The following is a 205,162-nucleotide window of genomic DNA, read 5'->3' on the forward strand; positions in this document are numbered from 1 at the left end:
GTTGTGGTGACCCATCGCAGATTCGAACTGCGGACACCTTGATTAAAAGTCAAGTGCTCTGCCAACTGAGCTAATGGGTCATTGTTCTGTTACATGACATTTGATTTGTCGGCAACAGTAGTCATTATAGCAGGCACAGAAAAGCTTGTCAACATGCTTGTTACAATTTTTTTTAACTTGGAAGTGCTTGCCTTTTGCCTTATGCTGTATAATTAGATGGAGCGGCTAAATTGTGGCATAAAAAAAGAGAGATTTTTCATCCCCTCACACATACTGTCAAACTGCTTTCTTTCCATTTGCATCATATTTGCCATACTTGAAAAGGGCAAATTCCTTAGGTTCCCCATTCGTTTCATATGACTGCAGAGGGCTTTATAATGGCACTCATAATAAGTGTATTACCTATTGGAGACTTTTTACTTTAAAAGTAAGAAAAGCCCAACATTTTATTTGTCAGGCTTTCCCATTAATTTAAATAAAGCATTTAATATAATTAACACCAATTTTTGTTCTTTCTTGCTCAAGGTAGTAAGTTTATTCATTATTAGTGAAAGGTCCTTGTTATCATTTTCCTCTGCTGGTGGCAGTATGTATTTAAATAAATCTTCAAAAGTTATTCCAAGGGCATAAATCACCTTTTCTATCACAGCAAGGGAGGGATTTCTTTCTCCTCTTTCCAATCTACCCAGATGAGATTGATCAATACCTGCTCTGTATGCTACTTCTTCTTGTGTAAGCCCTTGCTCTAGCCTTATCAGCTTTATTCTATCCCCAACAATTTTACTAATATTATCACTCAATTTTTCACCCCCACCAAAAAATATATTATTATGCTTGTGGATAAATAGGAAGGACTATTAGTCATATTTCCATACGCTTTATGACTATTTGCTTGACACAAATGTAAAATCTTTCTATACTATAGATGTGGAATATGGGAAAAAATTCGTAGAAATATAGATAATATACACTAATCGTGACAGATAAAATGGGGAAGATGGTGAATATGAACATGTGGCTTGGATTATGGTCTTTTACAGCTGACCCAAAGCAAAATATACTACATTTTGCACTATTACTTTTAATCTTAAGTTCTGCAATAACAGCTGATCATTTTGCAGAAAGAAAAAACAGAAAAAGAAGATAGGCATTTAGCTAACCACGTTTCATATATCAGGGTACAACAAAAACTGCTATGAAACAGTCTTTTGCAGATGTTTCATAACAGTTTCCATAACAAAGTCATTTATTTGACTATTACATGTTCCCTGTCTTTTCCTACACCGATAAGCCCGATTTTAACACCAACCAGCTCTTCAATCCTCTTAAGGTATTTTTGAGCGTTTGCAGGCAGTTTATCAAAGCTTTTGACATTGGAGATATCTTCATTCCAGGGCTCAAAGACTTCATAAACCGGTTCACATTTCGCAAGCTCATTAAGGCTCGCAGGGAAATAATTGATTATTTGCCCGTTATACCTATAACCTGTGCAGAGCTTGATTTCCTTGAGCTTGCCTATGGTATCCACGTGATTGATTGCAAGTGCTGTCAAACCATTTATTTTGGCAGCATACTTGATCATAACCGTATCGAGCCAGCCGCACCTTCTGGGACGGCCTGTCGTTGTTCCGTATTCCCAGCCAAGTTCCCTGATGGTATCGCCAACTTCATTGTTTTGCTCTGTTGGGAATGGCCCGGCTCCGACTCTCGAGGTGTAAGCCTTAAGGACTCCGTAAACTTCATTGATGTAAACAGGACCCAGCCCCGAACCCGTACACACTCCTCCGGCTATGGGATTTGACGAAGTGACATAAGGGTAAGTACCGAAATCAATATCCAAGAAATTTGCCTGAGCTCCTTCAAATAATATATTTTTACCGTTGTCTACAGCCTCTGCAAGGATTTTTGTAGTATCAGTAATGTATTTTTTAAGCTGTTCGGCATAGACCAAATACTCCTGTATTATGGCATCGGCCTCATACGGCTTTCCGCCGTACACTCTTTCAATTATGAGGTTCTTCAACTCAAGGTTGGCTTTGACCTTCTTTATAAATTCCTCTTTATCAATGAGGTCACACATTCTTATGCCTGAGCGTTCGATCTTATCTGCATAACAAGGTCCGATACCTCTTTTTGTAGTACCAATGCTTTCGCTGCCTCGGAAATTTTCCTGCAGCTCATCAAGTCCAATGTGATAAGGCATGATTAAATGGGCTCTGTCGCTTATTAAAAGGTGATCTGTGGTAACTCCCCTTTCGTTAAGGTCTTTCATTTCCTTGAGTAACACAGCCGGATCTACCACCACTCCATTGCCTATAATGCAGGTCTTGCTTGTATGAAGTATACCCGATGGTATAAGGTGCAATGCGTAATTAGCTCCATTGGTCACAATGGTATGACCGGCATTGTTGCCGCCCGAAAACCTGACAATAATATCCGACTGTTCAGCCAGCATATCAATGTACTTGCCTTTTCCCTCGTCACCCCACTGAGTTCCTACTACTACTCTTACTGCCATAGATGCTCCTCCTGTCTATCGAATACAAGTACTGTTCCAGCTATAACTGCCAATGCCGCAATAGTTTGATAAAAGTACTTAGCTGTTATTTGGTAATTTACTGAATCAACCTATTAAATTATAACTTAGTAAGTGGTATTATTCAACTAAAACCGCAATTCCCCGGCGTGAGGTCGGTGATTTTTGAGCGAGATAATTTGGCTTGCGACAAGACAAAGACGTGCAGTAAGGCTTTGTGCCTTGCAAGCGGCTTCAACACAGCCGCAGGGCAAATTAACCACTCAAAAACGTATTGTACATTGTCAATAGAGGGTATAAACCATTTAACAAAACTAATTCTGCTGGGATTAGGTAATCGGAAATTCAACAGTCAATTTGAAATTCAAACCCCTGTACCATCTTTAATCACATAGGTCAACCGAAAATTATAGTATTTACACGCAAAGAAAGGCTTAAGTCAGGATATCCCCGTCTAAGCCCCTTTAAAATGATCAATTAATATGATTTTCAACCTGTTTTAACCTGTATTGAAAATTACTTTCCTTCAAAAAAGTTGTTGAGATCCTCAATAAGCTTGTCAGCATCTATTCCATGAATTGCGCAGGCATCCTCAATACTTTCCCCTGAAGAAGAAGGACAGCCCAGACAATGCATTCCGGCATTAAGAAAAATCGGCACGGTACCTCTATCCATATTTAAAACATCAGCTATAATCATATCTTTTGTTACTTTAGCCATTATAGTAAACCTCCTTGATTAATATTCAGCATTTTAAGCAAGTGCATAAAACTATTATACACTAACGTATTTTAAAAATATACAAAAAATATATTGAAAAGTTCGGTTTTACTTGATCTTCCTATATTTCGCCTTTCCGGTCTCATATAAATTGCTGCCATTGCAGTCTATTATTACAGTCAATGGCAGATTTTCAACCTCCAGCCTTCTTACAGCCTCAGCACCCAGCTCGGGGAAAGCAATGATTTCCTGGCTTTTAATACACTCAGCCATCAGTGCTCCCGCTCCGCCTATTGCTCCAAAATATACGGCACCGAACTGTTTCATTGCGGATATTACATTTTCTCCTCTCAGTCCCTTGCCTATCATTCCTGTTTGTCCAAGCTCTATCAGAGTCGGAGCATATGCATCCATTCTGTAACTGGTGGTTGGTCCTGCAGAACCGATTACTTCCCCCTCCCTTGAAGGGCATGGTCCCACATAATAAATTGTCTGGTTTTTGATATCAAAAGGTAACGGTTTATTTTCCTTCAATAATTCAATCATTTTTTTATGTGCCGCATCTCTGGCAGTATAAATTATTCCGCTGAGTGAAACTGTGTCCCCCGCATTAAAAGATTTAACAGTCTCTCTGTCAAAAGGAGCAGCTATATTGTGGTGCATATTGTATCCCCCTGTTCCTCCCGTCCGGAATCCGGCCGGGAAAATTCTATCTGAAGTATAATTGCCCTATCCTGAAAGTCCCCGATTATAAGGAAACCTCGGCATGCCGCGTTACATGGCAGTTTATGTTTATAGCAACCGGCAATCCTGCTATGTGCGTCGGATAAGTCTCAACATTCACCGCAAGAGCGGTATTGGTACCGCCAAGTCCGGCCGGCCCGATACCGAGAGTGTTTATTTTCTCAAGCATTTCGGCTTCCAGCTTTCTTACATATTCAATACCGCTTCTTTTGTCAATGGGCCTTAATAGGGCTCTCTTAGCCAGCAGGGATGCCTTTTCCATAGTTCCTCCTATTCCAACCCCAACAACAATGGGAGGACATGGATTTGGTCCTGCTTTATCCACCGTTTCCAGAATAAAGTCTTTTACACCCTCTATCCCGTCGGAGGGCTTGAGCATTTTTAAAGCGCTCATATTCTCACTGCCAAAACCCTTGGGCGCAAGCTCAAGCTTAAATACATCCCCCGGTACAATATCATAATGGATAACAGCAGGTGTATTGTCCCCGGTATTGATCCTCTCAATAGGATCTCCGACCACCGATTTTCTCAGGTAACCCTCTTTATACCCTCTTCTGACACCTTCATTAATGGCATCTGCCAGGGAACCGCCTGAAATATGCACCTCCTGGCCCATAGTAACAAATACCACAGCCATTCCGGTATCCTGGCATATTGCAACCTTTTTTTCAGCAGCCAGTGCGGCATTTAAAAGCAATTTTTCAAGCACTTCGGTGCCTATTGGAGATTGTTCGGCAGACAGTCCCTTTTCCATTGCCTGTCTTATGTCCTTATTCAGGTAATAATTTGCATCCATACACAAATTTTTAACAGCTTCTATTATTTTATCAACTTCTATATCCCTCATCAATTCCTCCGTCAGTTGATCATTAATTGATCCTTAAGAATTAAAATGCCGTAAATCAGACAGTATAATGGGTGAAAAAAGATTATTCCCGCTGATATTATAATTATACATATATTTCAGGCAACAAAACAACCTTAAAATATTCATAAATTGTTCAAAAGGTTTGGGGAATATTCAAAGACAAAACAATAATATTCTAGTATAATTATATTGAGGAAGGAGGTTATTTATTGAATCCATCTGTACGTAACATATTAGTATGCGTCACACAGCAGAAAACCTGTGAAAGGCTGATTAAAAAGGCTTTGGAGTTTTCAAATGCCGGCGATTCGATATATATAATTCACGTAGCAAAAGACAATTGGAGCTTTCTGGACAATGACAGGGAAGGTGAAGCTCTTGAATACCTTTTTGGTATAGCCAAATCCGTCGGTGCCAATCTCACTGTTCTTAGATCGGACGATATTGTCGATACAATTGTTGAATATGCCCGTGAGAATAAAATTGATATTTTGGTTATGGGTGATTCCAAAGGAGACCATAGTGAAAACTATTTTTATAAATCATTGAAATTAAGTTTAGATCACGTTGAAATACACGTTGTACCTAATTAAAACGTAAATTGATAAAAAGTTTCCTATTTTGCTGGTACAAATTAACTATTTTGCCTTCAAAGGCTTGACTTTAGCCAACTTTCATTATAAAATAATGTCGAATTCCATTTTTAGGAGGTTGTATATGAATAAGTCAGATTTAATCAACTCAATTGCATCAAAATCAGGTTTAAACAAGAAAAACAGTGAATCTGCTTTGAATGCATTTATTTCTTCAGTTGAGGATACTCTCAAGGCTGGCGACAAAGTTACTTTGGTTGGTTTTGGAACCTTCGAAGTAAGAGAAAGAGCTGCTAGAAAGGGTAGAAACCCACAGACTAAGAAAGAAATTACTATTCCTGCATCAAAAGCTCCAGTATTCAAAGCTGGTAAGGTTTTGAAGGATAACGTTAACGCTTAAGTTAACGCTTAATATGGCCAATGCACCCTTATGGGTACACTACATAAAAGCCCTGAATCAACTTCAGGGCTTTTTGTATTGCATTTTTTTATTATGAAAGCTTACTTATCGTGCTTATCGTGAATTTTTTTTATATATTGTTATTAATTGTTGATCCGTATTTTTTCTATCAGTTGACAAATCACCTGGGAATTTGTTGGCTTCTTTTGCTTATCCTCTTCGGATAGGACATTTTCTATGCAGTTTCTGATAGCCCTCTCAACCTTTTGTATTGTAACGTTGTTTTTTACAGCTATTTCCCTGTATATGCCCTTTGGAAGAGAACCGCTCTGGCAGTAGCTGTCAAAAGCGCGGGTAACAATATCCCTTATGTATGCATAACCCGTCATATGGGCCTTCAGTCCATATTCCCGCATATATTTGGTTGCCAGCACTTTCAGCTCATCATCATATCTGTTTTTGGGATTTTGACCAAAAGTAGGAGTATAATTTTTCATAGTGTATTGTTTGATATTGGAATCCATATAGAGCTGCTTGATTCTCAAAGTCAGGACATTCTCGTCAAAAGGCTTGATTATGTAATAGTTCGCACCCAGATTCATTGCCCTTGAAACATAATTTTCATGACTCACAGCGGAATAAACTATGTAAACAGGTGTATTCCCCGCACTGTTGGCTTTGGCATGCTCAAGTACACCAATACCGTCCAATTTTGGCATTATAATATCCAGCAATACCACATCAGGTTTATCCCTGTCAATCAGTTCAATTGCTTCGAGACCGTCTTTGGCTATTTTCAGCATTTCAAATTCCTGGCACTCACTCAACTTTTCATATAATGCCTTTGCAGTTAATAAATTATCATCCACTATCAAAACCCTTATTTTACTCATTGTTTCTCTTTAACCCTTTTCATTAATTTATGGCTGAATAAACACATCAGCTGAATTTTCAAAAAATCCGATTATTTTCCGGCATATAGCATCTGGTTCACTGCCGTCACACTCGATAACCCTGTCCGCATATTTGTTATACAAAGGTATCCGTTCATTGTATAAGTCTTTTAAGGTACCACCCGTTCTGACCAATTTTCTTGAGGCATCCATCCTGTCTTCAATAACCTGATAACTCGTGTTCAAAAATATAATTTCCCCTGTTTTTTTTAAGTGACTCATTGCAATATCGCTGTGAACCAAACCACCTCCCGTGGAAATCACGCAATTGCCGGAGCGGATATCCAATACCACTTCGTCCTGAACCCGGATAAAATATTCCCGACCATACTCCTCTACCAGCTGTTTCGGTGTTTTGCCGGTTTTATGGGTTACCAGCACATCGGTGTCAATAAAACCGTATCCCAACATTTCACTCAACAGCTCTCCCACTGTGGTTTTGCCTGTTCCCGGCATACCTATGAGAATAATATTCCGGTCACTTTTATAGTTCCTCATAGGCCATCCCACCTGGAATCCATTTCTGTAATGCTTCTCATGCCTGACGACATTATGATGCTGTCAACCAGAGCTATCCTTACCATGGCTTCACAAATGGAATAAACTCTCGGTACCAGCGACGGATCGCTTCTGGATGCAAACTTGTGTGTTACAGGCTCAAGTGTCCGGACATTTACTGTAAGCTGATCCTGCAAAATGGTTGGAGTTGGCTTCACAGCCACACGGATGCGGATTTCCTCACCGTTGGATATTCCTCCAAGCATACCGCCGGCCCTGTTGGTTTTGAATCTTATTCTGCCCGTTTCCTTGTCGTAATAAGGGGTGTCATTCATTTCCGAACCCTTTTTGGAGGCCACTCCGAAACCTTCGCCTATTTCTACACCCTTGACTCCTCCGATAGACATCAAGCCATGAGCAATAGTTGCACTAAGCTTGTCAAAAACAGGCTCTCCCAATCCTGCGGGAACTCCTTTGGCAATGATTTCAATCACGCCGCCGCAGGAATCGCCTTCCCTGATTACCTGTAACAAGTCTTCCGTCATTAGCTTGGCAGCTTCAGGGTCAGGGCAGTTTATTTCATTTGTCCTGTAATTCTGTTTGACCTGCTCATAAGTAAACGGGCCCGCTTTAATGCCGTGTGATTCGACGGTATATGCCATAACATCTATACCCATCCGGTCCAATACCTGCTTTGCAACTGCTCCTCCCGCCACTCTTGCGGCTGTTTCGCGGGCCGACGCTCTGCCGGCGCCAAGATAGTCGGCATGTTCGCCATACTTCTTGAAATAGGTATATGCTGCCTGCCCCGGTCTCAGGAGGTCCCTGTTGCCTCTGTGCTGCTCGATATGCCTGTCGCCTATGTCACTGCTTGGAATAAGCATGGCTACAGGGGCGCCGGTTGTGGTGTCATCCTGCATGACTCCCGAAAAAATATATACCTTATCGGCTTCCGTTCTGGGCGTTTGCAGCTTTGACTGCCCGGGTCTCCGCTTTTCCAGTTCCTCCTGTATGATTTCAGACGTTATTTTTATCCCTGCCGGGACACCATCCACTATGACTACCAGTCCACCCCAGAGTTCCGGAGGAACATTTTCGCTTTTTCTGAAAGCCCCTGAGTAAGATTCTCCGCTCGTTGTTACACGAAATACCCGTCCAAATGAATTACCAACCATTGCTGCCTCCATATATTTAAAAAATTTATTATTCGGTTAAATCATCATTTAACTAAAATCAGCACTTACTCCTCACAAAGCCGGATATCACCACCGCAATTCTTTATGCAATCGACAAAACCAGGGAATGTAACATTCATCGCTTCGGCAGTTTCAATCACTGTTTCCCCTGCGGCCTTCAACCCTGCAACCGCAAGTGCCATGACCACCCTGTGATCGTCATGCCCGTTCACCCTGCACCCCTTCAGGCTGCTTTCCCGTATTATCAGCCCATCGGGCAGTTCCTCAATGCCGGCACCCATTTTTGTGAGTTCCCTGCACATAACACTTATTCTGTCGGTTTCCTTCAGTCTTGCCTGCGGAACATTGACAAGCCGTGTTTCCCCCTGTGCAAAACACCCTGCTACGGCCATGGCCGGCAAAGCATCGGGTATGGAGTTCATATCAATGGTTCTACCCGTCAAATTTTGTCCTTTGACAGTCACACTGTTGGAATCGAAGAAAACCTTTGCACCCATATCTTCCAATATTGAAAGCACCAGCTTGTCACCCTGGGGATCTGTCATATCAAGGTTTGTAAGCCTGAATTCCTGTCCGGTTACTGCCGCCAATACTATAAAGAAGGTTGCCGAAGAGAAATCTCCCGGAATAGTACATTCAAATTGTGGGTATTTCTGCTGTCCCTGTATAATAAATTCCTTCATATTATTATGTTTGTACTTTATACCGAATTTATCAAGCCACCAGAGAGTTATTTCAACATATGGCACTTCGTTGAGTCTTGTTACCTCTATATGTGTATCGTTTTCCAGAAGAGGAGCATTAAGCAGAATTGATGATAAGTATTGCGATGTAACAGCGTCTAGTGTTGTAAATCCACCTTTAGCCCTTCCTTTTACTACTACGGGCGCGGACTCATTTCCCCGTGTGGTGTAGGCCTCTCCGCCAAGATTATTAATAGCCTTGACCAGGGGCCCTATTTGTCTTTTTCGTATCTGATAATCACCTGTAAAAACAGTATACCCCGGAACAAGTGCAGCCGTCATCAGTCCCAGCCTTAAGCTGGTCCCCGAATTTCCAACATCTATTATGTCTTCGGGAACCTGGGGACTGCCGCCCATCCCGCCTACCGTATAACAGTTTCCATCCAATTCATACGATGCTCCAAAGGCTTTACACAAATTAACAGCCGAGACGGAATCGCTGGAAATCAACGGATTCCTGATAATACTCCGCCCCTCTGCAAGCCCTGCAAAAAACATCGACCTTATAGTATGAGATTTTGAGCCTGGAATATTAACTATTCCCGAAACCTCAGAAGGTTTTACTTTTAATATCATTTTTTCCACCTACCATATTACCTATTTTTTCAAAAAATTTCAATCCCTTTAATAAAACCAAATAAGACCATTTAATAAGACCATACTGCAATATACTACCAATACTATGTTATTATAACAGCAGGGTTTCGTCAATTTTTTTGCCTGTTTTATCCAAAAATTAGTTACCGCTGCCTGTGATTTTTGGAGGTGGAGGTCCGAAATATTGAAAATAATTACAAAGCAGCTTTCCGTTATAAAGTTTTCTTTTTTTATCGGCTCTCCTTCCAAAGAGCTTTTCAAACTCAAGGTTGGAGGTAATAACATAATAGGACCATGAGTCCAGTTTTTTAAAAACCGTCCCCATCTCCCTGTAGAGCTTGTCGACATAGTCCTTTTCCCCCAAGCGTTCTCCGTATGGCGGGTTACATATTATTATACCGTATTTATATCGGGAACTGATATCTGAAACCGGCAGCCTCTGAAGATGTATGGCATCCTCGACCCCCGCCTTTTTTGCATGGTACCGGGCCAGGCTCATGGCTTCCTCATCTATATCCGAACCATGGATTCTCAGCTCCCTGTCCTCCACCATTAAATCATAAGCCTCATCTCTTGCCTGATCCCAAAATCCAGAGTCAATAATATTCCAGTTTTCGGCGTCAAATTCCCTTCCCAGACCAGGGGCGATATTCTTTCCAATAAGGGCCGCCTCTATGGGAATTGTACCGCTTCCGCAGAAAGGATCCAGCAAAACCCTGTCCTTATTCCAATGGCTGATCAGTATCATGGCACTTGCCAGGGTCTCCTTCAAAGGTGCTCCGCCCACAAGTTTCCTATAGCCTCTTTTGTGCAGTCCGGCTCCACTTGTATCAATTGTAAGAGTGGCAATATCTTTTAAAAGGGCGACCTCAATTCGATACCTGGGCCCGGTTTCCTCAAACCATTCACATTTGTGACGCAGTTTGAGCTTCTCCACTATGGCCTTTTTTACAATTGCCTGGCAGTCAGGAACGCTAAAAAGCTTGGAATCAATGGACTTTCCCTCTACCGGAAACTCTGCGTCGGCCGGTATGATTTCATCCCAGGGCAAAGCTTTTGTCTGTTCAAAAAGTTCTTCAAAGCTCAAGGCTTTAAATTCCCCCAGCTTTAAAAGCACCCTGTCGGCTGTTCTCAGCCAGAGATTGGACCTGCAAATGGCCATTTCATCTCCGCCGAAAGTAACCTTTCCGTTTTCCACCTTCTGGTCAAAGTAGCCCAGTTTTTTTAATTCTCTGGCTGTTACAGCCTCAATACCAAAAGCTGATGTTGCTATCAGTTCAAATTTACTCATTAATTTGCCTTTCAAATATATATTTAAGATCAATAGCCGGTTATCATGTCCATTATCCGGTTATATCATGTCTGTTATTTGGATAAGTACTACTATTATAACCTTGTAAACGGTTTATAACAACAAGTTATTGCCAATATGGCAAATAAAAACGGGACCGGACTAATGTACCAACATGTACTGAAATGTTTTAGAAATAAAAAACGTACTCATTTGAAGTGATTAACAAATATGTAAAATATAAATGACGCTGTAAAATCAATAGCTTGCAATTATTTTAAATATGTAATTCAATATGCTATCTTGCTAAATCAATTATAAAAACGTCAAAACAATTCATTTCACGGCGACTCAGAGGATTTATATATGTTTTTTATTATAAATTTTAAAAAATAAATGAAAGTTTTTATATTTCTGCTTGCAATTATTATGATGTAATAGTATAATTTAAAAGAAATTAAAAATAAATATTGGCGTACAACGGGGTATGCTAAGCTGTTTCAACAGCACCGGTAGAGTTTTATCAGGTTTAAAGTGTTTTTATATGACCCTTACGCCAAAATATTAATTGACTTAATTATATTTTAGTTGCAGGAGGGTTTTTTTAATGGGAAGTTTACAAAAAATTATGGATCAGGTTGTTAAAAGAAATCCCGGTGAACCGGAATTTCATCAGGCAGTTGCAGAAGTGCTTGAATCTCTCGAAGTAGTTGCCGAAAAGCATCCTGAATGGGTTAAAGCCGGAGTATTCGACAGAATAGTCGAACCGGAAAGACAGATCATTTTCAGAGTACCCTGGGTTGATGATAACGGCAATGTACATGTTAACCGCGGTTTCAGAATTCAGTTCAATAGTGCAATCGGTCCTTATAAGGGCGGATTGAGACTTCATCCTTCAGTTAATGCAAGTATCCTTAAGTTTCTCGGTTTCGAACAGATATTCAAGAATTCCCTGACAGGTCTTCCAATAGGAGGTGGTAAGGGCGGCAGTGATTTTGATCCCAAAGGCAAGTCGGACAATGAGGTTATGAGGTTCTGCCAGAGTTTTATGACAGAGTTGTCAAAGCATATCGGCGCCGATACCGATGTTCCCGCAGGTGATATCGGAACAGGGGCAAGAGAAATCGGCTATATGTATGGCCAATACAAGAGACTTAGAAACGAGTATACCGGAGTTTTGACAGGAAAAGGGCTCACCTGGGGAGGCAGCCTTGTAAGAACCGAGGCAACAGGTTACGGTTTGTGCTACTTTATGGATGAAGCACTGAAAGCTAAGGGCAAATCCTTCAAAGGCACTACAGTTGTGGTTTCAGGTTCAGGAAATGTTGCCATATACGCAACCGAAAAAGTTCACCAGCTGGGTGGAAAGGTTGTGGCATTAAGCGACTCAAACGGATATATATATGATCCCGAAGGTATCAAGCTGGATACCGTAAAACAGTTGAAAGAAGTTGAAAGAAAGCGTATCAGTGAGTATGTCAATATACATAAAAATGCCATTTATACCGAAGGCTGCTCCGGTATCTGGAGTATTAAATGTGATATAGCTCTCCCCTGTGCGACTCAAAATGAAATTGACGGCAAATCTGCCGAATTATTGGTTAAAAACGGCTGCTATGCAGTTGGGGAAGGTGCAAATATGCCTTCAACACCCGAGGCAGTTCATATATACTTGAATAACAAGATTATTTACGGTCCTGCAAAGGCTGCAAATGCAGGCGGTGTTGCAACATCAGCTCTCGAAATGAGCCAGAACAGCATGCGCTATTCCTGGACTTTCGAAGAAGTCGATGCTAAATTGAAAGACATTATGGTAAATATCTACAGGAATGCAAGCGCTGCAGCAAAGGAATACGGCATGGAGGACAACCTCGTAGCCGGTGCAAACATTGCAGGTTTCTTAAAAGTAGCCACCGCAATGTATGCTCATGGAATTGCGTACTAAGTAACACCCTTATATTTTTAACGCCAACACCGATTTAATTATGGTGTTGGCGTCTTTTTACTCTATACCAATAATATATTTAAAAAACTAGTGTATTGCTCGTTTTTTGTGCTTTCCACCCATTACGTCCGAAACATCGTTTATTGTAACAAATGCATCCTCGTCTTTATCATATATGATTGATTTCAGTTTTGATATCTCCAAACGGGTGATAACTGAATAGAGAATAGTTTTGTCGTTCCCCGAAAAACCGCCTTTCCCGTCTATAAAGGTTACTCCCCTGCCCAAACGTGCTGTGATAGCCTCTGCAATCTCATCAGCTTTATCTGAAATTATGAAAGCCGCCTTTGCTTCGTCAAGGCCTTCTATTGTAATATCAATTACCTTGTAGGCTATAAAATAAGCTATAAGCGAATACATAGCCCTATCCCAGCCGAATACCAGTCCTGCACTGCTCAAAATGAATACATTGAAGAGCATAACCATTTCGCCTACCGAGAAAGCTGTTTTTTTGTTGATAATTATTGCAACCATTTCGGTTCCGTCAAGGGACCCGCCTGATCGGATAATTATTCCCACACCAACTCCAAGTATTATCCCTCCAAAAACAGTGGCCAGCAAAACATCGCTTGTAAGACCGGGTATAGGATGAAATACATGCACCCATACCGACAGGGACACTATTGAAAAGAGTGAAGATAAAACAAAGGTTTTGCCTATTTGCTTATACCCGAGAAATAAAAAAGGTAAATTCAGGACAAATATAAACAAACTCAGAGGCAGTTTTGATAAGTAACTTGTGATTATTGATATGCCTACTATTCCGCCATCAATAATGTTATTGGGGATCAGAAATATTTCCAATCCTATTGCTGCTAATATTGACCCTATAAAAAGAAAAATATATCTGCTTATCTCTCTTTTGACCTGGTTCTTTCTAGTCATACTTCCACCTCACTATTCTACATATTTAAAATCACGAACAGTGTAAGTAATTATTCTTATAATTACTGCAGTTAAAATAGTGAGGGATAGCTTGCCTTATATATTTTCTAAAATCAATGAGCTCATTGATATTTGAATAATTTCCCGGCTGAAAATCCTTATAAAATCTGTGACTTACATTCAGATTAATCTGTCTGCTCTGAGCTGTCTTTCCAGGAATTTTTAGATTTCCTCTTGTTACATAAAAAACTTTATTGCCAATAGATTTTACTTTTACAAGGCTATGACTATTCCTTTGCTTTTGTCCAGAGTCAATATTAAAGTTGATACCGATAAATATTATTTGTGAAAATATACATAAAATTATCAGTACTCCAATAATATTTTTCCTTTTGACCATTTAAACCTCCTTTCGAACTTAATATAATATAATTATATCACACTAATATAATCATATTGTATATATTTATTATTCAAAAATGAGCCATGGCTCTGTTTTTGGAGTATCACAGCTAAAAGAAAGCATTTCTTTTTTGGTGGGATGTTCAAAATTTACCTGGTGAGCCCATAAGGCTATTTGCTGTCCCGGCTTGTTCACCCTGGAACCATAGCGCTGGTCTCCATAAAGCACATAGCCTGCATGTGACAGCTGTACCCTTATCTGGTGGGGTCTTCCGGTATGCAGTTTGATTCTCAGAAGGCTCAAGCCTCCGGCCGACTTTAATACTTCATAGTCCAATACGGCTTCCTTTGCCCCGCTCGTGCCCTCTTTCACCACCGACACCATATTTGCCGCTTCATTCTTAATAAGAAAATCTTTCAGGGTATCTTCAGTTTTTTCGGGTGTTCCTCTTACGACGGCAAGATAAGTTTTTTTGAAGGTTCTGGTCCTGATTTGATCCGACAGCCTTGCTGCTGCCTTTGAGGTTCTGGCAAAAACCATGATTCCGCCAACGGGCCTGTCAAGCCTGTGAACAAGCCCAAGGTACACTTCCCCGGGCTTATTATACGTTTCTTTTACATATTGCTTCAATGCCGTAAGCAAATCCAAATCCCCGGTGTTATCAGCCTGAACAGGAATATTGACGGGCTTTTCCACAACAAGCAGATGATTATCTTCATATATTATAGAAGGTCTCACCGATTCTCCCACCTTCCGTATATTCCGCACGGAAGTACCAATCCGGACTGACTTACAGGAAGTCCGACCTCTCCGCAGCTATGATTACCCTTGAACCGGCTTCCTACTGTCTGCTTCAGAATATTGCTCAAAACGGTTGGAGAAAAACCGGTCGTATATGAATTTATAAGGAAAAAAAGCGGATTATCCGAAAGCAGCCCCATGCACTGTTCAACAAAGCCGTAGAGTGAATCCTCTATTTTCCATATCTCCCCATTGGGACCTCTGCCATAAGAGGGTGGATCCATAATAACGCCATCATATTTTTTGCCTCTTCTGATTTCCCTCTGGACAAATTTCATACAGTCGTCGGTAATAAATCTCACAGTTTTATCGGCCAACCCGGACAGAGCCACGTTTTCCTTTGCCCAGTTAACCATCCCCTTTGCCGCATCCACATGGCATACCTCAGCACCTGCATAAGCCGCCGCAACAGTGGCCCCTCCGGTGTATGCAAACAGGTTCAGTACCTTTACGGGACGATTTGCTTTCTGTATATTATTTATCATCCATTTCCAATTGACGGCCTGTTCGGGGAAAAGACCGGTGTGCTTGAAGCCTGTGGGTTCAATGTAGAATTTTAAATTTTCAAAGCCGATGGTCCATCTTTTGGGAAGCTTTTTTTTATATTCCCACTGTCCGCCTCCGCTCTGACTTCTGTGATAGTGGGCGTCGGCACGTTCCCATGCCTTTTTATCTTTTACAGGCCATATGATTTGGGGATCAGGTCTCCTCAATATGACATTTCCCCATCTTTCAAGTTTTTCTCCATCACCTGTCTCTATAAGCTCATAATCTTTCCATTCATCTGCCAGTAACATCTTTTCCTCCGTGACATAAGTTATTTGATTGCTGCAACGATCTCGACAATTTCATCAGGTTTTAGAACGATATAGTCAGGTTTTGCCCTCTTGAGCAGTTCCAGCGAATCAAATCCCCACAAAACCGAAATCACCTTTATTCCGATCTTTCTGCAAGCCTCAACATCCCGCTGTTCATCCCCCACATATATTACCTCGTCTTTTTCCACCCCAAGCTTTGAAATCAGCCTTCCTATTGTTACATGTTTTGCAAACAGCCCTTTGGAGGATTGTATATTATCAAACATTTCCAGATTATTATATTTTAAAAACGCTTCAATATTATGGACCGAGTTGGATGATACAATGCTCAAACCATAACCTGCCGAGTGAAGCTTCTCCAACATTTCCCCCACACCTTCTATAGGACTGACTTCTTCGGCATAGGAGTGAAAGTTGTTCAAAAGCTCCACACCCATTTTGGGAAGCTTGAACACCGGAATTTTCAGTTCTTTAATCCTTTTCTTCATGGGGAGCTTCAACAGCTCTTTGATTCTCTCCTGACTCACAGGCTGATAACCGTATTTCTCAGCCATTTCATTCCCTATTTTTATAAAGGTTTGCAGCGAATCAACCAAGGTCCCATCAAGGTCAAATATTACCTGTTTTATCATTTTTCCCCCAAAATCCTTTGCAGCTGGTAGTCTGTAACATCCAAACTTATAATTCTTCCCTGTACTTGTTCATCAGATGTTTAAACAATTCAGCACTTGACGGCGGAGTATATGTAATGGTATTTGCTCCGGCTTCTATTGTTTCCAAAATACTCTCGCTTGTGGGTCCCCCTGTTGCAATAATGGGAACCTGCGGAAATTTTTTGCGGATTGCCCGGACAACCTCCGGCGTCCTGGCCGCACACGAGACATTCAAAATTTCGGCACCTGCGTCCAATCTGGCCTGTATATCGGTATTTTCAGAGGTTACCGTCACCACAATCGGAATATCTATTTTTGAATACAGTGCTTTTATCAATTCGTTTTTTGTAGGTGCATTTACCACAACTCCAATGGCCCCCTGAAATTCGGCATCCATCGCAATATTTATCACCCGTTTTCCGGTTGTGGTGCCGCCTCCTACTCCACAGAAGACAGGAATATCCGATGCGCTGATTATTGAATGCGTTATTACAGGCTGCGGTGTAAACGGGTATACCGCAATTACCGCGTTTGCATTGCAATTTTTTATAATGGCCACATCTGTTGTAAACATAAGCGATTTGATATTCTTCCCAAAAATATTTATCCCGCTCACGCGGTTAATTACCTCGGGAATCTTAACCATATGCTTTCTCAGCGTTCCTTCAATTTCAGGCACAAATGTCATATTTCCTCCTTGTACTCCCGGAATTCTTTGACAGGAAAATAAATTCTTCTGCTATGTTTACCTTTTCAGCAGGATTGTATACTTTTAACATATTATAGTATACTAAATTTTTTGGAAGTCGTACAGAAATAATAACTATTGTAATTTGGAATATTAATGGTAAAATATATTTCATTCCAGATTTAAACTAAAAGGCAGGTTATAATGATATGAATAATAATGTTTTATCTACTAAATTTCTTGGATGTGACAGTGATTTTTCATCTGCTGAGATTGTCATATTCGGAGCACCCTATGATGGTACTACCACCTTCAGACCCGGAACAAGATTTGCACCTTCCGCCATGAGAATTGATTCCATAGGGATAGAAACCTACAGTCCATATTTTGACGCCGATATAACGGATTTTACAGTCAATGACTTCGGAGATCTTGATTTACCTTTCGGTTCACCAAAGAAAGCTTTATCCATGATATCCGAAACTGCAGAATATATTTTCTCCAATAATAAAAAGCCCTTGATGATCGGAGGGGAGCACCTGGTTTCGCTTCCCGCAATCCAACAGGCAGTGAAAAAATACCCCGGCTTAAAAATCATACACTTTGACGCTCATACCGATCTGCGTCAAGACTACCTGGGAGAGGCCCTGTCCCACTCTTCGGTGATCAGGCGTGTCTGGGATATCCTCGGCGACAACAGCATATGGCAGTTTGGTATCCGGAGCGGTACACGCGAGGAATTCTACTGGTCCAGGGAGGGCCATACCTCCATGTGCCTGCACAATTTTGATACCCTTGGCACCGCTGTCGAAGAAATCGGCGGTTCACCGGTATATCTCACAATAGATCTGGATGTGCTGGACCCTTCAAACTTTCCTGGAACAGGCACGCCCGAGGCAGGCGGCGTCAGCTTTGCACAGTTGATAGCTGCTTTAAAAACCGTGTCAAAGCTCAACATAATAGGAGCGGATATTGTGGAGCTGTCACCGCACTACGATCACAGCGGCGCTTCAACCGCACTGGCCTGCAAGGTGCTGAGAGAAGTCCTGCTTGCAATGTCCATATAAGACGCTCCAAATTTAGAAATTTCTTTGAGATAGTGCACCAAATACAGTCAGTACTTCGGAATGAAGGAATTACAGATACCGGATTACTGATAATAGTGCGCGAGTGCAACTTAAAAAAATGAAAAGTTCTATTAGAAGTACATGCCTGAAATTGTAGGTGAAGAACAAGTATTTTTGCTGACAAATCGACAGGAAGCCGATTTGAGCAGAACCCCGAAACAGGATGTTGAGTGTTCTGCGACAGTAAAAATACTTGTGATGAGCCGTACAAATTTCAGGCATGTACTTTGTGAGCTTCTCATTTTTTTAAGTTAGTACGGGAGCACTATTAATTTTCTATATGTTATTTAAATTGTGTTAGTTTTGCGACACACCCGATAAATACAATTTGACTCTATAAATAATGTTTTTGTATTTACTGTATATTAATAACTTGCCAGTATCTCTTCCGCAACTTTAACCTGAGATACTCTCGTATCCATTGCCCGTTTCTGAATATACCTGTGGGCCTGCGGTTCAGACATATTCATTTTTTCCACCAGCAGCCATTTGGCCTTCTCAATGACCTTTCTGTCATTGATCCGCTTTTCCAGATCATCATTTTGAAGCTTCAGACCTCTCAGTGATTTACGGGAATTGGCGGCAAATTTGGCCGTTTGCAGTAATATTGTCTTGTTTATAGGCTTTGGAAGTATAAGTGCACCAACTTTTTCAAGTTTATACTGCATTTCTCCCAGATGCTCGTGCTTGGCCAGAAGGATTATGCCGGCATCTGTTTTATCGGCTATATCCAAAACAAGTTCAATGCCTAATTCATCCTGTAAAGGCGAATTTATCAATATTAATTCTGGTTCGAACATATCAAGCTTGCGTCTGGCCTCATTTGCAGATAAAGAGTATTCCGCTGCCGAATATCCCTGTTGCAGCATGAGGGTTCGTAGCTCTTTTATCACATCAGGCCTGCTGCACACAATCAGAATCCCTCCTGCTCCCACCGGCAATCACCTCCATCTGAGCGGGAAAAGCTTAAAACAGTTGCGATTCCCCATTAATATGCCGAAAGATAACGGTCAATCTCCCAGGAATGCACAATACTGTTATATGAAGCCCACTCTGCTTCCTTTGCAGAAATATATTTTGTGAAAATATGCTCGCCTAAAACATCCTTTATATAAGGATCTTTTTTCATTTCTTCCAGAGCAAACAGCAGATTTGACGGAAGTCTTTGAATACCCAGCTCTTTTTCCCTGTCAGGTGCAAGATTATAGGTATTGATATCAACCGGGGCAGGTATCACCAGATTTTTCTGCAGACCGTCCAACCCGGCTTCCAGCAATAATGCCAGTGTAAGATACGGATTGCAGGACGGGTCGGGGCTTCTCAATTCGATTCTTGTAGCCTCTCCCTTTGGTGCAGGAATTCTCATCAGCAAACTTCTGTTCATATGTGACCATGCAATGTGAACAGGTGCTTCGAAGCCGGGCACAAATCTCTTGTAGGAATTTACCAGCGGATTGGCTACGGCTGTTATACCCTTTGCATGCTGGAGTATTCCGGCTCCGAACATTTTTGCCACCTCGGATATATCCATGCTGTTTTCACCTGCATTGAACAGATTTTTTCCGTTCTGCGAAAGAGACATATTGATATGCATGCCCGAACCGTACGAATTATAGATGGGCTTTGGCATGAATGTGGCATGCAAGCCGTTTCTCTGTGCTACGATTTTAACAACCATTTTGAAAGTCATTATCCTGTCGGCAGCTGTCATGACATCACTGTATTTGAAATCAATTTCATGCTGGCCTGCCGCATTCTCATGATGTGAAGCTTCTATTTCAAAGCCCATATCCTCAAGTACCATGCAAATCTCTCTTCTGCAGTTCTCACCCAGGTCGGAGGGAGCCAGGTCACAATAACCGGCCGCATCATGGGTTTTGTTTGTAGGCCTTCCTTCAGCATCAGTGTGGAACAGGAAAAATTCACACTCGGGGCCGATATTAAATGTATAGCCAAGCTGTTTTGCCTTTGCTTCCGACCTTTTCAAAATATACCTGGGATCCCCCGGGAATTGTGAGCCGTCATAATTTTTGATATCGCAGATGAAGCGTGCAACCTTACCGTGCTGCGGTCTCCATGGCATAAGCTGAAATGTGTCCGGATCTGGTAACAGCAGCATATCGGACTGTTCCACCTCTGAAAAGCCTGCAATAGCGGAGGCATCAAACATAACCCCTTCCTCAAGGGCTCTTTCAAGCTGCTGATCGGTTATTGCAATGTTCTTCATATTACCGAAAATATCTGCAAATTGAAGCCTGATAAACTTAACATCATTCTGTTCCACAAACTTTAACAGATCATTTTTTGAAGCCATTTTCCCACCTCTCCTTTACAGTTAAATTTATTTATATTTTACATATTTATATTTTTTTTGTATATAAACAGTTTAATATATGTTAATCAGCGGATATTCATTATTATTTGCAATGTTTATACTGTTATTAGATATAGCAGCTGTAGTACAGCAAAAATAAAAAAAAGCGAAACTCATAATTTAAATATCAAACATTATGAGAAACGCCTTTGTTTCCGCCGTTATTAATTTTAATCAACAAAATAATTTTACTAATTAATTTCAATTCAGTCAAGTATTTTTTTGCAATTTCAGTACCTGTCATCCTGCAAAAATTATTTCATCATCTTTCCAGAAAATATTTTAAATCTCAAATTATATCTGTCGTACCTACATATATGTCTATTTTTAACCGCTTATCCCGCTTAAAAATCTTTAATAAAAATTATTGATTTTTTGCAGGATATATATTATAATTATTGTAAATTGATAATAACTTACAGCAAAGGCGCTGTGTCGGTCAAAAATTCACTTTTGATTGGTACAGTCTTTTTTTAATTTTTTGGTATAATACTAATATTATGCAATCCGGCACAGTAAAAAACAATTATTTGGAGGGTCCTATGACTGATACAAATGACTACATTAAATATATAGCAGGTTTGGCCAAACTCTCACTGGATGATGAAGAGATGCAGTCATTGGCCGAAGACATGCAGGATATAATCGGTTTAATGGATACAATAAAAGATCTGGATACCGAAAGTATCGGTGCAACCGAGCATATATCCAGAGTAACCAATAACATGAGAGAAGACCGGGCAGGCAATCCATTTGATACTGAAAAAATTCTTTCCAATTCCAAACATGCTATGGAGAATTGCTTTTCCATACCAAAGATGATCGAATAGGAGGCTATAATGGAAATTACCAGGTTGACTATAAAAGAAGCCCGCACTCTTCTGGATTCAAAGAAAATAAGTGCTGTTGAGCTTACTGATATATATATGAATAGAATAAAAACTCTTGACGGCAAAGTTGATTCTTATTTGTCCGTATGTGAAGAAACAGCCTTGCTGCAGGCCGCGGAAGCCCAGAAGAAAATTGACGGCGGGAATGGCGGTATGTTATGCGGTATTCCTTTAAGTATTAAGGATAATATTTGTATAGAAGGTACTAAAACCACCTGCGCTTCAAAAATGCTTGAGGATTTCATACCACCATATACGGCTACGGCAGTAAACAAGCTTCATTCCCAAAACGCGGTAATACTTGGAAAGGTTAATCTTGATGAATTCGCCATGGGCGGTTCAACCGAGAATTCCGCTTTTAAGAAAACAAAAAATCCCTTCGATCTGACGAGAGTTCCCGGTGGTTCTTCGGGAGGGTCGGCGGCATCGGTTTCAGCCTCACTGGCATTGGGATCTCTTGGTTCCGACACCGGCGGTTCTGTCAGGCAGCCCTCGGCATTTTGCGGTGTAGTCGGTATGAAGCCCACATACGGCTTGGTATCAAGATACGGGCTGGTGGCCTTCGCCTCCTCTCTCGACCAGATTGGGCCCATAGGCAAAACCGTTGAGGATTGTGCCATATTATTGGATGGGATTTGCGGTCAGGATCCCAGGGACGGAACCTCTTTAAATTATAAGCCGGAGGTTCCATATGCGGCCTCTGTGGCAGGCGGTATTAAAAACTATAGCATCGGACTTCCCAGAGAGTATATAACCGAAGGTTTGAACAGTGAGGTCAGAGCTGCTTTGTATAAATCTATTGAAACTCTGGAAAAGCTCGGTGCAAAAGTTGAAGAGTTTTCCATGCCAAGCCTGAAGCATGCCGTCCCGGCTTATTACCTGATGTCATCCGCCGAAGCAAGTTCAAACCTGTCAAGATATGACGGTGTCAAGTACGGATACAGGGCGGAAAACAGCCGGTCTTACAATGAAATGATAGGCAGGTCCCGGGCCGAGGGTTTCGGCCGTGAAGTCAAGAGAAGGATTTTACTTGGGACCTATGCCCTTGCTTCGGGTTATTATGACGCCTACTACAAAAAAGCTCTGAAGCTCAGAACTTTAATAAGCCAGGGCTTTGATGAGGCCTTTGCAAAATATGATGTGGTATTGCACCCCACTACTCCCGAAACAGCCTTCAAGCTCGGGCAAAACACAGATGATCCTCTAAGCATGTATTTGGCTGATATATATACTGTCTCTGCAAATATTGCAGGTCTTCCGTCAATATCGCTTCCATGCGGATATGATTCAAATGGACTTCCCATAGGCTTGTCCTTCACTGGAAAACCTCTTGGAGAGCGCGAAATATTCAGAGCCGCTGCAGCTTTTGAGGCAGATTTTGCCCCCGGGTTCAGAGTGCCCGTATTGACAGGAGGTTAGCTTTGAAAGCGCACATGGCCAATTAACCTCCTTTATTCGCCACATTGCGATAAAGGATAATTACTTGCATAACATTTTGTGGCCACAAACGTGGCTCATGGAGGTTAATATAATGAAATACATTCCGACCATAGGTTTAGAAATACATGCGGAGTTATCCACCAAATCAAAAATATTCTGCGACTGCCCCGTAAGTTTCGGCGGAGAGCCCAACACAAGATGCTGTCCGGTGTGCACCGGCCTGCCGGGCACCTTGCCTGTTTTAAACAAAACAGCTGTTGAATATACGGTAAAAGCGGGGCTGGCCCTGAATTGTGAAATAAATGAATTTTCAAAGCTGGACAGAAAAAATTATTTTTATCCCGATTTGCCCAAGGCATATCAGATTTCACAGTTTGACCTGCCCATATGCAAAAACGGAGGAATTACTATCAATACTCCCGAGGGTGAAAAATTTATCCGCATAGAGAGGATACACCTTGAAGAGGACGCCGGAAAGCTCCTGCACGACAGTTATGACAACTACAGTCTTGCGGATTACAACCGCTGCGGCGTACCGCTTATAGAAATAGTCACAAAACCTGATCTCTCCTCCTCCGAAGAGGCCAGGGAGTTTGTCGAGAAAGTCCGCCTCATGCTGCTCTACTCCGGCGTTTCAGACTGCCGGATGGAGGAAGGTTCACTGAGAGCAGACGTAAACGTCTCAATCCGGCCTCAAGGGACAGAAGAACTTGGAACAAGAACAGAGATGAAGAACATCAACTCAATCAGAGGTATAGCAAGATCAATAGATGCCGAAATAGAAAGGCAGTCGGAGCTTCTGGACGAAGGTAAAAAAATCACACAGGAAACCAGAAGATGGGATGATAACAAGGGTGAAAGCAAATCCATGAGGAGCAAGGAAGATGCCCATGATTACAGATACTTCCCCGAACCGGATGTGGTACCCATATCCTTCACAAAGGAAGAGATCGAAGCTTTCCGCAAGGCCTTGCCCGAGCTCCCCGATAAAAGACTTGCCGAATACACCGGTGAATTTGGCCTGAGTGAAGTTGATGCAAACTTGCTTCTGACCTCGGTCAGTCTTTCGGATTTCTTTGAGAGTGCTGCCAAAGAGTGCGGAAACCCCAAAGCAGCTTCAAACTTTATAACAGTTGAGGTATTAAGACAATTGAATGATACCGGGCTTTCCGCAGAGGATATTCCTTTTGGCGGTGAAGTATTGGGCCGCCTGTTAAAGCTGGTTGAAAACGGGGAAATTACCGCGGCCAATGCTAAAAAGGTTTTGGCTGAAATGTTTGAAGGCGGTAAGAACCCTGAGGACATAATAGCTGAAAAAGGCTACAAGGTTATCAATGATACCGGTGAAGTTGAAAATACAGTTAAAGAGATACTCGCCGGCAATGAAAAGGCTGTTGCCGAGTATCTGGCAGGCAAGGAAAAAACCTTTGGGTTCCTGATGGGTCAGTGCTCCAGAGCATTGGCCGGAAGAGGAAATCCAAAGGTAGTGCAGGAAGTCCTGAGAAGTGAATTAAACAAATTGAAGGGATAATACGACAACAATTAAATTTATCAGTGAAACAAAGGCGTTTCGCTCCTTTTTTAAATAAGGGAGTGGAATGCCTTTTTTTATAAGTTCAAAAACAAATAATTAAAATTAATTTTATTAAGGGGGTTACTTAGTATGGCAAATGTAACAGAAATTTTTGGAAGCAGTGTATTTAATGACACGGTAATGCATGAGCGCCTTCCAAAGGCAACTTATAAATCCTTGAAAAAAACTATTGATCTTGGTTTGACTCTTGATGAATCGGTTGCCGACGTAGTTGCAAGTGTAATGAAGGATTGGGCGATAGAAAAAGGTGCTACCCACTTTACCCACTGGTTCCACCCAATGACCGGCATCACTGCTGAAAAACATGATGCATTTATTTCTCCCACCGCAGACGGAAAAGTAATATTGGAATTTTCGGGCAAGGAACTCATCAAGGGTGAACCCGATGCATCCTCTTTCCCGTCAGGAGGTCTCAGAGCCACTTATGAGGCAAGAGGATATACAGCCTGGGACTGTACCTCGCCTGCATTCGTAAAAGACGGCACACTTTATATTCCAACTGCCTTCTGCTCATATACGGGAGAAATCCTTGACAAGAAGACTCCATTGCTCCGTTCAATGGAAGCTCTCAACAAACAGGCATTAAGGATATTAAAAGTTCTTGGCAACACTTCTGCCACAAGGGTGACAACAACCGTCGGCCCTGAGCAGGAATACTTCCTCGTTGACAGAGAGCTGTTCAAACAGCGTAAGGATTTGATCTTCACAGGAAGGACCCTGTTCGGTGTTAAACCTCCAAAAGGTCAGGAATTGGAAGACCATTACTTTGGCAATATCAAGGAAAGGGTTTCCGCGTATATGAAGGACCTTGACACCGAACTCTGGAAACTTGGTATTTCTGCCAAGACTGAACACAACGAGGTTGCTCCTGCCCAGCACGAATTGGCACCAATATTCAACACATCAAACGTAGCTACCGATCACAATCAGCTTACAATGGAACTGATGCAGAAGGTCGCATTAAGACATGGCCTTGCATGCCTGCTGCATGAAAAGCCATTTGCCGGTGTCAACGGTTCGGGTAAACACAACAACTGGTCGATGTCAACCAACGACGGACAGAACCTCCTGGAACCGGGTTCAACACCGCATGACAATGTTCAGTTCCTTATCTTCCTGACTGCCGTGGTCAGAGCAGTGGATGAATATCAGGATTTGCTGCGCCTGTCTGTAGCCACGGCCGGAAACGACCACAGACTCGGTGCCAACGAAGCTCCGCCTGCCATTGTTTCAATATTCCTCGGAGACCAGCTAACTGACATTATCAACCAGCTTGAAAACGGAAAGGCAAAGGGAAAAATCTACAACAATATCCTGGAGACAGGCGTTGCAAGCCTGCCCAAGCTTCCAAAGGATACAACAGACCGTAACAGAACTTCACCCTTTGCATTCACCGGCAACAAATTCGAATTCAGAATGCTTGGTTCTTCTGCTTCAATTGCAGGTGCCAACTTTGTTCTCAACACAATAGTTGCTGAAATTCTGCAAAAGTTTGCCGATCAGCTGGAAACTGCAGACGATTTAAATGCCGCCATTGCAACCCTGCTTTCGGAAACCGTTAAAAACCACAAGAGAATCATATTCAACGGAAACGGCTATTCGGAAGAGTGGGTCGTTGAAGCCGAAAGCAGAGGCTTGCTCAATATGAAGTCAACTGTTGAGTGTATTCCTACCTTTATCAATGATAAGAATGTTGCAGTGTTTGTCAGACATGGCGTGTTAAGCAAATCGGAAATCGAATCCAGATATGAAATACTCCTTGAGAACTACGTTAAGACAATCAATATTGAAGCATTGACCATGATCAACATGGCCAAGACTGAAATATTGCCTGCCGCCTTCAGGTTCAGCAAGGAACTGTCGGACACCATCAATTCGGTTAAGGCAACCGGAATGTCTGTTGAGGTTTCAGCCCAGTCTTCGGTATTGAAGGAACTTTCACCGGTTCTCAGTTCCTTTGCTTCAAACCTGACTGCATTAAAGAAAACACTTGAAAAAGCAAATGCTGAAACCGGCAGTGCATTAAAGCAGGCAGAAGCCTTCAGCAAGACTGTCATTCCTGCAATGGAATCCTTAAGAACTGACGCAGACAAGCTGGAAGCCATTCTGCCCAGGGACATGTATCCATTCCCTACCTATGCGGATCTTCTCTTTAATGTTTGATTAATCCAAATCAAGAAGGCAATGGTGCACAGGCGCTCTCTCGCCGCCGGCAAAAGCCGGCCCGCACTATTGCCTTTAATTGAATGATAAATTACCGAAAAATTAATGGCATGAGTCAAATAAATCTCCAATTTCGGAATGGGAGATTTATTTGACTCATGCCGGAATTGGAGATACGATGAAAAACATTTCATACCTGGTTGCTTCAGGTGCACTTCTCATATGCTCCACTGTTCTTGCGGCAGTATCGGGATGGAATCTCCTAATATTGGCAATGAATATGATCTTATTTATGGGGTATTTCGTTTTTATCCGGCATTTATTGACAAGCAGCAGCAGGCAATACACTGATAATATTAAAAAACTTAAAGATGAGCTAAGAAAATTCAACTCTGAAGTGCAGGTTACTTCAAGTCAGATATCCTCAGTATCTGAAAGCATTGCTGTAACCAGTGATGAGAATAATGAATTCGCAAAGTATGTATATGACAAAGTAAGAGAGATGGCTGATAATAATGAAAAAGTAAATTCCAGTATTACCAACACCCTCTCTGAAGTCAGAAGCATTATGGAGCTCCTGAATAACGCAGATGGCATAACCATTGATATGCTGAATAAGAGTTTGATTTCCAAAGACACGGTAAAGCTGAGTCTTGAAGAAATATTGCAGATAGTTCAAACAATTAACGGCATACATGAATCCTCCGATAAGACCCTGACAAATATGGAACAGCTTCAAAAAACCTCAAAAGAAATAGTACATATCCTTGAAACAGTCAGCAATATCTCAAAACAAACCCAGCTACTGGCACTTAATGCCACAATAGAATCGGCACGTGCAGGTGAGCATGGAAAAGGTTTTACAGTGGTTGCCTCTGAAATTCACAAGCTTGCGGAGGATACCAACAAATCTGTGGGTGATATCAATTCACTGATTAAGGCCATCCAAACCGAAGTCGGAAATGTGTATGGGGACGTAAAAGAAAATGCCCTGCGGGTGGATGCCGGAATATCCGTCACTAAAAAAATTGAAGGAAATCTTGAGAGAATCGACTCTTCCTTTAACGATGTTTTCGGAATGATGGATCAGATAAGCCGGTTTTCCAAACAGGAGGTTCAAATTGCTCAAAATGTGGGAGACCAGATCAAAGAGGTTGAGGAAGTCATGCTGCAGACATCAAAATCGGTCGATGATGTTTGTACCTCGGTTCAGCAGCAGAAGCAAAATATGGAGGAAATCTCCTCGCTGGGCACCCGCCTGAATAAAGCCTCCTCCTCCCTTGCAAAGCTCTTTTCCAGCGAAGCTGCAGTTGAAACTGAGGTTATGGAGAAGCCCGGTAGCGAAGCTATGGATAAAGCTAAAAATTCTCTTTCCATCATAAAGGCCGAGCTTTGTTCCAGAGCAGAAATAGTCAATTCCAAAGACAGCAATACTCATGAAGCTGTTTTAAGCAGTTTTATGAAAAAATACAGTTTTGTTGAGGCGGCCTGGACCAATGACCGCAAAGGCAGATTTATCTGTTCCATACCCGAAGCCGGTATAGCAAATGCCAATGTTAGAGAATGGTTTAAGCATGGTATTGAGGGTGAGGATTTCATTTCACAGGTATATATTTCCGCTATAACAAGAAATCCATGTGTTACCGTCTCGTCACCAATCAGGAATACTGCCGGTGAAATCGCCGGCGTAGTGGGAATTGATATAATCATCTGAAAATTTTCACGATTTATGCACTAATCGCCTCCAAACTTCATATACTGAATAAAGTAAAAAGTATGCTGCAATACGTTTCTTAAATTCATACTTTTTACCTGACCAAAGGGACAATGACGTCTGGTCGGTTAATTTATTATTAATTGACTTAAAATACTTCTTGTCCTTTTATTTATTTGACTTTGGAGGAATATTTATGTGTTCGATTCTTGGTATAATTAACTTTAAAGATTCTACTTCAGGCGTAACCCAGACGGTTTTGAATGAAATGAGAAAAACCACCGTTCATAGAGGGCCGGATCAAAATGGCTTCTTCCGCAGTGAAAATGTGTGTTTCGCGCATAACAGGCTGGCTGTAATTGACGTTGAAAACGGCCTTCAGCCCATGACTGCGGTTTTTGAGGGGAAAAGCTATACTATCGTCTATAACGGTGAAATATATAATGCGGATGAACTGCGGAAGGAGCTTTCATCTTCCGGTGTAAAGTTCAGCACGCACTGTGATACCGAAGTTGTGCTGTATTCGTACATAATCTGGGGCCGCGGATGTTCGGAGAAGCTTAACGGCATATATGCCTTTGCAGTTTATGATGATGCAAACAAAAGGGTTTACCTCTCCAGGGACAGGATGGGAGTGAAACCTTTTTTCTATACCCGGCTGGGTAATACTTTTATTTTTTCTTCCGAGGTCAAGGCCATTTTAAAGCATCCGCAGATAAGAGCCGAACTGGACAGCGAAGGAATATGGCAAATGCTTTACTTGTCCCCCATGAGACCTTCCAATAACGGCATATTTAAAAATATATATGAAATTTCTCCCGGATACCATGGTACTTTTGATACCGATGGTCTCAGCCTCAGCAGGTATTGGTCTCTTGAGGCCTATGAAATGTGGGACGACGAAGACACCATCCTTGAAAAGACCCGGTTCTATTTGACAGATGCCATTAAGAGACAGCTTGTTTCGGATGTGCCTTTATGTACCTTCCTGTCAGGCGGGCTGGATTCCTCCATTGTAACTTCCGTTGCAAAAACAGATAAAAAAAACGGGGAAACCCTCTCCACCTACTCTTTTGAGTACGAAGGCAACCAGCAGCATTTCGAAGCCACAAGCTTCCAGCCTGAAAGTGACGATGCCTATGCTGCATGGCTTGCGGCATACCTGAAAACAGACCACACAATACTTACCGTAACCCAGCAGGAGATTGCCACTCTGTTGTATGATGCCGTAAAATACAGGGATTATCCCGGCATGGCTGATATTGATTCTTCACTGCTCTATTACTGCCGGGAAGTTAAAAAAAGACATACTGTTGCTCTGAGCGGGGAATGTGCCGATGAAATCTTCGGCGGTTATCCATGGTTCTATAAAACCGAAATGCTGCACAGGGACTTCTTCCCGTGGATACACGATCCTGAATCTAAGGTGTTCCTGTTTCACCCGGATTTCGCCAAACCCAGGGAAGGTTTCGAATTTGTAAAGCAGATGTATCTGGACAGTAAAAATGCCTGCCCGCTGGCCCCAAACGAATCCGAGGAAATGAAAAGCAGCAGGATAGCTACCTGGCTGTCTGTCAACTGGTTTATGACAAGTCTTTTGGAGCGCAAGGACAGGATGTCGATGGCCAGCGGCCTTGAGGTCAGGGTGCCCTTTTCCGACCATAGAATTCTGGAATACGTATATAACGTACCCTGGAGCATCAAGTTCAAAAATAAGGTCGAGAAATCCTTACTGAGGAATTCAATGGCTGAATACCTGCCTGATAAGATTCTTAACAGAAAGAAGAGCCCTTATCCCAAAACCCATAATCCTGAATACGAGAAAATCGTGACCCGCATATTTGAACAGGTGCTGGCCGATTCCAATTCGGTGCTGCGGGATATTCTTCACCAGGATGCTCTTACACTGCTCCGCACAGGCAGCAATGTAACCTGGTTCGGACAGCTCATGGGCCGTCCGCAGCTCATAGCCTGGCTGCTGCAGCTGAATTACTGGTTCGGAGAGTATAATGTGAAGATAGTGTAAGGACAACTTCAATAAATGGGCTGCTCCATTAAAAGTGTATGCCTTCTTTCCCTTATAATATTGATTCCAACTTTTTTCTGATGTATTATTTTTAAAAATATTTAAAAATAATACATCATTCTATTTTATTCCATTTATTTACATTAAATGTTTTTTCCGTAAGTTACAATTTTAAAGAAAATAATGGGAAAAACTCGGAATTTGATAAATTTACTGGAATCCTGCAAAATCAAATCTCATGAAAAGAGCCATACCAGCTCCATTATAAGTTGTTAATCATGAATTTTATACTCCTGATATATTGAAAGAGTAATTGAATTCAGTTGCATGGGATGGGGGATAAATTCTGTGCAAACTGCGATCCCATTCATTTGTTTTTTCAATATTAATCATTAGGAGGACTACTATGGGAAAGATTGAAACTGCAACACAATGGATGATTGATTTGGCAAATGATAACAGCCACGGGTATGACCAGACATATAGATGGGGAGAGCGTGGTGATTATGACTGCTCTTCTGCAATCATAACCGCCTGGCAGACTGCCGGCGTACCGGTTAAAACCAATGGTGCAACTTATACCGGTAATATGAAGAGTGTTTTTCTTAACACCGGTTTTTCAAATGTAATATCATCGATAGTACTATCAAGCGGTTCCGGACTGGTACGTGGTGATGTACTGCTGAATTCATCCTCACATACTGCAATGTTTATTGGCAACGGTCAAATCGTTCATGCAAGCCAAAATGAAAATGGCGGGGCAACCGGAGGACAACCAGGGGATCAAACAGGAAAAGAAGTTTGCATCAGAAGTTATTATAACAGCCCCTGGGACTGTATCCTGAGATATAACGAGAGTGGTACTCCCCCTGGAGGTGTTAACACAATTATACAGGCCGGACAAGTTCAAGCAAACAAGTTCACCGGTTCCAGCATCGCTACGGATGGCGTCAGAGGACCTGAAACTAAAAAGGCAGGCATTAAGGTTTTACAAACAGCTATGAATTTAGATTATAATGCAGGTCTTGTTGTGGATGGAATTTGGGGTACTGCATCAAAAAATGCTCTTGGAAGTCATTACGTTACCAAGGGAGAAACCCAATACATGGTTACCGCAGCCGAAATTCTGGTAATGTTGTGGGGATATAATCCAAATGGTGTAGAGTATCCGGGAACCTTCGGTTCTGGACTGACAACAGCAATAAATTCATTTAAAAGTGCCAATGGCTTACCTGCAAACGGAATATGCGACAGTACCACATTTATTGCACTTATCAGCTAATAAATACAAAATGGGGCCAAAATAAGTTTTATATGTAGAACACTTTAAAAACTCCTTTTTGGTTGAGAATTGCAGCTTTAACCAAAAAGGAGTCTTTTTAAAGAGTGCATTATCTATTTTAGCCGAATTCATGCCCAGGTATTCCATTATTGACATAGGTCCTGCCTTCCAATGGCTCGAAGCCCGATATCTCTATGTCGGTTACAATCGGTTCTGCATTATGTTTATTTGGGAAGGTGAAGTCAAGAGTATACTTTTTTCCGTAAAAAGCTGCTTTCATGCCATCGTCTGTAAAAACTGCCGTATTGGTAAGGAAAATAACCTTTTTATTTTCTTCTCCCTCCGGTACATTCACTTCATAAACAGTGAAATCAAAAGAAGTATCGGTTATATTGGATATTTCAACTTCACAATAACTTTTTAAAACATTATCTCCGAAACGCCTGTCATCAAAATAAATGCCGTCAGATAATTTAACTTTTCCAACTACTTTATCTTTATTTTGAGGGGCTTTGTTTTCATCCTCCACAGCTTGTTCCTTATCCTTTTTCTTTTTTTTCATCAACGCTGCTTTGCCCGGCAGTGGTCGATGCAGCGTTATTTTCGCTTTTATTACCGCTGCAGCCAACAAAAATGAAAATAACACTTAAACATATTAACAAGAGAGAAATCTTTTTCATAAATAAATCCTTTAACATAAAAATTCTAATATAAAAATTAACACACTTTTCCAATATTTACAATATAAATTTTAAATAATAGTCCTGAATATTTTTCCCCTTATTTAAAAGGCGGCTGCAAAACCAGAATAAGTTTTGCAGCCGCACCTATTAAAAAAACATTACGAAAGAATTTTACAACAATGCTGCAATAGCATCCGCCATTGACTGCAAAATAAGATTGCATGAAGTGGCTCCCGCATCGAGAACCCCCCTTGATCTCTCTCCCAGTCTGGCAGCTCTTCCTATTTTGGCCACCATATCCTTTGTGGATTCCTTTCCCTTTTCGGCCTCAACTTTCATATCCTGCAAAGCCGCCTTAAAGTCTTTTCCTTGGGCCAAAGCCGCCTTATATGCGTCAATAGCCGGAACCAGAGTATCCATGAGAGTTTTATCGCCGACTTTTGCTTTATCAAAAGCCTGCATGCCTTTGAGTGCCCCCTGCAGTGCGGCTCCAAAAGCTTCCCTGTCTATATCTTCAACCTCCTTGAAACCTTTTGAAAACTCGGTGAAGAAAGTTCCGTACAGGGGACCCATCGAACCGCCGATTTCAAGTATAAGTGTTTTACCAAGTACATTAAAGCCTTCTGACAGGCTTACTTCTTTGCCGCCCAATCTGTTTTTAGTGAGGGTAAAACCCTTGTTCATATTGACCCCATGGTCCCCGTCACCTATCAATCCGTCAACCTCACTTAAATAAACCCAATTATCAATAATTGTATTTATAACATTGTATACTACTGAAGATGCGCCTGAATTTTTAAAGCTGCTCATAGTTGAACTCCTTTCAAAAGATTTATTTAAACTGTTTCATTCCAACTGTGTCCACTTCTTCGTCCACAAGTTCCTTGAGCTCCTCATCAACTTTCATCAATGTGACTGTAGCTCCCATCATTTCAAGTGAGGTAAAGTAATTTCCCACATAAGACCTGTGCACTTTGATTCCTTTTTCGGCAAGTATTGCTTCCACCTTATTGTAGAGTATATAAAGCTCCATTACAGGAGTAGCTCCAAGGCCCGAAACAAGAGCAACAACTTCATCCCCTTCGACAAAGGGATAATCCGGAAGAATAACGTCAAGCATCATCTGAGCCATTTCATCGGCTGACTTGAGCTCGGAAACCTTTATTCCGGGTTCACCGTGATGCCCGATACCTACCTCCATGGTCCCCGGCTCTATTTTAAAGTTCGAATGTCCCACAGCCGGTATGGTGCAGGAAGTAAGCCCAATACCAACGCTTCTTGTGTTGTCTATGGCTTTCTGCGCTGCCGCTATAACTTCATCAAGGGTGCCTCCCTTTGCAGCTTTAGCTCCTCCAACCTTCCACATTAATATTTCTCCGGCTACACCGCGTCTTTTTTCCCTTTCAGACTTGGGCGCAGAGGCGACGTCATCGTTTGCAACAACGGTTTTAACTGCTATACCTTCTTCTTCGGCAAAAGTTGTAGCCATCCTGACATTCATATTGTCTCCGGCATAGTTACCGTAAAGACAAGCTACACCCTTCCCTGAGTCGGCCTCTCTCATTGCATCCAGGAATGCTTTGGCTGTAGGTGATGCAAATATCTCTCCCACTGCAACGGCATCAACCATGTTCCTTCCGCAGTAACCTATGAATGCCGGTTTGTGCCCCGAACCTCCTCCGGTAACAATACCGACTTTACCGGGAACAGGAGCATTTTTATACTTGATTGTTCTTGGATTGTCGGTTTTTACAATTATGTCTGTATGGGTTTTGAGGAAACCTTCCAGCATATCTTCTACACAATTGAATGGATCATTGATAATTCTCTGCATATAAAACCTCTCCCCTCTTTTTCTTTTATAATGTTTATCAGCAGCTTTTCAAGTATTCACTTTCATATTCGGATATTTTGTTGACTTTCGCTTCCGAACCGCCGCCTTCGAATTCGCATTTGAGCCATAAATTAACCAAAAGCTTTCCAAGCTCTATCCCTATTACGCGTGCCCCAAGAGTCATGATCTGTGCGTTATTGCTCTTTCTGGAACGTTCAGCCGAGAAAGGATCATGGCAAACAGCCGCTCTTATTCCGGGAACCTTATTGGCGGCGATTGCCATTCCGATTCCCGTACCGCAGATCAAAATACCTCTTTCATGTTTTCCTTCAGATATTGACCTTGCAACTGCAACTGCAATATCAGGATATAAAACCGGATCGGTATTATAAACTCCGAAGTCTTCAAATTCCACACCTTTTTCTGTTAAAAGACCTTTTATTACTTCCTTGAATTGAAATCCTGCTTCATCACATCCTATTGCTATGGACATCTGCTTCACTCCTCTATTAAATGGTTTGAATATTTATTTAAGCGTTTCGTTAAATTTATATTTTGAATTTATTGACCAGCATGCTGAGACCTTCTGCCAGTTCGGCCTGTGCCTGTGCGGATTTTTCAACCTGTTCAAGTGCTGTAGCCGTTTCATTCACATTATTTGAAATATTTTCGGAATATGAATAAGATTGTTGTGCGGTACCCGACACATTCTGTATTACAATTCCAACCTGATTTAAAGTTTCCATCATTGTTTGGGCGGATGTAACAATTTCCTCCGACATTTTATGAACGGATTGTGCATCCTGCTCATAATTTTCACCCGTTTCAATCAGTAATTGATAATTTTTCATCACGTTGTTTTCTATATATCCCAGGATTTCCTGTGTATTATCGGATAAATTGATAAACGAGGATTTTACTTTATTTATTACCTTGTTGATGTGTTCGGCAGCCCAGGTGGATTCTTCGGCCAGTTTACGGATTTCTTCGGCTACGACGGCAAAGCCTTTGCCCTTCTCTCCCGCTCTTGCAGCCTCGATAGTCGCATTTAAGGCAAGCAGATTGGTTTGTGAAGCAATCTGCCTGATTGTATCGGTCATCTGCACAACTTCCTCCACTACTTTTCCCTCTTCGATTGCGTGGACGACTTTCGTATGTTTTTCAACATACAGCTCTTTCGCAACCTCTATTGCCGATGAACCTTTTTCCTTAATATTCTCCGCAGAGAGCCGGATGTCTTTTGCAGACGAATAACCGCTGTTTGCTTTGTCCACCAGTATATTTGTACCAGCAATGATTTCTTCCGTTGAAGCCGAAACTTCTTCAACAGAGACACTCAATTCCCCGGTTCCTCCGGATATTTCTTTTGTTGACTCATTTATGCTCTCCATAGCGGAGGTTACTTCTTCTATGGTGGCGGATAATTCTTCGCTTGATGAATTTATTTCAGTTGTATTTCTTATAATTTCCGAAATAAGGTGCCTTGTATTGTCTGTGGCTTTGTTGAGTGCATTTGCAAGTCTGCCTATTTCATCTTTGGAGTCAGTTGTGATGCTCCTTGTCAGATCCCCGCTTCCGAAGGCTTCACTGAAACTTAAAACCTTGTTTATTCCTTTTAATATGCTTTTGGAAATCAAGACTCCTGATAATATTGCAATTAAAAAACCTATAATGACAATGGATAAAATAACTTTAAAGGATTTATCAAAACTTGCAATATTGTCCTGTTGATCCTTTTTTGCCAGATCAACGGTCAGAGATATGTCTTTATCCAGGATATCCGATATTTCATCCCTTATGGAAAACACGTGGGGATACAGCCCTTCTGCCTTTGAATATTCACTTTCATGGACTAAATTAATAATTTCTTTCCTGGCGCTTTCATACTCATTTAACAGTTTTTCAAATTGTGCAAACAGCTCTTTGTTTGTCAAACCGGTCTTTTTATAATCTGCTATGAGTTTGTCATTTTCAGTATCTATCTGTTCAATTTCTTTCTCCAGAGAACCGATCCGTATTATGTCTCTTTCATAAAGAAGCCGTAAAATATCTATCTGTATTTTTAAAAGATTTTCTTTTAGATTTCTTAAGTGATTGACTCCCTGCAAGTTTGTTTCATACATGGCATTTCCCCGCAGATTTATATTTTGCATTTCTGAAATGCCGATATATCCTACAATGCCTATGAGAACTGCGACTAAAATAAAACAGGACAATAGCTTTTGAGAAATTTTCATATTTTTAAAAAAGTACACTATTAATTCCCCCTACTTTTTTGCCTTTTAACTGCTAAAGCACGCTATTTCCCAAACTCTGCTATTTTATTGTAAAACCACCGTCTATAAGCAGGTTGTGTCCGGTAATCATGCCGGCTGCACCACTGCAGAGGAATGCTATTGATCCCGCAATTTCATCAGGTTCGGCAAAACGTTCCGAAGGCATTTCCTTTTTAAATGCATCGCCTACAGGTCCTTCCCAGGCTTTTTTGCCCAAATCCGTAAGAACTACCGTAGGTGATACCGCATTTACTCTAATGCCGTATTTTCCCCACTCATATGCCATTACCTTTGTCATTGCTATGATACCGCCCTTGCTTGCACAATAGGCCACATGCTTATCCAGCGCAATTACGCCTGCCTGTGATGCCATATTGACAATAGAGCCTTTTTTGCCCGCAGCAATCATATATTTTCCGACAGCCTGAGCCATCTTAAATGAGGCTGTAAGGTTTATGTTTATTGTCTTATCCCACATATCGTCACTCAAGGTTTCAGCATTGTCCAGAGCAACTATTCCGGCACAGTTTACCAAAATATCAACACTGCCGAATCTCTTTACAGCCGCATCAATGACAGCTTGTCTGTAATCGGCTTTTGTAATGTCACCGGCAACCCCTATGCAATTCTGACCTAACTGATCAGCTATTTTATCTGCTTCCGGGTTGAGATCGGCTAAAACACAGTTAACACCTTTTTCTGAAAAAAAGCGCGCCGTAGCCAGCCCTATTCCGGCTGCACCTCCTGTTATTATTGCCGTCCTGCCCTGCAAGGAGAAATTTAAATCTGCTCCGCAGTATTCTAACATAATTAGCCCCCCATAACTTTTTTGGTTTATATTCAATATCTGTGACTATAAAGAAAGGGAGTCCTCTCCCCTTCCTTATAATCAATCAGCCTGAATTATTGTGCTCTCTGCTTGAATTCCGCTACATTATCCTTTGTAACAGGTTCAAAGTCGATCCAGTATTCCTTGTCAACATTTTCGCCCTTGGCTTTTGCAACCGCAATTTCCAGAGCCTTGCTTCCCTGTCCTGCACCATCCTGGAATATCGATGCTATCAAGGTTCCTTTTTCCACTGCATTCAAAGCATCTGTTATACCGTCAACACCTATGGTAGGAATATCCAGCTTCTTTGCTTCTATTGCCTGTCTTGCACCCAGTGCCATTTCATCATTTTCACCTACGACCGCATCTATTTTGTCAAAAGCCTGCAGCCAGTTTTCCATAACTGTCATAGCCTCAGAACGTGACCAGTTGGCTGTTTTTTCCGCAAGAACCTTAATATCGGGATACTTCTTAAGTACATTCTGGATTCCCTGGCTGCGTTCCAGCTGGGCAGACTGTCCAAGAGGTCCGTCAAGTATGACTATATTGCCTTTGCCTCCGAGCTTATCAGCTATAGCCTGCATTTCCAATTCACCGGCATATACGTCTTTTGAGCCGACATAGCTTGTAAGTTTATCGCTGTCAACACGGGTGTTGACTCCGATGACCGGTATATTTGCCGCTGCCGCCTTATCAACCGCAACTGCACAGGCCTTTGCGTCCTGAGGATTCAGAATGATAGCATCCACACCGTCTGAAATCATTGTTTCAACCTGATTTATCTGTGTATTCGGATCATAGTTACCATCATAAATTTTAAGCTCTACTCCTAATTCCTCTGCTTTCTTCTTTGCTGCATTTGAAAGTCGGACTGTGAATTCATTTTTGAGACTGTACAGGGTCATTCCGACAACAATTTTCTTATCTGCCGGTTTGCTTGTTTCGGTAGCCTTAGCTGTGTCTGCAGATTTGGTTGATTCGGCCGTACTCTGACTTGTGCTTGAAGAACAAGCTGCAAAGGTAGTTAGCATTATTGCAGCTATTAGCAATACTACGAGTCTTTTCATTTTTTTCATAACTATTCTCCTTTAAATTTTTATTAGTAATAAACCGTCTTATAAACGGCTATTAGTCATTGGAACTGTTTAAGCTATCCATCATAACGGCTGCTATTATTATCAAGCCTTTTATGATCAACTGCCAATAGGAGGATACTGCCATCATATCCAGACCGTTATTTAAAACTGCAATTATCAGAACGCCTACAAGAGTTCCCCATAATCTTCCTCTGCCTCCCGCCAGGCTGGTACCGCCCATTACAACCGCCGCAATAGCATCTGTTTCATAGTTTTGTCCCGCCATGGCCAACCCGGAAGATACACGTGAAGTTAATACCACACCTGCAAGTCCCGACAAAACACCGGCTATCATATATGCAGACCATTTGATCTTTTTAACATTTATACCTGATACGCGGGCAGCCTTGGCATTTCCCCCTACACCGAATATATATCTTCCATACCTGGCCCTGTATATTAGGATACTGCATATTACAAATACTACCGCAAGTATTATAACAGGTATGGGTATGATCCCTACGCTTCCTCCTCCGATTTTCAGAAAGCCTTCACTCAACCCGGGTACCGGCTGTGCATTGCTGGCCAGATATGTAACTCCTCTGGCAACGCTCAGCATACCAAGTGTAGCTACAAAAGCCGGTACTTTCAACCATGAGATTACTATTCCGTTTACACTGCCAAGTATAAAACCTATTCCCAATCCCACAAGAACCGCTATAAACCAGGGTATGTTTTGATTCTGGGCAACCAGCGCCGCAAAAATCCCCGATGCACCCAATATTGAGCCCACCGACAGGTCAATTCCCCCTGTCAATACTACGAAGGTCATCCCAAGGGCAAGCAAACCATTTATGGATGCCTGGCGCAATAAGTTGAAAATATTGTTTACATCTAAAAACTTGGGCTTTAATATTGCAAATATGGCTATTACCGCAAGTAATCCTATCAAGGTTGCAAATTTTTCGAAAAATTGACCTGCAGTCATTTTTTTGTAGTTGATTATCTTTTCCATTATTATGCCCATGCCCAGCGTTTCGCATAAACATCATGACAGAAACGACATGGGCTAAGGTAACCCCCTTCATTTATTAATTTTACTTCATTCCAGCTCCGTCCCACTTGGACACATTATTATCACATTTTAGACACGGCAAGTCTCATTATGTTTTCCTGTACGAATTCTTCCCTGTTCAGTTCTCCGCCTAATCTGCGGTTGCTGAGCACCACAATTCTGTCTGCCATGCCCATTACTTCCGGCATTTCCGATGAAATCATTATGATGGAATTTCCCTTTGCGACGAAATCGCACATGATCTTGTAAATTTCAGATTTGGCGCCTACATCTATTCCTCTGGTGGGTTCATCCAGTATCAAAAGTTTTGGCTTCTTTATCAGCCATTTGGCCAGTACCACTTTTTGCTGATTTCCCCCTGAAAGTGATGTTACCAGCTGTTCCTTGCCATATGACCTTATACGCAGAGAAGCAATCTGCTTCTGAATTACATCGTCCTCGGATTTCATGTCAATCAAGAAGTTTTTGTCAAAATCCTTCATGGAAGCCAGCGTAATATTATGTGCCACGCTCATATACGGTACAAGACCTTCACCTTTTCTGTCCTCGGTAACAAATGCCAGGCCGTTTTTTATAGCCTCTCTGGGTTCCCTGGGATTGAGCTTTTTGCCCTCGAAGATTATTTCTCCTTCATCTGCGGGAGTGAGTCCGAAAAGAGCCTGCATTACTTCGGTACGTCCGGCTCCCACCAAGCCTGCTATCCCAAGTATCTCCCCTCTTCTCACATCAAAATTTATATTGTGGAATTTATTTTGAAGTGTCAGATTACGGACTTCCAAGACCTTTTCACCTATTGGCACATGCACTTTTGGAAAAATCTCGCTGAGCTCACGTCCCACCATATTTCTGATAAGAATATCATTGTTGATATCCTTTGCCTTCCATGAATCCACATATGCCCCGTCTCTGAGAACAGTGATTTCATCGGAAATACGGAAAACCTCATCCATTTTATGCGATATATAGATAATTCCTTTCCCTGCCTTCCTGAGGTTGTTTATTATTACAAACAGATTCTCCACTTCTTTATCTGTAATTGCCGATGTGGGTTCATCCATAATAATAATTTCTGCGTTATAGGAAATTGCCTTTGCTATTTCTATAAGCTGCTGGTCGGCAACCTGCAGGTTCTGAAGCTTTTCTCTGGGACTTATATTTTTAATATGAAGTCTGTCCAGCAATTCTTCCGTTTGCTTATACAACTGCCGGTAATCGACAAATACACTTTTTCCGGGTTCACGTCCGAAATAGATATTTTCAGCTACTGTCATTCCGGGGATAGGTGACAGTTCCTGGTGGATCATGGCAATGCCTAAATTTTGTGAATCTGAAGGAGAGTTGATTTCTACACTTTTGCCATTTATACAGATACTCCCTTTATCACTTTTCGTTATTCCTGCCAGGATTTTCATGAGTGTAGATTTACCGGCCCCATTTTCACCCATAAGAGCATGTACCGTACCTTTTTCCAATTTAAAATGTACATCCCTCAATACATTTACCCCGGTAAAACTCTTGCTGATATCCTTCATTTCCAGTAAGCTCAATAATTACACCTCTTTTCCCAACCTTCGCATTTCTTCTTTCATTTCATGGTTTAATTATATAATTGGATTACCGGTTTGATAGGTTAGTTATTTTAATATAAAGTTTGATTTTTTACGATTTTTAGATACGGTAAAAAAAATACATGAACTATTTTCAGTCCACGTATTTTTTATATTTGCTTTACTGTAAGGAATTCTGCCTGTATGCGGCAGGGCTCATTCCAAAAACATTTTTAAAAGCCACGGAAAAATATTTGGGATTCAGATATCCGCAAAGACCGCTTACTTCACTGATTGGAATACCGGTATCCTCAAGCATTTGTTTTGCCATATTCATTCTTATATTGGTAATGTATTCGTTAAAGCCCATTCCCGTACCTTTTTTGAATAACGCACTCATATATGCCGGCGTACGTCCGAATTTTTCTGCAACTATATTCAAGTTAATATCTCCGGCGGCATTTTCCCTAACATACTGCAATACATCTACTACAAGTTTTTTATTGGATACATCGATTTTAGCTTGGCATGCTATTTCATACACCTGGTTCAAATATCTGATGATCTCCTGTTTCATCTGCAAAAAACTCCACAATTCATAAAAAGGAACCGGCTGAACAATATTCTTCATTCCGGTGCTGTTGTACTTGTTAAGCTGGCGGTCAACGGTTTTTATCAGCTGCGCATAGCTTTTCTCAACAGCCGAAAGCGACTGTATGGATGGAGGTAAGGTTATCAGTTTTTCAAAAACGTTAATGATTTCGGCAATCCTAATATTTTCAAGGGGATGAATTAATCTGCCCAAATCCTCTTCTTCATTCTTTATTGAAACAGGTATGTCTGAAAACAGCTGCACGTTACTGCCCGTACGGTACAACTTAAAATTTAAAGCCTCAGCCGCCAGATTAAAGGATTTGTACAGCAGCATCGAACCATACACCACATCACCGACACCGGTAAATACCTCTACAAATAAATATTTACGGATCAAGCTGTTGATCTTGCCCAGTTCATGCTTTACCAAAGAAAGCATGGACTCTCTTTTAATACCTTCAAATATTGCTGCAATTCTTCCGGATTCATATTGAACTGAAATGAGAAAATTCCCGCTTACATCCTCTGTCAAAACTTCGTCTACTATATTTTTAACTGCAAAATCGATGAATTCTCTGTTTTCTTCAGTTACCTGGTATTGTATCATGGCACTCAGTAAAAGATTTTCATTAAAACGGATACCTAAATCATAAAGCTCACTCAGGTATTTTTTTGCCTCTTCAGAGTCCGGACAGTCAAGTAAATATCTGAGCAGTTTTTGTTTTACATTCTCGGTCACTTTTCGGTTTTCACTCTCACGTACCAGTTTTTCGTCTATCCGGTGTTTTTCATTTGTTAGGCTCTTTACATAAGCTCCCACCATAGAAACAAATTCCTGCTTTTTAATAGGCTTAAGTACATATTCTTTAACGCCTAATGTAATTGCGGATTTTGCATATTCAAAATCTGCATAGCCGGAAAGGATGATAAATGTGGGTGAATATCCATTTTCCCTGATATTTTTAATCAGGTTAAGCCCATCACAAAAAGGCATCCGGATGTCTGTAATGACTATCTGAGGCAAATGTTCCTTGCAGAGTTTATGTGCCTCAATTCCGTTTTCAGCCTCCAAATAGCAAATATCACTGTCCAGCTCTCTTTTGAGTATTGTGACAATACCCTTACGTATAACATCCTCGTCATCTGCCACCAATATCTTGAACATTTGCTTCCCCTCCGTTTTGCACATCCGGTTCGACAACTATGGTTACCGTGATTTTTGTTCCGTCATTCTGCCGGCTCTCAATGGACAGTCCGCTTCCTGCAGGACATATCATTTCCACGCGCTGCTTGACATTAATGATTCCAATTGAGTTCTTGGACCTGTTATTTGTATCAGAAATAGATTTGTTTTCCCTGATACAATTATAAATCTGATCAAGACGTTGTCTTTCTATTCCTTTTCCATTATCTTCGACACATATAATCAATCTGTCTTGTTCCATCAAAACATTGACAAATATTTTCCAGGGCGGAAGGGTATTTTTAAACCCATGAATAAAACAGTTTTCAACCAGCGGCTGTAGTATAAACTTGGGAATCATAAGATTTTTCAATTCCTCGCTGCATTCCATTTCATAAACAAGCCTGTTGTTAAAACGCATTCTCATGATTTCTATATATTGTTCAATATTGTTAAGTTCTTCACTGACCTTTACTTCCGGACTCTCCCAGTGTAAGCTGTAGCGCAGCAGATCCCCCAGATTTGCCAGATCGCTTGCCACCGTATAATATTCGTCTATTTCACACTGCATTCTCATATTTTCCAGGGTGTTATATAAAAAATGCGGGTTGATTTGAGCCTGAAGAGCATGTATCTCTGCTTCTTTTTGGGCCTTTTCCTTCTGAATCATTGAAGTTATCAAGCCTTGAAGCCTTTCTGCCATATGGTTGAAGCTTTCTGAAATTCTTGAAATCTCATTAAAACCGTCCACTTTTATACGCACATCAAATCTTCCCGCCTCGATCTGTGTAATCATTCTGTCCATCTCTCTGAGCCTTCTGAAGAAAAGACGTGCTGCAACATTTGTAAAAAGAATTATGAATACCATACTGCCAATAGCAATTAAAAGCAAGAGAGTATCAACGCCTGATGTGGACTCCAGAATTTTCTGCCTGTCCATTACGGCAACCCTCATCAAGCCTGTAACATCATCCCTGTCGTAAGCAATTAGATAATTTGCATCTCCAAGATTAATATCGGATACCCCGGATTTCTCCTGAAAATTAAGATGTGAAAATTCGTCGGCCCTCTGATCATCCGAAGCAAAAACCAGTTTTCCATTCCTGTCAAAAATGAGATATTTCACTTCGGAATCCTGGCTTGCAAGTTCTCCGGCGTTGGCCAGCTTGCTGATTGTCATGTCAACTTCAATGAGTCCGATACATTCTTTGGTACGGATATCTAAAATTTTCTGATAAATGGGCAGCACCAATTCTTCTTTATTCTCAAGCTCTTCATAATTCACAAGATTGCCAAGGGATCTGTCGTATACACGTACATTTCCATAAATATGCTCGCTGCCGTTTTGCATAATTTCAGTATAATAGTCACGGTCATATAATCTGTCCATGTTATAGGACCAGTCCACATACTCATCAATCTGACTGTTTTTGGAATAAATGACCAGCCTGTTAAATTTATTTGTATACACATGGCGTATATTGAGAAGTTCATTCTGAACACTATATACATAGTAGTTCTTTTCATGTGCACTTAAGTTGTTTTCGGGATTTAAATAATACTGGAACTCCTGACTGAAAATCAACTGGTTGAGCGCACTATTCATAATGCCGATGTTGGCATTCATATTTGATTCAATTTTTTTAAGATTCTCCTGGACCTTTTTATTTGCTTCCTCCAGAAGATTATTTCTCACAATTTCAAAATATGATGTGGTTATAACTATAGCAGGAATTATCATTATCAATGAGAAAACAATTGTAACCTGCCATACCAGACTAAGACTGGTAAGCTTTTTCATCAATACTCTCATCTATATACATCATCCTATCTAATCATTTCTGAAATTCCGTATCGGCAGCTGGATTCATCATATCATCTGACATATGTGAGAATTTGTTTACATAAATTATATTATATATGATTTAGCCAAAAAAATCATTAAAAACAATTGCTTTACTTTTTCATTCTACTATCATATTTTATTTTTTTCAATCGATTTTTTTTATATATTATTGAATATTTTCTTTTTTTATCATATTCAATATCTTTCTTATTGCTTTTTTCTGTTCTTTAGATTACACTATGCTTAAGTCAATTACCCCGGCTGACAACCCGTAATCCAGGACTGTAAACGGCTTTGCGAAAGAAAGGACGGTCATGCTATGTTAGCGATTGAACGGCATAACAGGATATTAAAACTGCTGGCTGATAACGTACATATTACTACTAATGAATTAAGCGAATTATTAGAAGTTTCGGCTGCAACAATCAGAAATGATTTAAACAAACTTGAAAAAGATAAATTAATTCTAAAAACACATGGTGGCGCTACCTTACTTTCTCCAGCCATGCAGAGGCCTCAAAACCTTTTTCCTTTTAATGAGCGGGAATTTAAAAACAGCAGTGAAAAAGAAGCCATAAGCAATATGGCATTGAGACACATTGAGGAAGGTCAGTGTATTATCCTGGATGCAAGCTCCACAGCTCTGGCAGTTGCCAGAAAACTGGACCGTTTTTCCAGACTTACCGTAATTACAAACGGAATATATACCATGCTTGCTTTAAAGGATATTTCAAATATCACGGTTATTTTTATTGGCGGAATTGTAACAAAAAACTCAGGATCTACAGAAGGGCTGCTGGGTTATGATTTGTTAAACCGTATCAACGCCGCCGATACCGCTTTTGTATCAGCCCATGGATTTACTTTAAAAGAAGGATTAACAGACTTTAATATATATGAAGCAGAATTGAAAAAGCAAATGGTCCTCCACTCCCGTAAACGTATTGCTCTTTTGGACCACACGAAATTTGAACATATATCCACGGCAAGCTTTTGCTTTTCCAAAGATATTAATTCAGTCATTACAGATGAACAAATCGATCCTCAATTGCTGTCACAGTATAAAAATAGTGGTATAAACATTGAGGTGTCACCGTTGTCTTAGAGAGAAACAACCTTGTTTTTTGAACTTAGCTCAACGAAAAGCTATATTGGAAATATAGCTTTTCGTTGTACACATAAAAGACAATGTGATATTTCCCTATTAACTTCAATCAATGGCCGCACACAAAGTTAAATTACTTTATTGCGGACTCTCCGCGTTCCTTTGTCCTGACACGGATTGCATCCTCTACATTATATAAGAATATTTTACCGTCGCCATATTCGCCGGTGGATGATACCTCAATAATACTTTGGATAATTTTTTCTACCTGTTCATCAAGTACTACCAACTCTATCTTTATTTTCTGCAGGAAATTATAATCAACTTCAGTTCCGCGGACGTATTCTTTCCAGCCTTTTTGGTTGCCGCATCCCATAATTTGTATGATACTCATACCATTAAGGTTGTATTTGTCCAGAACAGTCTTTATTTCTTCCAGCTTTTCAGGCCGGATATATGCCTCGATTTTTTTCATTGCGAAAACCCTCCTTAAATTCGTTAGTCCATACCATTAAATGCAGGATAAGCCGATTCCCCATGTTCCGAGATATCAAGCCCCAAATCTTCATCCTTCTTGGACACCTTAATACCTTTGGTACAAAGTGAAGCAATTCCGCACGCAATAAGTGTTCCGACAATGGCAATCACTATGGTTATTCCAATTGCTGCAAGCTGACGGGCAAATAAATTCACGTTTCCAAAAACAAGGCCATCCCAGGCTGCTGCGGAGTTAATTGAACTTTTTGCAAACAGGCCGGTTGCAATACCTCCCCATATGCCGCCCATACCGTGACAGGCAAAAACATCAAGGGCATCATCGTAACCCAGTTTCGGTTTTATAACACTGATAAAGAAATAACTGATTGGGCTTACCAATGCACCGATTATGATCGAGGCCCATATTGGGACAAAACCGGCGCCGGGCGTAATCGCAACCAATCCGATAACTAAGCCTGTAGAAGCGCCCACAAGAGTAGGTTTTCCACTTTTGATCTTTTCGATCAAGAGCCACGATAGCATGGCTGCCGCCGCAGATGTATTTGTGGTCATAAAGGCATGTATTGCAAGCTCATTGGCTGAAAGCGCACTTCCGGCATTGAACCCGAACCAGCCAAACCAGAGCAGTGCAGCACCCAATACGACAAATGGCACATTATGGGGATGGTATACGGCCTTGCCGAAATTCTTGCGTTTACCAAGAATAATTGCAAGGACCAGGGCACTGACACCTGAACTGATATGAACAACATTTCCACCTGCAAAGTCAACAGATCCGATCTTAAACAGGAATCCACCGCCCCATACCATATGTGCAAGCGGATAATAAACTATTATAGACCATATTGTAGTAAAAATTACTGTAGAAGAAAACTTCATTCTTTCAGCAATAGCACCGGTAATAAGCGCAGGCGTTATAATGGCAAACATCATCTGAAACACTGCAAAGGCAAGTGTATTGGGATATGCCAGAGTAGTATCGGCAAAACCGTCAAAATTTAAACCAAACCAATTAAGATTTCCAATAATACCGCCGATATCACCGCTGAATGATATTGAGAAACCTACAAGAACCCAGAGGATTGATGACAACCCCATAAGTATAATTGACATCATGATTGTATTAACGATATTCTTTCTTTTTACCAAACCCCCGTAAAAAAACGCCAGTCCCGGAGTCATTATCATTACCAACGCTGATGATGTTAAAATCCAAGCTACATCTCCGTGATCCATCTTGATTATCTCCTTTTTAAATAAAATAAAAAGCCAATAATACCTAAAGTATTATTGGCCTCATTGCCACAAAATAAATATTAAATTTTAATTACCTCTTCCGGAAGTATATATATTATAATATGCCGATTTTGAATATTTGTCAACTACGAAAATTCATTTCGTAGTTTAAATTTTCAAAAACTGCTAATTCCATTTAAGAGGAATACTTAATTTATATGCGGTGTGTCTCATTTTAATGCCATTGTATATTCAAGAATATAATTAACATGTAATTAAAAATATGCAAGTCTATCAAGCCCACATGTCATTTATTGCAATGATTCTGCAAATATACTGTTTGAATTATTGCAAAATCATTGAGTTTTTTGCCTGAAAAGCCAGGGCATTTAAGAAAATACCCTGGCTTTTCAGATTTTGGGGTTGTATATTAACGATCAAACTGCATCCTGTTCTATCTTATATAACTGACTGCATATCAGATCGATTGTACCGTTTATTGTGGCCAACGCACCACTTGTTACAGCCTCATCAGGTATTGAAACTCCAAATTCCCTTTCAATATCCATATAAATATAAACAAGATCCCTTGGTGCCAGCCTGAACACATTTCCCAGCAAATGCCTGTCAAAATCCTCATTAGCTACCGTTTCCAGATCAAGGCCAAATCTATTGATGAAAATATTGCTTAGTTTTTCATTTACACTTTGACGGCTTAATATATTTTTCATTCTTTTATCCTTCCTTTCTCTTTTACGGCCAAAAATATATTATATGTTAAACCAGGTCAACCTCGCCATAGTATGACAAAGTATCAATCAGGCAGTTTGCAATATTAGTCCCGTCTTCCTTATTCAGTACATTGAAAACAGGTGTATTTAAAGTTTTGTATCCCGCCTTCTTTTTGTCTATAAAGCTTGAATCCATCAGCAAATAGGACTCGCTTCCTGTCTCTCTTACCACATCCCAGTCGAATTTCACATTGGCTAAATTGAAACATGTGATATCAAAATCCAATTTATATTTCATCGATGTAAACAAATTATTGAAATATTCGGGTAAATATTCCTCATAAAAAGTACTTAAAACCACCGCATCGGCTGAAACAGCCTGAGATATTTCAAATGCAGTTATTCCGAACCGCCCGGCAAAACTTTCACTCAACCTCATAACACCACCTGGTATACCAATGATTATGATATCAGGTTTCTCATTGTTCTCCATATCCTTTATATAGTGATTAAAAGCCAGAATCTTTGTTCTCTCGGACCAGCAGGAATTGTACATTATTTGCGGGAATGAATGAAATCCCAGCATTTCGCAATAATTTCTTGTTCCTACCTGACTGACCCTGTACCCCGCGTTTATAAAAGCAGCTCTTAATGACAGTTGAATTTCGAACTTGTGTGTCTTTTCGTGTACACCGGTGACAAATACCACCGGAGTATTTATTTTCTGAAGCTTATAGTAATCAGAGTCCCTGTTGAAAAATCTGTCCCCCATGTTGCTGAAGAACTTTAGTTTGACTTTGTATTTCAGGCATATCTCTTCTAATGCCTCTATATTTTCGTCCTCCAAATCAGACAGGAAGGCTAAATCTTTACCTTGTTCTGCTGCAATCACAACTTTTGGCAGAATATTGCCTTCAAAATCCAGCTTGTGGTCTGATTCTGAGAACATTACCGTATCGCAGCAGGGCAAAAGTCCTTCAAAATCATTGCTGACATTTATACCAAGCTTATCCCCTCCATCTGCGGCAGAGGCATCTCTTCCATTGAAGCCCCAGCTCTGCGGTGATACCAAAGCCACTATATTGTAGTCCGGCAACATTTCAGGATGTCTTAAGATAGGAGTAAATTCCACATCATAAGGATATACCAGTGTTCTCTTTTCATTCATTTTCAGATACCTCCTGTTTATATAGTAACCATCCACTTTCTTGCTCCAAAATCGAAATTGTTTTCCTTTAAAGTGCATATATCTTTCAGATCACTTTCGATATTATTACGGACGCGGACACAATTCCTGGTCTTTAATTCACTCGACAGACCGTTTCCTGTATCCGCACTGGCACAGCATAAAGTACAAAATCTGAAAGCCCAGCAGTTTTTACATTTTTCTTCGCTCAGAGCACCAATGTTCAATAATTTTCTTATCTTATTTAAATCAAAACCCGTATTAATCTCTCCGATTTTCATTACCTCTGAAGATTCACTTACCCTTTCACATGGAAACAAATCCCCCTCCGCGTTGACAAACAACCTCTGCATTCCCGGAATACACGGTCCTCCGTGATGTGACTTATCAGGCAGGCCCTGTGACGGTTTCAGATGTTTATATGACTTCTCAAGACTTGTGTAATCAGTAGCTACCAGTTTTGACAACTGCTTTTCATCAAAGGAAGTAACTTTTGAGAGAAGTACCTTAAAATGCTCATACCCCAATTTACTATTGTAGTCTTCTGTTTGCGCTATTTCATTTTTTGAATAGTAGTCAACAATTGATGATGCAAACAGGTTAAGTTCCTTTACGGTATCACAATCGGTAAAAAATTGGTTAATACAGGAGATGTCATTTTCCTGATCCAGAACAGTACTAAACGCAATCTTTTTATAATATTCAGGATATTTTTCCTTTATCATATCAATATTATTGATAACCTTGTCAAAAGTGCCGCAATTATTGAAAGCAAACCTTCTGCTCTTATCATGGATTTCCTTTGGGCCGTCCAGGCTGATTCTCAATACGACCTTGTGCTGTTCCAGGAATTGAACAATCTCTTCAGTAAGCAGTGTTCCGTTAGTGGTTATATTAAATAATGTCTCCTTACCCTCGGACATGTTTTCAACATAAGATATACATTTTTTAATCAGCTCAAATTCAATAAGAGGTTCTCCGCCATAGAACCCTATTGTAATGGTTTTACTGTCGCTGGAATGTTCAATGTAAAAATCAATGGCTTTTTTAGCCAGCTCGAAGTCCATTCTCTTCTTTGAGTGTCCCCTGTTCTTGTACCCGCCGGAGTATACGCAATAATCGCATCGCAAATTACATTGCTGTGTAACTTGCAGTGTAACCATTTTAATTTTTCTGTTCAAGTAATATACCAATATTTCGTCAGCAGGATGGATTATTTCCCGGATTCTCTTTGATGACAGGAAACCATCCTCCAGCAATTTATCCGGTAAACCGATACCATCTTTCAATTCATACAAACCTGCCTGTACATATTTAAGGTTTTCCCATATCTCTCTGTCGGTTTTTATTATCACATTTTTATTTACATCATATATATAATAGCCCCCAGGTGTTCTGAAGAGATGAATAAAAGGTCCGCTTTCTTTCATAGAGGTCTCCTTTACTTTTGTTGAAGCTTACCCGTTATGACAGGTAAGCTTCAACAAAAAAATTTAACTATATTGTTTTACAATAGCTTTTAATAATGGCTATATGTACCACCTGAACTTTGAGTACTGGATCTGGCACTATCCTTGGCTGAATAATCCCAAGAATACTCACAGGTCGGACAACCACAAGAACAATAAACCTGACAGGTTGCATAAGCCTCTACTGTTTCCTGTACGGCATTAAACTTCTTTCCGAGTTTTTTCATAGTTTTCACCTCCTTATAGTTTTTACCGGAACTAAAGTCCGCGATTTCTTTAGTTTCAGTATTATGTGAACCCTACTGACCCCCAGGATGACAACAGGATTCAATCCGGTTAAACTACTGCTTTGAAAAACCTAACACTTTTAATAAATCCCTGCAAAACAAGCCGGTACGTGCGGCTCAACACGGTTTCACATACCTGCTAAACACTTTCTCTATGATCACTGTCTTATCACTGATATCTTTATTAATATTATTCATGATTTCAGCAAATTTAGTGTTATTAAAATAGGAGAGCTTGAGTTTTAAAGAATGATTGAATGCTGTTTTTAAGCGAGTGAATGGGAAAACAGATTTTATGTATGAGTAATAATTGGTTTCTATAAAGTCTCTGCATCTTACTGTAAACACCAGACCGAACACAGCCGCAGAAAGCACTGCAACCGTATTGCAGTTCGGAGCTGACAGTTGGCCACCTGTTATTTTCATCCCAATCAGCGGAACTAAAATAGATATTCCCGAGGATGCAATAATACAAACTGATACTGATATAATGCTTATCTTTCTTTCGTAAAGCTGTAAAAGTTCAATAAGTCCGATTAAAATTAATTTATTCTCTGTATTTATTAACATCTCAAAACACCTATTTTCTTTTATGGGTTTTGTTACTGTCTGATATAAATATATAATATATGTCATAATTTGTCAACCATTATTTTCCTTTTAATATTTATTATGTTAATAATGTAACATATTGTTATGGTTTATGCAAAAAAATGTAATAAAAAAGAACTGCCCTTAAAACTTATAATTCAAAGTCTTAAGGACAGTCAGATCAGGAAATGTTATAAAGTATTAGAACTCATTAATTTATTGTATTGTTGCTTAGCAGCTTTACCTTATGCATATCAATGTATGTACCGTCAAGTATTTCGCATAAAGTTAATTTTGCCGCCTGGCTTCTGGCCGTTAATTCTATATTACTGGATTACAATGTAAATCAAACTATATGTAAATGTTTCCTGCCCTGTATCGAAAAAGAAAATAAATATTCCCAATCATGAGTAGAACTATTATAATATTTATTAGAATGAGCATTAGATATATTCTTATTACTTTAATTGTCATCTCTTTCCGAGTAATTAAACTGACTATTCCTACTAAAAATGAACTTATCGAAAATACTATAGTCAATATTGGTAAGTATAAAGCTAAAGGTTTATCATATGTCAGAGCAAACTGTGGAATAATTGTTAAAATAGAAGTTACAAATAAATAAACTGTTAGCTTATAAACCTTATTTTTCGTTTTCAATGCTAGCACCCCTTTAAATACAAATTATTTATTATGTTTTATAGTACCAACTTTCCATCCTCTAGAATCTGCTGCTTTAGAAAATGCCCCATATATATTATTGGAATAAGGTCTGATGCACCAAATATAGAAATACCTCTGAATTTTAAAATTTCAGTTACTTTCTGAGAACAATTATTTGTATACAATTTATATGTATCCTCTTCATCCCAAAAAATACCCCATGCTTTGAAATACATATCATCACCCTGATCTTTTGTAACAGATATTTCAACATATCTATCAAATTGCTGGTTTTCAGATAAAGGCTCTACATCAAAATTACCGGATTTATCTTTTACATATCCGTTTATTGTTGATTTTATTTTTACCACTATCTTCACTATTACCAAAGAATTCGCCAACTTGTTTTGAGGTCAACCATGCTATTCCTAAAAATCCGTCATTTGCTTTATTAACACCGTAACCAATATACCCGCTAGCCCCCTTTGGTGCATATGACATATAACTGCAATACATAGCACTTCCATCCGTAAATTTTATCATAAGCGCAAGATCTCCAAAAAGCGGAGGTCATTTTTATCATTCAAAACAACTACCGATTTTACAGTGGGCCCATTTGTTATGGTAGCTCCAGTATTAATATATTGTGTTCCGTTACTATTTAATAATTTACCGTTCCCACCACCATAAGCAATAGTTCCCGTATTGCTCACTATTTGAGTTGTATTATTTAGTCCGGTATATATCATACCGATAAACCCACTATTTGTTATTTATTTGTACTTTTTACTCCTGTAATAAATGCACCAATATTTTATTATTTGATATATTAGTTAAGCTATTTGCACCTGACTTTATTATACCAACATAACCATTATTCGTTACGGATATAACACTATCTACACTATTTTCGCAAGCTGGTTCCACACATCAAACTGATAGTAGGTTATTTCGTTTGTTATGCTGGTTCCGGCTTTGCTCAGGTTGAAGTTACCTGTATCATTTGCGTCAACAGGTTTTACGGTCTCTTTTGTTTTCGAGACAGTGTTTCCGTTATTATTAAAGCCATACTTTTCAGTTACTGTTTCATTTTCGCTTTGTTTCACGGTTGAAATAAGCCTGTTCTGCTCGTTATAGGTGTAGGTGGTGGTTACTGAAACAGCTCCTGCCAATACCGTTTCTGTCAGCCTGTTTCCTGCCTTATCAAAGGTATAGCTTGTTATTCTTCCATTTGGCTCAGTAATCTTTTCCAGTCTGTTAAGGCTGTCGTATTGATAGTTTGTTACGCCTTTAAGTCTGTTTTTGAGGTCTGATTGTGAGCCCCGTCGTAGGTATAGCTGTAGCTGTCTGTTACACTTCTGTCAGCCTTTTTATTGACAAGTGTTTTATTTAATCCATCCTTGTAATAGGTATACTCTTCTTTTGCCCCGTCATAATATGTTACACTTTTTCTACTGCCGTCATTGTTGTATTCATAGGTTGTGGTTTTTCCGTCTGCTGATACTTTATACAGTCTCCCCTCTTTATCTAATATTTTCTTCGTGCTGTTATTCTTAGGGTTTATTGTGGTTTCCGAATAATGTCCTTCTTCATCTTGATCATAGGTAAATGTTGTTGTACCAAACCCCGGAACTGTTTTTGTCAGTACCCTGTTCTGTTCATCATAGGTTCTTTCCGCCGTTCCTGTGCTGTCGGTTATGGTTATCTGGTTTCCGTTATTGTCATAAGTATGATATTACGTTGCTTCCAATAGCTTTTGAGGTAAGCTTTCCATGGATATCATAGGTATAGCCGGTGACTTTGCCATTCCTATCGGTCTTGCTTTCCATGTTACCGTCGGCAAAATATGTATACTTCTCTACTTTTGAATTCAGATAGGTATATTGTCCTGGATTTCCCAGCCTTCCACCCTAGTCTATCTTTTTTGTCAACTTATTGTTTGCATTGTACTCATAAGTAGTTATACTGCCTTTTCCATCGGTCTATGTAATGGTTCTGCCGTCTGTTTTGGCGACTATATTCCCCACATCATCATAAGATTGGCTGGTTGTATGCCCTGATAAAGTCTGGAAGCACCGCATGGGTTTTACCACAGCCTAAACATTTATCCGTTGGATTAATATCCATTCAATTTTTTCATCTATATGTGTACATGTCTGTCGTAGCAGTCATGAAAAACAGTATTACTGCCACATGCAGGGCATAAAAACTCAAAGTTCTTTCCATATCCTCCCCAAATTTTCTTTGAAATAATATTAACATATCTGCAAGCGGTCATGCACCCTGAGCAACTCCGGGACATTTATACGGGGCGGAAACATTAATCCTTCTAACCCTTATTTTCACATGCTTTCTTAATATCGTAGAAATGTTGGTGGTTAATCCCATGTATTTTACATGCCTCGCATACTTTTTGCAAATATTCAGCCAATTCAATCAAGCTCATTTTGCTTTTAACTATCGATCTTGTACTGTCATAAATAAAATCTCCTCCTTGCAATTAATTATTGTCCAGAAGAGATTTTTTCAACATTATTCAGATACTGTCAAGTTAATTCTCTAACAGTCATCTAATTTATTTTTTTAAACGCCTTACCATCTATCGCCACCTCATATGTATGTGTTCCTTTTTTTATTCTTTCATCTTCATTTTTTTTATCGTCTTCGTTTGTTGTAGGTTGACGAAAAGGTATCACTTTAAAAATAATTAAATTACCATTGATATTTGAGGAGATATCCCCTTGAGATGGATCACCTAGGAAGTCGAGATCACATATTTCTTGTCTTAGGTTACCATCTACATTTATTTTATACAATTTAAATACCCCATCGTTTCCATCAAGAAATGTATAGTATATCCAGTTATCTAAAACAGAGATAGTAACTACCCTTTCATCATCGCATATTTTAGTTGTCTCTGAACCATCGGCCTTCTTTTTGTAAATTTTAAAAGTATCATCTTTATTAAGATAGTATACCCAATTTATTTTACTATTTGGTACACTAAAAGAAGTAATTTTTGAAGTACTGGCCGCGGAATTATTAGTTGTCTCTTCTGATGTACCAGTGGTCGAATTATTAGAAGCCTCTTCTAAAGTACTAGCCGCCAAATTATCTGGATTCGATTTTGAAGTTGAAGTGGTCAAATCAATAGAAGTACTTTTTGTATCTTCTGTTTTAGAAGATGAATTATTAATGTTATTGCAGCTACATGTACTTATCAAAATAAATATTGCTATTATAAAAGTGACTGTCTTTCTTTTCATTGGAATACCTCCTCGTATTATTACTTATGATAAAAATATTGCTTGGTATCATTTTTGCTCCAAACATTATTGATTGGGCTTAGCCTTGTTATCCATCTTTCTCCACCCGCTTGAGACACATATATTTTACCATTGCCTGGATTAGGGGACGGCGCTATTATAGCAGTATGCCCCGAATTAACTGCAATGGTCGGATACCCCTGATTTGCCATGTTTTGTGCCTCATTAACTGAAACGGCAATCCAATCAGCATCTTTTCCCTCATCACCATTCATCCACTTCTGTATACCCGCTGATACCATATATTGGGGTAAAGCAACTCCCATTGCATTTAATACATCTTGTGCATAAACGTTACAAAAAGTTAAACCACTCCTTGGAGTGTATCTTGGATTTGTCTCAACATTAAATTGATCAAGAACTTCATTAAATGCATCTACACTTCTTTCTCCTGGTGCATTTGTAACTTTAGGTACAACAGGTGTTGAAAAATTAGTACTTGTTACATTTCCATTTGAATTATATGTGACTTTGCCTGCATTCTGATTATTTGTATTGTTATTATTAGTAGTACTCAAATTTTTTTCAACTTCATTTGTATTCTTATTTTGATTTTGTGTCGGTGCTGGGTTTGATGATGTCGACGGTGCTAAACTTGAAGATGAGTTACTAGATTTTAAGCCGTTCCTATAACTGTCTGCTATTGTCCCAGTCATTGAACCTGCCCCACTTACGCCCATATTAGCCACAAGTTGGCTATTACTTGAGTTTACCGAAACTGACTTAGTACTTTCATTCCAGTTTGCAGTCGAACCACCTAAACTTTTTGAGGTAGAAGCAACAGCAACTTGAATTTTTCCATCGTTGCTCACTGTAAATGAAGATCCATCACTCGCTACACCTACTCCGTTTTTCATGTCCTTTAGATTATACGTAACAGTTTTACCTCCAATTGTTACAGTAGCTGTTGCACTTTTAGAATCATATGATGTCTTCCCCCCCAAACCGGTTACAATATCAGTTAAATTTCCATAAGATTTACCATTATTAAGGCTTGCATTTCCTACATCCTTACCATTCACATTTATGGTTACATACCCAGTTGGATCTACGTACATAATAGGGTTATTCAGACAATACGTATATAAATTCAAACTTAGCGGGTCATTAAGGGTTCCCGTATATGTATCCTCATTTATGAATCTTGCAATCTTGCTGTCATAATAACGTGCATTCAAATAGTAAAGATCTGTTTCCTTATCATACTGGTAACCTGCATAGGTAATGCTGTTATTGACGTTTCCAGTTTGTTCGACTATGTTTCCAAAGGCATCATAGTAATAGGTTCCTGAAATTGTTCCATCTTCATTTAACAGAGTTGTGACATCTCCATGTCCATTGTACATATAATTCATTGTATCACTGCCGCTGCTTCTTGTCAGGAGATTTATTCCATATATATTTTTTGCAGTCTGATTACCTGCTCCGTCTGTTTCAAGTATTACCTTGTCTGCTTCGTACAGGTAGTTTGTTTTTTGACCGTTTTCTGTTTTTGCTACTCTGAAGCCTTCTCCATTGTACGAGTATGTTACCTTCTTGTCTCCTGTTGTGGTTTTCGCAAGCTGGTTCCACACATCATACTGATAGTAGGTTACCTCGTTTGTTATACTGTTTCCGGCTTTGCTCAGGTTGAAGTTACCTGTAACATTTGCGTCAACAGGTTTTATGGTCTCTTTTGTTTTCGAGACAGTGTTTCCGTTATTATCAAAGCCATACTTTTCTGTTACTGTTTCATTTCCGCTTTGTTTTATAGTTGATACCAGCCTGTTCTGCTCGTTATAGATGTAGGTGGTTGTTACTGAAACAGTTCCTGTTAATATTGTTTCGGTTAATCTGTTTCCTGCCTTGTCAAAGGTATAGCTTGTTATTCTTCCGTTTGGCTCAGTAACCTTTTCCAGCCTGTTAAGACTGTCGTATTGATAGTTTGTTATGCCTTTCGAGTCTGTTTTTGAGGTCTGGTTGTGAGCTCCGTCGTAGGTATAGCTATAGCTGTCTATTATATTTCCGTCAGACTTTTTATTAACAAGTGTTTTGTTCAATCCATCCTTGTAATAGGTATACTCTTCTTTTGCCCCGTCAGAATATATTACACTCTTTCGGCTGCCGTCATTGTTGTATTCATAGGTTGTGGTCTTTCCGTCTGCTGATACTTTATACAGTCTCCCCACTTTATCTAATATTTTTTTTGTACTGTTATTCTTAGGGTCTGTTGTGGTTTCTGAATAATGTCCTTCACCTTCATCTTGATCGTAGGTATATGTTGTTGTACCGAACCCCGGAACTGTTTTTGTCAGTACCCTGTTCTGTTCATCGTAGGTTCTTTCTGTTGTTCCTGTACTGTCAGTTATGGTTAGCTGGTTACCGTTATTATCATAGGTATATGATATTACGTTGCTTCCAATAGCTTTTGAGGTAAGCCTTCCATGGATATCATAGATATAGCCGGTGACTTTGCCATTCCTATCGGTCTTGCTTTCCATGTTACCGTCGGCAAAATATGTATACTTCTCTACTTTTGAATTCAGATAGGTATATTGTCCCGGATTTCCCAGCCTTCCACCCTGGTCTATCTTTTTTGTCAGCTTATTGGCTGTGTTGTACTCATAAGTTGTTGTATTGCCTTTTCCATCAGTCTGTGTCAGTTTGTTGCCGTTTAAATCATAGGTATAGCTTGTAATTTCTGATTTCGGGTTTATTACCTGGGTAAGTCTGTTAAATTCGTCAAATTTGTATGTAGTTGTAATGGTTCTGCCGTCTGTTTTGGCAACTACATTCCCCACATCATCATAAGACTGGCTGGTTGTATGTCCTTCCGGATCCACTGTGGCAATAAGCCTGTTGTTTATGTCATATATGTAGCTGGTTACATTCCCAAGTGCATCAACAGATTTTACCTGTTTGCTGTTCTTGTTGTACTCAAGTTTTTGTATTGTTGTGTATGCATCTTGTTTTTCTATTACCCTGTTCAGCGGGTCATATATATTTGTAGTTGCATTGCCCAGCCAGTCTGTAACTGTTGTCTGGTTACTATTCCTGTCATAACCGTATGTAATGGCTTTGCGTACTCCTTTGACAGTTATTTCAGTAGCTTTAAGCCTGTTCAGTTCGTCATAGGTATTGGTTCTTATATTGCTGTTACCATCAACTTCTATACATTTGTTGCCATTTACATCGTAGCTTGCAGATATGGTTATTTCTTGTGTGCCGCCTGCTTTTTTCTCCATTGCTGACAGTTGTCTGCCCTGATTATCGTAGGTAAACAGATTTACTTTACCCAATGAATCCTGCTGAAATTTCAGGTTACCTAATACATCATATTGGCATATTATTGTGGTAGCAGGGATGGTAGTATCCCCTGGATATATGGCCTTTCTTATCTTTCCAAGTGCGTTATATTCAAATATAGTTGTATTGCCGTTTCCGTCACTCTGAGTTAAGGCTCTTCCTACTAAGTCATAGGTGGACCGCTGTATTACCTGCGCTGAAGAATTTAAATTTTTCTTGACATTGGTAGATAAAACATTTCCTGCATCGTTATATGTATAGCTTGTTATTACTCCATTTGCATTGGTCTCGGATACTTTTCTTCCAAGTCCATCATACTCAAATTTAGTAGAATAGGCTAATTCGCGCTCTTTTGAAACCGGATCTATAGTGGATTCAAGAGCATTAGCAAGATTGTACCTATACTCAATACCATATCCGCTTTCTATTTTTTCTTCAAGGGTACTACCACTGCCATAGTCATACCCAATTGCATTAAGTTCCTTTATCGTATTTCCTGAATTATCATATTTATATGCTTTGGTAAAAAGTGTTACCCATTGATTGGTAACAGGATCAAGGTATATATCTTTTTTAGCAATAACTCTGTCCATCACATCATAGACGTACTCTGTCCTGCTCATATCTTTTATACTTTTTACACTGTCATAGTTTTTAGGTGAAACCATAGCAATCAGTCTTTCACCAAGATCATAATTATTTAAGGTTATACCGTTTTTAGCATCAATTATTTTAACTAGATTCCCCCTTTGGTCATATTCATAGGTAGTAACATTGCCTTTAGGATTTTTTTGGATAAGTGGCTTGCCTTCCCAGTTATAGGTTGTCGATGATGTTATTGTGACCACATCACCTTTTTCATTTACACCGGGCTGACTCACCGAAAGCTGCCTGTTTAAAGAATCATAAGTATATGTAGTAATAACATTATCCGGTGTTGTCACAGTTTTTGTATTGCCGTTTTTATCGTAGGTATATGATGTTGTAAGAACTGTGTCGGTATTGCTGCTAAAGTCATTCCCATATATATCCCCGGCATTGATGTGTTGTTTTTTTGCACTCAATTTTCCAAGATAATTGTATGTGTACTCGGTAACCAATGCATTATCTGCAGATGCATATATACTCTCTTTTTGAAGGTTTCCATCATCATCATATAGATACTCCGTCTTCCGTTCCCCCGAGTCAGTTACGGTTTTTACTTTTCCATTTTTATAGTATGTATAATTCTTTATTACAAAATTTGTAGGTACTGTCCACAGATCAACCTTATCCTTGCCGGATTTCTCAGAAATTTTTCTTCCCGCTTTATCATAATCTGTTTTTTGATAGGTGTACTGTGTGTTTCCGTTTGATACTTCAAAGGGTAACCATTGCTCTACAAGCCTGTTTAACCCGTCATATTTGTAATATGTAGTACTTCCGTTCGATGCTATTTGTCTGTCTATTGTGCCGTTTGAGTTATATATGGTTTTAGTTTTTGTTCCGTCTGGATTCTGCTTTTCTACCAATCTGCCTGCATAATCAAAAATTGAAACAGTTAAGGCCTTGTCTGTGGCATTAAGATATTTTGTTTCCGTTTGCTGTGTTTTGCGGTCGTCCATTATAGCATAGCTGTATTCCATAAGGAGGTTTTCCATTGATGTTGAATCGTTTTTAAAATATACCTTCTTTAGCCTGTCCAGAACGTCATATTCATACCGGTATATTGAACCGTTATGCTTTGTTTCAGTCAGGGTATTTCCATATACATCATATGTGTAGCTTGTTTTATTCCCCACTGCATCGGTAACCGACTTAACTTTTCCACTGTCATAGTATTCATATCTGGTTCCCGCTGACATATCTGAGTAGGTATCTGCTGTGAGGTTGTCCTTTGTGCCGTCATACTGGTTTGGACTGATCTCCTGAAGCTTTCTTCCCATAAGGTCATAAACTACCCTTGTAGTCTCATTCTTATCACTTACAGTTACAGTTTTGATTAACAGTCCGTTTCTGTCATAGGTATATTCGGTTCTGTGGCCCTTAGGTGTTATGTCTGCCGTCTTCCAGCTGATCTTGTTATATTCATAATTTGTTACTTTTCCCTCAGGGTCAGTAACTGTTTTTATATCACCATATTGGTTATATGTGTAGGTAGTAGTATTTCCTTCGGGATCTGTTTCGCTTTTCAAAAGTGCTTTAGCACTGCAACCGGACTCTGTTCCTTCATAATACTGATAGGAGGTTATGGCAAAGTTGTTGCTGTCTGTTCCTGTGTATACATCTTTGCCGTTTAACGGCTGTACCTTCTTTATCAGATTTATTTTATTGCTGTCATATATGTAGTATATGGTATTCCCGCACTCATCCACTTCTTTTGTAACATTGTTTTTATCGTCATACTCGGTGGTTTTGTTACTGCCATCAGGATTTATGACCTTTGTGACATTACCCCTGCTATCTACTTCATACTGTGTCTTGTTTCCGTTGCGGTCTGTTATGGAATTTATATCTCCATAAGTATTTTTGCCGTTATATTGGAAATATTCGGTATAGGTAGATTTTCCTTCAGGATCCTGCTCCTGTATTGTATAGAAGGAGGTATCAAACCAGTATGTGGACACCCTGTTGTTCATGTCGGTTACAGTTGTCTTTTTGTTTGTCATATCATAGGCATATTTGACGGTGTCACCAAAGGAATCCGTTGCTTCGGATACTTTATGCTGATTTTCTCCCTCGGCATGATTGTATGTGATTTTTTCAACCTGCTTTTGGTCATGATCCTGTATCTGGTTTAAGTAACCCCAGGAGTCATAAAAATATCTCATTTTACCGCCCATGGGATCTGTAACTACCGACAGCCTGTTACTGCTGTCATACTCATATTTGACAACCCTGTTTTCAGGATCAGTTATATTGTCTATAAAACCGTTGGTGTTATATGATATTTTATATTCCCTGCCTACAGTATCTGTTACCTTTGTAATCTTACCCGTACTATTCACAGTTATATTTACCGAATTTCCGTTTCTGTCCTCCATTTTTACAAGGTAACGGTCGGTATTAAAGGTATACTTATACTGGTCCTTTGAAGTCAGGGTATATGTACCGTCTGTATTTTTTACAAATTTACTTCGGGATTCCTCAGGTTCATATACACTGCCGTTTAATCTGAATCTCTCCACACTTCCATTTGGTAAAATTACATCAACAACATTTGTACCATCAACGTAACCCTCAAAACCAAAAGTCCAGCCGCGGCCCATTGGTGTATTTTTATCACTGCGGGAATTGTAGGTTCGGGATATGTTCACCTGGAAACCCGGCGCAGGTACACTCATATCATTCACTGTAAATGAGAAGTTTCCTGATGCAGGATTCACTCCTGATTCACCATAGTGCAGTTTTTCCTTTATCTTCGCCAGCTGGTCCATTGTATACCAGGTATCAATATTGCCCCCCTGTTGTCCTCCCGGAACAGTACTGTTGTCATTCCCCGGCCCGGTGTATGTATCGGCGGCAGGCTTAGTATTTGTCAGTGCAGCATATGCATCCACCCTACCACCTGATGAAACCTTCCCGCTCAAATTGGTACAAGGCACCACATTATCTTTTATCCGTTGAGAAATTTGTGTAATAGACAATGCCGGCAGATAGCTTTTTAAAAGAGCTGCCGTGCCTGTTACAAATGGAACAGCCGCCGAAGTTCCTGTAAAGTAGTCATATGCATTTCCGGGTGTTGTACTTAATATGTTTACTCCAGGTGCAGCAACATTTATTTTACTTCCATAGCTCGAATAGGGTGAAAGTACGCCTTTGCTGTCAATAGATGCAACCGACAATACATTCGGTATATCAAAGCATGCAGGATAAACAGGTGATACTGCCACATCAGCTCCCCTGTTGCCGGCTGCGCACACAAAGAGAATACCGCTGTTTACCATTGTATCTTTAAGAGCAAAATTGTCGTCTGTTCCGCCAAAACTACAGTTCATAATCTTGACGCCCATTTTCATAGCATATTCAATTGCATCAATTACATCACAGGTATAACCCCAGTTTCCATTGATGAATTTTAAAGGCAGTATTTTTGCTTTCGGAGCAGTACCACTGATACCTTCACTGTTGGATGCAGCTGCAAGTATACCGGCTGTATGAGTTCCGTGGAAGTCCAATGTTGCATCATCAAACACTGTATTGTCATTATGTACGAAATCCCATCCGTTAACGTCATCTATGTACCCATTTTTATCATCATCAATACCGTTACCCGGTATTTCACCTATATTTACAAAGATATTATCTTTTAGATCCTTATGATTTATGTCCACTCCGGTATCCATCAGGCCGATTACCACATTTGCACCCTGATTGAGATTCCAGGCATTAACAGCATTTATATCCACACCTGATCTTCCAAGCTGACCTTCTGTTTCCTGTCCATTGTTCTGAAGACCCCATTGGTTTTGGAACATAGGATCGGCAGGAGCGGCCATTATTTCCAGCTTGTAGTTGGGCTGCGCAAACAAAACATCCGGGTCCTTTTTAAGTTCTTTTACCACTTTATCAATATCATCATTTTTATCTATCTCAAGCAGTTCTATCTTACTTTTGTCATACTTCTTTTTAGATTTGAACTTTTTAACCTTAACATTCTTTGTCAGAGTGCTTTTTACTTTGTCTTCCCTACCGCTGTTCTTGTATTTAACCAGAATTTCCGTTCTTTCATAGTGTTCAACCACAGTTGGTTTATTAACTTTTTCCTTTTCAGCAGCAAAAGTTATTCCAGGAAAATATATCAGCGTATTCGTTATTATGAAGGACACTACCAGAATTTTTGCTATAATGTTTCTGAATTTCTTCATTAAATGCGCCACCCCTTACTGTATTATATAAGTAATTGTTGAATTACCATCTTTCTTAGCCTTGAAAGTAATACTGTTTACCACACCTGACCATACCTGCCACGATTGTGCCGAACCTGCCTTTATGAAGACTATTGTTCCTGATGTCAGTTGCTTTACTGTTATGTCTGTTCCAGATACATCACCTTCAACAGTGTCCATCTTTGCCGTCAGTCCGCATAAGTCAATCACTTCAAAATCATCAGTGTTATATTGGATTGTAAAGGTATATTTGTCAAGGTCCTGTATGTTTACCGCCGTCAGCACAAGGTCAAACTCTTCCCCCTGGACCGAATTAATTTCATAGGTCTGCACTGAACTTAAGGTTATTGAGGTTTTTGTTTCACTCCATTCACTGTATCCTGATATGTTTTTGGTTCTTACCCTGTATGTATGACTTGTATCTGGTGTAAGTCCGGTATGCAGATAGCTTGTCCCTGTACCAGTATTTATCACTACCCCATCAACCTCTATTTCATATTCTTCTGCTCCTGTCACCTTGTCCCAGGTTACAAGTATTGATGTCATGTTTCCTGAGGTTACAATGTTTGTTGGCGTTGCAGGTCCTTCAGGCAGCGTCGATACTACAAATATATTGCTCCAAGTTTCTTCGCCCGAGCTGGTTTGTACCCTTACACGGTATTTGTGCTCTGATCCCGGAATCAATCCTGTTGAATTGTATGATGTTCCGGTTACATTTGAGGTTAATGTTCCATCCACTTCTATATCATAGGAGTTTGCCCCATCCATGGGATTCCACATTACTGTTACAGCCGTTTTCTTAACTAATCCCGATACATTAGGTGCATTCCCTGTTGTAAATTTTGTGGACTGACTTATTGGTATACTCCAGTTGCTTGTCCCACTTTCATTTACCGCTCTAACTTTTATTGTATGCTGTGTATTTGGTGTAAGGCCTGTTAAGGTATATGTAACCGGTACTGTTGAACTTTCAGCAGCCGTAATAGCAGAACCTGTTGTTATCCCTATCACAGAATCAATTGTAGTTGGTAAGGCTGATATAGCTGACGCTGTTGTTACTGAAGGAAACTCAATGAACTTTAACCCTGAATTTGAGATCTTAAATACGTCTGATATTATTGATCCATCAAATTCTATATCGTAGGTAGTTGCTCCTGGAACAGAGCTCCAGTTTACTGTGATTGATGCTTCATCAGATGCTGCCGTTATATTCTGAGGTGTCTGTAACCCGTATGTTGTTACTGTCAACGGCTGAGTCCACTCACTGGTTTCAGTTGCTTTTCTTGCCCTTACCCTGTAAGTATGGTTGGTGTTCGGTGTAAGTCCGTCATGTATGCAGCTTGGTTCCATTCCATTGTCTATTATTGTTCCGTCTATTTCCACATCATAGCCTTCTGACTCAGGTACTGCATCCCAGGTTAATGCTACTGATGTGTCATTGGCATTTACCTTGAAGTTTGAAGGTGTTCCAAAAGCATTGGTGAGTGTGTTGGATACTATCATGCTGCTCCATTCACTGACTTTGCCGCCTTTTTTTGCTCTCACTCTATATTTATGAGATGTGCCTGGTGTCAGGTTGCTGTGTGTATATGTTGTTCTGTTGCTATTGTCAAAGGTTATTCCGTCTACTTCTATATCGTAACCGGTCACTCCGTCTACCGGATCCCATGAGACAGTTATTTTATTTAATGAAGGTGTTGCTGCTATATTTACTGGTACAGGTATTGTATCTACTAATGTTGTAGTATTTACATAGCTGCTCCACTCACTCTTTCCTCCCGGATTTATACTTCTTACACGGTATGAATGATGTGTCCCAGGAGCAAGACTGTTGTGTATATAGCCTGTACTTGGTCCGTTGTTTACCAGTACTCCATCCACTTCTATATCATAGCCGGTTGCTCCGGGAACACTGTTCCAAGTCACTGTTACAGAAGTACTTAATGGTATAGTGTTAAGATTCTGAGGTATATCCGGCGAAGCAGGCAGCGTTGATTTTGATATCTCAGCACTCCAGTTTCCCGGTCCTCCGGCATTCTTCGCTCTTACCTTGTATTTATGGGGTGTTCCAGAATTAAGGTTTCTATGTGTATATGTAGTTGAAGTTCCATTATCAATTGTTATTCCATCTGCTTCGATATCGTAGCCTATTGCTCCATTTACAGCATCCCAGGATACCGTGATAGTTCTATCAGTAGCTGTTGCAATTATATTTGCAGGTGAACCCGGAGGTGCAACAAGAGTTGTACCTGTGACAGCAGAACCTAATGAAGTTTCAATATTCTCAAGATTTCTTGCCTTAGCACTGAAGGTATATGTACTATTTGTAGCTAAACCTTTAACAGTAATTATTTTTTTACCTATCCCTGGAAATCTAATCCACACAGGTGATACCGTGAGAATACCTTCCTGTGTAACATATTGACTGCTATTTACTTTTACCATGTAATCTGTCCCTGGATGATTGACATCCAGAGATTCCAAATCAAGTGTGTTTGAAGAAATATTATTTACAGAAAGTGAAGGCACTTCAGCCTTGGTGTAGATTGTCCGTGTTGCAGATGTTATATGTAATGGGTCGACTGAATCTCTCACCTCAAAGTTAATATAAAAAGGATAATTCGGAGATAAATTACTTAAAGTATATGTCGGTGATAGTATCCAGCCTGAGGATGTACCATTGCAGGAATATCTATACCCTCCAACTTCGGAAACACTGTCAGTAGCTGAAACCGAAATTGTTACAGTTTTAGTCGTTGATGATGTCGTGATAGGACCTAATATGGGTGCAGATTTATCCACTTTAAAATTAACAATGTAATTTATGTCCGGTAATCCGCTTTGACAGAAAACTGTAAATTTAATTTTATGGTCTCCTTCTGTTAATGTACTCATATCAATGGGATTTACATTGTTAAAGACAACTTTCTGTTCTTTTGCAGCCTTTGAAACAACTATCTGAGATCTTGGTGAAATCTCTGAATCAAGATAATATCTAAACATCAATGTTTCATCTTCCAAGTTAGCAATAGTTATATCGGGATAGTAACTTTTATTATGTTCAGTAAGTATTGAATTTTGGCTAGGTGATGAATTAACTACTTGTGGACTGGCTGCCTCAGCCCTACCTCCAAGCTGAATAATGCTTTTATATGAAGAATCAAAAGAAAAGTTAATACCCGAAAATACTATGGCCATAGCTAATAATACCGCCCACAATTTTTTACACCTATTTTGTAAAAACATATTTTTCTCTCCTTTTTTAATTTTAAAAAATACTATTTATAGTATAAATTTACATTTTTGTATATACACTGTCAACCACCCATATTAATATTGTTTAGTCTTGAAGAATTATTTTCTCTATCCCGTTCCAAGAAATATTTACTTATCAAATTCAATGTAAATCGAGAGTCAGTACAAAATATTTATTACAATTGAACCAATATCACTTTGCCTATATGGTTATTAAAAAAGAACTGCCCTTAAAACCCATAATTCACAGTCTTAAGGACAGTCAGATCAGAAAATGTTATAAAGTATTAAAACTCATTAATTTATTGTATTGTTGCTTAGCAATGAATGTAAAACAATTGCAAATTTTCCTCTGCTGCAATTAAATTTCGGATTGAGCTGAGTGCTTGTGCCATCTTTTATTATTCCTGCTTCTACAAGCTGCTTAACAGCATTCACAGACCAGTCGGACAGCTTATTCTCGTCGCCAAAGCCCTTATATTCTGTCACAGCAGTACCTGTTGCCGGCAACTCACCAAGGTATTTTTTCAAATTGTATACCAAGGTGTACAGCATTTCACGGGTTAGCGGTGCATCAGCATCAATCCTGTTATAGCCCACTCCGCCGGTGAGACCGATTTCCCTGGCTTTTGCATAATATCCTGCAAATTCGCCTGCGGCATCCGAGAAATTATCCTCCGGCTCTGCAAGAGGCTTGATGTCATATGCTTTCATAAGCATTACTATGGCCTCTCCACGGGTTACAGTATGTTTCGGGTCAAAGCCGGTTCCCGTTGCAATCTCTCTGGCACCGAGATAAGTGACTGCATCATAGTAGCTGTCAGTTGATTTTACATCTGAAAAACTTATCTTGTTATAGCCTACGGCAAATTTTGAAAAATGCGCTGTTATGAACTCAATAGTTCCGTTATGATAATATCCCCTTACAGGAATCAAGCTGTTACTGCTGTCAATGTAATAAACCAGGACGGCATTAGGATCTTCATCCTGTTTAAGTGTATAAGGAATACTTACGCTTACCGTACTGCCATTAAAATCAGAAATTTTTGTGCCGCCCCTGGATACGGTAAATTCAAAAACAGGGCGGTCGGCTATTCTGTCAGCCGCATCGGACGGTATAGCGGACAAATCGGCAGCTGCAACTTTTGAAATTTTTATTTCAATTGTGCCTGTTCCCGTTTCCGAAATTGTTTTCATAGCCCTGCTGTCAAACAAAAGTTCACCAATGCCTGCGGAAACCTTAATTGAAGCATTCCCGTCAGCTTCTAAAATCTTACCTAATGTATCTGCCGGAAGTTCAAGAGTTACAGCATCGGCATTTGAAGGTACATTAACTGCAAGTAAGACTGTCGGCTTTACACCGTCCTTAATTTTGCTTAGATCTTTCAAAATATCTTCTACCGTTTTGTCGGTAACTTTAACATTTGCACTTCCATCAGCATTCACAGCAGCAGTTAATTTTACTGTCACATTGGATTCTGCCTTTGTACCTGCAGCCGGAGTGCTATTATCTGAACTGCCGGAGTTGCTTCCGCCGCCCGATCCGGTGTTTGAGCTGCCGGAATTGCCTGGATTGCTCGGGTTATCTGGATTGCCTGGTTCTCCTGGTTCACCGGAGTCGCCTTTGCCTGTAAGAGTAAGTACACCAAAAACCGAGGTATCCTGATAACCTGAACCTGATTGATCATTCCAGGCCGCTACACTCTGGCGCGCACTATTTTGAGCATCATTGACCTGAGTGTCAAAACCGATCCTTATACCGTTTGCCGGAGTTAAAGTTTTAAACGGTATCTTCATTTCAACAGTATAATTAGTTCCTGATACCCTTGCAGCCGATTCAAAGCCTTCGGATATGCTTGCAGGATTAAAGGAGGTCTCGTTGTCAAAGTTTACTCTGTATTGCCCGTCATCCTCCTGATAAAATGGAGTTTTACCGTTGTTCTCATCCACAAAGACTTCTACCGAGTCCTGTTCATATGCATTTATGCTGCTTTTATCAAGCTGCTCATCACTAACCTGAACCAACACATACAGATTACTGTCATCCCAGAGAGTCCTGGCAGTACCTGTAGCTCCCTGCCATGCCATCTGATACTCATTAATTGCCAGTGCAGGCGCATTACTCCATATTTGATCTATAGTACCGTCTATGACAGGAGTGCCAAAGTTAGCTGTTGATTGTTTTGCACCTACCGGTGTGGTGGGTTGATGTTCCGACATATATTTATCAGGATCAATCGCACCATAATATGCCAGTTTGGCTTGCAGATTCCTGTCAAACAGTAATGGATTCTGGGACGACCTCCAGCTTGTGCCGTCATCCATTCCCCATATTGTAACACGTTCGATATTCGCAGCATGGGCTTTAAAGATTTTAAACAGCTGCGCATACAAATAGCCCTGAGCTTCAGCAAGCTTTTCCGAGAGCTGTGAGTTTTCTCCTGCGGTAATATCAAGTTCCGTTATGCTTACTTCCACGCCCAGAGAGATAAATCTTTCCAGTGACAGCTCAACATTTAAAGGATTTGTTTGTATGTTGTAATGTCCCTGCATACCAATCCCGTCAATCAGGAGTTTGCCAGGATGCGTTTCAGCGTACTTTTCGTTGATTTCTTTTACCATGTTATAAATAGCTTGTGATTTCTTTTGATTATCTTCATTATAATCATTATAATAGAGCTTTATATTCCAATCAGGATGTGCATCCAGAACTTCTCTGGCAGCTAAAAATGCCAGCTCAACGTAATCCGGCCCGATAGCCTTCCCCCACATTGAGTCATTACGCAGAGAACTCCTCCAATCTGACGGATTGGATGGATTGTCACCCATTGCTTCATTTACTACATCCCAGGATATAACCTTGTTACCGAAGTGCTCAACAACGGTTTTTATATGAGTTGTCATATTTTGGAGAGCTTCTTCACGAGGAAGGGGTACCTTATTGCCACTTCCATCTGTAGCGGTATTCATCCATTCACCGGTCTGCTGATGCCATACCAGTACGTGTCCATGCATTTTTATTCCCTCTGACAGTACTTTATCAACCATTGTATCTGCTGCTGCAAAAGTATAGTTACCCTTTGTAGGCTGCAGACTGCCTGGCTTCATATCATTTCCTGCAGTTGCCGAATTATTATGCATCTTAAGAAGTTCAAGCCTTACTCCGCTGAGATCCTCTCCTGATATTGCATTTCCGATTAAGAATTCATCCTTATATGCATCTTTAACAGGTACAAGATCCTTTTGTATTTCAATGGGTCCCGCTTGTGTTTTTTCAAAACTAATATCATCGATATAGAAAGATGCGGTAGCATTATTCGAACTTTCTATATATATAGTCAGGTATTCGTCAGGTACACTATTGTAGCGGTATTTTCCTTCGTATTTTACCCAACCGTCATTTGTCGAGATTGTTTTTGCCTGAAATGTAGAATAGCCAGGAGTACTGCTTCCAACCTGTGTAGAAAGCTGAATCTGTGAACTCTCCGGTTCTATCAGCTTAACCCATGCTGTGACTTTATATTCACTACCCTTGTCAACATACTTTTCCACACGTAATGTTGGACCATTCCAGGTCTTTGTTCGTCCCTCCACCTTCAGGGAGTATTCTCCGGTATGGCTGGCTTCATTGGTCGGTGTTAGTATTTCTACTCCTCCCCTGCCGACGAAACCTCCCGTCGTCTGGTCCTCAAAAGTTATTGTTGTAAACGGCAAGGCAGGATCTCTTGGGGGTTCTTCCGTATCTCCACCTGAAACAGTTTCGGTAATCAATATATCCCCTATGTAGAAAGGAACTGTTGCTCCTGCATCATTTGACTGGACCCGTACCGCGGAATCTTTAGTCGTATCGGCTGTAAACTTCTTTGTCAATGTGAACGCTTCCCCGGCAATCATATCAGCACCTGCAAGCCAGTCATAGCTATCTACGGTCTGAAGGTATGCCTGCGCTCCGGCAGGGACAGCCTCACCTGCGTCAACATAGCCTTTTACAGTGACGGTATAAGTTTTTCCATTCTGCATTCCGACATCAGCAAATTTAAAATCTGCTGCATCATAATTATTTATTCTGTTACTCACGTATAATGCTGCTCCGTCATCATTTCCCTCAAACACCTTATTAGTAACCTGAGTTAAATTGGCGCCGCCTGACTGTACTGCCTTTCCAGCACTGTTTAAAAAATCTTCATGATATATTTCTTTTTCTGTCGTCACCGGAGGTGTATTTTCAGCAGTAATCAATATATCCCCAATATAGAAAGGGACTGCTGCTCCTGCATCATTCGATTGAATTCTGATTCTATCATACGTGTTATTAACCGTATAATTGGAGGTTATGGTAAAAGCCGCACCTGTCGTTATTACAGCTTGACCCATGTAATTGTCATATGCTTCAGGTGACGGATTTACCGCTTGTGCTACTATAAGTCCTCCTGGAGATACTTCTACATTAGGATCAACATAACCGTTGATAGTAATATTATAAGTTTTGCCGTTTTCCAAGTGCAAATCAGCAAACTTGAAATCGGCCGCATCCCAACCATTTGCTCTGTTACTCACGTATAATGCCGCTCCGTCATCATTTCCCTCAAACACCTTATCAGTAACCTGAGTCAGTTTAGCTCCCCCGGATTGTACCGCTTTGCCGACTCCACCTGCAAAGGTTTCATGGTAAACAGCTGTACTATCGGCATACACTATGCTGTTAACCGGCATAAGTGAAATAACCAGGCAAAGCACCAAAAAGACTGCCGCTGCCTTCCTCCAATTCCTGAAAATTGTACTACTCAACTTTAACCGCCTCCTCTAAAAATTTTTACTATATATTTAACAAGTATTTACCAGCTGCGACAGTTATCCATGCACCGCATACAATGAGTTACAGAAAGTTGCCATAATATCTGTAATATCACCGTTCAGGCGGCTGTTCTCATGATATTCAATATAATATTTGTCAGATTACCGTCAAAACTTAGTGGTATTCCGCAAATATGGTAAATACAAATTTAATAACCATATCTTAAAAAATACATTGATGAAACTGAGTTATCCAAGAGGTCAACTTTAGGTAAACTTTGTCATTATACTCCCGGTTATCCGGGAAGCTTAAACTCATATCCTGTGGATTTTAGCGTGATGATTATATTGAGAAATTTTTAAATCAATAGGTTGATCGTTAAAGCGTAGAATAGAAATAAATCATAAAATTTTTACATAGATTTCAAAACAGGTCCGGACTCTCGATTGAAATTCCGGGGTTTTGCTGCAGCCGACATAACCTTCAATATCTCGGCTGCAGCAATCTTGGGAGGTTATTATATTGCATTGTACCGGCTTTTGAAATGTCAAACAGCCACGCTGCGTCCGATACATAATTAAGCATTACCAAATACGGTAGTTCCCGCTAAGTGCCAGCAGCGCAAAGAAATACAAAAGATTATCATAATATCTGCGTTTTCCGGTTCGAAGAGGCTGCTCCCAAAACTTTCTGACAAAATATTCCCGGAACTCACCGCGTGAAGCAAGTGACGCCTGTGCCAGAGTCGCCAGCAATCCCACAGGGTGCAATACCCCTGCCGGTGTACCGTCAGTCTCGTGAACCAATTCACCGGAATTGGCAACCGGTGTTCCATCAATATAATAGACAATATCTTCTTTACCCTTCGCCGTCTTTCCAAAAAACTCCTGGATATTTTCAGCTTGTTTACGGGACCACTCATCAGCAGAAAACCATTCGTAATCCAATGCAATATTGGCTGCAGTACGGTAGGCATCGCTGTAAAACAGATTGTGGTTTGCCCGGTTGTGGGGCGTACCGTCATACTCGGCATACTCAGCCGATAATCCGGTTACGGGGTGGCATGCTTTCTTCAGATATTCCCGGCTAAGCCTGGACGCCTCTCTAAAAAATCCGGAGTCCTCGGGATTTCCCCAAAGTGCGAATAATTCATAAAAATGCGGAAGATGATAGGAAGGATCTGTAAAATTACAATTTGGAATAAAACGAATAAGCTTTGTCTGAGGATCAAACATGGGGTCTTTAATTTTATGCACCATTTCATGCAATAAACTCCTGGCTTCCCCGGTATAATTAAATATACCTTCACCATCTCCCCACCGTCTTCCGGCAAATAAAAGTGCCATGGCAAAAAATTCTTCACCGTCAGGTGCCGGGCCTTCGAAATTAAGTTTGCCGTCCAATTGTGCCGACCATCCGAAATAACCTTTATATTCGCCATGGTCAAGATACATATAAGTTTTTGTCCACTTCCATATCCGGTCAAAAATATCCTTGCGGTCCATTTGAACAGCAATCATCATACCGTAGCTCTGTCCTTCAGTGCGGACATCCATGTTGCCGGTGTCTACCAGATAGCCCATTTCCTCACCGGTTTCATGATAGATACGCTGATCCCCGCTGCCGAAAAACAACGTATTAAAAGTGGAATAAATACGCTGTTGTACCTTGTCTTTAGAGTAACCATACTCAGTAAACAAGTTTGAATAATTGCCTGTCTGAAAAGAATTTGACATATAGTATTTTCCTTTCCTTAACGAATTAAAAAACTACTATGCTATCGAAAGCCTTCTTTGGCTTGTGCTCATCGTCAAACAGTAACGGCCAGTTTCTGCGTCCTTTGACCGGAAAATCCGATAACCAGGTGTCATCATCGGCAATACCCCAAAGAGTAACACCGGCGAACAAGTCCCTGTATTCCCTCAGGAGTTTAAAAATCTCTTCATATCTTTCTGCCTGCAATTCCAAGAGCTTGTCGGGGACTTTTTCATATGCTGTCCTGTCGTCGAAACGGAACATTGAAATGTCCAACTCAGTTATTTGCAGGCTTACACCCAATGATGCATAGAGTTCAACGGCTCTTCGGATTTTATCCGGTTCGGGCGCATATATGTTCCAGTGTCCCTGCATTCCGATCCCGTCTACAGGTATTCCGTGGTCTATTAGAGACTTAACCAGATCATAAATTTTCCTGGACTTAACAGGATCACATTCATTATAGTCGTTATAATACAATTTTGCTGCCGGATCGGCCTCACGTGCATACCTGAAGGCATATTCGACATAGTCTTCCCCAATAGCGGCAAGCCAGGGCGCCTGGCGGAGGACAGGCGCCTCCGCATTGTCGGCCACTGCCTCGTTAACCACATCCCACGCATAAGTACGGCCCCTGTAATGCCCCATTACTGTGTAAATGTGCTCCTTCATACGTTTCAGTGCCAGGCTGCGCGATACCGGCCCACCACCGTCTTTGAAAAACCAATCAGGCGTCTGGTTATGCCATATCAGTGTGTGGCCGCGAAGCAACAAATTATTTTCCTCAGCAAAATCAGCTATAATATCGCCTTGTTCAAAGTCGTATAAATGCTCTGCCGGATGAACAAATTGCGGCTTCATCTGATTTTCCGGTGTTATGCCTGAAAAATGATTAACTATAAGCTCCTTATGAGTATTAATCGAAAAGGAATTCACTGCAGCTCCTATTGGAAAGTATTCCTTATAGGTTTTACAAAGACTTCCGACCATTATCCCTTAACTCCCCCCAATGCAAGACCGTTAACAAAGTACCTTTGCAGGAACGGGTATACCAGAAGTATCGGCACGGCAACAACAATAGTAATTGCCGCCCTGATGGACTGAGGCGTCGTTACATTACCCGCTCCGGACTGTGCCGCCGCAGCGCCGACCCCTGCCGAAGTGTTGCCCGCATTCATAGCGCTTGCGAGAAGCTTTTGAAGTTCATATTGCAGAGTGGATAGACTCTGCTTTGCCGAATTGTACAGGAAGGTGTCAAACCACGAATTCCAGGAACCAACTGCCACAAAAAGTGCTATTGTGGCCAGGGTCGGAACACATAACGGCAGAATGATCTGGAGGAAAATCCTGAATTCCCGTGCACCGTCTATTTTAGCCGACTCGATAAAGCTCTCGGGTATTGATCTGATATAGGTTCGGATTACTATAAGATTAAACGCACTTATAATATTCGGCAGCCAATATACGGTAAAGGTATTGATCATATGCAAATCTCTTATAAGCATATAATTAGGTATCAAACCCGCATTAAAGTACATTGTCATAACAAAAAGCACAGTTATTGACTTCCTGAAAATAAACTCCCTGCGGCTTAGCGCATAAGCCAGCATAGAGGTAAAAAACAGGTTGGTGATGACTATGACTATGGTTTTTAAAACACTTATCATAAACGCTCCATAAATTGTATCCATGTGGAAAACAACACGGTAATTCTGGAGAGAGAATATTCTCGGCCATAGATATATGCCTCCGCGTACGGTATCCATACCTTCATTGAAGGATATGGCAAGCGTGTTAAGCATGGGATATATCATTGCAACGGAAAGAAGTATCAGAAAAGTGGAATTCAATGTTGTAAATATAACGTTTTCAGCGCTAAGATTTTTTTTGCCTATTTTCATTCAGCTTCCCCCCTTATATCAGCTTTTCTTCGCCAAGACGTCCGGCTATAAAATTCGCACCGGCAATCAGAATTATACTTACTCCGGTTTTAAAAATACCCGCTACGGTGGCTAACGAATAATTGCCCATCTTAATGCCATAATTAAGAACAAAAATATCAATTGTCTCGGCTTTTTCAATAACCAGGCCATTTCCAAGGAAGTATTGAATCTCAAAACCGGCTTCCAGAATCCAGCCTATGCTCATAATAAGCAGAATAACAATAGTTGGCTTTATTGACGGAAGAGTTACGTTCCACATTTTGTGGTAGCGGTTTGCTCCATCGATTTCAGCAGCCTCATACAGTGCAGGGTCTATTGCGGTCATGGCGGCCAGGTAGATTATGGTATTCCATCCCAGTTCCTTCCACAGATGTGAACCTGCCACCACACCCCAGAAATAATCCGGATTGGATAAAAACTGTACAGGTTCGTTAATAATGTGAAGTTTCATCAGCACTATGTTGACAATACCACCGCTTGAGGGAAGTGCAAGGGCACTGGAAACCAGTCCGGCAACTATGATCCACGATAAAAAGTGCGGCATATATGTGATATTCTGTATTATACTTTTAAATCCAATATTTTTAACTTCATTCAACAATAGTGATAAAACTATTGCACCTAAATAACCAACTACAAGTGTAAGAATACTTTGCGCCAGCGTGTTACGTATATCTCGTATAAAGCGTTCTCCATTTATGCCGGTAAATAATTTGACAAAATTATCGAAACCAACCCATTGCTGATCAAATGTATTCCTGATGGCAGGTTTGAAATTTTGAAAGGCCATTGTCCAGCCGGTTATCGGCACATACGAAAACAGTATTTTATATAGCAGGAGGGGCACACTCATAATAATCAGTTCACGCTGTGAGATTATGGTACCCCAGATATTCCTGCGATTTTTCGGAAGAGCCAGCGTTTTTGCCCGCATCTTTTCTACCTCCTGTTTATCTAAAAAAAGGGGACTTGCATCCCCTTTTTCCAGATTATTATTGTTAAAACGTCAAGACTCTAAAATCACATCAATTATTTTGTAGCCCAGTTTTTGATTCTGTCCTGGATTCCTGCATTTATGGCATCTTCATATGATTTTACATTGATTTTGCCGATTGCAGTTGTGTATTCGGACCAAATACTTTCAAACTTATCCGGACTGGCCATGATAGCCTTTGGCAGGAACTGCAGTGCAGTATCCTTCAACTGTTTGTCTGCCATCTGAGCGTCGCTTCCATCAGGAAGGGCTATATTCCAGGCAGGATAGTAAACAGGATTTTCCGGCGGCTGGTTGTTGAAGTCTCTCCATGTCTTCTTGTTATACTTGGTCAGGAAATCCTGATCATACTGTTTCAAGGTAGCAAAGAATTCTTCCGGCTGATCCTCAGGACTATAAGCATTTCCATCAGAATAAGTACCGTTATGTTTTGGCATTATGTCTGTAAGAGCCATTAATCTGTTGGATGATCTCCAGATAAGGTCTGTTGAATTTGCACGCTGCTGTTCGTTTCTGGTGAATTTGCCGTCGGCACCCTTCTGATAATCTTCACCTTCAACGCCCCAAGCCAGGATCTTCTGCCAGTCTTCATTCATCATGGTGTTTATAAATGCAATTGCAACTTCAGGCTTCTTACAGGATACCGACACACCAACACCCTGGTTGATGTTCATAACATCCCTGTCTGCATAGTAAGGAGCTTTTCCGTCAAATGTGGGCATGGTTGCTACATAGGTACGTTCAACCTTGTTTGCTGCAACAAGAGCATCATGAGCATTACCGTAACTCCAACGCTGGTCATACATACCGAGTACGCGACCGGTTGCAAGCTTTGCGAGGTACTGGTCAAGTGTCTGTGTGAAGCTTTCCTTATCAACCATTCCTTTGGCATTCATTTCATTCAGGTACTTATAGTATCTCTTGGCAACATCCTTATCGGCAAATACTGCCGCAACGTTGTTCTCATCAACTATAACACCGCCATTGTTAGGTGCGCCTGCAAGATATTCCGGCGGATTTGTCAATCCCCATTCTCTTCCCTGGGCACAAAGAATTTCAAAAGCAATGGTGTCCTGTCCGTCTATCTTTGGATATTTATTCTTGTAATCTTCCAGCATCTTAAAATATTTCTCAATAGTCATATTTGAGAGATCGGGGTATCCCTGATCTGCAAGTACGGCTTTCTGGATCCAGAAGCCGGATGCACTGTAGTTTACTCCACCTACTATATCTCCATAAAAACGGTTATAGTTCGGAATCTGATATATGTGTTTACCCTGGCCGCCGTCATAAGCTATTTTATTCCAGTAAGGCTTAACATGCTCATACAATGCGCCTGCGGCTTCAGGCTTCAAGTAGTCGTCCAATGGTATATACGCACCACCGGTAACCAAACGTGCATTTTGGTCGGTTGAACCGATAATGTCGGGATATTCTCCGCCTGCAAGCATAACACCTATCTTCTGATCCTGGTTATCCGGAGTAATTATCTCATAGTTAAGGGTTACGCCAAGCTTATCCTTTAACATCTTTGTGAGCTTGTTGTCGGCTGACGGTGCCTGCTGGCTGGTGGTAATCCAGATGCTCAGTTCTACAGGATTATCCGGTGAGAGCACCGGTAAAGAACTGCCCGATGATGCCGTAGTAGATGGCGCACTGCCTGTAGACGCCGCTGATTGAGTACTAGTTGCCGAGTCACTGCCGTTACCGCATGCGGACATTGCAACTGCAATAGCCGCTGCTAAAACTAGTGATGCAAACCGTTTCATAAAACATCCTCCTTAAATTTTTAATACGGGCACTAATAGCAGTCTATTTGACTGTCACACCCGCTTCTTGTATAATTGCATTATATTTAGAATTTAGTTTAAAGTAAATTATCAAATTAAGGATAAGTATAGGACATTTTTACAAGGGGCTGGTCAAAATATTCAAAGTAGTGCTTGTGGATGATGAGCCATCTGTGATAGAAGGATTACGCATTTTTGTAAACTGGAACAAGTTAGGCTTTGAAATAGCAGGAGAAGCACCTGACGGTGCAGCCTCCTTTTCCGTTATACAAAATATTCGGCCCGATCTGGTTATATGTGATATACGTATGCCTGGTCTGAACGGTCTGGAGCTCATAGAAAAAGTAAACAACGAAATAATCCCTGCTCCAAAATTTATCATCCTGAGTGGTTACAACGATTTCTCCTATGCCCAGAAAGGTATACAGCTGGGTGCGCTGGGTTTCCTGACCAAACCTTTGGACTCGGAAGAAATTGAACGGGAACTGCTGCGGGTGGTAAGTATAATAGATAATGAAAGAACTGCCCGGCAGGAAAATCTTGAGCTTATCCGCTTTACTGCCAATCAGCTTTACAATGATATTATGGACGGCAAACGCAGTGAAAAAATCAAACGCAAGGCACAGTTTATCTTCGATATTCCTGATAATTCAAAAATCTGTATTGTTCAATTCATAACCGACGGGGGCGGTAATCCAACCAATTACCCGGTGAGCAATATCTATGACCTGCTTATGCGGATTACCGGAATAAAGAATGAGAACTGCATGTTCTATAACGGTAACGGAAGTTATATCATTGTCATACATGACGGTATGGAAATCTTCACATCCGAAGCAGCTCTTACCGAACGGTTGAAAAAACACTTAAGCAGCCTGGACCCAAAGAGTTACGGCTTTAGCTCTTTTTGGGCATTGGTAAGCGGAACAAGCACAGAGGGAGTCATTGACAGCATTTTTAGCTGCGGTAAGCGGCTTGAACAGCTTCATACCTATTGTTTGCTTCATCCGGATAAAAAAGTCGTTTATTATAGCGGAAATGAAAAAAAGAAAAGCTTAAAAGACCATGCTAAAACCGATGCCGAGATTGATTTCCCCGAACTCCCCTTTGACAGCATAATCAATTCACTTAAAGGCAATGACATAAGCCAGGTATCAAATTCCGTCAATGAATTTTTTGACAAGCTTAACAATAGCGGTGTATCCCGCCGCCTTTACTGTATTTGCCTGTACAGGCTGGCGGATTTAGTCAGAAAAATGTCTTACGCGTATGGAGTTGACGGTAACAGTGTAATTCTGAAATTCACCAGATCCATCAACAGTATGAGTCCAAATTGCAAAATCCTGGCTCATGAAATGTGCGAATTTATCTTTAAAAAGCAAAACATCAACAATGAAAAACCATTGTTTCTGCTGGAGAATGAAATTATTGACTTCATTAAGGATAATTACAGGGAAAGTCTCTCGTTACAAAGTATTGCAGAGAAATTCTCATTGTCACCCATTATTATCAGTAAAATAATTAAAAGGAAAACAGGCGAAAAATTTAATGATTATTTTAATTATTTACGCATAGAACACGCTAAAACCCTCATAGCTTCAGAAGATATGAAAATAACCTCAATATGTGAACAATGCGGCTATTCCGATTATAGCTATTTTACTGAAAAGTTCAAAGAATTCACGGGAGTCTCACCTTCGGAATATAAAAAGAAATACTCTTGATGATTATCAAGTGTTTTATAATGGAAAATATAATAAATAAAATTTCCGGGAGATGCAAGGAATATGAGAAAATTTTTTCTGCAATTTGACAATGTCAGTATAAGGCGTAAATTCATACTGGTTTATATTTTTTGTATTTGTCTTCCGGTTGTGGCCGGAACTATCATATGGATGGCTTTTACTTCACAATCCATGCAGCAGAATGTGATACATTATCTGGATCAGACCTTTGAGGGGGCAGCCAGCGATTTTAATATATTAACGCAAACCGCTGTTAATGTGGCCAACCAGGTAAATGCGGACAACACCCTGCTTAACGACTTGTCCAAAAGTTTTTCTACTCCGGTGGAGCACTATGATCTTTACTGGAGTTCCCTGAGGAAAAGATTCAACATGTACCTGGTGAGTAACCCGGAAATTGCGGAAGTATCGCTGTATATTGACGATCCGCACTTTATTAATACGGATTATTTCCGTGTCCTGGATGATAAAGCCCGAAACACCCAATGGTACAAAATGGCTTCTCAAACCGACACCGATATTATGGTATATCCCGGTTCCACTGCTATAGCTATCACCCCGTACAGCAACAGGTTAACGATTGTCCGTAAAATAAAATCTCCAACATATTTGAACAATGCCACAAATTACCTGCTAATAGAATTAAAACTGGACCGAGTTATTACAAAGGTCAAGGATGAGGGAGGAAGTGTAGATGTCTACCTGACCGCCCCAGGTGACAACATAATCTGGAGCAACCAATACACCAATAAATTCAATCTTAAAAATCCTTCGGTATTGCAGCTACCGCCCAACAATAACTATTACATCCTTCAGAAAAGCATAGGCCCTGCTCCTTATTTTGAAGGCTGGAAGATAACCGGTGTTTATGATAAATTTGTAATTTTTAAAAAGCAAATTGTGGTTCTAATTTATATTCTGCTGATTACCCTGTCCCTATCAGCGTTCTCAGTCTTTTTGATCTGGGCGGTATTAAATTCCATGCGCTACCGTTTGTCGGCCCTGTCCCGCCATATCAAAAAAGTCAGCGAAGACCACCTTGAACCGTTAATGCTTGAAAATACGGGCCAGGACGAGGTGGGTCTGCTAATTATAACCTATAACAAGATGATAGCTGAAATTAACGGTCTGATAAATGATGTTTACAAACTTGAGATGCAAAAAAAGAGCATAGAAGTTGAAAATATACGCGCCGAGTACCAGTATCTGCAGGCACAGGTCGACCCCCACTTCCTGTTCAATACTCTCAATGCAATACTTGTTTTCTGTGTAAAAAACGGGTACACTGAGCTTGCAGGTGTTATATCAAGCCTGTCAAAGCTCTTCAAGCGTATGCTGACTACCGGCGGTGATTTGATTCCTGTAACAGAAGAACTGAATTTTATAGAAAAGTATCTGGATATTGAGAAGTTCAGATTCGGTGATAAATTTGAATATGAAATTCAGATATCACCGGAAGTAATTGAGTCAAACCGTTTCATTCCTAAAATGAGTGTTCAGCCCATTGTGGAAAATGCCTGCAAACATGGCCTCCAATCATCAATTGAAGATAACCGCAGATTGGTTATTAAAGCAGATATTATAGATATGGCCCTTGTTATCTCTGTCAGAGACAATGGCTCGGGTATGGATAAGGAAAAGGTTGCAGCCATCTTTAACAAATTGGAAAATCCCAAATCCGAACTGAACCTTGAAGCAGGCAGCTATGATGAAACGGAAAGCGGTGTGGGCATACAGAATGTCTACCGCCGTATGATGATGAATTACGGTGAAAGATTCCATTTCAAAATATACAGTATACCCGACCAGGGAACCGAAATCATCCTCCGCATCGAGGAGGTTTGATTTTCTATTTCCTTTCATATTGCGTGGGCTTTTTATTGGTGATCCTGACAAAATGTGAGAAAAAGTTATTGTAATTATTGTAACCGGTTGTAGATGCTATATCGCTCAATTTCATATCGGTGGTTTCAATCAGTTCTATGGCTTTTTCAATTCTGAGGCGATGCTGGTACTCACTTATGCTGACTCCAAACTGCTTATTGAAGGCATCGCCCAGATATCCCGCTTCAAGAAAGACCATGTCTGCAAGAAAGGAAACGCTTATTTCTTTCTGATAATTATTATCAATATAGGTTTTTACTTCATAGAGGAAGCTGCGGGAATTTCTTTTTCTCTCCTCCAGCATTAAACCCACTACCTGCGATACAATATCGGCAATATAGCTCTTTAAGCTTTTAAAATCCCATTTGCCGCTCACTCCTGACGGCAGCACGGTATCAATGCCAATATTTCTTTTATAGGCAACGTGAAGTATGCGGTAAACACAGCTGTTTACCATAATACAGGCATTATTTATATTTATATTCCGGGAAACAAATATATCAAACAATTCATCGATAAGCTGCATGGCATCCTCATAATTCATGAGCTTAATAGCTGTGGTCAATTCCTCGTCAAAATTGTCCCGTACGGCTTTCCATGCATTGTCTATTTCTTCGTTGACAAAATCATTGCTTTCGTCGGAAGCAGACAAATTGCGGCTTGATTTAAAGGTTTTGATATCCGTCTGTGAAAAACCGTATCTGGTCAGGAACTTTTTATCAAGTTTGCTCTTGATTTTGCGCAGTACCGTAATTATTTCGTCCCTGTCAAGAGGTTTCAGCAAATAGTCCAGTACCTTGTGCCGCATAGCCTCCTGTGCATAGGAAAAATCCGCATAACCGCTTAAAATAACAAATTCGGTATCAGAATGGATTTTTTGCGTTTCATAAATAAGCTCCAGCCCATTTATACCGGGCATACGTATGTCAGTTATTATCAGGTGAGGGTACAGTTTTCCAACCTTTGAAAGGGCCTCCTGCCCGTTTGAGGCTTCTCCGCACAGCTCAAAGTCAAGCTCGTTCCAGGGTATCATAAGTTTCAGTCCCTCAATTACTGATGGTTCGTCATCAACTATAAACACTTTAAACATTAAAATGTACCTCCGAATAAAACTTGTCAGTACGTAATCACTTATTAATCTATACCATAATAAGACAAATTTCAACTTAAAAACTTACTCTTTTTACAAATTGTCTTCCTGCAGAACTGCCCCTCCTTTTCAATAGCTTCAATTTATATTTTTGCCTAATATAATATTCTGCAGTATGTAATTTTATTACATCAGAAACAGACCGCTTTCTACAATAGGAATACTGTTTTCCTCAACAGAAAGGCTATTTCTTGAATTATTTTATGAAATGTGATATTATGCCATTTTAAATTAAATCCGTCAAATGTATATGTGTGTGATTCTTTTCATTACTTTGGCTATCATTTTAATTAAGAGGGTTGTTCTTTATGGAAAAAATTTTACTGGAAATTGCTCTTATTCTGATATTTACCAAAATAGGAGGACTTGTAAGCCGGAAGTTTAAAATGCCCGAGGTTTTAGGCGCATTGGTAGCAGGTGTTATTCTGGGGCCGGCAGTATTAAGTCTTGTTGAATACACTGAAAATATTAAATTGTTGTCCGAGCTGGGCGTTATAATGCTGATGTTTCTGGCAGGACTTGAAACCAATGTGGATGAGTTGAAAAAGGCAGGTAAAACCTCCTTCGTTATTGCCCTGTCGGGTGTAATCATTCCATTGGTACTCGGTACGGCAGCAGCATATCTGTTTTTCACAAACTTCTGGGAAAATTTATTTGTGGGAGTAATCCTTACTGCAACAAGCGTCAGTATTTCTGTTGAGACCCTTACCGAACTGGGAAAGCTGAACACCAAAGCCGGAGTAAATATTCTCGGCGCCGCAGTAATTGACGATGTGCTGGGACTGATACTCATCTCCATAGTACTTGCTGTTTCACAGACTCTGGGAAGCGGCGCTTCGGGTTCCTCGGCAGCAATAAGTCTTATTCTGACCTTTGCCAAGATAATAGCTTTTTGTTTGATAAGCGTAATTATGATAGCGGTGGTACCAAAGTTCATTAATAAGATATCCTTCGGCAGCAGGCACAAAAGGGATCTGCTTCCCTATTCAATAGCCATGGCCCTGCTGCTGGCATTCATATCCGAAATACTGGGAATCGCAGCCATAACCGGCGCATATATCTGCGGTTTGACACTCTCACAGTTCATACATAAGGAGTACATTGAAAAAAATGTGAAAGCTATCTCCTCGGGTTTCCTCTCATTAATATTCTTCGCAAGTGTAGGTATTGCCGCCGATATTAAAGGCCTGGATGCGGAGGTTATACTGATCACTCTGGTAATGTTTGCAATTGCAGTGATTGGAAAGCTTTTTGGCTGCGGCGGTGCTGCCAGGCTCTTTAAAATAAGCAAAAGGGAATCTCTTCAGATTGGTGTCGGTATGATATCAAGAGGTGAGGTAGCAATCATAACGGCAAATATCGGTATGCAGAACCATATTATTTCCGAAGAGATATACATTCCCACATTAATAGTTGTAATACTTACTACCGTTATCACTCCGGCGCTGCTGAAAATAGTTTTCAATTCAAAGAAAAATCCTAAAGAATCGGTTGCATAATTTAATGCGTTGTGCTTTTATTTGGCTGCTTATAATATTCCCATAAATTTTGGGTACCCTAAAAATGGATACTATCATTATATTTAGCGTGAACAAACCTTGCATATTTTCACGCAGACGGGAGAATTAAATGCAGAACCTGATAGAAAAAACCCTTTTAAAACCTGTTGAATCTTACTGGATCGGTACAACACCCTCTACAGACTATCCCTCCCTGGAGGAAAATATAAAAACAGACATACTTATTGTGGGAGGAGGGATAACCGGATTGACCAATGCATATCTGCTCCAGCGGGAAGGTTTCGATGTAACTGTAATTGATTCCTTCCGGATAGCAATGTCCACCTCCGGGCATACCACGGCCAAGATAACCTCTCTTCATGATTTGAAATACTCATCGCTCAAGGAAAAAATTGGAATCGAGGGTGCCAAAAGGTATGGTGAGATAAATGAAAAAGCAATTTCCCTTATTGAGACTATAATAAGTGAAAATAATATACACTGTGACTTCAGTCACCAGTCCAACTATGTATATACACTTGAGGACAGGTATCTTCAGGCTCTGGAGGATGAAGTAAAAACCGCCCGGACTTTGGGGCTGCCTGCCGACTATGAAACCTCCCTGGAGCTTCCTTTTCAGATAAAGGGAGCAGTTTGCTTTAAAAATCAGGCACAATTCCATCCCCGGAAATATCTTCTGGAGCTGGCAACCCTTATAGTGCAAAAAGGAGGGCATATCTTTGAGAACACCACGGCCATAGATATCCATGAGGATAAGGAATGCAGGACCTCTACCAGAGATGGCTTTACTATAATGTCCAGCAAAGTGATTATAGCAAGTCATTTCCCTTTTTATGACGGCGGCGGCTTCTTCTCTGCCAGAATGTATCCGGAGCGCTCCTATGCCCTGGCTGTGAAAGCCAAAGTTAAACTTTCAGGCGGAATGTACATTTCTTATGAGCAGCCCACCAGGTCATTGAGAACACATCCCCTGGAGGAGGATGAACAACTCCTGATCATCGGAGGAGAACATCACAAAACAGGAAAGGATGATGACGAGAGGGAGCACTATATAAATCTCATCAAATATGCCGAAGACACCTACAGTGCCCTGGAAGTTCCCTACCGCTGGTCGGCACAGGACTATACCGCCATGAATGAAATCCCCTTCATCGGCCATATTACCGGAACAAAATTAAATATATTCATTGCTGCCGCTTATCAGAAATGGGGTATGACCACAGGTACGGTCTCTGCAATGATTATCAGGGATATTCTGACAAAAGGTAAAAGTGAGGTTGAGGAAATATTCAAGCCTTCCAGGTTCACCCCGGTTGAATCTGCCAAAAATTTTGTAAAAGAAAATCTGGATGTTGCCAAGAGCCTCATATCCGGAAAAATCAATATGCCTCCCGAAGATGTAGATATTGAGCCCGGTGAAGGTAAAGCCCTAATGTATAACGGCCACAAGGCAGGGGCTTATAAGGACATGGACGGCAATTTGTATATTGTGGACACCACCTGCAAACATCTCGGCTGTGAAGTGCACTGGAATTCTGCCGAGCACACCTGGGATTGCCCCTGTCATGCCTCACGCTACGGCGTAGACGGAACCGTAATAGAAGGCCCCGCGCTGAAGCCCCTGGACAGACTGCTGTAGGAACCGTGGCAAATATTAGATTCTTAACCTCTTAATAACAATAAATTAGCATAAAGTTAACTCCATAATGCTACAATAAATGACAAATACTAATATCCAAAGGTTGACTTATGACTAATAATCGAATTGAGGAAGAAATATCAAAGATACTTGATAATAAGCAGATTAAAACGGTATTCCAGCCCATCATCTCCCTGCGTGACGGCTCTTTGCTGGGATATGAAGCCCTGAGCCGTGTTAAAGGCGATTCCTTTATAAAAAGCCCTGATGAATTATTTTTCTATGCCGGGATGTGCAACAGACTGTGGGACCTGGAGCTGCTTTGCCGCACCAAGTCCCTTGAGTCGGCCTTTTTGAACAATGAACATCCGATGAATACAAAATTATTCGTTAATGTCAACCCCAATATCATGCATGATGTGAAATTCCGTCAGGGCTTCACAAAGGAATATCTGAGTCAATATGGCATAACGCCCGAGAATATCATATTTGAAATCACAGAGCGGAATGCGGTAAATGATATGAATAGTTTCAAAAGTACAGTAAACCACTACAAGGAACAGACATATAAAATTGCAATAGACGATGCCGGTGCAGGTTATTCAGGACTTAATCTTATAAGTGACATAAAACCGCACTATATAAAACTTGATATGAACCTGATCAGAAACATTAACGAGGACAGTATCAAATTTGCATTGGTAAAGAGCATGATCGAATTATCACATATGGCCAACATCCACCTGATAGCAGAGGGAATTGAAACCAGAGAGGAAATGGCTACCCTTATAAATCTGGGCGTTCACTACGGTCAGGGCTACTTTATACAAAAGCCCGCAGAAGAAATGATCTCCATATCTTCTGAAGTCATTGAAATATTAAAGGATGTAAACAGGAAAAAAAATCATACCTTCGGTAACCAGGTAAACAGTATTTACATAGAGAATCTTACTACAGATGCTTATACAATCTCCCCGTCAACAAGCGTTGAGCAGGTATTTGAAATATTCAAAAAAAACCCCTCGATACTTGGTTTATGCATAGTAAAAAACAATACTGTCATGGGTACTATTTGCAAAGCAAGGTTTACCCTGATGCTAAGCGGACAATACGGTTTCAGCCTGTATCAGAAAAAACCCATAACTGATCTTATGGAAACGGATTTTCTGGCAGTTGACAGCCAGACTCCCATAAGTGCCGTATCACATATTGCAATGTCCCGGCCGGCAGACAAGCTTTACGACTTTATTGTGGTCACAAAAAATTCCGAGTACCGGGGTACTGTTACAATCAAGGACCTGCTGCAAAAGACCACCGAAATCGAAGTGGTAAATGCAAAGCATCAAAACCCCCTCTCAGGTCTTCCGGGTAACTTGATCATAGAACAGAAGATAAATAAATGCATTCATTCCGATGATAAATATAGCATATTATACCTTGATATAGATAATTTCAAAGCTTATAACGATGTTTACGGCTTTGAAAACGGTGATTTGGTAATAAAACTGCTTTCCTCAACAATCATGAAAAATGTCAGCGGCAGTCAATTTACCGGCCATATCGGCGGAGATGACTTTGTAATAATCCTGGATAATTACGACATGGAACCGGTATGTAAAGCTGTCACTGAAGATTTTGAAAGAGATGTCCTGAAATATTATACTGAAAATGATATTAAAAACGGTTTTATTATAACCCAGAACAGACATGGACAAACTGAGAAATTTCCTCTTATTTCACTGACCATTGTGGGAATTTCAAATAAAAATAATACGTATACCGATCAATACCAGATATCAGAGCAGCTGGCATACCTTAAAAAGCAGTGTAAACAGCATAAGGGTGGTTGTCAATACCTGCTGTAAATGACAAATCTATTTTTTAAAAACCGGCTGTTCCGTCAGGTAACGGCAGAAGTATATCAGCCTGTTAAAACATGTTCCTTTTCTTCCTCCTTTACAGCTGCAGCCGGCATTTTGCCGGAATTTTTCACCTCTGCCCGCCTCAGAACCATAAACGGCATATAAAAAATTATCCACAGGACGCAGCCCAGCATAAAAGTCGGTATCAGATACCATGGACTTCCTACTAATCCGGCAAAGCTCTCCATAGGAGACCCTGCCGCCGGATATCTCAGAAAGAAGTAATTCCCGCCGGTGACCTGGTTAACCGGTATCATCAGCAGGGCAAAGCAAACAAGGATGGCTATGACCCTGGGAAGTTTCCTTATATCCGGCCTGAAGTCCATGCAAAAAACCATAAACAGCGGTATAAGGCAGATAATGCCGTGCACCAGCATTGTCTGCATATATATGAATGACACTGCCGGATAATAGTAAACGTCGGGCGTCAGCAGCGTCAGCAGGGCAGGAGCCAGTCCAATGGCATAGGAGTATTCCTGCAGGAGGCTGTTCCCTGTGAAAGCCATTACCGGCAGTATGATTGACATCAGGCTGCATAAATGCAGGGGCAGGGTATAGCCCCAGGAAAACTCGCCTATACTTTTATACCATAGCATTTGAGCCAGTTCCAGGAGCGGAAGCAGTATGGACATGCATTTAATTGCCTTCCATTTAGCTATTGTTGTCCTATTCTTAAATAATAAAATTATTAAAACCCAGGCACAGGCAACCATAGCCAGCGCCAGCAGATGCTGTACAGAAAACAGCTCATTTCTCGACTCCTTTGGTATCAGGTCAATATATGTAAAAAAGTATTTGAACATGGTGCCCCCTTGTACATGCTTCTATGGATATATATTCCATGCAATTAAAATTTATTATAAGTAATTGCATTGATTGACACTTATAAATATATTGCTTAAAATAATTATAGCATTTTAAAATAATATTATGAGAACCCAAATTGTGCCATTGCGCATCTGATGAATATGCAGCTTTAGAATGCACATTTGGAGCGGAGGTCAAGATGAGACGAGATGAGATCAGTAAAGTAATTCTGCCTGAAAGCGAAATTCCCAGACAATGGTACAACATCATTGCAGATATGCCGAACAAACCGGCGCCCTATCACAATCCCGCAACACTTAAGCTAATAGAAGCGGACGATATGAAAGCCATATTCCCCGATGAAATTATAAAACAGGAAATGACTTCTGAACGTTATATTGATATCCCTGATGAAGTTCGTGAAATGTACCGCCAGTTCAGGCCCAGCCCGTTATATCGCGCCAGAGGTCTTGAAAAGCAGCTGGGTACCACGGCACGTATCTATTACAAATATGAGGGGACCAATGCCACAGGCAGTCATAAGCTGAACACGGCCATTCCTCAGGCTTATTATAATAAAGCAGCCGGAATAAAGAGACTTGCCACAGAAACGGGAGCAGGTCAATGGGGCAGCGCTTTAAGCCTTGCAACAAGCCAGTTTGGGCTTGAATGCTCGGTATATATGGTAAATGTGAGCTACCAGCAAAAGCCCTACAGGCGTTCCTTCATGAAAACCTTCGGGGCAAGCGTCGTTGCAAGCCCGAGCAGCCTGACCGACTGCGGCAGAAGTGTTCTCGCAAAGGACCCGGACTGTTCCGGAAGCCTTGGTATCGCAATCAGTGAAGCAGTGGAAGATGCCGCAACACATCCTGACACCAACTATGCACTTGGGAGTGTGCTGAACCATGTCTGCCTGCATCAGACCATAATCGGAATGGAGGCAAAAAAACAGTTGGAAATGCTGGATGAGTATCCCGATGTTATCTTTGCCTGCTGCGGAGGCGGAAGTAACTTTTCAGGCATTGCCTTCCCATTTCTCCAGGATAAGTTTAAAGGCAAGCAGCTGAGAGCTGTTGCAGTTGAACCGACAGCCTGCCCTACTCTCACAAAAGGCGTTTTTGCCTATGACTACGGAGATACCGTAAAGGTGGCGCCTATAACAAAAATGTATACCCTGGGTCATGATTTCATACCTGCCGGTATACATGCGGGCGGCCTGAGATATCACGGAGATTCTGCCATAGTCAGTCAGCTCTACCACGACAAAATCATCGAGGCCAGGGCCTACGGACAAAAATCCGTATTTGAAGCCGCCGTCACTTTCGCAAGGGCCGAGGGCATCGTACCTGCCCCGGAATCAGCTCATGCCATCCGCGCGGCAATTGATGAGGCAATCCTGGCAAAGGAAGCCGGCCAGGAAAAAGTAATACTGTTCTGCCTGAGCGGCCACGGTTATTTTGACTTTGCCGCCTATGAAAACTACTACAGCGGCAAGCTTGACGATGTGGAGTATTCACCCGACGCAGCAGAAGCAAGTTTGAAGAACCTGCCAGCCATAGAGTAAGCCTTCACAGCAGGATGCCCCAAAACAATTTTTGCGTAATTGTTTTGGGGCATCCTTATTTTATTAAGTCAGTACCGAAGTTACCAGTTGATATAAAAAATTACACAAGGTAATTTGTTTGTCTATCTGTCTAAAATCAAGGATTTAAAAACTGCCAGGTATTCTCTCAGCAATACGTTGGGATATATGTACCAGGGAGTACCTGCGCTGATCCCGTAAGGTTCGAGGCCTGCCCTGTGCGCCAGCAGCTTTGACCTGAACATATGAAAATCGTTTGTTATTATCATAACCCTGTTCAGTTGGGTGCCAAGCTCCTGTTCATATAATTTCTTTGAAAAGACCATATTCTCATATGTACTTGTAGAATTTTCCTCTTTAATTATAAGCTCCTCCGGCGTACCGTGCCTCACCAGATACCTCTTCATGGCCTCTGCTTCGGTTATGGTCTCACCCGTTCCCTGTCCACCCGAAACAATTACTGTTGTTCCGGGGTTTTTTGCAATATATCCGAGAGCATTATCAAGACGCTGCGTCAATACCAGCGTTGGTGTCTCTCCCTTAAGACCGGCCCCCAGGACTATGACACAGTCAACTTCTGCGTCTTTCTGTGAAATTGCGGAGGTCATCAGTACAGTTGTTACTATTATGAAAGAAATAAACCAAACAGCAAATGCCCCCAGTATAAATTTACCGATTCTGTTATATAGCTTTTCCCTTTTTTTATATAACTTGCTGTTTGTAAATATAAGTCCTGAAATTAAAGCCAAGCCGCCCAGTCCGGGAAGCATTATTCCAAAATCCATACCCCCGCTTCTGCTTCGAATAATTATCGTATCCAGAATTCCTGCAACAGCAATAAGCAGCAAGCTTATTTTTATCAGCCTTTTCTTCCCCACCGTATCACCTTTCCCCGTTGGTAACCAACCGTCCGGTCGTTTGTATCCTAATTTGCTGCCAATTCATACTTATTGCCGTCGGCAGATTTGACAAATATGCCGTTAAAGCTGAAATGATCGCTTTCGGTATTGGGCACTCCTTCAACAGTAACTTTAAGCTTGCTGATATCCGGCATATTCAGGATGGTCATGACCAATATATTGGTATAGGTTATGCCTCCGGCACTTCCTGCATTGAACCTGGCAGCAACCTCCCTGGACAGATCAACCGTAGCAATGCCGTCTTTCAATTCCGCTTTTTTTATGCTCAGCCCTGTTGTTTCAAGCACCTTATTGATGGCAGCAGTAATGTCATCCTGATATAACTTTTTGTCCACGGTAACATTTACTATTTCCTTTGGATTGTCATAGTCATCGGCATCATAATTATAAAGCTTAAGATCAATGGTTTGCCCGATCTGACCGGCACTGTTCGTTCCTGTTTGTTCTGATGACGACGCCGTAGATGTTGAAGCTGCATTCCCGGAGGTCACTTCTGCGGAAGTGTTCACAGCAGGCTGGTCTTTGTCCTGATTATAAACTTTTGTAGTATACAACAGTACTCCTACAAGTATAATAATAAAAACGAACAGTATTAAAGTTAAGAACTTCAGTTTCCGAGTATTATTATTCATAAAATCCCCTCTTACACATCGTAATTTTTTATTTTAATGTAATACAGGCCTTGAAATAAGTCTTTGCTCCGGCTTCATCAACGCCTTCCACGTACACGGCTCCCGAGTCGAGTCCGGAAATGTCTTTATAGAACACTATGGAATCCCCTGCCAGGGCTTCACTTATATAACTTACCTGAATTGTATCAACAGCGTATTGTCCATGTTTCTCTATGGAAAAACAATCTGTTATATAATCGATATATTTGGAATTGTTAAGATGTCCGTTTATATCAATATCACTGTATCCGATTGTCTTTTTATACACCTGTTGAAGCTGCCCGTTTGCCTTTATTTTACCCATCCGACCATCAATGGCACGAATCTGGTTAAATTGAGGAAACCTTCCGGGAAAAAGCTCGGTCCTTCTGATCTCCCTGGACTCTACATCCATTATAACCCAGCCTGAAATGGCTCTTCCAATAATATTGCCCTCTGAATCCTTTACAAAAAAATCTCTTTCAAACTCAAGTTTTTTAGGCTCCAGCGGCCAGGTTTCAACCGTCAATTTTTCGCCGAGTGCCGGAAATTTTTCCATCTGAACAAGTATTTTTACCAGCACCCAGGTTACACCCTGTTCTGCAAGGAGCTTTTCGACACCCAACTCCAGATTTTCGGCATGAAGGCTGGCGACATCCTGAAAATAATTGAACAGGGAACTCAGTTTTAATTTTCTGTAGTAATCTGCATCACCATAGTCAACATGATATTCTTTTTTATATACTGAAACCGTATCCATACCTCACCTAAAATCCCAATCTTAATAAATACTTGCCAAAAACATGATCCATGGGAACACATCCTATAACTCTGCTGTCCTTACTTTCATTCCTGTTATCACCCATTACGAAAATACTGTTTTCAGGGACGGTTATCTTTTCATCCGACTGGTATAACATTGGCTCTTTTATGTAGGACTCGTCCAGGGCCTCCCCGTTTCTGACAACCTTTCCTTCTTTGAATTCAAGTACATCTCCCGGCTTGCCTATTACTCTTTTCACCCAGAAAATTTCATCCTCATTGCCGGTTATTTTTGATACTATCAGATTGTATTTGAGAGGATCCATTATGTTATCTATAAATCTGCGTTCCCTGCCGATCCTGCTGTCAATAATGACAATATCCTCATAATTCGGAATGCCGTGAAAAATATTCTGAGTTTTATTTATTATGATCTTATCTCCGTTATGCAGTGTATTTTCCATGGATGGACCATTTACACTTGTGGGCTGAAATAAAAATATTATTACAAGAAGTGCCACGATTATTGAGATAAGTATTGTTCCCATCCAGCTGAATATTTCCTTTAGAATTTTCATATTATCTCCATTTCCGGTATGGGGAATGTTTCTATACCGTTTATTGTCATTTTGTCTTTCTCCCCATTTGAATAAAAAATAGTGTCGTCAGTAAAAAAACATACCACTTAATATACGTAAATGCGACAAAATTGTTTGAATTCTGCTGACTGAGCCATCCAAATTATTCTAATTATAATATATTTGAACAGCTATTTATACACTTAAACTATTAATTTTTTTTTAATATTTGATGTCAGTATTGTAGCATACCTGTAACAGTACCATACTATTCAAGCAATGGATTGCACACAAAGCGCTTACAACCAGCACATAATTGAACCTGCTATACTTTTTTTACCATAGATAGACTTAATCAATACCAATTGGTACGCGAGGACAACTTCATAAAATAGGATGCACGGTTAAAAACAATTGCGATAAATTATCGACAAAACCACTTTGAATGAGGCGATACAATTTACGCAATTGTTTTGGGAGCATCCTATTTTATGAAGTTAGTTCGAAGCTGCCAGTTGGTATAAAAAATCACAATGGTACCTATTATTTTACTTTTATTCCAAAAATCTTTCTCGCATAGCTTCCCACAACGATAGTATCGTTATATATTGCCGGGGAGGATTCCACGTTGCCCTGCAGTGAAACAGAGTCAAGGGTTTTCCCGTTCATAGGATCTACAAGATGCATAAAACCGGCAAAATCACTGTAGACCATATAGGTTTTGCCGTCGGAGCTTTTAAAGTCCAGCGGTGAGCACCAGCTGTAAGAGGTAAGTTTTTTCTTCCATATTTCCTCTCCTGTCTTCTTGTCCAGTGCTACCATTGTACCGTCACTGTTTGAGCCGGTAAAACAGATATTGAAAATAACCATATTACTGATGTCATCTTTGCCGATAACAGGAGTTCCAAGTGCTCCTCCGTTGATATAGTAATTGTATACACACTGGTAATTCTTCTGCCATATCAATTCTCCTGTCAAGGCATTAAGCTTTCTTATATTACAGTCTGCAACCGCGGCCTTTCCGTTCTCTCCGCGCTTGTCAACCTGATTTGCCGTATAAAGGAATACTCCTTCTTTGGTTTCCTCAATAACTATTGATGCATCGGTATCGTCTTTTGCATCATAGATCCAAACCGGTTTCATAGTGTTCAGGTCAAGGCACTGGAGCGTTCCGCCGTTGTCACAGAAGTACATGTAATTTTTATATATGGCAGGCGAGTTCTCTATGCCCTGTTCGTCATTAAAGGGACTTCTGTACCGGTATTTGGTCAACTGGGGAGCTATGGAAAGTGTACCTGCCGACTTGTCAAATTTAGTGTTAAGCTTCACTCTGTAAACCAGGCCGTTTTCTCCCACATTCAGCAGAGTATCGGTTTTGCGGTCCAGAAGTGCCGAAGCATCATTTGCGCCCCAGCCTCTGAAAGCCACTTCATCTCTTCCGAAAATGGAGTAAAGTTCCTTTTGATTAAGCAGGTTGATTATTCTGAATTTGTATTCTGTAAACTTTCCGCTGTTTTCGTTGATACCCATTCCGGTATACAGCACCGGATAGCCTCTCGGGTCTATCATACCGGTACCTTTAATGGGGTATCCGACTTGTATTTTTTCCCTTGTAGGCTTCCCCGTTTCAAGATCCAGGAAATAAATATTACCGTCCAGAGCAGGGTAAATAACCTCCACCAGATCCTTGGACTTCATTTCCCCGTTTATATTCATCATTTTTCTGGTATTCTCAGGCCAGTGAACCAGAAGCGGCTGCCCGGTCCAGCCCGTTCCGGGCCAATAGCTGTTATGGGCTGAAATAGCACCCAGCCCGTCTTTCTCCCACACAATCTCAAGCTTTTTCTGACTGACTGTTCTGGTACCAAAAGAAGCACTGTCCCTGTAATTGTTGCCCCTGAAAGTTGTAACTCCCTCCAGTTCCGAATACTCTTCCGGAGAACCAAAGGAAATTTTGTCCTTTTTCCTGGGTGTGTACTGCTTCAAAGGGGTATTAATCCTGAATATCCAGGATTTCATATCCAGACCGCTGGCAAAGGTATTGTCGATGGCAAAATCAGGGTATGCCTTTTTGCCTCCGAAATCCGACTCCTCAGTCCAGGAGGATTTTAATTTTTCCGGATCGGTCATCTCCTGGGGCATGGGATCTGCCACAGGTTCTTCTTCGGGCCCTTCCTCGATCTCTCCGGTAGAATCTGCAGAATTAACACCTGCAGAGGAATTTGATGACGTTTTTACGGTATCGGAATCCAAGTTAAACACCTTGCTGAGTCCGATCCAGACTCCCGTCATAATCAGTGCCAGGACCAATATTGTCAATAATGCCCTTAACCTGTTTGTTGCTCTTCTTCTGTATCTTTTCATAACTTCCTCGCTAAGCCTTTATTTTATTCTTACTCCATATATTTTCTTTGCATAGGTTCCTACAACCGCCATATTGTTATAGACTGCGGGAGAGGCCTCCACGTTCCCTCCGACTGATATCTTATCCAGATCTTCACCGGTCTTCGGATCGATCAGATGCATATCTCCTTTAAAGTCGCAGAGCAGCATGTAGGTTTTGCCCTCCTCAGACATGAAATCCACAGGAGAACTCCAGCTATATGCTTCCAAATGTCTTTTCCAGATTTCCGCACCTGTCTTCTTGTCCAGTGCCACCAGAGTGCCGTCACTTGTTGAGCCGGTCAACGCAATATTAAATATTACAATGTCACTTATATCATTCTTGCCAACTACGGGCGTTGCTAACACACCGCCGTTAATATATGACTGGTATGCACAGGAATAGTCCTTCTGCCATACAAGCTCTCCGGTCAGTGCATTAATTTTGCGGATATTGCTGTTGGCTCTGGAACCTTCCCTGCCCCTCTTATCTATTTCATTGGCAGTGTAAAGGAAAACTCCCTCGTCTGTTTCCTCCAGTGTTATGGTACTGTCGGTATCATCACCGCCTTTGTAAATCCATACCGGTTCCATTTTATTTATGTCCAGACACTGAATGGTGCCGCCGTTGTCGGCAAAGTACATCAGATTGCGGTAAAAGGCAGGGGAATTTTCAATTCCCTGTTCTGAGCTGTACGAGCTTTTGTAACGGTATTTTGTGAATGAAGGATCTATTGATATTGTTCCGGCCTTGCTGTCAAATTTGGTATTCAGCTTTGCCTTATACACCAAACCGTTTTCACCGCAATTTATTAAAGTATCGGTATATCTGTTCAGCAGCGCTGAGGAATCGTTTGCCCCCCAACTTCTGAAAGCGACAGGATCATTTCCCGGGAACGAATAGATCAGCTTTTGATTAATCAGGTCAAAAATCCTGTATTTAAAAGCTCCTGTCTTACCGTCATTCTCATTGAGTCCCTGGCCTGTATAAAACAGGGGATACCCTCTCGGGTCCACCATTCCGGTACCTTTTACAGTAAACCCTATATTCATTTTTGGTCTTGAAGGCTTTCCGGTCTCCATATCAAGGAAGTATACATTTCCGTCAAATACCGGGTAAATTACCTCAACCAGATCCCTGGATTTAAACTCTGCATTTATGTTCATTATCTGCCTTACTTCATCCGACCAGTGAACCAGCAGTGGCTGGCCTGTCCAGCCAGCGCCCGGCCAATAGCTTCCAACACCTGAAACAGCGCCGATGTCATGTGTCCAGACTATCTCAAGTTTTTTTTCCTTAACCCCGGCTTTTCCCCATGATGGAGCCGTACGGTAATTATTTCCTCTAAAAGCCGTAACTCCTTCCAGCTCCGAATAGTTTTCCGGAGAACCGAAAGCTATATTATAAGGCGGGGTATAATCTTTTACCGTCTTGTTATTGACCAATGTCCAGAAAGTTATTTTGCCGCCATCCTTGTAGGATTTCTGAGCTGAACCGTCACCCAGAGTTTTTTTGCTTATGAGACTGGCCGGATTTTTCCACGAGATAAGCAAATCATTGGGATTTGTGCTTTCTGCAGGCTCCTTGACAGTTTCTTCAGCCTGGCCCTGGCTGGCCCCTGCTTGAGACCCATCGGCCGGTTTTGTAGTATTTACCGCACTGACATGCGCTTTTGACGAATTTGCGGAATTTGTGCCCGTTGCCGTATTCAGCCAGGGCAAATTCCCGCTGAACATCAAATATAGAGCTGTTAATGCAACAAGCAATATTGTAAAGAAAACTGTTATCGCCGGTAACAGACTGTTCTTTTTTCTTCCTTGTGAACTCATTTTTACCTCCGTAATAACGTTTGTCATGTTGAATTTACCTGACAAACCCTTTTGATATTATATCAGAATAGACTTCAAAATTATATTTCTTTTTGACTAAAAATTTCTTAAGTATCAGTATGCATTTATTAAGATTTTCTAAAGTAAGCGTCCCGCCCCATGCTATATAGTTTGTAAATTTATTGTAAATTGTTACATTAAAAAATTGTTAAAATTCACCTTGTTATGTATAATAATTTTTATCTTTCTATCCATTTCCGAATACATTTCCTAAAAAGAGTACAGATTAAAAATATCTTGTTTTATTTAAAATTAATTGTCATTTGAAATTGGTAAAGCTTATACATTTAAATATATTGACTGGTAGTATGCAACATCTAAAACGTATATTGTCCAATGTATGAATTTAGATGTTTCAGACCACCAGAAGGGGGAAGTCATATGAAAAACTATTACAATTACTCAGCCCAGGAGGTTTTAAAGGAACTGAATACCAACCTTAACGGTTTATCCGATAAGGATATCGCCAGCCTGAGAGAGAAATACGGTTATAATGAACTGCAGACCGGAAAAAAAGCAGGAGTCATCAAGATTTTTCTGGGGCAGTTTAAGGATTTTCTTGTAATAATCCTGTTGATTGCTGCGGTGGTTTCACTCTTTCTGAAGGATTATGAAAGTGCCGTCGTTATATTTGCAGTTACTATTTTGAACTCTGTTTTAGGGACTGCCCAGCATTTCAAAGCCGAAAAATCCCTGGAAAGTCTTAAATCTCTCTCTTCACCGGTCGCAAGGGTTATAAGGAACAAAATGCGGATTGAGATTCCGTCCAGGGAGGTTTTGGCGGGAGATATCCTTTTACTTGAAGCCGGAGACTTTATAAGTGCCGACGGAAGGATCATTGAAAATCACAGTCTGCAGGTAAATGAAAGTTCTCTTACCGGTGAATCCGAAAGTGTTATGAAGACAGCCGACACAATATCCGCCTCCGACGTACCCATAGGAGACAGAAAGAACATGGTGTTTACCGGCAGTCATGTCACTTACGGAAGGGCTGTCGTAGCTGTCACACACACCGGTATGTCGACAGAGCTGGGGAAAATAGCATCTCTTATGGATGCTGCCGAAAACAAGCTGACTCCATTGCAGGTCAGCCTTGACAAATTTGGAAAGAAGCTGGCAGTGGCCATTCTCGTTCTTTGCGGTATCATTCTGGCAGCAAATGTTGTGAGGGGCTATCCGGTTCTTGATTCCTTCATGTTTGCCATAGCCCTTGCCGTAGCGGCCATACCCGAGGCACTCAGCTCCATAGTGACAATTGTACTTGCCATAGGCACCCAAAAGATGGCCAAAGAAAATGCCATTGTCAGGAAGCTTCATGCCGTAGAAAGCCTGGGAAGTGTGTCGGTCATATGCTCGGATAAAACAGGTACGCTCACCCAGAATAAAATGGTTGCAAAAAAGGTATTTGTAGGCTGGAAGATATTTGCCTCGGAAAAACTTGACATGGAGGACACACTCCAGCGTTCAATTGTAAAAATAAGCATTCTGTCCAGCGATGCCACCATTACCGACGGGACTGCCGTGGGAGACCCCACCGAGGTTGCCTTTATCAAACTGGCAAATGATTACGGCTATGAGGAGGAAGATGTCCGCGATGAATATGCAAGGCTGTCGGAAGTACCCTTTGACTCCGACAGGAAGCTGATGAGCACCCTGCACAGCATTGACGGACAATTCATGATGTTTACCAAAGGTGCTCCCGACGTTATTTTAAGCAGATCGAAAAGCGTTCTGACAGAGCATGGCGATAAACCCATAGAACAGGAAAATATAGAATTTATTGAAAAGGTCAACAGGGAATTTTCCCAGGAGGGCTTGCGGGTACTGGCATTTGCACGAAAGGCCTTTGATTCCCATGTAAAGCTTTCTACAGAAAATGAAAAAGATTTGACCTTCGTTGGCCTGGTAGCCATGATCGACCCTCCGAGAGAGGAATCAAAGCAGGCCGTGGCCGATTGCATACGCGCCGGTATAAAGCCTGTTATGATAACCGGTGACCACAAGATCACAGCATCTGCAATTGCAAAGCAGATTGGCATTATGGACGAAAAAAGCCATGCAGTCGAAGGTGTGGAAATAGAAAAAATGTCCGATGAAGACTTGAAAAGCAAGGTTGAGGATATTTCGGTCTACGCCCGTGTATCCCCTGAGCACAAAATACGTATTGTCAAGGCCTGGCAGGATAAGGGAAATGTCGTGGCAATGACGGGTGACGGCGTAAACGATGCACCTGCGCTCAAGCAGGCCGACATCGGAGTTGCAATGGGCAAGGTGGGTACCGAGGTTGCCAAGGATGCGGCTTCAATGATTCTTGTAGATGATAATTTCGCAACAATTGTCAAGGCAGTCTCAAACGGAAGAAGTATCTATACCAATATCAAGAACTCAATCAAGTTCCTGCTGTCAGGTAATACGGCAGGCATCCTGGCCGTACTGTATACATCGGTTTTAGCTCTGCCGCTTCCGTTTACAGCCATTCACCTGCTGTTCATCAACCTGCTGACCGACTCAATGCCGGCAATTGCACTTGGTCTGGAACCGTACAGAAAAGATGCTTTGAATTCCAGGCCAAGGGATATAAATGAACCCTTGCTGAACAGGAGTTTTCTGCTGCAGGTCGTTTTTGAAGGTGCAGTAATAGCCGCAAGTGCACTTGCAGCCTTCTATTACGGTTTAAATACTGGGAATACTGCACTTGCCAGTACCATGGCCTTTGCCGTTCTGGCGCTGGCAAGGCTGATACACGGCTTTAACTGCCGTTCCAGGTATCCCCTGTTTAAAATCGGCTTCTTTTCAAACAGGTATCAATGGGGTGCGGTGCTTCTGGGAACGCTGTTATTATTCCTGGTTCTCACCGTTTCACCGCTTCAGCATCTGTTTGATATAGATCCCGGTGTTATCAGCCACCTTGGAATTATCGGCCTGCTGGCACTGGTTCCCTTTGTTGTCATCCAGCTCTATAAGACAATACGGACCGGTATTACAAAATAAAAACCATACAAAAACAGGAGGAAATTATGGGAAATTCTATTGTGACAGCGCACACGCACCAGTTTCAATAGAATTTCCTGTATTGCATTTATCTTATCAGGTTATAAGCTTCATTTTCCGGGCCAGCTCCACAGCCTCCACACGGCTGCCCACATCCAGCTTTGAATAGATATTGATTATATGGGTTTTGACTGTTGATACCGAAATGCACAGGTTGTCTCCTATCACTTTGTTTGTAGCACCCGTGGCCATTTCCTTGAGAACTTCCAGCTCCCTTTCGCTGAGAGGAGTACTGTCGGTTTTATCTTCTCTCAAAATCTCCTCCAACCGGTATATAAAAACCTTTTCACCGTTTTTCAAGTCTTTAAGCCGTTCTTCCCTGACTGCTGACAGGTACTTTATTATATATTCCCCTTCGTAGATATATGGGGATAATATCCTGTTTTCATAACTGTAATAAATTGCTTCGCGCATAAGATTTTTTATCTCTGCAGTATCCTGATTTGTAGTGTGCAGGACACTGATTTTGAAAAGCAAAGCTTCCACAAGTTTAAACTTTATTTTCTGGTCTCTTGCCGCCGGAAGGATTTCATCCGCCAATTCCAGTGCCATTGGGGAATTTCCTTCATAAAGCATTACCTTCGCATATGCCAGGGTGTCTTCAATCCTTATAAAACCCGTATCACACTCCACATACTTTTTTTTATAATTCAGACTCATCTCCGGGGTCATGCAGCCTGCATAAATCAAAAGCTTTATTACGCCCGACATAAAAAGAATATTTTTATAGGCGTCGTTACACAGCAGTTTTTCCAGCAGCCGGCGCGCATCTTTCAGATTTCCCTGCAAAAGTCTTATCTCAGCGAGATTATACAGGTAAGCAGCATCCATATACAAATTGTCCTCTTTACAGAGCGCTGCGGCATTCCCGATACACTGCAGCGCCTTTTCAATCTGATATGTCTTGGTATATACACCGGTGAGTCCAATATAGTAATTTGTTTTATAATCATTTAGCAGCTTAAAGCTTTCCAGTCGCCCGGATATATCTTCATACAGCCTCTCACACTCCTCCAGGTCGCCCAGTTCCTCTTTGACTCCGCATCTTAGGGATAATACGGTCAAGGTGATAAATGGGTTTTTTCCCAGGTCATACACGGCTGCTTTTTCAACGAAATCCAAAGCTTTATTAAGATCAAATTTAATATACAAAAAGGCTGCGGTTTCTAAATAAAGTATGGATTTTGCAGTATCACTTACTCCAATCCGCTCAATTTCATCCACCGTCATAAGCTCTGTACAAAGATCAAAATCCACAAGTATTGATTTTATAATTTTAAGGAACCTCCAGGTTTTCTGATCCTCCATTTCCTTGCTGCAGGCTTCAACCATCAGTTCTATTTCCTTATAGTCCGAATTGTAATAATAGTAATAAAATAGCTGTACAATGTAATTCAGGTTATTCTTCAGATATGCCACAGGAATCCGGGACAGGTATGACCAGGACTTATAGTTGGGCTCCAATAAATCCAAAGTCTCAAGCATTCCTTCATAATTTCTGTTGTGAAGCTGGAGCCTTGCACTTTCCTCCAGGTCTCCGATTTCTTTAAATACGGCCGAAGCCTTTTCCAGCAGGTTACTTTTTTCCTGTTCATCCAGTGTTGAAAATCTCAGCTTCAAAAATTCCCCGAAGACGTTATGGTATCTATAAAGCTGCCTGTCCTCATCGATGCACACCAAAAAGAGGTCTTTTTCCAGCAGTTCACTTATTATGGTATTACTGTTACGTATATTTAAAAGCTTGTCGCAGATATCCTTTCCAAAATAGCTGAGTACACAGGTTTTTATCAGGAAACTCCTGTGCTTTTCAGGAAGTGAATCAAGGATTTCTTTGGAAAGATACTCTACAGTGTACTTATTGTTGATTTTTATTTCCTTTATAACCTCCGCGGAATTATTTATACATGCCAGAGCTATTAACTGAAGTCCGCCAACCCAGCCTTCACATAATTCATTCAGTTCGTTTACTGTTTCCTCAGGAAGCTTCAAACCCAATGAATACAATAAAAAGTCAGTGCCCTCCTGCCGGCTGAATTTAAGCCGGGTTTCATCGATGTGGAGCAGCCCGCCCCCCATAAGCAGGTCACCGAGATAGATTCCCGGCTCATCTCTTGTCAAAAGCACAATATGAATATTTCGGGGCATGTATTTTATGAAGTATTCTATAGTTTTTAAAAGATTTTCATCCTTCAGGTAGTGAAAATCATCAAGGACAATGGCAAGAGAGTTTTTTTGATCGAGCTGGTTAATAAGTATTTCAATAATACGGTCAATATCCTCCTTTTGAAGGACAGCATCAAAAAGAGCCGCTACAGTATTTTTAGCATCTCCCAGATAATCAGAAACAGCTTCAACAAAATAGTACCAGAAGGAGATCACATTGTTGTTATCGCTGTCCAAAGTCAGCCATTTAAATTGTACCGAAGCGTACTCTCTTATAAAGGATGTCAGGAGAGTGGTCTTGCCGCTGCCAGCAACACCTTTTACAAGTATAAGCCTGTATTCATCAAGTTCCTTAAGCTTTTCAAACAGTTCGCCGCGCAATATACAATGTTTTCGGGGAGCAGGCATTTTCAGCTTTGTTGATATAAATTTAATTTTACTGTTCATGGAGGCCTCCTGCTTTCTGTGAAAATAGTACAATTGTTTGCTCATATTACAATACAAACTGTCTGCTATCTATGATTATTGTATATCAAATAATGGTACTGCATCAACACTCACCCTTTTTAAAATTAATCTTCACAATTGCTGCCGCCAGAACAAACAATACGGCCGAGAATGCTATCATATAAGTTAATTGAGGTACCAGCGCATTGAAGCTCTTTCCATGTTCAATTGCCTGTACCAGGCTGATTAAATTTTTCTGCGGCAGAATGGATATGATTTTTTTCATGACTTCATTACCATTGTCAAAGCTGTAGAAACAACCTGCCAGAAGAGATGTTAAAACTGCTATTGACTGTCCCGCCATGTTGCTGCTGTCAGCCTTTTTAAACAGTGAACTGATAAAGAGGGAAAAACCTGTAGCTAAAAAAGTCAGCAGCCCTAAAATACCTGCGTACTGAATGAAACTCAAACCGATATTTATACCAAATATGATTTTTACAGATATTATCAATAAATAGGTTGGTAAAAAAACCATCAGAAAATTGAAAATACCATGGCCTGCGAGATAGACTCCTGCCGGCACCGGCGATACTCCTATCCGCTTAAAAGTGCCGTTCTCCCTGTCCTCCGAGTACATCAGCATGTACAGGAGTCCCTGAATAAAAACAATCATGATCATATAACCCAAAATATTTGATGCCACACCCCGGGAATTTTCATCCTTGAAAGAAGACAAATCCTGATTTTTTATTATTTTCTCAAGCTTCTTCTTAAAATCATCACTTCTGATTGTCTGAATCTCAAATTCCCCATCACCTCTGTCAATGACTGCCGCATCATATTTGTGCATGACCAGCGAGGCCCTGTCAGGCACTCTGTCCACCTTTTCAACGTGAAGAAGCTTTGAGCTTAAATAAAGACTGCCGGTATCAGAAACGACTGCTATATTGCCTTTCACCTCCAGCTTTGCAGTAAAAAATACCGCAGCGGTTATTGTAATTATGGATATGCACAGCATTAAGATAAAGTAATTTTTCCGGCTTACTGCTCTATAAAAATTGTTTTTTAATATAATGAACATATTTCTCATACATAGTCCTCCGTTCTGAATGTAAGCCTGCAGCCAAAAGCAAATACCGCAGTAAGTACCAGGAATATTACCGATATGGGCAGTACAAAGCTCAGGTCGTTATCGTAGATGACCCTCATTATTCCTTCAAGCACCCACTTTGCAGGTGAAATATAGGAGATAATACTTACTGTTTTGCCAAAGCCGTCGATTTGAAAAAACAGCCCGCCCAACACCCCGAAAATATTATTCATCATACTGAGCAGCTGGCTCGCCCCCTCTTCACTTTTAAACAGACAGCAGAACAGCACCCCCATGGCGGATGACATCAAGTCGAGCAAAAGAATGAGCAGTATCACACAGCCGATGGCAGTTCCTCCGAAATTGACACCCAATACCAGATTGCAAAATATTATTACTGCAATATAACAAAGGGATGTAAATAAAAAGGTGGCGACGATTTTTGAAATATAAATGAAGGAAGTTCTGACGGGCGAGAATACAATTCTCAGATTGCTGCTCTTGATACTTTTCTCCATAAAACTGTTTGCTGATGAAACCGATACATTTAATACCGTAAACAGCAGCATGGTCACCCCATAGTAATCATAGGAACTGACGCCGCCTCCCCCGTAATCCCCCTGGCATAAAAAGCCAAGTATGAGGATCAGGGCTATGGGGAATAACGTATTATATTGTACTAAAACAAAGCTCTTTGCAAGATTTAACAAATCCATTTTTAATATGATAAAAAATTGTCTCATAACTGTCCCTTTCTTTGATTCTAATTTCTCAGAGTTCTGCCCGTAAGCTTTAGAAATACTGTTTCAAGGCTTGCTTCCTCATTTGTCACATTGTTTATTTTTATTTTTTTACCGATAAGTATTGAAATTATCTTGTCAAGATTATCAATGCCCTTTATAACCGAAATCCTTATCCGGTTTCCCTCAAGGTCTACATTTTTTACACCGGCTATTTTATACAGGTCCTCTTTTTCAAGCCTGTCTGTTCCATCCGCTTCAATGATGTACTGTTTCTCCTCTGCCAGCTTTTCCTTCAGGGATTCTTTTGTTCCCTCGGCAATAATTTTTCCGTGGTCGATTATTATAATGCGCGTTGAGATCTCTTCAACCTCTTCCATGTAATGAGTTGTGTAAATGATTGTCGCCCCGTTTTCTCTTAATTCCTTTATGGATTTTAATATATGGTTTCTTGACTGGGGATCTATTCCCACCGTAGGTTCGTCCAAAATGATGATTTTGGGGTTGTGCGCTATGGCACAGGCTATATTCAGTCTTCTTTTCATACCTCCAGAAAAAGTTTTTGCCCTATCCTTCTTCCTGTCCCATAACCCCACAAATTTTAAAGCCTCGTTCACCTTTACCCGCAATTCCCTGCCTCTTACCCCGTATAATGCCGCAAAAAACTCTACATTCCTTTCAGCCGACAGCTCTTCGTACAGTGCAAGCTCCTGGGGAACAATTCCAAGGTTCTGCTTGTAAGTCTTAGCTATTTGATTGATATTCCTACCTTTGAAAAAGACATTTCCCTTTTCTCCTTTTAAGGCTGTGGTCAGAATATTTATCGTTGTGCTCTTTCCCGCACCGTTTGGTCCCAGGAGGCACAGAATTTCCCCGGCATGCACATCAAAAGAAATTCCGTCCAGCGCCCTGTTCTTTTTATAGCTCTTCTCCAGATTTTCTACCTTTATAATTGAATCCATCTGCAATCACCTTTCCTTTAGTGTTTTTCATTATACTAGCATTTGACGGCATAAAAAAAATCAACCCTTCGGTTGATTTGAACGGTTGATTTTCAATTTATGCCCTGGATTTTGCATATATCTTTTTTACGGCCAACTTACATATAATCGCCATAAATATATATATTGGAAAACCGAAATAGCTTTTCCAACGCAGAATTTGATATACCCCTATCCTTATAAATAATGGCTCCAGGATGAAACAAAATATGCCCGACATAAGCACTGTGGCGGCAATAAAACCCTTCCATGCCCCAAACCGCTGATATATCAGGGAATATATCAGCGGCAGACATGCAATATCGATTGAGGACATTGGAGGAAACAACGGTATCAAATCATACGGGTAGTCCCAAAGCGTAAATTCTTCTCCGATCTCATCCAAAACCAGAGTAAATATGATGATTAATGAAACATATAGGACCATTTCGCTCAATCTTCTTTTGTCTACAGTTTTCCACCAAAAAGTCATGGAAAATAAGACAAGAGCCAGCAGTAACCACCATTTTCCGTGAAAAACGATTCTTTCAAGCCAATCGTCAATACGGGTATCTGTTAATTTTTCCTGAACCTTAACAGCTGATTGAATAAATAAAACTGTATAAACCATTTCATTCTCCTGGTATAAACACATATTTTTTATAAATTTCTCTAACTTTTTATACTTTCTTTACAGACCTTTCAATATTTATGATTTTATTTGTGATGTGCCAAACAACTGTGGAAGCTATGATATATAACAGGAAGCTAAAATAATATTCCCATCTCAGCAAGTGGTAAAAACCTATCGTTGAAAGCACCGGTTCCAAAATAAAACTGATAACCGCTGAAGCCGTTGCTGAGGCAGCCATAAACCTTCTGCCGGTTCTAAAATATTGATATATGATGGAATAAACCAAAATCATCAGGATCAGGTTGATTGACGACAGCGGAGGAAATATGGGAATAACGTCTATGGGATACTCCCACAAGGTAAGTTCCTCGCCGTATTCGTTTATGCCAAGAGCCGTAATCGACATCAAGCCCGCATAGAGGCAAATACCGCGCAGGCCTGCCCTCATAGCTGTCTTCCACCATATTATCCAAAGCAGTATCAAAAGTATAATTAATAACCACCATTTCGGATGAAAAACAACATTATTTACCCAGTGTTCAAGATGGAGCTCCGTTAACTGTTTTTGAATTTCCACGTCCTTCGGTATGCCGGACATTTTTGTCTCCTTATGTGGATTTTATAAAATTATTATTTACTGAATTTGTATTATCTATAAATAAACCATATAAAATACATTATGGCAGAATACTAATTTTGGGATTAACATAATAATGAAAAAAAGACTGCGGTAAAACCGGTTCATTCACTGGTTTTACTACAGTCTCTGGTCCTGAGGATTTATTTGTCAATTATCTTGCTACATAATGGGTATGCAGCAGTTTGTGGGCCTTATGCGCACCTGCTTCACCCAGATATTCGGCATAAAGCTTCTGAATTTCAGGGTTTTCATGGGACTTTCTGGTGACACAAGCTTTGTCTATGTCGTAAAGTCCTTTTATTCTTGCAGCTTTTACTTCCTCGGTGGTGGACTTGTCTTTTATGATGGGCTGTCCGCCGCCGTTGATGCATCCGCCTTCACAGCCCATTACTTCGATGAAGTGATAGCCGGCCTCTCCCGCCCTTATTTTATCAAGCAGTTTTGAAGCGTTACCGGTACCGTTGGCAACGGCAACCTTGATATCCATACCTGCTATGTTTACAGTTGCCTCCCTGATGCCTGACAGCCCTCTTACAGCCGTATATTCTATACTGTCAAGAGATTTTCCGGTAAGCTTGTCGGCCACCGTACGAAGGGCAGCTTCCATAACGCCACCGGTGTTGCCGAAGATTGTACCGGCTCCGGAATAGGTTCCAAGGATGCTGTCCCTCTCGCCGTCTTCCAGCTCGGCAAACCTGATGCCGGCCTGGCGGATCATTTTTGCAAGCTCTCTTGTGGTTATGACGGCATCAATATCTTTCAGCCCGTCAACCTGCATTTCTTCCCTGTCGGCCTCATATTTCTTTGCCGTACATGGCATTACCGATACAACAAACACCTTTTTGGGGTCAACGTCAGCCTTTACAGGATAGTAGGACTTTGCAACGGCACCGAACATCTGCTGCGGTGATTTGCAGGTTGACAGATTTTCAAGGAAATCATGGTAGTTGTGTTCGCAGAACTTTATCCACCCCGGTGAACAGGAAGTGATCAGCGGAAGCTTTCCTCCGTTCTTGATCCTGTTTAATAGTTCATTGCCTTCTTCTATTATTGTCAGGTCGGCACTGAAGTTGGTATCAAATATCTTATCAAAACCGAGTCTTCTTAATGCCGTAACCATTTTGCCTTCAACATTTGTGCCCGGAGCATAGCCGAATTCTTCGCCAAGGGCAACTCTTACAGCAGGAGCAGTTTGAACTACAACATGCAGCTCAGGATTTTCAAGGGCTTTCCATACCCTGGCAGTATCGTCTCTTTCCGAAAGGGCACCCACAGGACAGATCTTTATACACTGTCCGCAGTTGATGCACTCCTGCCCCGCAAGACCTTCCTCGTAAGCAGTAGTGACCGTCATATGTGCTCCGCGGTAAGCAAAATCAATAACTCCCACATCCTGCATTTTTGAACAGACACTTACGCATCTTCCGCAGAGTACACACTTGTTTGGATCTCTGACTATGGGACCTGAAGTATCAAGACATCCCTTGTCAACTTTTCCCCCGTAAGGAAGTCTGTCTATGCCATTTTCATTACAGAGTGTCTGAAGTTCACATTTAAGATTTCTGTCACAGGAGAGACATTCCCTGTTGTGGTTTGACATAATGAGTTCAAGGATATTTTTCCTTGCCTCTCTTACAGTACTGGTAGCGGTTTTAACCACCAGACCCTCGGAAACTTTTGTAACACAGGCAGGATGCAAACCTCTCCAGCCTTCAACCTCAACTACGCATACTCTGCATGAGCCGGGCTCATTTATGCCTTTCATGAAGCACAGTGTAGGTATATTGATATTCAGCTTTTTAGCAGCTTCAAGTATTGTAGTATCCTTTGGAACTTCCACTGCAATACCATCTATAGTAACATTGATCATTTCCATATTATTTACCTGCCTTTCCGGTCATATGGCATACACCAGTCCTGCATTTACCGTTTATATGCTCAAGGAACTCTTCCTCAAAATACTTGACAAGAGTTAACAGCGGTACAGGAGCGCTTTGGCCCAGACCGCAGAAGCTGGATGTCTTCATAGTCTGTGCAAGGCTCTTCAGTTTATTGAAGTCTTCCATGGTTGCAGTACCTTCTGTAAACTTTTCAACAAGCTGTACCAACCTATAGGTTCCTTCTCTGCAAGGAGTACATTTGCCGCAGGATTCTTCTTCAAAGAATTCCATGGAATTCTTAAGGTAATCAACGGCACAGTGACTGTCATCCACTACTACTACAGCCCCTGAACCTAAAGATATACCTGCTTTTTTAAGATCGTAGTAACAAATTTTAGTATCCAGCAAGCTCTCAGGGAAGCAGCTTCCCGACTGTCCTCCAAGGTGGACAAATTTTAGCTTTCTGCCGTTGGTAACTCCGCCGCCCAGGTCATAAATGAGTTCCCTTAAAGTCATACCGAAAGGAATTTCATAAACTCCTCTGTTCTGAACATTTCCCGAAAGACACATTAACTTTGTACCGCCGCTGAACTCGGTTCCCTTTTTGCTGAAGGTTTCTCCGCCGTCCTTGATTATCCAGGGAATACATGAATAGGTTTCTACATTGTTTAATATGGTAGGCATCTGATACAAACCGCAATTCTTGATGTACGGCGGCTTCTGTCTCGGTCTGCCTGTCTTTCCCTCTATTGATTCAACAAGAGCAGTATTTTCACCGCATACATATGCCCCTGCGCCTGAAACAACCTTAAGCGTGAAGTCAAAACCTTCTCTTCCTAGGATATTCTTTCCGAGGTAACCGGCTTTTTCAGCGTTGGCTATTGCGCTCCCAACTATCCTTTGAATAGCTGCATATTCACCTCTGATGTATATATATCCCTCTTTGGCGCCCATGATATACGCGCCTATGGTCATACCTTCAATGAGTTCAAAGGGATCTTCTCCAAGAATGTGCCTGTCTTTAAATGTACCGGGTTCACCTTCGTCACCGTTACAGACCATGTATTTGGGACCTTTTTTGATAGCATAAGCCTGTTCCCACTTTATACCTGTCGGGTAAGCAGCACCGCCCCTGCCAAAAAGGTTGGCTTTCTTTATTTCTTCAATGGCATCAACATGCTCCATTGACATTGTTTTCTTAAGACCTTCATAACCACCTGCCGCAATATATTCTTCAACACTGTCGGGTTTGATTTTACCGAATCTTGCACTCAATACCTTATCCATTATGACGGCCCTCCCTATAAGAGTTTACAATCTCATTCAGCTTTTGAGGTGTGAGGTTTCCATAAACCTTCTCACCGATTTTTACTGCCGGAGATATGTCACATGCTCCAAAACACGAGGACTGTATCAATGTGAAAACTCCATCTTCAGTTGTTTGACCGGGCTTGACCTTCAATTCTTTTTCCAGCATTGACAATAGGCTGCCGGCACCCGTTACATGACATGGAGCACTCTTACAGACTTCAACCACATATTTTCCCCTGGGTTCGGTCCCAAACATTGCATAGAATGTAATAACACTGTATACCCTGCTTAACGGCATATCCAGTTCGGCTGCCACAAATTCAACCCATTCGTGTGGCAGTGAATTTGTACCCGAAATATTCTGCAGCTCCAACATAACTTGAATAAGATTGTCTTTTGAATTGCCAAAGCGCTTCAACACTTCTTTAACCTTCTCCATCTTAGCCTCCCATGAGCCGCAACCGCGGCATCAAAATAATAATTATATATAAGCTCCTAAATCCGCATCAGGCGAATAAAGGAGGCTAAATAGCCATTTTCAAATCCGTTACAGGTACTTTGTATACAATCTCATCACATAAAAAAATGAGTTTGTTAAATACCGTATCTTTAATATGCGAATTTTTTAACATTCTCAACTATATTGTAAGTTCTTAAGTTCACATTGTCAATTAGAGTTTGATATTTTTTTCACAGAATTTATTATTTAACATTCATTTAAATATTCTTTGTTATTTATTTATCATTCAAAATACCCTCAAACGCTGATGAGATCTCATGTATACATGCGTAAAGCCTTTACTATTGCTAAAAAATGTATTAAAATAAATACATAATAACTGATTGGAGTGGTGGTCAATGTGCAATACCTGTTCAACTGAAACTAAACATCGCAATTCACGCCATACCGAATGTTGTACCTGCATGAACGGATACCCGAAGAAATGCAGCTGCGGAGGTCTTATACATGTGGAAGAAACCGAGAGTGAAAGCTTTGGAACTCTGCTGGTTTTCAGATGTGACAAGTGTAATTTCGTTTTTGATATTCAAGAGGAGGAGTATTGATCTTGCAGTACAAATAGGGACTGGTCACAAGAAATGCTAATGGCATTTTTCTTGCGGCAGTCCCTTGTTTTTTCCTATATTTCTGTATTTCTATATTTCTGTGTCACTGTATTGCTATTACTATGTTAATTTACCGATCAGCGGCTTTGCTTATTTTTATAAGCTTTCCCCTGTCGGGAAAAAACCTGTTCCACTCATACTCCAGCTTTAAAGTGTTTTTATTTTTTTGATCTTTTAACAGATCACATATTTTAGCGATGTCTTCCTTAGAACATTCCAATTCCATATTCAAAGCCTTTATGAAAATTTCATGGCTTTCACTTTTAAAAACTCCTGATTTTGAATAAATATTATTTGCTTCAAACTGGTTCTGCTGGTATACCACAACTGTGTCATGCCGCAAATTGAATATGTACACTACTTTTATCATTGAAATGATCAATGCAGCGACTACCAAAAATTTTACTGTCTTTTTTATCAATACCACTTTTTCTTCTTTTGTTCTTTTATTTGGATTTTTCCCGAGTGTTCTTATGCCTCCTAAAACCACCATTGCTCCAAGCCCTGCAAGCAGAACAAAAGTCAGGACCATCCCAAACAGCTGGTCCGGCCGTTCTAAATCGTCCACATCAAACGAATACAAAAACATAAATGCCATAAAGATAAAAAAGAATGATCCAATTACAATAGCCAGCCATCCATCAAACCTTCTATGGCTGATCAAAAGCTTTTCGAACTCCCTGTTCTCTTCATCGGTCAGACTCATTATTATAACCCCCGGAAATAAACAAAATGTTACTCTTCTTCTACCTTTACACCTGCCATCTTCATAAGGAATATGGCGTTCCTTGTGTCTGAAACACCTTCACGAAGCTGATAGTCAAAATGAATACTGTTGTCCCTGTAATACTCCTTGAAATGATAATTGCGGATTCTTCTGCCGCTTTCCCGCTCCATGTCCGCCAGCTCCAGGTCATGAGTCGATACCATTCCCCAGGCTCCCTTTCTGTCCAGCTGGCTTATGAGCATCCTGGCACCGGTGTGCCTGTCTGCGGAATTGGTTCCTTTAAATATCTCATCCAGAAGGAAAAATACCCTTTCTTCCCTGTCAACTGCTTCAACAATCAATTTGACTCTCAAAAGTTCAGCATAAAAGGAGGAAACGCTCTGACCAAGATTATCGCTGGTCCGCATGCAGGCATATACCTTCATGACGGGGCAGCTGAACGCTTTTGCGCAAACCGGCAGTCCCATGTACGACAATATCAGGCTCAGTCCTACAGTTCTCAGGAAGGTGCTTTTCCCCGACATGTTGGAGCCGGTGATGAGAAGTATGGGCTGCCCCCGGTCTATGTTGATATCGTTGCATTTCCTGCCTTTGGTGAGCAAAGGATGCCCCAGCTGTTCTGCAACGATTCCGCCTTTGAGCTCTTCCGACACCCTGGGCATAATAAAGTCAGGATTATCGTGGCGCATAACCGCCAAACTGCTCAAGGCTTCAACTTCTCCTATGATGTCAAACCATTTTTCCACATATCTGCCGCTGGTCATCTTCCATTTTTCCAGAGCCACCAAACAGTGGAAATCCCATAAGGTGACAGTGTTAATAACGGTATAGAGAAAATTATACCTGTTTGCAATCAGTTCCCAGAGCTTGGACAGCCTTTCGATCTGCTTCCAGGCAGGTTCATGGGAGACTCCTTTGAGCTGCTCCCTTAAATTCATCAAATGCCGGCTTTCAAAGCTCTCTGCCTCGAACTGTTTAAGTACCGACCTGTAAACTTTAAGTGTATTGGAATACTTTTCAACCAGTTCAAAGCTTTTATTTCTATAATTGACCTTATACCCCAGCATCAGGAACTGGATGACAAAGCCGGCAATGGGCAGGTAAAAGGGTACAAGCTTCAGTACAGCCAAAACTGTTAAAAGCAGGGTTATTACCGGAAGTGCAGTTATGAGCAGTTTAAACCCCGAGGCGGAATACCGGCTGTTTGTGTCCTTTGCCCAGGCGAATACAGCATCAAGTTTATCTATGATATCAATCAGCGATTTGGTATGTTTTTTCCCCTGCACCTCAGCATCTGTCAAAATGATATCTTTGTTGGACATAAGGACATTTGAGTACATCCGGTGTCTGAAAGTTAGCTTTTCCGCCAGTTCTGCAACAGCCTCCTGCCTCATGGCTATATCCTCAGTCTTATCCAGCGGCTGCAAAAACATACCGGCAAGTTTTTGCCTGCCCGAATAGGTAGTGGTCATATTTATCATTTGAAACAAGGAACCTTTTCCGAACAGATCGAGGTCATGGGTATAATTGTGGCCGGGGTCCACAAACTCTTCTCCTGTATCCGAGAATGACGTCCATAAACCCTTTGCCCTTTTAAGACACATATTGTTTATTTGCAGCATTGCCTGTGAATAGTTCCTATTCTTTATTATCCTGTTGTGTATTATTGACAGGTATACAAACCCGGCTGCGAAAATTGCAAGCACTGCCGCCATCACTATATACTGTCTCATAATATATAAAATTACCGCAAGCGCCGCGCCGGCAAAGAAAACCAACAGCTTGTAATTTCCTATGCTATTGCTCCGGCCTGCATATATATCCAATTTTTTGCCGTAGGCGTCGGCTCTCCTCTGATATTTACTTTCAGGCGTGTACATTGACTCCTCCTGTAATGCTTGTTAATCTTTAGCTGCATAAATATATTATAGTTCCGGCAGTGCCAAATAATACTATCAGGCTTGAATTTACCGCCGGAGCGTGATATCAGAGCAGATTTCTAATTATACCCGTACCTGCGATAAAGGTTCCGATGGAAGCACCGATATTGGACATTATAACCACCAGCAGGGTTTTCAAAAAACGGTTTTTTAACACACCCTTCAAGCTGAAAATATCCTCCTGGATATTTTGAACATCCTGCACGGTAGGTTTTTTTATTGTGGCTTCCACCAATCCTGCAAACCAGCCGCAGGCCAGCATTGGATGCAGGGTTGTAATTGGTGCTGCAATAAAAGAAGTAATGATGCTGAGAGGATGGCCTAAACATAGGGCAGTAAACAATGCCGCCAGCAAGCCCGTCCATAAAACCCATGCCGATAATTGATTCAAGCCTGTTTGGATATTCATGATAAAAGCATAGACAAAAAGTCCCGTTATCAGTGCAGGAATGATCCATGCGGTTATTTTTGAAATTTTGCTTTTGGGAGGAATAACAGAGATACTTTCAATATCCTGTTCCTTGAATATTTCCTTTTTCACGCCCGGAACGTGCGCACCGCCTAAAACGGCCACTATCTTTTGACCGGGAGCATTTTTGATTTTATAGGCCAGATATTGATCCCTCTCCGAAATGAGAATTTGCCCGACAGCGGGAAATTGCTTTCGCAGCCCTGAAATGGCCGACTCCAGCATATCTTCCTTTAGCAGCTCCTGTAAATCCTCACTGGATATTTCGGTGTCTTCTCCGAAGGAGAAAGTCAGGCTGAAAATTAATTTAAGCTTTTCCCACAGGCTTAATTTACGCCATATACGCAGCAAAGTGGTTTGAATATTGCGGTCGGCAAGCACCAGTTGTGCGTTGACGTCTTTTGCGGAGGCTATTGCCTCAAGCATTTCTCCTCCCACATTTGTTCCGAGTTTTTTTTGCAAGCTTTTTCTGATAGCCGCTTAAAATCAGATTAGCTATAAGAAAGCCCACTTTTTTTGATTTTACTACCTTGACAATATCAGTACTCTCCCACCTCTTTGGATTTTGAATACTGTCATATCTCTGTTCGTCAAGTTCGATGCACACACTGTCCGGAGTTTCTTCGGCAATAACCTGCCGTACAAGCTCTGCACTTTCCTTTGACACATGGGCAGTCCCTACAAGTATTATTTCTTTATCACCATACATCAGTCTGGTTACGTTATCCCTATCCATATTAACCTCCATGAGCCACATTTGTGGCCACAAAATGTAATGAAAACTTATATCCTTTATCGCAATGTGGCGAATAAAGGAGGTTAATTGGCCATGTGCGCTTTCAAAGTATACTTTGAATATTTCGCACGGCCATAAATTCACAGGTTAGTTTGGAAGACGAACGCAAGTGAAGTCTTTCAAACTAACCTCCATGAGCCACATTTGTGGCCACAAAAAACAATGAAATATGTTCACTCCAATATCCACTGTAAAGTGAATAAAGGAGTTTAATTGACCATGGCTCTCACCCAGTTTGACACCAGTATACTTTTATGTACATTTTAAGTCAAGCGTCAATTTTGCTAATTATTGGGAATTAAAAACAGCGGCCAGTTTGCTATTAAATAACTGACCGCCAAATACCCTATACACTATTACTATTTGTTATTTATTACTTATTAATATTATTATCCGGCTTATAATTTCTTTTTAACTTGATTATATTTTATTATTTGCTATTTATAACTTCCTTGAGCTCAAAATGTATATGACCGTTTGTAGCCATTGCCTGATGCTCACGTATGTAGCTCAGTTTGTCACCCGACCATTCTGTGATACAGCCTCCCGCTTCCTCCAGGATAACCGACGCCGCGGCATAATCCCAGGGCCGGAGCTCCATTTCATAAAAGCCATCAGTCCGTCCGGCTGCCACATTGCATATATCAAGTGCTGCAGAGCCCGAACGCCTTATATCTCTGCATTTAAGAAAAACATTTTTTGTTATTCTGAAGGTTTCGTCAGCCTTCCCCTTGTCGTAAGGAGAGGTTCCGATGGTAATCAGGCAGTTTTCCAGTATTTTGTTGTCACTCACGGTTATTGGCTTTCCGTTTACAAAGGCTCCCTCGCCTTTGCGGGCTGTAAACAGCTCCTTCAGATAAGGATTGTAAACTATTCCGGCATAGGGCCTGCCGTCTACAACCAGCCCCAGTGCTATGCAGGAATACTTATAACCGTACATAAGATTGGTGGTGCCGTCCACGGGATCCAGTATCCAGGTGTACTTCCCCAGTGTAAAGTCATTTTCATTTGTTTCCTCGGCAATAATATTACTTTCCGGCAGGATTTCTTTTAAGCCTTTTATCATAATTTCCTGAACCTTTAAGTCTATTTCGGTGACAAAATTGGCATCCCCGCTTTTTGTCAGAACCTTTTTATCATCCATATCACATAACAAATACTCGCTTACTTCCCTGACAAGGTTTACAGCTTCATTTATTGCATTGTCCAGTATTTTATCCATATGCTAATTGAATTAACCTCCTAAGCCGATGGCTTTGGGCCGCATTAGCAGCCACAAAAATGTAATGTAATTTGTTCACTCCTCATCCGCTATAATGCGAATAAAGGAGGTTAATTGGCCATGTGCGCTATATGATTTACTCAAAAAATTTTAAGCTAACTCCTGATATCTTTTTATCTTTTTGGTTGTTGTCTTTTCGAACTCGTTATCCCTTAGCGTAAATTCCTTAACGTACTTGTAGGTGACCAGCTCCCTGTTAATTCTCTTAACCTCGGAACCGATTATTGCATTCACGTCTGCCTGTCCGATAACACCATTCTTTACATCCTCATCAATCTTCTCCCTATCCGGCACAATCTGGGCGCAGACGACCACGTCATCCTTTCCCTCAGTACCGTAAACAAGGGATTCCTTTATATAATCACTTCTGTTGAGGAGAGTTTCAATTTCTTCGGGATATACATTTTTGCCGTTTTTAGTAACAATGACATTTTTCTTTCTGCCGGTTATGTGTATGAACCCGTCAGAATCCATAAAACCCATATCCCCTGTATAAAACCAGCCGTCCCGTATACTTGCATCGGTGGCCTCTTTATTTTCATAATAACCCAGCATGACACTGGGGCCCTTGACTTTGATTTCACCGATACCCTCACTGTTGGGTTTATTGATTACGACCTGCAGGCCCGGCAGCGGAAGACCTGCCGCATCATCCTTGAACCAGCAGTCTCTGTTCAAGCCCACTATTGGTGCACATTCGGTGAGGCCATAACCCTGTACCAGTTTTATCCCTATTTCACGGAAGCCTTTGGATACCATCGGATCAATTGCAGCAGCTCCGCTTATAAATAACCTCAAGTGGCCCCCAAGGGCATCGTGAATCTCGGCAAAGAGCTTTCTTCTGATATCCGCACCGAAAACTCCGGCTATTTTACTCAGTCTGATTCCCAGCTTGAGTTTTCCCGGTCCTCCGGGTTTCTTGGCAACCTGATTCATAAGCTGCTTATGGATGGATTCAAATACAAGGGGAACTCCGTTCATAACGGTACAGCCTGACTCCCGCAAGTTTTTTACTATGTGCCGCAGCCCCTCGCAAAAAGCCACCGTACAGCCCCTGTACATCTGGCACAGGAAACCGCAGGTACACTCATATGTGTGGTGCATTGGCAATACCGATAAAAATACATCCTTATCGTCTATATACAGCATAGAGCACATGGCCATAAGGTTTTCCGCTATATTTCTGTGGGACAGCATAACTGCCTTGGATTTATCAGTGGTTCCCGATGTGAACAATAGAATATCCATAGCTTCATTATCAATGACTGCGTCCAGATACTCTCTTCCTCCCTGTGCCAGGAGTTCCTTCCCTTTCTGCATCAGCCTGCCGTATGAAAGCTGACCGTCGGTATCTTCCTCAATATCCATATTGATAAAATATTTGCAGCTGGTTATATTCTTTAAACTGTTTTCAATATTACTTGATACCCCACCTGAAAAAATTATGGCATCCGCATGGCTGCGCAGCAAGCAGTTCTCTATCTCATTCTGAGGGAGCTCCTTGTCCAAAGGAACAATAATGCCGGTTCCATTGCAGACAGCAAGATAGGAGGTTGCCCATTCATATCTGTTTTCACCGATCAAAGCAATTTTTTTACCTTTAAGCTCCAGACTCAACAAAGCTGTCCCCAGGACATCAATATCTTCCTTGAACTTTTTAAAGGATACAGGGACATAATCTCCCCCTGTTTTCGGCTTGACAAGGAAAGCGGCCTTGTCGGCATAAAGCTTCGCACTCTGTTCAATCATATCCTTGAGATTAGAGATCTTTCTTACTTCATACAACGGTTTGTCCTTCATGGGTGGTACCCTCCAATATGCAAATTATTCCGCTTTTCGTAAACTTCGTAAAATATTGTATCACATAAAATGTCATCTTGACAGCAGAATATAAAATTATAATCAGTTATTCTTTTGCCCTCTGAAATAGCCAAGGTACTCAATACAATATTCATCCTTACCTGCAATCATTTCTGCAATAAATACAGTACTCCGTATCTGCTGGTTTGTTATATCCACAATACCGCTGTCAAGGCCGGCGTAAATAGCTGTGTTAAGAAAAGCGGCATTTATGTCGGGCCTTTTGGGAAGACCGAAGGATACGTTTGAAACCCCGCAAATAATATGAATATCCGGCTGTGCCTTTCTCAGGGCTGCTATGGACTCTATGGTTGTTCTCGCATTTTCGTTATCAACTGCAAGAGCTTCTGCCAGAACATCAATATATATTTTATCCTTTGCAATTCCTGCTTCCTGAAGTATTTCAACCAGCTTAAGCGAATTTTCCACCCGCTTTTCAGCTGTTTTTGGAATACCGTCCTTATCTATGGGCAGGCATACAACTCCTGAATTATAGGACTTTACAACCGGTAAAAGCTCATTTATCCTGTCCTGGAGAGTTATTGAATTGATTATTACTTCTCTTCCCGATATGAGCCCGATTGCCTTTTCAATCACTGCCGGAGAGGGTGAATCCAGCATAATACCGCATTCTGTACTCTCAAGCACTATACCGAGAACATATTCCATCATTTCAATTTCCTGCTCTCTGAAAATCGCAGTATTGATGTCAAGAAAATTGGCTCCGGCGTTTTGCTGATCTACGGCAATTTTTTTGAGCTCTCCAGTATTTTTTGCCTTCATGAGCTCAAATATCCTCGGGATTGAACTGTTTAATTTCTCACCAACTATTATCATACCTTTTTCTCCTTAATCCTTTTTATTAATTCACAAACCACATGTATTCTCTTAAGCGGTGTCATTATATAAAATCCGGAAACATGTTCATACAATTTATTTATACACTTCATTGAGTGTTCTATACCAAGTATTTCCGATTCTTCCCTGCTCTTGTCCCGGAAGCTTTCAACAGTAGCTGCATCTATGTCTATTCCCGGAACCTCGTTATTTATAAACTGTGCGTTCTTATATCCCACAATGGGCATTATTCCCGCAAACACAGGTACCTTTAACACTTCAAAAGCTTTGACCGCATTATTTACGGCGGTTTCAGTATATATTGCCTGTGTCAGGAAAAAGCTTATTCCATTTTCGATTTTTTTAACAGAGCGTCTTAACTCGGCATCAAAATTAGGTGCATTTACGTTCAGGGCTCCGCCTATTTCAAAGGAAGCCTCCCCGAATACGTTGTCATTAAGGCTTGACACGTAATTTGCCAGATTTGAGGAGTTCATACTGTAAACTCCCTTAACGTCCTTTCTTTCAATGATGGCAATAGGATCACCTGTGACAAGCAAAACATTTCTGATGCCCTCGATATTTAAGCCCAGCAAGGTTGCCTTTATACCCAGCAGATTCCTATCCCTGCAGGTAATGTGAGGCATTGCGGGCAAGCCTGACTCCCGCTGCAGCCTGGCGGCCATCATTGAGCTGTCCGCTCTTGATTTTGCCAGCGGCGAGTCGGCAATTGTTATCATATCTGCCCCAGCAGTTTTCAGCAGGAAGGCATCCCGCAGCATGTACTCCCAATTTGTATCAAAGGGCGGATCTATTTCAACCAGAATGGGCTTCTTTTCAGCTATGAGCTTTTGGATCAAAGGCTTTCTATTTGCAGGTAATACCTGTTTATCAGCCTGCTGTTCGGTATTGCCTGCCGCACTTCCGCTGCCGGCCAGCAATTTTGCGGTAACGGCTATGTGATGCGGTGTTGTTCCGCAGCAGCCGCCCAGTATTTTCACACCAAGCTTTTTCAGTTCCAGCATTTTTTCCGCAAAGTAATCGGAATTGTCAACGTAGACAGTCCTGCCTCTTTCCGAGGAAGGATATCCGGAGTTTGGCATGACAGTGACCAGCCTGCCCTTTATATCCAGCTGGCCCACCAGCCTGCACATATGCGCCGGACCGCTGATACAGTTAAATCCACAGGCATTGACCAGGCCGCTGGAACTGACCTTTTTAAATATATCCTGAAAAAACAACCCCTCTTTGGAATACCCGTCGGGGTATACGGCAAAGGAAGCGATTATAACGGCATCAGGCTTTTTGAGTCTGATATGGGCAGCCAGTTCAAGAATAATATCATAACGCGAAAAGGTTTCGAACAGAAAATTTTCAGCACCGCATTGGAGAAATATGTCAGCCAGCTTTTTGTATTCCGTCTCTTCTTCCTGTCCCTGTGGTATTGGAATGGGACCGATATCCGCAAAAACGGCTGCTTCCCTGTCTCTCACGGCAGCATTGGCAATTTCCCAGCCTTTTTTTATGATCTGCTCCACCTCTGGCTGCTCACAGGCCAAAGAAAACCTGTTGGCTGCAAAAGTATTTGTCTTTATGGCATTTGCACCGGCTTCAATATATTCCCTGTGTATACGTAAAATCGTCTGGCCGTCGTTCAGGTTGGCAGTCTCACACGCAATGCTGTTGTCATGCTTTGAGGAATAATAGGTGCCCATGGCACCGTCAAACAGAAAATAATCTTTATTTTCAAATAGTTTCGTAACATTTAATTTCATAATATTCATTCCTTCGGATAATAAGGGATACCCGTGCCGGGCCCTGCCGGCTCAAGTCCTATACCCTTTGGAATATTATACGTTTAGTTATTGTGTCAGTCAAGGAATACATTGTTATAGTTACCATAAAAAACAAGAACATATTGTAGTTTAATGTTGAAGGGTGTAAAATTATAATATGAGTTTAGATATATTTGAAATAATAAAGGAGTGGTTTTGAAATGGATATTGAAGCTTTATCTGTGCTGAAGTCACAAGCCGCAGTCAGCGAGAAAGCAAGCCTTGCCGTAACAAAACTCGCAATGAACGCTGCTGAAGAGGACTCACAGGCTCTTACAAAAATGATGGAACTCAGTGTCAATCCCAATCTAGGAGGCAATTTCGACCAAAGTGTTTGATTATTTTAAGTTAAACCCTGCAGTCATATCCTGCATTGTGACTTGATTGTAACCTAAACGATTTAAAAAACAGCAAAACCATAAGCCCGGCTCCATCCGGTCCTATGGTTTTTTGTTTTGCCGGGCAGTCCCATCCGCACAGACAGTTGAAAACTGCTATCTCCTGAAGATACCGTCGGCTATTTTTCTGGCTGTTTCAGTAGCGGCCAATCCTCCCATGGCAGTTTCCCTCAGCTGGTAGGGAAGCATTTTCCCCACTTTGTACATGGCCTCCACAACCTCATCAAAGGGTACATTGCTTTTTATGCCCGCCAGGGCCAGATCTGCAGAAGTTACCGCATTAACCGCCTGGGACGCGTTCCTTTTTGCGCAGGGCACTTCCACCAGGCCGGCAACAGGGTCGCATATGAGCCCCAGAATATTCTTCAAAGCTATAGCTGCTGCATTGAGGCTCATCTCAGGTGTGCCGCCGGCCAGCTCGACCACCGCAGCTGCGCTCATGGCTGCCGCCACACCGCATTCGGCCTGGCAGCCTCCCTCTGCTCCGGCTACGGTGGCGTTCTTTACAATGATTGCTCCTATGCCGGAGCAGGTAATCAGCCCTCTGACGGCGCTTTCCTCATCCAGGCCCAGTTTCTCGCACACCGAGATTATGACGGCAGGCACTATTCCGCAGGAGCCTGCCGTGGGTGCAGCGCACACCCTGCCCATGGAAGCGTTTACTTCGCAGGAGGAAAGGGCTCTGGCCATCATCCTGCACATAAAATCCCCTGACAGGGTCCTGCCTTCCTCCGTAAAATCATTTATTTTCCTGGAATCGCCCGAAATCATGCCTCCCACTGTCTCCTGAGGTTCTGACAGCGCTTTTTGTGACGAGTCCTTCATGACGTTATACCTTTTTCGCATTGCATCTTTTATTTCCTGCTCCGACCTTTCCGATATTTTCATTTCATTCTCAAGAATGACATCGTAAAGTCTCAGGTTCCTGCTGTTTGCGAGTTCCAAAAGCTCACGGCCGTTACTGTACATAAACTCTCCTTATATTTAAAGTGCTTTATTATCCATAAAATTCATAACCTTTACATCATCCACATATTCGATTTGGGACAGTTGGTCGATGATAGCATGAGATATTTCGTCATCGGTTTCAATGATGGTGGAGGCTTCCGTCCCCTTCTCCTTGCGGCTGACCCTCATGACTGCAATATTTATGTTGTTTTGAGCCAGCAATGAGGTTATCTCACTGATAACACCCTTCTTATCCTTATTCCTTGTAATGATAACAGGATTTTCAGCTGCTATTTCCACTTCAAAATCGTCTATATTTGTAATCAGTATCCTTCCTCCTCCGATAGACGCACCGATGACCTTATGATACTTGTTATTGCTGTCTATGATTTCAATCAGCACCGAATTGTCATGTGCGTTAGTCAGATCGATTTCCCTGAACTGGTAATCCACACCGTTTAATTCGGCAATGGTAAAGGAATTTCTGATATTTTCATCATCCTCCTTCATCCCCAGCACCCCTGCCACAAGCGCCTTATCGGTACCGTGCCCTTTGTAGGTTTTGGCAAAGGAACCGTGGAGTCCGAACACAACCCTTTTTACATCTTCATTGGCCACCGTCCTTGCAATGCGCGCTATCTTTGCGGCACCTGCGGTATGCGAGCTGGAAGGACCGATCATTATTGGGCCCAACACTTCAAAAATACTAATCTCTATTGCAATCACCCTTTCAAGTTATAGATCCCGAATCATATATCAATATATCAATTATATAAGAATTATATATGAAAAATATAATAAAGTACAAAAATAGTATCTGTAATTTATCAATTATTAAAATTCATTATTTCTAAAAAAATAAAACAAAGCTGAAGAGATTGCAATTTTTCCCACGGAGCTGTTTTTCTTGACTAAACAACTCAGTATGCCTTAACATATTACCAGAGACTAGTTTTATGTAAACCAATAATACATATTATTTATTTAGTTATTTATTTTCAGTTGTTTTTAGTTATTTATGGGTCATATGTTTCCGGGGGGTTATCATGCACATCAAGTCAAATTCTTACATACGCCTGTTCAGTCTGCTGTTTTTATGTTTACTCGCTTTGTCTATTACTTTTCAGTCCTTTGCGGCTGCATGGGATCCGTATCTGCAATATATTCCTGCGGCTGTTCCGGTGACCAAAAGCCATCTCCGCGGTGCCTGGATAAGTACCGTTGCAAATCTGGACTGGCCTTCCTCCAAAACCAGGGCAATTGCAGACACAAATCTCAGGATTCAAAAGTCCAAGGAAGAATTGATAAAATTATTGGACAAGGCCGCAGCCCTCAACATGAATGCCGTATTTCTACAGGTGCGGTCAACGGGCGATGCCTTATATAAGTCCAGCCTGGCCCCCTGGTCCCGGTATCTCACCGGTACGTTTGGAAAAGACCCCGGCTTTGATCCGCTGCAATTTGCCATAGATGAGGCTCACAAAAGAAATATGGAACTGCATGCCTGGTTCAACCCCTACCGGATTTCCATGGATACCGGTGACGCCACAAAAGCTTCCCTGAATATACCTAAGAGTGTTTATAAGGAACACCCCGACTGGATCAGGACAGCCAGCAACAGATTTGTACTTGATCCGGGCATTCCGGAGGCAAGGAAATGGGTTGAGGACTGTGTAATGGAGGTTGTCAGGAATTATGATATCGACGGTGTCCATTTCGATGATTACTTTTATTATGAAGAAGTTAACAATGAGATGGGAGACGATTCCACTTATCAGAAATATAACAATGGACAGTTTGCCAAAAAGGCTGATTGGAGAAGAAATAATACATATCTTCTGATAAAGGAATTATCGGCAAGAATAAGAGCTGAAAAACCCTGGGTAAAGTTCGGAATAAGCCCCTCTGCCATCTGGAGAAACAAAAAGGACGATCCCGCAGGCTCCAATACCAATTCCTCCTATACCAATTACGACAAATGCTATGCCGACACTAAGAAATGGGTGGATGAAGAATTGATAGACTATATATGTCCTCAAATTTATTTTACCTATGCAAATCCAGCCGCTCCCTATGGCGAGCTTGCCAGCTGGTGGTCAAATGCCGTAAAGGGCAAGAATGTCCACCTGTACATAGGTCAGGCACTTTACCGGATAAATGAAGGAAACTCCACAAATGACAGGGATTTTTCAACAGATAACGGAGTACCTGAAATGACACGTCAGATAAAATATAACACCGCCAAACCTGAGATTCAGGGCAGTGTTATGTTCAGGATGAACCACTTTTTTGAAAGCCCCATGCAGGCAGTAGTTTCCGCTCTCCAAAAGGATTTGTGGTCCACTAAAGTCCTTGTGCCTGCCATGCCCTGGAAAGGCGGACGTGCTCCGGCAGTTCCGGAAAATGGCACAATCACTTCGTCTTCGGGTGGAATAAGGCTGACCTGGACCGACAACGATGCGGCAACTGTATATTATGCAATTTACAGATACTCAAACACTGAAACCATAGATATAAACTCAAATGAAAGCGCCAGAAAACTCATTGCCACAGTAAGACGCAAGACCGCCGGTCTGCAGCAGTTTACCGACACTGCGGGAACCGGTCTGAATGGGGCTGTATATGTTGTCACCGCTCTTGACAGACTCCATAACCAAAGCCAGGGCTTAAAACTAAGCAATGGATCAAAATACTTTAGCGACGTGGGCCAAAATGTTTACTGGGCTGTGGACTCAATAGACTATCTATATGAAAAGGGCATCGTATCGGGAGTGGGACAGAATAATTTTATGCCGGCAGCCAATTCCAAGCGCGGAGATTTTATCCTTATGCTTGTAAAAACCGCCGGCCTGCAAGCCCAATTCAGCAGTAATTTTACCGATGTGCCGGCCAATTCCTATTATTACAATGCCATTGGAACAGCCAGAGAGCTGGGTCTCACCGCCGGCACCGGAAATGGATATTTTGATCCCAAATCAGGCATTACACGGCAGGATCTGCTGGTACAGGTGTACAAAGCTGCCCAGGTTTCAGGTATTCCGCTGCAGCCGGCCGACGGGAGCCAACTGGCCGCATTTTCCGATTCGTCTCAAATAAGCGGCTATGCAGCCGAGGCTATGGCCGTAATGGTTAAGAACGGGATCATCAGCGGTTCCGGCAACAGGCTCAATCCAAGGGCCCAGGCCACAAGAGCCGAAATTGCAGTAATATTGTCAAAGCTGCTGCAAAAACTTAATTAGACAGGCCGGGATGTATAGCACTTTCAAGTACTTTTACTTTTTGAAATACTTGCTCATGACCTGTGAAGATATTTTTGCAGCTGCCGTTCCGCCGTAACCGCCCTCCTCCACTATAACCGCAACGGCTATTTCAGGGTTTTTATACGGTGCAAAGCCGATGAACCAGCTGTGCGGGTTTTTACTTTCAAGGTGCTGTGCCGTACCGGTTTTGCCGCAGACCTGTATCCCGCTGACCTGTGCCCTTGTACCCGTACCCTTTGCAACAACATCTCGCATAAACCTCTTTATTTCGGCTGCATAGCCCGGGGAAGTGATCTGACCTATCTCATCGGGCCTGAATTCTTTAACGGTATTCCCGCTGTAATCAACTACCTTGTCCACAAGCACAGGCTTCAGCATAACTCCGTCATTTGCTATGGTCTGTGCCACCAGTGCCATCTGTACCGGAGTGGCCAGTACTTCTGCCTGACCTATTCCGGCCTGGGCAAGATTTCCTTTTTCAGATATATCATATTTAGGAAATCTGCTGTTGTCAATGATTATGCCATCTGCAGGAATATTCCTGTTAAATCCGAATTTTTCGGCGGTCTTGAATAAATTCTTCTCCAGGCGTATCCCGAGATTTCCGAAAAATACATTGCTGGATTTAACCATGGCCTGTTCAAAATTTATTTTTCCCATGGCTTTGCCCTGGTCGTTGCTCAGCGTGTAATCCGGGCCCAAAACCAGCTTGCCCTCGTCATTAAAGGTTTCCTTCTCAATTCCGTCTATATTTTCAAGAGCACTGACCCCTGTCACTACCTTAAAGGTCGAACCCGGAGGATAGAGCCCCGAAACGGCTCTGTTCAGCAGCGGCCTTTGTTCATCAGTGCTCAGCTGCTTCCAGATTTCCCCCAGTTTGTTGGGGTCATATGAAGGCTTGGACACCATAGCCAGGATTTCCCCCGTATCCACCTTAATTACCACAACCGAACCGCGTGAGGAGCCCAGTGCATTATATGCCGTCTGCTGAAGGCCCAGGTCAAGAGATGTATAAACATCATCCCCCTTCTTGTCTACCTCCTTGAAGCCGTTGCCTACCCACGCCATAAATGATGCGGATATGTTGCTGGACAGATAACTGTCATAAAGGTTTTCAAGTCCCGAGATGCCGTATTGAGGGTCGTAATAGCCAAGCACATGTGCGGTGGCCGCTCCGCCCTTATAGGTTCTCTTGTACTGATTGTTCTTTGTCTTTTCACTGACAGACAGTTCTTTTCCGTTTTTATCATAAATAGTTCCCCTTACCACCTTGTTTCTTATGTCCCACATTCTCCTGTTGTCGGGCCTGGTGGCAATCTCAGGCCCTCTGAAGAGCGTGAAATATGAAAGATAGCTGATTAAAACGATAAAAACTATCAGAAAAATTATCATTACACGTTTTATATTGGTTGTCAGATTGTCCATTTATTCATCACCTTCGGATACCTTCTGAATTATGCTTAATGACAGAAAGCTGATCAGCAGGGAGGTTCCGCCATAGCTGACAAAGGGCAGAGTAATGCCTGTCAGCGGTATAAAGCCGGTAACTCCCCCCACGATTACAAGGGCCTGAGTGGCCATCATTACACTGAGCCCTGCCGTCAAAAGCTTTGTAAAATTGTTTTCGGCATGGAGAGCGCTCCTGATTGATCTGTAAAACAGGAGGAAATGCAGAATCAAAATGGCAAGTCCCATCAAAAGTCCCATTTCCTCACAAATAACCGAGAATATGAAGTCCGATTCATTAACTGCCACATACCCCGGATGCCCCATGCCCAGACCTCTCCCAAAGAGGCCGCCCATAGCAATGGCGTACATGGATTGCACGAGCTGGTAGCTTTCGTTATAAACATAATCCCATGGATTGAGCCATATCATAAAACGCTTCCGGATGTGCCCGAAAACCGCATAGCTGGCCGCACCCCCTGCTCCGAACAACCCCAGGGAGATCAGTACGTAAAGCTTTTTGGAGGTTGCAAGATAAACCATTGTTACCGATACTGCAAATATGATAAGGGCTGTTCCAAGGTCTTTCTGCAAAACCATAAAACCCAGCGAAATTATTATGACTATTCCTGGCTCGATAAGCTGTTTTCTGGATTTAATATCTGAAAGAGCTGCCGACAGGTAAAGTATAAGAAATATCTTTCCGAATTCCGAGGGTTGAAAGCCGTAAGGACCGATTTTCACCCAGTTTTTCGCCCCTAATATTTCTACACCGATAAATGTGGCCATAGCCATAAATGCTATAGTTCCGGCCAGGAATACGTATCTGTAACCGGCGTATTTTACAAGTCCCTTTTTGAGATAGAGCACAACAAATAAAAACATCACTATCCCTATTACAAGCCATAAAAGCTGTTTGACAGCTGTTGTCCTGCTGAGCCGGAACAACATTATCATTCCGATGGAACAAAGCAGCATGGCCAGCAGGAATATAAGCCTGTCTCCCATTGGATAATACTTTTTAAGTACCCAGGAGGTCACGGCTACAATAACCGTTATTACCGCAAAAAATACGCCGGCCATGGGATCGATGGGCTTACCCAAAAAAGCCAGATTAAGAAATCCAAAAAATATAAATAAATATATAAGAAACTGTAAAGTTTTAAGTCTTTTTGTCATATCAACTTTCCAAGCCATACCATGGCTTTAAGCTCACTCATCATCAGTTACCGTCAGCACGGTCTGAGAAATACTTATCTCGTCACCGGGCTGCAAACTTTTTTTATCCACCACGATACCGTTGATAAACGTACCATTTGTTGAGTTCAGGTCCTCCAGCATGTAACGTCCGTCTTCGAAATATATTTTTGCGTGGTAGTTTGAAACCGACGGTGACGGCAGCACCATCTGGTTAAACTTGTTTCTGCCGATGGTAAGCTTGTTTCCGATAGGTACGCTGTCTCCTTCAACGAAATTTCCGCCGTCTCCGGGGTAAACTATCCTGAGCTTCCAGCCAAGATTCTTCCCGCCCGCCAGACTGCCTCTCTTAACATCCCTGGACATGATCTTCAGAGCTTGAACAATTATGATATATATAATGACAATAAGTACTATTTTCAGCAATATGCCGAAAAAACTCAAGTCAAGTAAGTCGAATCTCATACATACCTCCTTTAACCAGATTTTAAACCTATTATATACAAATACTCGCCATTTTACAAATTGTCTGCAATGCCAACACCGAATCACTGATTAAACGTATAAGAAATTCATTTTTAATTAGTATTTAAGAAAAAACTAGCACTCATGAGGTATAATATTGTATTATTATAATATAATACATCTTTGGATATTTAATGAGGTGCGTTTATGCAGAGTTTTATTATACCGCTGTTGTTAATTCTGAATATATTCGGATTTATACTGGTATCATTAGATAAGTTTAAAGCTAAGAACAAGCTGTGGAGAATACCCGAAAGATCCTTCTTTCTGCTGTCCATTCTCGGGGGAAGCATCGGAGTGTACATCGGATTATTCGTATTCCATCACAAAACCAGGAACTGGTATTTCATGACTCTTATGCCGTTTATAATTCTGGCACAGTCCATTTTCATCTATTATCTGCTCAATAAATAGGGGATCTTTTGTTTAAAGGAAGATACCTCTTTTTTTCTGCCCTGGCGGTACAGCCAGTAATAAACCTGTCTCATGATGAATAAGCATTTATAATAAGGCTTAAGCGATAATAAGACATAAATGGGGCTATGGTTAAATGGGACTGGACAAATTTTATAAAAACTCTGCAATTCTTACCATGTCGAACTTAATAACAGGATTCATCGGATTTGCTTTTTCCATAATTCTTTCTAAAAAGCTTGGGGCTGAAGGGCTGGGTTTGTACGGTCTGATTATGCCGGTATATTCCCTGCTGCTGTGCCTCACAGCCGACGGTCTGGTCACCGCAGTCTCCAGAACCTGTGCCGTCTATAACAGTAAAAAGGATTACCGCAACCTCATCAGAACAGTAAAGGTCGCAATGGGTTTTATCGGGCTGTGGAGTATTTGCGTAGCTCTTCTGGTCTTTTTGAACGCCTCCAATATCAGTAATTTTTTTATAAAAGACAGCCGGGCTGCCGATGCAATAAGAATAATCTGTCCGGCCCTGGTTTTCATACCCATGTCGGCCATATTCAAAGGATTCTTTTACGGCTTTGAAAAGTTTACAATCCCTGCAGGTATTGACATTCTTGAAAAATGCATCAGGGTAACCATTCTTCTTGCCACCATGGCCATACTTTCTGTAAAAAACATAAAGGGCGCCGTAACCACGGCATATTTTGCACTGGCTGTGGGGGAAGCCATCAGCATGATAATGCTGTTTTCCGCTTATAAGCTGTTTTCCGGCAAGCTGGTTCCGGTAAAGACCAGGGTAAAAAATCCCCTGCAGCTGCTGGTTGACATTCTGGTGATATCCTGCCCGCTGAGCCTGAACGGCTTCCTGTCCTCCATACTGAACACGGCTTCCACACTCATTCTGCCAAGAAGACTGATAAGTACGGGCATGAGCTATGACACCGCACTTGAGATGATAGGAAAATTTATAGGTATGTCCCTGACAACGGTAAATCTCCCCTTTATAATTGTGGGCTCCATGATGACGGTCATGATTCCGGATATGTCACTGAGCCTAAGTAAAAAGGACTCCTGGAGCACCGAAAAGCGTATCTCCCAGGTGCTGCGCATATCCTTTCTGGTTGGCCTTGGCACATTGATTGTCTCAGTCTGCATTCCCCAGAAGCTTGGACTTTTATTCTACGGCAGGGACGACCTGGGAAAGATGATAATGGCGGCCGGTGTATGCAACTTCGTAAGCTATGTTACCGCCGCCACCTTTGGCATTATGAACGGCCTCGGGAAACAGAATGCCAATCTCAGGAACTCCATTATCGTTTCTGTGGAAAGCCTGCTTTTGGTAATAGTATTGACCGGAATTCCTTCTCTGAACATTTTCGGCTACGGTATTTCACTGGTAATTTCTTCGGTCACCGGACTGGTGCTGAATTTATATGAAATCAGAAAAGTCTGCGAGTTCAGGATATCCTTCCTGAGAAGCTGGTCCTTTGCCCTCTTCGGCCTGGCAGGTTACCTCTGTGTAAAACTCATCAGCAATATCATTCCAGACAATCTGATAGTATTTGACGTCCTGCTTTCCACAGGAGTTTGTTTCCTGGTGATATTCTATCTGACAAAAATTTATAATTTCAAGCATAACCCCCTGTAACATCCGAATTTCTTCAGTTTTCACAGACCTGCGGCAAATAATCGGCCACAGGGCCACATTTAATGCTATAATAACAGATATGTTATATTTTTATCATTATATGTTGGAGGCCAATATGTTTAAATATGTTGTATTCGATGTAGACGGCACCATGGTAGATACAGAAGAAGCAGTAATGTATGCCTACCAGAGTGTCATTTTCCAAAAGCACGGCAGATATTTCACCGAAGAAGAACTCTTAAAGGGCTACGGAGTTCCCACGCCAAAGTCCCTTGAGCGGTATGGCTTCACTGATATTGAAAGTGCAATGGAGGACTATTATAAATATCTGGTTGAAGGGTTCAAACGCTGTAAGGCTTTTGACGGCATCAATGAGCTGATAGACACTCTCAAGTCAATGAACCTGCCCCTGGCAGTGGTCACCTCCAGGTGTGGCTATGAAATAAAAATTGACAGTTGTCTGCAGGGTTTCATAGACAAGTTTGATGCGGTAATATGCTCGGATGACACTGAAAAGCACAAGCCCGACGCCCAGCCGCTGCTCAAGGCCATGGAAAGGCTGGGTGCCTCCCCGGAAGAGACCATATACATCGGGGATACGCTTTTTGACAGCCAGTGTGCCGGAAATGCCGGTGTAAAGTTCGCTCTGGCCATATGGGGCTCAAATAACGCAGATAATATTGATGCCGAGTACTATTTGAAGACTCCCTCCCAATTGCTGGACCTGCTTGAATAGTATTCTACACTTTTTCAACTGCTGCCCGCTTTCTGTTTGTGATAAGTCTGAAGGCCGTCAGCACCGCTCCTATCATGGCAATGAGCCCTGCACATATATAGGTTACCCGCATGGCAAAAGCAAACTCCGCCTCTTTTCCTGCAACAAAGGTTGTAACCGTGTAACCCAGCTGACGGCTCATAACACCATATAATATCAGCGTGGATACCGAAACACCTACTACCAGCCCAAGATTTCTGACCAGTGCATTTATGCTCCCTGCAATTCCAACCCTTTCCCTGGGCACCGAGGACATTACCAGGGAGTTGTTGGGGGACTGGAACATTCCATTGCCCAAAGCCATTACCGCTATGATCAGCACCAGCTTTACCGGCTGAAAGAACTGGTTCAGGGTAGCCATCATGAAGAAGGCAAAGCAAAAGGTCAGGAGGCCTATGAGCGTCAGAAGCTCCGATCCGATCTTATCCGAAATATGCCCGCTGATGGGAGCCACAACAAACAGTACCAGAGGGTATGTCATAAGGTAAAGCCCTGACATCGACGGTGACAGTTTGATCACATCCTGCAAATAGAAGGGCAGGATTATGTTTGAACAGTTCATAGCTATAAAAAGCAGAAAACCGCATAATATACTCAGTGAAAAAAGCTGGTTTTTAAATATATTCAATTGCAGCAGCGGGCTTTCCTCTTTCCTCTCCACCTTTAGGAATATTATGAAGGCTATGACTGCCAAAGCAAAACCTGCCAGAATCAGTGGCTTTGTGAAACCGATCTGCTCCCCCACCAGAAGTGCCGCAAACAGCGCTACAATAAACAGCAGGAACAGCAGCGCCCCCTTTAAATCAAAACGGGCCTTCCTGCTCTCTTCATCCCTGGGAAGAATCTTAAGCCCAAGAATAAATGCAAAAACACCAATCGGTATGTTTATAAGAAAAATGTACTGCCAGGCCGCCGCATCTACAATGAAACCTCCAAGGGGAGGTCCCACCAGGGTTCCCAGTGCAACAAACGATCCGGTTATACCCAGCGCCTTTCCTCTCTCTCCTGCAGGAAAAACCCTTGTAATAATTCCCTGATTTGTTGCCATAAATCCGGCAGCGCCCACAGCCTGAATGATTCTGGCCAGTATGAGGATATACAATGAATTGGAAACGGCGCAAAGCAAGGAGCCTGCCGTAAAGATAACCGTTCCGATTTGAAATATCTTTACCGTACCTTTAATATCTCCCAGCCTTCCGAATATAAGTATGGTTGCCGAAATGGCAATCAGATACGCTGAAACTATCACCGAAATAGAATTCATTCCAACCTTGAAATAGCCTGCCATAACCGGCAGGGCAACATTTACTATGCTGCTGTCAAGGCATGCCATAAAGGTCAGAAGTACAATATTAATAAGGATCAATCCCCTGTTTTTGTATTGAAGCTGATTCTCCATAATTTTCCCGGTCTCTCCATCCTGTTTATATTTTTTAGTTATCTGTCAAAAACACCTCTGTAAATCCCGTATACTCACATTAAATTCATATTAGAATAGCACATAATCCTTTATATGGCAATTGGCAAAAGAAACGAACACATGCAAAGATATAATAATATATTTTACTGAATTTTAAAAATTTAACTCATAGTATTATAGTGTTACCTTGAATGCCTCCGATTTCATAATATTATGTACAAACACAACACCCGAAAACAAGGTAATTCCGGCTATAAGGAATATCATCTGCATACTCCCCACCGATAAATTCCATACCTTAAACTCAAGCTTTTCCGAAAGGGTCAGAAAATATGAACCTGCAAGAGTGCCTGTAAAGCCTATAACTCCATTGACAGCCGACGAAAAGCCCAGAAAGACCGTCTTGTTATCAGGAGGTGAAAAGGTATACTGCAGGTTATTCAAGGATATGTTGATGCCGCCGATAGCTGCCCCTCCCAGAATGTGTGCCAAGGGAAGAAGTATGGCTGCCGTGCTCTTGTTAATGAAAAACCATATAAAAAAGCTTGTTATTTGTATGAGAATCATTAAATTCATCAGGTAAAGCCAGGATTTCCTGTCGGCAAGCCTTCCCCAGAAATAAACCGAAACAACGCTTGTCAGCGACGCCAGCACGGCCATTATGGTTATTAATCCGTACCCCAGCTTAAGAGTTGAAACCATGTAGACAGAGGTAAACGGGAATGCAAGCTGATAGCCAAAATTCCAAACAGCCATCAATATGGATATGGTCATATACTTTTTGTTTTTTAAAGGTATTCTGAATATGTTAATCACCGATATGTCTGTTTTCAATATTTCGTTGGGCGGCTCCTTCATACCTGAAAAAATAATAAAGTTGACCAATGTTATAATTATTACAAATATATACAATATAATAAATCCTCTGAGCTGATATCCGGCCCTGTCGAATTTGTCAAGCACCTGGCCCATTACGAGTGTGACTATTGTCACAGCCCCCAGTACAATTGCTTCACGGCGCCCGTAATATGCCCCCCTTATGCTCTCCGGGGTGATCTTTAAAAGCCAGGTCGTGGCTGAGGGCATCATGGCCGCCAGAAACAAGTTTGCAGTCAGGAACATTCCTATCAGCAATGCAATTTGTTGGGAATTTGGGATATCGATAAACGGGATAACAATCATGGTTCCCAGCATAAGCCTTCCCAAAAGACAAAATAAAATCGTGATAAATTTCCTGTTTGCCATTCTCTCAAACATCAGTGGCGAGAAAACCGTAATGATTCCCGCAAACACGGGAATAGCCGAAACAATACCGGCTATCTGGTCGCTTGCCCCCAGATAGCCGGCAAAGCCCACCAGAAAAGATCCGCTGGTAAGAGTCAGTATACTTCTGGCCGTACAGCCCTCATAAACGGATAAATTTCTCGAGCGGGCCATTTCTATTTCGCTCAGGTTCTCTCTATTAAAATAGAGCCTACCGATTTTTTCCGACAGTTTCATTGAATTCCCCCGACTAATACACCCTTGCAACTTCAAGGAATAAGTACAAATTCAGCCTCAAATATTTTAAGGAACAAAGCTGCTTCTAAAAAAATATAGCAAAGCACGTGTTTGACACATGCTCTGCCATATTAACATAACATATTTATACTGCTTTGAAAATATTACTGTAGGCCCATCTGGCCAGAATAGCTTTCTGTGGGGCAATATTACTTCTTACCCGGCTACCACACCTTTTTTTAGGATAATGTTGGCATAGAGCGCAGCTTCACTTGTTGCTACAACTGCATATGCCTTTCTGGCCCTATCGTAAAACGCAAAACGTTCTATATTTTCAACCCTGTTATTCACCGGCTCGTATTTATTTATAAGAGACTTGTAGACCTCCCAGATGGGAGTTTCAGCTGTATCTCCGGGAACAACCTGCATCAGCGCCGCCTGGGCTTCCGAATAAGGGTCCAGCGGAAAGAACTTCAATATGGCCTCAAGCACCTCCGGCACCCCGTGCCCATCCAGCCTTACCAGCCTCTGTGCACAGCTGCTTGCCGGAAAGTTTCCGTCGGATATTACCAATTCATCACCATGGCCCATTTCCATTAATATTTTAAGCAATTCAGGTGATAAAACATCAGGGATTCCTTTCAGCATAAAAACCTCCACTTATCGTACAAACTTATAATTATTATATAAATCTCCAATTATTTGTACAACGGGCCATAAGCCTGGCAAGCCCTGTAGTCGGCACCCTCCAGGTCCTTTGTGCCAAAGGCTGCAAAGCTGTGGGGCCTGTAAATATCCCTGTCATCCACATTGTGCAGTGATACAGGTATCCTGAGCATACTTGCAAGTGTTATAAGGTCCTTTCCTATATGTCCATAGCTGAAGGCCCCGTGATTTGCTCCCCAATTGGCCATTACAGAATAAACATCCTCGAAACCCTTTGTGCCCAGTCTTGGTACAAACCATGTTGTCGGCCAGGTTCTGTCGGTTCTTTCGTCCAGGATTCTATGGGTTTCATCGTCCAGAGTGACTGTGTGGCCCTCTGCGACCTGCAGCACGGGGCCCACTCCCTGCACGAGGTTTATTCTTATAAGAGTTACAGGCATCTCATTCTGTGTTTTAAAGTGGGATGAGAACCCGCCCCCTCTGAAATATCCCAGATTTGCAGGACACCAGTCTGTGGCTGCGGTAAGGTTTTTGATATCCTCACCGGTAATTTTCCACCACTGTTTGATCAGCGCCTTACCTGCCTCATCCCTGGCAAGTCCGGCTCCATCCAGCGCTGCCGCTCCTGAATTTATCAGATGTATAAATCCGTTTTGTGCAAGACCTTCAGGCTTCCTGCCGGTAACTCTTTCCACCGCTTCGGGACTCCAGTAGGTCCTTACATCTGCAAATACGCTTGCCGTTCCGGTGAGCAGTTTTCCAAACAGCATTGCCATGCCGTTTAGAGTATCATTTTCAGTCGCAAGGATAGTAGGCTCCTTTTTGCCGTTCCAGTCAAAGCTGGAGTTAAGTATTGCTTCGGTAAAATCTCCGTTGGGCAGCCAATCGGTCCACATTCTCTGCCCCTGAAAGCCTCCCAGGATAGCATTCCTGCCCATTGCCTCCTCGTGGAAGCCCATTTCGTCCAGCACTGGATTCCCATAGAATATATCCTTAACTATAAGGGTCATTTTGGCTATAAATTCCCATTCCTTGGCTTTTTCCTCTTTGGAATGTCTCACATCTTCCGGATTGGGGTCATAACCCTCTTTGCAGTTTTCCCTGATCCAGGCCAGTGCCTTATCATATTCCTTATGGTCATAGATTCCTTTGTCAATCCTTCTGAGAATTTCTGTCAGATCCACCCATTCGGCCCTGATACCAAAGTACTTTTGCAGAAAAGCGGGATCGCAGAAGGAACCCATAATACCCATTGATACCGAACCCAGATTGACATATGCCCTGTTCTTCATGAGCCCCACTGCTATAGCACATCTGCCGAACCTGAGTATCTTTTCCTGAACGTCCTCAGGGATCTCAGTATCCTCCAGATCCTGAACGTCCTTTCCGTATATGGAGAAAGCCGGAAGTCCTTTTTGTGCATGTGCGGCCATTACTGCTGCCAGATATACCGCGCCCGGCCTTTCGGTTCCATTAAAACCCCAAACCGCCTTGACGGTCAGAGGGTCCATGTCCATGGTCTCACTGCCGTAGCACCAGCAGGGAGTGACTGTGAGAGTCGCACAAACCCCTTTCTTTGAAAACTTTTCGGCACACTTTGCCGCTTCCAGCCCTCCGCCGATAGTGCTGTCGGATATTATGCACTTTACCGGAGTGCCGTCCGGATAAACCAGATTTTCTTCCAGAAGTCTGGCAGCAGAATAAGCCATATTCATAGTCTGCTTTTCAAGACTTTCTCTGACGCCCCCCCAACGGCCGTCTATTGTTGGTCTTATACCAATTTTTGGATAGTTCATATCTTCTCCTCCTGAGTTTGATTATTATAGTCCCGGGGAATTAACCGCCGGTAATATGTGAATTTAGATGTTGCATACTACCAGGTACGCAGAATAATAGTTGTTCCAGACATTATGCTGTTTGGGCCTATATTCAATAGTTTCAAAAGATGACCTTATTACTTTTCTTCCTTCCTTAATTCCGCTGATTTCACCTCTTGCTATAAGCTGAACTGCTATATTTCCAATAGCGGTGGCTTCAACAGGACCTGCAACCACCTCAAGGCCTGTAGCTTCGGCAGTCAGCTGGCAGAGGAAACCGTCTCTGGAGCCTCCCCCCACAATATGAAGCTTTTTGTATCCCTTTTTCAGGCAGACAAGCAGCTGGTCATAGGTATGCCTGTATTTCATGGCAAGGCTTTCATAAATGCACCTGATGATTTCTCCGTCGGTTTCAGGAACTATCTGCCCGGTTTTATAGGTGAATTCCTTTATTCTGAGAGGAATGTTCCCCGGTGACATAAAGATGTCCTCATCAGTGTCTATGAAGCATTTAAAGGGTTCTGCCGCCCTTGCCATCCTTTCCATGTCATCGTAGGAATAGTTCTTTCCTTCCTTTTCAAACTGCCTTTTGGTTTCCTGCAGCAGCCAGGTGCCTGTAAGGTTCTTTAAAAACCTCGTTGTACCGTTTACTCCTATTTCATTGGTCAGATTATACTCCATGGTTTCCCTGGTTATTACCGGTTCTTCCAGCTCTGTACCAAACAGAGCCCAGGTTCCGCAGGACATGAATAAAAAGTCCTGTTCGGCCGGAACCGCGGCCACTGCACATGCCGTATCATGCCCGCAGACTGCTATCACCGATTTGCGTTCAATATTCAATTCCTTTGCCATATCTTCTTTTAACAGGCCGATTTCGGTTCCGGAACTTATCAGCTCGGGAAAAACAGTTTCCTTCAAGCCCAGACTGTTTAAGATATACCTGTTCCACTGCCTGCCATAGGGGTCAAGAAGTCCGGTGGTTGATGCTATAGTGATCTCGGCGGCTTTTTTGCCGGTCAGGAGAAAATTCAGCAGATCGGGCATCATTAACAGCTTATCAGCCTTTTTAAATAATTCCGGATTGTTTAAAACCTCGGAATAAACCTGGAATATGGTATTTATCTCCATTATCTGATTCCCGGTTAAATTGTACAGCTTATCACAGCTAATATGCTCCGACACCCGCTCAATGATCCCCTTTGTCCTTGGATCTCTGTAATTCACAGGTTTCCTGACGAGTGTATCATTTTTATCAATAAGTCCGTAGTCCACTCCCCAGGTGTCTATCCCGATACTTTCGTAATCCCTGCAAATGGTCAGCGACTTTTTTATTTCCCCCAGCAGCAGGTCAATATCCCAGCATAAAAACCCGTCTTCATTTACCGGCTCATTTTTAAACCTGTGCACCTCTTCCAATGTAATTCTGCCGTCGTGGTAGCTCCCTTTTACGGCTCTCCCGCTGGAAGCACCAAAGTCAAACGCCAGTACTCCTTTTGACATATATTGACCTCCTACCTGTTAAATTTAACATAACCCGGATGCCGTCCTGTGACCTTGTACGAACTTCTCATATTTATGAGCCTGTCTATATTTCCCCGCGAAATCTCCTTTTCACCCCCAAGCATCTGTGCCACAAAACTCGTTTTTGCCCATAACTCAAGTGTTTCCATTCTGTAATAGGCCGTGGTGAGATCAGAACCCACAGTCAGAGCTCCATGGTTTTCAAGCAGAATAACGTCGTGCTTTGGCAGTAAAGGTGCTATGGATTCAGGTACCTCGTCTGTAGACGGTGTTCCATAGGGCGCTATGGGAACAGCACCGATTGCGATTACACATTCTATAAGAGAGTATGTATCCAGGGGCTTATGTGCAAGAGCAAAACCCGTTGCCGTGGGCGGATGTGCGTGAACCACGGCTCCCACGTCAGCTCTCTCCTGATAGCATCTCAAGTGCATCTTGATCTCACTGGAGGGTCTGTAGCCCTCCAACGCCTCTAAAACCTCACCTTTTCCGTTTATTTTAACAAGCTTGTCTGGTTCCATAAAGCTCTTGCTTATACCTGTGGGCGTTGCCAGGAAAGTGTCCTCATCCAATTTCACGGAGACATTTCCGTCATTGGCAGCTACCCAGCCCTGCTGCCACATCTTATAACAAATATCGCAAATCTGTGCCCTTATATTTTGTTCGCTCACCTTATCCTCCTATAATATTATAATTGTTTTGCATAAGACAATTATATTTCCTTTTTTATATTTTGTTTATATTTGAACATTTTTTTGGTATCATTTAATTAATATCATGTAAATTGTTTCATTTTAATTCATAATCGTTCAAATTTAAATCGATTCAGGAGGCTTCCATGTATTCAAAAGAGAGATTGGATAAAATAATTGAAATATTGAAGGCAAAAAAACATGTATCCGCCGCATACCTTTGCCAGCAGCTGTACGCAAGTACTTCCACCATCAGAAGGGATATCCTTGAGCTTGAAAAATCAGGTATAGCCAAAAAGAGTCACGGCGGGGTTACTTTCATCCAGGGCACCAATATTGAATACTCCTCCATATTCAGAGAAATGGAGAATAAAAAGGAGAAAAGCTATATCTGCAATCTGGCCCTGGATTTCATATCAGACGGCTATGCAATATTTCTGGATTCCAGCAGTACCGTCAGCAATATATGCCCCCTGCTTCAAAACTACACCAACCTCACCGTGGTGACCAACGGTGTAAAAACCGCCCTGGAGCTGGCACAGATGGATTCGGTGACCACTTTTATAGCAGGAGGCCAGCTGAAGCAGGGCTCCACCTCTGTTATCGGCGAACTGTCAGGCAGCTTTATAGATAACTTTCACGCAGATCTGTCCATTATATCCTGCAGGGGCATAAACGAAAACGGAGCATATGAGGCAAATCAGATGCAAGCCCTTGTAAAACAGCATATGATAAACAACTCCAAAGCGACTATACTTCTGTGTGACAGCAGTAAATTCGATCAGCCGCACTTTTACAAATTGAGTTCCTTCAGGAGTATTACCGCCGTTATAACCGACAAACAGCCATCCTCAAAAATACTTAACAGTATTCTTGAAAATGGCTGTGAGGTGTTGTATTAGTATGTTTCAATATATGTTTTAATTTATCAAGTAATAAATATGTATCAAGTATAACCCTGAAAACAGCTCCATGCCTGGATTATCTTTTAAGCCACCCCTCCGGGATTTGCTCCAGGTTTCCGGGGCGTTTATATAAACTTCCGATTTCTTCATAACGCCTCATAAAATTCTCATCAATCAAACCCGAAGTATTTGGGGAGGAATTGAGCAGGAAGGTCACGTTATGCCTGTTCATGTCCTCTATTTTGTCCACTGCCCACTGTGCGGATTTTAATTCCATCCGGGGATCGGTTTTTCTCCAGAACCAGCAGTTATTTAATATGTTGCAGGATGCTCCGGGGCCTGAGAAATTCTCCTCGACCTCCTGTCCGGCAGCGTTCTCATAAAATACCACCTCAGTGTGATCCAGATTGCTTTCACAGCTTATATTTAACAGCATGCAGTCAGGCTGAATGGATTTTATATGATTATCTATCTCTTCATAGGGCATGTTTTCATAGGATGGACCGCCCCAGTGAGCCTGCCATCCGTCAATAATTATGAAGGGAATTTCCCCATAGTTTGTGAGAAGCTCGGTAAGCTGCCTTTTAGTGTATTCGACATCTTCTCTTGTGCATTTGCTTCTGTTGATCTTATGAGTCACATCCAGCATTGAAAAGTATAATCCTGCAATAATCCCTTTACTGCGGAAGGCCTCCAGATATTCCCCCACTACGTCGGTTTTAATCTTGCCGTTGCTGACACAGTGTTCTGTTGTTTTTGTAGGCCACAGACAAAAGCCTTCATGGTGTTTTGAGGTCAGAGCGGCAAATTTTGCACCCATTGCTTTGGTGGCCTTTGTCCACTGCCTGCAGTCAAGCTTTTGGGGATTCCAATCGGCCGGATTAAAAGGAAATTTCCTTTGGGCTCCGTTATTTTCATGGTCGAATTCCCAATCCATTATATCTCCCTCATTAAATTGAAAAGTGGCGCTGTTGAAATGTATGAACATCCCCAACCTGAGATTTACAAACCACTTCTGTTTTTCTACAAGTTCCTGTTGATTCATGATTATTCTCCCGATAATATATGTATTTTTTATTCTTTGACCGCACCTGCAGCCAGTCCGCTCTCAACTTTTTCCTGGAAAAGCAGATAGATTATTACCATCGGCAAAACAGTAATGATAATCGAAGCGAAGATCGGTCCGTATTCGGTTACCTTGGCTCCGACGAAAGTCAGCATTCCAAGTGTGATGGTGTACATGCTTTTATTGGAAATAAACATAACTCCAAACAAGAGATCATTGTAAACATATAAAAATGTAATAATGCCGGCCGTGGAAATAGCCGGAAGTGTCAGCGGAATTATTATATTTCCGTATAAGCGCAAAGGACCGCACCCATCCAGAATAGCAGATTCATCCATGGACTTTGATATGCTTTTCATGTGTCCTACAATTAGTAAAACAGCCATTGGCATATTGAATGTGGTGTACAGAACAATGATCATCAAATAATTATTCTGTCCATGAAGAGTATTTACCATTTTCAGCAACGGTACCAGGGTCGTATGAATGGGTATCATTACACCAAGAGTAAAGTATATCAGTAAGATATTATTAATTTTATAGCTCAGTCTTGCTATTACAAAGGAAATCATTGAAGCGAGCAGTAAAACCAGAAATGTCGAACTGCCTGAAATAAAAATGGAATTGACCAGGCATCTTGCGAGATTTCCTTTTGTAAAAGCCTCAACATAATTTTCAAATCTCAGAGAAGTTGGTAAACTGAGTGCTGATGTGGCAGATGAAAATAGTTCGTCGTTATTCTTGAAGGATGAAATAACCGTAAATAAGATCGGATACAGATTTATTACGGCCCAAACGGTTGCCAGTATATATACCGGCAGACTTCTTAATTTGTATAATTTTTTATTCATGTAAAATACCTACCAAGTTTTAATTTGAACTCTTAATTATTCAGTTCATCATTATTTACAAATTTATTGATCAGAATGCTTACTGCCAGCCCCAAAATGAGGATGACAGTGCCTATACTGCTTGCAAATCCATATTTCTGATACTTAAACGCAGAATAATACAGCAGCGTGGCAGGTACATCCGACGCACCGTTAGGACCTCCGCTGGTCATTACATAAACAATGTCAAAAACCTTCAGACAGCCTGTAACGCAGAGTACCGAATAAATTTTTATTGATTCCTTCATCAAGGGAAGGGTTATATTCCAAACTTTTTTTACACCTGTAGCACCGTCAATTTCTGCCGCTTCATATAATTCTTCAGGTATGCTGACCATACCGGCCGAAAAAATAATCATATTCAGACCTACAGCTATCCATAAATTAATCAGCGGAATGGTTATTGACACGATATTCGGGTCGCCCAGCCAATCCTGAATCAGTGCCTGCATGCCCAAAAGCTGCATTATGGAATTTAACGAGCCTCCTGTGGGCCAGAGTATAAAAGTCCACATTATTGATATTGCCGTTATGGGAAGTATTACAGGAACAAAAAATATCGTTTTAAAAAACCTTACGGCTTTTATCTTGCTGGTTATTATCAAACTCAATATAAAGGACACAGGCATCTGGAGCAGGAACCCCACTGCTAAAAATTTCCCCACATTTGCCAGTGCTCTCCAGAACTCACCGCTTTGAAGCAATTCCTTATAGTTGTCGAGACCTGCAAAAACCAAAGGACTTTGAGCGATTCCATTCCAACTGAAAAAAGACATTCTTACCGATTGAATAACAGGATTAATCAACAAGACTGTGTATAATAAAATCGCAGGCAATACAAAAAGTACAGCGACTAAATGAAAATTCCACCTTCTCTTAATCATTAACTCCTCCAGAGTAACCTGCTAATTCGATATGGCACTGTGCCATATCGAATTAGCGGGTATTTACAATTGTTGTGTTTAATTACTTTGTATTTTTATCAATTTCAGACTGGATATTTTTTGCAGTCTTTTCAGGATCCTGTCCCGAGAACATACCTTGAATTTCATTTCTCACTTTATCGGACATTGTAGGCAATGGATCATAGCTGTACACCTCTGCCTTAAACTCTGCACTGTTGAGAAGATTGCTGTACTCAACGGTCAATCTGTCAACAACACTTGGATCAGACTCCATTTTGATCGGGAAAATACCGCCCTTTTGAACTTTTTGATAATATTTGAAGGCATCCACCGAGGTTGTATACTTAAGCAGGCTTAAAGCCGCATCTCTCTTTGCTCCCTCAGCTTTTCCGGATATGCAGAACGCTCCTCCGGCTCCGCCCATCCATACATTCTGGTTGTCAGGCTTGTCTGAGAAATATGGGAAGGGTACAACACCAACTTTGTCAGCTATGGGTGAAGCTGTTGCTTCGGGAACATACCAGCTTCCATTCATATGCATTGCCGACTTTCCGGAATGGAACATTGCCTTTTCGGCATTGTTGTCATAAGTGGCGGGTTTGTCTCCAAAATATCCTTTTTTGGCCCAATCGTTAATAATTTTGAATATTTCCACCATGTCCGGGTCGTCATATCTTGCTTTTCTGTCGGCCAGATCCATGTTTTTCTGAGCCCCCAGTTTCTTGTCGATGAGGTTTGCTATAAGGTGTCCGCCCCTCCATACGTCCTTTTCTCCCAAAGCCATCGGTACAATACCAGCAGCCTTGAACTTCTCAGAGACAGCTTCAAATTCTTCAATGGTTTTTGGGGGCTCGGCACCTATTTGCTTGAATAAGTCCTTATTATAGAACAGCGCAACTGCAAAGAATTCATATGGAACTGCATATGTACCTTCCACATCTTTGAACTGGAAGTTTTCAAAAACCGGCAGGAAGGGTTCCGACCATGTTTTATCAGCTTCAAGATCAGCACTTAAATCAGCTGCAACTCCGCTCTTGGCATATTCTCCAAAAGCAGCTCCGCCATAAGTCTGAAATAATTCCGGCACATCGCCGCTTGCCACAGCTGTTTTAAACTTCGTGTTAAAGGATGCTTCATCCTCTATTGACTGGTCTTCTATTGTGATATTTGGGTTCTTATCTTCGAATTCCTTTACTCTGTCTCTGAATGCAACCGCATTGGGCTGGTTGCTGGATAATCTCGTCAGGATTCTTATGGCTACCTTTTCATTGCTGCTCTGCGGTGCAGATGTGCTTGAAGTACCGGCTGCCGCCGAGGAAGCAGAAGTATCCACGGCGGTATTGCCGCCGGAGCCGCAGCCTGCCATACCCAACATTGAAACACTGATTGCAACTGCAAGAGCCATACTGATCTTTCGTCTTAGCATTATTTAATTCCTCCCAAAATAATATTGAGTACAAAGTGTGTATATGCGCGCACATTATAGTCAGAAAGACTCCCAACCTGCAAGAGTCAAGAATTGTTTCTGCCATAGTTAAATTATAAAATTTTCTGTTATTTCATAAATGTAATTTCTTTGACCGATTAGGAAAATTTTTAATCTTTTTTTAACCCTTTTTTATATAGCGCCCATTTGTCCAGATTTTCCTTTTTGCCCAGAAGCTCATACCTGAGCATCTTATTGTTTGTATCAGCACCACATACATCAGCTCGGAGATAATATTGCTTCAAAAGGGAATAGACGGCAGGAGACAGTTTTTTTACATTATTCTCCACATCCTCGGAAGCAAAATGAACCGAGGTTTTCTCGGCCTGACCGGTCAGTTCACTTAAACCCTCAGTTTCCAGGGAATCCAGAGGATATTCCGGATCCAGGAGCCTGAACCAGGTCCATTGAGTATATTCAATTTCCTTCAGACTCTGTATTGTCCTCCGGGTATCTTCTTTTTTACCGTCTCCCAGATACCATAATGGCAGCAATTCATTATTGTACATAAACTTGCTCTCAAATGTTTTATATCCATCGCCTGCGGCGTACTTTACAAGCTCCTCCAGGAGCAAGTTCCCTTTCTTGCCGTGCTTTAAAATATATTTCAGTATTCTGTCGTGTTCTCCATATTTCGAATAACCCATATCATCCAGGGCTTTAATCATAAGAGGTGCTTCGGTATAGTGAAGAAATTCCGTTATCCCTTTGAAACTGCTGTATTTCTCTTCTTCCATGGGCATAACACTGAAGAAATATTTATCCTTCAGACGCATGTACAAATATTGCTTGTACAGCATCAGGAATTCCTCATTTTTATCCAGGCCCGTCTTTTGCCGTATACCCGCGGGCAGGCTGTTCATAGACATATTTTCATAGTAGGTGGCCATACCCTCATAAAACCACAATTGAGGCGGAGTATGAAAGGTGGTTTCCCGTACGGCAGTATCAAAAAAGGCATGGAACATTCTATGTCCCATAAGCTGCCAGTCTCTTGTCTTTCCGGGTTGGAAGGAGCTTCCGCAGGTCTGGGTGCTGGAACCGCTGATAATATAGCTGCCGTCCTTCAAATCCTCTCTCAGAAGCAATATGGAAAAATTTATCTCACTTTCAAATAAACCGGCATAGTATTTATAAATACTGTTCAGTCCGTCTTCCACCTCCCGGGAATAATTCCCTTTATAGGCCGGATCAATCAATACCTGAAGTTTTCCTTCCCCTTGTTCATAAGAATATTTTCTGAATTTCCCAAATGCAAAACAGGACTTTCTGAGGTCATATATGTCTGCCCAGGTTGGTTTTACCAGCTGTGAAAACAGTTCATCGCCGGTTTGTTTTGAGTAGGGGACAACAGAAACCCAATCCTTTGGAATGTCATAATGAATGGTTATCCTGCCCACATTTCGTTTTATTTCGCTTTCCTCCGTACTGAAGGCATACTGGGGAAGTATGAGAGCCCCGTCTCCGTCAAAAGTCACCATATCGGAGTATGCCCCGCCCCGGTGCCCATGTTTGTCAAGCTGCCCCAGACTTACATTGTATTCAACCAGTATACTCTTATCATTCCCGGTGATTATTTCTATAAAATCATCTTTGACATCAAAATCCATTTTTTCACCGGTTTCAGCACTCCGGCATTTAATGTCAGAGCAGGGGATATCGCCCTTATAGAGCTTCAAATGCTCATTCTTCCTAACTTTTTGCATATTTAAATTCACATGCAGCCGATTATTCTGTCCGGATAAAGGGCTTACTTCATAAACATATGAAAGGCCCCGGCCGCTAATAAACAATGAATAATATGCAATTATCCCAAAAGCAATAAGCAGTGAAACAGATATCAATAGAAACCACTTTTCAGTGAATAACTTACCAAAAGAGGCCCACCTTTTAATTGGACTTTTTGTCTTCAATAATTTCATCATTTTCAGAATCCAACCCTAAATTTTTTATGTACTCATTCCACTTATTTATGTTAACTTCATCGCTAAGGAGTTTATATTTCAACAAAGGATCATTAATATCCTTCAAACCGCACACATCTGCCCTTAATTTATATTGCTTCAACAGCATGAAAATGGTAGGTGAAAAATTACCCACCATTTCTTCGGTTTGCTTTGAAGCAAATACCACATTTTCAGCAATTGAAGCATCGGCTATCTTTTCAGGCTCCAGTAAAAATATCCTGTCATAGGGATATATGGGAATCTCCTGCTGATTCCAGCTGCACAGCAGCCTTTCATAATCATCCAGCCGCCTTGTTATTATCTCCGGCTCTTCTTTTTCTGAAATGCTGCCGGAATAAGGCATTATGGTATCTCCCGACAGATAATTGCGGATGAGCTCCTCTCTTTCACCTGCCACCGCAAGCATCAATTCACCCACATTTATGTTTTTTTCAGCTCTGTATTCAAGCAAGTATGTCAGAAGGGCATTCTTTTTAGCCGGTGCTGTTTCGGCCATATCCTCTATGCTTTTAATGACCAGCGGAGCTTCAGTATAGAAAAAAAACTGCAGCTGCCCCTGTAATGCACTCTTTTCATCGGCTGGCGACAATTTGTACATTGAGGGTTCCTTCAGTCTGAAATAGATGTATCTGGAGTAAAGTTCCGCAAATCCGTCGGAAGAATTGAATCGGTAATTTTTTCCCGCATTCTCTCCAAGACAGTCCAGTGACAGATTTTCATAATAGGTGGCCAGCCCTTTGTACAGCCATAGATTAGGCTGATAGTGCAGATTAACGGCATTGATTTTATTGTCAAAAAATGCACTGTACAAACTGTGGGAAAAAGTTCTGATGTCATTTTCATTGCCTGGCTCCATGCTTATGCCCAGTGATTTACCGCCTATTCCGGCAACTGTGGTATTTTCCTTTGCTCTGTCATTTTTCAAAATAATTATCGGACAGTCTTCCAATCCGCCTCCGAACAGTTCTGCATAATAATCATACAGGCTGCCTATGACTCTGACAGTCTCATCGGGCAATTGGGACTTGTATGCCGGATCAAATAATATATTTACATCGCCATTCCTGCCTTTAATATATTTGTTAATAAAGTCTCCAAAAGCATAACAGGATTTGGACAAGTTATATATTACATTCCAATCGGGATTATTGATTTCAACGGATTCAAGCTGTTTGCCACCGTTTTTTTGATATGGGACAACCTCTTTAATACCGCTCCCCGCATCGGTTTTTATAACAATTTTACTCACGGTCCTTCCGATGTTCCCATGACCTTCCTGGTCGTAATCAAAGTATGGAAAAAACAAGGAACCTTCACCGCTGAATGCAATCAGATCATCTTTATAAATGCCCTGATATGCACTGCCTGAGAAGTCACCTATTTTAACCTTATAGGATAAATCAATATATTGGGGGTTGGAGCCTGAGGGCTCAAGTATGAGCTTATTGTCCTCAGCACTGAAAAGAACCTCATTGCCGTCACTATCCATGCATTTTGCATCGATGGGATTAAAACTACTGCTTCCAAGTATAATTTTCACCGGAGAAAATATTCCGTCTCTGATGATTTTCATATTAATCTCTACGGTTTTCTCCTCATTGAATTGAGGCTTAATGGTATACTCGATTTTTATGGTGCTCAAGCCGGGTTTTATAAAGAAAAAGAATACAGCTGAAATACACAGCATCAATGTAACTGCAATTGAAATTATCATATATTTTCTCTTAAAATTTAATTTGCCCATATGTTACCCCTGTCGGAAATAAAGAATTCTGATTTCTTGGAGATGTAATGAGAAGCCAAACCGAAAAAGGTTTCGGTTCAGCTTCTCAAGAAAACTATAGGTATTATCAGATATTATTGCTGCTTGAAGTAAATGCTGTACAGCATTGCGGCTGCCTCTGCCCTGGTTGTAAAGGAGACCGGGTTGATATTCTTGCCGTCTCCGTTTATATACCCTAACATGACCATGGTTGCTGCATCGGCTGAGGCGTATTTTGCAATTTTGCCTTTATCCGAGAACTTCTCAAGCTGCTCCTGTGTTCCGGAAGCAAGGTTATTATCAACTGTTCTCAGCGCCTTTACAGTCAGGACCATCATATCCTGTCTGGATATCCGCCTGTCGGCCTCAAATTTATTTTCTCCGACACCGGCTGTTATACCCAGCTTTTTAGCTGTTCCTATCTGCTCATAGTACTTATTTGTCAGGCCGACATCATCAAAATTTGAATCAAAAGCTGCTTTTATATCCAGGGTCTTGATGAGCCATGCAATAAATTCACCTCTTGTTATATCCCTGCCAGGACTGAATTCAGCCTCGGAGGTGCCTTCAATTATTCCCTTTGCCGCCATTATTTCCACAGGTATCTGCATCCATGAAGCTTTCTTTATATCGCTGAAATTCTTATTCACGAACACAATGGCATATTTGCTGAAATGGGTTGTATTGAAGATGACTCCCTTTGCATTGGAATCATACCTTGCACTTGGCACTGCTGTCGCATTCCCTTTATCGTCCAGATGCCATACCGTAATATTGTCCTTTTTTAACATTTCCTCCCGGGTTGGGGTATAGGGAATATATACGGTTACAGGTGCATCAGGATTATTCCAGGTTATGACCTGGTTGTTTACTTTTGCCGTCAAATCAATTACAGGCCTGGTCCCGACAAACTTTCTCATTTCTGAGCCCAGTTGGCCGGTTTCCACCTGGGAAATGCAAATGGTAATATTCTGTGCATTCCCCACAGCTCTTGCCGTAAGCATGTTACCCGGTATGTCAATGGTTGCTGCGTCAGTTTCCAGCCTGATCCTTCTGGTCTTAATTTCTGAAGTCAGGTACTCGGCAGGAATTACATACTCCAGTCCCCTGGCAGTCTTAACCGCGGCATCTGAAGATATTGCTACCGTTTTCACTCCATTCTTGTCGGCTTTTGCAGTCTCAAAAGCTTTTTTCAAAAATTCCGGACTCACTGCTGCGGCTGCCGGTTCCTGAGAGGTTGAAGCCGTTCCGGTATTTGAATATCCACTGTTGCTGCCATTGCTACTGTTACCGCCGCTGCTGTTATTACCGCCGTCACTGCCGCCGCTGCTTATTTTAGCCAGTATGACATTGGCCTGGGTCACTTCTCCGGCAGTCACATTTATTCCGGTTGACAGGCCGTTCTGGTATCCTGCCTTTGCAACAGACAATGTATATCCTGTTCCTGCTGAGACCTCAGTCATTGTATATATTCCGGCAGTATTGGTAATGGCTGTGTAAGCCTTATTGCCGGCCGAAAGATATACTGTTGCTCCCTCAACAGGATTCCCGTATTCATCCGTCACTTTACCCGATAGCATTCCCTTATTCACCGGAACAAGGATTATGTTGTCCACCACTGTTATTTCGCCTTCAATAACAGTTACTTCGGGAATTGACACACTTTGATATCCGGTTTTTGAAGCGGTTATCAAATAACCTGTCCCTGCCTTCAGGTTATTTAGAAGATAGTCACCTGAAGCGTTTGTTATAGCTGAGCTGCTCTCTGTGGTTGAGTCTCCTGTTGTCGTGGAGTCATCTGCTGACGCGGAGTCACCTTCTGTCGTGAAATCAACCGTTATGGCAGAGCCACTTGTCACAGATGGGTCATCTGTTTCAACCGGATCGATTGTCACACTCCGGTTGCCGGTTTCCGCCGGGCTGCTTATTGTTATAACTGCACCCTGGACCGGATCTCCAAATGCATCCAGCACTTTTCCCGAAATTATTCCGGTTCCGGGTTTAATAACTGCTGTCAGTACTAAATCACCCAGATATGTGGTGTTATCTGAAATTACATTAATCCCGTCAATGCTTCCGTTCTGGTAATCAGTCTTGCTTGCAGTTATGGAGAATCCTGTTCCGGAAGGTACCATCCCGATGGTATATGTTCCTTCAGCATCTGTTGCAGCCAGATATTCATTCCCATCGGCCGTCAGTTTCACATTTACTCCCTGGAGAGGGTTTGACGAGTTATCCATAACCCTGCCGGTAACTGACCCCGTGGTATTTGTAGATACTTTAAAGGCATCTATAATAAGGTATCTGCCATTCAAGGCATTGACAATCCTGATGGTATGCTGTCCATAAGGCAAGCCGTTTCTTCCGTACAAAAGGTTGCGGGCTGATGAGGTATCGGATGCCAGATGTAAGGTTCTTTGAAACTCGCCGTCAATATAAATATCAGCATCACTCAGGCCGTGATCCAATTCCGTATAGAAGAATATTCCTGTTCCGGTAAAGGTATATTCACAGTATGCGCCCATATCCATCGTATACTTGATATCGTTTTCAAAATCACCGTTGCTCCGGTTATCGCTGTATCCCCAGTTGCCGCTGTATGTGACCGAACTGTCATCACCGTCAATGAACAGTGCATTTTCAGGTGCAAACGGGTCCAATATGATATCCTGGGCCAAAACCGTATCGCCGGCTGTAATTACTACTCCGGATACATATGAGGCCTGGTAGCCCGGTTTGACTGCAGTCACCGTATAAGTTATCCCCGTCGGTACATTCGCTATTGTATAGCCTCCGTCTGAATCTGTTGCAGCTGCAAAGCCTGTACCTTTTACGGCCACAGCCGCTCCTGCCACCGGATTATGGGAACTGTCGAGTACCCTGCCTGTGATTGTCCCCAGCTGAGCTATCCGGCTCAGCACCAGATCACTTTCTATTGTTGTATTTCCTGAGATTACGTCAATTCCCGCTGCTGCCGTCTCCTGGTAACCAGCTTTTGTCACAGTCAGAGTGTAGCCTGTTCCAGACGGTATATTTACCAGAGTATAATGTCCTGAAGCATCAGTAATAGCCGAATATTCCGCATCATTTACATTAATGGATACATTTGCTCCCGGAATGGGATTATTGGCTGTATCAATAACTCTGCCGGTTATCTTCCCCGTATCAGGCAGCGGGGCAGGTTCCAGCGCAAGCTCACCGACTTCGGTTGTGCTGTCTGATATGACATTGATTCCGCCGATGTTACCATCCAGATATCCGGCTTTGCCTGCAGTAACGGTATAACCTGTTCCTGCCGGTACACTGCCGATTGTGTATGCTCCTGCCGCATCAGTTGCAGCGGTGTACCCGGTTCCTCCGGCCTCTGCCGTTACATTTACTCCTTCAAGAGGACTTCCCTGAATGTCTTTTACAATACCAGTGATTGCGCCTGTGACATTTTGTGACACCTTGAATGCATCAATTATAAGATATTTTCCGCCCAGGGCATTGACTATCTTTATCGTATGCTGACCGTACGGCAGGCCGTTAAGACCATACACCTGCATATATGCCAAAGGTGAATCCGAGGATAAATGCACTGTTCTCACCTTTACATCATCAATATAAATATCCGCGTCACTCAAGCCGTGATCCATTTCGGTATAGAAGTATATTCCTGTGCCTGTAAAAGTGTATTCACAGTAACTGCCCTGCTGGTCGGTATAATGCACATCATTCATATAATCCCCGTTGCTCCTGGAACCGCTGTAGTTCCAGCCCGAACTGTAGGTCAGCGAGCCGTCGTCATCATTGATGACCGAAGCATCAGCCGGAGCCAGAGGATCCAGGACAATTATATCGCTGATGGCAGTTCCGTCGGATACGATATTGATGCCTTTAACGGCCCCATCCCGATATCCGGCTTTCTGTGCCGACAATACATAGCCGGCGCCGGCTTCAACACCGCTGATGGTATATACTCCTGCCTGATCCGTCACTGCCGGATAAGTATTTCCGCCTGCCGACAGGTTTATGCCCACATTTGCCAGAGGGCTGCCCTGAACGGTATTTACAATACCCGTCAAAGCCCCGGTAGTATTTGTTGAAACCTTGAAGGCATCTATGATAAGATACCTGTCATTCAATGCATTGACAACCTTGATTTTATGGGTTCCATAGGGCAGCCCGTTTTTTCCGTATACCTGATAAAAAGAGCTTCTGGAGGTTGATGCCAAATGGATGGTAGCATCTTTAGTTCCGTCGATATATATATCGGCATCACTTAAACCGGTGTCCATTTCCGAATAAAGGTATATTCCCGTACCGGTAAAGGTATATTCACAGTAGCTTCCCTTTGTAGCTGTGTAATTTACGTCATCCAGATAGTCCCCCATACCTCTTGAACCGCTGTAGTTCCAGCCTCCGCTGTAGGTTACGGCACTGTCGTTGTTATTCACAATTGAAGCATTTGAAGGCGCCACCGGGTTATTTGTAACCTGGAACCCGTCAACAGTCAATTTTGAACCCGATATCAAAACCAGCCTGATCACATGTTTTCCCGGAGTTAAACCCGTTTTTGAATATACGGTCTGGAAAAAATCAAGCCTGGAAGCAGCGCAGCTGACGGTGGCATCCTTGATTCCGTCAATATATATGTCGATAGCTCCCATTTCAGGATCTTTTTCAGATATAAAATCAATACCCGTACCCATAAATGTAAATTCACAATAATCGCCTATTGTCTGGGTATAGTGAATATCCGATTTATAGTCCCCTCCATTTCGGCCGCCGGCATAAAGCCAATTTCCTGTATATTCTATTCCGCCTGCGTCATCATTTACAATCAGTGCGCTTTCTTCAGGTGCGGGATATACATAAGGCACCGGCGTATAATTTGTTACCTTGAATGCATCAAATATTGCCCAGTATCCGGTAGCCGCCACCAATTTTATCCTGTGCTCTCCCAGCGGAAGATCCTGCTTGCTGTAGACCGAAGCTGCCACCTCCGGTGAAGCTGCCAGTGTATTTACAGTGTCCATGAGTATATCATCGATATATACCTCCACGTCACCCTGGTCATTTCCTTTTTCGGTGATAAACTCTATACCTGTACCGATAAACGAGAATTCTACCGTTTGATGATTATTTCTTACGTCGTCGGCATAATGCACATCACCGCCGATATTGGCCCCTCTCCCGTCCTGATTGGTCCAATGGCCTCCGTATTTGATGAGGGGTGAATCATCATTGATTACCGTCACATTATTATTTACAAAAGGAACCGTTACATTTGGCTCGGCAGGCAGGAAACCTCCGCTTGCCAACGACATGGCAAATATCTTCATATTGGGGTTATCCGGCAAGGTTATACTGCTTGCTGTTTTTGCAGGATCAAGTGTTATTTTGTATACATACAGGTATGTTTCCCTGTACGCGTCATCGCCCCAGGGATTATGCCTGTGGGATACCGCATATCCGATTTTGTCGGTTATTCTGGTCAGACCGAAACCGCCTATCATTGCAGTCCAGCCGTTAAACTGCAGGGTTTTGGCAGTGGATGATATGCCGTCGTCATATTGAACACTGAAGTCACCCGATTGAGGTCCGTTTACCGAGGTTCCCAGAATATACAGTGCATTGTTGGGATTTGAACCGGAATTCAGGGGTATTGTCTGTCCGGCTGCCATCACAACATTCTTTTGTCCATCCTGTTTGGGTCCCATGGCAAAACTGATGTCTTCGCTGACAATCTCATCCGGCAGCTGTTCAGCTGAGACAGTGTGCCCATTTAAATCCATATCCCCGTCTGCTCTGTCTGAATCATGGCTGATCCCGTCCTGATTGTATTCCAGACCAAGGTTGACTTTTGTTACAACAGGTTTGGTATCGCCGTAATAGGGGCTGTCCAACTTTACTCTGAAGGTCTTCAGCTCATATTTATGCAAGGAAGTACTGAAGGAATTCCCGCTGTACAGTGTTGCTGCCATGTCCTCCTCTATGAGGTTTGTTTCGTGCAGGGAAGTTATATTTCCGGCAAAAGCTACATTGACATCCGTATTATCCCTGCCCTGTGATTCATACAATCTTACAATAAGATCGTCTGAATTTTCAGCTTCGGCCTTTTTTATTGCAGCAACCGTTATATTTGGTTTGTCCACTGTCACAAAGGAGAAGGTCTTTCCCAGGCCACCCGGGTGCGGCTCCAGCTTATCCTGGTACACAATGAAGGGTTTGGCCATACTGCCTGCTTCCCGGGGTGTATTTCCGTCTGCCCAGGTACTTGCATGTGAATATATTGAATATGTGAAGTTATGTACACCCATATCGGCATCACTGTCCATATTCTTGGCAGCTCTGAGCAGGCTCAACCTGAGGGTATTATCATCCACCTTATCCCAGCCGTATTTGCATTCACTCAGAATGCTCACTCCGAAGTCGCCGGAAGTATTTGTTATATCCGCCCATTTTTGAGCAGGTACTTCCCTGTTGTCGGGGTTTCTGTTGCCTCTTTCCACCGTGCCGTAGGAAAGGTCAAAGGTGGCATTGGGATTTGAAACCGCCAGCGGGAAGGAGGCCTTGATCATTTTGTTGGTTTCGTGCCAATCCACCGTCATTGGAAAATCCACCCTGCCGATATCGGAATATAATGATATTCTCTGTTTGAAAGTGGAGCTTCCATCGGTTTTTGTCACTTCATAAGTTGCTCTGACCGGGCCTGTTTCCAGCAGAGTTATGGCAGGATTATTGTTTAAGATGGCAGGTGTGGCTATCTGGTCTGCCCAGGTAAATATCCAGGCCTGCCAGCCGCCATCCGATTCCTGACTGTCATCCTTGAGCTTTTGCAGCTCGATTTCCTTTCCCGTTTCAAGCACTTCTCTATTATTTTCCTTGTCAAAAATCCTTTTTACATTTCCTGTAGCTCCATTGAGTTCTACTATGTAACGGTCGTTTTCCATAATATTATTGCCTATGGTCAATCCCGTATTATATGTTCCCGCGGCTGCGGCAGCCTCAGCGTGATATACGGCATATCCCACGGAGGGGACATCCTTTGCAATGAAGAGTACTTTGGCTGTATTTCCGTTAATAGTTGCCTGCGAAGGTATCTCGGAGCCTGTCGCATCATATATTTTCACTGCGGCAGGTGTCGAAGCAAAAGTCACCTCAGTCTCAACTATGTCGGTTCTTTCATATGACAGGGAATTGAACACTACTATGGGGATCCCGGGGCCCGTGGTGTCGGCACGTGAGGCAATAGCCGCCATGGAATAGTCCTCGCCGCTTTTCATGAGATTTGAAGCAACTTCGGCATCACTCCAGGCATCCTGTATGACACTGTCTATGGAACATCCGGGTAAAATATCATGATGCTGGGAAACCAGTATTTTTTTCCATGCCCTGTCGAGCTTTTCAGCAGGATAGGAGGCCGCACCAAGCCACATTGTCAGGCTGTTGAGCTTCTCAGCTGCTTCTGCCATCACTTCGTTGTCATTGTTATATCTTTTTAAATCCCCATGTGTTGTGTATAATCCAAGCTCATGGTTGTAATAAAGCTCCTTGTTGAATTCGGGGATTTTTGCCTTTTCCTCTTCAGTTAAAGAGTCAAAATAGTCAATCATTTTTGAAAACCGGGTCGTGGGCCCGTTCGGATCATTATTTACATTATGCACATTGTCTATTTGTGCCTGTGTGGGACCGCCGCCCATGTCACCGTCTCCGCCGTAAAAGAAACCCTTTTTGATTCCCAGCTCACTGCTTCCGGAATCCAGAGATTTATTTATCATAGCGGCACTCATATCATTTGTATAAAAGGGTGTTGGTTTGTAGGCTGGGATTATGGTACCGTCAACACCTTTCCAGTTGAAGTTGTCATAACCCGACATACCCCAGGTTGTAAAATCCGTCTCATTGGGCAAAGCACTTATTCTGGTTGCTGTAAAGGCTTTTGTCCCAGATTTTAACGCAATTTGAGGTAAAATCCAGGAATGTCCGGGATCATCGGGTAAAAATGCAACATCTGCAACCTTGCCAAATTCCTTTTTAAAAAATAATTGCCCCTCAAGGAACTGCCTTACCATTGATTCTCCCGAGGGAATGTTTGTATCGGCCTCAACCCACTCACCGCCGACATAATCCCATTGTCCGCTGTTTATCTTGTCTTTTATGTTATTAAACAAAGTGGGATAATATTCTTTCATCCATTCATAATGCTGCGCTGATGATGCACTGAACTTATAGTCTGGATTTTTCTCCATAAGGCCCAGCTGTTTTGCCCAGGTATTATAGGTTAAATCCGAAATGGTTCTGGCATAGTTCCACTGCCACGCAGTATCAATGTGTCCATGTCCCGATACATAAGAGGTATATGACTTGTCATATGCCAATACCGGACTGGCAAACACAGAAACACTTAAAAGGACAGCAATAAACAGCGCAGTGATTCTTAATTTCTTTTTGTTCATTCTTTCCCTCCCATATGATATTTTTGGCCATTCCGCATTGATTTTTCCGACACAGCTCCTTTCCCCATATTTGCAGAATTGGGCCCATAACTTTATATAGACTTTATAAAGTTTCATTTATGTGTTTTCATCTATGTAGCTGCACTTATGTCTGCTTTTTCTTTGATTTAATTGGATTTTTATGCTGATTAATTATGTTATGAGAATTTATGTTATGTTTACTTTTAAAAAAAATCTTCCTTAGAGAATAATATATTCCCAGGGAAGATTTTAAAATGGAATTTCTTTTGTGTGTTAGTAAATTTTTTAAATTAAAATATTTACAGTTATAATCCGGTTTATTTGGTTTTAAAATACTTGGAGGCAGATACGCCGGTATATTTTTTAAAACATTTGCTGAAGTAGTACGGATCGTTGAAACCAACCAATTCAGCTATTTCAAAAAGCTTTTTGTTTCCCCTGTCAATCAGTTCCTTGGCATTTTTCATCCTGCACTCCGTGAGATACTCTATTACCGAAAGACCTGCTTCCTTTTTAAAAATATTGCTGAGGTGGCTTGCGTTTATGGACATGTTGCTGGCAATATTCTCAAGGCTTAAATCACTGTTTGAATAGTTTTTATCAATATATGCCTTAACCTTGTCAACAATCCGGGTGTGCCCCATGTATCTCTTGTTGCTGTGGGCTTTAACCAGCCTGCCAAATATGTCGATAAAGAAATCTTCAATTTCATTGATGGACTCTTTATAATTTATCATTTCAGAAATATTAATATCCTGCTCTGTTATTTCCGACATATTTATTTCATTCTCTCCTGCAAAGGTGGTAATTGTTAACAGCAATTCGGATAAGACCATATACAGACTTTCCACTGTCAATTTCCTGGCAATAAATGTAGTGAATATTTTATGCAGCTCCTCTGTGATGGACGAAATATTTCCAAGTCTGAGGTTTATCAGCATGTTTTGCCGAAAATTCAGAGGTTCGGCAGGAATCCCCTTTTGAGCTTCAATAGCCTCATATTCAATAATTCTGTCGTTCCCCAAAACAAGTTTGTTTTTAAGTGCAGTTTGTGCTTCTTTGTAGGATAGGCTTATCTTTTCCAGTCCTTCATATGGTTTTCCAATACCGACGGTAACAGTAAACTTCAAAAATTCCTTAACAAGTTTTTGTGCAGTCTCACACAATGTAATATAATCCACCCGGGAGTTATTTTTTTCAGAATTAAAGGAATTTACGATAATGACTATACGATTGTTTTGATCAAATGAGATTTCAAAACAATTTTCACTTTCAAATATTTCACCAAAAATATTTGACACGGCAAATAGCCACAATTCCCTGTCATTTTCAAAAATTCCGTCGGCAGCTAAACCATCAATACCCACAACTATTACTGCCAATTTGGCATTTTTTAATCTGGGGCAGAATAACTGCAATTTCTCTGCCCCCTCCGAGGAATTATCCGGCTGAATACCTTCCAGCAGTGCTTGTATGTATCTCTGCTTAAGCAGAGTAATCCTCTCTCTGGAATTTAGCTTCAGATTTTCTATATTTTCTTTCAGCTGCAATTCCTGTGTTATCTGCTCATTGACATCGCAAAGTATCTTTTCCAGCTCATCCCGGATGACAGGTTTCAGAAGGTAATTTACAACTCCGGCCTGCAAGGCGGCTCTTGCATACTCAAAGCTGCTATACCCGGTCAATATAACTATCTTCATTTCAGGGTATTTCTCACGGGCAATTTTAGCAAACTCCAGACCATTGATAAATGGCATATTTATATCTATAATTGCCAAATTAGGCCGGACTTCCTCCACAAGGCCGAGGGCATCCTCTCCGTTTACGGCTTCACCTGCTATTTCATAGCCAAGTTTGTTCCAGTCAACACAGGACTTAAGCCTCACCCTTACCAGGTATTCATCATCAACTAAAATCACTTTGATCACTCTAGCCCACCCCACATTTCTTTTGCCGGAAGAACAATTTTTACAGTAGTGCCTTCACCGTACACACTTTCAATATTTATACCGTATTCAGGACCAAAATACAGCTTGATTCTCTCATCAGTACTCTTAACACCAAAGCTTTTCTGGACCGATTCATAGCTGGCATCTGAGAAAATCCGCCGGATATCCTCATTTCTCATACCTAAACCATTATCTATGACATAAATACAGGAGTTATTATCTTCCAGACATCCCCTTATCTCCAGATGCCCCTTGCCCTTTTTATTCCTCAATCCGTGATATATTGCATTTTCCACTATGGGCTGGAGGATAAGCTTTATTGTGGCAAAATTGTAAAGCCTTTGGTCCACAGCGATAGTATAATCAAATTGATCCCCATATCTCAGCTGAAGAATTTTCAGATACCTTTCGATAATATTCAATTCCTCCTTTAGGGAAACTATTTTGCTTCCCTTGCTCAGTACCCCCCTGTAGAACATGGCCAGCTCATCGGTAATACTGATTATATCTTCCGTTCTGTTCAATACGGCCAATCCGCATATGCTTTCCAGAGTATTATAAAGAAAATGGGGATTGATCTGGGATTGCAGCAGGGCAAGTTCATACTCCCTTTTTCTTTTTTGTTCAAAGTAGACACTTTCCATTAATGCTGATGTTTTCTTAAGCATCCTGTTGAACTCTTCGGCAAGCGCTCCCACTTCGTCTCTGGTCTTCACTTCGACGCTTACCTCAAGGTCGCCGTCTCCCATGTATTCCATTGATTTTTTCAACTTAATGATGGGGCGCGTTATTGATTTTGAAATGAAAATTATTAAAATTACTGCTGCCAGTATAAAACCCAGGCCTATATAAGCAATTTGGTTTATGAGCAGGTATTTGTCCTGTGTTATTTCCTCAGTGGGTACAATCCCCAGGATAATCCAGTCCAGCCTGTCATAATGTCTGCTGATAATAAGATTCTGCCTGTCATCAATATTGAATATTTTACCTCCCTCATTATTCAAAGCCCACTTGAAATAAGGATCATAAGAAATGTTTGAATATATTTTGCGCTTGTCGGTATTGGACACAATCTGGCCCTTTTTATTTATGATAAATATTTTTCCGCTCTTTCCAATAACAATATTCGAATATAATTTTGATATGTATTTTTCGTTGACATTGGTTTCCAGTACTCCAACCGGCAGCCCCGAATCTGCGTTTATCACTCCGCTGGTAAATGTAATAATTTTCTGTGTGGCTTCAGACTCGGTAAAATTACTTTGGTGGATATCCTGCCAGAAATTGGGACCCGAGGTTATAAAGTTCCCCCTGAAGCTATTATACTCGGGCTTGAATGCATACTTCAGGCTTTGAATCTTCCCCGAGTCATATATGTTTCCGTTAAAGTCATAGAGAATCATGGAATCGATTAAAAATCTGGGATTAATAATGCTGTCCAGTGAATTCCTCACATCCTTGATCCTGCTGTACTTGTCCAATTCATCCTCTTCACGGGTATTTGTCAAAGCATTTTGTACCACATTATTAATTTTGGCGGCTTTGGCATAGTTCTCCACATTATCAAAGGCTATGTCAAACTTTTCCGAAACCAGCCTCAGATTTTGCAAGGTACTTTCAATGGCTTTATTTATCAAAATCGCAGATGAAATGTTATAAACAAATACCACCAGTAAAATGAGCAGGGATGAAAAAACAATAATAAATGACAGGCTTATTTTATTTTTTATTGACAAGGTATAATAAAAATCTAAAAATTTCTTTTTAAGATAAGGGACTGTTTTCATAATTAGCCTCCCCGGTGCTCGACAAGCACAAGAAATGATACTGTTGAGCACTCAGGATGTATTATAAAACATAGCAACTCAACATTCAAGTGATATATATTATCACTACTCAATATGGTCCAATTCCTGAAGCTCTTTTTTCTCAAGGTCGGCCCTTAAAGTTTTTATTTCAAATTTACCGAATTTGATTTTCCTTTTAATGTTTAACGCCGGCATATTAACTTCTACTTCCCTTTCCCTGCCTGTGGGTTCAAACAGCCTGAAGATAAACCTTTGGGATTTGCCGGTCTTTTTAACCGAGGCCAGTTGTATCACATCATCATTCAGCTCTATGAGCCCCAGAGGTTTACTTCCTTCTCCTGCCGGGAAAAAAGACAGTGCGGCGGGTTTTTCATTGTGAACCAATGCTTCTCTGTCAATTGAGTTCATTCTGCTTTCAACACTGCCCCCATTGATCCAAAAATCAAAAACACGCTCACCCTGGTCAATTCCAGCCGAAAATCTATCCTGCATTACCAATGGCCTGTCACCTATGGGGTGTGCACAATAAGCCGCACCCCGCAGTAAAGAAAGCCTTATTTCCCCATTTTTAAAATCAGAACCGTAAATACAGTCATTTATACAGGTTACAGCCCTATTTTCAGTACTTGATACTGCTGCCGTCCATTTTTGTGCCTCAGTCTCGTCCCCGTTGCCGGGCAATTTCTCGACCCCATAAGCTGCCTGTCCATAATAATCGGCATCCTCCAGCACAGTTGGAACGGACAGCTTAAGCATCTTATTCCTTTCATTCCAGTTAACTCTCAAATTAACATGAATTTCTGTTCCCTTTTTAGGCAGTTTATAGGTCTGGCACAGGAAGGAATTATTGTAACGGAACACTGCCTCTATTACGCTTCTGACCTCTCCATCCTCAATGACCCTCACAGAATCAACAGTTGAAGCCGATACCCCCGAATATCCGGTCCCTTCTTCCTTGCTCATAAGTACGAATTTTCCTTTTACTTCATCAAACCTGTTTGCGTCCATTCTCCATGGATCTTCATTGTCCGACATAACCAATGGAGCGAAGGAATTGTTTTTCAGATAACTCTTGTTATTTACCCTGTACTCATCAATAAGCCCGGTATTGCAGTTGATAACCACTTCCAGCTCATCGGTTTTAAAAACTATTTTGCCGTTTTCAGCTTTTAAAGCCGGCTGGGGTTTGCCGTCCACCATCTCCAGCCTGCAGTCAAAACGGTTCATCTGTGAGGGCTCCAATTCGGCATAAAAGGCGACTTTCTTTCTCCAGTCCAAATTTACATTGCTGGCTTCCTTTTCGGGCTGAGACGGAATTTTCATATTATTCCGGAACACCTTTGCCAGAGTAAATTCCTTTGCCCAATTCTGATTTGCCAGCATGAATTCACATTCAAATATGCCTCTCACTCTGAAGGGGTGGGGATTGTATATAAGAATGGGGATTTCACCCTCTTTTGCCCTTTCCTGCCCACCTGCCAGAGCGAAAAATGCCCTGGCTTGTATTCTTGAGGCAAGCTCAAGTCCGTGGTCAAGCAGTCTGATGGAAGATTCCTCCACCTCTTTTACCGATGTGCCGGGTAAAACATCATGAAACTGGGCGGTAAGCAAATCTTCCAAAGCTTCTTTCATTTCCTGCTCAGGATATTGTATTCCGTTGTTTATGAATGCATTTGCCGCCATTTTTTCTGCCATATACAGCTCATTCTCCAGCTTGCGGTGTTTTTGCTTTATCTGTGCCTGAGAGGTGTAGCAGCCTACAAATCTTGGATTAAGGCCCTTATAGTGCCTGGGAAGCTCAATATTGAGCTTGTTCAGCTCTGCAAAATAATTTTCAGGACAGGAATGAACAATTTCATTACCCTCTGTTTTCTGCATAAATTCATTTATTTGTATAAGATCAATTTTCGAGGGTCCTCCTCCATGATTTCCCACACCCCAGGTTACCAATCCTATTTCCTTTTCAGGATACTTTTCAAGCCATTCGGATATTCTTTTGTCCGACTCTCCCAAAACGGTGCTGTAGCCTGAAAATAATTTATGGACCACAATTTCGGAATCATCAAAGCCCACCCAGATAAAATCTCCTGCCGGCACCGCTGAGCCATTGTCTTCGGGCCGCATGATTATATATGAATTAAAGCCGGTCTTTTTTAAAATTTGTACCAGGCCCCTGGAATGTCCGAAGGAATCAAAATTAATGGCAGTGTGGGGTGTCACGCCAAATTTTTCTCTGAAATATTCCCTTCCCTCCAGAATCTGTCTTACAAAAGACTCTCCCGACGGCATATTGCAGTCGGGCTGGAGGTACCACCCTCCCATTATATGCCACTTGCCCTGCCCCACAAGTATTTTTATTCTGCTAAACAGCTCAGGCTCATACTCCTCAACCCATTTATACAACAGAGCTTCATTATGATTAAAAATAAATCCGTCAAATTCTTCACAGAATCCGGCAGCAACCCTGAAGGTGGCTATTGCCGCAGCCTTTCCCTCCTGCCAGTCCCATTGCCAGACCGGATCTATGTGAGCATTGCAGATCAAGTGTATTTTTGCCATATTTCGTCCTCCAAAATTAAGATTCAATATATATAATCTCAAAAAAGAAACTAATGTAAATACATTTTTATAACCGGGTTTTATAAAAAAATAACATGCTTGATAACATGCTCATAGTTTAACTGTACGTGTGATATAATGAACCTGTTATTTAAAACATCATGCCATTGGATATTGAGGAAAAGTTATGACATTGGATGAGCTGAAAAAAGAAGCCAGTAATTTGCAGGGGAAGCTTTGCCATACTATTGCGGTTGATGATGCTATTGTCGAAATCATAGAAATAGGTTTCGAGGACACCGGCAGCAGGGTTTTCTGCCCTGCTCACAGCCATACCTGGTTTGAGTTGAACTACGTAATATCCGGAGAATTGATCACTTATTTCGGCGAAAAAAAGACAACTTTCGGATCGGAGACATATCTGCTGGTCCCGCCGGGAGTGGAGCATTCCCATAGATACAATAACAGGATGCCCCATGAAGGAATTTTCATAAGATGGCAGGTTAAAAAGAGTGATTGCAGTTTGCAGGCCTCTCCCGAAAGTATGTATAAGTCCCTGTATGCTCTGCGCGCATTGGAACCTGAATGCCACAGGGATGACAGCCGCCTTTTCGAGCTGCTTATACAGGTCTTTGAGGAGAGCATCCGCACAAATAACAATATTAATCTGCGTCTGCTATTTTTACGTTTTCTTTGTTCCTTATCAGAAATACATAATCCTGTGGAACTGGCAAATTCTCATCAGGATCAGTCAGGCTACAATGCACTCATCAAAAAAATAAACCTGATGTTCAATGATGTAAATCCGGAAAATATGACAGCCAAAAGCATAGCGGCACAACTTCATATAAGCTACGGCCACCTTGCGAGAACATATAAAAAGCTGACCGGAGATACATTGATAAAGAAGCTTAACTCGGTCAAGCTTGAAAAGGCTCTGGAGCTGCTTAAAAATTTTAATATAAGTATTAATGAAATCTCGGAAATTTCAGGCTTTTCCAGCCAGTATTACTTTAGCCGGCTCTTTAAGGAGAAATACGGCGTAAGCCCCGGCATTTATAGGAAAATGATTTTAAAACAGCCTGAGTGAATAAACCGGACTCCGGTACAGTATTAAGACATCATTTTGCAGTATATGCCTTATCAGTCTTCAGAATATGTTCTGCTATCCAGTTTAAAACAAAGTCAAGGATTTCCAGTAAGTATTGTTCGTGATCCATGTCGATCTTTTCAAGGTCAACATTATTTATCTTCTCGATAAAATCATTATGTTCAACTTTGTGACTGAACAATTTTTTATACCCTATACTCATCATATACTCCTCTTCGGAAGTAAAGTGAAAAATGGTATACTCCTTTAATTCAGCCAGAAGCTTTAGTATACGGTCATACTTGTCAATAATGAGCTCGTTTCTGATAAGCTCGTGAATGTCTGTAGCTATCTTGAATAACTGTTGATGCTGTTTGTCGATTTCCTCAATCCCAAGCAAATAATCATCTTTCCATGTAATCATGTGTAGACCTCCAATCTCTAAATGTACTCCAGTCTCTAAACGTATATATGCCAAATTATACTTATATATAATCCTTAAATCAACATCCAAATTACGACACGCCAATATATCTAGAACTCGTGTTCAGTCCCCCACACCTTCCTTTTCCGGCTATTTTTGTGATCATACATTTTCAAGTCTATTTCATGGATAAACTGTTCCATACTCATATCATTTTTATATGTGCCGTGTGCGCTGCTGTACTTCAGCATATATGGTTTCCCACACCGGATGTTATATTTTTCAACCATTTTTGCCATTTTAGCAATCAGCTCGCTTACCTTTGCCGGCGAAAGATCGTAAATTAAAATAAGGAACTCATCTCCTCCCATGCGGATAACAATTCCATTGTCAGAATACACCTTCTGAAGCAGCCTGGCAAATGTCCTCAAAGCGTGATCCCCCTCCATGTGCCCGTAGGAATCGTTTATATTCTTGAAATAGTCCAGGTCGATCAAAATAATGGATAATTGTTCATCCTGTCTTCTGCCATATGAATCCAGGCACTTTTTAAGAACCACCCTGTTTCTCACACCTGTGAGAGAATCTCTGTAAAGCTCTCTTTGCTGGATTATAATGAACATCATTATTATTGTGAAACTGCTGCTGCACCAGATAAATGCCGTCTTTCCTAAAAACAGCTGTACAAGCACGCCCGCACTGGTCATAAGACTTATGGCCAGGATATAGGCATATTCAAATTTGAGAAGCATTTTTTTGCTCAGGACGATCACATACACGCTGTATACAAGAAAGATAATGGAAATGACAAAAGGAATTATGTACCGGGAGAAACTTGCAGCTTCAAAGGTTCTTGTTCTTGAGGATATGATTGACGTAACGGTATTAAAAACAAGCATTATGTAAAAAGCATATCTCACCGTTTTTTTTCAACTTGATGGGGGAAAGAAAATAAGCACATATAAACTTCAGGAATAAATAGGATAAAAGCGGGGACAAAATACATAAAAGGCATGATAAAAAGCCTACCCAGAACAGCCCTACAGAGGCTTCGGTCAACACATTCAACACTATTTCCAGGGTGATGAGAATTAAATTTAAGAAAAGGGAGGCAATATATATCTTGTTTATCAGAGCCTTTTTATCCAGCACACTTAAAGCGTATATCCCAAAAAGGAATATAACGGCACCGGATAAAATATTCATCTGCTGCTGAATTAAAAATTGCATAAGAATTGCTCCTTAATCCTGCACTTTTTTGCATAAATATAATAATATTTTACATTATATTTCAAATTTATTCAAACAAATTATTGTTACTTTTTACCACTTTTAGGGTATATTAATAGTTACCCGGAAAATAAAGCCCTGAAGGGCAAATTTCATAACTTTTTGTGCCTTGAGCACAGCGAAAGGAATGATGGCTAATATGAAAAATAAATCAATAAACAAAATTGCAATAGTCGGCACCGGCTTTGTGGGATCAACCACTGCCTATACCCTTATGTTAAGCGGACTGATTTCAGAGCTGGTGCTTATAGATATAAATTCCCGGAAGGCCGAAGGCGAGGCCATGGATATGAATCACGGAATGCCCTTCGTCAGGCCTGTCAAAATATACAGCGGAACTTATTCCGATTGCAGGGATGCCGATATCGTTGTTATTACAGGAGGAGCCAATCAAAAACCCGGTGAAACCAGAATCGACCTGGTAAATAAAAACACCGCTATTTTCAAGGATGTTGTGGGAAATATAGTAAAGTACAATACGGATTGTATCCTGCTGGTGGTGACAAATCCCGTGGACATCCTTACCTATGTAACCTACAAGCTTTCAGGCTTCCCCAAAAACAGGGTCATCGGTTCAGGGACGGTTTTGGATTCGGCCCGCTTCAAATACATGATAGGGGAGCATATGGGGGTGGACCCCAGAAATGTCCATGCCTATATTATCGGAGAACACGGGGATACCGAAGTTCCCACCTGGAGCCTTGCTTCAATTGCAGGAGTACCCATGGACGCATACTGCAAGGACTGCAACTCCTGTGACAGTGAAAGCTTTAAGGAAACCACCTATAACAATGTAAAAAATGCCGCCTATGAAATAATTGACCGCAAAGGTGCGACCTACTATGCCGTTGCCCTGGCAGTCAGAAGGATAGTTGAAGCAATCGTGCGGAATGAGAATTCCATTCTGACCGTGTCCAGCCTGCTTGAGGGAGAATACGGCCTGAGCGATATTTGTCTCAGTATTCCAAGCCAGGTTAATTCCGAAGGTATCGCCAGAATTATTAAAGTACCTCTCAGCGAGGATGAAACAGTACTTCTGAATAAATCTGCTACAGCGCTGAAGCAGGTTGTTGAGGGGCTGAAACTGTAACCTGTTTTGTCAATTAATTTAATGCGTTGTGCCGGTTAATTTAAATTATACTTTACATTTGTATTTTTTATATCCACTGGTAACTCCCGTACTAACTTCATAAAAAAAGAAATGCACCCAAAACAATTGCGAAAATTGTACCGCCTCATTTAAAGCGGTTTTGCCGTCGCTCAAACTCGACATCCTGTCTCGATTTGAAGCTCAAAGCAACGTCCTGTTGCTTTGCCGGCAAAACCACTTTACCTTCGTCGGCAATTTTATCGCAATTGTTTTTAACCGTGCATCTTTTTTTATGAAGTTGTCCTCGCGTACCCAGTTGATTTTAAGAAAATCTTTCTGTAAAGTAAAACAAAATCTTTATCAGCACAACAGGTTATTTTTATCGCAACTGTTTTTAACCGTGCATCCTTTTTTTTATGAAGTTGTCCTCGCGTACCAGTTGATTTGCAATAATTTAATTCTGACCGGCAAAATTAATTAAGTCAGTATTTTGTTCAGTATCTCATTGCTCCTTAAAAGTTCCTTTGCCCTGTTCCTGTTCGCCTCAACATGTATGAAGGTATACCTGTTGGGTTTTATGGAGGGAGCAATGTCGATTGCCTTCTCAAAAGCCTCAGCCTTCATACCAAGAGTTGCAACATGATCAAAGAAGCCTGTATCGCCCAGGAACTTTTCCACGCGCTCAAACCTGTGCTGCTGAACCAGACTCATCAGGTATGTTGCAATTCCCACCTGGATTCCGTGGAGCTGAGGCTTGTCGAGTATTTTATCCAGAGCATGGGATATGAGGTGCTCACTTCCGCTGGCCGGTGAGCTGCTGCCCGCTATTTCCATTGCAATACCGCTCATGGTCAGCGAGTCAACCATCTCTTTCAGAAAAAATTGTTCGGTTATATTGGTGTAGGGCATTCTCACAATACTGTTGACCGACTTTTTAGCCAGCATGGCGGCAAAATCATCAACCCTTGCCGCATTGTTACGTTCTTCAAAATACCAGTCAAATACCGCCGAAATCTTAGAAACTATATCTCCCAGCCCGGAATATATGAATTTGACAGGAGCGTTTTTTATAACCGCAAGATCAACAATGATACCAAAAGGCATTGCGGCATGCACCGAGGTTCTTTTGCCGTTTATGACCAGTGAACAGCCTGAGCTTGAAAAGCCGTCATTTGAGGTTGAAGTGGGTATGCTTATAAAAGGAAGGTTATTCAAAAAAGCAATATACTTGGCAGTATCCAGCACCTTTCCCCCGCCCACACCGACGACCGCATCGGCTTTTGAAGGGATGGAAAAAGCATGGGGTATAAGCTTTTCAATGGTTATATCATCAAAGTCATAGGTTTCCAGAAGTGAGAGTGCCGTTTTATTCTTAATGGAAGAAATGATTTTTTCTCCAAAAAGCTCTCTTATGCCCTCTCCGAATAGCACAATAACCCTTGAAATACCGGCTCTTTCAACATATGAACCGACATTTTCCAGAATGTTGCTGTTTACCTCCATTATTGCAGGAATATCAATTCTGTGTATGGCTGTTTTCATATTGCCTCCAAATTCTTTACTCACATGCCGGCTGTTTATACGGTTTTTGAGGTTGTCTATTTCAGCATCCCCTGCCGGACCATATACTCATCAACCTCATTATATTTGTTAAAAGGAACAAATGGTACATTTTGTTCTGATAAATGCTTTTTCAGATCATTTCTTGCAAAAGCGCAATCGGCAGCTTTTGCCGCCCCTATATCAGGCTCGCTGTCCCCGGCAAAATATACTTTTTCATATCTTGCCTTCAAGGCTGCTACCACTTTCGCCTTATCTATGCCCCAAATACTGGAGTAAAACTCATTCTTTGGATCGGGCATTATGGTAATTCCTCTGTTCTGGTATCTGCCCTCCATGGAAATTACCGTGACATTCCGAATATTGAAATGTCCCAACAGCTTTTTAATATAATATGAAGTGCCGGCACTCAATATATAAAAATCCCCTCCCGAAGCCTCAACTTTTTTTATAAAGTCTATTGCATAGGGATCAAGGGGAAGTCCCAATATATCCTCCAGGATTTCTTCCTCGTTCCTGTCCATGGAACCGAAAATCCTGTTCAGAAAGTCCACGTTTATTTTTTTTGTCTTTTTCCATTCCTCATAATAATCCCAGGCCCAATCTTTTAAATACTTATCCATAACTATATGGTAAAAGTCCCTGTCTGTAAGTGTTCCATCAAAGTCAGATACAAATGCGAATTTTTTCATGACGTTTATCCCCCAATAGTTTGAATATATTTATTGTTTGTTTATATTTGATTTTATATATCCTTTGCTGTATACCCTTTATTGTATACCCTTTATTGTATATCCTTTGCTGAGCTGTTTTTCCTATACAAGTGCTCCCTGTTGGATAAGACTAATTTGGACGGTCTTTTCCAGTGCTGCTCTTTTTGCTGCCAATGCTCTTAATGTTCTTATTATTTGGATTCTTGATGCCAAAATTTGCTTTGGGCTTGCCAGGCCTTTCCCTTTCAGACCTTCTTGAAATAGTTTTTTGCTGAGGCTTTACATGATTTACTCTTGGTTCGGAATTCATTACTACGGCAGGAGTATGATTTACAATTGAATATTCATGTTCCTCAACTACAGGTATACGCTTTGATATTAATTTTTCAATATCTTTTAGATACTTCCTTTCCTCTTCATCACAAAAGGATATTGATGCACCTTCCTGCCCTGCTCTTCCTGTACGGCCGATTCTATGAACATAGGTTTCGGGAGAGGCCGGCAGATCAAAATTAATAACATGTGAGAGTTTTTCCACATCAATTCCGCGGGCGGCAATATCCGTAGCCACCAAAACCCTGATTTTCCTTCCCTTGAAAGAGTTTAATGCCAGCTGCCTGGCGCCCTGTGATTTATCTCCATGTATGGCCTGCGCTTTAATTCCCGCTTTGACAAGTGTTTTTGCCACTCTGTCCGCACCGTGCTTTGTACGGGTAAATACCAGAACCGATTCAAATGTTTTATCCTTCAACAGATGTATCAATAAGGCTCTCTTGTCTTTCTTTTCTACAAAGTAAACGCTCTGCATAATAGTATCCACAGTTGATGAGACCGGCGTAACCGATACTTTTACCGGATCTGTCAGCAATGAATTTGCGAGTTTTGCAATTTCCTCCGGCATGGTAGCTGAAAAAAGCAGAGTTTGTCTTTTGGAAGGTAAAATTTTTATTACTTTCCTCACATCGGGTCCAAACCCCATATCCAGCATTCTATCTGCTTCGTCAAGTACAAAATAACCGATATGTGATAAATCAATATATTTTTGATTGATCAGGTCAAGCAATCTTCCCGGAGTGGCTATTAAAACATCAACGCCTGCCTGCAATTTATCTGTTTGTGTTTTCTGCGCCACTCCTCCAAAAACAACACAGTATTTTAACCCGGTAAATCTCCCGTAAGCTGCGAAACTCTCCATAATCTGCATTGCCAATTCTCTTGTAGGTGTGAGTACAAGAGCCCTTATGGGCCTTGATTTCTTTCCTGCAATTTCTTCTGAAAGCAATTGAATTATGGGCATTGCAAAAGCCGCCGTCTTACCTGTTCCGGTTTGTGCACAGCCAAGCAGATCCTTTTTTAACAGTATTGGAGGAATAGCCTGTTCCTGAATACTTGTCGGCACCTCATATTTTTCATGCTCTATGGCCCTTAAAATAGGTTCGTTTAAATTTAAATCCTTAAATATCATATTTCTCCTTAATATATGTTGGTTTTATTACCAATCTATAATAGCATAGCAGCCAGGTACTGGCAAATAGTGTTGCAGCCCGTGATTATTTTGTTAAGGCAATCTTAAAAATATACCGGGTTCAAGCGTCCGAACCCCTACCATATATTACCACAAAATAAATAAACATTGCAAAAACAGTAAATAATAATTATTATTGTATAGGTATGATAAATTTTAAGATTATAAAGTAAAGGAACAAAAATGGAAAATTTAAGTTTTAAGGATCTCAACCTTTCAAATGAAGTACAACATGCAATAGCCGACATGGGGTTTGAGGAGGCCACTCCCATTCAATCCCAATCTATTCCCCCAATTCTTGAAGGTAATGATTTAATAGGCCAGGCTCAGACAGGAACAGGAAAGACCTGTGCATTCGGCATACCGGCCATTGAAATGATTCAGCCCCAAATTGATACCATACAGGTTTTGGTGCTTTGTCCCACAAGAGAGCTAGCAATACAGTCCTCGGAAGAGCTGAGAAATGTATTGAAATATAAAGACGGAATAAGAATTTTACCTGTATACGGCGGCCAGCCCATAGACAGACAGATATTGGCGCTGAAAAAGCGTCCCCAGATTATAATCGGAACTCCCGGACGTGTTATGGACCACATGAGACGCAGGACCATAAAGCTGGAAAACCTGAAAATGATAGTTCTGGATGAAGCGGATGAAATGCTGAATATGGGTTTCCGCGAAGACATTGATACCATATTGGAAAAGGTTCCTGAAGACAGGCAGACAATACTCTTTTCGGCCACAATGCCAAAGGAAATTCTTGATATAACCAGGAAATATCAAAAAGACCCGGTTCATATAAAGGTAGCACACAAACAGCTGACTGTTCCCAGTATTGAGCAGTATTATCTGGAAGTCAAGGAATCTGCAAAGCTGGAGGTTCTTTCCCGCCTGATTGATACAAATGACATCAAGCTGTCCCTGGTATTCTGCAATACTAAAAAGAGAGTCGATGATCTGACCTCAAGTCTCCAGTCAAGAGGTTTCTCAGCCGAAGCCCTCCATGGCGACATGCGCCAGGAGCACAGAGACAAGGTCATGTCCCAGTTCAGAAAAGGAAACTTTGACATTCTGATTGCCACAGACGTAGCAGCAAGGGGTATTGATGTGGATGACGTGGAAGCCGTATTCAATTATGACATTCCAAGTGATGAAGAATACTACGTTCACAGAATCGGCAGAACAGGCAGGGCGGGCAGAACAGGCAAAGCCTTTACCTTTATTTCGGGAAGGGAAATTTATAAGCTCAGAGATATTCAGCGCTATACAAAATCTACTGTAAGCTTGATAAAGCCTCCCACAATAAATGATGTTGAAGAGAAAAAGATGTCAAATGTGCTCAATTTACTTAAGGAAAATCTGGGCCATGAAGGATTATCCAAGTATCTAAGCCATATTGAGAGATTTGTAAATACAATCAATTCCGATACTGAAGATCAGGATGATAGTTTCGTAACTTCTCTGGATGTAGCTGCCGCATTGTTAAAGATGTACACCGAGCAGAGCGGAAACTTTCCAAATACGGTAAGTGAAATAGACGAAACGTCGGATTTCGATTCGGATTCCGGCAATGATATGGTAAGGCTGTTTATCAATATCGGCAGCGAGAACAAGATCCAGCCCAAGCATATTATTGAAGGCCTTGTGGAATCTTCCGGCCTTCCCGGTAAAATGGTGGGTTCCATAGATATTTTCGACAGGTATTCCTTTGTTGAAGTACCAAAGGAATTTGCCGCAGAGGTCCTGCGGTCCATGAAGAACCATACCATCAAGGGCAAGAGGATTAATATTGAGAAATCAACCCCGCGTAAAAAAGCCGGAAGAAGCAGTTCCGGTTTCGGCAGAAACAGCGGCACCTACAACACCTTTACCGGTCATGGCGGCGGAAACGGAGGCCAGGGGCCGAAAAGAAAGTCAGGTCACCCGGGTTTTAAAGCTGCAGGCGGTAAATCCTACAGAAAAGACCGGTAATATATGTTTAAAATCGTATTTAAGTGGTAAATCTTATTTATGTAAAAACATTAAGGAGGATTACCAATATGTCAAAAGATTTTTATAATGCGGTTAAAGATAGACGTTCTTTTTATGGAATCAGCAAAGAGTCAACTGTTTCAAATACAAGGCTTCAGGAAATTGTAAATGATGCAGTTAAATACGCTCCTACTGCGTTTAACAGTCAGAGCAGCAGAGTCATGGTTTTACTCGGCGTACATCACGATAAATTATGGGATCTGACAAAGGAGGAACTGAGAAAGCTCGTACCTCCAGAGAACTTTAGTTCAACTGAAAGCAAAATTGATTCATTTAAAAACGGTTATGGTACGGTATTGTTTTTTGAGGATCAATCAGTGGTAGAATCACTGCAGCGCCAATTTGAACTGTACAAGGACAATTTTCCCGTCTGGTCTTTAGAGTCCAGCGGAATGCTGCAGTATATAGTTTGGACCGCACTTGAGCTGGAGGGTTTTGGTGCTTCGCTGCAGCATTATAATCCCCTTATAGATTCCAGTATAAGCAGGGAATGGAATATTCCTTCCAACTGGAAGCTGCTGGCCCAGATGCCTTTTGGAAAGCCTACTGCTTCTCCCGATGAAAAGCAGTTTCAGCCGCTGGATTTCAGAGTAAAGTTTTTAAAGTAAAGTTTAAAGTTAACCTTATTGCGCAAATATTTTAAATTTAAATAATCTTTAAAGCAGACGGGGCCGTCTCAAGAGAATCAATTGAGACAGCCCCGTTTATATTATTGCCGGATTGTAATCCCGCCATTATGGATTTGGCTTTTTATGCCGCATTCTCAGTATTATCAACAGCATTGCCAAGAACAGCACCACCATGACCGAGGTTCCTGCAAGTGCAAACAGCAGGGAGCTTCTGTTTTCAAATATGCTCTTTGCCAGGGTGGGTTTGGTTTCGGTAAGCTCCTCATTCTGAAACTGATAGGATTTTATATTGCCTTTGCTGTCAATCAGAACAAAATCATTCTTAAGATTCCAGCTCATTTTTTCATTGCTGACCAGCTTCATCACCCTGCCAAGAGCATTGGGATCAGGCCCTGTCAGGACCAGAAGTGCTCTGCCGTCGGCATAGGGTGATTTCAGCAGCTGCAGCGTCCCTATGGATCTTGCATAATCAGAGGTAAGGATTAATTTGTCATTTGTCATAAATTCCGACCCGCTGCTGTTATACTTAAAGTAAAGTTTGTCATTAATTTTTGATATGAGGCTGTTACCGGCAGGAGTTCCCGATGTGATGATATTATAGTTTGCCTCCTGCTCGTTGAATTCGCCCGCCTTTTTAACTGTCAGGCTGCCATAGGCATCGGCTGCAGCCGAATATAATGAAAGTGTTCTCCCCAGCAGTGTCAGTTCTGCTGCAGACGGTTTGTCCGACAATACCAGCAAAACGTCGTTCAGACTGCCCCCTTTCTGAAAAGGAGCCGGCCTGCTGTCAAAGCTGAGTCTGGTACTGTTGTCGGGGGGCAGGTAGATGGATGTATTCTTTGTGATATATGCCCATGGCATCTCATCCCGCCTTGTAGTACAAAAAAGATCGGGTATTTCCAGATCAAATGCAAACTTCATGCTGCTGCCTTTTGTGCCCACGACATCGGCAGGCATGAAGAAGGTTAGTTCGTCATTGTCGGCGTTCTCCAGCGCCAGCTTTTTACTTCCCACAGGTATATCGCCCCAGTAGACGGTGAGCATTGACCTATTGAAATCCAGATTTTTGCTGTACCTGAAATTTACCGTCACCTTACTTGCTGAGGATAAGATATAATCGGCAGGCAAGGGTAAAAACAGTGTTTTTTCCTGGCGGAAGGGCCCTATGAACTCAAAGCCCCCGCCGGTCATCTCCTGAAGGTTATATCTGTCGGCTTTCATATCACTTTGCGCTCTGGCATTCTTCCTTATTTCCGCAGTACCTTTCCTTATGAAGGTTATATTATCGCTTTCCTGACTTACACGCTCACTGTCTCCCAGGAAATAACCCGCTTCGGCCAGACAGTCGGCATCCTCGGAGGTAATGAGGAGCAAGGGATTGCCCCGGTCATCATTTACAAACAGGAGCATGACCTGCCCCTTTAACTGATTGCGGTAAGGCTGAATATATTTAGTGAGCCCGGCAGGCATATCCTTTGACAGTCCGACCAATATATGCCTGCTTTTGCCGCCGCTTTGAGCTTCCTGCCAGGAACTTATTTCAAGATTATTATTATTTTTTGTATTCTTGCCCAGTCCGGTCATAATCATCATGGCAGCAGCTACCTCTTCGTTCTGAGCCGTATCTGCAACAGTGACCGCCGTATCCGCTCCGCTCTGGTTATCCGAAGATATGAAGGGATACGGATAAAAGTCGATACGGTTTTGGTGAGCCAGCAGATCATAGCCTACTTCCACACCGGAGGCTTCGGAGAAGGTAATCCAGTTTGCATTGCTTTCATCGTCTATGCAGCCCTGATCATTATAAAGCCTGGCATAGCCAAATATGGTAAGGGTGTTTGTGCTGCTCTCCCTGTCATTTTTGATCAGGTTTGCCGGTATTAAAACATATATAAAATTCTTTTCATTATTTTTATAGGTCAATTGGCAGGAATAAAAGGGTTGTTTGTTTATTGCAAAGGTCAGCGTGCAGGGTATGTTTTTTATCAGCTGGCTGACCCTGTATTCCAGCTTTACACATACATATTTCGTACTCCAGTATTTAGGCAGGCTGAAATACAGGTCTGCCGAAGAGTATATTCCCTTCAGTATCTGCGGCGCATCCCATGTAAAATCCGCAGTCAGACTGGCCTTGGGAAGTTTGGGCTTTGTGGATGCAGGCGCGCCGGCATTTTCGAGCATACTGCCGACACTGGACAGCAAAGCATCCTCCGAAGATATTACTTTATCCTTATTATCCCGGCCGGAGACATCAGTTGCGGCAGCCTCGGCAATGGATGCTTTTGCGGCAGAAGCTGCATAGACGTCCCGAGCTGTTCCGCCTGCCGCAAAAACTATTGTTATCAATACAAAAATAGATACTCTGAAGAATTTACTCCTTCTTCCTTTTAACACGAACATGAACATTAGCATTCTCCCCCGGTTCTCTATTATTTTCTATAGATCGCTCAGTTTTATACCACTTTATCTCTCTTTTAAATATGGCATCATTTGCACTTTGTATTAAAGCATTCAATACTACAGCCACCCATAGCTTGGAATAGGTAAAAAGCATCAATAGTATGAGCAGTGCCGACTCCATATTGAACTCATTTTTCTCAACTGCCAGGGTTATCAGCACATTTAAAACAAATACGAGTATGGCCATAAGCCAGAGCACACTGGAAAAGCCCCCCAGGGTGACATGTGCAAAACCCAAAACCGACAGGATGAATATCAGATCGGAACAGACAAGAGAGGACAGCATAAGGATGTAAACCAGTCCGTAGTACAGGACATCCAGCCGCATAGCTCCAGCTTTCCTGTCAAATACATACTTGAAGTTTTCCTTCAGTACGTATATATTCCCTTTTGCCCATCTTGTCCTCTGCTTGAGCCATATGCGTAGCAGCTGCGGTTCCTGTTCCCAGGTCACAGACAGGGGCATCAGTTTAATTTTATATCCCATCCTGTATATTCTGAAGCTTATTTCGGTGTCTTCAGACAGGGCCTTTGTATCCCAGCCTCCGATACGTTCAATAATGCTCCTGCGTATGACAAAGTTTGTGCCGGGTATTGTGCACAGCTTGAAGAAAAACCATCTGCCTGCCTGGTTCATACATTGATAAGCCAGGGTTTCTATATTTACAAAGCGGGTCATCAGGGAAGCATTCCTGTTCCTGGTTCTGAACTTTCCTATGACGGCGCCCAGCTTATCGTCCGACATGAGATTTTCCACCAATAGGGTGAGTGCATTGGGTTCGGGGGTATTATCGGCGTCATATATTGCGATTACACTTCCGCTGCTCACCGAAAATCCGATATTGAGAGCATTGGACTTTCCCTTGCCGCCCGAAACGTTATCGGTATTTATTACTATCAGCTTTCTGTCGGGATTTTTTTCCTGTATTTTTTTCAAAACCTCCGCAGAGTCATCAGAGGAATTGTCGTTTATTACTATGATTTCGTATTTATCCTTCGGGTAATCAAGAGCCAAAAGCGCCTGAACAGTCTTTCTTATTACAATGCTTTCATTATGAGCCGGAACCATTATTGAAACCATGGGATATTCCTTCAGCTTTATGTGTCCGTCGGTACGGTTGACCCGGATGTAGTAGAGAAAGCCTCCTATGGACAAAACCACATTTATCAGCATAAGTCCCCAAATAGCAATAATAGCGTACAATGACAATATATCTATCAGTGTCAATCTGTGTCCCCCTTATCGGTATTTTGGCCTGAATTGCTTTTGAACAGGAACCGCCTTCTGTTTTGATAACGCGCAACTGCTATGAAGATAATAAACAGAATGGAAATTCCGCTAACAATTATCAGAAGCCTTTTGTTTTCCCTGGCCATGCTTTCGGCCAGCCGTCCTACCACTCCCCTGTTATATTCAAAATTTTCCTCATAAGTGAAAGGAGTATATTGCAGGGACTGTACTCTGCCATTCAGAGTCAGTATATCTCCCCTGGAGTTTACCACCCTGTCATCGGTGTAGACCGTATGAGCTATGGATCTCAGGCTTTTCAGCGGTACCGCAGAATCCTCAATGAGCTTTATCTGGTTTTCTATGGTGCCCGTATCGTCATTCATATCCAGATACAGAGCCGTGCTATAGGTATTGACCATGTTACTGCCTGTATCCCCGTTGAGGAGCGCCGGAGCTATAATATGGTGTCCATCGGAATAAACCGTATTGTAGCCGTCAATATCCGACCAGTTGTTTCTGTCCTGACCGGTGTACAAAATAACCGTACTGAATCTTCTCAATATATCCAGTCCCAGTTTTTCATGAATCCAGTTATTTGGAGCCTCAATCGCCGTGGGAAATACGCCGTATTTGTTATATGCCTCCACCGCAGAGGTTATTTTCCTGTTGACTTCCTCAAGGGAAGGCTCAGCAGTGTTAATCATCGGAGCCTTCAATATTATTCCGGCCCCCTTTGACTGGGCATATCTGAGTATCTCACAGAAATGCTTCATTGCAGGATATTCACTGTTCCGGTATACAGGCATTACGGTTATGGAATACGGAGTACCTTTTTCTGCCAGCATTTCTACAACCTTCAGCAGCCTCTCACCGTTAAAGAACGGGTACACATTATCAAAAATTATATACTGGGGGTAACTGTTGGGCAGATTTTCAAAGGGCCATTTCCACTTTGAAATCTGATCTGAAAATGCTGCCTTCAAAATATCATTTTCATAATCAAAAACTCCCATACAGCTGAATCTGTCCGCACTGACAGATAATTCCGAAGCTTTCCCATCTGCTTCAATATAACCGGCACTGTTTGCAAATGTACCCTGAACAATTGTCGCCCTCTCGGCCTTGAGCATACCTGAGCTTTCCTTCCCGGCACTGAAAGCATAGGAAAACCGCACCACAGCATCCTGTACCTGAAAAGAAACACAGTTCAGTTTCAAAGCCTTAATTATATCAGTAACATCTCCCCCGCCTACAACCATTATTTTATTGTTCAAACCCTGAAGCTCCCGTAAAAACACAGGGTTTATACCATCGCCTTCATGATAAAACAAAATGCTGTCAAATTTATCAAGCATTCCCCTGCTTTGGTCAACAGTACTGTAGGTGGTCCCATATCCCATGTAAGTCAGTATGTCGGCCATAGCCGCAACATTTTCATACGCCCTTTGAGTCATATCGTCATCATAGACAAAAAGTATGTCTTTTGCTTTCAAAACATTGGCCTCCCGGGCATAAGCCCCCTTCAGCGGCATCATGAAAAATATGCAGAGGCATAAAATGAATATCTGGGTTCCTTTAAACGTCATACTGCAGTTCCTTTTCAACACTCTGTTTAAAGAAGACACCGTCGTTTCCGATCTCCTCCCTGTATTGAACAAAAGCAATCTGCACCTCAACTTTGATCGAGGTATCGGTAATCCCGTCAAATGCATCTTTTTCACCTACCATCGACCTGATCCGGTTGCGGACCAATTCTCCTCCGGCGTCGTCACAGGTCAGAATAATTGCAAGACTTCCGTCACTATCTATACTGTATTGGTTGTCCTCCACCCTGATGGCATCACCAATTACCTCGGCAAGCCGCTGTTTAAGTTTATCAAAATTCTTTTTTGAAAGTATTCTCTTCAATTCCTGGGCATAGCGCAGCTTTATCAGCATTAGAGTCAACGGAAGTTTGTTGCGTCTTGTATACCTTATCTGCTTATCAATATCGTAATAAAAGCTTCTCAAATTATACAGGCCTGTCAGGGGATCTATCATTACAAGCTCCTCAACCTGCTCTCTCAATATGCTGTTTTCCAGTTCAAGTTTGCTGCGGCCGAATATAAACAGTCTCATTGAGCCCACCACCAGTATTGGCAGTACAAGCCAGGCAAATGAATAGCTACTTATAACCGAACCTCTTTGATACAGCATAAAAAGTTTGTAAGCCGTGAAGCAGATGATTTGGGACCCGACAATTATAAAGGAGGCCAGGTCGGCCGAAAACGTCACAAGTATGATGGCAATAACAGTGACAAACAGCATTACAGCGTTTTCAATCCGGAATTCCGAACCTCCGGCAAATAAAACCGCCAGGCTGAAAAACATAGATATTAAAAATGCTAACAATCCCAAATCCTGAACTAAAATTTCAAAACGTTTACTGGCCATTTCTCCTCCATGTACCTGCCCACATGCTGCAGGCTACAATATTTTAAGTCTGTGCAGCACTTCCGCTAAACTGAGATAGATTATAAGGTCAAGGGAAACACTGAAAAGAAAAAGGTTCTGAATCATTTCAGCATCTCCGCTGTTAACTATCGTAATAATAGCATTTGACACACCCACGAAGAATATTACAAGCATAACCTCCAGGGGTATTGAACTTCTTTGCCGGTATCCTTTTATGATTTTAACCGACTTCTGCTTGAAGAGCAAAACAATTGCCACCAGCAAAACTATCAGGAATCCGATGGTTTTCGGTATGGAATTGGTTTTAAAACTGCTCCATAAGGACCAAAACAGGCTTTTGGCCATCCTGGGCATCCCTGCACCTTTCTCATAATTTCCGCTGAACTCTCTTCTGACATTAAAAGCCGCTTTCACTGAAATATCCAGCATTGCAACCAGAGATCTGGGATGCTTAAAATAATAATAGGCTATTTCAGCTGAATTATACCTGTCATAAAACCCTTGTTTCAAGTCTTTGTTTTCGGGGTCCAGCAGGGGATATTGTTCATTGCTGCTTGTGTCTGCAAGTATTGAATAGGAGCCGTCAATGCCGAATTCCCTCAAGGTCTCTTCGGGATCGGTTGACTGCAGCAGCACTCCCCTGGTCATTGCATTGTATTTCCCCGAAAGTGTGAAGGAAGAAGGTGCGTATGCGGCAGAAAACATTACGCTCAAAAAAAGCAGAAGCACCGCCGCAATACAGCCTGTTCTCCAAAACAGGCCTTTATCGATAAACACAAATTTTACACCCAATATTCCTAAAAATAAACCTGTTATAGCGTATTTATTTTCAATGGTTGTCAAAACAACCCCAAAAATTGTATATATAATAAGATAAAGCATATTATATCTTTCCTGCTGCAATGCCAAAGCAGCACCGGCGCAGAAAATTATGGAAATCAGCACCAGCGGTTCTGTATAAAAGGAGCTGAAGTAGGTTATGTAGGATACATCTGCAAATATAACCACACCTGCCAAACCTATTACAACACTTTCGGTAAAGGTCTTTACCCTGTATGCGGCCTGCTTTACCAGCAGAATGACTGCAGGGATATATAACAATCCGTATATCAAAGCCAGAAATCTCAAATCAAAAATATTGTCACGGGTAAACAACCCATCCAGCCCTTTTGCAGCATATATCAGGGCGCGCTGACCTGTCAGCCCGGCAAAAAAACCGCTTTCCGGGGCCAGGGACAGATACTCCCTTACGTAGTAATTAAAATACAGGTTTTCACCTGCGTCCTCTCTGTGGTATATCCCCGCCGGATTAATCCTGCGGGCGAAGGAACCGTCATCCGACATGCCCAGAAACGGCGGCACAAACAGCATGATCACAAGCAGCAGCAGTGCCAGTGCTCCTGCTCCCAGCCCAATGACAGTTATTGAGTACTTTCCCTCTCTGTTTTTGTTCAAACCTGCTACGGTTTTTTTTGAAAAGGCTGCAAGCCTGCTCAAACCTGAAAAAATAAATCTTGCTGTTTTCCATTCATCTTTATTGTTTTTCATATTCATAACGCCTGCCTGGTGTCTTTTCCGGCAACGCTGTAAGAAAGCAGTGCGATGCATTGGTCAAAAGAATATATTCCTGTTCCGTCAGGATTTCCGAACGCGCCGTTTACTTTGTTACCCGAATCAAATACACGCATTGTCTCCATTCTGGCTTGTGCCCTGTTTGCCAGCTCCTTGTCGCCGGCCGCTGCGGCTATCATGCCAACCAGCCCGTATATTGCGGTCGATTCGTAATTATAGCCGTCAACCACCGTTCCGTCGGCTCTATATCTGGCATATATCCCTTCACCTTCAACAGCTGTTTTTAACCATTCCAGAGTTTGGGGCTTCAATTGTCCGATTTTCGCAAGATGAAGAAGTGTGACCATTCCCTCAGCCATATTGATATCCTCTTTTTTATAGGTTTTCCCGGCAATAACATATTCAGGGTAATACACGGGAAAGACGTCACCAATATAACCGTCTTTTACTATTGCCAGGGAATTGGTATATATCTCCTTCCAGCGGGGATTTAGTTCTGCAAGGTATTGCATGGCCTCAAAATCTGCAAAACACAGTTTTAAGCTGTCCGACTTTTTCCGGTATTTAAAATCATATTGGTTTATGAGGTTTTGCTTATACGTATTGTAACGATAAAGTGCCCTCTCATAATTCCTGATGGTGTCGGCATAGCCTCCCCATAATTTTTCAGCGTTATACAGTGCCCGGAATATTCTGAGGTCATCCAGGGTCGAATTAACTTTTGCAGGCCCCTTGTCAGTGACCACCCACGCAGCCAGAGGATTATCGTGCATATTTTTATTTACATAATTGAAACTTTTTTCAAAAAGACTTTTATTTTCAGTGTTTACGGCATATTCCATCAATAAGCCCTGGGATTCGCTCAAAACATCGGTATATCTCAAATCCGACACTTTTTCGGGCAGGTAATTGGTCCTGACACCGCCGTCCCTGTTTATCATCTCCTTATCCAGAAAATTAAAAGTTTCATAAGCACTGCCGTGTACCGCGTAATCAACCATTGATTTCAAAAGCTCCGGCTTCATATCCTTCCCCGCATGCCACGCTCTCAACAGCCCCTGACCATCAATAACAAGGGTTGTAGGTATGACCTTGAGTCCCAGCTGGTCATATACCTTCAAACCCTCGTCATATACGTTTTCAAAGGGTATTTGATTTTTTTTCAAATAATCCAGAGCCTGGGCTTTGGTTTCTTTATTATTATCAAGTTTATTTACCAATAACATCTCAACATTTGAGTATTGGGAAAGCCGTTCCCTTATATCACGCCACTGTTCCAGCTCACTGTTGCAGTATGGGCACCAGCTGGCCCAGAAATTTAAAATAACTGTTTTGCCCCTCAGGCCGGACAAAGCAATTTTTTCTCCGTCTTCCCCTGAAAAGGTCAGATTTGACAAATCCATATTAAGTGTGCATTTATCCGGGAGCAGATCCAGCTTGTCCGCCAGTCGGGTATTTGATGAAACTTCGTTTTGTTCTGCCGCCCCTCCGAGGGAAACATCAGGCTCTTCTTTTTTGTTTGCCGAAAGCAGCCATGCCGATATCAGACCTGCCGAGACAATAAGCATGACAATTAAAGCAATTTTAACTACCCTTTCAAATTTCCTTAAAAGATCCATTGTACCCTCCATGTGCCCTATAGCTTTCAAACCGGTATCCTTCCTGTATGGAGGAATAAAATTTACTCTTTATTATCCTCCTTGAGCTTTTCTTCTTTTTCCTTCAAATATGCCTCTGTTACGGTAACAGTGACATGACCCTTTTGTATGGCATCCAGCATGTCAAACCGGTTGCCGGCAACAGTATTTTTATCTTCGCCGGTAAACACCGGGGCTTTGCTCTCCTCAATACCGGGTTCCTGTTTTTTTGATAATTGTTCTCCAATTGACCTGTTTTCGTGTTCCGGCCCGGCTGCTTCACTTTGGCTCCCGCAGCTCTGCTCTTCCCTGTGCCGGTGAAACCTGAATATTTCTGCCGCACCCACAGCCGCCAGTATTGCAAATACAGGCAATATACTGTAGTGATATCTGCTCTGGCTTTCGACTACCATATGAAGAAAAGCAATACCGACAAAATACAATATCAATATATGCACGGTGCCTGCCCTTTTTCTGAACCACAGGAATATTCCGGCTATAAGGGACATATAAACACATATGATGTAATATATATTATTCCAGATTGCTACACTATTTATAAATTCTTTTCTCTCGGGAGTTAAATTGTGCTGCTGTTCCATGAACAGTAAATTCCAATAGGAACCATAATCATCATTTGCCCAGAGAAGAGCATATTTTTGAAATAGCAGGTTGGCTATACCCTCAGGGTCTTCCTTTATCCGCTTGAGGGCCTGCTCCAGAGAGGCCTTGTGGGCTTCAACGGCTGAACCTGTTTCTATAAACCTGTCGTTGAGGAATTTTGCATCCTGCTCATTCCAGGCTCCTTTTGCTTCAACATTCAAACCCACCATCAGATTATATCCGAAGGATACGGTAGTATCCGGAAGCTTTCTGTCAATTGCCCGGGCGGTAGCCCCGCTGATCAGCTGGGAGCAGATTAAAAAACCGGCCAATAAAAAAATTGCCCTGATCCATCCCCTTGCCATGCAGGTCTTTATCAACCCGGCTTTTGTATTTGAGGCTTCAGCATTTCCGGCCTTATAGGTTATTGTACAGACTATTATGGCTATAAGCAGCACCACCGACACCGGACGTACTCCGCCTGCAATCGCCAGCATGATACCTAAAAGGATGTTCAGCACAAATATCCTTATATCCCTGGCCGAAGAGGAGGGACTGAACAAATATGCCGTAATCCATATGCAAAGCAGGGACAGGCAGGTGAAAAGCGGTTCGGAGGCCATCTGATTTATAAAGAGTACCTGTGAAGGCCAGAAAGCAGCCAGCACCATTGCCAGAACGCCCGCCGCCCTGCCGCAGACGAGTCTCGCAATCCTGTTCACAAAAAATACACTCAAGAGGCTGACAACCAAATTAAAATACAGGCCCGTTGTGACAGAGGCGCCAAACACCTTGAATATCAGCGATAGAATATACGGATAGCCAATGACATGGGGAAACTGTGATATATAATCGCAGTATCCGGCTCCGTCTCTTTTAAGAGTGCCTTTTGCCAGCAAATCGGCCACATTGTAATAGGTTTGAAAGTCAGATTGGGGTTGGACCGGCAAATAACGGATAATCCATATTCTGACGGCTCCGGCGGCAAGAATCAAAGCAGCAATAATCACAGCTTCAGCTATGATACCGGGTATCCTGCTCCGGAGTCTGAATCTGTATATATCAAAATGAGAGAGTATAATTGCCGCAGAATTGGATATGAGCCACAGACCGCCCATGGCTAAAAGGATTCCCCCATACCACAAAAACGGATATTTTGTTGAAACTCCTATGTTCAATATCCCGCCGAACAAACTATAGCATACAAATATACCAAAAAAAGTCAAGTATATATAAGTAAACCAGTTCCTGCGTGTCTCCATAATATACTTCCCCTAATCGTTTAATACCAACAGTTCTAGACAACAGTCTACCATAATTTACTGCAATTGAATAGATTTAAGATTTGACAAAAATTTTCTTTTTTAGTTTGGATAAATGTCTCATTTGCTTATGTTTTGTAATACCAGGGGCTAAAAGCGCATCAGGGCTTTGACTCCAGTTCGGCAAGAAGTTTAATATATTTTTCCTGAATATGCTCCCTTTCCGCTTCCTGCTCCAGCTGCTCGCCTTTGGCATTCAATTCGTCCATTGTCTCTTTGACCAGATTGTTTTGGGCGTACTTGTATACCACCCCATCCTCCTTGTCAATATGCCTGTGGAGCAAGTGGGTGTAGGATATGGCATTTGCTATGACATCCAGACGGGCTTCATCGTCTCCCTCCATCACCTTTTTGAGAGCAGCTTCCAGCTCCTGCATATGAAGCCTTCCAAGATCATGCTCCACCAGCATGCCATGGCGTACAAGCATTTCAGCAGGACGTCCCAATTCATTCATCATTCTGTCAAAAAGCAGTTTCTCTTCTTTTCCGTGATGATGTCTGTCGGCATAATTTCTTACAAAATCAATCATTTTGAAAAAGTCCCCGTACTGGATCTGTTCACCTTTCATTACCCTGTAACAGTACTTCCTCATCACCGCCAGCATTCTTTTTATATATTTGTGCTCTTCCACCATTACTTCGATCAAATCCATCTTATCTATCTCCTCTCAATCCTGTGCACTCCATCGGATGCCGTACTGTATTGATAGTCATGGTCAATGGCGTTCACAAAAGCAGTGACCCATTCTCTCCTCAAATCATAAAAATGTTTGATATCCCCATTGACCCTTTCCCAGTAGGGTGTATGCAGGCAGGTTGTCGTCCTCCAGACAAATTCCTTTTCGTTTGAGCTCATCACCTCATTGACCCTGTCACAGGGCATGCCCTCAAGTATAAAATCATTCAGGGCGTTGAATATCTCCTCCGGTGTGGCGGGCTTATCCTGATAAGCGGCAGCTGCACTTTCCCCCTGTCTTCTGAACAATTCCAGCAGTTCATTTTTATATGACATATCCTCTGACAAAATTAAAGTCACGAGTGATGCCTGGCGCAGCTCGGCACTTTCTATCCTTTCCTGCAGCCAACCGTGAATATTGGAGGTGTCTATAATATTTTCCAGAGGCTCCTTCCCCATGGAGGCACCATATTTTTCACTGTTTTGGCCTGCCCATTTATCAGCGGGCAGACCTTTGTCTTCAGCCCATTTCATAACATCTTCCTCGATTTTCTCGGTCCAAAGGATTTTATTATATAACCAGAAATGAATCTTCCCTAAAAATAAACTCATATTTTTTCCCCTCTCAACAGGTAAATCAGTTTACCCGTTCCTCCTCACTTATTTTGAAAAGTACATACTGCTTATTCTTCACAAATAATGATAATTTATTATTTGATCTTTTCCCTGAATTATATACCCTCATTCAATTATGTAAATCAGCTTTATAAAATATAAACTTTATTCCACACAAATATTTTTCAAATTGAATATTATATAAATATATTAAGTACAGAGAAGGTGTTTTTTTGGAATATTACATTAGAACCGAGGCCGATGTTAAAATATTTGTCCACGATATCAATCCGGGGGGCAAAACGACGATACTCTTTATACATGGCTGGCCCTTAAGCCACCGTGCTTATGAATACCAGTTCAACAAGCTACCCGCCATGGGCTTCAGATGTATCGGAATGGACACAAGAGGTTTTGGAAAATCCGGCAAGCCCCACACGGGATACAGTTATAACCGCATTGCCGATGATATAAGGGGAGTGGTTCATGCGCTGGATTTAAAGAACTTTGTATTGGCAGGACATTCCATGGGCGGCGCCGCTGCCATCAGATATATATCCAGGTATAATGGATATGGAGTCTCAAAGCTGGCCCTTTTCGGCGCCGCTGCCCCAAGTCTTACAATGAGGCCAGGTTTTCCATATGGTCATCCCAAAGAGGACATAACCCAAATAATAGAGAGTTCTCTTAAAGACAGGCTCCAGATGCTGAGAGATACTGCTCCCATGTTTTTCTCCAAACCTATAACCCAGCCTCAATCCGACTGGTTTTTCCTGATGGGCTTTGAAGCCTCGGGCATAGCTACTGCAGCATGTGCAATGACTTTCAGGGACGAAGCCCTTTTCAACGATCTGGATAAAATCCGGGTACCCACACTCATCCTGCACGGAATTCATGACCAGGTCTGTTTGTTTCCTTTAGCTGAAGTCATGCATCAGAGTATCAGGAATTCAGTGCTGATACCTTTTGAAAACAGCGGACACGGTTTATTTTACGAGGAGCAGGATAAATTCAACAGTGAACTGGCAAGGTTCATAGGACAGGTGTAACATTGAAAACGGGGCTATCTCAAAGATAAAACAATTTATTTTATTGCCTGGATCACATAATCCTCTATCAACCTTTGAGTGTCGGCACCGTCCCGGGATCTGGCATTGATATTTGCCGTAACTACTATAACCATATTGGTTTCAGGAATCACAACTATCTTTTGTCCCCCTGCTCCGTCAGCCCGGTAGGTGTGATAGGTCTTTCGGGCGGTTTTGTTTTCCATGTCCGAAATCCAGAACAAATAGCCATAATCCACACCCTCACCGGCTTCAATCTTCCTTGTGATCGAGGCTGCTGCCCACTCTTCAGGTATGAGCTGACTGCCGTCCCAATTGCCCTCGTTCAGATATAAATATCCGAATTTAGCCATATCCCGGGCTGTAAGATACAGACCTGTACCCCCTCCGTAGCAGCCCGCCGGGTCCATATCCCATCTTTTGACTTCAATATTTAATGGCTTGAATAAGTACTTGTCTGCAAATTCTTTTGTTTTCATGCCGGATTTTTCAGATATAACGGCGGACAGAATCTGGGTCAGTCCGGTGTTATAAACAAATTTGCTCCCCAGTTGGTCGGTAAGCGGCTTGTCAAGTGCATACCGAAGCCAGTCTGAGCTTGAAAAATAACCGTTATAGTTATTGTCAATGGACTCAAGTCCTCCTGTCATGGTCAGTACGTTTTCGATAGTAATATCCCTCTTCTTTGTATTATCGACCGGGTCAAAATACTCCGGAATGAGTTCCGCAGCCTTTTGGCCGGTACCGGCAACCAGTTTTTCACGTATTGCTATGCCGGTCAAGGCCGACATCACACTTTTGGTTACCGAATAAACCTGATTGTAGCTGTTCTTTCCCGCACCGTTATAATACTCCTCGAATACAAGAAAGCCATTTCTTATAACCAGCAGGCTGTATACATTGGGATAATTCTCTTTTATTCTTGTATGGGTCCTGGCAAGCTGCCGCTCATCAAGTCCCTGCTTTTCAGGAGTTGATGTGCTCCAATCCTTTGTGGGCCATTTTGCAGCAAGTGCGCCGGCAGCCTGAGTGCCCTGGCTCTCTGCCGTGGCACCCCGCCCTTTGCTTTCCTTATTATCGCTGCAGCCTGCACATGTAAAAACCAGGCTTGCCAGCAAAATTAAAATTATCAGGACGGTTTTTTTCATACCAACCTCCATGACCTTCAACGGTCTGCTTTTTTAGCTCTACTTTTATATTAATTATAAAACCGTATATTTACAAGCAGAATATGGAAATCCATATTGTAAATATTGGGATATCCGTGCTGTAACTACTCAAACCCGTCGTACTCCTCAGCCTGCTTCTGAATCTCATTCAACTTATCCGTGTCAAGAGCTTTTAAATATTCCAAAAAATGCTCCTGCCATTCATATTCCGCAGTTTTGTTTTGAGAAGCAATGCGCTTCAAATTCAAACTGCCGTCCCGGAGCTCCCCATGAAATAATAAACCGGCCAGTACAGCCAGTTCAGACTCCTCCAACCCGGAAAAAAGCTCTTGATATTCATTTCCGAAAAAGCAATCGGAGTTCATAATATCAAGGAAATCATACAAAGATTTGATACCTGTTTTTATCTGACTTATTTTGTCCTCCATATTATCAATTACTGTCAGTTTGTTTACCAAAGCGTTAAAGTCGTCATCCTTGATCCTTTCGCCAACTTCCAGCCACACTGAGCTTTTCCTCCGGTTTTCTTCATTATTGGTGATAATTATACTGTTTAAGGCATGATTTTGAGCCAAAAAAACAAGCCTTTCTTCAAACAAGGGCTTATACCGGTGTATATATTCCAGCATCCTGTGATCTGTAAGCCGAAATCGGGTTATCATTTGCTCCACAGCCTGTTCCACCTCATTACGGATACCCTCCGCACTTAAACATGACAATTTTTTGTTAAGAGTATGAAATTCATCTGCCCGGATACTCAGGTTACCCGCCCTTTGGCCTGCCATTATTGACAGCACGGCATTGTTGAATACCAATTCAAAAACGTTTATCAATTCAATTTTATAATTTAATTTCATAGCGGCGCCAAAATTTTGCAGTAGCTTATTTATTTCGTCTGATTTGAAATTCCTGCAAAAATCTGTTTCTATTTCAAAATTCTCTAAATAGTTTTTAATATACAGAACTCCCTGAATACTCATATCATCAAACACCAGCGGATAATCAATACTTCCCGCACCGTCATGGGCGCGGAAGATTATATTATAACTTTCCAGAAATACAGGGATTGCTTCGTTAAGGGTGAGATTATATGAATCAAGCGTTATGTCCAGTTTGTTTTTCCGTACTTTAAGGTATAAGGCTTTTGTTTCGGCAAGCCACTTTGCTGTCTGTTCCACGCCCTGTTTATAAATATCCTCCGTTACGCCGGTTTTCAGCTTGAATACAGCCTCTTCGGGACTTCGGCAGCCGAGGGCAAAAGCATCTATGGCATACAGCAGGGAGCAGAACAGGCTTTCTGCCGTGTCCATCGCCACAGAAGTGCTGTTTCCATTTGTGTATCTTAATATCAGGTCTTTGAGCAGATTCATCAGATTTAATTGAATGCGGCTGATTATGCTATAGTCCAGCAGTTTGGTACGATAGGCTTCGTTCAGGAGGGATACGGTATACTGGTTGGCCTTAAGCCTTGTTTTATCAATATTATTTTTGAGATATAGTTCATTGAGTTCATTGGTTTTATTATTAATCAATGCTGGGCATCACCTTTCTCTAAAATATCTCTTTTTTGTTCCCGCTTTCTGAAAGCTTCGGCATATTCCTGCACCACACCTTTCAGAAATTCAACAGAACCCCAGCAGTAATTTTCAAATAATTCCCTGAGCAATGTTATCAGCTCGTCATCCGGTATCTTTTCCTCGGTCTCATTTTTTAAATAATAGAATAGCTCCTGTATTTCATTGATAATATAAAGATAATTCCCGCTGTCGATAAAAGAAGAGGTGCAGAATTTCTCCATTATCTCCCCTGTCGCAGCAATGCCCAGGTCAACCCTCCCGTAATTGCGCAGTACCGTATTTCTCACTTCAACAATATTTTTGGCATCCTCTGCTGTTATAGTCAGTCCGTATTGCCTCGAAGTATTATTAATGTTCATCAGTATACCAACATATTTTTCATTAAGCAGTGGATTGGCGGAATTTAACAACATGGGTAAAAACATATACATCTCTCCCTCCAAAAAATAAAAATTTTGCTTCAGCCTATTGACATTGGTTTTAAATTGTGCTATCATTAAATTAATTGTAATGTTCTATACCAATGATATTATAGGCTTCTGCTGTGATATAGTCAAGAAGTTTTTTTATTACAAAAAACCCCCGGCCTTGCCGGGGGTTAATCATTTTTATCTTGATTTTTTATGAGCTTCATCTTTTATTTCTTCACGCATTCCCTGAAGAGCGTCCCTTCTTCTGTCATTCTTTTCTTCAAGCTCACTTTTCTGGGTCGGGTCATCCACTTTTGACATCATATCTTCAGCAGCTTCCATGTTTCTGATGGTATGATTGATATTGAATTGTATCCTGTCTGCGTTGTTACTTCTGTTATCCGGTTTAGGCTTGTTCATCCGTTATCTCTCCTTTGTCCTAGTTTTCGTGAACTTTTATTTCAGCTGCTCCCGATTGCTCCATTATCGACTTTACTTCCTGTGCCTTATGCCTGGCAGCTTTTACATAGACTACAATGCCGGCGTCATCATGCAAATCGCTCAGGTCATTGACACTTTCCACAAATGCTTCCAATTGGCCGGGATCGTCCTGGTCGGTCTTTACCACACTGCTTGTCCGGTTGTCTTCCACATCATTCCGCATGCTTTGGAATTTTTCTTCATCCATGGCGCTGATTATCATGTCTCTCCTTTGGATACCGCTGTTTTTGAGAGAATCAACCAGACCGCCAACCTTGCCAGGGTCAAGGAATCTGCCAATTATATGAATAACAATCCCTCCCTTGAACTACTAATGAACTACTAAAATCTTTTCATTCTTTTATATTTTGTCCGAAAAATAATTTAGTAGTCAGGAAAAAATTTTAATCAAATATGAAATCTTCGAGTCATCTCTTTTTTAAATTTTTTATTGGCGAAAACCAGCATGCCTATGGTCGTCAGAAAAGAATACAGTGCTGAAACCGCACTTGCCCATATTTCATCTGCCACACCGGTAAGGTACAGAAAAACAGGTAAAAAGCCTAAAAAGATCATGGCGATAATGTATCCAACATACTCGTTCCATAACATTTTCCGCTTTATGACAATCACCGTTATCAGAAATGTACCTGCTATCAGCAAAAATGGTATTACTATATTTACCGACCACCTGTAAAATCCCGAAAGCAGGTCTATGAAGAACAGAAAGCAGGATGTTCCCATGACCTGTAAAATTATTTTTGTTCCTGCACGTATTTTCGAAAGAATGGTGTTGTTGATGAGAAGCTGCAGGTACAATACCGGAAAGATTACAAACAGCGACCAGGGATTTCCTATCCCTGAAAGTATGTTTATAAGTATACAAATACTCATTACCGCAATTGATATAAAGAAAAATACTTTACCTGCAAAATTCAATTGCGGAACTGTTTCAGTTTTACCGTAGGATGGGTACCACACATTTTTGGCCCCCTCACCGGCTTCCCCGATATTTCTGCTGCAAAGAGGGCATCTTTTTTCATCTTCAATAAAAACACCGCAGTGCTTACATTTATTCATACACTTTACCCCAATTATTTGAATAAACTTTTATTTCAAGTCCGCTTTCCCGTGACAGAAAGCTGAAAAAACATCTGATAATATCGGCTTCCAGAATGGTTCTTGAAAATGTCACTGTCAGACTGTCGTTAACGGTACAGACTCCGCAGTTGACAGGGCTTTTAAATGTGGGATATATGATGACTTCCCCGCGGTCCACAAATTTGCACATGGAGCCGGGCAATTTGATGCTTCCGATATTTGAGAGAGTGATGGTTTTGGAATTTTCGCCAAAGTTCTCAAAACCGTACCGCATGGCCATATTTTTTATAAATACCGGAATAAATCTGGCTACCAGCAGTTTTTCCAGCTTTACATTACTCACCATCACACTGTATAGATTATCTTTTTGCAGTTTATCCCTCAATTGTGAGGACACTTTTTCCAATACCGTCTCAAAACACAACTCCTCAGAAGGCTCAACCCCCACATTGACCACTGTGAAAAAATTCCTGAGCGTCCTGGAAGGAAAAATCCTTCTCAGATTGACAGGTATTGTCACTCTTATGGGCTCTTTGTATATGCCGAACTGCATGCTTCCGGTATAAATTGAATATATCAGCGCCGAAGTCAAATACTCCGTTATGGTTGAACCCTTCTGCTTTGCAATTGAATTAAGCAGGGATGAGGACATAACCCCGTGGATAACATTATTGCCGAAGGGCTCCAGCGGTGTCCCTTTAATATGAAAGGCCTTTGTCTCTGTGACCCGTCTGGCAGGCATGCTTTGATAATATTTATCAAAGCTGTCCTCCATTTCGTATTTATTGGGCAATTCATCCGGGTCCAGAATCAAACCTTCATTCTCAATTTCCTTACCTGCAAGGCATAAATACTGATAAACAAGTGTTTTCAGAAATTCCACCGCCCCGGTACCGTCGGTCAGGGAATGGAATACCTCCAACGCTATACGGCAATTATAATATAAAACCCTCAGAAGAAAGCCGTTGTTCTCATCGGCTTTTAAGGGACAGCAGGGGTATTGCTCCTCCCGTTGAACCAGCAGCTTTTGATTATTCTGATTCAGATAATCCCAGAAAACACCTTTCTGCAGTTTGACCGACAGGGTGGGAAAACGCACCAGAACAGTATCCAGAGCTTTCTGAAGCAGCTCCTTCTCAACAGGCTCATTCATAATCATTGAGATTCTGAAAATCGAGGTGTTGGATTCTTTAGATACCGATCTAAATATTTTTCCGGCATTATCTATTTTAAACCACCTATCCATATTTTTCTCCAGTATAATTTTTTAAAATTCCCCTTTATTATCATAGTATTATACTGTTTGAAGAGGTGTTCTGTCTGAATACTTTTTTCTTGTGCTCCCTGTTGTTTCCCGATTCACCCGGGAGGCACCGCCGGCGGCTTATCCCGCATGGGGGTTAAAAGTCTTGACCTGTGAAAAATCCGCCTTGTTGAATTGCTTAACACACAGAACAAAGAACAACAGTCCCATTGCCAGTATAATTGCAAATCCAAAGCCGGGTTTGATGACAAGTCCGTTAATGTCAAAGGCCACACCTGCTTTTACCAGTGCCTCTGTGGAGAGGTTCCCCATCTTCAGCGTAATATATCTGAATATGGAGGTAGTGTAGGTCAAAGGATTTATATATATTAGCGGACGAATGATCTCAGGCATGACAGTAGTCGGAATATATGCTCCTGACAGGAAGGTCAGCGGCATTGTAAAAACCATAATCATCAGCTGGAATGTGGTGGAGCTCTTTGCAAGGGTGGCCAGGAAAAGTCCTATTGAACTGAAGGTTACGCCCACAGTTATCATTACTCCAAGCATTTCTGCAAATTGCAGCACATCGATCTTCAACCCCATGAACAGTGCGATAATAATTACGATAAGGCCCTGCAAGGCAGCAATTACAGTTGAGGAGAGTATTTGGCCTATTGATATCTGCCATCTGGCCACAGGTGAAACAATAATCTCCTTCATAAACCCCATGGACATATCTTCAATAATATTTGTCGAATTGCTCAAAGCGGACTGGAATACCGTCATTATGATTATACCCGATATAAGGTAGTTAATGGGCTGATCCACTCCGGCAGCAGCCGATTTCATAACAAAGGAAAATATGAACAGAAAAAATATAGGCATGAACAGGGCAAAGGCCAGCTGCATTTTATTCCTGAAAAAATTAGTCAGATTTCTTTTCAATATTGCTTTTATACCTCTCATCACACTCTTATCTCCTTTCCTGTAATAGTCAGAAATACGTCGTTTAAAGTTCCCTTGCTGGTTTCAAAATCATTGATTTCCCCTTTAAAGTTTTCAACTATATCAAGTACATCTCCTAAATTGCTTGAATATACCGTAAACAGGCCATCATTAAATTTATACTTTATTTCCTTTTCCCCGCAATAGTTTTCAAATCTATCGCAATCGGAGATCTTAAGTCTTGTGACATTGGAAGTATATTGCTTTTTGAGATTGTACGGAGTATCATACGCAACTATCTTTCCATGATCCATTATGGCTACCTTGTCGCATATTTCGGCTTCATCCATATAGTGGGTTGTAAGAAAAATGGTTATATTTTTCTGCTTCTGCAATTTGTAAATATAGTCCCATATGTTAGCCCTGGTCTGCGGGTCAAGCCCCGTTGTCGGCTCATCCAAAAACAGCACCCTGGGGTAATGGACCAGCCCCCTTGCTATTTCCACCCTTCTCTTCATCCCGCCTGACAGGCTGCCAACCGGAGCCTTTCTCCAATCTTCAAGGTTCACCAGTTCCAAAACAAAATCTATTCTCCCCTTTACTTCACTTTTGGGAACCTTATAAAAATCGCAGTGAAATTTCAGGTTTTCTTCAATTGTGAGCTTGCTGTCCAGAGTGGAATCCTGAAACACAATTCCGATCTCATTCCTGACCCTGCCCTTATGCTCCGAAACTTCATTTCCATTAATGAGCAGCTGCCCTTCGGTTTTGTTGATTATTGTGCACAGTGTATTGATGGTCGTACTTTTTCCTGCACCGTTGGGTCCAAGAAATGCAAAAATGGAGCCCTCTTCAACATTGAATGAAATATTATCAACTGCCGCAAAATCACCATACTTTTTTGTAAAATTTTTGACTTCAACTATATTTGGCATTTATATCCCTCTTTCCATAAAATTAAATTGACGGCATATAGTTTGTTTCCGGCATAAATCCGGTTATTTGCCGAACACAATGTGTATATTAAAGGTTCAATTTAAAACGCAAATAAAAATATTTTAAAAATTTTATAAAAAAATTTAAAATATTTATAAAGCCTGGTACATGACGCTTTGGATTGAAATTTGCCCATAATTTTTATAGAATTTTTATAAAGGCTTTAAAATATCTTTAAAATCATTGCTTAAAATAACCTATATCGGAGTATAAGGATTTCCCGAGATACTCGATATATAAGTTTAATGAAGGTGGATTGTATGGCAGATAAAAATTGGTTTCGGATTATCCCGGATAAAATAAGATACAGATTGGACAGTTTTAGAAATTCTCATATTGAAAAACACCGGCTGGAAAACGAGCTCCGGAAGAAAATGTTTGCCGAGCATATGAGAAATCATGAGGAAATAAACAGGCTGAAAAAGGAATTCAGACAAAAAATCGCCGGATATAACAGGAAACATGATGAACTTCAATGGTATCACAGGAATAACAGACTTTCACAGATACTCATTGTTGTTTTTAATATTTTCATCTGGGTTATAATATTCCGTTTTTTCGGAGCCAAAACGCTGGCCATAGTGGCAGCCGCCATTATCACTATCGGCGGAGTCATTCAGTTCCTGTTCAACATGCGTCTTGAGAAAATGATATTTAAACCCATAGGCAGTCTTAGAAAAGGTGTAGAGGAGATATCAAAGGGCAATTATGATATTGAAATCAAAAGCGAAATATTTAACGAGCTGGGTATTCTTATTAATTCTTTTAATAGCATGGCAAAAAAACTGAAGGAAGGTGAACTTTTAAAAAAGGCTTATGAAGAAAACCGGAAGACCTTGATAGCAAATATCTCCCATGACCTCAAAACTCCCATCACTTCCATTCAGGGGTATATTGAAACAATGCTGGAAAGGCCTGATATACCGCAGGAAACTGTTAATAAGTACCATCAGATCATTTATAATAATGCCGCCTATCTGAATAAACTTATTGATGATCTGTTTTTATTTTCAAAGCTGGATATGCAAAAGCTTGAGTTTCATCAGGAGGATATCAGTATCCGGGCCTTTATGGCCGATTTGATGGAGGAATTTCAGTACGAGCTTGAAGACAGGTCCATAAAATTTTCATACACCGATACTCTCTCAGCAGAGTGCCATGTCCATATGGACCGTAAAAGGATAAACCAGGTGTTTAGAAATATTATAGGCAATGCCATAAAATTTTGCGGTGAAAATGATACTGAGATAAATGTACGCTTATATGCTGATGAACAAAATATATTTTTTGATATCAGTGACAACGGGCCCGGAATTCCTGGAGACAAGCTTCCAAACATTTTTGACAGGTTTTACAGGATAGATTCCGCAAGAACCAAGGATTTAATGAGCACCGGCCTGGGACTTTCAATTGCAAAGGAGCTGGTGGAAGCCCACGGCGGCAGGATTTCCGCCACCAGTAAGGTTGACTCCGGCACCAGATTCACATTCAGCCTGCCCAAATCCGAACCTATAAGAGGAGACGACAAATGAAACAGATTTTGATTATTGAAGATGATATAAATATTGCCGAAATGGAACGGGATTACCTTCAGCTGAACGGATACAAATGTGAAATAGCCCATGACGGCATACACGGACTTAAATCAGCACTGCAGGGAATATATGATGTTGTTATTGTGGACTTGATGCTGCCGGGCAAGGACGGGTATGAAATAATCAGAGAGCTTAGGAAGAAGTTTGAAATACCCATCCTGGTGGTCTCGGCAAGAACGGAAGACATTGATAAAATAAGAGGTCTTGATTTCGGTGCGGATGATTATCTCACCAAGCCCTTCAGTCCTGCCGAACTGGCCGCAAGGGTAAAATCGCACATAAACAGATATGAAAGACTCAAGGGGAATAATGCCTCCTCCGAAATCATCGCCCACGGCGGACTGGAAATAAACACTGCCTCGCATAGAGTATTTGTCAACGGAAAGGAGATACAGCTGACCTCCAAGGAATATGCGACGCTTGTGTTCCTCGCCACCAACCCCAACATTGTTTTCACAAAAGAACATATTTTTGAGAGGGTATGGGGCGATGACATATATGGTGACACGGCCACAGTTCCGGTGCATATCCAGAAAATCCGTAAAAAGATCGAAAAGGACCCTGCAAATCCTGAGTTTATTGAGACTCTCTGGGGAACCGGCTACAGGTTTAAGGCCTGACACTAAGCAAAGTGAAGGTTGAGCCTGCCGTCCTCATATTTTGCACCGGTGATTTCCATCGGCTGAAGCTTCGCAGGCAGTACCAGACATCTCCTTTCATTCTTGATTGAGATGGTTATTTCATCACCCTTCTGTGAAAGCTTCAACTCCTTTTTATCCACAAAAGGCATATTGATTGCAAGGATGTAACCATTCTGATCTTTCTCAACCGAGAATATTTTTTCATTGAAAAGAACCTTTTTGGGATCTGTTTTCCTGTACAGCTGCTGCGCTATGGTATTCAAGATGTCAAGCCTTCTCAATTCGCAGTTGAGCAGTTCCAGCTTGAAAACGGGAATTCCTTTAAAACTGTCGGTAATATCCCTGATACTGTCCTTCTGAATTTGAGCCCACTTCTCGAAATAGCCGCACAGGGAAGCCTCCGAGAATATTCTGTTTATGATTATACAGTCGACATTATAATCAAAAAGATGCAGGTAGGAAAAGCTCCTCTTTGCCTCCTTGACTACTATCTTCTCAGGAGTGGTAACTATTCTTATGCTCACCGCCTCTTTATTCATCATCAATTGATGCAATTGATCAATTCTGTCATATAATCTTTCAATCTCATCGAAGGTTTCATCAGACGGCATGGGTACTTTAACGGTTGCCTGTATAATGGGCCCTGCTATTTTTGCCCCCTTCCGCTTGATGGGGAAAAGCTTTTCCATCCACCATTTGAACAGATCCGGAAATTTAAGCAGGGACATGGTTTCTCCCGTCGGTGCACAGTCAACTATCAATACGTCGTATATGCCCTCGTCATGGATATCCTTTATCTTCAACAGGGACATCAGCTCATCAAATCCGGGAAACACCAGTAATTCTTCGCTTTCAACAGTTCTTTCCGACTTGAGCATCATAAGCTTTTCCAGATATCCTTTTACATTTCCCCAGGACTTTTCATTTTCCAGTACCGAGTCAATTTCCATGGCATATAGATTCCTGCTTATTTCAGCAGGTTCATTTGACAGCCTGACGTCGAAGGAATCACTCAAGCTGTGTGCCAGGTCAGTACTGACTACAAGCACCTTTTTGCCGTCGGCGGCTATTTTGCAGGCAGTTGCAGCCGCGATGCTGGTTTTGCCCACTCCGCCTTTTCCTGTATATAATATTATTCTCATAATGCTTGCTCCTTTTCAATAATTTTTAACTTTTATGAACCAGATTAACCCATTGCGCCGGTTAGCTGATCAGTTAAAGTCGACGTCAACCCGCTTTACAGCTTTCTTATCCTCAGTTTTCCCGGTATTATCCTGATCCGGCCGGCTTACGTTCTCCTGCTGTGAAAAATTTTCCGAAATAATTTCCATGGCAATATCCTTCAATAAATTGCCTGCATCCCTTTCGAGGGTCTCAACCCTATGTTTCATACCCTCGGGCAGTATTTCCTTTATAGCCTGGTATCTGAGGATTTCAGCCCTTATCATCTTTTTTGCAAATTCTTTATTCATAAATAGTACCTCCGCCTTTCCGCACAAATCCTAAATAAATCACTCAAAATATATACTCAGAGTTCCGGCATCCAGCCTGGCCGATGCCATCTGATATTTTCTTACGCTATTTGGAATTGGAATATTTCTTTTAAAGTTTCCAATTTTGATTATGATATCTGTGCCTGATTCAAAAAGATCAAATGCACCCTTCTCAGCTAGCGGCACATACACATCCAGCCGGTATCCCCTGTCAGTCTTATTGAAAGTTTCATTTACAGTGGTTTTCAGCACCCTGAATAGATTTCGGTCGTCAAGAGAATCGGCCGCCACCCTTTCCAGGCCTTTAACTCCGTTAATATCCTCTTCATACCATTTGATCCTATACACGGGTATGTTTGCAAATACAGCTTCAATTTCTTCAAGGTAATTGGACTGAATCTGCTTCCATTGGTCAAAAAATCTGTTGTCGACATCCTCCGGAATTATTCTGTTGATATAAAGACCATCCACATTAAAATTGTACAGGTTCAAATACATATAGTTTCTTTTGGTTTCTTCCACAACCATTTTCTCAGGAATGGTGACAAGTCTGATACTGCATGTATCCCGGTCCTTTAACAGCGTTTGAAGGGTTCCCAGCTTGACATACAGCTTCTCTATGTCATTCATTGCCCTGTCATCTGGCATTTCAATTTTGAATGCCACCCTGGATATGGGCCTTAGGACTTTTAACGCCACCTTTCCGATGGGAAAGAGCTTTTCCATATACCATGAAAGCAGTTCGGGAAACTTCAACAGGGACAGCGTTTCCCCTGTGGGCGCACAATCCACGATGATCAGGTCGTATATGCCGGAATCATACAATTCTTTTATCTTCAGCAATGAGAAAAGCTCCTCTATTCCCGGAAAAACAACTATATCGTCAAAGATCTCACTATCAGCCCGGTTTTCAAACGTCAGCATATTCTTAAAGGCTTTGGATATCGTTCCGTAATATCTCTCCATCTCATAATTTGAATCAATTTCAAGGCCGTCCAGATTCCCAAGGATTTCAACCGGCTCCTCCTTCAGCTCCTTCATGAACAAATCACTCAGATTGTGAGCCATATCGGTGCTCACTATCAGGGTCTTTTTCCCCTCCCCGGCCGCTTTTACGGCATGTGCGGCAGCAGTGCTGGTTTTTCCCACTCCGCCTTTTCCTGTAAAAATAATTATTCTTCCCATAACAGCCTCCATTTCCAATGCAACATTTACTATTTCGGTCACACCAGTTTTATTTAACTTCCCTTCGAGAATAGTTCTTTTATCGAAGTATTTTTGTAAAAAAATTTGCCTTACTCTTAACTATTAATTAATTATTACTCAATATTAATCCTTTTAACTCTTTTAACTGTACCATTATCTTCACCCTGCCCCGGTTTTCCCTTTTTCAGTATACCGATCACCTTGCCTATAATATTGATTCCTGCTGCCCTTTCTTCCTCTGTCAGGGCTTTATAAATCTCACCGAAGTAATAGGCGGCAAGCTTTTTCTCTTCGTCAATAAAAGCCTGGGCAGCCGGTGTCAGCACGATGTTTACCACCCTGCGGTCTTCATTTCCTCTGATTCTTTCAACCATATTCTTTTTTTCAAGCCTGCCCACCACTCCGGTTGCCGTATTCAGGGGTGCACAAATATACTCGGAGAGCTCGGTCATGTTGGCCGTATTCTTTTTATACAGGTAAAGAAGAACCAATAACTCATTCTTGGAATAATCCAAAAAAACCGTACTCCACTGCTCCGGAAAAAACAAAAACTTAAATTGGTCTATATAATCGAATATTATTGTCTCTATATCAAAACTCTTGCTGCTGATTATCACACACCCCTTAAAATAGTTCTTTACTCGAAGTATATTTTTATTCTATACCCGAAGTATTGAATTGTCAAATATTTTCCGTAAAATTAACCGATTTTACCCTTTATATGTTTGTTTACCACCTGTACAATAAAAACCCCTGCGGCGGCAGGAATTATTTGTCCTATGCATAAACCCGGTGCCAGCACGGAATATGGTATATTTAAAAGTTTTGAGAGCCATATGGGTACCAGCAGGCCCGGGCCCAAAACCAAAGGTATTGTAATCAGCCACATATTCCAGTTAAATTTGCGTACCAGATAAACCGCCCCCGAAGTTATTATTCCTGCTAAAGCTCCTCCTATCATATCCAGCGGTCCAAGTCCTCCCATTACGGTATTGCTGAGGAAGTTGGCCAGGCCCAGAGGTACTATGAGGAACGGATATACGTAGCTTAATGAATACAGAGAAGTGGCTATTCTTATCTGATACTGCCCAAAGGCAAAGCCCTGTGATACAAACATTATTACAACGTACAATGCAATAATGACTGCTGAAATGGTTATTTTTTTTACTGTTTTCATAAAGTCCCTCCTCTTGTCGGAATGAATTCCGCATATGCACAGCAGCCTATGGCTCCGTTGAACTGGGGTTCAGCCATGTGAACAATACTGTCAAAATCCTCCTCAAGATATTTTTGCAGGGCTTTGTTTCCTGCAACTCCCCCGGATAAGACCAGCTTTTCCCCTTTAAATCTTGTCAGCATGGGGCTGAGTTTTTTATACAAGGAATAATTTACACCTGCACAAAGCTCCTCAATTCCGATGCCCTCTGCTATCTTTCCTATCAGTTCCGATTCGGAAAATACCGAACAGGTGGAGTTAAGCGGCACAGGGGTTTCAAAATGCCGTGACATTTCCTCAAGGGGCACTTCCAGTACGGCTGCCATATTTTCAAGATATCTGCCGCAGGAAGCCGCACATTTTTCATTCAGCTCCAAATCGGTAACAAGGCCCTTTTCAACCCTCACCACCTTGACGTCCTGCCCTCCGATATCCAGTAAAATAAAGTCCCTTAGCTTTGTTTGATACATTGCCCCATATGCATGGGCCTTTATTTCAGTTATTGGCTTGAAGCTGCATAAGTCGGTGTTGTTTCTGCCATAACCGGTGGATACGGCTTTATCCGGCTTGCCGAAGCCGATACGTTCCACGTCGGCCAGCAGCCTGCCATCTTTATGTATACAAAAGCTCTTATAAAAAGTCATGGTGCTGATTTTTCTCTTTTCAACCAGCGTACCGTTATCCATATAAGCGATCTTTACCTCTCTGCTGCCCATATCAATTCCCAATACTTTCACGCCGGCACCCCCTTGAGATCCGAAAGCATATCCAAAAATGCCTCCAATCTGAGTTTCGTTCTGGGATCAAGCCGGTTGGACTTATCTCCCTCAATCGTCAGAACAGGTATTTCAAGTTCCCGTTTGATTATAATATCCTCGATGGCCCTGTGACAAAATGCCTGGGTGTAATGTATCAGCCCGTCAAGCTCCCTGAGCTTTATCTGTTTTTTTATCTCACTGAGCCTGAAATCCAGATTATAGGGATATGTGTAGTCATAATACTGCCGGTATATACTCTCTGCTTCCATTGACCTTGGAAATGCAAATTCGCGCTGAACCTCATTGTATACTATTCTGGCGTCATAGTCTTCCACATACCGGTACAGATCACCAGTCATGGGGGGCACGCCTATATATCCCAGACGGAGTGCCTGGGTATGCGGGGTTCTCTTACCTATTTCAGATATTTTTTTCTTCAGCTCTTCAAGGCATTGTACCGCATCTCCATTGAAATCACTCAGCGAAACCTGGTATAAATGATTTTCCAAACCCGTGGCCTTGTTATCAATATAGGTAAGTTTATCCATTACCCTGGCATACTGCCGAAGTTCGGCTAAATCCTCCCTCACTGCTTCTGCCTGTGAAAGTGCTACTCCGAACCTGTCCATAAATTTATTTATTTCGGCAGTGACACTTTCCGGCGTGTGTTCGGAGGGGTAGGAAAAATCATATGTCTTAATTCCCATGCCCCTCAATACCTCCATTAATGCCCTGGTATTGGAGCAGTCCCCCTCCAGCACCCCGACAAGCTCATCTATCCCGCAGCGCAGGCAGGCTCCGTAAATCCCTTTTATCCATGCGCAGGAGCTCTTTGGAAAACCGTCCCTTTCAGCTCTCTCTATATCCTGCGCGCAGGCTTCGGATGATATGAAAACATTGTTCAGATCAATAACCCTGTAGCCCGCCGCAAGCAGTACCTCAACCGGCACGGTTGTGGTTATTCCGATATTTTTCATTGGTTCCCCCTCATAAGTAAAAATATAAATTCAACAGAATTATGGATTAAACTTTTTATACTTTCCCGGACAATAAAAAAAGGGCATAAGCCCCCTGTAAACAAAAATAAGCCGTCCTCCGACAGCCGGTCCGTAGTTTTGTTTATAGACAGGATGGTTACGAACTGTCTTATTAAGTTAAGCTGGATTGATTGTATCACGTAATAACTCTCAAAGTCAACAGAGCAGTAACGGCCCTTTATAAAAAAATTTTCTGTTTTATGTTTAGAGTTTATTTAAAGAGGTATATATTAAATACAATCATTAATGGTTGATAAAATAAAGTAATTACCGGAAGGAGATGGGTCCGCCAGAAATTTAATATGAGGTTCGGATCAAAGGTAGTAGAAAGTATGAGGTTAATTGGAAAGCATGAGTAAAATTTGTTTCGCGAAACCGGTATAACGGTCGGATTAATAGTTGCATATCCGGCCGTTATTACTGTTTTCCGGCATCATATCCGCTCAGAATTACCAATATTCTTTTTAGCAGGCCTATCCGCCGCCATATCAGATATACCAGCTACTGCATGGATTATCCGGCTCCTGTTCCTTGTGGAAGGTAAAATATTCATTATTCTCAGAAACAAACTCTGCCGCTTTTTATTAAAATCACCTATACTCCAATTTTCAACAAGCCTGATTCCAGGGTGAAGACCTGTTATTTCCTCAGCCCTGTCAATTCCCCAAACAAATGGAGAAGTGATTGCCTTACCTACAAAATAACTGTGAATTACATCAAAGTATAAATCTGCACCGGGAAAACAGTCACAAATATATTCAAAAACGCCTTTTACCTGTTCCTCACTCAAATACATCAAAAGCCCTTCAGCCAGTATCAGCACCGGGTCTGTCCTTGTCACACCTGTTTTTTCAGCCCAGCGCAGGTCTGCAACAGACTCGGAAATAAATCTGATCCTTTCATTTTCTGTAAAAAACATTCTCCTGAGCCTGATGACATCGGGAAGATCCACCTCATACCACCGCAGCCTTCCATTGTCAAATCGGCTGGATCTGGTATCCAGACCCACTCCAAGGTTGATAACAACCCCTTCGGGATTTGATTTTATAAATTCGGTTACGGCTTTGTCAAACAGCTGAGTGCGTGTAAGTATTCCCACACCGGCTATACTGCCGCCGTCAAATCTTTTTGGATGGGTTCCGATACTCCTGGCTATTTCAAAGGCCTTTTGGTCTTTGACTATCGGTGCCTTGCTGACAAACTCCTCTGCTTTGACAAACAGCGGTATAAACAGGGTCTCTTCAGGTGACCCCTTCTCCAAACAGTAATAATCCTTATCTGCGTTTACCATTTTAACCTCCATGAGCCGCAATAGCGGCCACAAAACTGTAATGAAATCTCTTCACTCTCTCATCCG

Annotated in this window: 158 protein-coding genes, 1 tRNA gene and 1 pseudogene; 32 read left to right on the top strand and 128 right to left on the bottom strand. The window is 41.6% G+C overall.

The window, feature by feature from the left end; translation table 11 throughout:
* Window positions 1-4 precede the first annotated feature (4 nt).
* The 6 genes from CTER_RS12740 to CTER_RS12765 all read right to left on the bottom strand — a co-directional run bounded on the left by CTER_RS12740 (window position 5) and on the right by CTER_RS12765 (window position 4,847).
* A tRNA-Lys gene (locus CTER_RS12740) sits at window positions 5-80 on the bottom strand.
* Between the two features lie 366 nt (window positions 81-446).
* On the bottom strand, window positions 447-800 hold the full coding sequence (locus tag CTER_RS12745) for a helix-turn-helix domain-containing protein (RefSeq protein WP_004626128.1): 354 nt from the start codon (window positions 798-800) through the stop codon (window positions 447-449).
* 446 nt (window positions 801-1,246) lie between these two features.
* On the bottom strand, window positions 1,247-2,518 hold the full coding sequence (locus CTER_RS12750) for an adenylosuccinate synthase (RefSeq protein WP_004625968.1): 1,272 nt from the start codon (window positions 2,516-2,518) through the stop codon (window positions 1,247-1,249).
* Window positions 2,519-3,052: 534 nt separating this feature from the next.
* Window positions 3,053-3,256 carry a DUF1858 domain-containing protein gene (locus CTER_RS12755; protein ID WP_004626148.1) on the bottom strand — a complete coding sequence of 68 codons (204 nt, stop codon included), beginning with the start codon at window positions 3,254-3,256 and terminating at the stop codon, window positions 3,053-3,055.
* Between the two features lie 108 nt (window positions 3,257-3,364).
* Window positions 3,365-3,919 carry a Fe-S-containing hydro-lyase gene (locus CTER_RS12760; protein WP_004625940.1) on the bottom strand — a complete coding sequence of 185 codons (555 nt, stop codon included), beginning with the start codon at window positions 3,917-3,919 and terminating at the stop codon, window positions 3,365-3,367.
* Window positions 3,920-4,004: 85 nt separating this feature from the next.
* A complete protein-coding gene (locus tag CTER_RS12765; RefSeq protein ID WP_004626108.1) occupies window positions 4,005-4,847 on the bottom strand; it encodes a fumarate hydratase in 843 nt (280 codons plus the stop codon).
* A 230-nt stretch (window positions 4,848-5,077) separates the two neighbouring features.
* On the opposite strand from CTER_RS12765, the gene CTER_RS12770 reads away from it, so the two are divergent.
* Window positions 5,078-5,461, top strand: a complete 384-nt coding sequence (locus CTER_RS12770; RefSeq protein WP_004626001.1) for a universal stress protein — start codon at window positions 5,078-5,080, stop codon at window positions 5,459-5,461.
* 124 nt (window positions 5,462-5,585) lie between these two features.
* Window positions 5,586-5,861, top strand: coding sequence for an HU family DNA-binding protein (locus CTER_RS12775; RefSeq protein WP_004625950.1), 276 nt, complete (start codon window positions 5,586-5,588; stop codon window positions 5,859-5,861).
* Window positions 5,862-6,004: 143 nt separating this feature from the next.
* On the opposite strand, the gene CTER_RS12780 is transcribed toward CTER_RS12775, so the two are convergent.
* The 5 genes from CTER_RS12780 to CTER_RS12800 all read right to left on the bottom strand — a co-directional run bounded on the left by CTER_RS12780 (window position 6,005) and on the right by CTER_RS12800 (window position 11,139).
* Window positions 6,005-6,754 (bottom strand): response regulator, encoded by a 750-nt coding sequence (locus tag CTER_RS12780; protein WP_004626075.1) that lies wholly within the window; start codon window positions 6,752-6,754, stop codon window positions 6,005-6,007.
* A gap of 27 nt (window positions 6,755-6,781) precedes the next feature.
* The gene (locus CTER_RS12785; protein WP_004626045.1) at window positions 6,782-7,312 is read right to left on the bottom strand and encodes a shikimate kinase; all 531 of its coding nucleotides are present in this window, start codon (window positions 7,310-7,312) and stop codon (window positions 6,782-6,784) included.
* Window positions 7,309-8,487: a chorismate synthase gene (gene aroC / locus CTER_RS12790; RefSeq protein ID WP_004625932.1), complete on the bottom strand. Its 1,179-nt coding sequence runs from the start codon at window positions 8,485-8,487 to the stop codon at window positions 7,309-7,311. Before aroC ends, CTER_RS12785 begins: the two co-directional genes overlap by 4 nt.
* A 65-nt stretch (window positions 8,488-8,552) precedes the next feature.
* Window positions 8,553-9,827, bottom strand: coding sequence for a 3-phosphoshikimate 1-carboxyvinyltransferase (gene aroA, locus CTER_RS12795; protein WP_004625961.1), 1,275 nt, complete (start codon window positions 9,825-9,827; stop codon window positions 8,553-8,555).
* 160 nt (window positions 9,828-9,987) lie between these two features.
* Window positions 9,988-11,139, bottom strand: coding sequence for a THUMP domain-containing class I SAM-dependent RNA methyltransferase (locus CTER_RS12800; RefSeq protein ID WP_004626097.1), 1,152 nt, complete (start codon window positions 11,137-11,139; stop codon window positions 9,988-9,990).
* A gap of 607 nt (window positions 11,140-11,746) precedes the next feature.
* Here CTER_RS12800 and gdhA point away from each other — a divergent pair.
* Window positions 11,747-13,084 carry an NADP-specific glutamate dehydrogenase gene (gdhA, locus tag CTER_RS12805; protein ID WP_004625952.1) on the top strand — a complete coding sequence of 446 codons (1,338 nt, stop codon included), beginning with the start codon at window positions 11,747-11,749 and terminating at the stop codon, window positions 13,082-13,084.
* Window positions 13,085-13,171: 87 nt separating this feature from the next.
* On the opposite strand, the gene CTER_RS12810 is transcribed toward gdhA, so the two are convergent.
* From CTER_RS12810 to CTER_RS12835, 6 genes are all read right to left on the bottom strand, one after another.
* Window positions 13,172-14,029, bottom strand: coding sequence for a YitT family protein (locus CTER_RS12810; protein ID WP_004625983.1), 858 nt, complete (start codon window positions 14,027-14,029; stop codon window positions 13,172-13,174).
* A gap of 31 nt (window positions 14,030-14,060) precedes the next feature.
* On the bottom strand, window positions 14,061-14,429 hold the full coding sequence (locus CTER_RS12815; protein WP_004626123.1) for a hypothetical protein: 369 nt from the start codon (window positions 14,427-14,429) through the stop codon (window positions 14,061-14,063).
* Window positions 14,430-14,498: 69 nt separating this feature from the next.
* On the bottom strand, window positions 14,499-15,170 hold the full coding sequence (locus tag CTER_RS12820; protein ID WP_004625945.1) for an RluA family pseudouridine synthase: 672 nt from the start codon (window positions 15,168-15,170) through the stop codon (window positions 14,499-14,501).
* Window positions 15,167-16,030, bottom strand: coding sequence for a class I SAM-dependent methyltransferase (locus CTER_RS12825; RefSeq protein ID WP_004626082.1), 864 nt, complete (start codon window positions 16,028-16,030; stop codon window positions 15,167-15,169). The genes CTER_RS12820 and CTER_RS12825 overlap by 4 nt, the downstream gene beginning before the upstream one ends.
* Window positions 16,031-16,050: 20 nt before the next feature.
* Entirely contained in the window at window positions 16,051-16,683 is a 633-nt protein-coding gene (locus CTER_RS12830; RefSeq protein ID WP_004625962.1) for an HAD-IA family hydrolase, read from the bottom strand.
* A gap of 46 nt (window positions 16,684-16,729) precedes the next feature.
* Window positions 16,730-17,392, bottom strand: coding sequence for a beta/alpha barrel domain-containing protein (locus CTER_RS12835; RefSeq protein ID WP_004625933.1), 663 nt, complete (start codon window positions 17,390-17,392; stop codon window positions 16,730-16,732).
* A gap of 209 nt (window positions 17,393-17,601) precedes the next feature.
* Here CTER_RS12835 and speB point away from each other — a divergent pair, with 209 nt between their 5' ends.
* Window positions 17,602-18,459, top strand: a complete 858-nt coding sequence (gene speB, locus CTER_RS12840; RefSeq protein WP_004625955.1) for an agmatinase — start codon at window positions 17,602-17,604, stop codon at window positions 18,457-18,459.
* Window positions 18,460-18,884: 425 nt separating this feature from the next.
* Here the strand turns inward: speB and CTER_RS12845 are convergent, their stop codons facing one another.
* Both CTER_RS12845 and glnA read right to left on the bottom strand, forming a co-directional pair.
* Window positions 18,885-19,454 carry an ANTAR domain-containing response regulator gene (locus CTER_RS12845; protein WP_004626037.1) on the bottom strand — a complete coding sequence of 190 codons (570 nt, stop codon included), beginning with the start codon at window positions 19,452-19,454 and terminating at the stop codon, window positions 18,885-18,887.
* 53 nt (window positions 19,455-19,507) lie between these two features.
* Window positions 19,508-20,833 (bottom strand): type I glutamate--ammonia ligase, encoded by a 1,326-nt coding sequence (gene glnA / locus CTER_RS12850; RefSeq protein ID WP_004625942.1) that lies wholly within the window; start codon window positions 20,831-20,833, stop codon window positions 19,508-19,510.
* A gap of 602 nt (window positions 20,834-21,435) precedes the next feature.
* Here glnA and gatC point away from each other — a divergent pair.
* The 7 genes from gatC (at window position 21,436) to CTER_RS12885 (ending at window position 32,002) form a co-directional block, all read left to right on the top strand.
* Window positions 21,436-21,723, top strand: coding sequence for an Asp-tRNA(Asn)/Glu-tRNA(Gln) amidotransferase subunit GatC (gene gatC, locus CTER_RS12855; protein WP_004625956.1), 288 nt, complete (start codon window positions 21,436-21,438; stop codon window positions 21,721-21,723).
* A 9-nt stretch (window positions 21,724-21,732) separates the two neighbouring features.
* Window positions 21,733-23,202, top strand: coding sequence for an Asp-tRNA(Asn)/Glu-tRNA(Gln) amidotransferase subunit GatA (gene gatA / locus CTER_RS12860; RefSeq protein ID WP_004626056.1), 1,470 nt, complete (start codon window positions 21,733-21,735; stop codon window positions 23,200-23,202).
* 112 nt (window positions 23,203-23,314) lie between these two features.
* Window positions 23,315-24,754, top strand: a complete 1,440-nt coding sequence (gene gatB, locus CTER_RS12865; protein WP_004625957.1) for an Asp-tRNA(Asn)/Glu-tRNA(Gln) amidotransferase subunit GatB — start codon at window positions 23,315-23,317, stop codon at window positions 24,752-24,754.
* A gap of 132 nt (window positions 24,755-24,886) precedes the next feature.
* A complete protein-coding gene (locus tag CTER_RS12870) occupies window positions 24,887-26,980 on the top strand; it encodes a glutamine synthetase III family protein (protein WP_004626117.1) in 2,094 nt (697 codons plus the stop codon).
* A 178-nt stretch (window positions 26,981-27,158) separates the two neighbouring features.
* Complete coding sequence (locus CTER_RS12875) at window positions 27,159-28,694, top strand: methyl-accepting chemotaxis protein (protein ID WP_040761094.1); 1,536 nt, start codon at window positions 27,159-27,161, stop codon at window positions 28,692-28,694.
* A gap of 196 nt (window positions 28,695-28,890) precedes the next feature.
* Window positions 28,891-30,720 (top strand): asparagine synthase (glutamine-hydrolyzing), encoded by a 1,830-nt coding sequence (gene asnB / locus CTER_RS12880; RefSeq protein ID WP_004626116.1) that lies wholly within the window; start codon window positions 28,891-28,893, stop codon window positions 30,718-30,720.
* 406 nt (window positions 30,721-31,126) lie between these two features.
* Window positions 31,127-32,002, top strand: coding sequence for a C40 family peptidase (locus tag CTER_RS12885; RefSeq protein WP_004626061.1), 876 nt, complete (start codon window positions 31,127-31,129; stop codon window positions 32,000-32,002).
* 118 nt (window positions 32,003-32,120) lie between these two features.
* Here the strand turns inward: CTER_RS12885 and CTER_RS12890 are convergent, their stop codons facing one another.
* The 12 genes from CTER_RS12890 to CTER_RS12940 form a co-directional block, all read right to left on the bottom strand.
* Window positions 32,121-32,564 carry a hypothetical protein gene (locus tag CTER_RS12890; RefSeq protein WP_040761096.1) on the bottom strand — a complete coding sequence of 148 codons (444 nt, stop codon included), beginning with the start codon at window positions 32,562-32,564 and terminating at the stop codon, window positions 32,121-32,123.
* The gene (locus tag CTER_RS28620) at window positions 32,542-32,682 is read right to left on the bottom strand and encodes a hypothetical protein (protein ID WP_004626144.1); all 141 of its coding nucleotides are present in this window, start codon (window positions 32,680-32,682) and stop codon (window positions 32,542-32,544) included. Before CTER_RS28620 ends, CTER_RS12890 begins: the two co-directional genes overlap by 23 nt.
* A 174-nt stretch (window positions 32,683-32,856) precedes the next feature.
* Complete coding sequence (gene dhaL / locus CTER_RS12895; protein ID WP_004626020.1) at window positions 32,857-33,495, bottom strand: dihydroxyacetone kinase subunit DhaL; 639 nt, start codon at window positions 33,493-33,495, stop codon at window positions 32,857-32,859.
* Between the two features lie 22 nt (window positions 33,496-33,517).
* Window positions 33,518-34,519, bottom strand: coding sequence for a dihydroxyacetone kinase subunit DhaK (locus tag CTER_RS12900; RefSeq protein WP_004625908.1), 1,002 nt, complete (start codon window positions 34,517-34,519; stop codon window positions 33,518-33,520).
* Between the two features lie 37 nt (window positions 34,520-34,556).
* Window positions 34,557-35,012, bottom strand: a complete 456-nt coding sequence (rpiB, locus tag CTER_RS12905) for a ribose 5-phosphate isomerase B (protein ID WP_004626084.1) — start codon at window positions 35,010-35,012, stop codon at window positions 34,557-34,559.
* A 55-nt stretch (window positions 35,013-35,067) separates the two neighbouring features.
* Window positions 35,068-36,774 carry a methyl-accepting chemotaxis protein gene (locus CTER_RS12910; RefSeq protein WP_004625934.1) on the bottom strand — a complete coding sequence of 569 codons (1,707 nt, stop codon included), beginning with the start codon at window positions 36,772-36,774 and terminating at the stop codon, window positions 35,068-35,070.
* 61 nt (window positions 36,775-36,835) lie between these two features.
* Window positions 36,836-37,603, bottom strand: a complete 768-nt coding sequence (locus CTER_RS12915) for a GolD/DthD family dehydrogenase (protein ID WP_004626011.1) — start codon at window positions 37,601-37,603, stop codon at window positions 36,836-36,838.
* A 95-nt stretch (window positions 37,604-37,698) separates the two neighbouring features.
* The gene (locus CTER_RS12920) at window positions 37,699-38,700 is read right to left on the bottom strand and encodes a substrate-binding domain-containing protein (RefSeq protein WP_004625907.1); all 1,002 of its coding nucleotides are present in this window, start codon (window positions 38,698-38,700) and stop codon (window positions 37,699-37,701) included.
* Window positions 38,701-38,752: 52 nt separating this feature from the next.
* A complete protein-coding gene (locus CTER_RS12925) occupies window positions 38,753-39,715 on the bottom strand; it encodes an ABC transporter permease (RefSeq protein ID WP_040761129.1) in 963 nt (320 codons plus the stop codon).
* Window positions 39,716-39,837: 122 nt separating this feature from the next.
* A complete protein-coding gene (locus tag CTER_RS12930; protein WP_004625941.1) occupies window positions 39,838-41,307 on the bottom strand; it encodes a sugar ABC transporter ATP-binding protein in 1,470 nt (489 codons plus the stop codon).
* Window positions 41,308-41,503: 196 nt separating this feature from the next.
* Window positions 41,504-43,081, bottom strand: a complete 1,578-nt coding sequence (locus CTER_RS12935) for a response regulator transcription factor (RefSeq protein WP_004625920.1) — start codon at window positions 43,079-43,081, stop codon at window positions 41,504-41,506.
* Window positions 43,056-44,912 (bottom strand): sensor histidine kinase, encoded by a 1,857-nt coding sequence (locus CTER_RS12940; RefSeq protein ID WP_004626039.1) that lies wholly within the window; start codon window positions 44,910-44,912, stop codon window positions 43,056-43,058. Before CTER_RS12940 ends, CTER_RS12935 begins: the two co-directional genes overlap by 26 nt.
* Window positions 44,913-45,264: 352 nt before the next feature.
* Between CTER_RS12940 and CTER_RS12945 the strand changes: the two genes are divergently transcribed.
* Window positions 45,265-46,050: a DeoR/GlpR family DNA-binding transcription regulator gene (locus tag CTER_RS12945; protein WP_004626091.1), complete on the top strand. Its 786-nt coding sequence runs from the start codon at window positions 45,265-45,267 to the stop codon at window positions 46,048-46,050.
* A gap of 133 nt (window positions 46,051-46,183) precedes the next feature.
* Here the strand turns inward: CTER_RS12945 and CTER_RS12950 are convergent, their stop codons facing one another.
* The 20 genes and pseudogenes from CTER_RS12950 to CTER_RS13045 form a co-directional block, all read right to left on the bottom strand.
* Window positions 46,184-46,525, bottom strand: a complete 342-nt coding sequence (locus CTER_RS12950; protein WP_004625949.1) for a P-II family nitrogen regulator — start codon at window positions 46,523-46,525, stop codon at window positions 46,184-46,186.
* 23 nt (window positions 46,526-46,548) lie between these two features.
* Window positions 46,549-47,784, bottom strand: coding sequence for an ammonium transporter (locus CTER_RS12955; protein WP_004626063.1), 1,236 nt, complete (start codon window positions 47,782-47,784; stop codon window positions 46,549-46,551).
* A gap of 437 nt (window positions 47,785-48,221) precedes the next feature.
* Window positions 48,222-48,515: a peptide maturation system acyl carrier-related protein gene (locus tag CTER_RS12960; protein ID WP_004626087.1), complete on the bottom strand. Its 294-nt coding sequence runs from the start codon at window positions 48,513-48,515 to the stop codon at window positions 48,222-48,224.
* Window positions 48,516-48,561: 46 nt separating this feature from the next.
* On the bottom strand, window positions 48,562-49,683 hold the full coding sequence (locus CTER_RS12965; RefSeq protein WP_004625951.1) for a TIGR04066 family peptide maturation system protein: 1,122 nt from the start codon (window positions 49,681-49,683) through the stop codon (window positions 48,562-48,564).
* A gap of 17 nt (window positions 49,684-49,700) precedes the next feature.
* The gene (gene ccpM, locus CTER_RS12970; protein ID WP_004626035.1) at window positions 49,701-51,131 is read right to left on the bottom strand and encodes a Cys-rich peptide radical SAM maturase CcpM; all 1,431 of its coding nucleotides are present in this window, start codon (window positions 51,129-51,131) and stop codon (window positions 49,701-49,703) included.
* An 89-nt stretch (window positions 51,132-51,220) separates the two neighbouring features.
* Window positions 51,221-51,397: a CLI_3235 family bacteriocin precursor gene (locus CTER_RS27635; protein ID WP_004625954.1), complete on the bottom strand. Its 177-nt coding sequence runs from the start codon at window positions 51,395-51,397 to the stop codon at window positions 51,221-51,223.
* A gap of 177 nt (window positions 51,398-51,574) precedes the next feature.
* Entirely contained in the window at window positions 51,575-52,027 is a 453-nt protein-coding gene (locus CTER_RS12975; protein ID WP_131469425.1) for an ABC transporter ATP-binding protein, read from the bottom strand.
* Window positions 52,028-52,746: 719 nt separating this feature from the next.
* Window positions 52,747-53,100 (bottom strand): hypothetical protein, encoded by a 354-nt coding sequence (locus tag CTER_RS12985; protein ID WP_131469427.1) that lies wholly within the window; start codon window positions 53,098-53,100, stop codon window positions 52,747-52,749.
* Complete coding sequence (locus tag CTER_RS28310; RefSeq protein WP_040761105.1) at window positions 53,039-53,254, bottom strand: hypothetical protein; 216 nt, start codon at window positions 53,252-53,254, stop codon at window positions 53,039-53,041. Before CTER_RS28310 ends, CTER_RS12985 begins: the two co-directional genes overlap by 62 nt.
* Window positions 53,255-53,610: 356 nt before the next feature.
* Window positions 53,611-53,883: a hypothetical protein gene (locus CTER_RS28835; protein WP_040761109.1), complete on the bottom strand. Its 273-nt coding sequence runs from the start codon at window positions 53,881-53,883 to the stop codon at window positions 53,611-53,613.
* Window positions 53,884-55,043: 1,160 nt separating this feature from the next.
* Window positions 55,044-55,189 (bottom strand): annotated as a pseudogene (locus CTER_RS28005) (IS481 family transposase); the annotation flags it as partial.
* A gap of 92 nt (window positions 55,190-55,281) precedes the next feature.
* Window positions 55,282-55,977: a DUF5050 domain-containing protein gene (locus CTER_RS13005; RefSeq protein ID WP_004626028.1), complete on the bottom strand. Its 696-nt coding sequence runs from the start codon at window positions 55,975-55,977 to the stop codon at window positions 55,282-55,284.
* A gap of 20 nt (window positions 55,978-55,997) precedes the next feature.
* Complete coding sequence (locus CTER_RS13010; RefSeq protein ID WP_004625969.1) at window positions 55,998-64,169, bottom strand: S8 family serine peptidase; 8,172 nt, start codon at window positions 64,167-64,169, stop codon at window positions 55,998-56,000.
* Window positions 64,170-64,184: 15 nt separating this feature from the next.
* A complete protein-coding gene (locus CTER_RS26995; protein WP_004626126.1) occupies window positions 64,185-67,436 on the bottom strand; it encodes a fibronectin type III domain-containing protein in 3,252 nt (1,083 codons plus the stop codon).
* A 306-nt stretch (window positions 67,437-67,742) separates the two neighbouring features.
* On the bottom strand, window positions 67,743-72,233 hold the full coding sequence (locus CTER_RS13020) for an endo-1,4-beta-xylanase (protein WP_004625996.1): 4,491 nt from the start codon (window positions 72,231-72,233) through the stop codon (window positions 67,743-67,745).
* Between the two features lie 591 nt (window positions 72,234-72,824).
* Complete coding sequence (locus CTER_RS13025; protein ID WP_004625905.1) at window positions 72,825-73,976, bottom strand: family 8 glycosyl hydrolase; 1,152 nt, start codon at window positions 73,974-73,976, stop codon at window positions 72,825-72,827.
* A 25-nt stretch (window positions 73,977-74,001) separates the two neighbouring features.
* Window positions 74,002-74,985 (bottom strand): endo-1,4-beta-xylanase, encoded by a 984-nt coding sequence (locus CTER_RS13030; protein ID WP_004626060.1) that lies wholly within the window; start codon window positions 74,983-74,985, stop codon window positions 74,002-74,004.
* Window positions 74,985-75,896 (bottom strand): carbohydrate ABC transporter permease, encoded by a 912-nt coding sequence (locus CTER_RS13035; protein WP_004625919.1) that lies wholly within the window; start codon window positions 75,894-75,896, stop codon window positions 74,985-74,987. Before CTER_RS13035 ends, CTER_RS13030 begins: the two co-directional genes overlap by 1 nt.
* 13 nt (window positions 75,897-75,909) lie before the next feature.
* Window positions 75,910-76,872, bottom strand: coding sequence for an ABC transporter permease (locus CTER_RS13040; RefSeq protein WP_004626114.1), 963 nt, complete (start codon window positions 76,870-76,872; stop codon window positions 75,910-75,912).
* A 95-nt stretch (window positions 76,873-76,967) separates the two neighbouring features.
* Window positions 76,968-78,701 (bottom strand): extracellular solute-binding protein, encoded by a 1,734-nt coding sequence (locus CTER_RS13045; protein WP_004626016.1) that lies wholly within the window; start codon window positions 78,699-78,701, stop codon window positions 76,968-76,970.
* A gap of 176 nt (window positions 78,702-78,877) precedes the next feature.
* Between CTER_RS13045 and CTER_RS13050 the strand changes: the two genes are divergently transcribed.
* Together CTER_RS13050 and CTER_RS13055 are read left to right on the top strand one after the other, a co-directional pair.
* A complete protein-coding gene (locus CTER_RS13050) occupies window positions 78,878-80,446 on the top strand; it encodes a response regulator transcription factor (protein ID WP_004626088.1) in 1,569 nt (522 codons plus the stop codon).
* Between the two features lie 63 nt (window positions 80,447-80,509).
* Entirely contained in the window at window positions 80,510-82,312 is a 1,803-nt protein-coding gene (locus CTER_RS13055; RefSeq protein ID WP_004625975.1) for a sensor histidine kinase, read from the top strand.
* A 4-nt stretch (window positions 82,313-82,316) separates the two neighbouring features.
* Here CTER_RS13055 and CTER_RS13060 read toward each other — a convergent pair whose 3' ends face one another.
* A complete protein-coding gene (locus CTER_RS13060; RefSeq protein WP_004625913.1) occupies window positions 82,317-83,441 on the bottom strand; it encodes a response regulator transcription factor in 1,125 nt (374 codons plus the stop codon).
* A gap of 368 nt (window positions 83,442-83,809) precedes the next feature.
* Between CTER_RS13060 and CTER_RS13065 the strand changes: the two genes are divergently transcribed.
* From CTER_RS13065 to CTER_RS13075, 3 genes are all read left to right on the top strand, one after another.
* A complete protein-coding gene (locus tag CTER_RS13065) occupies window positions 83,810-85,000 on the top strand; it encodes a cation:proton antiporter (protein WP_004626029.1) in 1,191 nt (396 codons plus the stop codon).
* 130 nt (window positions 85,001-85,130) lie between these two features.
* Window positions 85,131-86,660: an FAD-dependent oxidoreductase gene (locus CTER_RS13070; RefSeq protein ID WP_004625935.1), complete on the top strand. Its 1,530-nt coding sequence runs from the start codon at window positions 85,131-85,133 to the stop codon at window positions 86,658-86,660.
* Window positions 86,661-86,770: 110 nt separating this feature from the next.
* Entirely contained in the window at window positions 86,771-88,525 is a 1,755-nt protein-coding gene (locus CTER_RS13075; protein WP_004625918.1) for a GGDEF domain-containing protein, read from the top strand.
* A gap of 56 nt (window positions 88,526-88,581) precedes the next feature.
* Here the strand turns inward: CTER_RS13075 and CTER_RS13080 are convergent, their stop codons facing one another.
* Window positions 88,582-89,385: a YwaF family protein gene (locus CTER_RS13080; protein WP_004625988.1), complete on the bottom strand. Its 804-nt coding sequence runs from the start codon at window positions 89,383-89,385 to the stop codon at window positions 88,582-88,584.
* 203 nt (window positions 89,386-89,588) lie between these two features.
* Here CTER_RS13080 and CTER_RS13085 point away from each other — a divergent pair, with 203 nt between their 5' ends.
* Entirely contained in the window at window positions 89,589-90,953 is a 1,365-nt protein-coding gene (locus tag CTER_RS13085; RefSeq protein ID WP_004626093.1) for a TrpB-like pyridoxal phosphate-dependent enzyme, read from the top strand.
* Window positions 90,954-91,075: 122 nt separating this feature from the next.
* Here the strand turns inward: CTER_RS13085 and CTER_RS13090 are convergent, their stop codons facing one another.
* From CTER_RS13090 to CTER_RS13115, 6 genes are all read right to left on the bottom strand, one after another.
* Complete coding sequence (locus tag CTER_RS13090) at window positions 91,076-91,849, bottom strand: YdcF family protein (protein ID WP_004626057.1); 774 nt, start codon at window positions 91,847-91,849, stop codon at window positions 91,076-91,078.
* 47 nt (window positions 91,850-91,896) lie between these two features.
* Window positions 91,897-92,523: a GerMN domain-containing protein gene (locus tag CTER_RS13095; RefSeq protein ID WP_004626026.1), complete on the bottom strand. Its 627-nt coding sequence runs from the start codon at window positions 92,521-92,523 to the stop codon at window positions 91,897-91,899.
* Between the two features lie 28 nt (window positions 92,524-92,551).
* The gene (locus CTER_RS13100; protein ID WP_004625916.1) at window positions 92,552-93,301 is read right to left on the bottom strand and encodes an acyl-[acyl-carrier-protein] thioesterase; all 750 of its coding nucleotides are present in this window, start codon (window positions 93,299-93,301) and stop codon (window positions 92,552-92,554) included.
* Between the two features lie 7 nt (window positions 93,302-93,308).
* A complete protein-coding gene (lepB, locus tag CTER_RS13105) occupies window positions 93,309-93,881 on the bottom strand; it encodes a signal peptidase I (RefSeq protein ID WP_004626105.1) in 573 nt (190 codons plus the stop codon).
* 543 nt (window positions 93,882-94,424) lie between these two features.
* On the bottom strand, window positions 94,425-96,245 hold the full coding sequence (locus tag CTER_RS13110) for an outer membrane protein assembly factor BamB family protein (RefSeq protein ID WP_004625928.1): 1,821 nt from the start codon (window positions 96,243-96,245) through the stop codon (window positions 94,425-94,427).
* An 18-nt stretch (window positions 96,246-96,263) separates the two neighbouring features.
* On the bottom strand, window positions 96,264-98,093 hold the full coding sequence (locus tag CTER_RS13115; RefSeq protein WP_004626103.1) for an outer membrane protein assembly factor BamB family protein: 1,830 nt from the start codon (window positions 98,091-98,093) through the stop codon (window positions 96,264-96,266).
* A 441-nt stretch (window positions 98,094-98,534) separates the two neighbouring features.
* Here CTER_RS13115 and CTER_RS13120 point away from each other — a divergent pair, with 441 nt between their 5' ends.
* Window positions 98,535-101,144, top strand: a complete 2,610-nt coding sequence (locus CTER_RS13120; protein ID WP_004625926.1) for a cation-translocating P-type ATPase — start codon at window positions 98,535-98,537, stop codon at window positions 101,142-101,144.
* 96 nt (window positions 101,145-101,240) lie between these two features.
* Here CTER_RS13120 and CTER_RS13125 read toward each other — a convergent pair whose 3' ends face one another.
* From CTER_RS13125 to CTER_RS13210, 17 genes are all read right to left on the bottom strand, one after another.
* Window positions 101,241-103,814: a winged helix-turn-helix domain-containing protein gene (locus CTER_RS13125; RefSeq protein ID WP_004625986.1), complete on the bottom strand. Its 2,574-nt coding sequence runs from the start codon at window positions 103,812-103,814 to the stop codon at window positions 101,241-101,243.
* Window positions 103,815-103,917: 103 nt separating this feature from the next.
* The gene (locus CTER_RS13130) at window positions 103,918-104,904 is read right to left on the bottom strand and encodes an ABC transporter permease (protein WP_004626146.1); all 987 of its coding nucleotides are present in this window, start codon (window positions 104,902-104,904) and stop codon (window positions 103,918-103,920) included.
* The gene (locus tag CTER_RS13135; RefSeq protein ID WP_004626043.1) at window positions 104,901-105,647 is read right to left on the bottom strand and encodes an ABC transporter permease; all 747 of its coding nucleotides are present in this window, start codon (window positions 105,645-105,647) and stop codon (window positions 104,901-104,903) included. The genes CTER_RS13130 and CTER_RS13135 overlap by 4 nt, the downstream gene beginning before the upstream one ends.
* Window positions 105,648-105,667: 20 nt before the next feature.
* Window positions 105,668-106,606 (bottom strand): ABC transporter ATP-binding protein, encoded by a 939-nt coding sequence (locus CTER_RS13140; protein ID WP_004625930.1) that lies wholly within the window; start codon window positions 106,604-106,606, stop codon window positions 105,668-105,670.
* A gap of 97 nt (window positions 106,607-106,703) precedes the next feature.
* On the bottom strand, window positions 106,704-107,255 hold the full coding sequence (locus CTER_RS13145) for a CBO0543 family protein (protein ID WP_004625906.1): 552 nt from the start codon (window positions 107,253-107,255) through the stop codon (window positions 106,704-106,706).
* A 49-nt stretch (window positions 107,256-107,304) separates the two neighbouring features.
* A complete protein-coding gene (locus CTER_RS13150; protein ID WP_004626007.1) occupies window positions 107,305-107,856 on the bottom strand; it encodes a CBO0543 family protein in 552 nt (183 codons plus the stop codon).
* A gap of 193 nt (window positions 107,857-108,049) precedes the next feature.
* A complete protein-coding gene (locus CTER_RS13155; RefSeq protein ID WP_004625959.1) occupies window positions 108,050-109,774 on the bottom strand; it encodes an NADH-dependent [FeFe] hydrogenase, group A6 in 1,725 nt (574 codons plus the stop codon).
* Between the two features lies 1 nt (window position 109,775).
* Entirely contained in the window at window positions 109,776-111,065 is a 1,290-nt protein-coding gene (locus tag CTER_RS13160) for a complex I 51 kDa subunit family protein (protein WP_004626047.1), read from the bottom strand.
* Window positions 111,058-111,528 carry an NADH-quinone oxidoreductase subunit NuoE family protein gene (locus tag CTER_RS13165; RefSeq protein WP_004625967.1) on the bottom strand — a complete coding sequence of 157 codons (471 nt, stop codon included), beginning with the start codon at window positions 111,526-111,528 and terminating at the stop codon, window positions 111,058-111,060. Before CTER_RS13165 ends, CTER_RS13160 begins: the two co-directional genes overlap by 8 nt.
* Before the next feature lie 756 nt (window positions 111,529-112,284).
* Window positions 112,285-112,920, bottom strand: coding sequence for a hypothetical protein (locus CTER_RS13175; protein WP_004626110.1), 636 nt, complete (start codon window positions 112,918-112,920; stop codon window positions 112,285-112,287).
* 29 nt (window positions 112,921-112,949) lie between these two features.
* Entirely contained in the window at window positions 112,950-114,821 is a 1,872-nt protein-coding gene (locus CTER_RS13180) for a MutS-related protein (RefSeq protein ID WP_004625922.1), read from the bottom strand.
* Window positions 114,822-114,927: 106 nt separating this feature from the next.
* Window positions 114,928-115,776, bottom strand: coding sequence for a TraB/GumN family protein (locus tag CTER_RS13185; RefSeq protein ID WP_341349526.1), 849 nt, complete (start codon window positions 115,774-115,776; stop codon window positions 114,928-114,930).
* A complete protein-coding gene (locus CTER_RS29185) occupies window positions 115,769-116,086 on the bottom strand; it encodes a TraB domain-containing protein (RefSeq protein ID WP_004625953.1) in 318 nt (105 codons plus the stop codon). The genes CTER_RS13185 and CTER_RS29185 overlap by 8 nt, the downstream gene beginning before the upstream one ends.
* Before the next feature lie 490 nt (window positions 116,087-116,576).
* Window positions 116,577-117,368 (bottom strand): inositol monophosphatase family protein, encoded by a 792-nt coding sequence (locus CTER_RS13195; protein WP_004626129.1) that lies wholly within the window; start codon window positions 117,366-117,368, stop codon window positions 116,577-116,579.
* Between the two features lie 150 nt (window positions 117,369-117,518).
* Window positions 117,519-119,228, bottom strand: coding sequence for an AMP-dependent synthetase/ligase (locus tag CTER_RS13200; protein ID WP_004625948.1), 1,710 nt, complete (start codon window positions 119,226-119,228; stop codon window positions 117,519-117,521).
* A gap of 102 nt (window positions 119,229-119,330) precedes the next feature.
* Complete coding sequence (locus tag CTER_RS13205; RefSeq protein ID WP_004626138.1) at window positions 119,331-120,125, bottom strand: dihydropteroate synthase; 795 nt, start codon at window positions 120,123-120,125, stop codon at window positions 119,331-119,333.
* The gene (locus CTER_RS13210) at window positions 120,122-121,900 is read right to left on the bottom strand and encodes a bifunctional homocysteine S-methyltransferase/methylenetetrahydrofolate reductase (protein ID WP_004626142.1); all 1,779 of its coding nucleotides are present in this window, start codon (window positions 121,898-121,900) and stop codon (window positions 120,122-120,124) included. Before CTER_RS13210 ends, CTER_RS13205 begins: the two co-directional genes overlap by 4 nt.
* A gap of 221 nt (window positions 121,901-122,121) precedes the next feature.
* On the opposite strand from CTER_RS13210, the gene CTER_RS27645 reads away from it, so the two are divergent.
* Window positions 122,122-122,298 carry a YjfB family protein gene (locus CTER_RS27645; protein ID WP_004625936.1) on the top strand — a complete coding sequence of 59 codons (177 nt, stop codon included), beginning with the start codon at window positions 122,122-122,124 and terminating at the stop codon, window positions 122,296-122,298.
* A gap of 156 nt (window positions 122,299-122,454) precedes the next feature.
* On the opposite strand, the gene sdaAA is transcribed toward CTER_RS27645, so the two are convergent.
* On the bottom strand, window positions 122,455-123,327 hold the full coding sequence (sdaAA, locus tag CTER_RS13215; protein WP_004626049.1) for an L-serine ammonia-lyase, iron-sulfur-dependent, subunit alpha: 873 nt from the start codon (window positions 123,325-123,327) through the stop codon (window positions 122,455-122,457).
* A 15-nt stretch (window positions 123,328-123,342) separates the two neighbouring features.
* Entirely contained in the window at window positions 123,343-124,032 is a 690-nt protein-coding gene (sdaAB, locus tag CTER_RS13220; protein WP_004626100.1) for an L-serine ammonia-lyase, iron-sulfur-dependent subunit beta, read from the bottom strand.
* Window positions 124,033-124,352: 320 nt separating this feature from the next.
* Between sdaAB and CTER_RS13225 the strand changes: the two genes are divergently transcribed.
* Entirely contained in the window at window positions 124,353-126,545 is a 2,193-nt protein-coding gene (locus tag CTER_RS13225) for a family 10 glycosylhydrolase (RefSeq protein WP_004625966.1), read from the top strand.
* A gap of 33 nt (window positions 126,546-126,578) precedes the next feature.
* On the opposite strand, the gene CTER_RS13230 is transcribed toward CTER_RS13225, so the two are convergent.
* From CTER_RS13230 to CTER_RS13240, 3 genes are read right to left on the bottom strand one after another with little or no spacing between them, the layout of a single operon-like run.
* A complete protein-coding gene (locus tag CTER_RS13230) occupies window positions 126,579-127,991 on the bottom strand; it encodes a peptidoglycan D,D-transpeptidase FtsI family protein (RefSeq protein WP_004625963.1) in 1,413 nt (470 codons plus the stop codon).
* Window positions 127,992-129,191 carry an FtsW/RodA/SpoVE family cell cycle protein gene (locus CTER_RS13235; RefSeq protein ID WP_004626067.1) on the bottom strand — a complete coding sequence of 400 codons (1,200 nt, stop codon included), beginning with the start codon at window positions 129,189-129,191 and terminating at the stop codon, window positions 127,992-127,994.
* 33 nt (window positions 129,192-129,224) lie between these two features.
* Window positions 129,225-129,674: an FHA domain-containing protein gene (locus CTER_RS13240; RefSeq protein WP_004626010.1), complete on the bottom strand. Its 450-nt coding sequence runs from the start codon at window positions 129,672-129,674 to the stop codon at window positions 129,225-129,227.
* Window positions 129,675-129,881: 207 nt separating this feature from the next.
* Between CTER_RS13240 and CTER_RS13245 the strand changes: the two genes are divergently transcribed.
* The 3 genes from CTER_RS13245 (at window position 129,882) to CTER_RS13255 (ending at window position 132,529) form a co-directional block, all read left to right on the top strand.
* Window positions 129,882-130,148 carry a DUF1294 domain-containing protein gene (locus CTER_RS13245; protein WP_004625981.1) on the top strand — a complete coding sequence of 89 codons (267 nt, stop codon included), beginning with the start codon at window positions 129,882-129,884 and terminating at the stop codon, window positions 130,146-130,148.
* Window positions 130,149-130,284: 136 nt separating this feature from the next.
* The gene (gene spoVB, locus CTER_RS13250; RefSeq protein ID WP_004625904.1) at window positions 130,285-131,793 is read left to right on the top strand and encodes a stage V sporulation protein B; all 1,509 of its coding nucleotides are present in this window, start codon (window positions 130,285-130,287) and stop codon (window positions 131,791-131,793) included.
* Window positions 131,794-131,908: 115 nt separating this feature from the next.
* On the top strand, window positions 131,909-132,529 hold the full coding sequence (locus CTER_RS13255; protein WP_004626017.1) for an HAD family hydrolase: 621 nt from the start codon (window positions 131,909-131,911) through the stop codon (window positions 132,527-132,529).
* A gap of 4 nt (window positions 132,530-132,533) precedes the next feature.
* Here the strand turns inward: CTER_RS13255 and CTER_RS13260 are convergent, their stop codons facing one another.
* From CTER_RS13260 to CTER_RS13285, 6 genes are all read right to left on the bottom strand, one after another.
* Window positions 132,534-133,967 (bottom strand): MFS transporter, encoded by a 1,434-nt coding sequence (locus CTER_RS13260; RefSeq protein WP_004625978.1) that lies wholly within the window; start codon window positions 133,965-133,967, stop codon window positions 132,534-132,536.
* Window positions 133,968-134,162: 195 nt separating this feature from the next.
* Entirely contained in the window at window positions 134,163-135,488 is a 1,326-nt protein-coding gene (locus tag CTER_RS13265) for an MFS transporter (RefSeq protein WP_004626131.1), read from the bottom strand.
* Window positions 135,489-135,704: 216 nt separating this feature from the next.
* Window positions 135,705-136,136, bottom strand: coding sequence for an RbsD/FucU family protein (locus CTER_RS13270; protein WP_004625921.1), 432 nt, complete (start codon window positions 136,134-136,136; stop codon window positions 135,705-135,707).
* Window positions 136,137-136,186: 50 nt separating this feature from the next.
* Window positions 136,187-137,950: an L-fucose isomerase gene (locus CTER_RS13275; RefSeq protein WP_004625946.1), complete on the bottom strand. Its 1,764-nt coding sequence runs from the start codon at window positions 137,948-137,950 to the stop codon at window positions 136,187-136,189.
* 63 nt (window positions 137,951-138,013) lie between these two features.
* Window positions 138,014-139,471 (bottom strand): rhamnulokinase, encoded by a 1,458-nt coding sequence (locus CTER_RS13280; RefSeq protein ID WP_004626080.1) that lies wholly within the window; start codon window positions 139,469-139,471, stop codon window positions 138,014-138,016.
* An 11-nt stretch (window positions 139,472-139,482) separates the two neighbouring features.
* Window positions 139,483-140,115, bottom strand: a complete 633-nt coding sequence (locus tag CTER_RS13285) for a class II aldolase/adducin family protein (RefSeq protein WP_242834984.1) — start codon at window positions 140,113-140,115, stop codon at window positions 139,483-139,485.
* Window positions 140,116-140,330: 215 nt separating this feature from the next.
* Here CTER_RS13285 and CTER_RS13290 point away from each other — a divergent pair, with 215 nt between their 5' ends.
* Entirely contained in the window at window positions 140,331-141,086 is a 756-nt protein-coding gene (locus CTER_RS13290) for a DeoR/GlpR family DNA-binding transcription regulator (protein ID WP_004625990.1), read from the top strand.
* A gap of 79 nt (window positions 141,087-141,165) precedes the next feature.
* On the opposite strand, the gene CTER_RS13295 is transcribed toward CTER_RS13290, so the two are convergent.
* The 10 genes from CTER_RS13295 to CTER_RS13340 form a co-directional block, all read right to left on the bottom strand.
* Window positions 141,166-142,134 (bottom strand): alpha-L-fucosidase, encoded by a 969-nt coding sequence (locus tag CTER_RS13295; protein ID WP_004625912.1) that lies wholly within the window; start codon window positions 142,132-142,134, stop codon window positions 141,166-141,168.
* Between the two features lie 29 nt (window positions 142,135-142,163).
* On the bottom strand, window positions 142,164-143,006 hold the full coding sequence (locus CTER_RS13300; RefSeq protein WP_004625947.1) for a carbohydrate ABC transporter permease: 843 nt from the start codon (window positions 143,004-143,006) through the stop codon (window positions 142,164-142,166).
* 32 nt (window positions 143,007-143,038) lie between these two features.
* Complete coding sequence (locus tag CTER_RS13305; protein WP_004625937.1) at window positions 143,039-143,929, bottom strand: carbohydrate ABC transporter permease; 891 nt, start codon at window positions 143,927-143,929, stop codon at window positions 143,039-143,041.
* An 82-nt stretch (window positions 143,930-144,011) separates the two neighbouring features.
* The gene (locus tag CTER_RS13310; RefSeq protein WP_004626098.1) at window positions 144,012-145,376 is read right to left on the bottom strand and encodes an extracellular solute-binding protein; all 1,365 of its coding nucleotides are present in this window, start codon (window positions 145,374-145,376) and stop codon (window positions 144,012-144,014) included.
* 170 nt (window positions 145,377-145,546) lie between these two features.
* The gene (locus CTER_RS13315) at window positions 145,547-147,115 is read right to left on the bottom strand and encodes a hypothetical protein (RefSeq protein ID WP_131469431.1); all 1,569 of its coding nucleotides are present in this window, start codon (window positions 147,113-147,115) and stop codon (window positions 145,547-145,549) included.
* A 211-nt stretch (window positions 147,116-147,326) separates the two neighbouring features.
* Window positions 147,327-149,147: a hypothetical protein gene (locus tag CTER_RS13320; protein ID WP_040761116.1), complete on the bottom strand. Its 1,821-nt coding sequence runs from the start codon at window positions 149,145-149,147 to the stop codon at window positions 147,327-147,329.
* 113 nt (window positions 149,148-149,260) lie between these two features.
* The gene (locus CTER_RS13325) at window positions 149,261-157,609 is read right to left on the bottom strand and encodes a carboxypeptidase regulatory-like domain-containing protein (RefSeq protein ID WP_004625909.1); all 8,349 of its coding nucleotides are present in this window, start codon (window positions 157,607-157,609) and stop codon (window positions 149,261-149,263) included.
* Window positions 157,610-157,947: 338 nt separating this feature from the next.
* Complete coding sequence (locus tag CTER_RS13330; RefSeq protein ID WP_004626002.1) at window positions 157,948-159,558, bottom strand: response regulator; 1,611 nt, start codon at window positions 159,556-159,558, stop codon at window positions 157,948-157,950.
* Window positions 159,555-161,366, bottom strand: a complete 1,812-nt coding sequence (locus CTER_RS13335; protein ID WP_004625995.1) for a cache domain-containing sensor histidine kinase — start codon at window positions 161,364-161,366, stop codon at window positions 159,555-159,557. Before CTER_RS13335 ends, CTER_RS13330 begins: the two co-directional genes overlap by 4 nt.
* 105 nt (window positions 161,367-161,471) lie before the next feature.
* Complete coding sequence (locus CTER_RS13340) at window positions 161,472-163,946, bottom strand: glycoside hydrolase family 38 N-terminal domain-containing protein (RefSeq protein WP_004625915.1); 2,475 nt, start codon at window positions 163,944-163,946, stop codon at window positions 161,472-161,474.
* A gap of 187 nt (window positions 163,947-164,133) precedes the next feature.
* Between CTER_RS13340 and CTER_RS27000 the strand changes: the two genes are divergently transcribed.
* Window positions 164,134-165,036: a helix-turn-helix domain-containing protein gene (locus CTER_RS27000; RefSeq protein ID WP_004626041.1), complete on the top strand. Its 903-nt coding sequence runs from the start codon at window positions 164,134-164,136 to the stop codon at window positions 165,034-165,036.
* 31 nt (window positions 165,037-165,067) lie between these two features.
* Here the strand turns inward: CTER_RS27000 and CTER_RS13350 are convergent, their stop codons facing one another.
* Together CTER_RS13350 and CTER_RS13355 are read right to left on the bottom strand one after the other, a co-directional pair.
* Complete coding sequence (locus CTER_RS13350) at window positions 165,068-165,460, bottom strand: bacteriohemerythrin (protein WP_004625938.1); 393 nt, start codon at window positions 165,458-165,460, stop codon at window positions 165,068-165,070.
* A gap of 110 nt (window positions 165,461-165,570) precedes the next feature.
* The gene (locus CTER_RS13355; protein WP_165585964.1) at window positions 165,571-166,212 is read right to left on the bottom strand and encodes a GGDEF domain-containing protein; all 642 of its coding nucleotides are present in this window, start codon (window positions 166,210-166,212) and stop codon (window positions 165,571-165,573) included.
* A gap of 677 nt (window positions 166,213-166,889) precedes the next feature.
* Between CTER_RS13355 and CTER_RS13360 the strand changes: the two genes are divergently transcribed.
* Window positions 166,890-167,840, top strand: coding sequence for an L-lactate dehydrogenase (locus CTER_RS13360; RefSeq protein WP_004626077.1), 951 nt, complete (start codon window positions 166,890-166,892; stop codon window positions 167,838-167,840).
* Between the two features lie 477 nt (window positions 167,841-168,317).
* Here CTER_RS13360 and CTER_RS13365 read toward each other — a convergent pair whose 3' ends face one another.
* The 3 genes from CTER_RS13365 to CTER_RS13375 all read right to left on the bottom strand — a co-directional run bounded on the left by CTER_RS13365 (window position 168,318) and on the right by CTER_RS13375 (window position 171,578).
* Window positions 168,318-169,382 (bottom strand): iron-containing alcohol dehydrogenase family protein, encoded by a 1,065-nt coding sequence (locus tag CTER_RS13365; protein ID WP_004626069.1) that lies wholly within the window; start codon window positions 169,380-169,382, stop codon window positions 168,318-168,320.
* Window positions 169,383-169,438: 56 nt separating this feature from the next.
* Window positions 169,439-170,092, bottom strand: coding sequence for an MtnX-like HAD-IB family phosphatase (locus CTER_RS13370; RefSeq protein WP_004625931.1), 654 nt, complete (start codon window positions 170,090-170,092; stop codon window positions 169,439-169,441).
* A gap of 151 nt (window positions 170,093-170,243) precedes the next feature.
* Window positions 170,244-171,578: a DEAD/DEAH box helicase gene (locus tag CTER_RS13375; RefSeq protein WP_004626051.1), complete on the bottom strand. Its 1,335-nt coding sequence runs from the start codon at window positions 171,576-171,578 to the stop codon at window positions 170,244-170,246.
* A 243-nt stretch (window positions 171,579-171,821) separates the two neighbouring features.
* Here CTER_RS13375 and CTER_RS13380 point away from each other — a divergent pair, with 243 nt between their 5' ends.
* On the top strand, window positions 171,822-173,609 hold the full coding sequence (locus CTER_RS13380) for a DEAD/DEAH box helicase (RefSeq protein ID WP_004626014.1): 1,788 nt from the start codon (window positions 171,822-171,824) through the stop codon (window positions 173,607-173,609).
* Between the two features lie 68 nt (window positions 173,610-173,677).
* Window positions 173,678-174,277, top strand: a complete 600-nt coding sequence (locus CTER_RS13385; protein ID WP_004625929.1) for a nitroreductase family protein — start codon at window positions 173,678-173,680, stop codon at window positions 174,275-174,277.
* 126 nt (window positions 174,278-174,403) lie between these two features.
* On the opposite strand, the gene CTER_RS13390 is transcribed toward CTER_RS13385, so the two are convergent.
* The 9 genes from CTER_RS13390 to CTER_RS13430 form a co-directional block, all read right to left on the bottom strand.
* Window positions 174,404-176,704, bottom strand: a complete 2,301-nt coding sequence (locus tag CTER_RS13390; RefSeq protein WP_004626023.1) for a cellulose biosynthesis cyclic di-GMP-binding regulatory protein BcsB — start codon at window positions 176,702-176,704, stop codon at window positions 174,404-174,406.
* Window positions 176,670-177,986, bottom strand: coding sequence for a glycosyltransferase family 2 protein (locus tag CTER_RS13395; RefSeq protein ID WP_004626054.1), 1,317 nt, complete (start codon window positions 177,984-177,986; stop codon window positions 176,670-176,672). Before CTER_RS13395 ends, CTER_RS13390 begins: the two co-directional genes overlap by 35 nt.
* Entirely contained in the window at window positions 177,983-179,482 is a 1,500-nt protein-coding gene (locus CTER_RS13400; protein WP_165585965.1) for a DUF2334 domain-containing protein, read from the bottom strand. The genes CTER_RS13395 and CTER_RS13400 overlap by 4 nt, the downstream gene beginning before the upstream one ends.
* An 82-nt stretch (window positions 179,483-179,564) precedes the next feature.
* The gene (locus tag CTER_RS13405) at window positions 179,565-180,422 is read right to left on the bottom strand and encodes a GGDEF domain-containing protein (protein ID WP_004626073.1); all 858 of its coding nucleotides are present in this window, start codon (window positions 180,420-180,422) and stop codon (window positions 179,565-179,567) included.
* Window positions 180,423-180,455: 33 nt separating this feature from the next.
* Entirely contained in the window at window positions 180,456-181,991 is a 1,536-nt protein-coding gene (wsfD, locus tag CTER_RS13410) for a glycan biosynthesis hexose transferase WsfD (RefSeq protein ID WP_131469433.1), read from the bottom strand.
* A gap of 2 nt (window positions 181,992-181,993) precedes the next feature.
* Window positions 181,994-183,634, bottom strand: a complete 1,641-nt coding sequence (locus CTER_RS13415) for a TlpA family protein disulfide reductase (RefSeq protein WP_004626119.1) — start codon at window positions 183,632-183,634, stop codon at window positions 181,994-181,996.
* 62 nt (window positions 183,635-183,696) lie between these two features.
* The gene (locus CTER_RS13420; protein WP_004625910.1) at window positions 183,697-185,517 is read right to left on the bottom strand and encodes a glycosyltransferase family 39 protein; all 1,821 of its coding nucleotides are present in this window, start codon (window positions 185,515-185,517) and stop codon (window positions 183,697-183,699) included.
* 161 nt (window positions 185,518-185,678) lie between these two features.
* Window positions 185,679-186,230 (bottom strand): hemerythrin domain-containing protein, encoded by a 552-nt coding sequence (locus CTER_RS13425; RefSeq protein ID WP_004626005.1) that lies wholly within the window; start codon window positions 186,228-186,230, stop codon window positions 185,679-185,681.
* A gap of 5 nt (window positions 186,231-186,235) precedes the next feature.
* Window positions 186,236-186,865, bottom strand: a complete 630-nt coding sequence (locus CTER_RS13430) for a hypothetical protein (protein WP_004625999.1) — start codon at window positions 186,863-186,865, stop codon at window positions 186,236-186,238.
* Between the two features lie 236 nt (window positions 186,866-187,101).
* Here CTER_RS13430 and CTER_RS13435 point away from each other — a divergent pair, with 236 nt between their 5' ends.
* Entirely contained in the window at window positions 187,102-187,917 is an 816-nt protein-coding gene (locus CTER_RS13435; RefSeq protein WP_004626137.1) for an alpha/beta fold hydrolase, read from the top strand.
* Window positions 187,918-187,952: 35 nt separating this feature from the next.
* On the opposite strand, the gene CTER_RS13440 is transcribed toward CTER_RS13435, so the two are convergent.
* The 9 genes from CTER_RS13440 to CTER_RS13480 form a co-directional block, all read right to left on the bottom strand.
* On the bottom strand, window positions 187,953-189,083 hold the full coding sequence (locus CTER_RS13440; protein ID WP_004625939.1) for a serine hydrolase domain-containing protein: 1,131 nt from the start codon (window positions 189,081-189,083) through the stop codon (window positions 187,953-187,955).
* 125 nt (window positions 189,084-189,208) lie between these two features.
* On the bottom strand, window positions 189,209-190,636 hold the full coding sequence (locus CTER_RS13445; RefSeq protein ID WP_004625943.1) for a DUF6179 domain-containing protein: 1,428 nt from the start codon (window positions 190,634-190,636) through the stop codon (window positions 189,209-189,211).
* Window positions 190,633-191,112, bottom strand: a complete 480-nt coding sequence (locus CTER_RS13450; protein ID WP_004626095.1) for a DUF6323 family protein — start codon at window positions 191,110-191,112, stop codon at window positions 190,633-190,635. Before CTER_RS13450 ends, CTER_RS13445 begins: the two co-directional genes overlap by 4 nt.
* Window positions 191,113-191,289: 177 nt before the next feature.
* Complete coding sequence (gene tlp / locus CTER_RS13455; protein ID WP_004626134.1) at window positions 191,290-191,511, bottom strand: small acid-soluble spore protein Tlp; 222 nt, start codon at window positions 191,509-191,511, stop codon at window positions 191,290-191,292.
* A gap of 19 nt (window positions 191,512-191,530) precedes the next feature.
* Window positions 191,531-191,794 carry a hypothetical protein gene (locus CTER_RS13460; protein WP_004625924.1) on the bottom strand — a complete coding sequence of 88 codons (264 nt, stop codon included), beginning with the start codon at window positions 191,792-191,794 and terminating at the stop codon, window positions 191,531-191,533.
* 185 nt (window positions 191,795-191,979) lie between these two features.
* On the bottom strand, window positions 191,980-192,651 hold the full coding sequence (locus CTER_RS13465; protein WP_004626079.1) for a DUF6320 domain-containing protein: 672 nt from the start codon (window positions 192,649-192,651) through the stop codon (window positions 191,980-191,982).
* A complete protein-coding gene (locus tag CTER_RS13470) occupies window positions 192,644-193,918 on the bottom strand; it encodes a hypothetical protein (RefSeq protein WP_004625917.1) in 1,275 nt (424 codons plus the stop codon). Before CTER_RS13470 ends, CTER_RS13465 begins: the two co-directional genes overlap by 8 nt.
* A 138-nt stretch (window positions 193,919-194,056) precedes the next feature.
* Window positions 194,057-194,884: an ABC transporter permease gene (locus tag CTER_RS13475; RefSeq protein ID WP_004626121.1), complete on the bottom strand. Its 828-nt coding sequence runs from the start codon at window positions 194,882-194,884 to the stop codon at window positions 194,057-194,059.
* Complete coding sequence (locus CTER_RS13480) at window positions 194,884-195,798, bottom strand: ABC transporter ATP-binding protein (RefSeq protein ID WP_004625914.1); 915 nt, start codon at window positions 195,796-195,798, stop codon at window positions 194,884-194,886. The genes CTER_RS13475 and CTER_RS13480 overlap by 1 nt, the downstream gene beginning before the upstream one ends.
* A 321-nt stretch (window positions 195,799-196,119) precedes the next feature.
* On the opposite strand from CTER_RS13480, the gene CTER_RS13485 reads away from it, so the two are divergent.
* A complete protein-coding gene (locus tag CTER_RS13485; protein ID WP_004625927.1) occupies window positions 196,120-197,391 on the top strand; it encodes a HAMP domain-containing sensor histidine kinase in 1,272 nt (423 codons plus the stop codon).
* Window positions 197,388-198,074: a response regulator transcription factor gene (locus CTER_RS13490; RefSeq protein ID WP_004626099.1), complete on the top strand. Its 687-nt coding sequence runs from the start codon at window positions 197,388-197,390 to the stop codon at window positions 198,072-198,074. The genes CTER_RS13485 and CTER_RS13490 overlap by 4 nt, the downstream gene beginning before the upstream one ends.
* A gap of 2 nt (window positions 198,075-198,076) precedes the next feature.
* Here the strand turns inward: CTER_RS13490 and CTER_RS13495 are convergent, their stop codons facing one another.
* From CTER_RS13495 to CTER_RS13535, 8 genes are all read right to left on the bottom strand, one after another.
* On the bottom strand, window positions 198,077-199,237 hold the full coding sequence (locus CTER_RS13495) for an ArsA family ATPase (RefSeq protein ID WP_004625964.1): 1,161 nt from the start codon (window positions 199,235-199,237) through the stop codon (window positions 198,077-198,079).
* 69 nt (window positions 199,238-199,306) lie between these two features.
* A complete protein-coding gene (locus CTER_RS13500) occupies window positions 199,307-199,567 on the bottom strand; it encodes a hypothetical protein (RefSeq protein WP_004626112.1) in 261 nt (86 codons plus the stop codon).
* Between the two features lie 39 nt (window positions 199,568-199,606).
* Window positions 199,607-200,773 (bottom strand): ArsA family ATPase, encoded by a 1,167-nt coding sequence (locus CTER_RS13505; RefSeq protein ID WP_004626071.1) that lies wholly within the window; start codon window positions 200,771-200,773, stop codon window positions 199,607-199,609.
* A 134-nt stretch (window positions 200,774-200,907) separates the two neighbouring features.
* Window positions 200,908-201,309 carry a MarR family winged helix-turn-helix transcriptional regulator gene (locus CTER_RS13510; protein WP_242834982.1) on the bottom strand — a complete coding sequence of 134 codons (402 nt, stop codon included), beginning with the start codon at window positions 201,307-201,309 and terminating at the stop codon, window positions 200,908-200,910.
* A 185-nt stretch (window positions 201,310-201,494) separates the two neighbouring features.
* Window positions 201,495-201,971 carry a QueT transporter family protein gene (locus CTER_RS13515; RefSeq protein ID WP_004626141.1) on the bottom strand — a complete coding sequence of 159 codons (477 nt, stop codon included), beginning with the start codon at window positions 201,969-201,971 and terminating at the stop codon, window positions 201,495-201,497.
* A complete protein-coding gene (locus tag CTER_RS13520) occupies window positions 201,968-202,747 on the bottom strand; it encodes an acyl-CoA dehydratase activase (protein ID WP_004625960.1) in 780 nt (259 codons plus the stop codon). Before CTER_RS13520 ends, CTER_RS13515 begins: the two co-directional genes overlap by 4 nt.
* The gene (locus CTER_RS13525) at window positions 202,744-203,745 is read right to left on the bottom strand and encodes a 2-hydroxyacyl-CoA dehydratase family protein (RefSeq protein ID WP_004626132.1); all 1,002 of its coding nucleotides are present in this window, start codon (window positions 203,743-203,745) and stop codon (window positions 202,744-202,746) included. Before CTER_RS13525 ends, CTER_RS13520 begins: the two co-directional genes overlap by 4 nt.
* A gap of 493 nt (window positions 203,746-204,238) precedes the next feature.
* On the bottom strand, window positions 204,239-205,096 hold the full coding sequence (locus CTER_RS13535) for a class I SAM-dependent methyltransferase (protein ID WP_004626031.1): 858 nt from the start codon (window positions 205,094-205,096) through the stop codon (window positions 204,239-204,241).
* Between the last annotated feature and the right edge of the window lie 66 nt (window positions 205,097-205,162).

It is taken from the genome of Ruminiclostridium cellobioparum subsp. termitidis CT1112 (assembly GCF_000350485.1).
GTDB lineage: Bacteria > Bacillota > Clostridia > Acetivibrionales > DSM-1351 > Ruminiclostridium > Ruminiclostridium termitidis.

Excerpts from the sequence above, each read along its gene's own strand:
- CTER_RS13180 (WP_004625922.1), bottom strand. The coding sequence starts at position 114,821 with ATGTACACGCCTGAAAGTAAATATCAGAGGAGAGCCGACGCCTACGGC.
- CTER_RS13515 (WP_004626141.1), bottom strand. The coding sequence starts at position 201,971 with ATGAAAACAGTAAAAAAAATAACCATTTCAGCAGTCATTATTGCATTG.
- gatB (WP_004625957.1), top strand. The coding sequence starts at position 23,315 with ATGAAATACATTCCGACCATAGGTTTAGAAATACATGCGGAGTTATCC.
- CTER_RS13360 (WP_004626077.1), top strand. The coding sequence starts at position 166,890 with ATGAAAAATAAATCAATAAACAAAATTGCAATAGTCGGCACCGGCTTT.
- tlp (WP_004626134.1), bottom strand. The coding sequence starts at position 191,511 with ATGAACAAGCCTAAACCGGATAACAGAAGTAACAACGCAGACAGGATA.
- CTER_RS27645 (WP_004625936.1), top strand. The coding sequence starts at position 122,122 with ATGGATATTGAAGCTTTATCTGTGCTGAAGTCACAAGCCGCAGTCAGC.
- CTER_RS28620 (WP_004626144.1), bottom strand. The coding sequence starts at position 32,682 with ATGAAAAAGATTTCTCTCTTGTTAATATGTTTAAGTGTTATTTTCATT.
- CTER_RS27635 (WP_004625954.1), bottom strand. The coding sequence starts at position 51,397 with ATGAAAAAACTCGGAAAGAAGTTTAATGCCGTACAGGAAACAGTAGAG.
- CTER_RS12915 (WP_004626011.1), bottom strand. The coding sequence starts at position 37,603 with ATGTTAGAATACTGCGGAGCAGATTTAAATTTCTCCTTGCAGGGCAGG.
- glnA (WP_004625942.1), bottom strand. The coding sequence starts at position 20,833 with ATGGCTTCAAAAAATGATCTGTTAAAGTTTGTGGAACAGAATGATGTT.
- CTER_RS13125 (WP_004625986.1), bottom strand. The coding sequence starts at position 103,814 with ATGAACAGTAAAATTAAATTTATATCAACAAAGCTGAAAATGCCTGCT.
- CTER_RS13185 (WP_341349526.1), bottom strand. The coding sequence starts at position 115,776 with ATGCTTGAGGCAATAGCCTCCGCAAAAGACGTCAACGCACAACTGGTG.
- CTER_RS13335 (WP_004625995.1), bottom strand. The coding sequence starts at position 161,366 with ATGAAAACAGTCCCTTATCTTAAAAAGAAATTTTTAGATTTTTATTAT.
- CTER_RS12960 (WP_004626087.1), bottom strand. The coding sequence starts at position 48,515 with ATGAAAAATATATTAAGCCGTCAAAGTGTAAATGAAAAACTAAGCAAT.
- CTER_RS13355 (WP_165585964.1), bottom strand. The coding sequence starts at position 166,212 with ATGCTTCTCAAATTTGAATATGCCTATATCCTGGCCATAAGTCTTATG.
- CTER_RS29185 (WP_004625953.1), bottom strand. The coding sequence starts at position 116,086 with ATGGATAGGGATAACGTAACCAGACTGATGTATGGTGATAAAGAAATA.
- asnB (WP_004626116.1), top strand. The coding sequence starts at position 28,891 with ATGTGTTCGATTCTTGGTATAATTAACTTTAAAGATTCTACTTCAGGC.
- CTER_RS12785 (WP_004626045.1), bottom strand. The coding sequence starts at position 7,312 with ATGAGGAACTATAAAAGTGACCGGAATATTATTCTCATAGGTATGCCG.
- CTER_RS13035 (WP_004625919.1), bottom strand. The coding sequence starts at position 75,896 with ATGAAAATAGGCAAAAAAAATCTTAGCGCTGAAAACGTTATATTTACA.
- lepB (WP_004626105.1), bottom strand. The coding sequence starts at position 93,881 with ATGAAAATTCTAAAGGAAATATTCAGCTGGATGGGAACAATACTTATC.
- gatA (WP_004626056.1), top strand. The coding sequence starts at position 21,733 with ATGGAAATTACCAGGTTGACTATAAAAGAAGCCCGCACTCTTCTGGAT.
- CTER_RS13450 (WP_004626095.1), bottom strand. The coding sequence starts at position 191,112 with ATGTATATGTTTTTACCCATGTTGTTAAATTCCGCCAATCCACTGCTT.
- CTER_RS13155 (WP_004625959.1), bottom strand. The coding sequence starts at position 109,774 with ATGGAAATGATCAATGTTACTATAGATGGTATTGCAGTGGAAGTTCCA.
- CTER_RS13205 (WP_004626138.1), bottom strand. The coding sequence starts at position 120,125 with ATGATAATAGTTGGTGAGAAATTAAACAGTTCAATCCCGAGGATATTT.
- aroA (WP_004625961.1), bottom strand. The coding sequence starts at position 9,827 with ATGATATTAAAAGTAAAACCTTCTGAGGTTTCGGGAATAGTTAATATT.
- CTER_RS13010 (WP_004625969.1), bottom strand. The coding sequence starts at position 64,169 with ATGAAGAAATTCAGAAACATTATAGCAAAAATTCTGGTAGTGTCCTTC.
- CTER_RS13130 (WP_004626146.1), bottom strand. The coding sequence starts at position 104,904 with ATGAGAAATATGTTCATTATATTAAAAAACAATTTTTATAGAGCAGTA.
- CTER_RS13475 (WP_004626121.1), bottom strand. The coding sequence starts at position 194,884 with ATGAGAGGTATAAAAGCAATATTGAAAAGAAATCTGACTAATTTTTTC.
- CTER_RS13145 (WP_004625906.1), bottom strand. The coding sequence starts at position 107,255 with ATGGTTTATACAGTTTTATTTATTCAATCAGCTGTTAAGGTTCAGGAA.
- CTER_RS13270 (WP_004625921.1), bottom strand. The coding sequence starts at position 136,136 with ATGCTGAAAGGAATCCCTGATGTTTTATCACCTGAATTGCTTAAAATA.
- CTER_RS12750 (WP_004625968.1), bottom strand. The coding sequence starts at position 2,518 with ATGGCAGTAAGAGTAGTAGTAGGAACTCAGTGGGGTGACGAGGGAAAA.
- CTER_RS13490 (WP_004626099.1), top strand. The coding sequence starts at position 197,388 with ATGAAACAGATTTTGATTATTGAAGATGATATAAATATTGCCGAAATG.
- CTER_RS13535 (WP_004626031.1), bottom strand. The coding sequence starts at position 205,096 with ATGGTAAACGCAGATAAGGATTATTACTGTTTGGAGAAGGGGTCACCT.
- CTER_RS12755 (WP_004626148.1), bottom strand. The coding sequence starts at position 3,256 with ATGGCTAAAGTAACAAAAGATATGATTATAGCTGATGTTTTAAATATG.
- CTER_RS12940 (WP_004626039.1), bottom strand. The coding sequence starts at position 44,912 with ATGAGAGTATTGATGAAAAAGCTTACCAGTCTTAGTCTGGTATGGCAG.
- speB (WP_004625955.1), top strand. The coding sequence starts at position 17,602 with ATGAATAATAATGTTTTATCTACTAAATTTCTTGGATGTGACAGTGAT.
- CTER_RS13025 (WP_004625905.1), bottom strand. The coding sequence starts at position 73,976 with ATGTCAAATTCTTTTCAGACAGGCAATTATTCAAACTTGTTTACTGAG.
- CTER_RS12935 (WP_004625920.1), bottom strand. The coding sequence starts at position 43,081 with ATGTTCAAGATATTGGTGGCAGATGACGAGGATGTTATACGTAAGGGT.
- CTER_RS13115 (WP_004626103.1), bottom strand. The coding sequence starts at position 98,093 with ATGAGTTCACAAGGAAGAAAAAAGAACAGTCTGTTACCGGCGATAACA.
- CTER_RS13160 (WP_004626047.1), bottom strand. The coding sequence starts at position 111,065 with ATGGATAAGGTATTGAGTGCAAGATTCGGTAAAATCAAACCCGACAGT.
- CTER_RS12930 (WP_004625941.1), bottom strand. The coding sequence starts at position 41,307 with ATGAAGGATATCAGCAAGAGTTTTACCGGGGTAAATGTATTGAGGGAT.
- CTER_RS13485 (WP_004625927.1), top strand. The coding sequence starts at position 196,120 with ATGGCAGATAAAAATTGGTTTCGGATTATCCCGGATAAAATAAGATAC.
- CTER_RS13425 (WP_004626005.1), bottom strand. The coding sequence starts at position 186,230 with ATGGATTTGATCGAAGTAATGGTGGAAGAGCACAAATATATAAAAAGA.
- CTER_RS12925 (WP_040761129.1), bottom strand. The coding sequence starts at position 39,715 with ATGGAAAAGATAATCAACTACAAAAAAATGACTGCAGGTCAATTTTTC.
- CTER_RS12870 (WP_004626117.1), top strand. The coding sequence starts at position 24,887 with ATGGCAAATGTAACAGAAATTTTTGGAAGCAGTGTATTTAATGACACG.
- CTER_RS13470 (WP_004625917.1), bottom strand. The coding sequence starts at position 193,918 with ATGGATAGGTGGTTTAAAATAGATAATGCCGGAAAAATATTTAGATCG.
- CTER_RS13350 (WP_004625938.1), bottom strand. The coding sequence starts at position 165,460 with ATGATTACATGGAAAGATGATTATTTGCTTGGGATTGAGGAAATCGAC.
- CTER_RS12825 (WP_004626082.1), bottom strand. The coding sequence starts at position 16,030 with ATGTTACTGGCAGATGAATGGAAAGATTATGAGCTTATAGAGACAGGT.
- CTER_RS13285 (WP_242834984.1), bottom strand. The coding sequence starts at position 140,115 with ATGTGGCAGCAGGGCTGGGTAGCTGCCAATGACGGAAATGTCTCCGTG.
- CTER_RS13095 (WP_004626026.1), bottom strand. The coding sequence starts at position 92,523 with ATGAATAATAATACTCGGAAACTGAAGTTCTTAACTTTAATACTGTTC.
- CTER_RS13060 (WP_004625913.1), bottom strand. The coding sequence starts at position 83,441 with ATGTTTAAAGTGTTTATAGTTGATGACGAACCATCAGTAATTGAGGGA.
- CTER_RS12890 (WP_040761096.1), bottom strand. The coding sequence starts at position 32,564 with ATGAAAAAAAAGAAAAAGGATAAGGAACAAGCTGTGGAGGATGAAAAC.
- rpiB (WP_004626084.1), bottom strand. The coding sequence starts at position 35,012 with ATGTCCATAGCAATAGGATGTGATGAAGCAGGATTTCAATTCAAGGAA.
- CTER_RS12965 (WP_004625951.1), bottom strand. The coding sequence starts at position 49,683 with ATGAATGAAAAGAGAACACTGGTATATCCTTATGATGTGGAATTTACT.
- aroC (WP_004625932.1), bottom strand. The coding sequence starts at position 8,487 with ATGGTTGGTAATTCATTTGGACGGGTATTTCGTGTAACAACGAGCGGA.
- CTER_RS13055 (WP_004625975.1), top strand. The coding sequence starts at position 80,510 with ATGAGAAAATTTTTTCTGCAATTTGACAATGTCAGTATAAGGCGTAAA.
- CTER_RS13120 (WP_004625926.1), top strand. The coding sequence starts at position 98,535 with ATGAAAAACTATTACAATTACTCAGCCCAGGAGGTTTTAAAGGAACTG.
- CTER_RS13280 (WP_004626080.1), bottom strand. The coding sequence starts at position 139,471 with ATGTCAAAAGGAGTACTGGCGTTTGACTTTGGTGCTTCCAGCGGGAGA.
- CTER_RS13300 (WP_004625947.1), bottom strand. The coding sequence starts at position 143,006 with ATGAATAAAAAATTATACAAATTAAGAAGTCTGCCGGTATATATACTG.
- CTER_RS13320 (WP_040761116.1), bottom strand. The coding sequence starts at position 149,147 with ATGGGCAAATTAAATTTTAAGAGAAAATATATGATAATTTCAATTGCA.
- CTER_RS13235 (WP_004626067.1), bottom strand. The coding sequence starts at position 129,191 with ATGACAAAAAGACTTAAAACTTTACAGTTTCTTATATATTTATTTATA.
- CTER_RS12920 (WP_004625907.1), bottom strand. The coding sequence starts at position 38,700 with ATGAAAAAAATGAAAAGACTCGTAGTATTGCTAATAGCTGCAATAATG.
- CTER_RS26995 (WP_004626126.1), bottom strand. The coding sequence starts at position 67,436 with ATGTTTTTACAAAATAGGTGTAAAAAATTGTGGGCGGTATTATTAGCT.
- CTER_RS13420 (WP_004625910.1), bottom strand. The coding sequence starts at position 185,517 with ATGGAGACACGCAGGAACTGGTTTACTTATATATACTTGACTTTTTTT.
- CTER_RS13390 (WP_004626023.1), bottom strand. The coding sequence starts at position 176,704 with ATGTTCATGTTCGTGTTAAAAGGAAGAAGGAGTAAATTCTTCAGAGTA.
- CTER_RS13075 (WP_004625918.1), top strand. The coding sequence starts at position 86,771 with ATGACTAATAATCGAATTGAGGAAGAAATATCAAAGATACTTGATAAT.
- CTER_RS12775 (WP_004625950.1), top strand. The coding sequence starts at position 5,586 with ATGAATAAGTCAGATTTAATCAACTCAATTGCATCAAAATCAGGTTTA.
- CTER_RS13465 (WP_004626079.1), bottom strand. The coding sequence starts at position 192,651 with ATGAATAAATGTAAGCACTGCGGTGTTTTTATTGAAGATGAAAAAAGA.
- CTER_RS13030 (WP_004626060.1), bottom strand. The coding sequence starts at position 74,985 with ATGGTCGGAAGTCTTTGTAAAACCTATAAGGAATACTTTCCAATAGGA.
- CTER_RS13505 (WP_004626071.1), bottom strand. The coding sequence starts at position 200,773 with ATGGGAAGAATAATTATTTTTACAGGAAAAGGCGGAGTGGGAAAAACC.
- dhaL (WP_004626020.1), bottom strand. The coding sequence starts at position 33,495 with ATGAGCAGCTTTAAAAATTCAGGCGCATCTTCAGTAGTATACAATGTT.
- CTER_RS13255 (WP_004626017.1), top strand. The coding sequence starts at position 131,909 with ATGTTTAAATATGTTGTATTCGATGTAGACGGCACCATGGTAGATACA.
- CTER_RS13085 (WP_004626093.1), top strand. The coding sequence starts at position 89,589 with ATGAGACGAGATGAGATCAGTAAAGTAATTCTGCCTGAAAGCGAAATT.
- CTER_RS13525 (WP_004626132.1), bottom strand. The coding sequence starts at position 203,745 with ATGAAAAATATCGGAATAACCACAACCGTGCCGGTTGAGGTACTGCTT.
- CTER_RS13165 (WP_004625967.1), bottom strand. The coding sequence starts at position 111,528 with ATGGAGAAGGTTAAAGAAGTGTTGAAGCGCTTTGGCAATTCAAAAGAC.
- CTER_RS13365 (WP_004626069.1), bottom strand. The coding sequence starts at position 169,382 with ATGAAAACAGCCATACACAGAATTGATATTCCTGCAATAATGGAGGTA.
- CTER_RS13225 (WP_004625966.1), top strand. The coding sequence starts at position 124,353 with ATGCACATCAAGTCAAATTCTTACATACGCCTGTTCAGTCTGCTGTTT.
- CTER_RS13080 (WP_004625988.1), bottom strand. The coding sequence starts at position 89,385 with ATGTTCAAATACTTTTTTACATATATTGACCTGATACCAAAGGAGTCG.
- CTER_RS13140 (WP_004625930.1), bottom strand. The coding sequence starts at position 106,606 with ATGGATTCAATTATAAAGGTAGAAAATCTGGAGAAGAGCTATAAAAAG.
- CTER_RS13415 (WP_004626119.1), bottom strand. The coding sequence starts at position 183,634 with ATGGATCTTTTAAGGAAATTTGAAAGGGTAGTTAAAATTGCTTTAATT.
- CTER_RS12780 (WP_004626075.1), bottom strand. The coding sequence starts at position 6,754 with ATGAGTAAAATAAGGGTTTTGATAGTGGATGATAATTTATTAACTGCA.
- ccpM (WP_004626035.1), bottom strand. The coding sequence starts at position 51,131 with ATGAAAGAAAGCGGACCTTTTATTCATCTCTTCAGAACACCTGGGGGC.
- CTER_RS13275 (WP_004625946.1), bottom strand. The coding sequence starts at position 137,950 with ATGAACTATCCAAAAATTGGTATAAGACCAACAATAGACGGCCGTTGG.
- gdhA (WP_004625952.1), top strand. The coding sequence starts at position 11,747 with ATGGGAAGTTTACAAAAAATTATGGATCAGGTTGTTAAAAGAAATCCC.
- CTER_RS13370 (WP_004625931.1), bottom strand. The coding sequence starts at position 170,092 with ATGAAAAAATTCGCATTTGTATCTGACTTTGATGGAACACTTACAGAC.
- CTER_RS12955 (WP_004626063.1), bottom strand. The coding sequence starts at position 47,784 with ATGGATCACGGAGATGTAGCTTGGATTTTAACATCATCAGCGTTGGTA.
- CTER_RS13310 (WP_004626098.1), bottom strand. The coding sequence starts at position 145,376 with ATGCTAAGACGAAAGATCAGTATGGCTCTTGCAGTTGCAATCAGTGTT.
- CTER_RS12975 (WP_131469425.1), bottom strand. The coding sequence starts at position 52,027 with ATGTTAATAAATACAGAGAATAAATTAATTTTAATCGGACTTATTGAA.
- CTER_RS13265 (WP_004626131.1), bottom strand. The coding sequence starts at position 135,488 with ATGAAACTGTCGGAAAAAATCGGTAGGCTCTATTTTAATAGAGAGAAC.
- CTER_RS13290 (WP_004625990.1), top strand. The coding sequence starts at position 140,331 with ATGTATTCAAAAGAGAGATTGGATAAAATAATTGAAATATTGAAGGCA.
- CTER_RS12800 (WP_004626097.1), bottom strand. The coding sequence starts at position 11,139 with ATGAGTAAATTTGAACTGATAGCAACATCAGCTTTTGGTATTGAGGCT.
- sdaAA (WP_004626049.1), bottom strand. The coding sequence starts at position 123,327 with ATGTACAGTAACGGCCGTGAGCTTTTGGAACTCGCAAACAGCAGGAAC.
- CTER_RS13040 (WP_004626114.1), bottom strand. The coding sequence starts at position 76,872 with ATGCGGGCAAAAACGCTGGCTCTTCCGAAAAATCGCAGGAATATCTGG.
- CTER_RS27000 (WP_004626041.1), top strand. The coding sequence starts at position 164,134 with ATGACATTGGATGAGCTGAAAAAAGAAGCCAGTAATTTGCAGGGGAAG.
- CTER_RS13240 (WP_004626010.1), bottom strand. The coding sequence starts at position 129,674 with ATGAGATTCGACTTACTTGACTTGAGTTTTTTCGGCATATTGCTGAAA.
- CTER_RS12945 (WP_004626091.1), top strand. The coding sequence starts at position 45,265 with ATGTTAGCGATTGAACGGCATAACAGGATATTAAAACTGCTGGCTGAT.
- gatC (WP_004625956.1), top strand. The coding sequence starts at position 21,436 with ATGACTGATACAAATGACTACATTAAATATATAGCAGGTTTGGCCAAA.
- CTER_RS12810 (WP_004625983.1), bottom strand. The coding sequence starts at position 14,029 with ATGACTAGAAAGAACCAGGTCAAAAGAGAGATAAGCAGATATATTTTT.
- CTER_RS12760 (WP_004625940.1), bottom strand. The coding sequence starts at position 3,919 with ATGCACCACAATATAGCTGCTCCTTTTGACAGAGAGACTGTTAAATCT.
- CTER_RS13480 (WP_004625914.1), bottom strand. The coding sequence starts at position 195,798 with ATGCCAAATATAGTTGAAGTCAAAAATTTTACAAAAAAGTATGGTGAT.
- CTER_RS13440 (WP_004625939.1), bottom strand. The coding sequence starts at position 189,083 with ATGAAAAAAACCGTCCTGATAATTTTAATTTTGCTGGCAAGCCTGGTT.
- spoVB (WP_004625904.1), top strand. The coding sequence starts at position 130,285 with ATGGGACTGGACAAATTTTATAAAAACTCTGCAATTCTTACCATGTCG.
- CTER_RS28310 (WP_040761105.1), bottom strand. The coding sequence starts at position 53,254 with ATGATAAAATTTACGGATGGAAGTGCTATGTATTGCAGTTATATGTCA.
- CTER_RS13245 (WP_004625981.1), top strand. The coding sequence starts at position 129,882 with ATGCAGAGTTTTATTATACCGCTGTTGTTAATTCTGAATATATTCGGA.
- CTER_RS13460 (WP_004625924.1), bottom strand. The coding sequence starts at position 191,794 with ATGATAATCAGCGCCATGGATGAAGAAAAATTCCAAAGCATGCGGAAT.
- CTER_RS13340 (WP_004625915.1), bottom strand. The coding sequence starts at position 163,946 with ATGGCAAAAATACACTTGATCTGCAATGCTCACATAGATCCGGTCTGG.
- wsfD (WP_131469433.1), bottom strand. The coding sequence starts at position 181,991 with ATGAAAAACAATAAAGATGAATGGAAAACAGCAAGATTTATTTTTTCA.
- CTER_RS13135 (WP_004626043.1), bottom strand. The coding sequence starts at position 105,647 with ATGAGACAATTTTTTATCATATTAAAAATGGATTTGTTAAATCTTGCA.
- CTER_RS13380 (WP_004626014.1), top strand. The coding sequence starts at position 171,822 with ATGGAAAATTTAAGTTTTAAGGATCTCAACCTTTCAAATGAAGTACAA.
- CTER_RS13260 (WP_004625978.1), bottom strand. The coding sequence starts at position 133,967 with ATGGAGAATCAGCTTCAATACAAAAACAGGGGATTGATCCTTATTAAT.
- CTER_RS13375 (WP_004626051.1), bottom strand. The coding sequence starts at position 171,578 with ATGATATTTAAGGATTTAAATTTAAACGAACCTATTTTAAGGGCCATA.
- CTER_RS12885 (WP_004626061.1), top strand. The coding sequence starts at position 31,127 with ATGGGAAAGATTGAAACTGCAACACAATGGATGATTGATTTGGCAAAT.
- CTER_RS13200 (WP_004625948.1), bottom strand. The coding sequence starts at position 119,228 with ATGAAGGACAAACCGTTGTATGAAGTAAGAAAGATCTCTAATCTCAAG.
- CTER_RS13295 (WP_004625912.1), bottom strand. The coding sequence starts at position 142,134 with ATGAATCAACAGGAACTTGTAGAAAAACAGAAGTGGTTTGTAAATCTC.
- CTER_RS13175 (WP_004626110.1), bottom strand. The coding sequence starts at position 112,920 with ATGAGTCTGACCGATGAAGAGAACAGGGAGTTCGAAAAGCTTTTGATC.
- CTER_RS12900 (WP_004625908.1), bottom strand. The coding sequence starts at position 34,519 with ATGCAGAGAATTATCAATGATCCATTCAATTGTGTAGAAGATATGCTG.
- CTER_RS12830 (WP_004625962.1), bottom strand. The coding sequence starts at position 16,683 with ATGATAAAACAGGTAATATTTGACCTTGATGGGACCTTGGTTGATTCG.
- CTER_RS13045 (WP_004626016.1), bottom strand. The coding sequence starts at position 78,701 with ATGAAACGGTTTGCATCACTAGTTTTAGCAGCGGCTATTGCAGTTGCA.
- CTER_RS13230 (WP_004625963.1), bottom strand. The coding sequence starts at position 127,991 with ATGGACAATCTGACAACCAATATAAAACGTGTAATGATAATTTTTCTG.
- CTER_RS13430 (WP_004625999.1), bottom strand. The coding sequence starts at position 186,865 with ATGAGTTTATTTTTAGGGAAGATTCATTTCTGGTTATATAATAAAATC.
- CTER_RS13325 (WP_004625909.1), bottom strand. The coding sequence starts at position 157,609 with ATGAACAAAAAGAAATTAAGAATCACTGCGCTGTTTATTGCTGTCCTT.
- CTER_RS13305 (WP_004625937.1), bottom strand. The coding sequence starts at position 143,929 with ATGATTAAGAGAAGGTGGAATTTTCATTTAGTCGCTGTACTTTTTGTA.
- CTER_RS13195 (WP_004626129.1), bottom strand. The coding sequence starts at position 117,368 with ATGGATAAAATACTGGACAATGCAATAAATGAAGCTGTAAACCTTGTC.
- CTER_RS12875 (WP_040761094.1), top strand. The coding sequence starts at position 27,159 with ATGAAAAACATTTCATACCTGGTTGCTTCAGGTGCACTTCTCATATGC.
- CTER_RS13100 (WP_004625916.1), bottom strand. The coding sequence starts at position 93,301 with ATGGATACGGTTTCAGTATATAAAAAAGAATATCATGTTGACTATGGT.
- CTER_RS13495 (WP_004625964.1), bottom strand. The coding sequence starts at position 199,237 with ATGAGAATAATATTATATACAGGAAAAGGCGGAGTGGGCAAAACCAGC.
- CTER_RS13005 (WP_004626028.1), bottom strand. The coding sequence starts at position 55,977 with ATGAAAAGAAAGACAGTCACTTTTATAATAGCAATATTTATTTTGATA.
- CTER_RS12765 (WP_004626108.1), bottom strand. The coding sequence starts at position 4,847 with ATGAGGGATATAGAAGTTGATAAAATAATAGAAGCTGTTAAAAATTTG.
- CTER_RS13500 (WP_004626112.1), bottom strand. The coding sequence starts at position 199,567 with ATGAATAAAGAATTTGCAAAAAAGATGATAAGGGCTGAAATCCTCAGA.
- CTER_RS13070 (WP_004625935.1), top strand. The coding sequence starts at position 85,131 with ATGCAGAACCTGATAGAAAAAACCCTTTTAAAACCTGTTGAATCTTAC.
- CTER_RS13385 (WP_004625929.1), top strand. The coding sequence starts at position 173,678 with ATGTCAAAAGATTTTTATAATGCGGTTAAAGATAGACGTTCTTTTTAT.
- CTER_RS13150 (WP_004626007.1), bottom strand. The coding sequence starts at position 107,856 with ATGTCCGGCATACCGAAGGACGTGGAAATTCAAAAACAGTTAACGGAG.
- CTER_RS13405 (WP_004626073.1), bottom strand. The coding sequence starts at position 180,422 with ATGGCCAGTAAACGTTTTGAAATTTTAGTTCAGGATTTGGGATTGTTA.
- CTER_RS12950 (WP_004625949.1), bottom strand. The coding sequence starts at position 46,525 with ATGAAAAAAATCGAGGCATATATCCGGCCTGAAAAGCTGGAAGAAATA.
- CTER_RS13110 (WP_004625928.1), bottom strand. The coding sequence starts at position 96,245 with ATGAAAAGATACAGAAGAAGAGCAACAAACAGGTTAAGGGCATTATTG.
- CTER_RS13065 (WP_004626029.1), top strand. The coding sequence starts at position 83,810 with ATGGAAAAAATTTTACTGGAAATTGCTCTTATTCTGATATTTACCAAA.
- CTER_RS13210 (WP_004626142.1), bottom strand. The coding sequence starts at position 121,900 with ATGAAATTAAATGTTACGAAACTATTTGAAAATAAAGATTATTTTCTG.
- CTER_RS12835 (WP_004625933.1), bottom strand. The coding sequence starts at position 17,392 with ATGACATTTGTGCCTGAAATTGAAGGAACGCTGAGAAAGCATATGGTT.
- CTER_RS12815 (WP_004626123.1), bottom strand. The coding sequence starts at position 14,429 with ATGGTCAAAAGGAAAAATATTATTGGAGTACTGATAATTTTATGTATA.